The organism is Promicromonospora sp. NPDC057138 (assembly GCF_042670845.1).
Taxonomy (GTDB): domain Bacteria; phylum Actinomycetota; class Actinomycetes; order Actinomycetales; family Cellulomonadaceae; genus Promicromonospora.
On sequence record NZ_JBHUUX010000002.1, the window covers coordinates 1 to 230,686 of the forward strand.

The 230,686-nt window shown below is 71.9% G+C and carries 198 protein-coding genes, 1 tRNA gene and 1 pseudogene (1 of these 200 cut by a window edge); 148 read left to right on the top strand and 52 right to left on the bottom strand.

Annotated features, from left to right (window positions below; translation table 11 throughout):
• Positions 1–154: 154 nt before the first annotated feature.
• Together ACFT2C_RS01665 and ACFT2C_RS01670 are read left to right on the top strand one after the other, a co-directional pair.
• Entirely contained in the window at positions 155–1,486 is a 1,332-nt protein-coding gene (locus ACFT2C_RS01665) for a ricin-type beta-trefoil lectin domain protein (protein ID WP_377205268.1), read from the top strand.
• Positions 1,486–2,778, top strand: coding sequence for an alginate lyase family protein (locus ACFT2C_RS01670; RefSeq protein ID WP_377205269.1), 1,293 nt, complete (start codon positions 1,486–1,488; stop codon positions 2,776–2,778). The genes ACFT2C_RS01665 and ACFT2C_RS01670 overlap by 1 nt, the downstream gene beginning before the upstream one ends.
• A 74-nt stretch (positions 2,779–2,852) precedes the next feature.
• Here the strand turns inward: ACFT2C_RS01670 and ACFT2C_RS01675 are convergent, their stop codons facing one another.
• Complete coding sequence (locus ACFT2C_RS01675; RefSeq protein WP_377205270.1) at positions 2,853–3,371, bottom strand: DUF6314 family protein; 519 nt, start codon at positions 3,369–3,371, stop codon at positions 2,853–2,855.
• 53 nt (positions 3,372–3,424) lie between these two features.
• On the opposite strand from ACFT2C_RS01675, the gene ACFT2C_RS01680 reads away from it, so the two are divergent.
• Together ACFT2C_RS01680 and ACFT2C_RS01685 are read left to right on the top strand one after the other, a co-directional pair.
• The gene (locus ACFT2C_RS01680) at positions 3,425–5,572 is read left to right on the top strand and encodes a M3 family metallopeptidase (RefSeq protein ID WP_377205271.1); all 2,148 of its coding nucleotides are present in this window, start codon (positions 3,425–3,427) and stop codon (positions 5,570–5,572) included.
• Between the two features lie 67 nt (positions 5,573–5,639).
• Positions 5,640–6,989: a M20/M25/M40 family metallo-hydrolase gene (locus tag ACFT2C_RS01685; protein WP_377205272.1), complete on the top strand. Its 1,350-nt coding sequence runs from the start codon at positions 5,640–5,642 to the stop codon at positions 6,987–6,989.
• Here the strand turns inward: ACFT2C_RS01685 and ACFT2C_RS01690 are convergent, their stop codons facing one another.
• Together ACFT2C_RS01690 and ACFT2C_RS01695 are read right to left on the bottom strand one after the other, a co-directional pair.
• On the bottom strand, positions 6,990–7,208 hold the full coding sequence (locus ACFT2C_RS01690) for a DUF5703 family protein (protein WP_377205273.1): 219 nt from the start codon (positions 7,206–7,208) through the stop codon (positions 6,990–6,992). It abuts the gene before it with no gap.
• 106 nt (positions 7,209–7,314) lie between these two features.
• On the bottom strand, positions 7,315–8,292 hold the full coding sequence (locus ACFT2C_RS01695; protein ID WP_377205274.1) for a helix-turn-helix transcriptional regulator: 978 nt from the start codon (positions 8,290–8,292) through the stop codon (positions 7,315–7,317).
• A 111-nt stretch (positions 8,293–8,403) separates the two neighbouring features.
• Between ACFT2C_RS01695 and ACFT2C_RS01700 the strand changes: the two genes are divergently transcribed.
• Complete coding sequence (locus ACFT2C_RS01700) at positions 8,404–8,802, top strand: VOC family protein (protein ID WP_377205275.1); 399 nt, start codon at positions 8,404–8,406, stop codon at positions 8,800–8,802.
• Positions 8,803–8,929: 127 nt separating this feature from the next.
• Positions 8,930–9,256: a primosomal protein gene (locus ACFT2C_RS01705; protein WP_377205276.1), complete on the top strand. Its 327-nt coding sequence runs from the start codon at positions 8,930–8,932 to the stop codon at positions 9,254–9,256.
• Positions 9,257–9,278: 22 nt separating this feature from the next.
• Here ACFT2C_RS01705 and ACFT2C_RS01710 read toward each other — a convergent pair whose 3' ends face one another.
• Positions 9,279–10,253: an aldo/keto reductase gene (locus ACFT2C_RS01710; protein WP_377205277.1), complete on the bottom strand. Its 975-nt coding sequence runs from the start codon at positions 10,251–10,253 to the stop codon at positions 9,279–9,281.
• A 68-nt stretch (positions 10,254–10,321) separates the two neighbouring features.
• Here ACFT2C_RS01710 and ACFT2C_RS01715 point away from each other — a divergent pair, with 68 nt between their 5' ends.
• From ACFT2C_RS01715 to ACFT2C_RS01730, 4 genes are all read left to right on the top strand, one after another.
• Entirely contained in the window at positions 10,322–11,242 is a 921-nt protein-coding gene (locus ACFT2C_RS01715) for an undecaprenyl-diphosphate phosphatase (RefSeq protein WP_377205278.1), read from the top strand.
• Between the two features lie 63 nt (positions 11,243–11,305).
• Positions 11,306–12,616, top strand: a complete 1,311-nt coding sequence (gene mshC, locus ACFT2C_RS01720; protein ID WP_377205279.1) for a cysteine--1-D-myo-inosityl 2-amino-2-deoxy-alpha-D-glucopyranoside ligase — start codon at positions 11,306–11,308, stop codon at positions 12,614–12,616.
• Between the two features lie 133 nt (positions 12,617–12,749).
• Positions 12,750–12,965, top strand: coding sequence for a hypothetical protein (locus tag ACFT2C_RS01725; protein ID WP_129787570.1), 216 nt, complete (start codon positions 12,750–12,752; stop codon positions 12,963–12,965).
• A gap of 156 nt (positions 12,966–13,121) precedes the next feature.
• Positions 13,122–13,637, top strand: a complete 516-nt coding sequence (locus ACFT2C_RS01730; RefSeq protein ID WP_377205280.1) for an OsmC family protein — start codon at positions 13,122–13,124, stop codon at positions 13,635–13,637.
• 13 nt (positions 13,638–13,650) lie between these two features.
• Here ACFT2C_RS01730 and ACFT2C_RS01735 read toward each other — a convergent pair whose 3' ends face one another.
• Together ACFT2C_RS01735 and ACFT2C_RS01740 are read right to left on the bottom strand one after the other, a co-directional pair.
• Positions 13,651–14,529: a PAC2 family protein gene (locus ACFT2C_RS01735; protein WP_377205281.1), complete on the bottom strand. Its 879-nt coding sequence runs from the start codon at positions 14,527–14,529 to the stop codon at positions 13,651–13,653.
• Positions 14,530–14,634: 105 nt separating this feature from the next.
• Positions 14,635–14,922: a hypothetical protein gene (locus tag ACFT2C_RS01740; RefSeq protein WP_377205282.1), complete on the bottom strand. Its 288-nt coding sequence runs from the start codon at positions 14,920–14,922 to the stop codon at positions 14,635–14,637.
• Between the two features lie 130 nt (positions 14,923–15,052).
• Here ACFT2C_RS01740 and ACFT2C_RS01745 point away from each other — a divergent pair, with 130 nt between their 5' ends.
• Positions 15,053–15,814, top strand: a complete 762-nt coding sequence (locus tag ACFT2C_RS01745) for an XRE family transcriptional regulator (protein ID WP_377205283.1) — start codon at positions 15,053–15,055, stop codon at positions 15,812–15,814.
• A complete protein-coding gene (locus ACFT2C_RS01750; RefSeq protein ID WP_377205284.1) occupies positions 15,814–16,287 on the top strand; it encodes an NUDIX hydrolase in 474 nt (157 codons plus the stop codon). Before ACFT2C_RS01745 ends, ACFT2C_RS01750 begins: the two co-directional genes overlap by 1 nt.
• 3 nt (positions 16,288–16,290) lie before the next feature.
• Here ACFT2C_RS01750 and ACFT2C_RS01755 read toward each other — a convergent pair whose 3' ends face one another.
• Both ACFT2C_RS01755 and ACFT2C_RS01760 read right to left on the bottom strand, forming a co-directional pair.
• Complete coding sequence (locus ACFT2C_RS01755; RefSeq protein WP_377205285.1) at positions 16,291–16,857, bottom strand: HD domain-containing protein; 567 nt, start codon at positions 16,855–16,857, stop codon at positions 16,291–16,293.
• Between the two features lie 97 nt (positions 16,858–16,954).
• Positions 16,955–17,356: a hypothetical protein gene (locus ACFT2C_RS01760; RefSeq protein WP_377205286.1), complete on the bottom strand. Its 402-nt coding sequence runs from the start codon at positions 17,354–17,356 to the stop codon at positions 16,955–16,957.
• Between the two features lie 187 nt (positions 17,357–17,543).
• Between ACFT2C_RS01760 and ACFT2C_RS01765 the strand changes: the two genes are divergently transcribed.
• The 3 genes from ACFT2C_RS01765 to ACFT2C_RS01775 all read left to right on the top strand — a co-directional run bounded on the left by ACFT2C_RS01765 (position 17,544) and on the right by ACFT2C_RS01775 (position 21,221).
• A complete protein-coding gene (locus tag ACFT2C_RS01765; protein WP_377205287.1) occupies positions 17,544–19,844 on the top strand; it encodes a hypothetical protein in 2,301 nt (766 codons plus the stop codon).
• A 65-nt stretch (positions 19,845–19,909) separates the two neighbouring features.
• Positions 19,910–20,452: a hypothetical protein gene (locus ACFT2C_RS01770; RefSeq protein ID WP_377205288.1), complete on the top strand. Its 543-nt coding sequence runs from the start codon at positions 19,910–19,912 to the stop codon at positions 20,450–20,452.
• Positions 20,453–20,531: 79 nt separating this feature from the next.
• On the top strand, positions 20,532–21,221 hold the full coding sequence (locus tag ACFT2C_RS01775) for an HAD family hydrolase (RefSeq protein ID WP_377205289.1): 690 nt from the start codon (positions 20,532–20,534) through the stop codon (positions 21,219–21,221).
• Between the two features lie 7 nt (positions 21,222–21,228).
• On the opposite strand, the gene ACFT2C_RS01780 is transcribed toward ACFT2C_RS01775, so the two are convergent.
• Positions 21,229–22,149, bottom strand: coding sequence for a RecB family exonuclease (locus ACFT2C_RS01780; RefSeq protein WP_377205290.1), 921 nt, complete (start codon positions 22,147–22,149; stop codon positions 21,229–21,231).
• Positions 22,150–22,242: 93 nt separating this feature from the next.
• On the opposite strand from ACFT2C_RS01780, the gene ACFT2C_RS01785 reads away from it, so the two are divergent.
• The 27 genes from ACFT2C_RS01785 to ACFT2C_RS01915 all read left to right on the top strand — a co-directional run bounded on the left by ACFT2C_RS01785 (position 22,243) and on the right by ACFT2C_RS01915 (position 56,706).
• The gene (locus tag ACFT2C_RS01785; protein WP_377205291.1) at positions 22,243–23,418 is read left to right on the top strand and encodes a site-2 protease family protein; all 1,176 of its coding nucleotides are present in this window, start codon (positions 22,243–22,245) and stop codon (positions 23,416–23,418) included.
• A gap of 58 nt (positions 23,419–23,476) precedes the next feature.
• A complete protein-coding gene (locus tag ACFT2C_RS01790; RefSeq protein WP_377205292.1) occupies positions 23,477–24,490 on the top strand; it encodes a tRNA (adenine-N1)-methyltransferase in 1,014 nt (337 codons plus the stop codon).
• Positions 24,491–24,631: 141 nt separating this feature from the next.
• A complete protein-coding gene (gene arc, locus ACFT2C_RS01795) occupies positions 24,632–26,293 on the top strand; it encodes a proteasome ATPase (protein WP_377205293.1) in 1,662 nt (553 codons plus the stop codon).
• 106 nt (positions 26,294–26,399) lie between these two features.
• Complete coding sequence (gene dop / locus ACFT2C_RS01800) at positions 26,400–28,061, top strand: depupylase/deamidase Dop (protein ID WP_377205512.1); 1,662 nt, start codon at positions 26,400–26,402, stop codon at positions 28,059–28,061.
• Positions 28,062–28,157: 96 nt separating this feature from the next.
• Positions 28,158–28,355 (top strand): ubiquitin-like protein Pup, encoded by a 198-nt coding sequence (locus ACFT2C_RS01805; RefSeq protein ID WP_369373438.1) that lies wholly within the window; start codon positions 28,158–28,160, stop codon positions 28,353–28,355.
• Position 28,356: 1 nt separating this feature from the next.
• Positions 28,357–29,190: a proteasome subunit beta gene (prcB, locus tag ACFT2C_RS01810; RefSeq protein WP_377205513.1), complete on the top strand. Its 834-nt coding sequence runs from the start codon at positions 28,357–28,359 to the stop codon at positions 29,188–29,190.
• On the top strand, positions 29,187–30,050 hold the full coding sequence (gene prcA / locus ACFT2C_RS01815; protein ID WP_377205294.1) for a proteasome subunit alpha: 864 nt from the start codon (positions 29,187–29,189) through the stop codon (positions 30,048–30,050). The genes prcB and prcA overlap by 4 nt, the downstream gene beginning before the upstream one ends.
• Positions 30,051–30,081: 31 nt before the next feature.
• Positions 30,082–31,443, top strand: coding sequence for a Pup--protein ligase (gene pafA / locus ACFT2C_RS01820; protein ID WP_377205295.1), 1,362 nt, complete (start codon positions 30,082–30,084; stop codon positions 31,441–31,443).
• Positions 31,444–31,559: 116 nt separating this feature from the next.
• The gene (locus ACFT2C_RS01825) at positions 31,560–32,498 is read left to right on the top strand and encodes an FKBP-type peptidyl-prolyl cis-trans isomerase (protein ID WP_377205296.1); all 939 of its coding nucleotides are present in this window, start codon (positions 31,560–31,562) and stop codon (positions 32,496–32,498) included.
• The gene (gene hisF / locus ACFT2C_RS01830; RefSeq protein WP_377205297.1) at positions 32,498–33,268 is read left to right on the top strand and encodes an imidazole glycerol phosphate synthase subunit HisF; all 771 of its coding nucleotides are present in this window, start codon (positions 32,498–32,500) and stop codon (positions 33,266–33,268) included. Before ACFT2C_RS01825 ends, hisF begins: the two co-directional genes overlap by 1 nt.
• Positions 33,269–33,429: 161 nt before the next feature.
• The gene (locus ACFT2C_RS01835) at positions 33,430–35,394 is read left to right on the top strand and encodes an ABC transporter ATP-binding protein (RefSeq protein ID WP_377205514.1); all 1,965 of its coding nucleotides are present in this window, start codon (positions 33,430–33,432) and stop codon (positions 35,392–35,394) included.
• On the top strand, positions 35,391–37,277 hold the full coding sequence (locus tag ACFT2C_RS01840) for an ABC transporter ATP-binding protein (protein ID WP_377205298.1): 1,887 nt from the start codon (positions 35,391–35,393) through the stop codon (positions 37,275–37,277). The genes ACFT2C_RS01835 and ACFT2C_RS01840 overlap by 4 nt, the downstream gene beginning before the upstream one ends.
• Positions 37,278–37,665: 388 nt before the next feature.
• On the top strand, positions 37,666–38,658 hold the full coding sequence (locus ACFT2C_RS01845) for a type IV toxin-antitoxin system AbiEi family antitoxin domain-containing protein (protein ID WP_377205299.1): 993 nt from the start codon (positions 37,666–37,668) through the stop codon (positions 38,656–38,658).
• Positions 38,659–39,021: 363 nt separating this feature from the next.
• Positions 39,022–39,447: a phosphoribosyl-AMP cyclohydrolase gene (hisI, locus tag ACFT2C_RS01850; protein WP_377205300.1), complete on the top strand. Its 426-nt coding sequence runs from the start codon at positions 39,022–39,024 to the stop codon at positions 39,445–39,447.
• A complete protein-coding gene (locus ACFT2C_RS01855) occupies positions 39,444–41,093 on the top strand; it encodes an anthranilate synthase component I (RefSeq protein WP_377205301.1) in 1,650 nt (549 codons plus the stop codon). Before hisI ends, ACFT2C_RS01855 begins: the two co-directional genes overlap by 4 nt.
• Positions 41,090–41,749: a Trp biosynthesis-associated membrane protein gene (locus ACFT2C_RS01860; protein WP_377205302.1), complete on the top strand. Its 660-nt coding sequence runs from the start codon at positions 41,090–41,092 to the stop codon at positions 41,747–41,749. Before ACFT2C_RS01855 ends, ACFT2C_RS01860 begins: the two co-directional genes overlap by 4 nt.
• Before the next feature lie 60 nt (positions 41,750–41,809).
• Positions 41,810–42,070, top strand: coding sequence for an HGxxPAAW family protein (locus ACFT2C_RS01865; RefSeq protein WP_377205303.1), 261 nt, complete (start codon positions 41,810–41,812; stop codon positions 42,068–42,070).
• Between the two features lie 7 nt (positions 42,071–42,077).
• On the top strand, positions 42,078–42,368 hold the full coding sequence (locus tag ACFT2C_RS01870; protein ID WP_377205304.1) for a DUF4190 domain-containing protein: 291 nt from the start codon (positions 42,078–42,080) through the stop codon (positions 42,366–42,368).
• 31 nt (positions 42,369–42,399) lie between these two features.
• Positions 42,400–42,801, top strand: coding sequence for a DUF2752 domain-containing protein (locus ACFT2C_RS01875; protein WP_377205305.1), 402 nt, complete (start codon positions 42,400–42,402; stop codon positions 42,799–42,801).
• A 249-nt stretch (positions 42,802–43,050) separates the two neighbouring features.
• Positions 43,051–43,866, top strand: a complete 816-nt coding sequence (gene trpC, locus ACFT2C_RS01880; protein WP_377205306.1) for an indole-3-glycerol phosphate synthase TrpC — start codon at positions 43,051–43,053, stop codon at positions 43,864–43,866.
• Between the two features lie 11 nt (positions 43,867–43,877).
• Positions 43,878–45,173, top strand: coding sequence for a tryptophan synthase subunit beta (trpB, locus tag ACFT2C_RS01885; protein WP_377205307.1), 1,296 nt, complete (start codon positions 43,878–43,880; stop codon positions 45,171–45,173).
• Positions 45,170–46,090, top strand: coding sequence for a tryptophan synthase subunit alpha (gene trpA / locus ACFT2C_RS01890; protein WP_377205308.1), 921 nt, complete (start codon positions 45,170–45,172; stop codon positions 46,088–46,090). The genes trpB and trpA overlap by 4 nt, the downstream gene beginning before the upstream one ends.
• Positions 46,091–46,095: 5 nt before the next feature.
• Complete coding sequence (lgt, locus tag ACFT2C_RS01895; RefSeq protein ID WP_377205515.1) at positions 46,096–47,163, top strand: prolipoprotein diacylglyceryl transferase; 1,068 nt, start codon at positions 46,096–46,098, stop codon at positions 47,161–47,163.
• Between the two features lie 115 nt (positions 47,164–47,278).
• On the top strand, positions 47,279–51,850 hold the full coding sequence (gene gltB, locus ACFT2C_RS01900; protein WP_377205309.1) for a glutamate synthase large subunit: 4,572 nt from the start codon (positions 47,279–47,281) through the stop codon (positions 51,848–51,850).
• Positions 51,843–53,321, top strand: a complete 1,479-nt coding sequence (locus ACFT2C_RS01905; RefSeq protein ID WP_377205310.1) for a glutamate synthase subunit beta — start codon at positions 51,843–51,845, stop codon at positions 53,319–53,321. Before gltB ends, ACFT2C_RS01905 begins: the two co-directional genes overlap by 8 nt.
• A gap of 71 nt (positions 53,322–53,392) precedes the next feature.
• Positions 53,393–54,829, top strand: coding sequence for a pyruvate kinase (gene pyk / locus ACFT2C_RS01910; protein ID WP_377205311.1), 1,437 nt, complete (start codon positions 53,393–53,395; stop codon positions 54,827–54,829).
• A gap of 164 nt (positions 54,830–54,993) precedes the next feature.
• Positions 54,994–56,706, top strand: a complete 1,713-nt coding sequence (locus tag ACFT2C_RS01915; RefSeq protein WP_377205312.1) for a RyR domain-containing protein — start codon at positions 54,994–54,996, stop codon at positions 56,704–56,706.
• Positions 56,707–56,765: 59 nt separating this feature from the next.
• On the opposite strand, the gene ACFT2C_RS01920 is transcribed toward ACFT2C_RS01915, so the two are convergent.
• Positions 56,766–56,849 (bottom strand) — tRNA-Leu (locus ACFT2C_RS01920).
• 135 nt (positions 56,850–56,984) lie between these two features.
• Here ACFT2C_RS01920 and ACFT2C_RS01925 point away from each other — a divergent pair.
• A complete protein-coding gene (locus ACFT2C_RS01925) occupies positions 56,985–57,593 on the top strand; it encodes an ANTAR domain-containing response regulator (protein ID WP_233257301.1) in 609 nt (202 codons plus the stop codon).
• 126 nt (positions 57,594–57,719) lie between these two features.
• On the top strand, positions 57,720–58,376 hold the full coding sequence (locus ACFT2C_RS01930; protein ID WP_377205313.1) for a GNAT family N-acetyltransferase: 657 nt from the start codon (positions 57,720–57,722) through the stop codon (positions 58,374–58,376).
• Positions 58,377–58,448: 72 nt separating this feature from the next.
• On the opposite strand, the gene ACFT2C_RS01935 is transcribed toward ACFT2C_RS01930, so the two are convergent.
• Complete coding sequence (locus tag ACFT2C_RS01935) at positions 58,449–58,832, bottom strand: PaaI family thioesterase (protein ID WP_377205516.1); 384 nt, start codon at positions 58,830–58,832, stop codon at positions 58,449–58,451.
• 91 nt (positions 58,833–58,923) lie between these two features.
• Here ACFT2C_RS01935 and polA point away from each other — a divergent pair, with 91 nt between their 5' ends.
• A complete protein-coding gene (polA, locus tag ACFT2C_RS01940) occupies positions 58,924–61,662 on the top strand; it encodes a DNA polymerase I (protein ID WP_377205314.1) in 2,739 nt (912 codons plus the stop codon).
• 75 nt (positions 61,663–61,737) lie between these two features.
• Here the strand turns inward: polA and ACFT2C_RS01945 are convergent, their stop codons facing one another.
• Positions 61,738–62,538, bottom strand: a complete 801-nt coding sequence (locus tag ACFT2C_RS01945) for a class I SAM-dependent methyltransferase (RefSeq protein ID WP_377205315.1) — start codon at positions 62,536–62,538, stop codon at positions 61,738–61,740.
• A 216-nt stretch (positions 62,539–62,754) separates the two neighbouring features.
• On the opposite strand from ACFT2C_RS01945, the gene ACFT2C_RS01950 reads away from it, so the two are divergent.
• The 6 genes from ACFT2C_RS01950 to ACFT2C_RS01975 all read left to right on the top strand — a co-directional run bounded on the left by ACFT2C_RS01950 (position 62,755) and on the right by ACFT2C_RS01975 (position 73,069).
• The gene (locus tag ACFT2C_RS01950) at positions 62,755–64,407 is read left to right on the top strand and encodes an ABC transporter substrate-binding protein (protein ID WP_377205316.1); all 1,653 of its coding nucleotides are present in this window, start codon (positions 62,755–62,757) and stop codon (positions 64,405–64,407) included.
• Positions 64,408–64,567: 160 nt separating this feature from the next.
• A complete protein-coding gene (locus tag ACFT2C_RS01955; protein WP_377205317.1) occupies positions 64,568–65,575 on the top strand; it encodes an ABC transporter permease in 1,008 nt (335 codons plus the stop codon).
• On the top strand, positions 65,572–66,534 hold the full coding sequence (locus ACFT2C_RS01960) for an ABC transporter permease (RefSeq protein WP_377205318.1): 963 nt from the start codon (positions 65,572–65,574) through the stop codon (positions 66,532–66,534). Before ACFT2C_RS01955 ends, ACFT2C_RS01960 begins: the two co-directional genes overlap by 4 nt.
• On the top strand, positions 66,531–68,417 hold the full coding sequence (locus tag ACFT2C_RS01965; RefSeq protein WP_377205319.1) for a dipeptide ABC transporter ATP-binding protein: 1,887 nt from the start codon (positions 66,531–66,533) through the stop codon (positions 68,415–68,417). Before ACFT2C_RS01960 ends, ACFT2C_RS01965 begins: the two co-directional genes overlap by 4 nt.
• A gap of 225 nt (positions 68,418–68,642) precedes the next feature.
• Positions 68,643–70,115 (top strand): 30S ribosomal protein S1, encoded by a 1,473-nt coding sequence (rpsA, locus tag ACFT2C_RS01970; RefSeq protein ID WP_377205320.1) that lies wholly within the window; start codon positions 68,643–68,645, stop codon positions 70,113–70,115.
• A 206-nt stretch (positions 70,116–70,321) separates the two neighbouring features.
• Positions 70,322–73,069, top strand: coding sequence for a tetratricopeptide repeat protein (locus ACFT2C_RS01975; protein ID WP_377205321.1), 2,748 nt, complete (start codon positions 70,322–70,324; stop codon positions 73,067–73,069).
• 86 nt (positions 73,070–73,155) lie between these two features.
• Here the strand turns inward: ACFT2C_RS01975 and ACFT2C_RS01980 are convergent, their stop codons facing one another.
• Together ACFT2C_RS01980 and ACFT2C_RS01985 are read right to left on the bottom strand one after the other, a co-directional pair.
• Complete coding sequence (locus tag ACFT2C_RS01980) at positions 73,156–74,067, bottom strand: cation diffusion facilitator family transporter (protein ID WP_377205322.1); 912 nt, start codon at positions 74,065–74,067, stop codon at positions 73,156–73,158.
• 131 nt (positions 74,068–74,198) lie between these two features.
• Positions 74,199–76,088, bottom strand: coding sequence for an ABC transporter ATP-binding protein (locus ACFT2C_RS01985; RefSeq protein WP_377205517.1), 1,890 nt, complete (start codon positions 76,086–76,088; stop codon positions 74,199–74,201).
• Between the two features lie 230 nt (positions 76,089–76,318).
• On the opposite strand from ACFT2C_RS01985, the gene ACFT2C_RS01990 reads away from it, so the two are divergent.
• The gene (locus ACFT2C_RS01990; RefSeq protein ID WP_377205323.1) at positions 76,319–77,551 is read left to right on the top strand and encodes a cytochrome P450; all 1,233 of its coding nucleotides are present in this window, start codon (positions 76,319–76,321) and stop codon (positions 77,549–77,551) included.
• Positions 77,552–77,569: 18 nt separating this feature from the next.
• On the opposite strand, the gene ACFT2C_RS01995 is transcribed toward ACFT2C_RS01990, so the two are convergent.
• A complete protein-coding gene (locus ACFT2C_RS01995) occupies positions 77,570–79,300 on the bottom strand; it encodes an L-aspartate oxidase (RefSeq protein WP_377205324.1) in 1,731 nt (576 codons plus the stop codon).
• A 196-nt stretch (positions 79,301–79,496) separates the two neighbouring features.
• On the opposite strand from ACFT2C_RS01995, the gene ACFT2C_RS02000 reads away from it, so the two are divergent.
• From ACFT2C_RS02000 to ACFT2C_RS02010, 3 genes are all read left to right on the top strand, one after another.
• Positions 79,497–82,298 carry a helix-turn-helix transcriptional regulator gene (locus ACFT2C_RS02000; protein ID WP_377205325.1) on the top strand — a complete coding sequence of 934 codons (2,802 nt, stop codon included), beginning with the start codon at positions 79,497–79,499 and terminating at the stop codon, positions 82,296–82,298.
• Between the two features lie 201 nt (positions 82,299–82,499).
• The gene (locus tag ACFT2C_RS02005) at positions 82,500–83,201 is read left to right on the top strand and encodes a sigma factor (protein ID WP_377205326.1); all 702 of its coding nucleotides are present in this window, start codon (positions 82,500–82,502) and stop codon (positions 83,199–83,201) included.
• A gap of 77 nt (positions 83,202–83,278) precedes the next feature.
• Positions 83,279–86,074 carry an ATP-binding protein gene (locus ACFT2C_RS02010; RefSeq protein WP_377205327.1) on the top strand — a complete coding sequence of 932 codons (2,796 nt, stop codon included), beginning with the start codon at positions 83,279–83,281 and terminating at the stop codon, positions 86,072–86,074.
• Between the two features lie 3 nt (positions 86,075–86,077).
• Here ACFT2C_RS02010 and ACFT2C_RS02015 read toward each other — a convergent pair whose 3' ends face one another.
• Positions 86,078–87,004 carry an alpha/beta fold hydrolase gene (locus tag ACFT2C_RS02015; RefSeq protein WP_377205328.1) on the bottom strand — a complete coding sequence of 309 codons (927 nt, stop codon included), beginning with the start codon at positions 87,002–87,004 and terminating at the stop codon, positions 86,078–86,080.
• A gap of 183 nt (positions 87,005–87,187) precedes the next feature.
• Positions 87,188–88,678 (bottom strand): RNA-guided endonuclease TnpB family protein, encoded by a 1,491-nt coding sequence (locus ACFT2C_RS02020; protein ID WP_377205329.1) that lies wholly within the window; start codon positions 88,676–88,678, stop codon positions 87,188–87,190.
• A 237-nt stretch (positions 88,679–88,915) separates the two neighbouring features.
• Between ACFT2C_RS02020 and ACFT2C_RS02025 the strand changes: the two are divergent.
• The 5 genes and pseudogenes from ACFT2C_RS02025 to ACFT2C_RS02045 all read left to right on the top strand — a co-directional run.
• Positions 88,916–89,254: pseudogene (locus ACFT2C_RS02025) on the top strand (AAA family ATPase); the annotation flags it as partial.
• A 125-nt stretch (positions 89,255–89,379) separates the two neighbouring features.
• On the top strand, positions 89,380–90,009 hold the full coding sequence (gene coaE / locus ACFT2C_RS02030; protein WP_377205518.1) for a dephospho-CoA kinase: 630 nt from the start codon (positions 89,380–89,382) through the stop codon (positions 90,007–90,009).
• Between the two features lie 44 nt (positions 90,010–90,053).
• Positions 90,054–90,740 carry a pyroglutamyl-peptidase I gene (locus tag ACFT2C_RS02035; RefSeq protein ID WP_377205330.1) on the top strand — a complete coding sequence of 229 codons (687 nt, stop codon included), beginning with the start codon at positions 90,054–90,056 and terminating at the stop codon, positions 90,738–90,740.
• Positions 90,741–90,873: 133 nt separating this feature from the next.
• Positions 90,874–92,988 (top strand): excinuclease ABC subunit UvrB, encoded by a 2,115-nt coding sequence (gene uvrB / locus ACFT2C_RS02040; protein ID WP_377205331.1) that lies wholly within the window; start codon positions 90,874–90,876, stop codon positions 92,986–92,988.
• Between the two features lie 285 nt (positions 92,989–93,273).
• A complete protein-coding gene (locus tag ACFT2C_RS02045; RefSeq protein WP_377205332.1) occupies positions 93,274–94,308 on the top strand; it encodes a TerC family protein in 1,035 nt (344 codons plus the stop codon).
• Between the two features lie 95 nt (positions 94,309–94,403).
• Here ACFT2C_RS02045 and ACFT2C_RS02050 read toward each other — a convergent pair whose 3' ends face one another.
• Both ACFT2C_RS02050 and ACFT2C_RS02055 read right to left on the bottom strand, forming a co-directional pair.
• Positions 94,404–95,270: a hypothetical protein gene (locus tag ACFT2C_RS02050; RefSeq protein ID WP_377205333.1), complete on the bottom strand. Its 867-nt coding sequence runs from the start codon at positions 95,268–95,270 to the stop codon at positions 94,404–94,406.
• 139 nt (positions 95,271–95,409) lie between these two features.
• Positions 95,410–95,691, bottom strand: a complete 282-nt coding sequence (locus ACFT2C_RS02055) for a YciI family protein (RefSeq protein ID WP_377205334.1) — start codon at positions 95,689–95,691, stop codon at positions 95,410–95,412.
• Between the two features lie 89 nt (positions 95,692–95,780).
• Between ACFT2C_RS02055 and sthA the strand changes: the two genes are divergently transcribed.
• Positions 95,781–97,199 (top strand): Si-specific NAD(P)(+) transhydrogenase, encoded by a 1,419-nt coding sequence (gene sthA, locus ACFT2C_RS02060; protein ID WP_377205335.1) that lies wholly within the window; start codon positions 95,781–95,783, stop codon positions 97,197–97,199.
• Positions 97,200–97,270: 71 nt separating this feature from the next.
• Here sthA and ACFT2C_RS02065 read toward each other — a convergent pair whose 3' ends face one another.
• Positions 97,271–97,507, bottom strand: coding sequence for a hypothetical protein (locus ACFT2C_RS02065; protein WP_108494417.1), 237 nt, complete (start codon positions 97,505–97,507; stop codon positions 97,271–97,273).
• Positions 97,508–97,687: 180 nt separating this feature from the next.
• On the opposite strand from ACFT2C_RS02065, the gene ACFT2C_RS02070 reads away from it, so the two are divergent.
• From ACFT2C_RS02070 to ACFT2C_RS02200, 27 genes are all read left to right on the top strand, one after another.
• On the top strand, positions 97,688–100,519 hold the full coding sequence (locus ACFT2C_RS02070; protein ID WP_377205336.1) for a tetratricopeptide repeat protein: 2,832 nt from the start codon (positions 97,688–97,690) through the stop codon (positions 100,517–100,519).
• 80 nt (positions 100,520–100,599) lie between these two features.
• The gene (uvrA, locus tag ACFT2C_RS02075) at positions 100,600–103,548 is read left to right on the top strand and encodes an excinuclease ABC subunit UvrA (protein WP_377205337.1); all 2,949 of its coding nucleotides are present in this window, start codon (positions 100,600–100,602) and stop codon (positions 103,546–103,548) included.
• Positions 103,549–103,610: 62 nt separating this feature from the next.
• The gene (locus tag ACFT2C_RS02080) at positions 103,611–104,096 is read left to right on the top strand and encodes an OsmC family protein (protein WP_377205338.1); all 486 of its coding nucleotides are present in this window, start codon (positions 103,611–103,613) and stop codon (positions 104,094–104,096) included.
• A gap of 127 nt (positions 104,097–104,223) precedes the next feature.
• Entirely contained in the window at positions 104,224–106,197 is a 1,974-nt protein-coding gene (gene uvrC / locus ACFT2C_RS02085; protein ID WP_377205339.1) for an excinuclease ABC subunit UvrC, read from the top strand.
• A 27-nt stretch (positions 106,198–106,224) separates the two neighbouring features.
• On the top strand, positions 106,225–107,163 hold the full coding sequence (gene rapZ, locus ACFT2C_RS02090; RefSeq protein ID WP_377205340.1) for an RNase adapter RapZ: 939 nt from the start codon (positions 106,225–106,227) through the stop codon (positions 107,161–107,163).
• On the top strand, positions 107,160–108,170 hold the full coding sequence (gene yvcK / locus ACFT2C_RS02095) for a uridine diphosphate-N-acetylglucosamine-binding protein YvcK (protein WP_377205341.1): 1,011 nt from the start codon (positions 107,160–107,162) through the stop codon (positions 108,168–108,170). The genes rapZ and yvcK overlap by 4 nt, the downstream gene beginning before the upstream one ends.
• A gap of 778 nt (positions 108,171–108,948) precedes the next feature.
• Entirely contained in the window at positions 108,949–110,580 is a 1,632-nt protein-coding gene (locus tag ACFT2C_RS02100) for an ABC transporter substrate-binding protein (protein WP_377205342.1), read from the top strand.
• On the top strand, positions 110,580–111,542 hold the full coding sequence (locus tag ACFT2C_RS02105; RefSeq protein WP_377205343.1) for an ABC transporter permease: 963 nt from the start codon (positions 110,580–110,582) through the stop codon (positions 111,540–111,542). The genes ACFT2C_RS02100 and ACFT2C_RS02105 overlap by 1 nt, the downstream gene beginning before the upstream one ends.
• On the top strand, positions 111,539–112,351 hold the full coding sequence (locus ACFT2C_RS02110; protein WP_377205344.1) for an ABC transporter permease: 813 nt from the start codon (positions 111,539–111,541) through the stop codon (positions 112,349–112,351). Before ACFT2C_RS02105 ends, ACFT2C_RS02110 begins: the two co-directional genes overlap by 4 nt.
• Complete coding sequence (locus ACFT2C_RS02115; protein WP_377205345.1) at positions 112,348–114,141, top strand: dipeptide ABC transporter ATP-binding protein; 1,794 nt, start codon at positions 112,348–112,350, stop codon at positions 114,139–114,141. The genes ACFT2C_RS02110 and ACFT2C_RS02115 overlap by 4 nt, the downstream gene beginning before the upstream one ends.
• On the top strand, positions 114,138–115,022 hold the full coding sequence (locus ACFT2C_RS02120; RefSeq protein ID WP_377205346.1) for a DUF1684 domain-containing protein: 885 nt from the start codon (positions 114,138–114,140) through the stop codon (positions 115,020–115,022). Before ACFT2C_RS02115 ends, ACFT2C_RS02120 begins: the two co-directional genes overlap by 4 nt.
• A complete protein-coding gene (locus tag ACFT2C_RS02125) occupies positions 115,019–115,657 on the top strand; it encodes a GNAT family N-acetyltransferase (protein WP_377205347.1) in 639 nt (212 codons plus the stop codon). Before ACFT2C_RS02120 ends, ACFT2C_RS02125 begins: the two co-directional genes overlap by 4 nt.
• Positions 115,654–116,751 carry an amino acid ABC transporter permease gene (locus tag ACFT2C_RS02130; protein WP_377205519.1) on the top strand — a complete coding sequence of 366 codons (1,098 nt, stop codon included), beginning with the start codon at positions 115,654–115,656 and terminating at the stop codon, positions 116,749–116,751. The genes ACFT2C_RS02125 and ACFT2C_RS02130 overlap by 4 nt, the downstream gene beginning before the upstream one ends.
• Entirely contained in the window at positions 116,748–117,512 is a 765-nt protein-coding gene (locus ACFT2C_RS02135; RefSeq protein ID WP_377205348.1) for an amino acid ABC transporter ATP-binding protein, read from the top strand. The genes ACFT2C_RS02130 and ACFT2C_RS02135 overlap by 4 nt, the downstream gene beginning before the upstream one ends.
• 35 nt (positions 117,513–117,547) lie before the next feature.
• The gene (locus tag ACFT2C_RS02140; RefSeq protein WP_377205349.1) at positions 117,548–118,564 is read left to right on the top strand and encodes an ABC transporter substrate-binding protein; all 1,017 of its coding nucleotides are present in this window, start codon (positions 117,548–117,550) and stop codon (positions 118,562–118,564) included.
• A gap of 7 nt (positions 118,565–118,571) precedes the next feature.
• A complete protein-coding gene (locus tag ACFT2C_RS02145) occupies positions 118,572–119,825 on the top strand; it encodes an LLM class flavin-dependent oxidoreductase (protein ID WP_377205350.1) in 1,254 nt (417 codons plus the stop codon).
• 83 nt (positions 119,826–119,908) lie between these two features.
• Positions 119,909–121,045 (top strand): LLM class flavin-dependent oxidoreductase, encoded by a 1,137-nt coding sequence (locus ACFT2C_RS02150; RefSeq protein ID WP_377205351.1) that lies wholly within the window; start codon positions 119,909–119,911, stop codon positions 121,043–121,045.
• Entirely contained in the window at positions 121,045–122,175 is a 1,131-nt protein-coding gene (locus ACFT2C_RS02155) for an LLM class flavin-dependent oxidoreductase (protein ID WP_377205352.1), read from the top strand. The genes ACFT2C_RS02150 and ACFT2C_RS02155 overlap by 1 nt, the downstream gene beginning before the upstream one ends.
• Positions 122,172–123,413, top strand: a complete 1,242-nt coding sequence (locus tag ACFT2C_RS02160; protein WP_377205353.1) for an LLM class flavin-dependent oxidoreductase — start codon at positions 122,172–122,174, stop codon at positions 123,411–123,413. The genes ACFT2C_RS02155 and ACFT2C_RS02160 overlap by 4 nt, the downstream gene beginning before the upstream one ends.
• Complete coding sequence (locus tag ACFT2C_RS02165) at positions 123,410–123,994, top strand: NADPH-dependent FMN reductase (protein ID WP_377205354.1); 585 nt, start codon at positions 123,410–123,412, stop codon at positions 123,992–123,994. The genes ACFT2C_RS02160 and ACFT2C_RS02165 overlap by 4 nt, the downstream gene beginning before the upstream one ends.
• Before the next feature lie 139 nt (positions 123,995–124,133).
• On the top strand, positions 124,134–125,078 hold the full coding sequence (locus ACFT2C_RS02170; protein ID WP_377205355.1) for a DUF1684 domain-containing protein: 945 nt from the start codon (positions 124,134–124,136) through the stop codon (positions 125,076–125,078).
• A 123-nt stretch (positions 125,079–125,201) separates the two neighbouring features.
• Positions 125,202–126,182, top strand: a complete 981-nt coding sequence (gene whiA / locus ACFT2C_RS02175; protein WP_377205356.1) for a DNA-binding protein WhiA — start codon at positions 125,202–125,204, stop codon at positions 126,180–126,182.
• Between the two features lie 311 nt (positions 126,183–126,493).
• Positions 126,494–127,498, top strand: coding sequence for a type I glyceraldehyde-3-phosphate dehydrogenase (gene gap / locus ACFT2C_RS02180; protein ID WP_377205357.1), 1,005 nt, complete (start codon positions 126,494–126,496; stop codon positions 127,496–127,498).
• Positions 127,499–127,630: 132 nt separating this feature from the next.
• A complete protein-coding gene (locus ACFT2C_RS02185; RefSeq protein WP_377205358.1) occupies positions 127,631–128,830 on the top strand; it encodes a phosphoglycerate kinase in 1,200 nt (399 codons plus the stop codon).
• Positions 128,831–128,890: 60 nt separating this feature from the next.
• On the top strand, positions 128,891–129,661 hold the full coding sequence (gene tpiA, locus ACFT2C_RS02190) for a triose-phosphate isomerase (RefSeq protein WP_377205520.1): 771 nt from the start codon (positions 128,891–128,893) through the stop codon (positions 129,659–129,661).
• 274 nt (positions 129,662–129,935) lie between these two features.
• Positions 129,936–130,178, top strand: coding sequence for a preprotein translocase subunit SecG (secG, locus tag ACFT2C_RS02195; RefSeq protein WP_020014806.1), 243 nt, complete (start codon positions 129,936–129,938; stop codon positions 130,176–130,178).
• 54 nt (positions 130,179–130,232) lie between these two features.
• Entirely contained in the window at positions 130,233–130,595 is a 363-nt protein-coding gene (locus tag ACFT2C_RS02200; RefSeq protein WP_108494395.1) for an RNA polymerase-binding protein RbpA, read from the top strand.
• A gap of 129 nt (positions 130,596–130,724) precedes the next feature.
• On the opposite strand, the gene ACFT2C_RS02205 is transcribed toward ACFT2C_RS02200, so the two are convergent.
• The 5 genes from ACFT2C_RS02205 to tkt form a co-directional block, all read right to left on the bottom strand.
• On the bottom strand, positions 130,725–131,597 hold the full coding sequence (locus ACFT2C_RS02205) for a 6-phosphogluconolactonase (RefSeq protein ID WP_377205359.1): 873 nt from the start codon (positions 131,595–131,597) through the stop codon (positions 130,725–130,727).
• Positions 131,597–132,526 carry a glucose-6-phosphate dehydrogenase assembly protein OpcA gene (gene opcA, locus ACFT2C_RS02210; protein WP_377205360.1) on the bottom strand — a complete coding sequence of 310 codons (930 nt, stop codon included), beginning with the start codon at positions 132,524–132,526 and terminating at the stop codon, positions 131,597–131,599. The genes ACFT2C_RS02205 and opcA overlap by 1 nt, the downstream gene beginning before the upstream one ends.
• A 100-nt stretch (positions 132,527–132,626) precedes the next feature.
• On the bottom strand, positions 132,627–134,189 hold the full coding sequence (zwf, locus tag ACFT2C_RS02215) for a glucose-6-phosphate dehydrogenase (protein WP_377205361.1): 1,563 nt from the start codon (positions 134,187–134,189) through the stop codon (positions 132,627–132,629).
• On the bottom strand, positions 134,186–135,334 hold the full coding sequence (tal, locus tag ACFT2C_RS02220; protein WP_377205362.1) for a transaldolase: 1,149 nt from the start codon (positions 135,332–135,334) through the stop codon (positions 134,186–134,188). Before tal ends, zwf begins: the two co-directional genes overlap by 4 nt.
• A gap of 40 nt (positions 135,335–135,374) precedes the next feature.
• Positions 135,375–137,480: a transketolase gene (gene tkt / locus ACFT2C_RS02225; RefSeq protein ID WP_377205363.1), complete on the bottom strand. Its 2,106-nt coding sequence runs from the start codon at positions 137,478–137,480 to the stop codon at positions 135,375–135,377.
• Between the two features lie 331 nt (positions 137,481–137,811).
• On the opposite strand from tkt, the gene ACFT2C_RS02230 reads away from it, so the two are divergent.
• The 16 genes from ACFT2C_RS02230 to ACFT2C_RS02305 all read left to right on the top strand — a co-directional run bounded on the left by ACFT2C_RS02230 (position 137,812) and on the right by ACFT2C_RS02305 (position 153,650).
• Positions 137,812–138,792: a heme o synthase gene (locus ACFT2C_RS02230; RefSeq protein ID WP_377205364.1), complete on the top strand. Its 981-nt coding sequence runs from the start codon at positions 137,812–137,814 to the stop codon at positions 138,790–138,792.
• Positions 138,793–138,954: 162 nt separating this feature from the next.
• Positions 138,955–139,806, top strand: coding sequence for an HpcH/HpaI aldolase/citrate lyase family protein (locus tag ACFT2C_RS02235; RefSeq protein WP_377205521.1), 852 nt, complete (start codon positions 138,955–138,957; stop codon positions 139,804–139,806).
• A gap of 150 nt (positions 139,807–139,956) precedes the next feature.
• Positions 139,957–140,922, top strand: coding sequence for a site-specific tyrosine recombinase XerD (xerD, locus tag ACFT2C_RS02240; RefSeq protein WP_377205522.1), 966 nt, complete (start codon positions 139,957–139,959; stop codon positions 140,920–140,922).
• A gap of 131 nt (positions 140,923–141,053) precedes the next feature.
• Positions 141,054–141,941, top strand: a complete 888-nt coding sequence (locus tag ACFT2C_RS02245) for a ParA family protein (RefSeq protein ID WP_377205523.1) — start codon at positions 141,054–141,056, stop codon at positions 141,939–141,941.
• Entirely contained in the window at positions 141,925–142,956 is a 1,032-nt protein-coding gene (locus tag ACFT2C_RS02250) for a segregation and condensation protein A (RefSeq protein WP_377205365.1), read from the top strand. The genes ACFT2C_RS02245 and ACFT2C_RS02250 overlap by 17 nt, the downstream gene beginning before the upstream one ends.
• Positions 142,953–143,612, top strand: a complete 660-nt coding sequence (locus tag ACFT2C_RS02255; protein WP_377205366.1) for an SMC-Scp complex subunit ScpB — start codon at positions 142,953–142,955, stop codon at positions 143,610–143,612. Before ACFT2C_RS02250 ends, ACFT2C_RS02255 begins: the two co-directional genes overlap by 4 nt.
• Positions 143,613–143,689: 77 nt before the next feature.
• Positions 143,690–144,595 (top strand): pseudouridine synthase, encoded by a 906-nt coding sequence (locus ACFT2C_RS02260; protein WP_377205367.1) that lies wholly within the window; start codon positions 143,690–143,692, stop codon positions 144,593–144,595.
• Positions 144,596–144,680: 85 nt separating this feature from the next.
• Complete coding sequence (cmk, locus tag ACFT2C_RS02265) at positions 144,681–145,406, top strand: (d)CMP kinase (RefSeq protein ID WP_377205368.1); 726 nt, start codon at positions 144,681–144,683, stop codon at positions 145,404–145,406.
• An 86-nt stretch (positions 145,407–145,492) separates the two neighbouring features.
• Positions 145,493–147,046 (top strand): ribosome biogenesis GTPase Der, encoded by a 1,554-nt coding sequence (der, locus tag ACFT2C_RS02270; RefSeq protein WP_377205369.1) that lies wholly within the window; start codon positions 145,493–145,495, stop codon positions 147,044–147,046.
• Between the two features lie 168 nt (positions 147,047–147,214).
• Positions 147,215–148,210 (top strand): prolipoprotein diacylglyceryl transferase, encoded by a 996-nt coding sequence (gene lgt, locus ACFT2C_RS02275; protein ID WP_377205370.1) that lies wholly within the window; start codon positions 147,215–147,217, stop codon positions 148,208–148,210.
• A gap of 114 nt (positions 148,211–148,324) precedes the next feature.
• A complete protein-coding gene (locus ACFT2C_RS02280; RefSeq protein ID WP_377205371.1) occupies positions 148,325–149,569 on the top strand; it encodes an MFS transporter in 1,245 nt (414 codons plus the stop codon).
• Between the two features lie 54 nt (positions 149,570–149,623).
• Positions 149,624–150,430, top strand: a complete 807-nt coding sequence (locus tag ACFT2C_RS02285; RefSeq protein WP_377205372.1) for a hypothetical protein — start codon at positions 149,624–149,626, stop codon at positions 150,428–150,430.
• Between the two features lie 95 nt (positions 150,431–150,525).
• Complete coding sequence (locus ACFT2C_RS02290) at positions 150,526–151,023, top strand: ArsR/SmtB family transcription factor (protein ID WP_377205373.1); 498 nt, start codon at positions 150,526–150,528, stop codon at positions 151,021–151,023.
• A gap of 4 nt (positions 151,024–151,027) precedes the next feature.
• The gene (locus ACFT2C_RS02295) at positions 151,028–152,725 is read left to right on the top strand and encodes a SulP family inorganic anion transporter (RefSeq protein WP_377205374.1); all 1,698 of its coding nucleotides are present in this window, start codon (positions 151,028–151,030) and stop codon (positions 152,723–152,725) included.
• A 69-nt stretch (positions 152,726–152,794) separates the two neighbouring features.
• On the top strand, positions 152,795–153,196 hold the full coding sequence (locus tag ACFT2C_RS02300; protein ID WP_377205375.1) for a hypothetical protein: 402 nt from the start codon (positions 152,795–152,797) through the stop codon (positions 153,194–153,196).
• 43 nt (positions 153,197–153,239) lie between these two features.
• Complete coding sequence (locus ACFT2C_RS02305) at positions 153,240–153,650, top strand: GNAT family N-acetyltransferase (protein ID WP_377205376.1); 411 nt, start codon at positions 153,240–153,242, stop codon at positions 153,648–153,650.
• On the opposite strand, the gene ACFT2C_RS02310 is transcribed toward ACFT2C_RS02305, so the two are convergent.
• Positions 153,637–154,530 carry a PhzF family phenazine biosynthesis protein gene (locus ACFT2C_RS02310; RefSeq protein WP_377205377.1) on the bottom strand — a complete coding sequence of 298 codons (894 nt, stop codon included), beginning with the start codon at positions 154,528–154,530 and terminating at the stop codon, positions 153,637–153,639. The genes ACFT2C_RS02305 and ACFT2C_RS02310 overlap by 14 nt on opposite strands.
• A 196-nt stretch (positions 154,531–154,726) precedes the next feature.
• Between ACFT2C_RS02310 and ACFT2C_RS02315 the strand changes: the two genes are divergently transcribed.
• From ACFT2C_RS02315 to ACFT2C_RS02335, 5 genes are all read left to right on the top strand, one after another.
• Positions 154,727–155,905 carry an NUDIX domain-containing protein gene (locus tag ACFT2C_RS02315; protein WP_377205378.1) on the top strand — a complete coding sequence of 393 codons (1,179 nt, stop codon included), beginning with the start codon at positions 154,727–154,729 and terminating at the stop codon, positions 155,903–155,905.
• A 147-nt stretch (positions 155,906–156,052) separates the two neighbouring features.
• Positions 156,053–156,895 carry an IclR family transcriptional regulator gene (locus tag ACFT2C_RS02320; protein WP_377205379.1) on the top strand — a complete coding sequence of 281 codons (843 nt, stop codon included), beginning with the start codon at positions 156,053–156,055 and terminating at the stop codon, positions 156,893–156,895.
• Positions 156,896–157,158: 263 nt separating this feature from the next.
• Positions 157,159–158,919 (top strand): AMP-binding protein, encoded by a 1,761-nt coding sequence (locus ACFT2C_RS02325; RefSeq protein ID WP_377205524.1) that lies wholly within the window; start codon positions 157,159–157,161, stop codon positions 158,917–158,919.
• Positions 158,916–160,265, top strand: coding sequence for a condensation domain-containing protein (locus tag ACFT2C_RS02330; RefSeq protein WP_377205380.1), 1,350 nt, complete (start codon positions 158,916–158,918; stop codon positions 160,263–160,265). Before ACFT2C_RS02325 ends, ACFT2C_RS02330 begins: the two co-directional genes overlap by 4 nt.
• A complete protein-coding gene (locus tag ACFT2C_RS02335) occupies positions 160,262–161,641 on the top strand; it encodes a condensation domain-containing protein (protein WP_377205381.1) in 1,380 nt (459 codons plus the stop codon). Before ACFT2C_RS02330 ends, ACFT2C_RS02335 begins: the two co-directional genes overlap by 4 nt.
• A 15-nt stretch (positions 161,642–161,656) precedes the next feature.
• On the opposite strand, the gene ACFT2C_RS02340 is transcribed toward ACFT2C_RS02335, so the two are convergent.
• The 8 genes from ACFT2C_RS02340 to ACFT2C_RS02375 form a co-directional block, all read right to left on the bottom strand.
• Positions 161,657–162,289: a TetR/AcrR family transcriptional regulator gene (locus tag ACFT2C_RS02340; protein ID WP_377205382.1), complete on the bottom strand. Its 633-nt coding sequence runs from the start codon at positions 162,287–162,289 to the stop codon at positions 161,657–161,659.
• Positions 162,290–162,385: 96 nt separating this feature from the next.
• Complete coding sequence (locus ACFT2C_RS02345; protein WP_377205383.1) at positions 162,386–163,216, bottom strand: carbohydrate ABC transporter permease; 831 nt, start codon at positions 163,214–163,216, stop codon at positions 162,386–162,388.
• Entirely contained in the window at positions 163,213–164,025 is an 813-nt protein-coding gene (locus tag ACFT2C_RS02350) for a carbohydrate ABC transporter permease (RefSeq protein WP_377205384.1), read from the bottom strand. The genes ACFT2C_RS02345 and ACFT2C_RS02350 overlap by 4 nt, the downstream gene beginning before the upstream one ends.
• A gap of 265 nt (positions 164,026–164,290) precedes the next feature.
• Positions 164,291–165,520: an ABC transporter substrate-binding protein gene (locus ACFT2C_RS02355; RefSeq protein ID WP_377205385.1), complete on the bottom strand. Its 1,230-nt coding sequence runs from the start codon at positions 165,518–165,520 to the stop codon at positions 164,291–164,293.
• 147 nt (positions 165,521–165,667) lie between these two features.
• Positions 165,668–166,741, bottom strand: coding sequence for an alpha/beta hydrolase (locus ACFT2C_RS02360; RefSeq protein WP_377205386.1), 1,074 nt, complete (start codon positions 166,739–166,741; stop codon positions 165,668–165,670).
• An 819-nt stretch (positions 166,742–167,560) separates the two neighbouring features.
• Positions 167,561–168,616 carry an AraC family transcriptional regulator gene (locus ACFT2C_RS02365; protein WP_377205525.1) on the bottom strand — a complete coding sequence of 352 codons (1,056 nt, stop codon included), beginning with the start codon at positions 168,614–168,616 and terminating at the stop codon, positions 167,561–167,563.
• A 115-nt stretch (positions 168,617–168,731) separates the two neighbouring features.
• Complete coding sequence (locus ACFT2C_RS02370; protein ID WP_377205387.1) at positions 168,732–169,424, bottom strand: DUF4386 domain-containing protein; 693 nt, start codon at positions 169,422–169,424, stop codon at positions 168,732–168,734.
• The gene (locus ACFT2C_RS02375; RefSeq protein WP_377205388.1) at positions 169,421–169,993 is read right to left on the bottom strand and encodes a hypothetical protein; all 573 of its coding nucleotides are present in this window, start codon (positions 169,991–169,993) and stop codon (positions 169,421–169,423) included. Before ACFT2C_RS02375 ends, ACFT2C_RS02370 begins: the two co-directional genes overlap by 4 nt.
• 62 nt (positions 169,994–170,055) lie before the next feature.
• On the opposite strand from ACFT2C_RS02375, the gene ACFT2C_RS02380 reads away from it, so the two are divergent.
• The 4 genes from ACFT2C_RS02380 to ACFT2C_RS02395 all read left to right on the top strand — a co-directional run bounded on the left by ACFT2C_RS02380 (position 170,056) and on the right by ACFT2C_RS02395 (position 172,902).
• Positions 170,056–170,784, top strand: coding sequence for a TetR/AcrR family transcriptional regulator (locus ACFT2C_RS02380; protein WP_377205389.1), 729 nt, complete (start codon positions 170,056–170,058; stop codon positions 170,782–170,784).
• 6 nt (positions 170,785–170,790) lie between these two features.
• Positions 170,791–171,453, top strand: coding sequence for an alpha/beta fold hydrolase (locus tag ACFT2C_RS02385; RefSeq protein WP_377205390.1), 663 nt, complete (start codon positions 170,791–170,793; stop codon positions 171,451–171,453).
• A 59-nt stretch (positions 171,454–171,512) separates the two neighbouring features.
• Entirely contained in the window at positions 171,513–172,022 is a 510-nt protein-coding gene (locus tag ACFT2C_RS02390) for a DUF664 domain-containing protein (protein ID WP_377205391.1), read from the top strand.
• 220 nt (positions 172,023–172,242) lie between these two features.
• Positions 172,243–172,902, top strand: a complete 660-nt coding sequence (locus ACFT2C_RS02395; protein ID WP_377205392.1) for a DUF1524 domain-containing protein — start codon at positions 172,243–172,245, stop codon at positions 172,900–172,902.
• 100 nt (positions 172,903–173,002) lie between these two features.
• Here ACFT2C_RS02395 and ACFT2C_RS02400 read toward each other — a convergent pair whose 3' ends face one another.
• From ACFT2C_RS02400 to ACFT2C_RS02415, 4 genes are all read right to left on the bottom strand, one after another.
• Entirely contained in the window at positions 173,003–173,467 is a 465-nt protein-coding gene (locus ACFT2C_RS02400; RefSeq protein ID WP_377205526.1) for a winged helix-turn-helix transcriptional regulator, read from the bottom strand.
• A 21-nt stretch (positions 173,468–173,488) separates the two neighbouring features.
• Positions 173,489–174,586 (bottom strand): RICIN domain-containing protein, encoded by a 1,098-nt coding sequence (locus tag ACFT2C_RS02405; RefSeq protein ID WP_377205393.1) that lies wholly within the window; start codon positions 174,584–174,586, stop codon positions 173,489–173,491.
• A gap of 321 nt (positions 174,587–174,907) precedes the next feature.
• Entirely contained in the window at positions 174,908–176,056 is a 1,149-nt protein-coding gene (locus tag ACFT2C_RS02410; RefSeq protein ID WP_377205394.1) for an SGNH/GDSL hydrolase family protein, read from the bottom strand.
• A 67-nt stretch (positions 176,057–176,123) separates the two neighbouring features.
• On the bottom strand, positions 176,124–176,696 hold the full coding sequence (locus tag ACFT2C_RS02415) for a TetR/AcrR family transcriptional regulator (protein ID WP_377205395.1): 573 nt from the start codon (positions 176,694–176,696) through the stop codon (positions 176,124–176,126).
• Positions 176,697–176,943: 247 nt separating this feature from the next.
• Here ACFT2C_RS02415 and ACFT2C_RS02420 point away from each other — a divergent pair, with 247 nt between their 5' ends.
• On the top strand, positions 176,944–178,569 hold the full coding sequence (locus ACFT2C_RS02420) for an AAA family ATPase (protein ID WP_377205396.1): 1,626 nt from the start codon (positions 176,944–176,946) through the stop codon (positions 178,567–178,569).
• Here ACFT2C_RS02420 and ACFT2C_RS02425 read toward each other — a convergent pair.
• The gene (locus ACFT2C_RS02425) at positions 178,478–179,707 is read right to left on the bottom strand and encodes an acyltransferase family protein (RefSeq protein WP_377205397.1); all 1,230 of its coding nucleotides are present in this window, start codon (positions 179,705–179,707) and stop codon (positions 178,478–178,480) included. The two genes, ACFT2C_RS02420 and ACFT2C_RS02425, sit on opposite strands and share 92 nt — an antisense overlap.
• Entirely contained in the window at positions 179,704–180,813 is a 1,110-nt protein-coding gene (locus ACFT2C_RS02430; protein ID WP_377205398.1) for a D-alanine--D-alanine ligase family protein, read from the bottom strand. The genes ACFT2C_RS02425 and ACFT2C_RS02430 overlap by 4 nt, the downstream gene beginning before the upstream one ends.
• Positions 180,814–181,103: 290 nt before the next feature.
• On the opposite strand from ACFT2C_RS02430, the gene alr reads away from it, so the two are divergent.
• The 4 genes from alr (at position 181,104) to ACFT2C_RS02450 (ending at position 185,156) form a co-directional block, all read left to right on the top strand.
• Positions 181,104–182,246 (top strand): alanine racemase, encoded by a 1,143-nt coding sequence (gene alr, locus ACFT2C_RS02435; RefSeq protein ID WP_377205399.1) that lies wholly within the window; start codon positions 181,104–181,106, stop codon positions 182,244–182,246.
• A gap of 17 nt (positions 182,247–182,263) precedes the next feature.
• Complete coding sequence (locus tag ACFT2C_RS02440; RefSeq protein ID WP_377205400.1) at positions 182,264–183,298, top strand: hypothetical protein; 1,035 nt, start codon at positions 182,264–182,266, stop codon at positions 183,296–183,298.
• Complete coding sequence (locus ACFT2C_RS02445; RefSeq protein ID WP_377205401.1) at positions 183,295–184,362, top strand: CapA family protein; 1,068 nt, start codon at positions 183,295–183,297, stop codon at positions 184,360–184,362. The genes ACFT2C_RS02440 and ACFT2C_RS02445 overlap by 4 nt, the downstream gene beginning before the upstream one ends.
• Positions 184,363–184,454: 92 nt before the next feature.
• The gene (locus tag ACFT2C_RS02450) at positions 184,455–185,156 is read left to right on the top strand and encodes a M15 family metallopeptidase (RefSeq protein WP_377205402.1); all 702 of its coding nucleotides are present in this window, start codon (positions 184,455–184,457) and stop codon (positions 185,154–185,156) included.
• A gap of 87 nt (positions 185,157–185,243) precedes the next feature.
• Here the strand turns inward: ACFT2C_RS02450 and ACFT2C_RS02455 are convergent, their stop codons facing one another.
• Positions 185,244–186,026 (bottom strand): alpha/beta fold hydrolase, encoded by a 783-nt coding sequence (locus ACFT2C_RS02455; RefSeq protein ID WP_377205403.1) that lies wholly within the window; start codon positions 186,024–186,026, stop codon positions 185,244–185,246.
• A 204-nt stretch (positions 186,027–186,230) separates the two neighbouring features.
• Between ACFT2C_RS02455 and ACFT2C_RS02460 the strand changes: the two genes are divergently transcribed.
• From ACFT2C_RS02460 to ACFT2C_RS02475, 4 genes are all read left to right on the top strand, one after another.
• Positions 186,231–187,046 (top strand): oxidoreductase, encoded by an 816-nt coding sequence (locus ACFT2C_RS02460; RefSeq protein ID WP_377205404.1) that lies wholly within the window; start codon positions 186,231–186,233, stop codon positions 187,044–187,046.
• Between the two features lie 92 nt (positions 187,047–187,138).
• Complete coding sequence (locus ACFT2C_RS02465) at positions 187,139–187,966, top strand: enoyl-CoA hydratase/isomerase family protein (protein ID WP_377205405.1); 828 nt, start codon at positions 187,139–187,141, stop codon at positions 187,964–187,966.
• A gap of 79 nt (positions 187,967–188,045) precedes the next feature.
• On the top strand, positions 188,046–188,633 hold the full coding sequence (locus tag ACFT2C_RS02470) for a TetR/AcrR family transcriptional regulator (RefSeq protein WP_377205406.1): 588 nt from the start codon (positions 188,046–188,048) through the stop codon (positions 188,631–188,633).
• 61 nt (positions 188,634–188,694) lie between these two features.
• Complete coding sequence (locus ACFT2C_RS02475) at positions 188,695–189,657, top strand: alpha/beta hydrolase (RefSeq protein ID WP_377205407.1); 963 nt, start codon at positions 188,695–188,697, stop codon at positions 189,655–189,657.
• A gap of 10 nt (positions 189,658–189,667) precedes the next feature.
• On the opposite strand, the gene ACFT2C_RS02480 is transcribed toward ACFT2C_RS02475, so the two are convergent.
• Entirely contained in the window at positions 189,668–191,344 is a 1,677-nt protein-coding gene (locus ACFT2C_RS02480; protein WP_377205408.1) for a PHP domain-containing protein, read from the bottom strand.
• 351 nt (positions 191,345–191,695) lie between these two features.
• On the opposite strand from ACFT2C_RS02480, the gene ACFT2C_RS02485 reads away from it, so the two are divergent.
• Positions 191,696–192,571 (top strand): LLM class flavin-dependent oxidoreductase, encoded by an 876-nt coding sequence (locus tag ACFT2C_RS02485; RefSeq protein ID WP_377205409.1) that lies wholly within the window; start codon positions 191,696–191,698, stop codon positions 192,569–192,571.
• A gap of 55 nt (positions 192,572–192,626) precedes the next feature.
• Here the strand turns inward: ACFT2C_RS02485 and ACFT2C_RS02490 are convergent, their stop codons facing one another.
• The 5 genes from ACFT2C_RS02490 to ACFT2C_RS02510 form a co-directional block, all read right to left on the bottom strand.
• On the bottom strand, positions 192,627–192,974 hold the full coding sequence (locus ACFT2C_RS02490) for a hypothetical protein (protein WP_377205410.1): 348 nt from the start codon (positions 192,972–192,974) through the stop codon (positions 192,627–192,629).
• An 86-nt stretch (positions 192,975–193,060) separates the two neighbouring features.
• Complete coding sequence (locus ACFT2C_RS02495; protein ID WP_377205411.1) at positions 193,061–193,954, bottom strand: carbohydrate ABC transporter permease; 894 nt, start codon at positions 193,952–193,954, stop codon at positions 193,061–193,063.
• Positions 193,954–194,907 carry a carbohydrate ABC transporter permease gene (locus tag ACFT2C_RS02500; protein ID WP_377205412.1) on the bottom strand — a complete coding sequence of 318 codons (954 nt, stop codon included), beginning with the start codon at positions 194,905–194,907 and terminating at the stop codon, positions 193,954–193,956. The genes ACFT2C_RS02495 and ACFT2C_RS02500 overlap by 1 nt, the downstream gene beginning before the upstream one ends.
• Positions 194,904–196,229 (bottom strand): ABC transporter substrate-binding protein, encoded by a 1,326-nt coding sequence (locus ACFT2C_RS02505; RefSeq protein ID WP_377205413.1) that lies wholly within the window; start codon positions 196,227–196,229, stop codon positions 194,904–194,906. The genes ACFT2C_RS02500 and ACFT2C_RS02505 overlap by 4 nt, the downstream gene beginning before the upstream one ends.
• 100 nt (positions 196,230–196,329) lie before the next feature.
• Positions 196,330–197,298: a LacI family DNA-binding transcriptional regulator gene (locus ACFT2C_RS02510; protein WP_377205414.1), complete on the bottom strand. Its 969-nt coding sequence runs from the start codon at positions 197,296–197,298 to the stop codon at positions 196,330–196,332.
• A 184-nt stretch (positions 197,299–197,482) separates the two neighbouring features.
• On the opposite strand from ACFT2C_RS02510, the gene ACFT2C_RS02515 reads away from it, so the two are divergent.
• On the top strand, positions 197,483–198,541 hold the full coding sequence (locus tag ACFT2C_RS02515) for an ADP-ribosylglycohydrolase family protein (RefSeq protein ID WP_377205415.1): 1,059 nt from the start codon (positions 197,483–197,485) through the stop codon (positions 198,539–198,541).
• Positions 198,538–199,548: an ADP-ribosylglycohydrolase family protein gene (locus ACFT2C_RS02520; RefSeq protein WP_377205416.1), complete on the top strand. Its 1,011-nt coding sequence runs from the start codon at positions 198,538–198,540 to the stop codon at positions 199,546–199,548. The genes ACFT2C_RS02515 and ACFT2C_RS02520 overlap by 4 nt, the downstream gene beginning before the upstream one ends.
• A 106-nt stretch (positions 199,549–199,654) precedes the next feature.
• Here ACFT2C_RS02520 and ACFT2C_RS02525 read toward each other — a convergent pair whose 3' ends face one another.
• Together ACFT2C_RS02525 and ACFT2C_RS02530 are read right to left on the bottom strand one after the other, a co-directional pair.
• A complete protein-coding gene (locus ACFT2C_RS02525) occupies positions 199,655–200,536 on the bottom strand; it encodes an LLM class F420-dependent oxidoreductase (protein WP_377205417.1) in 882 nt (293 codons plus the stop codon).
• 53 nt (positions 200,537–200,589) lie between these two features.
• Entirely contained in the window at positions 200,590–201,006 is a 417-nt protein-coding gene (locus tag ACFT2C_RS02530) for a hypothetical protein (RefSeq protein WP_377205418.1), read from the bottom strand.
• Between the two features lie 262 nt (positions 201,007–201,268).
• Here ACFT2C_RS02530 and ACFT2C_RS02535 point away from each other — a divergent pair, with 262 nt between their 5' ends.
• The 6 genes from ACFT2C_RS02535 to ACFT2C_RS02560 all read left to right on the top strand — a co-directional run bounded on the left by ACFT2C_RS02535 (position 201,269) and on the right by ACFT2C_RS02560 (position 208,264).
• On the top strand, positions 201,269–202,270 hold the full coding sequence (locus ACFT2C_RS02535; RefSeq protein WP_377205419.1) for an ABC transporter ATP-binding protein: 1,002 nt from the start codon (positions 201,269–201,271) through the stop codon (positions 202,268–202,270).
• On the top strand, positions 202,267–203,388 hold the full coding sequence (locus ACFT2C_RS02540) for an ABC transporter ATP-binding protein (RefSeq protein ID WP_377205420.1): 1,122 nt from the start codon (positions 202,267–202,269) through the stop codon (positions 203,386–203,388). The genes ACFT2C_RS02535 and ACFT2C_RS02540 overlap by 4 nt, the downstream gene beginning before the upstream one ends.
• Positions 203,385–204,338 carry an ABC transporter permease gene (locus ACFT2C_RS02545; RefSeq protein ID WP_377205421.1) on the top strand — a complete coding sequence of 318 codons (954 nt, stop codon included), beginning with the start codon at positions 203,385–203,387 and terminating at the stop codon, positions 204,336–204,338. Before ACFT2C_RS02540 ends, ACFT2C_RS02545 begins: the two co-directional genes overlap by 4 nt.
• A complete protein-coding gene (gene opp4C / locus ACFT2C_RS02550) occupies positions 204,335–205,261 on the top strand; it encodes an oligopeptide ABC transporter permease (RefSeq protein ID WP_377205422.1) in 927 nt (308 codons plus the stop codon). The genes ACFT2C_RS02545 and opp4C overlap by 4 nt, the downstream gene beginning before the upstream one ends.
• 68 nt (positions 205,262–205,329) lie before the next feature.
• Entirely contained in the window at positions 205,330–206,553 is a 1,224-nt protein-coding gene (locus ACFT2C_RS02555) for a M20 family metallopeptidase (RefSeq protein ID WP_377205423.1), read from the top strand.
• A 49-nt stretch (positions 206,554–206,602) separates the two neighbouring features.
• Positions 206,603–208,264, top strand: coding sequence for an ABC transporter substrate-binding protein (locus tag ACFT2C_RS02560; RefSeq protein ID WP_377205424.1), 1,662 nt, complete (start codon positions 206,603–206,605; stop codon positions 208,262–208,264).
• 100 nt (positions 208,265–208,364) lie between these two features.
• Here the strand turns inward: ACFT2C_RS02560 and ACFT2C_RS02565 are convergent, their stop codons facing one another.
• Complete coding sequence (locus ACFT2C_RS02565; RefSeq protein WP_377205425.1) at positions 208,365–209,978, bottom strand: tannase/feruloyl esterase family alpha/beta hydrolase; 1,614 nt, start codon at positions 209,976–209,978, stop codon at positions 208,365–208,367.
• A 201-nt stretch (positions 209,979–210,179) separates the two neighbouring features.
• On the opposite strand from ACFT2C_RS02565, the gene ACFT2C_RS02570 reads away from it, so the two are divergent.
• The 14 genes from ACFT2C_RS02570 (at position 210,180) to ACFT2C_RS02635 (ending at position 226,895) form a co-directional block, all read left to right on the top strand.
• A complete protein-coding gene (locus ACFT2C_RS02570; RefSeq protein WP_377205426.1) occupies positions 210,180–213,020 on the top strand; it encodes an AAA family ATPase in 2,841 nt (946 codons plus the stop codon).
• Positions 213,021–213,144: 124 nt separating this feature from the next.
• Positions 213,145–214,218: an alpha/beta fold hydrolase gene (locus tag ACFT2C_RS02575; protein WP_377205427.1), complete on the top strand. Its 1,074-nt coding sequence runs from the start codon at positions 213,145–213,147 to the stop codon at positions 214,216–214,218.
• 113 nt (positions 214,219–214,331) lie between these two features.
• Positions 214,332–214,973: a molybdopterin-dependent oxidoreductase gene (locus tag ACFT2C_RS02580; RefSeq protein WP_377205428.1), complete on the top strand. Its 642-nt coding sequence runs from the start codon at positions 214,332–214,334 to the stop codon at positions 214,971–214,973.
• Positions 214,966–215,592, top strand: a complete 627-nt coding sequence (locus ACFT2C_RS02585) for a cytochrome b/b6 domain-containing protein (protein WP_377205429.1) — start codon at positions 214,966–214,968, stop codon at positions 215,590–215,592. The genes ACFT2C_RS02580 and ACFT2C_RS02585 overlap by 8 nt, the downstream gene beginning before the upstream one ends.
• A 19-nt stretch (positions 215,593–215,611) precedes the next feature.
• Positions 215,612–215,887, top strand: coding sequence for a hypothetical protein (locus tag ACFT2C_RS02590; RefSeq protein WP_377205430.1), 276 nt, complete (start codon positions 215,612–215,614; stop codon positions 215,885–215,887).
• Positions 215,884–216,312 (top strand): hypothetical protein, encoded by a 429-nt coding sequence (locus ACFT2C_RS02595; protein WP_377205431.1) that lies wholly within the window; start codon positions 215,884–215,886, stop codon positions 216,310–216,312. Before ACFT2C_RS02590 ends, ACFT2C_RS02595 begins: the two co-directional genes overlap by 4 nt.
• Positions 216,313–216,666: 354 nt before the next feature.
• Positions 216,667–218,331 (top strand): DUF222 domain-containing protein, encoded by a 1,665-nt coding sequence (locus tag ACFT2C_RS02600; RefSeq protein ID WP_377205432.1) that lies wholly within the window; start codon positions 216,667–216,669, stop codon positions 218,329–218,331.
• Positions 218,332–218,516: 185 nt separating this feature from the next.
• Positions 218,517–218,804, top strand: a complete 288-nt coding sequence (locus ACFT2C_RS02605; RefSeq protein WP_377205433.1) for a hypothetical protein — start codon at positions 218,517–218,519, stop codon at positions 218,802–218,804.
• A 170-nt stretch (positions 218,805–218,974) separates the two neighbouring features.
• Entirely contained in the window at positions 218,975–220,576 is a 1,602-nt protein-coding gene (locus ACFT2C_RS02610) for an ABC transporter substrate-binding protein (protein ID WP_377205434.1), read from the top strand.
• Entirely contained in the window at positions 220,573–221,538 is a 966-nt protein-coding gene (locus tag ACFT2C_RS02615; protein WP_377205435.1) for an ABC transporter permease, read from the top strand. The genes ACFT2C_RS02610 and ACFT2C_RS02615 overlap by 4 nt, the downstream gene beginning before the upstream one ends.
• Positions 221,535–222,386: an ABC transporter permease gene (locus ACFT2C_RS02620; RefSeq protein ID WP_377205436.1), complete on the top strand. Its 852-nt coding sequence runs from the start codon at positions 221,535–221,537 to the stop codon at positions 222,384–222,386. Before ACFT2C_RS02615 ends, ACFT2C_RS02620 begins: the two co-directional genes overlap by 4 nt.
• The gene (locus ACFT2C_RS02625; RefSeq protein WP_377205437.1) at positions 222,383–224,251 is read left to right on the top strand and encodes an ATP-binding cassette domain-containing protein; all 1,869 of its coding nucleotides are present in this window, start codon (positions 222,383–222,385) and stop codon (positions 224,249–224,251) included. Before ACFT2C_RS02620 ends, ACFT2C_RS02625 begins: the two co-directional genes overlap by 4 nt.
• Positions 224,248–226,281, top strand: a complete 2,034-nt coding sequence (locus ACFT2C_RS02630; RefSeq protein WP_377205438.1) for a CocE/NonD family hydrolase — start codon at positions 224,248–224,250, stop codon at positions 226,279–226,281. Before ACFT2C_RS02625 ends, ACFT2C_RS02630 begins: the two co-directional genes overlap by 4 nt.
• Positions 226,278–226,895 (top strand): TetR/AcrR family transcriptional regulator, encoded by a 618-nt coding sequence (locus ACFT2C_RS02635; RefSeq protein ID WP_377205439.1) that lies wholly within the window; start codon positions 226,278–226,280, stop codon positions 226,893–226,895. Before ACFT2C_RS02630 ends, ACFT2C_RS02635 begins: the two co-directional genes overlap by 4 nt.
• 16 nt (positions 226,896–226,911) lie before the next feature.
• Here ACFT2C_RS02635 and ACFT2C_RS02640 read toward each other — a convergent pair whose 3' ends face one another.
• Complete coding sequence (locus ACFT2C_RS02640; RefSeq protein WP_377205440.1) at positions 226,912–227,913, bottom strand: LacI family DNA-binding transcriptional regulator; 1,002 nt, start codon at positions 227,911–227,913, stop codon at positions 226,912–226,914.
• 118 nt (positions 227,914–228,031) lie between these two features.
• Between ACFT2C_RS02640 and ACFT2C_RS02645 the strand changes: the two genes are divergently transcribed.
• From ACFT2C_RS02645 to ACFT2C_RS02655, 3 genes are read left to right on the top strand one after another with little or no spacing between them, the layout of a single operon-like run.
• Entirely contained in the window at positions 228,032–229,228 is a 1,197-nt protein-coding gene (locus tag ACFT2C_RS02645; protein ID WP_377205441.1) for a Gfo/Idh/MocA family protein, read from the top strand.
• A 24-nt stretch (positions 229,229–229,252) separates the two neighbouring features.
• The gene (locus ACFT2C_RS02650; protein ID WP_377205442.1) at positions 229,253–230,326 is read left to right on the top strand and encodes a Gfo/Idh/MocA family protein; all 1,074 of its coding nucleotides are present in this window, start codon (positions 229,253–229,255) and stop codon (positions 230,324–230,326) included.
• Positions 230,327–230,333: 7 nt separating this feature from the next.
• Complete coding sequence (locus ACFT2C_RS02655) at positions 230,334–230,570, top strand: hypothetical protein (protein ID WP_377205443.1); 237 nt, start codon at positions 230,334–230,336, stop codon at positions 230,568–230,570.
• 63 nt (positions 230,571–230,633) lie between these two features.
• On the opposite strand, the gene ACFT2C_RS02660 is transcribed toward ACFT2C_RS02655, so the two are convergent.
• A protein-coding gene (locus tag ACFT2C_RS02660) for a LacI family DNA-binding transcriptional regulator (RefSeq protein WP_377205444.1) crosses the window boundary here: on the bottom strand, positions 230,634–230,686 show its final stretch. Its footprint extends 1,075 nt past the window's final position; the window shows 53 of its 1,128 coding nt (coding positions 1,076–1,128); its start codon lies off the right edge, out of view; it ends in the stop codon at positions 230,634–230,636.

Sequence of the window (230,686 nt, forward strand, 5' to 3'; positions counted from 1 at the left end):
CAGTCGTTGCGCCTTCGCGCCGGTTTTTGGGCGCAACGATCACGCCCACAACAAGGGGGTGTGGTTGGTGTACGGGGAAGCCCTGATGTGGGGCGCCCAGGGTCGGCCGTACCGTCTCCTCACTTACAGGCCTGAAAGTTTGAGGAGGACGACCATGCAAGCACGTCTACGGCGCCGTGTGTTCGGTGGCCTCGCAGCTCTGTCCATGGCTCTGGTCACGGCCTTCGCGCTCGGCGGCGGTGCGCTGCCCGCGCAGGCCGCCACCGGGAGCATCACGGGATACGGCGGCAAGTGCGTCGACGTCGCGAGCGCGAGCTCGGCGAACGGCACGCAGGTCCAGCTCTACGGCTGCAACGGCACGAACGCCCAGAGCTGGGACGTACGCGCCGACGGCACGGTCCGTGCGCTCGGCAAGTGCCTCGACGTCGCAGGCAGCGGCACTGCCAACGGCACCCGCGTGCAGATCTGGGACTGCAACGGCACCGCCGCGCAGCGGTGGACGGCCGCAACGGACGGCACCCTGCGCGCGCTGGGCAAGTGCCTCGACGCGACCGGGCCCAGCTCGGCCGACGGCACACCCCTGCAGCTCTGGGACTGCTTCGCCGGGGACAACCAGCGCTGGACGCTCCCGTCCGGCGGCGGCAACCCCGACCCCAACCCGGCGAAGATGCCGGCCGCGCCGTACCTCTACCTCGGCTGGGGCAACCCGCCGAGCGCCACGTCGGTGATGAGCCAGACGGGCGTGCGGGCGTTCACCATGGCGTTCATCCTGTCGTCCGGCGGCTGCAACCCCGCCTGGGACGGCAGCCGCCCGCTCACCGGCGGCGTCGACCAGCAGACCATCAACGCGATCAAGGCCGCGGGCGGCCAGGTACAGATCTCGTTCGGCGGATGGTCGGGCAACAAGCTCGGCCCGAACTGCTCGACGCCGGCCGCCTACGCGGGGGCCGTGCAGCAGGTCATCAACGCGCACCAGCCGAACGTCGTGGACTTCGACATCGAGAACTCCGACGAGTTCGAGAACGCAGCCGTCCAGGACCGCATCCTGCAGGGCCTGATCATCGTCAAGCAGAACAACCCGAACGTGAAGATCGCCGTCACGATCGGCACCGGCCGCAGCGGCCCGGAGGGTGCGGGCACCCGGCTGATCAACCGGGCCGCGCAGCTGGGCGTCCCGATCGACAACTACACGATCATGCCGTTCAACTTCGGCTCCTCGAACATCGCGCAGGACACGATCAACGCGTCCGAGGGGCTGAAGAACCAGCTCAAGGCCGCCCGCGGGTGGACCGACGCCCAGGCGTACGCGCACATGGGCATCTCCGGCATGAACGGGAGCTCCGACCAGGGCGAGATCACCACCACCGCCGCCTGGACGCAGATCCGTGACTACGCGCGGAACAACGGGCTGACGCGGCTGGCGTTCTGGTCCGTCAACCGGGACCAGCCGGGGTTCGACTTCACGCGCATCACGGCGGGGTTCTGATGCGCACCGGACGACACGGCGCGGCGGGAACTCTGCTCGCGGCCGGCGTCAGCGTCGCGGTGTCCCTCGGCCTGCTGCTGTCGACGGCGGGGACGGCCAGCGGGACGGCGACGGCCGCGCCGAGGGCGGCCTCCGTCGTCGGGCAACAGGCTCTGCCCGACGACGGGCCGGCTGCCGTGCCCGCCGACGTACCCACCACGTTCACCCACCCGGGTGTGCACGTCAGCCGGCCGCAGCTCGACTTCGTCCGGCAGCAGGTGCGGGCCGGCGCGCAGCCCTGGCGCAGCGCGTACGACTCGATGATGGGCAGCCGGTACGCGTCGCTGTCCTACACGCCGCACCCGCGCGCGGTCGTCGAGTGCGGGTCGTACTCCAACCCCAACTACGGGTGCACCGACGAACGCGAGGACGCGATAGCCGCGTACACCCACGCCCTGGCCTGGTCGGTGACCGGGGACGCGCGGTACGCGCAGAAGGCGATCTCGATCATGAACGCGTGGTCGCCCGTCATCCGCGACCACACCAACTCCAACGCGCCGCTGCAGACGGCGTGGGCGGGCTCGGTGTGGCCGCGGGCCGCGGAGATCATCCGGTACACGGGCGCCGGCTGGGCCGCGGCCGACGTCGACCGGTTCGAGACGATGCTGCGCGACGTCTACCTGCCCGAGGTGATCAACGGGTCCAACAGCAACGGCAACTGGGAGCTGTCGATGATGGAGGCGGCCGTCGGCATCGCCGTCTTCCTCGACGACCGGAACGCGTACGCCTCGGCCCGCCAGCGGTTCCTCGTCCGGGTGCCCGCGTTCATCTACCTGACGTCGGACGGGTCGGTGCCGCGCACCGTGCCCGGCTCCGGGCGGGACACGCCCGACGAGATCTTCGCGTACTGGCACAACCAGCGCACCCTGGTCAACGGCCTGGCGCAGGAGACCTGCCGGGACTTCACGCACACGGGCTACGGCATCTCGGCGATCTCGCACGTCGCGGAGACCGCGGCAATCCAGGGTGACGACCTGTACCCGCAGGTGGGGGAGCGGCTGCGCTACGCGCTGGGGTTCCACTCGACCTACCAGCGGGGCGCCGCGGTGCCGTCGTGGCTCTGCGGCGGCGCGGTGAACCTGGGTCTCGGCCCGATCACCGAGGTCGGGTTCAACGCGCTGCACAACCGGCAGGGCCACGCCATGACCAACACGCAGGCGCTGACGGAGTCCACCCGCCCGCAGGGCACGAACAACCTGTTCGTCGTCTGGGAGACCCTGACCCACGCGGACAACCCGCACGTCTTGGACTGAAGCTCGCGATGCCGGCCCGTTGAGTGCGGGCTATTTGCGGGACTGACGGCCGTAAACCCGCAAATATCCCGCACTCAGCGAGGTCGGCGGGAGTAGGTCGTGCGCATCGTGTAGTCCTTCTCCGGGCCAGTGACGCGCCAGCGCAGCTCCCACGACAGGTCCGACGGCGGGGGCGGCGACACGTTCGACGACAGGTCCGGCGGCGGCGCCGGCTCCTCCGGGATCTCGACGCCGCCCTCGTAGATGTCGCGACCGCAGAGGTGCTCGACGGCGCCGACAGTCCAGGGGTGGAAGTCCCGGCCGTCCTCGAACGTGACGCGCCAGGGGCCCGGGCTCGTCTCGGGGCCGACGGTGGTGAGGCCGACGCCGGCTGCGGGGTCGGCGTCCGGCAGCTCCCGGACCAGGAACAGCGTGCGCGACACGGGAGTGGATCCCGCGGACCAGGTCAGGGTGCCGTGCTCCGCCCACCGGATCCGGCCGTCGTCCTCCGGGGCGAGCTCGGCCCGGCCCCGCGCCGTGTACTCCGCGCCGTCACGGTGGTCGCCGACCTCCCGCCGGAAGTCCCACGTGCCCACGAGACGGAGAGGATCCACGGCTCAACGATAAACGTCCCGGGCACGCCGGACGTATGCGTAAAGATGTACGTATGACCTCCGCCAGCGACACCACCTTCCAAGGCGCGGACGCCGTCCTCGACCCGGCCAACCCCCTCGCCGCCCCGTCGGACCTCCCGTACGGCCTGCCCGACTTCTCGGCGATCCGCGAGGAGCACTACGAGCCCGCGATCGTCGCCGGCATGGCCGCCCATCGCGCCGAGGTCGAGGCCATCGCGACCAGCCCGGAGCCGGCCACCGTCGAGAACACCCTGGAGGCGCTGGAGCGCGCGGGCCAGCTCCTGGGCCGCGCGGCGACGGCGTTCTACAACCAGCTTCCCTCCGACTCCACGCCCGGCCTGGAGGACATCCAGGAGCGGATCGCGCCGCAGCTCGCGGCGCACCAGGACGCCATCCTGATGGACCCGCGCCTCTTTGCCCGCGTGAAGTCCCTGGCCGACGCCGCCGCCGCAGGCACCCTGGCGCTCGAACCCGACACCGCGTACCTGCTCGAGAAGCTCATGACGCAGTTCGAGCGGGCCGGCATCGCGCTGTCCGACGCCGACCAGGACACGCTGCGCGACCTCAACTCGCGGATCACGTCGCTGCAGGCGAGCTTCGGCCGCAAGCTCCTGGCGGGCGCCAACGAGGCGAGCGTGCTGGTCACCGACGAGGCCGAGCTCGCGGGCCTCTCCCCGGACGCCAAGGCCGGCGCCCGCGCCGCCGCCGAGGCCCGGGGCCAGGAGGGCTGGCTCCTGGAGATGCAGCTCTTCACGCACCAGAACGTGCTCGCCTCCCTGGCGGACGCCGGGCTCCGGGCGCGGGTCCAGGAGGCCTCCGCGGCACGCGGCGCGACGGGCGGCGAGAACGACACCCGCGAGATCCTCCTCGAGCTCGCCCGCCTGCGGGCGGAGCAGGCTCAGCTCCTCGGCTACGAGCACCACGCCGCGTACATCGCCGCGGACGCGACGGCGGGCACCACGGCCGCCGTCAACGAGATGCTCGCGCGGCTGGCGCCGGCCGCCGTCGCCAACGCGCGGCGGGAGGCGAGCGAGCTCGCGAAGGTGAGCGACGCGGCGCGCCGTCCTGAGCCCGTCGAAGGATCGGGCAGCGCAGGCCCTGGCACCGTGGCCGCCGCCGACTGGTCCTACCTCAACGAGGCGGTGCGCAAGGAGCGGTTCAACCTGGACGATGCCGCCCTGCGCCCCTACCTGGAGCTGGAGCGCGTGGTGCACGACGGCGTGTTCAAGGCCGCGAACCTGTTGTTCGGGCTCTCCTTCGCCGAGCGCGCCGACCTGCCGGGCTACCACCCGGACGTCCGTGTCTTCGAGGTGTTCGACGCGCCCGAGCCGGGGGAGCCGAACACCGGTCTCGGCCTGTTCCTCGCCGACTGGTACACGCGCGAGTCCAAGCGTGGCGGCGCCTGGATGGACAGCCTCGTGCACCAGAGCCACCTGCTCGGCCAGAAGCCCGTGGTGGTCAACAACCTCAACATCGTGCGGCCCCCGGCGGGCGAGCCCACCCTCCTCGTGTGGGACGAGGTCACCACGCTGTTCCACGAGTTCGGGCACGCGCTGCACGGGCTGCTCAGCGAGGTGCGCTACCCGTCGCAGTCGGGCACGTCCGTGCCGCGCGACTTCGTCGAGTACCCGTCGCAGGTCAACGAGATGTGGTCGTGGGAGCCGGAGATCCTGCGGTCCTTCGCCGTCCACCACGCCACGGGCGAGCCGATGCCGGCCGAGTGGGTCGACACCATGCTCGCCTCCCGCATCTGGGGCGAGGGCTTCTCGACGACGGAGTACCTCGCCGCCGCGCTGCTCGACCAGGCGTGGCACCAGCTCGCGCCGTCGGACGTGCCCACCGCCGTGGAGGACGTGCTGCCGTTCGAGGCGGCGGCGCTCGCCGCGGCCGGGGTCGACTTCGAGTCCGTGCCGCCGCGGTACCGCAGCACCTACTTCAACCACATCTTCGGCGGCGGGTACTCGGCCGGGTACTACTCCTACATCTGGTCGGAGGTCCTCGACGCCGACACCGTCGAGTGGTACGCCGAGAACGGCGGCCTGACCCGCGAGAACGGCGAGGCGTTCCGGCGCAAGCTGCTCGCGCGCGGCGGGTCGCAGGACCCGCTGGCGTCGTTCGAGGACCTGCGCGGTCGGACGGCGGACATCGCGCCGCTGCTCAAGCGCCGCGGCCTGGCCTGAGGTTCAGCCATCGAGACGGTGCCCGGCCGGGGCCGGCCGTTTCCCACGGGCCGGTTACGGTGGCCCCGTGACTGAGACTGTTCCGACCCCCACGCCCGTGCCCACCGCCGCCGACGAGGTCATCCGGATCTGCCAGGAGCTGATCCGGATCGACACGTCCAACTACGGAACCAACGAGGGCCCGGGGGAGCGTGCCGCGGCCGAGTACGTCATGGAGCTGCTGCACGAGGTCGGGCTGGAGCCCGAGCTGTTCGAGTCCAGCCCGGGGCGCGCCTCCGTCGTCCTGCGGCTGGAGGGGCAGGACCGGAGCCGCCCCGCACTCGTCCTGCACGGGCACCTGGACGTGGTGCCGGCGGCGAAGGACGACTGGAGCGTCGACCCGTTCGGCGCTGAAGTCACCGATGGGCCGACGGGCGGTCTGATCTGGGGCCGCGGCGCCGTCGACATGAAGGACATGGACGCCATGATCCTGGCGGTCGTGCGGCAGATGGTGCGCGAGGGGCGCAAACCGGCGCGCGACGTCGTGGTCGCGTTCTTCGCCGACGAGGAGGCCGGCGGCGTCTACGGTGCCCGCTGGGCCGTGGACCACCGCCCCGAGCTGTTCGAGGGCGCCACCGAGGCGATCTCCGAGGTCGGCGGCTACTCGGTCGAGGTGGGCGGCAAGCGCGCCTACCTGCTGCAGACGGCGGAGAAGGGGATCGCCTGGCTGCGCCTGATCGCGGACGGCCGCGCCGGGCACGGCTCGCAGGTCAACCCGGACAACGCGGTGACGGAGCTCGCCGCCGCCGTCGCGCGGATCGGGCAGCACGCCTGGCCGTACGCGATCACGCCCACCGTGGACGCGCTGCTGCGCGGCGTCGGGGACCTCACGGGCCTGCCCGTGGACTACGACGACCCGGCGACGATCGACGCGCTGGTCGACGCCCTCGGCCCGGTCGCGAAATTCGTGGGCGCTACCGTGCGCAACACGTCCAACCCGACCCAGCTCGACGCCGGCTACAAGGCGAACGTGATCCCCGGCCGTGCCGAGGCGGCGATCGACGTGCGGCTCCTGCCCGGCCAGGAGGAGTCCGGCATGGCGACGATCCGCGAGCTCGCCGGCCCCCGCGTCCGGATCGAGCCGATCCACCTGGACACGGCGCTCGAGGTGCCGTTCCGCGGCTCCCTCGTGGACGCCATGGTCGCCGCGCTCGACGCCGAGGACCCGGGCGCGACCGTGCTGCCGTACACGCTGTCGGGCGGCACGGACAACAAGTCGCTGCACCGGCTCGGGATCACCGGGTACGGCTTCGCGCCGCTGCAGCTCACGAACGACCTGGACTTCGCGGGCATGTTCCACGGCGTCGACGAGCGGGTGCCGACCGAGGCGCTCAAGTTCGGCACGCGCGTCCTGGACCGCCTGCTGGCGACCTGCTGATCAGTCGAGGGTCGAGGAGACCTTGATGATCTTGCGGCGGAGCCAGACCTTGCGTCTGCCGCCGATGTAGAGAAGGGTCCTTGCCAGTTCCCAGCGGCCGTACTCGGCCTCTTCGGTGAGCAGCCGGCGGGCGTCCGGCACGCTGGTGTCCGGGTCGAACGTCACGACGCGGTACTCGTACTGACTGTGCTTGCGGAACAAGGAGCCGTCTCTCACCATCTGATGCACCGTCCTCGGATCGCGGGTGAGGTCAGTTTATGCCGTTTTCATCGCGGAGCGGTGACAGCAACACGCTTCGTAGCGGCCATTGTGGCCCACGGAACGGTCAAGGCAAAGTGCTGGAGGTCGCGGCAAGCCTGATGGCGAGCCGGCCGACGAGCTCGCGCAGCTCGTCCGGCCGCTCGACGACCACCGTGCAGTCGAGCGCGGCGATCACCGCGGGAACCCAGTCGAGGTGCACTGCCCGGATGTCGACCCGGTGCCAGGTCCCCGCGTCGCCCGGCGGCGCGGGGACGGGCTCGAGGACCGCCGTGCTGGGCGGCAGCCGCGCGCGGATCCGTTCCGCGGTGGCCCGCACCCGCAGCGTGACGTGGTGGGCGTGGTCGGCGCGGGCGAAGCGCTCGGCCAACGGCGGCCTCGTGACGGACGACGGCGGGAACGAGCCGGGAACCAGGCGGGCGCCGGCGATGCGGTCGAGCCGGAACGTCCGCTCCGCCTGCCGCCCGGTGTCGAGCGCCGTGAGGTACCACCTGGCCTGGTAGGCGGCCAGCTCGTAGGGATGGATCCGGCGCACGGACGGAGCGGCGTCGGCCGACCGGTAGCGGATCTCGACCGGCCGGCGGTGCCGGACGGCGTCCGCGACCGTGAGCAGCACCCCCGCGTCCGGTGCCGGGGCCTGCGCTGGCGGGTCGTCGAACACCGTGGTGTCGAGCAGCGCCCGGGCGCGCCGCGCCAGGCGCTCGGGCAGGGCCCGACCGATCTTGGCGGCCGCGGTGGCGCTCGCGGTGTCCGAGATGCCGGACGCCGGCGCCGCGCGCAGGGCCGCGAGCGCGAGCAGCACGGCCACCGCCTCCTCGTCGCTGAGCATCAGCGGAGGCATCCGGAATCCGGGCGCGACGCGGTACCCGCCGTACCGTCCGCGGACTGCTTCCACGGGGATGTCCATCTCGACGAGGTGGTCCACGTAGCGCCGCACCGTGCGCTCGTCGACACCGAGCTGTTCCGCGAGCCCGCGCGCGGTGCGTGTGCCGGAGGACTGCAGCAGCTCCAGCAGCTGGAGCACGCGGGACGTCGGTCGAGTCATGTCGACCATCATGCGTCCGATAGCGGGCGGATAGTGCCCGGTATTGCTCGTAGCGTGACGGCAGGCGCGCGACCGCGGGCCACCCACCGGAACGTCAGGAGCACTCCGATCATGGAATTCGCCGCCACCCGCATCATCACCGACGACGTGCAGGGCCTCGTAGCCTTCTACACCCGGATCACCGGGATCGAGGCCCGCTGGCTCCACGAGCTGTTCGCCGAGATCGCGACCCCGTGCGGGACGCTGGCGATCGCCAGCAGCGCGACGGTGCCCCTGCTCGGGGCGGGCGCGGCCGAGCCGCGCGCCAACCGCTCGGTGACGCTCGACTTCCTCGTCGAGGACGTCGACGCCCTCTACCCCGTGCTCCGCGAGACGGTCGAGGTGTTCGTCAACGAGCCGACCACCATGCCGTGGGGCAACCGGTCGCTGCTGTTCCGCGACCCCGACGGCAACCTCGTCAACTTCTTCACGCCGGTCGGCACGGCGGCCCGCGGCCGGTTCGCGAGGTAGCCGCGGCAGGGCGTGCGCAGCGATGTGCTGCCGCGGGCGACGGCGGGCCCGGTGCGCCGCGGGGTTCCCCAGTAAAGATCCGAATTTGCGATCCCGCTGGCCAGGACCTGGCGCTACAGTTCAAGGCATGACCGTAGAACCGCGTGCCGCGCTCGATCGCCTCATTGCCGCACTCGAGGCCCACCATCACGCGGTCGCCACTCGCCGGAGTGACGACGACCCCGCCGTCGACGACGCGTACGACGTGCTCGCCGACGCCTACGAGGTGTACGAGGACTCCTTGGCCACGGTGTTCGGCGAGGTGACGCCCTTCTACCTGGCCGACGAGATCGACGAGGACGACGAGGACGACGACGAGGACGAGGACCTCGACGACATCGACTTCGACGACGACCTGGACGACCTCGAGGAGAACGCGGAGGAGGACGAGCGGCAGCCTGCGCAGCAGCGCTGACCAGGCACGGGCAGGGGCACGGTCACCAGCGTTCGGGGTAGCCGATCTCGGGGGCGGAGACGTCGTCGAGCGCGGCATGCACCTCGTACGGCAGCTCGAGGGTCACGGCTTCGAGCGACGAACGGAGCTGGGCGGGCGTCCGCGCGCCCACGATCGCCGACGCTATGCCCTCGCGCTCCAGGAGCCACGCGACGGCGACCTCCCCGGCGGTGCGGCCCAGCCCCTCGGCTGCGGTCGCCACGGCCTCGACGACGGCGGACGCCGACCCCTCCAGGTACGGCTGGACGAACCCCGCGAGCGCCCCGGCCGCCCGGGAGTCCGCGGGGATGGCGCGCCGGTACTTGCCGGTGAGCACGCCGCGCCCGAGCGGTGACCAGGCGAGCAGCCCGGCCCCCAGGGCCTCGGCGGCGGGGAGCACGTCGCGCTCCACGCCGCGCTGCAGCAGGGAGTACTCGAGCTCGACGGCGGCGAGCCCGACGTCGGGCTCGAGCAGCGTCGCGACGCGCGCGGTGGCCCAGCCCGGGTGGTTGCTCAGCCCCACGTACCGGGCGCGCCCGCTGGTGACGGCTATGCGCAGCGCGTTGCACGTCTCCTCGAGGGAGGTGTTCGGGTCGGGGCAGGCCACGAGGAACAGGTCCACGTGGTCAGTCCCCATGCGCACGAGCGACTCGTCCAGGCTGTCGAGCAGGGCGCCGCGGGAGGCGTCGACCACGCGGCCGGAGCCGCCGTCGGGCCGGGACTCGGAGCGGATGCCCGCCTTCGTCGCGAGGACGATCTCGTGCCGTGCGACCTTGCCGGTCAGCAGGGTGCCGATGACGCGCTCGGCGTCGCCGTCGGCGTAGCTCGCGGCGGTGTCGACAAGGGTGCCGCCGGCGTCGAGGAAGTCCCGTACCTGCTCGGCCGCGTCGATCTCGTCGGTGTCGCGGCCCCATGTCATGGTCCCGAGCCCGAGTTCAGAGACCCGCAGGCCCGATCTGCCCACGCGGCGTCGTTCCATGTGCGGCAGGCTACCTGCGGCCCCCACGGGTGCGTCCGGAGGCGCGCCGTGGGGTAGTGTCACGGCCCGTGACTGCGTGGGAAGCGATACTTCTGGGCCTGGTTCAGGGCCTTACCGAGTTCCTGCCGATCTCGTCGTCGGCGCATCTGCGGATCGTCGGTGAGCTGATCGGCTCGAGCGACCCCGGCGCGGCCTTCACCGCCATCACGCAGATCGGCACCGAGGCCGCGGTGATCATCTACTACCGCCAGAAGATCGGGACGATCCTCGTCGCCTGGTTCAAGGCCCTGACCGGTGCCAACGGCACCGGCTGGCGCGCCCGGGCCGGGCTGGGGCCGCGCCCCGGCTCCGTCGACGTGCGGCACGGCCGCCCCGGCGTCACCGCGAACCACGACGCCGCGATGGGCTGGTACATCATCTTCGGCTCGGTCCCGATCGTGCTGCTGGGGCTCCTGTTCCAGGACTACATCGAGACCACGCTCCGCAACCTGTGGCTCACGGTCTTCACGCTCACGTTCTTCGGGCTGCTGCTGCTCCTGGCCGACATCTTCGGGCGCCAGGAGCGCGAGCTGACGTCGCTGACGGGGCGCAGCGCCATCACCTTCGGCCTGGCGCAGGCCCTCGCGCTCGTGCCGGGCGTGTCCCGGTCCGGCGGCACCATCACCGCGGGCCTGGCGATGGGCTTCACCCGCAAGGCCGCGGCGGACTACTCGTTCCTGCTCGCGCTGCCCGCGGTGCTCGGCTCGGGCTTCTACCAGCTCTTCAAGACCCTGGGCGAGCCGATACCCGCCGGGGCGCCCGGCTGGGGGGCCACCATCATTGCGACGATCGTCGCCTTCGGCGTCGGGTACGCGGTGATCATCGGGTTCCTCAAGGTCGTCTCGAACTACTCGTACAAGCCGTTCGTGTACTACCGGTTCGCGCTCGCCGCCGTGGTCGTGTGGCTGCTGCTGTCGGGCCACATCGAAGCGCACGGCGGCATCGTGTAGAACACACTCCCAGGGCCCTGAACTGGTCCGGGAGTGTCACAGGTGGCGGTTATCGTTGGTCGCGTGCACGCCTGGCCCACACCCCAAGTCCCGGAGCTTCCCGGCTTCCCCTCTGCCGCACCGATACGGGTCCACGACTCGTCGACCGGTGAGCTCGTCGAGGCGGCGCCGGGGCCGCAGGCCCGGCTCTACGCGTGCGGCATCACGCCGTACGACGCGACCCACATCGGGCACGCGAACACCTACGTCGCGTTCGACCTGCTGGTGCGCGCGTGGCTCGACGCGGGCAAGGACGTCGTCTACACCTCGAACGTGACCGACGTCGACGACCCGCTGCTGGAGCGCGCCGAGGCCACCGGCGTGGACTGGCGCGAGCTCGCCGAGTCCCAGACCGCGCTGTTCCGCGAGGACATGACGGCGCTCGGCGTCATCCCGCCAGGGACGTGGGCGGGCGCCGTGGAGTCGGTGCCCGAGATTGCGCGGGCCGTGGTCGCCATGATCGAGTCCGGGGCGGCCTACCGCGTGCCGCTCGAGGCCGGCGCCGGCGGTTCGAGGCCGGACCTGGGCGACGTCTACGCCGACCTCACCGCCGACCCACGCTTCGGGACCGTCGCGCACCTCGACCGGGACCACGCCCTCGCCACCTTCGCCGAGCGCGGCGGCGATCCCGCCCACCCGGGCAAGAAGGACCCGCTGGACCCGCTGCTGTGGCGCCGCGAGCGTTCGGGCGAGCCCGCGTGGGACGGCGGCTCCCTGGGTAGCGGGCGCCCGGGCTGGCACATCGAGTGCGCGGTGATCGCCCGCGACGGGCTCGGCCTGGCAGCGGGGGAGCGGTTCGACGTCCAGGGCGGCGGCTCCGACCTGCTCTTCCCGCACCACGAGATGTCGACGTCGCACCTGCGCGTGCTGTGTCCGGTGCCGGACGGCGGAGAACCCGTCGGGGCGCGCACGAACGTGCACGCCGGCCTGGTCGCCTACGAGGGCGAGAAGATGAGCAAGTCACTCGGGAACCTGGTCCTGGTCTCGCGCCTGCGCGAGGCCGGGCACGACCCGATGGCGATCCGGCTGGCCCTGCTGGCACACCACTACCGCACCGAGTGGGAGTGGGACGAGACGTCCCTCCCGGCCGGCGAGGCACGGCTCGTGCGGTGGCGCGACGCGGTCTCGGGCAACGGCGGCCCGTCCGCCGACGCGACCCTGGCCGCGGTCCGTGCGGCGCTCGCGGACGACCTCGACGCGCCGGCCGCGCTGGCCGCCGTCGACGCCTGGGCCGAGGAGTCCCTGGCGCCCTCGCGGGACATGTCCGCGGACGAGGAAGGCGCTCCCGGGATCATGGCCCGCATGATGAACGCCCTGCTCGGAGTGCGTATCTGACCGTTCGAGGGCTCGATTCGCACCAGGTTGGAGCCAGGTTGGAGCCAGGTAGACCAGCACCACGCGAGGGGCCTGCGGGGTTAGTTTTGACCCCTGCTTCCGTTTGCATTTAACCCGGTGCAGGATGGGGAGCATGACGGAGTACGAGGAAGACTTCACGGGTGAGACCCGGGTCACCGTCACGACGACGCCCCGGTGCAGCACGCGCTATCGCGTCGTTCGCAACGGACCGGGCTACGCACCGGTCTACGACCGCGTCGAGGACGCCGCACGGTGCCTCGAGACATGGGTCGGCTTCCACGGTCCGGACGCCGGAGTACGGATCGAGCCGATCTCGACCAGCGCGTGAGCTCCACGCGAAGCTGACGACGACGAAGCTGACAACGACGAAGCTGACAACGACGAAGCTGACGACGACAGAGGCCTGAGCCCCGTTTGGGGCTCGGGCCTCTGTGCTGCGCACGAACTCATGGCGCCGGCCGCCGTCGGCTGCTGGAATGAACCCATGGACGCAACCGAGCTCCGGGCCCGCCAGGCACCGTTGAAGGAGCAGTACCGCGCCGACCCCCGCACGGCGGTCACGCCGGTGCGGGCCTCGGCGACGTTCGCGGACGACGGCGTCACAGCGACCGTCGAGACCTGGGCAGGCCCGGTGCGGGCGGGCCTGCACCCGGCGACGGGCGGCGACGGGTCCGACGCCTGCAGCGCCGACATGCTCGTCGAGGCAGTCCTGGCCTGTACCGGTGTCACGTTGCGCAGCGTGGCCACGGTCATGGGGCTCACGATCCGCTCGGCCACCCTCACCGCGACCAGCTCGTTCGACGCGCGGGGCACGCTCGGCCTGGACCGCGAGGTCCCGGTCGGGGTCGGTGAGGTCACCATCGAGGCAGAGCTCGACACCGACGCCGACGACGCCGCCCTGCGGCGGCTTGGGGCGCTCACCGAGCGGTACTGCGTCGTCGGCCAGAGCCTGCGGGTGCCGCCCGTGATGGTCGTGCGGCGGACGGCGGGCCAGGTCTAGCCGCCGACCTCAGTCAGAGCTTCTCCGGCCCGCTGTCCTTGCCGCCGCTGTCCCGGCGACGCAGGTAGCGCTCGAACTCCCGCGCGATGGCGTCGCCGGACGCCTCCGGGAGCTCGGCGGTGTCCTTCGCCTCCTCGAGCTGGGCCACGTACTCGGAGATCTCCGAGTCCTCGGACGCGAGCTCGTCCACGCCGTGCTGCCAGGCGGCAGCGTCGTCGGGCAGCTCGCCCATCGGGACGGACTCGCCCAGGATCTCCTCCACGCGCGTGAGGATCGCGAGCGTCGCCTTGGGCGACGGCGGGTTGGCCACGTAGTGCGGCACGGCCGCCCACAGGCTGACCGACTGCAGGCCCAGCTGCGCGGCCTCGTGCTGCAGCACCCCAACGATCCCGGTCGGGCCCTGGTAGGTGTTGGCCTCGATGTCGAGCACGGACTGCAAGCCCACGCTGTCCGACGTCGCGGTCATCGGGATGGGCCGCGTGTGTGGCACGTCGGCCAGGAGGGCACCGAGCGTGATCACGGTCTTGACGCCCATCTCGTCCGCGACCTTCAGCAGCTCCTCGCAGTACTTGCGCCAGCGCATGGACGGCTCCACGCCGTGCACCAGCACCACCTTGCGCTCGCCGACCTGGGCCACCGACACGGACGTCGTGGGCCAGGTGATGGAGCGCTTGCCGTCGTCGTCCAACGAGATGTACGGCCGGTTGACCTGGAAGTCGTGGAACTCCTCGGGATCGAGCTCGGTCACTTTCTCGGCGCCCCACACCTCGGCCAGGTGCGTGAGCGCCGTCGTTGCAGCACTCCCCGCGTCGTTCCAACCTTCGAAGGCAGCGAGGAGCACGGTCTGGCGAGGCGAGGCCTGCTCCGGCTGCTCGTGATGCGCGTCGGTCATCCCCCCAGCCTAGGGTGTGGCGCCCTCACCGTGACCAGGGGCACGGCCGCGTTCGCGGACGGGCGAATTGATCACCCGGCGCCGGCGCCGGGATCGCCGCCGACGTCAGAAGACCGGGACGTCCGCCCGCAGCGCGCCGCGGACCTGCACCTCGACACCGCGCCAGGTGCCGGTCCACAGGGTGTAGCCGGGGTTCATCATGCGCTGGTCGATGGCGTGGTCGAGGCCGAGCGCGCGGGCGATGCTCTCGCCGTCGTCCAGGTGCCAGGGCTGCAGGCACACGCGTTCGGGCGTGACGGTCAGCACCTCGATCCAGTCCGCGCGAACGTGCCGGAGCAGGTCGATGACATCGCCGAGACGTTCGGTGACCGACTGTGACGCAATGGGATTCACGAGACCCTCCGGTCCACGGGTCGGGCATGGGGCGACTGGCTCGGGACCACTGTGCGTCGGGGGTATGGGACGTGCCATCGGCAGCGCGCGGGACGTTTCGGTGATAGATACGTCCCTAGGGGGTATTCGCATGAGAAATCAACGACTGGTCGCAGCGATGAGCCAGGCGGGTCTGAGCCAGGTGCGGCTCGCCGCCGCCGTCGGCGTGGACCCGAAGACCGTGGAGCGCTGGGTGGCCCAGGGCCGCACGCCGCACCCGCGCCACCGGGTGGCGGTGTCCGACGCTCTGGGCTGCGATGTCGCGGCGCTGTGGGGCGACGTCGACCGGGCCGAGGCCGCCGCCCAGGAGATCGTCGGGGTGTACCCGGCGCGCCGGGCGGTGCCGTCGGGGACCTGGCGGGCGTTCGTCGCCGGCGTCGAGCAGCGCTTCGAGCTGCACGCGTTCGCGGCGACGTTCCTGCCCGACCAGACGCTCGACCTGACCGCCGAGATCGTGAACATGGCGGCGCGCGGCGTCCAGGTGCGGCTGCTGCTCGGCGACCCGGACGGGGCGGCCGTGGCGGTGCGTACCAAGGAGGAGGGCGGCACCGGCCTGTCGGGGCGGATCGCGCTGGTGCTGGCCTACCTGGCGCCCGCCCTCGGCACGCCCGGCGTCGAGGTGCGGCTGCACGACAGCACCCTGTACGCCACCACCTTCCGGTTCGACGACGACCTGCTGGTCAACACCCACGTGTGGGGCTCGCCCGCCGGCGCCAACCCGCTCCTGCACCTCAAGGACGGCCCGGAGGCGTCGATGGCTCCCGCCTACCAGGCCGGGTTCGAGCGGGTCTGGGGCGCCGCGAAACCTTTGGCAGCATGGCCCCGGACGGAGGACTCGGACAGGGTGGCGTGATGACCCGGTTCGACTATTTCGACGACCCGGCCGCGCCACCGGTGAACTCCGTGGTTCCTTCGGTCACGGTGGCGGTGCAGGACGGCGTCGGGCGCCTGCTGCTCATCCATCGCACCGACAACAACCTCTGGGCGCTCCCGGGCGGGGGAATCGACCCGGGGGAGACCGTACGGCAGGCGGGCGTCCGGGAGACCGAGGAGGAGACCGGGTACCGCGTGCGCATCACGGGCCTGGTCGGGATCTACACCGATCCCCGCCACGTGATCGTGTACTCGGACGGCGAGGTCCGGGCACAGTTCTCCATCTGCATGCGCGGCGCGGTCACGGGCGGGGCCGCGCGGACGTCCGGGGAGTCGAGCGAGGTCGTGTGGCAGCGGATCGACCGGCTCGGCGACCTGGACATCCACCCCTCGATGCGGCTGCGGATCGAGCACGCCGTGGACCCGACGCGCACGGAGCCCTACCTCACCTGAGCCTCACCGGAGCGACCGCTCGAGCCGTCGCTCGATGCTGGACACGGTCCGCCGCAGGTCTGGCTCCGCGTGCTGCATGCTGCGCGTCACCAGATGGCCGGGCGGGTAGCGGTAGTAGATGCGGTCGAACCGCTCGTCCACGGTGACGGACTCGCCCCGGGCCGAGGTGGTCATGTCGCAGTAGGTGAGCAGGTCCAGCAGCTCGCTCGACGGCGCGGGGAACTCGCGCCGCAGCGCCACGTCCAGGCCCCGCTCCGCGGCCTCGACCGTGGCAGCCGTGTGGTGCGCGACGAGGCCGGTCAGCTCGCTGGAGGCGCCGAGCGAGCGCAGGTAGCGGGCGCCGTCGAGCTGGTGCAGGCCGGTGTCGCAGGCGGCCGCCGCGTAGCCGATGTCGTGCAGGTAGGCCGCGGAGACGAGCAGGTCCGGCTGGCCCAGCGCCCGCGCGACGTGCTCGGCACGCCGTCCGACGCCGATCGAGTGGGCGAGACGGTCGGCGCCGGGCTCGAAGAGCTCGGTCAGCAGTGCCTGTGCGCCCGCGGGGTCGAGATTCCGCGGGGTGGTCCGGTGCATCGGTTCACCGTAGAGCGCCGGACCGCGCCCAGCGCGACGGGCGACGAGAGACGAGGTCAGGGGAGGCGTACGCGTCTGCATCAGTAGCCCTCCGTCGTCAGAGCTCCGGGCGTCCGTTGACCAACCAGTCACGGACCATCGCCGTCGCGCGGTAATGGCCGGCCAGGGCGGCGTCGCGCGTCGCGTGGAGCTCCGCGAACTGCTCGGTGCAGTCGAGCAGGTCGTCCTCGGAGAGCACACCGTCCGGGTCGAGGCGCTCGACGAAGACCATGGTCTCGTAGATCAGCGGTGTGTGACCGTGGTCGTTGTCGAGCGGGGCCGTGGTATCGATCCCCGTCCAGACCGTGGACACGTGGTAGAACCCGATGTGGTCGCGGGCGACGTGGGCACTGCCGGCCCCGCGGCGCAGCACGGACCACTGGTCCTGCGTGATCGGGTTGCCGTCGAGGTCGTAGTACATCCGCTGCGAGAGTCGCTCGAAGAAATCGGGTCCGAACACGTCAGCTTCCCTTCGGTCGGTGCCGGGAGTCGTCGGCCGGGGCCGCCGATCGAGGGTCAGCATCGCCCAGGACGCCGCGACGCGCGCGCCGGGGCTGTGGGTTGCGTGCCTCGTCGTGCGGCGCGTCTGCCCGGCGTGCGACGGCGGTCCTCCGCTATCGTCACGGACCGTGACCAGGTGGAATGCCGTGAGAGCGACTCTCGAGCACCTCACCCTCGTCGTGGGCGGGCTGACCGGTCGCCGGGCCGACGCGCCGCTCCCCGCAACGCTGGACGCCTGGCGGACGTCGGACTGGCGCGCCGTCCTGCTCGACGTCCCGCTCGACGAGCGGGCCTACGAGGACAGGTTCCAGGTGGCCCGTCGCCGGGAGATCGAGGACCTGTGGCACTGGTGGTCGGACCACGGTGACGCGCCGGGGCTGGAGCCGCGGACCATGGGCTGTCTCGGCTTCTACCTGCTCACCCTGGTGGCCATGCACTGCTCGGACCGGATGCGGTTCCACGGTGACGCGCCGTGGGACGTCACGGTGGCGGACGAGCCGGCCGATGCCCTCAGCAGCGCCTTGGTGGCGGACCCCGACGTGCAGCGAGCCCTCGCCGCGCTCCACGACCCGAACACGTCCGGGGGCGCCGTCGCAGACCCCGGGACGACGGCGGAGTGGGCGGCTCTCGACCTCACGAGCCTGGAGTTCTACCGGCACGGCACGACGTCGATCATCCTGACCGGGCGGGTCACCACGCCGTCCAGGGGGCGGACCGCGACCTTCGCGCTGAAGTGCCTCATCCACCCGTACCTGACGATCCCCACGATCGTGACCGCGACCCGTGGCTATCTCGCGGAGCACGGCCGGCTCGACGCCACCGAGAGCTCGCCCGCGGTGCCGGTCTGGGCGAGCCACGACAGCTGGATCCTCATGGACCTGATCCGGGGCCGCACGCTCGGGGAGCACCTGGCGCATCGCGCTGCCGCGCGTCCGCCGGCGCCGGCCCGGGAGATCCTCCGTCCGGTCGACACGGACGCTCTGCGGGAGCTGGGCGGTGCCCTCCTGAGCGCGCTGGCCGAGCTGGAGCGGGAGGGGCGGCGGCACGACGACCTCACGCCGTCGAACATCATCGTCGCGGCCGACGGGGAGCAGGGCAGGTTCCGCCTGCGGTTCGTCGATCTCGGCGTCAACCACCTGCACACCCGGTCCATCACCGGGCAGGCCCTGGGCGACGGGGCGTACGCGGCGCCCGAGGTGCGCCGCGCCGGCTCCGGGCACCCCGAGGCCGACCTCTACTCGCTGGGCGTGCTGCTCGTCACCATCGCCGGGATCCCGCACAACGCCGACGGCACGGTCCCCGACCAGTTCTACGTGGCCTCGGTCGGGCTCGCGCGGCTCCTGGAGGACCTGACTGACGCCGACCCGCGGCGCAGGCTCCTCGTCACCCCGATCGACCCCGCCGGCGCCAGGTTCGAGCAGGTCGGACGGGTTTTCCGGGACGAGGTGGCGATCCTCGAGCAGGATGGCAGGGAGCGCCCGCGGAGCCGTCTCGATCGGCTGCGGGACCTGTCGCCCGGCGCCGGGACGGTGGCCCGCCAGCGGCGGATGCTGCAGGTGCGCAGCGCTCAGGTGCGCGACAGCACGGGCGCGGCACACCTGAGCCGGGCGCGCCGGCTCCGGCGGTGGGCCTGGCTCTGCGCGGTGCTCCTGTGGTCCGCCACGGCCCTGGTCGTGACGTGGTGGTCGCGCGATCTGGGCTTGTCCTGGCAGGCGAAGTGGTTCGAGATGGCGGACGAGGTGCTCGGCCGGTCCGGGACCGGCCTCGCGTTCCTCGACGACGTCCGGGCGGACGACTACCCCATCCCCGACCCATGGGGGAACCTGCCGGTGCGCCTCGTGACACTGACGTTCGCCCTGGTCAGCGCCCGGCTGTACCTGAATGTCTTCGCGGAGCTGAGCACGGTCTGGGCGGTGCCGCGCGGCCGGTCCGCACGGCTGCGGGCGGTGGCCGCGGAGGCCGGTCTGCGGTCTCTCGCGGTCCTGCCGGCTGTCTACGTCACGCTGCCGACGCTCGTGCAGCGCGACTGGTGGCCGCTGGGAACCCTGGTCGGCCACGTCACCTTCGCCGTGGTGGTCCAGGCCTGCCTCTGGTTCGCGTGGGACACGAACGCGCGCGCCCGTGCGGCCGGGCTCTCGTCCGTACCGCGAGGCGAGATCGCGACGCTCGGGCGGCTGGCGGCATGGCAGCCCACCGTGGCGGTCTACCTGGTCCCGATCATCGGTATCGGCACGCTGTTGTCCCTGGGGCTGGTGCAGGACGAGCTGGTCTACGCGTGCTTCGTCAGCTTGATCAACCTGGGCATCTTCTACCCGAAGAGCGCGGGCACGGATGCGCCGTACATCCGCGCGGGGATGAACAGGGCGGCCCTCGCGGCGGAGCGCTTGGAGCGCCTGGAGCGCCTGGGGCAGAAGGGCCCGGCGCCCGAAATAAGGAGATATGTCTGATTGCTCCGTCACGGATCACACCGTGCAGCGCGCGGAACACCCCTGGTCCGGGTGAGTATGAACCAATGCTCAACCTGCGAAATCACCGGACGCTGCTGTCGACCGTCGGTGCGTTCCTCGTCGCCAGCACCGGGAGCGGCATCGCCTGGTCCCAGGCGAACGGCAACCGTGAGCCCGCTGACGTGCTGCTCGATGCTGTGGACCACAGCGAGACGACGATGCGCGACTACATCGACGAGATCAGTGGCCGGTTCGACGAGATAGAGGCCACCTCCGACGCCGGGCGCCAGGAGGAGCTCGCCACCGCGCTCATGGCGGATGTGCCCGGTCTCGCCGAGGACGCACGGACCGACGTCCTGGTCGCCAAGGAGGACGCCAAGGCCGTCACGCTGCCCGACGGCGGCCGGCTCGACCTGGCGCGTGACGCCTATGTGGCGCACATGGACGCCTGGATCGCGGAGTATGAGCAGGCGATGGTCGCCCCGGCCGGCGTCGTCGAGATCGAGCCCCGGGTGAACGAGACGTTCGACAGTGCGGTGGCCGCATTCGAGCGGACCGACCTGGACTCCGACCGGGAAGAGCGGGTGGACGAGCTGCTGGCGGACTGAGCGCGGCGTCACCTCCGGCCGTTACCTGCCGGTCCCGCCTGTTTACCAGCTGTACGAAACCGGCACCTACGATGTGCCGGTGCCCCGCGACTCATCCCCAGCTCTGCCCGCCGCCGTCCTGTTCGACATGGACGGCACCCTCGTCGACTCCGAGTCCTACTGGATGCGTGCCGAGCGCGAGATCGTCGAGGCGCACGGCGCGACCTGGACGCACGAGGACGCCCTGGGCGCCGTCGGGCAGGCGCTCGTCGCGACCGGGACCATGCTGCGCGACGCCGGCGTGCCGCTCGAACCCGCCGACATCGTGGCCTGGCTCGTGGCCAGGGTGAACGAGCAGCTGCGCGAGACGGTGCCGTGGCGCCCCGGTGTGCTGGAGCTCCTGGAGGACCTCCGCACGGCGCAGGTCCCGTGCGCGATCGTCACCATGTCCTACCGCAGCCAGGCCGAGGTCGTGGCCGACGGCGCCCCCGCGGGCACCTTCGCCCACCTCGTCACGGGCGACGAGGTCGCGCACGGCAAGCCGCACCCGGAGCCGTACCTGGCCGCCGCTGGTCTGCTCGGAGTACGGCCCGAGGACTGCGTGGCCATCGAGGACTCCGGCCCGGGCATCACGTCGGCGCTCGCCTCGGGCGCCCGCACCCTCGGCGTGCCCGCCGAGGTGCCCGTACCGCCGCGTCCCGGGCTCAGCCGGGCGGCGTCACTCAAGCAGATCGACCTCGAGGTGCTCGGACGGATCGTGTCGGGCGAGGTTGTGGACCTCCTGAGCTGAGCTGAGCTCAGCCGGTGATGCCCAGCCGCAGCGCCACCGCGCCCTCTGGGATCTCCGGGGGCGTGCCGCCGAACTCCGGGCAGATCGCCTGGTGCGCGCACCAGCCGCACAGCTTGGACTTGCGGGGCTTCCACTCGCCCGTGCGGGCAGCCTCCTCGATGCCCGCCCAGACGGCGCGGATCTTCTGCTCCGTGTGCTCCAGGTGCTCGGTCGTCGGCTCGCCCCGCAGCACCTGGCCGTCGCCCAGGTAGACGAGCTGCAGCATCTTGGGCAGCACCCCGCGCTCGCGCCACAGCACCAGCCCGTAGAACCGCATCTGGAACACCGCCGACGACTCGTACCCCGGGCGCGGCGAGCGGCCCGTCTTGTAGTCGACCACGCGGACCGCACCGGTCGGCGCGATGTCCAGCCGGTCCACGATGCCGCGCAGCAGCGGGCCGCCGTCGAGCTGCGACTCCACCAGCAGCTCGCGCTCGGCCGGCTCCAGCCGGTTCGGGTCCTCCAGCGTGAAGTACGTGCCCAGCAGCGAGCCGGCGCCCGCCAGCCAGGCCGCGCGGTCCTGCCCGTCCGGGCCGACTCCGTCGGTGAACAGCGACGTGTACCGCTCGTCCGCCTCCAGCAGCCGGTCCCACTCGCCGGGCAGCAGGTCGTGCGCGGCCGCCAGGGTCCGGTCGCCCAGCGGGGCGTCGTACAGCCGCTCCAGCACCGCGTGCACCAGGGTGCCGCGCGCCGCCGCGGCGGACGGCGGCTCCGGCAACCGGTCCACCGTGCGGAACCGGAACAGCAGCGGGCACTGCATGAAGTCGTTGGCGCGCGACGGCGACAGGGCGGGCGGCCGCGAGGGCGCACGCAGGGCCGATACTGCGTCGTCGGCAGCCTCCGCTGCCACGTCCAGCACCGGCTCCTCGGTAATCTCCGTCGTCGTCATGCCCTCAACCCTAGGGGCGGCCACTGACATCGCCCGGGAGTTGTCCACAGCGCGCCGCGACTCCCGGGCCGACGGGCCGGATAGGTTTGACCAGTGACCACCTCGGAGCACGCCTCCACGCCCGCCCCCCACGCCCCGCAGCGCTCGAAGGGGTTCGTCGTCGGCCGCGTCGCCGGTGCGCCCGTCATCGTCACGCGGTCCTGGTTCCTCGCAGCCCTCGTCCTGACCGTCGTGTACGCCCCTGTCGCGGAGGCGCAGGTGCCGGGGCTCGGTGCGGGTAACTACCTCGTCGCGTTCGTGTTCGTGCTGCTCCTGTTCGGGTCGGTGTTTCTCCACGAGACCGCGCACGCGCTGGTCGCCAGGGCGCGCGGCCAGAACGTGACCGAGCTCGCCGTCACGCTCTGGGGCGGGCACACGGCCTTTACCGGGGGTCTGGGGCGGCCGCTCGACGGCTTCCTCGTCGCCGTCGTCGGCCCTGTGACGAACCTGGCGCTCGCGGCCGGTTTCTGGGTCGCCTACCAGGCCTCGCCGGTGATGAACGTGCCCACGTTCCTGCTGTGGTCCGGCTTCGTGTCCAACGCGCTCGTCGGCGCGTTCAACCTGCTCCCGGGCCTGCCGCTGGACGGGGGGCAGATCCTCGAGTCCCTCGTCTGGGCCGTCACGGGCCGGCGCACGACGGGCACGATCGCCGCGGGCTGGGTGGGCCGCGTCGTCGCCGTCGGCGTGCTGGTCTGGGCCCTGGCGCTGCCGTTGTTGCAGGGCACCAGACCGGACATCTCCGACGTCCTGTGGTCGGCCCTGATCGGCGCGGTCCTCTGGGCGGGTGCCGGTGCGGCGATCACCAACGGCCGGCGGCGCGAGGCGGTAGCGGCGCTGTCCGCCGCCGCGCTCGCGCGGCCCGCGGTCCTGGTGCCGCTCGGCTCCACCGTCGCGGACGCGCTGAGCGTGCGGGCGGCGGCGGTCGCGGCCGGCGCGTCGTCGTCGGACTACGTCGTGGTCGTGGGCTACGACCAGGTCCCCGTCGCGGTGCTCGACGGCGATGCCGTCGCGGCGGTGCCCGCAGCGGCCCGGGACGTGACCCAGGTCGACGCCGTGGCCGTACCGTTCGTCCAGGGCTCCGCCGTCCACCCGGGCATGGCGGGCACGGACCTGCTCAACCACCTGGCGCAGACCTCCCGCGGCGCCCGGCTCGTCCCGGTGGTCGACGCCGGCCGGGTCACCGGGGTGCTCGACCTCGCCGACGTCGCGCGGGCGATGCGCGCGACCTGACCTCGGGCGTCGCGCCGGCGCACGCCCGCCGCAGGGCCAGCGCCTAGGATGGTCCGTCGTGACCACACCCACCGATACCCCTACCGCCACCGGCGCCGAGCTGCGCCGCGGCCCGTTCCGCGTGGGCGACAAGGTCCAGCTCACCGACCCCAAGGGTCGCCTGCACACCATCACGCTGCAGCCCGGCGGGACCTTCCACACGCACAAGGGCTACTTCAAGCACGAGCAGATCATCGGGCAGCCCGAGGGATCCGTGGTGGTCAACACCGCGGACATCGAGTACCTGGCCCTGCGCCCCCTGCTGGCCGACTACGTGCTGTCGATGCCCCGCGGTGCCGCCGTCGTGTACCCGAAGGACGCCGCGCAGATTGTCGCCATGGCCGACATCTACCCGGGCGCCCGCGTGGTCGAGGCCGGGGTCGGCTCCGGCGCGCTGACGATGTCCCTGCTGCGCGCCGTCGGCGACGCGGGCGAGGTGCACTCGATCGAGCGGCGCGAGGACTTCGCGGCCATCGCGCAGGGCAACGTGGAGACCTTCTTCGGCGGGCCCCACCCGGCGTGGCAGCTCTCGGTCGGCGACCTCGCCGACGTCCTGCCCGAGATCGCCGAGCCGGGCACCGTCGACCGGGTCGTCCTGGACATGCTCGCCCCCTGGGAGAACGTCGACGCCGTCGCCTCGGCGCTCGCGCCGGGAGGGGTCCTCGTCTGCTATGTGGCCACCACGACCCAACTTTCGCGCACAGCAGAAGATTTGCGTGCGGACGGCCGGTTCGCTGAGCCGTCGGCCTTCGAGACGATGATCCGCGGGTGGCACCTGGAAGGTCTGGCGGTGCGACCCGAGCACCGGATGATCGGCCACACCGGCTTCCTGATCACCGCCCGCCGGCTGGCCGACGGCGTCACCCCTCCGGAGCGGAAACGGCGTCCTGCCAAGGGTGCGTACCCCGTGACGCCCGAGTCGGAGTGGACGCCGGAGGAGCTGGGGGAGCGGGCCATATCGGACAAGAAGGTCCGCAAGGTGCGTCGTGACCTCGGCGTTGCGCCGGAGGATCCGAACACCCCGTCTGCGTGAACGGGCTGTAACGATCGGGTACCCCGGACGTCTCAAACGGGTGTTCTTACTTCTGGTGTGTCGGTGACTGTGCTTAGAGTGCTGTTCTCGGAGGCGATTGCGTCGTATGGTCGGCTCCCGGGCCCTACGAGAGGGGATGTCATGACCGAGAACACGTCAGGATACAACCATCCCGAGAACGAGTCTTTGCCGAACCGCGACTACGAGCGCCAGATTGCCCTCCTCTCAGCCAAGAACGAGCGCCTGGCGGAGGCACTCCGCGCGGCGCGCGATCAGATCGTGGAGCTGAAGAAACAGCTCGACGATCTTGCCAAGCCGCCGGGCACCTACGCCGTGTTCCTGGGCGCGCACGCCGACGGATCGGTGGACATCTCGTCCGCCGGCCGCAAGATGCACGTCTCCGCGAGCCCCAGCCTGGACGTGACCCGGCTGAGCCCGGGCCAGGAGGTAAAGCTCAACGAGGCCATGACTGTCGTCGGTGCGGGCGAGTACGAGCGCACGGGCGAGCTGGTGACCGTCAAGGAGATGCTGGGCGGTGACCGCGTGCTCGTGGTCGGGCGTGCGGACGAGGAGCGCGTGGTGCGCCTCGCCGGTTCGGTGATGGACGTGCCGCTCCGGGTGGGCGACTCGCTCACCGTCGACACGCGCAGCGGCTTCGTGTTCGAGGTCGTGCCCAAGTCCGAGGTCGAGGAGCTCGTCCTCGAAGAGGTCCCGGACATCGAGTACGAGGACATCGGTGGCCTCGGGCCGCAGATCGAGGCGATCCGGGACGCGGTCGAGCTGCCGTTCGCGCACCCCGACCTGTTCCGCGAGCACGGGCTGCGCCCGCCCAAGGGCGTGCTCCTGTACGGCCCTCCCGGCTGCGGCAAGACGCTCATCGCCAAGGCGGTGGCCCACTCCCTCGCGGGGATGGTCGCTCGCGCCAACGGGGGCAACCCCGAGGTGAAGAGCTTCTTCCTCAACGTCAAGGGCCCGGAGCTGCTCAACAAGTACGTCGGTGAGACCGAACGGCACATCCGCCTGATCTTCGCCCGTGCCCGGGAGAAGGCCAGCCAGGGCATGCCCGTCGTCGTCTTCTTCGACGAGATGGAGTCGCTGTTCCGCACCCGCGGCACCGGCCTCTCCTCGGACGTCGAGACCACGATCGTGCCGCAGCTCCTCGCCGAGATCGACGGCGTGGAGCGGCTCGACAACGTGATCGTGATCGGCGCGTCCAACCGCGAGGACATGATCGACCCGGCCATCCTGCGCCCGGGACGCCTCGACGTGAAGATCAAGATCGAGCGGCCCGACGCTGAGGGCGCCAAGGAGATCTTCGGCAAGTACCTCACCAAGGACCTGCCCATCCACGCGGACGACCTGACCGAGTACGGCAACAACATGGCCGAGGCTCTCGATGGCATGATCACCTCGGTCGTCGAGCGCATGTACTCGGAGGACGAGGAGAACCAGTTCCTGGAGGTCACGTACGCCTCCGGCGACAAGGAGACCCTGTTCTTCAAGGACTTCAACTCGGGCGCCATGATCCAGAACGTCGTGGACCGGGCCAAGAAGAACGCGATCAAGGACTTCCTGGCCACGGGGCAGAAGGGCATCCGGGTGGAGCACCTGCTGACCGCGTGCGTCGACGAGTTCAAGGAGAACGAGGACCTCCCGAACACGACGAACCCCGACGACTGGGCGCGCATCAGCGGCAAGAAGGGCGAGCGCATCGTCTTCATCCGCACCATCGTCCAGAAGAAGGGCGAGGGCGCCACGCCTCGCACCATCGACACCGTCCAGAACACCGGTCAGTACCTCTGACAGCCATCGGGGCAGGGTCTTCGTCCGTCGTCCGGCGGGCGTGGACCCTGCCTCACCGACGGGACTACTCCGGCATAGGGTGGTGGACGTGAGCGTGCGTCGTGTGATGGGCATCGAGACCGAGTACGGGGTCCTGCAGCCAGGTCGACCCCTGGCCAACCCCATGCTGCTGTCCAGCCAGGTGGTGACGACCTACCGGGCGATCTCCACGCGCGCGGAGGGCACGGGTGGCAAGGCTCGCTGGGACTACGACGACGAGGACCCGCTGCAGGACGCGCGCGGGTTCCACCTCGACCGTGCCTCGGCGCAGCCGTCCATGCTGACCGACGACCCGGCGCTGCCCGCGCCGTCGGGACCCGTCACCGGGCAGGTGCCCGTGGTGGAGCCCGGCCTGCCGGGCCGGGGCCGGCGCCGGACGGGGTCCACGCAGGAGGTCGAACGGCCTGCCGCGGACGAGTACGACGACCCGAGCGCCGCCAACGTGATCCTCACGAACGGCGCCCGCTTGTACGTGGACCATGCCCACCCCGAGTACTCCTCGCCCGAGGTCATGACGCCCGAGGACATCGTGCGCTGGGACGTCGCGGGCGAGCGGGTCATGCTGGCCGCCCTGCGGGAGCTGTCCGGCTTTCCCGGCAGCGAGGTGGTGCTCTACAAGAACAACGTGGACGGCAAGGGCGCCAGCTACGGCACCCACGAGAACTACCTCGTGGACCGGGCGCTGCCGTTCACCACGCTCGCCGAGCTGCTCACGCCGTTCCTCGTCACGCGGCAGGTGTTCACGGGCTCCGGCCGCGTGGGCCTGGGCGCGACGAGCGGCACCGCCGGCTTCCAGATCTCGCAGCGCGCCGACTACATCGAGGCCGAGATCGGCCTGGAGACGACGCTGCGCCGTCCGATCGTGAACACCCGCGACGAGCCGCACGCCGACCGGCAGCGGTGGCGCCGCCTGCACCTCATCCTCGGGGACGCGAACCTGATGGAGGTGCCCACCTACCTGAAGACGGGCACGACCTCGCTCGTGCTGTGGGTGCTGGAGCACCTCGACGAGCTGGCCGAGGCCGGGGTGGACGCCCGCACCGAGCTCGCAGCCCTGAAGCTGGCGTCGCCGGTGAGCGACGTGCAGAAGGTCTCGCGCGACCTCACGCTGACGGTGCCGCTCGACCTGGCCGACGGCCGGACGATGACGGCGCTGGAGGTCCAGGGCGAGGTCGCCGACGTCGTGCGGCGGTCCCTGAAGGTGCTCGGCACCGACCCGGAGTCGGACGCCGTGCTGGACCGCTGGGCGTCGGTCGTCGAGCGGCTCGGCGCCGACCCGGTGTCCTGCGCGCGCGAGGTGGAGTGGATCGCCAAGATGCGGCTGCTGGACCGGCTGCGCTCGCGCGACAACCTGGAGTGGGACCACCCCCGGCTGCATGCCATGGACCTGCAGTGGTCCGACGTGCGCCCAGAACGCGGTATCTACCACCGCCTGCTCGCCAAGGGTGCGGTGGACCGCATAGTCGACGAGGAGAGCGTCGCGCGAGCGGTGCAGCACCCGCCGACGGACACGCGCGCCTACTTCCGGGGCGAGGTGATGGCCCGCTACGGGAGCCAGATCTCGGCGGCGAGCTGGGACTCCGTGATCTTCGACGTCGACGGTTCCCAGGCGCTGCAGCGCGTGCCGATGCTCGACCCGACCCGCGGCACGCGGCGCCACATCGGCGCGCTGCTCGACGCCAGTCCCGACGCCGCGGCCCTGCTCGCCGGACTTTCCGGAAGAAGGTGACTGTCGATGTCAGTGTCACCGTCTAGGGTCAAGATCTGAGGTCAGGGCCTAGGCTTCGAGACCAGCACCACGTCAGAGAATCACCAGGAGGCGACCATGGCCGGTCAGGAACAAATCAACCCGTCACACGAGGACCGCACTCCCGACGACGACGCCGAGACCCCGGCGCCCGCCGCTGCGGCAGCGCAGAAGGACGACGACGAGGTCGACGCCCTGCTCGAGGAGATCGACGAGGTGCTGGAGACCAACGCCGAGTCGTTCGTTCGTGGATTCGTCCAGAAGGGTGGGCAGTGACCTGAGCGCAGACCGCACCACAGGACGACTCCCGGACGCCTTCCTGCGTCCGGGATCGTCGTCCTTCGTGGATTTCCTGGCCGAGCACGCCCCCGACCGGCTGCCCGGAAACCGGAACGTGCCCGCGGGCATGACCGACCCGGCGACCCTGTCCCCGCACGCCACCACGATCGTCGCGCTGACCTTCGACGGCGGCGTCCTGATGGCGGGCGACCGCCGTGCCACTGCCGGGAACATGATCGCCAGCCGGAGCATCGAGAAGGTGTTCCCTGCGGACGAGTACTCGGCGGTCGGCTTCGCGGGCTCCGCGGGCATCGGGCTGGAGCTGATACGCCTCTTCCAGCTCGAGCTCGAGCACTACGAGAAGATCGAGGGCTCCCTGCTCTCGCTCACGGGCAAGGCGAACCGTCTGGCCACCATGCTGCGCGGCAACCTGCCGATGGCGATGCAGGGGCTGGCGGTGGTGCCGCTGTTCGCGGGCTACGACCTGGACAAGGACACCGGCCGCATCTTCAGCTATGACCCCACCGGCGGCCGGTACGAGGAGCACGAGCACCACGGCGTGGGCTCGGGCTCGGTGTTCGCGCGGGGCGCGCTGAAGAAGCTGTGGCGGCGCGGGATGGACGCGGACGCCGCGATCCGGGTAGCGGTCGAGGCGTTGTACGACGCCGCGGACGACGACTCGGCCACGGGCGGCCCCGACACTGTGCGTGGCATCTTCCCGGTGGTCGCGACGGTGTCCGTGGACGGCTATCAGCGTATCGAGAGTGCGGAGATCGCCCGCGTGGCGGAGCAGATCGCGGCGGAGCGCCGCGAGAGGGGGTCGCTCGCATGAACATGCCGTTCTACGTCTCGCCCGAGCAGCTGATGAAGGACCGGGCGGACTTCGCCCGGAAGGGCATCGCCCGCGGCCGGTCCGTGGTGGTGCTCGCCTACGACGGCGGCATCGCGTTCGCCACGGAGAACCCCTCGCGCGCGCTGCACAAGATCTCGGAGATCTACGACCGCATAGCGTTCGCGGCGGTCGGCAAGTACAACGAGTTCGAGAACCTGCGGGTGGCCGGCGTGCGGTACGCCGACATGCGCGGCTACTCCTACGACCGGTCCGACGTGACAGCCCGGGGCCTGGCGAACGCGTACGCGCAGACGCTCGGCACCGTGTTCATCACGGAGTCCAAGCCGCTCGAGGTGGAGATCGTCGTCGCCGAGGTGGGTCCCGAGCCGGCGGAGGACCAGATCTACCGGCTCACCTACGACGGCACCGTGGCGGACGAGCACAGCTTCGTCGTCATGGGCGGGCAGGCCGAGCAGCTCGGCCGGCGCGTCAAGGACGGCTGGCGCGAGAACATGTCGCTCGGCGAGGCGCTGCGGCTCGCCGTGGCGGCGCTCGGGTCGGGCGAGGGCTCGTCGTCGCGCACCATCGAGGCGGCGCAGCTCGAGGTGGCCGTCCTGGAGCGGGACCGGCCGCGGCGGGCGTTCCGGCGTCTGAACCGGCAGGTGCTCGCCGATCTGCTCGCGGACGACGGCGAGCCGCCGTCGTCGGACAAGGCGCCGGACGCAGCAGAGGACACCAAGGACCAGACCGCAACCGACGAATCCCCAGCCGAAGAGTCCCCGACCGAGGAGTCCGCGACCGAGGAGAAGCCCGACGAGGGGCCGGACGCGTCCGGCACCACGCCTGGCACCGACCACTAGCAGCAGGTTCCGCGAACAGGGAGGGAAGTCCATGGACCGCAGGATCTTCGGTCTCGAGACCGAGTACGGCGTGACGTGCGCGGCCGATGACGGGCGGGGCTTGTCTGCCGACGAGGTCGCCCGCTACCTGTTCCGGAAGGTGGTGGCGTGGGGCCGTTCCTCGAACGTGTTCCTGAGGAACGGCTCCCGCCTCTACCTCGACGTCGGCTCGCATCCCGAGTACGCGACCGCGGAGTGCGACGACGTGCGGCAGCTCGTCTCGTACGACCGGGGCGGGGAGCGCATCCTGGAGGGCCTGGTGGCCGACGCGCAGCAGCGCCTCGAGCACGAGGACCTGCCGGGCAAGATCCACCTGTTCAAGAACAACACCGACTCGGCGGGCAACTCCTACGGCTGCCACGAGAACTACCTGGTGCGCCGGTCGGGCGACTTCTCGCGGCTGTCCGACGTGCTGGTGCCGTTCCTCATCACCCGGCAGATCCTGGTCGGCGCGGGCAAGGTGCTCTCGACCCCGCGGGGGGCGGTGTTCTGCCTGTCGCAGCGCGCCGACCACATCTGGGAGGCCGTCTCCAGCGCCACCACGCGGTCGCGGCCGATCATCAACACGCGCGACGAGCCGCACGCCGACGCCGAGCTGTACCGCCGGCTGCACGTCATCGTGGGCGACTCGTCGATGGCGGAGCCCACCACGATGCTCAAGGTCGGCACCACCGACCTGGTCCTGCGGCTGGTCGAGGCGGGCGTCCCGATGCGGGACCTCACGCTGGAGAACCCGATCCGCGCCATCCGGGAGATCAGCCACGACCGCACCGGCAAGCACGCCGTCACCCTGGCCAACGGCCGGACCATGACGGCCATCGAGATCCAGTCGGAGTACTACGAGCGCGCGCGTGAGCTCGTCGAGGCCAACCTCGAGGTCACGCCGGTGGTCAAGCAGGTGCTCGACCTGTGGGAGCGCGGGCTGCGTGCACTGCAGGCGGAGAACCTGTCGCTCATCGACCGCGAGCTGGACTGGGCCATCAAGCTCAAGCTGATCCGGCGCTACCAGGAGAAGCACGGCATGGGTCTCGACGACCCGCGCATCGCCCGGCTCGACCTCGCCTACCACGACATCTCCCGCACGGAGGGCCTGTACAACCTGCTCGCGGCGCGGGGCATGGTCGAGCGGGTCACGACGGACCTGGAGGTCTTCGAGTCCACGGCGCTCCCGCCGCAGACGACGCGGGCCAAGCTGCGCGGCGACTTCGTGCGGGCGGCCCAGGAGGCGCGGCGCGACTACACGGTGGACTGGGTGCACCTCAAGCTGAACGACCAGGCGCAGCGCACCGTGCTGTGCAAGGACCCGTTCAAGAGCGTGGACGACCGCGTGGAGCGGCTCATCGAGAGCATGTGACGCCAGGGCGGTGCCCCCGGAGCCGGCCGGTTCCGGGGGCACTGTCGTTCCAGGGGTCGTCGTTCCAGGGTCGCCGTCGTTCCGGGGGCACCTCCGCCTCATGGGAGACTCTGCGGGTGAGCTCCTGGGTACGCGTGATCGTCGGTGCGCTGGCTGCGGCGGCGGTGACGGCGACGACCGCGTGCTCCCCGGCCTCGCTGCCGGTCGACGTCGGCCCGGCTCCGACATCTTCGGCGTCGCAGGCGCCGCTGCAGGTCACGGGCTCGACCGGCGCCCCGCCGACGCTCGAGTACGAGAAGCCCTTCGCGGTGGTGCAGTCGGGGTCGCGCACGGTCTGGCCCGGCACCGGCGACGTGCTGGAGCGGGACGACCCGGTGCTCCTGAACCTCTACGCGGAGGACGGCCGCGACGGCACGGAGCTGCAGAACACGTTCCGCACGGCGCCCGTGGCGTACACGATGACCGAGAAGTCGCTCGGCAACCATCTTTTCGAGGCCCTGGAGGGCAAGCGGATCGGCACGCGCCTCTCCCTCACGGACGAGCAGGACGGCGTCCCCGTGGTACTGGTGGTGGACGTGCTGCCTGCCCGCGCGTCGGGCGAGCAGGGCGAGCCGCCCGGCGAGGGCCTGCCGCAGGTGCGCCTCGACGACCTCGGGGCGCCGGAGGTAGACATCCCGGGCGGTGTGAAGCCGCCGTCGGAGCTGGTGGTGCACCCGCTCGTCCGTGGGACGGGGCCGCAGGTGCGGGCCGGTCAGATCGTCACCGTGGAGTTCACCGCCGTGCGCTGGAGCGACGGCGGCGTGGTCGACACCACGTGGACCGAGGGCACGCCGCCGCAGTCCGCGGAGATCGGCATCGGCCGGCTCGTCGAGGGCTGGGACCAGGGCCTCCTGGAACAGACCGTCGGCTCGCAGGTGATGCTGGTGGTTCCGCCGCAGGATGGCTACGCCAACACCAAGAGCCGGCTCGCCGGCGAGACCATGGTGTACGTGGTCGACATCCTCGACGCGCACAAGGCCGTTCCCGAGGAAGAACCGAAGAAGAAGGAGGGCTGATGTCCGTCGCGATCCGCGTGATCCCGTGCCTGGACGTCGACGCGGGCCGAGTGGTCAAGGGCGTCAACTTCGCCGACCTGCGCGACGCCGGGGACCCGGTCGAGCTCGCCGGCCGGTACGACGCCGAGGGCGCCGACGAGCTCACGTTCCTGGACGTGTCGGCCTCCTCGGGCGACCGCGAGACCATGGTCGACGTGGTGCGCCGCACCGCCGAGCAGGTCTTCGTGCCGCTCACGGTGGGCGGCGGCGTCCGTTCGACGGACGACGTCGACCGGCTGCTGCGCGCGGGCGCCGACAAGGTGGGCGTGAACACCGCGGCCATCGCGCGCCCGGAGCTGATCTCCGAGATCGCGCACCGGTTCGGCTCGCAGGTGCTCACGCTGAGCGTGGACGCTCGCCGCGTCACCGGCGACGTCACCACGCCGTCGGGCTACGAGGTCACCACGCACGGCGGGCGCCGCGGCACCGGGATCGACGCCGTGGAATGGGCCGAGAAGGCCGCGGCGCTGGGCGCGGGGGAGATCCTGCTCAACTCGATGGACGCCGACGGCACCACCGCCGGGTTCGACCTCGAGATGCTCCGCGCGGTGCGCGAGCGGGTGCACGTGCCGCTCGTCGCGTCCGGCGGCGCGGGAACGCCCCAGCACTTCGTCGAGGCCGCTCGGGCGGGGGCGGACGCCGTCCTCGCGGCGTCGGTGTTCCACTTCGGCGTGCTGACGGTGGGCCAGGTCAAGGACGCGATGCGCGCGGCGGGCATCGAAGTCCGCTGACGCCCGAAACCTCGCTTGACCTCAACCAAAGTTGAGGGTTTAGCGTCGTCGACGCCCAGGGCGAAAAACCGTCGAATCGATTCCCGGGCCATGAGAAAATTACGAGGTCCCCGAGGAAGCGAGGTTTTGCCGTGCCCACAGATGCCCCGCGATCCAGACCGATGACCCTGACCGGCTCCCGTGTACGCCGGTCGCTCGCAGTGATGTGGCGCGGCATGCGCGCCCACCCCGGCATGTACGCCCTGGCTGTGGGCGCGTCGGGCCTCTTCGGCGCCCTGACCGTCGGCGTGAGCCGCGCGGTCGGCTGGGTCACCGACTCCATAGTCGTCCCGGCCATCGCCGGCGACGAGGCGGCTCGCGACCGCGTCTGGCTCGGCGGCCTCGTGCTCGCCGCGGTCGCGCTGACGCTCGCCCTGTCCGTGGCCGCCCGCCGCATCTGGGCGGGCTTCGGCGTCACCGGCATCCAGGCCGACCACCGCACCGCCCTGACCCGCCAGTACCTGCGGCTGCCGGCGTCCTGGCACCGCTCGCACCCGGCCGGCCAGCTCCTGAACCACACCACCTCGGACACCGAGGCCGCCACCGGCGTCTTCAACCCCCTGCCGTTCGCGCTCGGCGTCGTCGTCATGATCGGCGTCGCTGTCGCCATGCTCGTGACCATCGACCCCTGGCTGGCGCTCGCGGCGCTCGCGATCATCCCGGTCACGGTGGCAGTGAACGCCGTCTACCAGCGCCACATGTCGCCGGCCGTGACCAGGGCGCAGCGCCTGCGCGGCGACGTCGCCGATGTCGCGCACGAGAGCTTCGAGGCCGCGCTGCTCGTCAAGTCCCTCGGTACCGAGGACCGTGAGGAGGACCGGTTCGGCGCCCGCACGCAGGAGCTGCGTGCCGCGAACGTGCGCGTGGGCATCGTCCGCTCGCTGTTCGACCCGGTGATCCAGACCCTGCCGGCGGTCGGCACCCTGCTGGTGCTCGGCATCGGCACCTGGCGCGTCTCCGCCGGCGCCGTCGACCCGGGCGACATCGTCACCGCCGCCTACCTGCTCACGATGATGACCGTGCCCGTGCAGGCGTTCGGCTGGGTGCTCGGCGAGCTGCCGCGCGCCCTGGTCGGGTACGAGCGCATCGCGCAGGTCGTCGACTCGACCGGCGCCCTCGCCTACGGCGACGCGCGGCTGCCGCGAGTGCCCGGCCAGGCGGGCCTCGCCGTCCGGCTGGAGGACGTCGGCGTCGACGTGCCCGCGATCAGCGGGGCGCGCGGCCGCTCGATCACCCTGCTCGACGGCGTGGACGTCGACGTCGAGCCCGGCGCGACCGTCGCCGTCGTCGGCACCACCGGGTCCGGCAAGACCACCCTGGTCAGCCTCCTCGCCCGCCTGTCCGACCCCACGCGCGGGCGCGTCCTGCTCGACGGCGTCGACCTGCGGACGCTGGCCGACGGCGAGATCCCGGCCCAGGTCGCGTTCGTCACGCAGACCACGTTCATCTTCGAGGACACGGTGCGCGGCAACGTGACGCTCGCGGACGCGGGCGAGCCGGGGGCGCCGTCGGACGACGAGGTGTGGGAGGCCCTGCGCCTCGCCCGGCTGGAGGACACGGTGCGCGAGCTCGCCGGCGGGCTCGACGCGCCGCTCGGCGAGCGCGGCGCCAACCTGTCCGGCGGGCAGCGGCAGCGCCTCGCGATCGCACGCGCCCTGGTCCGCGCCCCGCGCCTGCTCGTGCTCGACGACGCCACCAGCGCCGTCGACCCGCGCGTGGAGCAGGAGATCCTGCGCGGGCTCGCGGACCGGGCCGACGAGCGCGCCGCCGACCAGGCCGCGCCAGGTTCCGGTCCAGCGTCCGGTCCGACGGCCGGTCCGGGGTCGAGCTCGGCAGCCGAGGCCCGGCCGGGCACGACCGTGCTCATGGTCGCCTACCGGATGTCGTCGGTGGCGCTCGCCGACCGCGTCATCCACGTCGAGGGCGGCCGCGTGGTCGACACCGGCACCCACGACGAGCTCATGGCGCGCGACCCCGGCTACCGCGCGCTCGCCACGGCCTACGAGGTCGAGACCGAGCGCCGCGAGAAGGAACGGGCCGACGAGGCCGCCGCCCTGGACGACACACTGGAAGAGGTGGCCCGATGACCACGGCGACGGACGAGCCCGACGTGACCGACGTGCCGGAGGACCTCCTCGACGCCGACGGCGCGCGCATCGAGTCGACGAGCAGCCTCGGCGTCCTCGCGACGCTGCGCCGGGGGATCGAGATCAGCCCCGAGATCACGCGGGGCCTGTGGATCACGCTCGGCCTGGCGCTGCTGGCGGCCGGGGGCCGCGTGGTGGTGCCGCTCGCGGTGCAGCAGACCATCGACGTCGGCATCCTGGCCGACGCCGGGCCCGACGTCGGCCGGGTCGCGCTCCTGGCGTCGCTGGCGGCCGGCGCGCTCGTGCTGGCCGGGCTGTGCGCGGCGATGGTCAACGTGCGGCTGTTCCGCTCGGCCGAGGCCGGGCTGGCGACGCTGCGCGTCAAGGCGTTCCGCCACGTGCACGACCTGTCGACCCTCACGCAGAACACGGAGCGCCGCGGCGCGCTGGTCTCCCGCGTGACCAACGACGTCGACACGGTGTCGTTGTTCGTGCAGTGGGGCGGCATCATGCTGCTGGTCAGCGCGTTGCAGATCGTGGTCGCGACCGGGCTGATGCTCGTCTACTCGCCGATCCTGACGGCGGTCGTGTGGGTCGCCTTCGTGCCGATGTTCCTCGTGATCCGGTACGGGCAGAGATACGTGAACCGGGCCTACACCCTCGTGCGCGAGCGCGTCGGGGCGATGCTGGGCGCCATCTCGGAGTCCGTCGTGGGCGCCGAGACCGTGCGCGCCTATGGCGTGTCCGAGCGCACGGGGCGGCGCATCGGCGACGCCGTCGAGGACACGCGCAGCGCGCAGGCCCGGTCGCAGGTCCTGGTCGCGGGGACGTTCTCGTCGGGTGTCCTGATCTCCAACCTGGTGCTCTCGATCGTGGTGGTCGTCGGCACGCTGCTCGGCGTGGGCGGCGGCCTGACGGCGGGCCAGCTCGTCGCCTTCCTGTTCCTGGTCCAGCTCTTCACCGGGCCGGTGCAGATGGCCACCGAGATCCTCAACGAGCTGCAGAACGCGGTGGCCGGGTGGCGGCGCGTGATTGCCGTCATCGAGACGCCGGTGCAGGTCGCCGAGAAGCCCGGCGCGGTCACGCAGGAGCGCGGGCCGGCCCACGTTACGCTGCGCGACGTCCGGTTCGCCTACCCGGGCGGGCCCGAGGTGCTGCACGGCGTGACGCTGGACCTGCCGCCGCGCACCAAGGTCGCGGTCGTGGGGCAGACGGGCTCCGGCAAGACGACCATCGCCAAGCTCGTCACGCGCCTCATGGACCCGACGGCGGGCGCCGTGGAACTGGACGGCGTCGACCTGCGCGACCTGACGTTCGCGTCCCTGCGGGAACGGGTGGTGCTCGTGCCGCAGGAGGGCTTCCTCTTCGACGGCACGGTCCTGGAGAACGCCGCCTACGGCCTCCGGGTCTCGACGAGCTCGACCGCCGAACCGCTGGTCGAGCCTGCCGAGATCTTGCCCGAGACCCGTACAGCCGTGGAGGGGGCGTTCGCCGAGCTCGGGCTGGCCGACTGGGTGGCCGACCTGCCGGACGGGCTCGATACCGCCGTGGGGCAGCGGGGCGAGGCGCTGTCGGCGGGGGAGCGGCAGCTCGTCGCCATCGCGCGCGCCTACCTCGCGCAGCCGGACCTGCTCGTGCTCGACGAGGCGACGTCGGCCGTGGACCCGGCGACCGAGGTGCGCATCGCGCGGGCCCTGGACTCCCTGACGGCCGGCCGGTCCACGATCACGATCGCGCACCGGCTCTCCACGGCGGAGGCGTCCGACCTGGTGGTCGTGGTGGACCAGGGCCACGTGGCCGAGGTCGGGACGCACGACGAGCTCGCCGCGGCCGGCGGCGTCTACTCCCGCATGTACGCGAGCTGGGTCGCGCAGACCCGGTAGGCCCGGTCCATCTGCCCACCCACCCACTGGCGCCGAACCGCAACCTACGTGTCGATCGGGCCTGAGCCGGACGTCCATCCTTCGGCTCGGCGCCGGGGCCGACCCGCAAGGTTCGGTCCAGCCTGATGAGTGGACGCGCAACTTCCGGCTCGGCGCCTGTTGAACTGGACGGGAGGACGGGCGAGTTGCGGTTCGGCGGCTTGGCGTTCGGCAGTTCGGTGTTGGGCACGGGGCATGTCGGACGGCGTGAGCACGATCGCCGGCCCAGTTGTGCGCGACGCCCGAGTACGAACCGCTGGTCTCGTAGGACAGCACCGGTTGACGGCGGGAGAGCCCTTCGAGCGCGACCACATCCGTCGTTGGACGGGACTTGTGCACAGACCGCCGTGTGCGCGACCAACGAGCCCCGCTGCCAGCGTTGTCTGGGGGCATGGGACGAAAGATCGAGCTACCGGTCGAGCTCGCGATCATCGCCAAGGCTCAGGAGGGCCTGGTCACGACGCAACAGTGCCATGACCTCGGCGTGTCGCTCACCCGCGTCGATCGGCAGCTCCGATCGGGTGCCTGGAAACGAGTGGCCCGAGGGTTGTACGACACCGACCCGACACCGATCGGGTCGCGGCATCCGGATCGCCGACGGCGGCGGGCCGCGTTCGCAGCGAAGCTGGCGCTCGGCCCGGAGTCGGTGGTAGTTGGCGCCTGCGCGCTCGCGCTCCATGGCGTGTGGGGTCTGCCTGTCGCGCTCGAGCCGCAGGCCACGCTTCCGGGCGGACGCCGGGCGTACTCGCGCGACGGGATTCACGCCCGGATGTTCGACGACCGGATGATCGTGACCGAGGTGGACGGAATCGCGGTGGCGACCGTGGCCTGGGCCCTGGTGCAGGCCGTGCCTGAGCTGGACCGGATCCATGCTGTCGGAACGATGGACAACGCCCTGAACAGAGGATTCATCACCTTCGATGAGCTGGAGGAGGTCCACGCCAGGAGTCGCGGCCGGCGGGGGATCGCCACGCGCCACGGCTATTTCTGCGAGGTCGACGCGAGATCGGAGTCGCCGCCGGAGACCCGGGCCAGGCTCGATTGCATCGACCACGGCGTGCCGCCGGATCACCTGCAGGTGCCGGTGCGTGACCTGTCCGGCGTCGAACGCAGGGGCGACCTGGGGTGGGACCTCAAGGACGGGCGAATCGTGATCGCGGAGATCGACAGCGACGAGTATCACGATGGGTCTCGTCTGGATGCGGATCTGGAGCGCCACAACGACCTCGCGGCGGTCTCGGCGATCGTGCTGCACTTTCGAAAGTCGGCCGTCTACACGCCCGGTGCGATCTCGGGGAAGGTTCGCGCGACGCTGGAGCTGCACAACGGCGGACTCTCCTGAGGATCGAGCGGCTCAGCGGCACTGCGGGTAACGTCCAGCCGCGCCGAACCACACGCTGCACGCCGATGCCGGCGTCGAAACGAAGGTTGTGCGTCTGACGTTCGGCGTCGAACCGAAGGTTGTTGTCGGCCTCGGTCGCCCAGCCGAAGGTTGTGCGTCAACGCCGGGCCTGATCGACGCGCGGGTTGCGGTTCGGCGCCAGGTGGGTGGTCAACCTTCGGTTCGGCGTCCGCCAGGCGGGTGGTCAACCTTCGGTTCGGCGTCCGCCAGCTGGGTGGTCAACCTTCGGTTCGGCGGCGAGGTGTGACGGGCCGACGGCGGAGATCACAGCGCCGTCGGCCCGCGGCATGGCAGGATTCACTGGTGCCCGAAGTTCTCGACCCCACGATCTCAGCCCGGCTCAAGCGGGACGACGCCGGCCTGGTGGCCGCCGTCGTACAGCAGCACGACACGGGCGAGGTGCTCATGGTCGGCTGGATGGACGACGAGGCCCTGCGCCGCACCCTCACGGAGGGGCGCGTGACCTTCTGGTCCCGCAGCCGCAAGGAGTACTGGCGCAAGGGCGACACGTCCGGGCACGCCCAGTACGTCAAGGCGGCGAGCATCGACTGCGACGGCGACGCACTGCTGGTCCAGGTGGACCAGGTGGGCGCCGCGTGCCACACCGGCACCCGCACGTGTTTCGACGCCGGGGGCGACCTGGGCGCGGTGGTCGGCGAACGCGACCCGCAGGACGCCGGAGAACGCAACGCCGGAGAACGCAACCAGCGATACGAGGAGGACCGGTGACCCAGCTCGACACCCAGCTCGATCCCCACGAGGGCCGCGCGGCGACAGCACCCGCCGACCTGCCCTGGGGTCGCACCTGGCCGAGCCTGGGTGAGTTCCGGGAGATGGCGGCGAACCGCCGGGTGATCCCCGTGGTCCGCCCCCTGCTCGCCGACGACGCGACGCCCGTCGGCCTCTACCGGACGCTGGCCCGGAGCCGGCCCGGCAGCTTCATCCTGGAGTCGGCGGAGTCCGACGGTGTCTGGGCGCGCTGGTCGTTCGTCGGCGTCGCGTCCCGCGCCACGCTGACCAGCGACAAGGGTCAGGCCGTCTGGACCGGCGACGTGCCGGTCGGCATCCCGACCGAGGGCGACGTCGTCGACGTGCTGGAGGCGGCCCTCACCGCGCTCCGCACCCCCGGCGTGGCGAACCTGCCGCCGCTCACCGGCGGCCTGGCGGGCGTGCTGGGCTGGGACATCGTGCGCCACTGGGAACCCACGCTCCCGGCGACGGCCCCGGACGAGGTGGGCGCGCCCGAGCTCGCCCTGTGCCTCGCCACGGACCTCGTCGCGGTGGACCATCGCGAGGGCACGGTGTGGCTGGTCGCCAACGCCATCAACGCCGACGCCACCGACGAGCGCGTCGACGACGCCTACGCGGACGCCGTCGCGCGCCTCGACGCCATGGAGGCCCAGCTCGCCGCCGGCGGGCCGCGTGTCACCTCGGTGGTCGCGGACGGCCCGGAGCCGCAGCTCGAGTTCCGGTCCACGCGGGACGAGTTCGAGAGCGCCGTGCTCGCGGGCAAGGAGGCCATCCGCGACGGCGAGGTGTTCCAGGTGGTGCTGTCGCAGCGCCTCGACCTGGACTGCCCGGCCGACCCGCTCGACGTCTACCGCGCGCTGCGCACGATCAACCCGAGCCCGTACATGTACTACTTCCACCTGGCCAAGCCCGACGGCGCCGAGTTCGCTGTCGTCGGCTCCAGCCCCGAGACCCTGGTGAAGGTGGACGACGGGCACGTCACCACCTACCCGATCGCCGGGTCCCGGCCGCGCGGCGCGCACCCGGAGGAGGACGCGGAGCTGGGCGAGGAGCTGCTGGCCGACCCCAAGGAGCGGGCCGAGCACATCATGCTCGTCGACCTGTCCCGCAACGACATGGTGAAGGTCTGCGAGCCCACCAGCGTCGAGGTCGTCGAGTTCATGAAGGTGCGCCGGTTCAGCCACATCATGCACATGTGCTCGACGGTGGTCGGCCGCCTGCGCGCGGGCCACAGCGCCCTGGACGCGCTGCGGGCGACCTTCCCGGCCGGAACCCTCTCGGGCGCCCCCAAGCCCCGGGCGATCGCCCTGATCGACGAGCTGGAGCCCGCCTCCCGCGGCATCTACGGCGGAGTGTGCGGCTACTTCGACTTCGGCGGCAACATGGACATGGCCATCGCCATCCGCACCGCGTACATCGCGGACGGCCGGGCCAGCGTGCAGGCCGGCGGCGGCATCGTCGCCGACTCGGTGCCCGCCCTGGAGTACGCGGAGTCGCGCAACAAGGCCGCCGCGGCGGTGCGGGCCATCCAGCTCGCGTCTCGCCTGGCGCCTCTGCGCACCGAGCCTTCGCGCACCGAGCCTCTGCGCACCGAGCCTCTGCGCACCGACGGGGGCGCCAAGTGACCCGCACCCGCACGGTCCTCGCGCTGCTCGTCCTGGGCGCGCTGACGTTCGGCACCGGCTCGCCCACCTGGGTGACCACCACGGTGGCCACCGCGCTCGAGCCCGAGGTGGCAGTCGCCGCCTCTGGCACCTCGGCCGCGCCGGGCGTCGGGGCTGGGGCGCTCGTGCTCCTGGCCGCCGGCATCGCCTGCGCGCTCACGGGGCGGGTGGCCCGGTACGTGGCGCTCGCGGTCGCCGCCGCGGCGGGGGTGCTGGTGGTGGCGAGCACGCTCGTCGTCGTCGGCGACCCGACGCCCGCTGCCACCGCCGCCGCCTCCGCATCGAGCGGCGTCACCGACCTGACCTCGCCGGTCGTGCTCACCGCGTGGCCGTGGGCCGCCGTCGCCACGGGCGTGCTCGCCGTGGTCGTCGCGGTCTGGGGCGCGGTGGCGGCCCGCGGCTGGGCGGCGACGTCCGGCCGCCACGAGCGCGCGGACGCCGCGGCGGGCGCGGGCGCGACGTCAGCCACCGCCGCGACGTCGGCCACCGAGAGGCCCGCCGCGCCCGACGACGGAACCGCCGCCGGGCCGGGCGACTCGGCCGGACCCGACGACGAGATCGACCCCCACGACGCCTGGGACGCCCTGTCCCGCGGCGACGACCCCACGGGCCGCTGACCTGACCCGAAGCGGTTAGGCTGAGCGCGTACCGCACGACACGAAAGGCACCGAACTGCGATGACCGAGAACAAGCCCGAGATCGCCTACCTGCCGCCGGGCGTCCCGCCGCACAACCACGGCCACACGGTCGCCGCGTGGGTCACGATGGCCGGCATCACGCTGGGCGCGCTGATCTCCTCGTGGGGCGTCATCGTGGCGCAGTCGTCGTCGGCCTGGCTGGTGATCTTCGTGCTCGGCTTCGTGGTGGTCGGCGCCTCGCTGATCGTCGGCCTGGTCCTGCGCAACCTGGGCCTGGGCCAGAAGAAGGTCGGGCGCTAGGTCCGCGATGACCGAGCTCGCGATGGCCGCGCCGCCCGCCGCACACCCCAAGAATAGCCTGGGTGTCTGGTCGCTCGTGCTCGGCATCGCGTCGGTCGTGCTGGCGCTGGGCGCCGTCACCGGCGTCCCCGCCATCATCATCGGCAACCAGGGCCGTCGCGCCGTCCGCGCCGGCGAGGCGAACAACGAGGGCATGGCGGTGACCGGCGTCGTGCTGGGCTGGCTCTCGCTGGCGATCCTGGTCGCGGTGATCGTGCTGGTGATCGTCCGGTTCGTGGCGGGTAGGCCCGATTCCTGACGGCGCGGCCCGGTCCGCCGCGGCTCGCGCCGTGACCAGGCCGGCACTCCGGGCGCCGCTGCTGGCGGGCGCGGCGGTCGGCGCCGCCACGCTGCTGGTCGCCGTCCGGGACCCGCACACCCGCGGCTCCTACGGGTTCTGCCCGCTGCTGGAGCTGACCGGCCTGGCCTGCCCGCTGTGCGGCGGCCTGCGTGCCACGCACGACCTGGCGCACCTCGACCTCGCGGGCGCCTGGTCGGCGAACGCGCTGTGGACCGTGACCGCCCCCGTGGTGGTGGTCCTGTGGCTGATGTGGCTCCTGGCCGCCGCGCGCGGCAAGCCCGTCAAGGGCCTGTCCGGCACTGCGGGCTGGGTCACGCTCGGCGTGGCCCTGGCGTTTTTCGTGGCCCGCAACCTCCCAGGGCTGCAGCCCTATCTGACGCCGTGGCTCTGACCCCGGCGCCGGCCCGGACCTGGCCGGGTGAAGGTCCCGGATCCGGCCAGGTGATCCCCAGCCAGTCCTCGGGCGGCTCCCGGCACGGGATCTGACGATGTGTCGTCTCACGGTCCGGGAGTGGTCAGGACCACACCGCCGATCCGCCTACCATGGCCATGGGACGAACGTCCCGACAAGCGTGTGAGGCAGTCCAGCGCATGAGGTCGTAGGTCGAGGGCAGAGCAAGGGCACGGGGAGGCTCATTACATGTCGGTCCTGGAGGACATCGTCGCGGGGGTTCGTGAGGACCTCGCGGAGCGTGAGGCACGTGTGCCTCTCGACGCGCTCAAGGAGCGCGCCACCGCGGTGCCCGGGGCCCTCGAGTGCCTCGGCCGCCTGAAGCAGGCGGACGCCGTGTCGGTGATCGCCGAGGTGAAGCGCTCGAGCCCGAGCAAGGGGTCGCTGGCGCAGATCGACGACCCGGCGGCGCTCGCCGTCGAGTACGAGTCCGGCGGCGCGTCCGCGATCTCCGTGCTCACCGAGCAGCGCCGGTTCAACGGCTCGCTGGCCGACCTGGACGCGGTGCGCGGCCGGGTCGACGTCCCGGTGCTGCGCAAGGACTTCGTCGTGACGCCGTACCAGGTGTGGGAGGCCCGCGCGCACGGGGCCGACCTGGTGCTGATCATCGTGGCCGCCCTGGAGCAAACGGTGCTCGAGTCGCTCGTCGAGCGGGTGCACTCCCTGGGCATGACCGCCCTGGTCGAGGCGCACAACCTCGAGGAGGTCCGCCGGGCGGTCGGCGCCGGCGCCCGGGTGGTCGGCGTCAACCACCGCAACCTCAAGACGCTCGAGCTGGACCGCGGCCTGTTCCGCAGCCTGGCCGAGTACATCCCGGACGACGTGGTCAAGATCGCGGAGTCCGGCATCCGGGGCCCGCACGACGTGATGGAGATGGCCCGTGCCGGCGCCGACGGCGTCCTGGTGGGCGAGGCGCTCGTGACCGACCGCGCCCCGCGCGCCTCGGTGGCGGACCTCGTCGCGGCGGGCTCGCACCCGTCGCTGCGCTCCGTCCGTCCAGCTTGAAGGGATCCGAGGTGACCGACGTGAAGCTGTCCGACGTCTCCGGCCCGTACTTCGGCCAGTACGGCGGGCGGTTCGTGCCCGAGGCGCTCATCGCCGCGCTGGACGAGCTCGACACCGAGTTCCGCAAGGCGGCCGACGACCCCGGGTTCGCGGCCGAGCTGCAGCGCCTGCACCGGGAGTACACGGGCCGGCCGAGCCCGCTGACCGAGGTGCCGCGGTTCGCCGCGCACGCGGGCGGCGAGTCGGGTGCGGTCCGGGTGTTCCTCAAGCGCGAGGACCTCAACCACACCGGCTCGCACAAGATCAACAACGTGCTCGGGCAGGCTCTGCTGGTCAAGCGCATGGGCAAGAAGCGCCTCATCGCGGAGACGGGGGCGGGCCAGCACGGCGTCGCCACCGCCACCGCCGCCGCCCTGATGGACCTCGAGTGCGTGGTCTACATGGGCGAGGAGGACACCCGGCGGCAGGCGCTGAACGTGGCGCGGATGCGCCTGCTCGGCGCCGAGGTGGTGCCGGTCAAGATCGGCTCGCGCACCCTCAAGGACGCGATCAACGAGGCCTTGCGCGACTGGGTGGCCAACGTCGAGACGACGCACTACCTGCTGGGCACCGTCACGGGCCCGCACCCGTTCCCCGAGATGGTGCGCCAGTTCCACCGCATCATCGGCGAGGAGGCGCGCGAGCAGATCCTGGACCGCGTCGGCCGCCTGCCCGACGTCATCGCGGCGTGCGTGGGCGGCGGGTCCAACGCGCTCGGCATCTTCAACGCGTTCCTCGACGACAAGGACGTCGAGCTGCGCGGCTTCGAGGCCGGCGGCGAGGGCATCGAGTCGGGCCGCCACGCGGCCCGGTTCAGCGGCGGCGCGCTGGGCGTGCTGCACGGCGCCCGCTCGTACCTGCTGCAGGACGACGACGGCCAGACCCTGCCCAGCCACTCCGTGTCGGCGGGCCTGGACTACCCGAGCGTCGGCCCGGCGCACGCCTGGCTGCACGACCTGGGCCGCGCCACCTACGAGCCGGTGACCGACGACGAGGCCATGGAGGCGTTCCGCCTGCTGTGCCGCACCGAGGGCATCATCCCGGCCATCGAGTCCGCGCACGCCCTCGCGGGTGCCATGCGCGTCGGCAAGGCCGCGGCGGCCGAGGGGCGCACGGGGCCCGGCGGCGAGCCGCTCCTGATCCTCGTGAACCTCTCGGGCCGCGGCGACAAGGACGTGGCGACGGCGGCCCGCTGGTTCGGGCTGCTCGACGGCGCCGACCACGGCGTCGCCGCTGAAGAGCTGGAACGGCAGGAGGGCCGGGGATGAGCACTGTGACGGAGCCGGCCACCGGGCCGCACACGGCGTCGGCCACGGCCGGCCTGATCGCCCGCCTGCGCGAGCAGGAGAACCGGCCTGCGCTGGTCGGCTACCTGCCTGTCGGCTACCCGACGGTGGACCGGTCGATCGAGGCGCTCAAGACCCTCGTCGACCACGGCGTCGACATCATCGAGCTCGGCATCCCGTACACCGACCCCGTCCTCGACGGCCCGGTGATCCAGGCGGCCGCGCAGGGCGCGCTCGACGCGGGCGTCCGTGTGCGCGACGTGTTCCGCGTGGTGCGGGAGCTGACCGACTATGCGCCGCACGTCCCCGTGCTGGTCATGACCTACTGGAACCCGGTGCTCAAGTACGGTCCGGACGCGTTCGCACGCGACCTGGCCGCCGCGGGCGGCGCCGGGCTGATCACCCCCGACCTCATCCCGGACGAGGGCGCCGACTGGATCGCGGCGAGCGAGGCCCACGGGCTGGACCGCGTGTTCCTCGTGGCCCCGAGCTCGACGGCGGAGCGGCTGCGGCTCACGGTGCACGCGTCCCGCGGGTTCGTCTACGCGACCTCGCTCATGGGCGTGACGGGGGAGCGCACGCAGGTCGGCTCGCGCGCCGAGCGGGTCGTCGCCGACACGCGCGCCGCCGGCGCGACCAACGTCTGCGTGGGTCTCGGCATCTCCAGCGGGGCCCAGGCCGCCGATATCGGGCGCTTCGCCGACGGCGTCATCGTCGGCTCCGCGCTGGTGCACCCGCTGCTCTCGGACGGCCCGCTGCCGGACGACGAGTGGGCGGTCCGTCTCACGAATCTGGCCGAGGTGACGGAGGACCTCGCCGCCGGGGTACGGTCGGCCCGCGCTTCCGCGCCCGCCGACCTTCCCGTCGGTGCGACCGACGTACCCGGAGAGGCCCCGTGACCCTGCTGACCGCACTGCCGGCATCCCTGCCTGCCGTGCTGCCCGCAGTGCTGCCCGGAACCCTCGTCGCCGAGATACCCAGCCCCGCCGAGCACACCTGGTACCTCGGGATCTTCCCGCTGCGCGCCTACGCGCTGGCGATCCTCGCCGGCATCGTCGTCGCCGTCTGGATGACCACCCGGCGGTGGCGGGAGCGCGGGGGCAACCCCGACGACGTCCTGGAGATCGTGTTCTGGGCTGTGCCGTTCGGCATAGTCGGCGGCCGGATCTACCACGTGCTCTCCTCGCCCGACCGGTACTTCGGCGAGAACTTCTCGGGCGGGGGCGACCCGATCCAGGCGCTCTACGTCTGGGAGGGCGGCCTCGGCATCTGGGGCGCGGTGGCGCTCGGCGCCGTCGGGGCGTGGATCGGCTGCCGCAGGCTGGGCGTCCGGCTCTCGTCCTTCGCCGACGCCGTGGCGCCCGGCCTGCTCGTGGCGCAAGCCATCGGCCGGCTCGGCAACTGGTTCAACCAGGAGCTGTACGGGCGCCCCACGGAGCTGCCCTGGGGCCTGCACATCGACGCCGGGTACCTGGTGACCAACCCGGCCACCGGCGTGGCGTACCCGGAGGGCACGCTGTTTCACCCGACGTTCCTGTACGAGCTTGTGTGGAATCTCGCAATGGCCGGAGTTCTGCTGTTTCTCGACCGTCGGTTCAAGTTGGGTCATGCGCGGGTATTCTGGGCGTACGTCCTGCTCTACACTCTCGGACGGGTCTGGATCGAGATGCTCCGCATCGACGATGCTGAGGTGGTGCTGGGGCTGCGCCTCAACGTCTGGACCTCGATCCTGCTGGGCCTCGCGGCCCTGGTGGTCTCGGTAGTGCTGGCTCGCAGGTTCCCCACCAGGGAAGAGTCGGTGCGGCTGCGGCCGCAGGACGACGATCCGTCGGCCGGACCCGAGGCCGAGCCAGAGCGTGAACCAGAGCCTGACCCAGGAAGTGAAATGACGGGCACGGCAGCCGCCGGGCCCGAGGAAGAGAAGCCAGCAGCAGTGGAGGAGTCCGACGCGGACGCCTCCGCGCGCACCTGAGGGGCACGGCCGCCGGGACCACCGGACGACGAGCCCCCTGACCGACCGGGCCGCCGTCGTCCCGGACCACCGCAAGGAACTGCGCCCGGCTACGGCCGGGTGCCTGTGAGGACCCATGACCAAGCCGTTGCCGACACAACAGGTGGGGATGCCCGCACAGGGCCTGTACGACCCGGCGGCCGAGCACGATGCGTGCGGCGTCGCCTTCGTGGCGACCCTGCGTGGCACGCCCGGGCGCGACATCGTCGATGCCGGACTGACCGCCCTGCTGAACCTCGACCACCGCGGCGCGGTGGGGGCGGAGGAGGACAGCGGCGACGGTGCCGGGATCCTGACCCAGATCCCCGACGCGTTCATCCGCGACGTGGTGGGCGTCGACCTGCCGCCCGCCGGGATGTACGCGATCGGTACGGCGTTCCTGCCCACCGACGACGCCCAGCGGGACGCCGTCGAGCGCCGCGTGGAGGCGCTGGCCGCCGAGGAGAAGCTCGACGTGCTGGCCTGGCGCGACGTCCCGGTGGACGCCGGGATCGTGGGCCCGACGGCGCGCGCGTCCATGCCGGTGTTCCGGCAGATCGTCGTGGCCGACCCCTCGCGGAGCCTGTCCGGGATCGACCTGGACCGCCGCTGCTACCGCCTGCGCAAGCGTGCCGAGAACGAGGTGGGCCTGTACTTCGCCTCGCTCAGCGCCCGCACCCTGACCTACAAGGGCATGCTGACCACCGCGCAGCTCGAGCCGTTCTTCCCGGACCTGTCCGACCCGCGGTACGCCACGGAGCTGGCGCTGGTCCACTCGCGGTTCTCCACCAACACGTTCCCGTCGTGGCCGCTGGCCCAGCCGTTCCGGCTGCTGGCCCACAACGGCGAGATCAACACCGTGCGCGGCAACCGCAACTGGGTGGCGGCGCGCGAGGGCACCATGGAGTCCGACCTGCTCGGCGACCTGAAGGCGCTCCAGCCCGTGTGCTCGCCCGGCGCGAGCGACTCGGCGAGCTTCGACGAGGTGCTGGAGCTGCTGCACCTCAGCGGCCGGTCCCTGCCCCACTCGGTGCTGATGATGGTTCCGGAGGCCTGGGAGAACAACCCGGGCATGGACCCCGCGCTGCGCTCGTTCTACGAGTTCAACGCGAACCTCATCGAGCCGTGGGACGGCCCCGCCTCCCTCACGTTCACCGACGGCACCCTGATCGGCGCAGTGCTGGACCGCAACGGCCTGCGCCCCGGGCGCTGGTGGGTCACCGAGGACGGCCTGGTCGTGCTGGCCTCCGAGGCCGGCGTGCTCGACCTCGACCCGGCCACCGTGGTCCGCAAGGGCCGCCTGGAGCCCGGCAAGATGTTCCTCGTCGACACGGGCTCCGGCCGGATCGTCGGGGACGAGGAGATCAAGTCCGGCCTCGCGGCCATGCACCCGTACGGGGACTGGATCCGCGAGCACTCGGTCCACCTCGACGAGCTGCCGGACCGCGAGCACGTGGCGCACAGCCCGGCGTCGGTCCGCCGTCGTCAGCGGGCCTTCGGGTACACCGAGGAAGAGCTCAAGATCATCCTGTCGCCGATGGCGACCACCGGCGGCGAGCCGCTCGGCGCCATGGGCTCCGACACGCCCGTCGCGGTGCTCTCGCAGCGCCCCCGGCTGCTGTTCGACTACTTCACGCAGATGTTCGCGCAGGTCACCAACCCGCCGCTGGACGCGATCCGCGAGGAGCTCGTCACGGCGATCGGCAGCGCCATCGGGCCGGAGCCGAACCTGCTCGCCGACCTGCCGGAGCACGCGCGCAAGCTTGTGCTCGGCTTCCCGGTCCTGGACAACGACCAGCTCGCCAAGATCGTGCACGTCGAGCGCGACCGCGAGCTCGAGGGCGTGTTCCAGGCCGAGACGATCCACGGCCTCTACGAGGTGTCCGGCGGCGGCGCCGCGCTGCTGTCCCGCCTGGAGGCGATCTTCGCCGACGTCGACCGGTACGTCGAGGAGGGCGCGAGCTTCCTCGTGCTCTCGGACCGCGACGCCAACTCCGAGCTGGCGCCGATCCCTTCGCTGCTGCTGACCAGCGCCGTGCACCACCACCTGGTGCGCAAGCACACCCGTAACCGGGTGTCGCTGGTGGTCGAGGCGGGCGACGTGCGCGAGGTGCACCACGTCGCGCTGCTCATCGGCTACGGCGCGGCCGCGATCAACCCGTACCTCGCCATGGAGACCGTCGAGGACCTCGCCCGCCGCGGGTACCTGGCGGTCACGCCCGAGAAGGCGGTCGCCAACCTGATCAAGGCGCTCGGCAAGGGCGTGCTCAAGGTGATGTCCAAGATGGGCATCTCCACGATCATGTCCTACCGCGGCGCGCAGATCTTCGAGGCCATCGGCCTGTCCCAGGACTTGGTCGAGGACTACTTCACCGGCACCACCTCGCGGCTCGGCGGCATCGGGCTGGACGTCATCGCGGCCGAGGTCGCGGCGCGGCACGCGGAGGCGTACCCGCCGTCGGGCAACAAGAAGCCGGGCGAGCGCCTCACCACCGGTGGTGAGTACCAGTGGCGGCGCGACGGCGAGGACCACCTGTTCGACCCCGAGACGGTGTTCCGGCTGCAGCACGCCACCCGGTCCGGCCGGATGGACATCTTCCGGCAGTACACGCGGCGCGTGGACGAGCAGTCGAACCGCCTCATGACGCTGCGCGGCCTGCTGCGCTTCAGCCCCGACCGCGAGCCGGTGCCGATCGACGAGGTCCAGCCCGTCAGCGAGATCGTCAAGCTGTTCAACACGGGCGCCATGTCGTACGGCTCGATCTCGGCCGAGGCGCACGAGACCCTCGCGATCGCGATGAACCGCCTCGGCGGTCGCTCCAACACGGGCGAGGGCGGCGAGGACCCGGAGCGCCTGTACGACGCCGAGCGCAACTCGCGGGTCAAGCAGATCGCGTCGGGCCGGTTCGGCGTGACGTCGGAATACCTGACGCAGGCCACCGACATCCAGCTCAAGCTCGCCCAGGGCGCCAAGCCCGGCGAGGGCGGGCAGCTGCCCGGGAACAAGGTGTACCCGTGGGTCGCGAAGACCCGGCACTCGACGCCGGGCGTGGGGCTCATCTCCCCGCCGCCGCACCACGACATCTACTCGATCGAGGACCTGGCCCAGCTCATCCACGACGCGAAGAACGCCAACCCGCAGGCGCGCGTGCACGTGAAGCTGGTCAGCGAGTTCGGCGTCGGCACGGTGGCGACGGGCGTGTCCAAGGCGCACGCCGACGTCGTCCTGATCTCCGGGCACGACGGCGGCACGGGCGCCTCGCCGCTCACCTCGCTCAAGCACGCCGGCACGCCCTGGGAGATCGGCCTGGCCGAGACCCAGCAGACGCTGGTGCTCAACGACCTGCGCGACCGCATCGTCGTGCAGGTGGACGGCCAGATGAAGACGGGCCGCGACGTGATCGTCGCGGCGCTGCTCGGGGCCGAGGAGTTCGGCTTCGCGACGGCGCCGATGGTGGTCTCGGGCTGCATCATGATGCGCGTGTGCCACCTGGACACGTGCCCGGTCGGCGTCGCCACGCAGAACCCGGAGCTGCGCAGCCGGTTCACCGGCAAGCCGGAGTTCGTCGTGAACTTCTTCGAGTTCATCGCCCAGGAGGTTCGGGAGCACCTCGCGGCGCTCGGCTTCCGGAGCCTCGAGGAGGCCGTGGGCCAGGTGCAGGTGCTCGACACCCGCAAGGCCGTCGACCACTGGAAGGCGCAGGGGCTCGACCTGACCCCGGTGCTGGCGCAGCCGCAGCTCAAGGAGGGCTCCTCGCTGCGGCACACCACCAAGCAGGACCACGGCCTGGCCAGGGCGCTGGACAACCAGCTCATCGCGGCGGCCGCGCCGGCGCTGGAGCGCGCCGAGCCGGTCCGGATCGAGCTGCCCGTGCGGAACGTGAACCGCACGGTCGGCACGATGCTCGGCCACGAGGTGACCAAGCGGTACCGCGGCGAGGGCCTGCCCGACGACACGATCGACGTGACCCTGACCGGGTCCGCCGGCCAGTCGCTCGGCGCGTTCCTGCCCCGCGGCGTCACGCTGCGCCTGTTCGGCGACGCCAACGACTACGTCGGCAAGGGCCTGTCGGGCGGCCGCATCGCGGTCCGCCCGGACAAGGCGTCGGTGCTCGACGGCGCCAACGTCATCGCGGGCAACGTCATCGGCTACGGCGCCACGTCCGGCGAGGTCTACCTGCGCGGTCGCGTGGGGGAGCGGTTCGGCGTGCGCAACTCCGGCGCCACCCTCGTCGCGGAGGGCGTGGGCGACCACGCCTGCGAGTACATGACGGGCGGTACCGTGCTGGTGCTCGGCCCCACGGGCCGCAACGTCGGCGCGGGCATGTCCGGCGGCACCGCGTACTTCCTGGACCTGCGGGTCTCGCGGGTCAACCAGGCGGCGCTGGAGGCGGGCGAGCTCGCCGTCGGCGTCCTGGACGACGCCGACTGGGAGAACGTGCGCGACCTCCTGGAGCGGCACCTGGCCGAGACCGGCTCGACCATCGCCGCCGAGCTGCTCGCCGACCCCGCCGCCGCGCGGGGCCGGTTCAGCCGGCTGCTGCCTCCCGGCTGGGCGCGCGTGCGCCTGGCCCTCGCCGAGGCCGAGGCCGACGGCACCGACATCTCGGGCAAGACCCAGTGGGACCCGTCCGTGTGGAACCAGATCATGGAGGTGGCACGTGGCTGACCCCCGAGGATTTCTGAAGGTCCGGGAGCGGGAGCTCCCGCCGAACCGGCCCGTCGAGGTCCGGCTGCGCGACTGGAAGGACACCCACGCGCACCGCGCGGAGGGCCAGCCGTTCCTCAAGGAGCAGGCCGGCCGCTGCATGGACTGCGGCGTGCCGTTCTGCCACCAGGGCTGCCCGCTGGGCAACCTGATCCCGGACTGGAACGACCTGGTGTGGCGCGGCCAGTGGGCCGACGCGATCGACCGCCTGCACGCCACGAACAACTTCCCGGAGTTCACGGGCCGGGTGTGCCCCGCGCCGTGCGAGTCGTCCTGTGTGCTGAGCATCAACCAGCCGTCGGTGACGATCAAGAACGTCGAGGTGTCGATCATCGACGAGGCGTTCGCCCGCGGCCTGGTCACCCCGCACGTGCCGGAGCGGCTCACGGGCTCCACGGTCGCCGTCGTCGGCTCGGGCCCGGCCGGGCTCGCCGCCGCGCAGCAGCTCACGCGAGCCGGCCACACCGTCGTCGTCTACGAGCGGGACGACGCCATCGGCGGCCTCCTGCGCTACGGCATCCCCGACTTCAAGCTGGAGAAGCACCACATCGACCGCCGCCTGGCGCAGATGGAGGCCGAGGGCACGCGCTTCCGCCCGGGCATCACGATCGGCGAGGACATCAGCTGGGACGCCCTGCGCCGCCGGTTCGACGCCGTCGTGGTCGCCACGGGCGCGACGATGCCGCGCGACCTGCCCCTGCCCGGGCGGGACCTGGCCGGCATCCACTTCGCCATGGACTACCTGACCCCCGAGAACCAGGCGGTGGGCGCAGGTACCCCGGACGTCCTGCCCGAGGGCGCGCCGTCGGCCGCCGGCAAGCACGTCGTGATCATCGGCGGCGGCGACACCGGCTCGGACTGCCTCGGCACCGCGCTGCGGCAGGGCGCCGCGAGCGTCACCACGCTCGCGATCGGCAAGAAGCCGCCGCTCGAGCGCGCGGCGAACCAGCCCTGGCCGACCGACCCGATCCTGTTCGAGGTCTCGACCTCGCACGAGGAGGGCGGCGAGCGCACCTACCTGGCCTCGACGGTGGAGTTCCTGCCGGACGCCGACGGCAACGTCCGCGCCCTCAAGGTCGCCGAGACCGCCTACCTCCCGGACGGCCGCCGTGCGCCTACGCCGGGCACGGAGCACGAGATCCCCGCCGACCTCGTGCTCGTGGCCATGGGCTTCACCGGCCCCGAGACCGCGGTGCTGGAGGAGCAGACGGGCATCGAGGTCACCGAGCGTGGCCTGGTCGCCCGCGGCGAGGACTACGCTGCAAGCCTGCCGGGCGTGTTCGTCGCCGGCGACGCCGGCCGCGGCCAGTCCCTCATCGTGTGGGCCATCGCGGAAGGCCGCGCCGCGGCTGCCGCGGCCGACACCTACCTCCAGGGCAGCACCGAGCTGCCCGCCCCGGTGCGTCCGCGCACGTTCGCTCTGCGGGCGTGACCGGAGAACCCGTCCGGGAGTTGTACACCCCCACAGGGCGCCACGGCGCCCTCCATGCCTAGGCTGGAGACATGCGCAGAGCCAAGATCGTGTGCACCATCGGACCCGCCACAGAGAGTCCCGAGAAACTTCGGGAGCTCGTAGACGCCGGTATGAACGTGGCGCGGATCAACCGCAGCCACGGCGAGCAGGAGGCGCATGCGGCCGTCTACCGCAACGTGCGAGCGGCCGCGAAGGCGGCCGGGAAGTCGGTCGCCATCCTGGTCGACCTGCAGGGCCCCAAGATCCGGCTCGGCCGGTTCGCGGGTGACGAGAAGCACTTCCTGAACAAGGGCGACACGTTCACCATCACGACCGAGGACATCCTCGGTTCGCGGGAGATCGTGTCGACCACCCACAAGGGCCTGAACCAGGACGCCAAGGTCGGCGACCCGCTGCTGATCGACGACGGCAAGGTGCGCGTGCGCGTCACCGCCGTCGACGGGCCGCGCGTCGTGACCGAGGTCGAGGTTCCCGGCCCGGTCTCGAACAACAAGGGCATCAACCTGCCCGGCGTCGCCGTGTCCGTGCCGGCCCTGTCCGACAAGGACGAGGCCGACCTGCGGTGGGCGCTCAACCTGGGTGCCGACTTCATCGCGCTGTCGTTCGTGCGGTCCGCCAAGGACTACGAGGACGTCCGCCGCGTGATGGAGGAGGAGGGCCGCACCGTCCCCGTCATCGCCAAGATCGAGAAGCCGCAGGCGGTGGAGAACCTCAGCGAGGTCATCGCGGCGTTCGACGGCGTCATGGTGGCGCGCGGCGACCTCGCCGTGGAGATGCCGCTGGAGCAGGTCCCGCTCGTGCAGAAGCGCATCGTCGAGATGGCGCGGCGCAACGCCAAGCCGGTGATCGTCGCCACGCAGGTGCTCGAGTCGATGACGACGTCGCCCACGCCGACCCGCGCCGAGGCGTCCGACTGCGCCAACGCCGTGCTCGACGGCGCCGACGCCGTGATGCTCTCCGGTGAGACCTCGGTGGGCGACTACCCGATCCTCACGGTCGAGACCATGGCCCGGATCATCGAGGCGACCGAGGAGGCGGGCCGGGAGCGCATCGCGCCGCTAGGCTCCACGCCGCACACCCGCGGTGGCGCCATCACGCGTGCCGCCGCCGAGATCGGCGAGACGCTCGGGGTCAAGTACCTCGTGACGTTCACGCAGTCCGGTGACTCCGCCCGGCGGATGTCTCGCCTGCGCTCGTCCATCCCGCTGCTCGCCTTCACCCCGGAGCAGGACGTCGCCAACACGCTCGCCCTGACCTGGGGCACCACCGAGTACCTGGTGCCGAAGGTCGACAACGTCGACGCGATGGTCGACCAGGTGGACCGGACCCTGCAGGACCAGGGCCTCGCCGAGAAGGGCGACCTGGTCGTGGTCGTCTCGGGCGCGCCGGTCGGCGTTCCCGGCACGACGAACTCCATCCTGGTGCACCGCATCGGGTCGCACGTCGACGGCCGCGGCGCGAACTGATCGCGGTCGGCGGCCGGTAGCCCGGCCGTACCGAACAGGCCCGGACCCCCCGTACGGGAGTCCGGGCCTTCTCGTGCCCGGGGAGTGCCGGGCCGCGCCGGGTGGTGTCGGGCGGCGCGGCCGGTGGCCGCCGCCCGGGGGAGATGTCGCTATTGTTCCTTCTCGTGTCCCGCACCTCCTTCCCCTGGACCCGGCTCGGCTTCGCCGCCCTCGTCGGGGTCTCGCTCGGGCTCGGCTGGTGGGGCCTCGCGCTCGACACCAGCGACCTGCCCGGCCGCACCTGGTACGACGTCGTCTACCACGACCTCCAGCTCTTCGTGATGGGCGCCGACCCGGCCAGCGGGGGAGGCGAGCTCTCCTGGCAGCTCCAGGTGGCCCGGTTCCTCGCGCCCGGCACCGCCGTCTACGCGCTGTTCGAGGCGGCCCGCGCGCTGTTCACCGGGGAGATCAGGCGGCTGCGGGACCGGCGCGCGCGGGGGCACGCCGTCGTCGTCGGGCAGACCGACGCCGCCGACACGGTCGCGGCCGCGCTCGTCGCCGCGGGCCACCGGGTCCTGCGCACGCCGGACGCCGCCGGCCTGCACGACGTCGGCGTGACCGGCGCGACCGTCCTGTACGCGTGCGGCGACGACAGCACCGACGCGACGGCCAACGTGCTGACCGTGGCCGAGGCGGAGCACGCCGTACGCCAGGCCGGCCAGGGGCCCGAGCGGCTGTACGCCCACGTCAGCGACCCCGATCTCGGGGTGGCGCTCCAGGCGCGGCACCTGAGCTGCGCCGAGCCGGGCGTCGACTTCTTCACGCTGGACGTGATCGCGGCGCAGGCGCTCGCGGTGCGCGAGGTGCGGCGCATGGTGGACGCCCCGGGCGGGCCCGCCCCGCTGACCCGGGTCGCGGTGGTGGGGTCGGGCGAGTTCGCCAAGGCCCTCGTGGTGGGCCTGGCCCGCGAGTGGGAGCTCGCCGGGGACAGCGTGCGGCTGGCGGTTGACCTCGTGGCCGACGACGCCGAGCGGGTCGCCGACGCGCTGCGGGCCCGGTGGTCGCCGGTCGCCGAGAAGATCGACCTGCGGGCGGTGCCCGCGCTCGGCGCGGGCGGCCTCGGGGCGCCCGACGTCGTCTACGTCTGCCACGCGGACGAGGGCACGTCGCTGCGGGTAGCCCTCACGGCCACGAGGCTGTGGCACGGCGGCCCCGGGTCGCTGGTGCTCCTGCTCGACGGCCTGGCGGGGCTCACGGGCGCCTTCGGCACGGAGGCCTCGCGCGTGCTCGACAACCTGGACGGCCGCCTGCGGACCGTGACCATGCGCGACCTGCTCGCCGACGTCGAGCGCGCGGACGCCCGCGCCCACGCCGACATGTACGAGCGGATCGCGCGGGCCGTGCACCACGTGTACCTGCGCAACCAGCGCGAGCGCGGCGTCGGCTGGGGCGAGGTCCCGGCGATGGTGCGCTGGGAGGACCTCCCCGAGGACCTGCGGGCGTCCAACCGGGGCTGGGTCGTCGGGCTGCCGGCGCGGCTGGCGCGGATGGGCGCGACGATCGCGCCGCGCGACGGAGCGCCCGAGGTCGTGTTCGAGGGCGCCGAGCTGGACAAGCTCGCCGAGGCGGAGCACGACCTGTGGGAGTCCGTGCGGGTGGCGCAGGGCTGGCGCAGCGGGCCCGTGCGGGACGACGCCGCGAAGGTGCACCCGATGATCGGCGTGCCGTGGGCGGAGCTGCCCGAGGCGAACCGGGACAAGGACCGCGACGTGGTGCGCCTGCTGCCCGAGATCCTCGCGGAGTTCGGGCTGGAGGTCGTGCGGTTCGACGAGAGCCCGGTCGGCGACGAGAGCCTGGGCGACAGCGGGCCGGTCGAGCGCAGCGGCGCGGCGACGTAGACGTGATGCGGGCCGGGAGTGTTCGCCGTCCGCGTACTGCGGCGGGCGTCCACCTCGTGTGCCGGGTGTGGGACTCGAACCCACATGTCCTTTCGGACAGCGCTTTTTGAGAGCGCCGCGTCTGCCTGTTCCGCCAACCCGGCTCGCCGCTTCGCAGCGTCGTGCAGCAGACATCGAACCACACCCCTGGTCCAGGCCCCAACCCTGAGTATGCGGGACGTAGGATGTACCCCGTGACCGACGAGAACACCGAGAAGCTTTCCCTGGATCTGCCCCCGATGATCGATGCCGAGCCGGAGGCCGCTCCCGCCAACCCCTCGCGCCGCGCCGTCGTGGCCGAGGACGAGGCCCTCATCCGCATGGACGTGGTGGAGACCCTGCGCGAGGCCGGGTTCGACGTGGTGGGCGAGGCCGGCGACGGCGAGACCGCCGTCAACCTGGCCATCGAGCTGAAGCCCGACGTCGTGGTGATGGACGTCAAGATGCCCGAGCTGGACGGCATCTCGGCCGCCGAGCGCATCGGCAAGGCCCACGCCGCCCCTGTGGTGCTGCTCACGGCGTTCTCCCAGACCGAGCTCGTGGAGCGGGCCCGCGATGCGGGTGCCATGGCGTACGTGGTGAAGCCCTTCACCCCGGCCGACCTGCTGCCCGCCGTGGAGATCGCGATCTCGCGCTACTCGCAGATCGGCGCGCTGGAGGCCGAGGTCGCTGACCTCACCGAACGCTTCGAGACCCGCAAGCGCGTGGACCGTGCCAAGGGCCTCCTGATGACCAAGATGGGCCTGTCGGAGCCCGAGTCGTTCCGCTGGATCCAGAAGACGTCGATGGACCGCCGCCTCACCATGCGCGAGGTCGCCGACGCCGTCATCGAGCAGGTCGGCGCCTGACCCGCACTCTGCCCTAGAGCGGGTGAAATCCGGGTTTGCGAGTTTTGTGCTGGACGGGCCAGGACTAGTGTCTCTGCGGTCGGCCGCACCTGACGTCCGGACCCAGATCCCCGGGAGGAGATGAGCGTGCTCGAGATACGCCCTGCGCGCGAGGCCGACCTGCCTGCCGTTGCCGCGCTCGCCGTCGAGGCCCGCGACGACTCACCCACGGGGATCCAGCTCGCAGCCCAGCACACCGACCGCCTGCTGGAGCACCTCAGCGTGCTGCTCGCGGCGGGCGGGCACGTGCTGGTCGCGGAACAGGACGGGCGGGTCGTCGGCGTCGTGCTCGGCCGGGTCGTCGCGGCCTACCTCTTCGCGCACCGCGCGAGCCTGTATCTCGACATGGTGTTCGTCGCGCCGCGGGCGCGCCGCCACGGCGTCGGGCACGCGCTGCTCCGCGCGGCCACCGACCTCGCGGCCGTGCACGAGTGCGACGACATCTACTCCGCGCCGGTGCCCGGCAACCGCGGGGTGCAGCGCTTCCTCGCCCGGCTCGGGTTCGCCCCGGCGGCCGGGCACCGCGTGGCCTCCGTCGCCGCGCTGCAGCGCCGCCTCCTCGCGGCCGAGGGCGCGCCGCGCGACGCTGCGCACCCGCACCACCGCAAGTTCGGCCGCGCCGGCATCGAGGACCTGATCGCCCGACGCCGGCGCGCCCGGTCCGTCATGGAGTCCGGGCCCATCGACATGCGCCCGGTGGGCGGCGGCGCGCCGTCACGCCGCCGTCCCGCGAAGGCCGGCTGAGGCTCAGGCGTTCGGGCCGGCCCTTCAGGCCCTCCCTTCAGGCCCTCCCTTCAGGCCGGCCTCAGGCCAGCGTCAGCCGAGAATCATGCAGGTCAGGCGTGCCGTGCAGATCCGCTTGCCGGCGTCGTCGGTGATCGCTATCTCGTAGGACGCCGTCGTTCGGCCCAGGTGGATCGCCGTCGCAGTACCCGTCACGTAACCCTCGCGGGCGCTGCGGTGGTGCGTGGCGCTGACCTCGATGCCGACGGTCTTCTTGTCGGGCCCCGCGTGCGCCTGTGCGGCGAGGGAGCCGAGCGTCTCGGCGAGCACCACCGAGGCGCCGCCGTGCAGCAGACCCGTGGGCTGCGTGTTGCCCTTCACCGGCATGCGTCCCACGGCGCGGTCCGGCGCGACCTCCAGCAGCTCCATCTCCATGCGCTCGAAGAGGGTGCCTGTGGTGTCGGCGTCGCCGTACATGGCCCGCCAGTCGATGCCGGGCTCGATACCGGCCGGGTTGTCTGCCCCGGTGCCGGCCCCGGGGGGCGTCGCGGAAGCGCTCGTGTCAGTCATGCGGGCTATGTTGTCAGGCGTGACCTCCACTGCGCCAAGCCGTACTCCGGGCAAGCCTTCCTCAGGCCGCCCCCGTCTCCTGCTGATCGATGGCCATTCCATGGCTTATCGGGCGTTCTACGCGCTGCCCGACACCCTCGCGACCAGTTCAGGCCAGATCACCAATGCCGTCTACGGCTTCACGTCGATGCTGACGAACCTGCTGCGGGACGAGCAGCCGACGCACCTGGGCGTGGCGTTCGACGCCGGCCGCGTCACCTTCCGTACCGAGCGGTTTCCCGCGTACAAGGGCACGCGGGACGCCACGCCGGACGCGTTCAAGGGGCAGGTCCCGCTCATCAAGGAGGTGCTCGACGCGCTGCACGTCTCCTCGGTCGAGCTCGCCGGCATCGAGGCCGACGACATCCTCGCGACCCTGGCCGTGCAGGCCAAGGCCGCGGGCATGGAGGTGCTGGTCTGCTCGGGCGACCGCGACACGCTGCAGCTCGTGAACGGCGACGTGACCGTGCTCTACCCGAAGAAGGGCGTGTCCGAGCTGGCCCGCATGGACCCGTCCGCCGTCGAGGAGAAGTACGGCGTGCCGCCGGAGCGCTACCCCGACCTCGCGGCGCTCGTGGGCGAGACCAGCGACAACCTGCCGGGCGTGCCCGGCGTCGGGCCCAAGACCGCCGCCAAGTGGATCACCGCGCACGGCGGCCTCGCCGCCCTGCTGGACGCCGCCGACGAGATCAAGGGCAAGGCCGGCGAGAACCTGCGCGCGCACCTTGACCAGGTGCGGGTCAACCGCGAGCTCAACGCGCTCCTGACCGACATCGAGCTGCCGATCGGCGTGGCCGACCTCGCGCTGGAGGGCTTCGACCGCGAGGCCGTGCACCTCGTCTCGGACACCCTGCAGTTCGGCCAGCTCCGCGACCGCCTGCTCGCCGTGGACCCGGCCGGCGCGGCGGACGAGGAGAGCCCGGCGGGCGCCGACGTCGAGCTCGACCTGGCCGACGTCGCCCCGGGCGCCCTCGGCGCCTGGCTCGCCGCCCGCACGGCGCACGTGGGCGTGGAGGTGGCAGGCAAGGCCGTCCCCGGCGGAGGGGACGCCTGGGCCGTGGCCGTGGCGGAGCCCGGCGGCGAGGCCGCCTACCTCGACCTCACGCAGCTCGGTCCCGACGACGAGAAGGCGCTCGCGACGTGGCTCGCCGACCCGGGCGCGGCCAAGATCCTGCACGGCGCGAAGGCCGCAGCCCACATGCTCGCCGCACGTGGCATGGACCTCGAGGGCGTCACGTTCGACACCGAGCTCGCGGCCTACCTGTGCTATCCGGACCAGCGCGGATACGACCTGGGCGACCTCGCGGTGCGGCACATCGGCCGGGAGCTCAAGGTCGCGGAGCCCGACGGCGCGCAGGGCGCCCTGGACCTCTCGCTCGAGGGCGAGACCGAGGGGCAGGCGGAGGCGGTGCGCGCCCACGGCGTCGCCGAGCTGGCGACGGCCCTGGCGGGCGAGCTCGCCGACCGCGACGCCAGGCACCTGCTGGACGACGTCGAGCTGCCCCTGTCGGGCGTGCTGGCGCGGATGGAGCGCATCGGCATCGCCGCGGACACCGAGTACCTGACGGGCCTGGAGAAGCAGTTCGCCCAGGGCGTCGCCGACGCCGCAGCGGACGCGTACGCCGTGATCGACCGCGAGGTGAACCTCGGCAGCCCCAAGCAGCTGCAGGAGGTCCTGTTCGACCAGCTGGGCATGCCCAAGACCAAGAAGATCAAGACCGGGTACACCACCGACGCGGCGAGCCTGCAGGACCTGTTCGTCAAGACGGAGCACCCGTTCCTCGCGCACCTGCTGGCACACCGCGACGTGTCCCGCCTGCGGGTCACCGTCGAAGGGCTGCTCAAGTCCGTGGCCCCCGACGGGCGCATCCACACGACGTTCCAGCAGACCATCGCCGCCACCGGCCGCCTGAGCTCGACCGACCCCAACCTGCAGAACATCCCGATCCGCACGGAGGCCGGCCGGCAGATCCGGAGGGCGTTCCAGGTCGGTGAGGGCTACGAGTCGCTGCTGACCGCCGACTACAGCCAGATCGAGATGCGGATCATGGCGCACCTGTCGGGCGACGAGGGCCTGATCGCCGCGTTCAACTCGGGCGAGGACCTGCACCGGTACGTGGGCTCGCGCGTGTTCGAGGTGGCGCCGGCCGACGTGACGCCCGAGATGCGGTCGAAGATCAAGGCCATGTCGTACGGCCTGGCCTACGGCCTGAGCGCGTTCGGCCTCTCGCAGCAGCTGAACATCGCCACCAGCGAGGCGCAGACCCTCATGGACGACTACTTCGAGCGGTTCGGCGGCGTGCGCGAGTACCTCTCCGGCGTGGTCGAGGAGGCGCGCGCCACCGGTTACACCGCCACGATCCTCGGCCGGCGCCGCTACCTGCCCGACCTCACGAGCGACAACCGGCAGCGCCGCCAGATGGCCGAGCGCATGGCGCTCAACGCGCCCATCCAGGGCAGCGCCGCCGACATCATCAAGCTCGCCATGCTCAAGGTCCAGCACGAGCTCGACGCCCGCGGGCTCGGCTCGCGCCTGCTGCTGCAGGTGCACGACGAGCTCGTGCTCGAGGTCGCGCCGGGGGAGCGGGCCGCCGCCGAGGACGTCCTGCGCGCCGAGATGGGCTCGGCGTTCGCGCTCGACGTCCCGCTCGACGTCTCGGTAGGCACGGGCGCCACCTGGCACGAGGCGGGCCACTAACCCCTCCGTTGAGTGCTGGCTATTTGTGAGATGTGGAGGCGCTGACCCACAAATAGCCCGCACTCAGCGAGCGGGTCAGGCCTTGACGGTGACGAAGATTGCCGTGCCCGGGAGGTAGCGGCCGCGTTCCGGGCCCCAGCCGCCCCAGACCTGGTCGTTCCACTCCGGCCACTCGGGCTCGACGAGGTCGACCAGGCGCAGCCCGGCGCCCGCGACGTCGCGCACGTGGTCGCCGACGGTGCGGTGGTACTCCGCGTACAGGACCCGGCCCGCGGCGTCGGCCTCCACGTACGGACGGCGGTCGAAGTACGAGCGGGTCGCGGTCAGGCCGCGCCGGCTCGGGTCGTCGGGGAACGCCCACCGCAGCGGGTGGGTCACCGAGAACACCCAGCGGCCGCCCGGGCGCAGCACGCGGGCGGCCTCGCGGTGCACCGTCCCGGCGTCGGGCACGAAGGGCACGGCGCCGAACGAGGTGAAGACCACGTCGAACGAGCGGTCCGCGAACGGCAGCGCCCGCGCGTCGGCCTGGACCCGCGGCACGACGACGCCGGTCGCGGCGTCGAGCCGCACGGCGCCCGCCAGCATGCCGGCCGAGTAGTCGGTGGCGATCGCGCGCGCCCCGCGGGAGACGAGCCAGCGGGAGCAGTGCGCCGCACCCGCGCCGACCTCCAGCACGTCCCGCCCGGCGACGTCGCCCAGCAGGCCGGCCTCCGCCTCGGTCAAGCCCTCGGGCCCCCAGCGGAACCCGGCGTCGCCGAGGAAGTCGCGGTGCTCGTCGAGATACTCGCCGGCGTTGGCGTCCCACCAGCCCCGGGCGGCGCGGCCGTCGTCGGGCGCGTCGCGGTAACCGAAGGTCACGGGCTCGTCGTTGCTCACGGGGCCATCATCCCCGTCTCACTGCCGTCGGCACGTCGGTGTGAACCGCCGGACAACTACCACATACGCAGCGGTAACAAAAGGGTCACGATTGGATTGCGAGTGCTGGGAGAAATACGGAAGCAACGAAAGGGCTCCTAAGGTCGGGCTCAAACGGTCTGCGTGTCGTCGTGCCCGAACCCGGGCTCGCCGATGCGCTCGAGGAAGGAGAGTGCCATGCGTCGACGCGCTACGCGCCTTGCGGGCGGCGTCACCCTGGTGACTGCGCTCGCAGTGGCTCTGAGCGGTTGTGTCGCGAGTGAGCGGGACGCCGACGGCGGCGAGGGCGAGGGCGGCAACGGCACGTTCGTGTTCGCCGGATCCGCCGAGCCGAGCTCGCTCGACCCCGCGTTCGCCAGCGACGGCGAGACGTTCCGGGTCGCCCGTCAGATCTTCGAGGGTCTGGTCGGCGTCGAGCCGGGCACCGCGGACCCCGCTCCGCTGCTCGCCGAGAGCTGGGACATCAGCGACGACGGTCTGGAGTACACGTTCCACCTCAAGGAGGGCGTGAAGTTCCAGGACGACACGGACTTCAACGCCGATGCTGTGTGCTTCAACCTCGACCGCTGGCACAACTGGACCGGCCTCGCCGCGCACGAGAACCTCTCGTACTACTACAAGGCGGTCTTCGGCGGCCCCGGTAAGGCCAGCCTCTACGACTCCTGCGAGGCGTCCGACGACGCCACCGCCGTCGTCACGCTGAAGGAGCCGATCCCCGATCTGATCCCGGCGCTGTCGCTGCCGTCGTTCTCCATGCAGTCGCCCAAGGCGCTGGAGGAGTTCGGGGCGGACGACGTGAAGGGCACCGCCGACGCGCCCAAGCTGACCGAGTACGGCAAGGAACACCCGGTCGGCACCGGCCCGTACTCGTTCAAGGAGTGGAAGAGCGGCGAGAGCGTCACGCTCACCGCGAACGAGAACTACTGGGGCGAGATCGGCGACGTCAAGACCATCGTCTTCACGGTGATCGCGGACGGCACGGCTCGCCGCCAGGCCCTCGAGGCCGGTGACATCGACGGGTACGACCTGGTCGCGCCCGCCGACGTCGACGCGCTCAAGGAGGCCGGCTACACGGTTCTCGACCGCGACCCGTTCAACATCCTGTACCTGGGCATGAACCAGGCGCAGAAGCCGCTGGACGACATCCGGGTCCGCGAGGCGATCGCCCACGCGATCGACAAGGAGGGCCTGGTCAAGGCCGCCCTGCCGGAGGGCACGGAGCCGGCCACGCAGTTCGTGCCGGAGATCGTCAAGGGCTACAGCGACGACGTCGAGACCTACGACTACGACCCGGAGCTGGCGAAGCAGCTCCTCAAGGAGGCCGGGCAGGAGAACCTCGAGATCGAGTTCAACTACCCGACAGAGGTCTCGCGCCCGTACATGCCGGACCCCGCCGCGATCTACGAGGCCATCTCCGCGGACCTCGAGGAGGTCGGCATCACGACGAAGGCGACGCCCGAGCCGTGGAGCCCGACCTACATCGACACCATCCAGGGTGGCGAGAAGCACGGTCTGCACCTGCTGGGCTGGACCGGTGACTACAACGACACCTACAACTTCATCGGCACCTTCTTCGGTGCGCCGTCGCTGGAGTGGGGCTTCGACGACCCGAAGGTGTTCAGCGCGATCAAGGACGCCCGCAATGCTCCGCTCGAGGGGCAGGAGGACGCCTACAAGAACGCCAACGAGGTGATCATGGAGGCCCTGCCGGGCGTCCCGCTGGCCAGCCCCGTTCCGTCGCTCGTCGTCGCACCCGGGGTCGAGGGCTACCCGATCTCCCCGGTGCAGGACGAGACGTACAACGTCATCACCCTCGGTGAAGGCGAGTAAGGTTCCCTCCCGAACCGCCTAGGGTTCTCAACGCCCTAGGGTGAAATACCTCAGGTCGGGGCGCGGCGCCTGCCGCGCCCCGACCGCTGTCCTCCAGTCGCCGGACGGGCCACGAGCCCCCACCCGCGTGACCGATGATTCGCAAGTCTGTCGAGGAACGATGCTCAGACTGATTGTGCAGCGGCTGCTGCTCCTGATACCCCTTTTGCTGGGGCTGTCGCTCTTGCTGTTCGGCTGGGTGCGCGCTCTGCCGGGCGGGCCCGTGCAGGCCATGCTCGGTGAGCGCTACACCCCTGAGGCCGCCGCGGAGATCGAGGCCCAGCTCGGGCTCGACCAGCCGCTTCCGGTCCAGTACGGCAAGTACCTGCTCCGGCTCGTGCAGGGTGACTTCGGTGTCTCCCTGCAGAGCGGCCGACCGGTGCTCGACGAGTTCCTCACCCGGTTCCCGGCGACCATCGAGCTCACCATCGTCGCCCTGGTCTTCGCGATCGGCATCGGCATCCCGCTCGGCTACGTCGCGGCCCGCAGGTCCGGCTCCATCGTCGACCACTCGGCGGTGGTGGTCTCGCTCATCGGCGTCACCGTGCCGGTGTTCTTCCTGGCGTTCATCCTCAAGTACGTGTTCGCCGTCGAGCTGGGCTGGTTCCCGACGACGGGGCGGCAGAGCGCCACGATGGTCGCCACGCACCCGACCAACTTCTACGTCCTGGACGGCCTGCTCACCGGCGAGTGGGACGCGTCGTGGGACGCGCTGATGCACCTGATCCTGCCCGGCATCGCGCTGGGTACCATCCCGCTGGCGATCGTGGCGCGGATGACCCGCGCCGCGGTCTCCGAGGTGCAGAACGCGGACTACGTCCGCACCGCACGGGCCAAGGGCATCAAGCCGGCCCGGCTGCGCGGCGACCACATCCTGAAGAACGCGATGCTCCCCGTCATCACCACGATCGGCCTGCAGGTCGGCCTGCTGCTCAGCGGCGCGGTGCTGACCGAGACGGTCTTCGCGTTCGCCGGCATCGGCAGCTTCCTTGCCGAATCGGTGTTCAACGCCGACTACCCCGTGATGCAGGGCTTCATCCTGATGATCGCCGTGGTGTATGCCCTCGTGAACCTGATCGTCGACGTGTCGTACGGGCTGATCGACCCGCGGCTGAGGAGGCAGCAGTGAGTGCCAACGAGCTTCCACTGACCGACGGCGCGGCCGCCGCGCCGCTCCACGCGAGCATCCACGGCGATGGCCCGGGCGGTGCCGACCACGGCGGCGAGGGTGTCTGGGCGCGTGCCTGGCGCACCTTGCGCAAGAACCCCGTGGCGATCAGCGGCTTCGTGATCGTCGGCGTCTTCGTGCTCGTGGCCGTGCTGGCCCCTGTGCTGGCGCCGTACGGGCCGACCGAGCTGCCGGGCCGCGACCTGATCCGGCCCACGGAGATCCCCGGCCCGTCGGCCGAGTACCCGCTCGGCCTGGACCGCTACGGCGGCGACGTGCTGAGCAAGCTGATCTGGGGTGCGCAGGCGTCGCTGCTGGTCGGCGTCCTGTCCACGCTGTTCGGCCTCGCGGGCGGCCTGCTGCTCGGCCTGCTCGCCGGCTGGTTCGGCAAGGCCACCGACTTCGCCGTCATGCGGGGCGTCGACCTCATGCTGTCCGTGCCGTCGCTGCTCCTCGCCGTGTCGATCGCCGCGATCGCGGGCCAGTCCTCGCTGGCGGTCATCGTCGCCATCGGTGTCGTGCAGATCCCGATCTTCGCCCGGCTGCTGCGCGGGTCGATGCTGGCGCAGAAGGGCCAGGACTACGTGCTCGCGGCGTCGGCTCTCGGCCTCACGCGCCGGTCGGTGACCATGAGCCACGTGCTGCCCAACAGCGTGGGCCCCGTCATCGTGCAGGCCACCCTGACCCTCGCCACGGCCGTGATCGAGGCCGCGGCGCTGTCCTTCCTGGGCCTGGGTGGCGGCGAGCCGTCCACCGCTGAGTGGGGCCGCATGCTGACGGCCGCGCAGCAGGAGCTGGCGGTCGCGCCGCGCCTGGCGATCCTGCCGGGTATCTGCATCGCCGTGACCGCGCTCGGCTTCACCCTCGTGGGCGAGAGCCTGCGCGAGGCCCTCGACCCCCGGAACAGGACCCGACGATGAGCGACACCGCTGAGAAGAACCCCGTAGAGCCGACGCCGGCCGGGCCGGCCGCCGCCGCGACGTCCGCCGCCGCGACGTCCGCCGACCTGACCGCCGCCGACCCGACGGTCGCCGACGCGCCCGCCACCACCCCGACTGCCGGCGACGTCGTGCTGCGCGTCGAGGACCTGTCCGTCGACTTCCGTACCGAGGGCGGTGCCGCGCGGGCCGTCTCGAACGCGAACCTGACGGTCCGGCGCGGCCAGACCGTCGCGATCGTGGGGGAGTCCGGCTCCGGCAAGACGACCCTGGCCATGGCGGTGCTGGGCCTGCTGGCCAGCAACGGCTCGGTGGCCGAGGGCCACATCTGGTTCAAGGACGAGGACCTCGGCAAGGTCTCCTCGCAGCGGATGGCGCAGCTGCGCGGCACCGAGCTGGGCCTTGTGCCGCAGGACCCGATGACCAACCTCGACCCGATCATGCAGATCGGCCGGCAGATCGACGGGGCCCTGATCGACAACGGCCTGCGGACCCGCCGGGACGCGCGCGCCCGCACCGTCGAGCTGCTCGACGAGGTGGGCCTGCCCGACGCCCGGCAGCGCGCCTCCCAGTACCCGCACGAGTTCTCCGGCGGCATGCGCCAGCGCGCGCTGATCGCCATGGGCCTGTCGGGCCGCCCGGCGCTGCTGGTGGCGGACGAGCCGACGTCGGCCCTCGACGTGACCGTGCAGCGCGGGATCCTCGACCAGCTCTCCGCGCTGACCGAGGACCTCGGCACCGCGGTGCTGCTCATCACGCACGACCTCGGGCTGGCGGCGGAGCGCGCCGACATCGTCGTGGTCATGTACCGCGGCGACATCGTCGAGCAGGGACCGGCCCGGCAGGTGCTCACCGCGCCGCAGCACGAGTACACCAAGCGCCTCATGGCGGCGGCGCCGTCGCTCGCCTCGCGGCGCATCGAGATCGCGCGCGAGCGCGGCCTCGAGGACGTGCTGGAGGAGGCACTGCTGGCCCCCTCTTCCGCCGAAGTAGAGCGCTTGTCCGAGCCCGCGGACGGCGCACCGTCCGCACAGGCGGACAAGCGCTCTACTTCGGCGGGCTCGGCGAACCTGGTGTCCGTCAAGGACGTGAGCAAGGTCTTCTCCATCCGCGGCAACGGACTGTTCTCCCGCGCCACGGACTTCACCGCCGTCGACGGCGTGAGCCTGGACATCCCGCGCGGCTCCACGGTCGCGGTGGTGGGCGAGTCGGGCTCGGGCAAGTCGACCCTGGCCCGGATGATCCTCGACATCGAGAAGCCCACCAGCGGCTCGATCACGTTCGACGGCGGACTGGTGGGCGCTGGCAGCCACCGGGACCAGATCGCCTACCGGCGCCGGGTGCAGCCCGTGTTCCAGGACCCGTACTCGTCGCTCGACCCGCTCTACTCGGTGTACCGCGCGATCGAAGAGCCGCTGCGCGCGCACTCCTACGGCGACGCCGCGGCCCGGCGGGCCCGCGTGGAGGAGCTCGCCGACCAGGTGGCGCTCAGCAAGGGCCTGCTGCAACGGTTCCCCTCCGAGCTGTCCGGCGGCCAGCGCCAGCGGGTGGCGATCGCGCGTGCCCTCGCGCTGTCGCCCGAGCTCGTGGTGTGCGACGAGGCGGTCTCGGCGCTCGACGTCGTCGTGCAGGCGCAGATCCTGCAGCTGCTCGCCCGTCTGCAGGAGGAGCTGGGGCTCACCTACCTCTTCATCACGCACGACCTCGCCGTCGTGCGGCAGATCGCGGACCGCGTGCTGGTGATGCAGGAGGGCCGCGTGGTCGAGGAGGGGACCGTCGACTCGGTCTTCGACTCGCCGGCCACCGACTACACGCGGGCCCTGCTCGACGCCATCCCGGGCAAGGATCTGGAGCTCGCGCTCTGAACCTCCGCACCCGGCCGGGCACCGCCCGGCGGCACCGTCCAGCACCCAGCTTCCTGGGGCCTATGCCACCCCGGCTCGCGTTGACCCGGGCGCTGCGGCGACACTAGGATGACTGGCGGTGCCGTGCGCCCTCTGGCGACACCGGCATCTCACAACCAGAGCTCGACAGAGCTCACACAGACCCTGTCCGTACTACGCCATGTCCGCATCGGAGCATCGAACTCAATGACCATCTCCACCCCTGCGAAGTCCGCACCCCAGGTTGCCGTCAACGACATCGGCACCGAGGAGGACTTCCTTGCTGCCATCGACGCCACCATCAAGTACTTCAACGATGGTGACATCGTCGAAGGCACGATCGTCAAGGTGGACCGCGACGAGGTCCTTCTCGACATCGGCTACAAGACCGAGGGTGTGATCCCGTCCCGGGAGCTCTCGATCAAGCACGACGTCGACCCTGGCGAGGTTGTCGCCGTCGGCGACGCCGTCGAGGCCCTGGTCCTCCAGAAGGAGGACAAGGAAGGCCGGCTGATCCTGTCCAAGAAGCGCGCACAGTACGAGCGCGCCTGGGGCACGATCGAGAAGATCAAGGAAGAGGACGGCGTCGTCACCGGCACCGTCATCGAGGTCGTCAAGGGCGGCCTCATCCTCGACATCGGCCTGCGCGGCTTCCTCCCCGCCTCCCTCGTGGAGATGCGTCGTGTCCGCGACCTCCAGCCGTACGTCGGCAAGGAGATCGAGGCCAAGATCATCGAGCTCGACAAGAACCGGAACAACGTCGTGCTCTCGCGCCGTGCCTGGCTCGAGCAGACGCAGTCCGAGGTTCGCTCCACCTTCCTGCAGACGCTGCAGAAGGGCCAGGTGCGCCCGGGTGTCGTCTCCTCGATCGTCAACTTCGGTGCGTTCGTGGACCTCGGCGGCGTCGACGGTCTGGTGCACGTCTCCGAGCTGTCCTGGAAGCACATCGACCACCCGTCCGAGGTCGTCGAGGTCGGCCAGGAGGTCACGGTCGAGGTGCTCGACGTCGACTTCGACCGCGAGCGCGTCTCCCTGTCGCTGAAGGCGACGCAGGAGGACCCGTGGCAGACCTTCGCCCGTACGCACGCCATCGGTCAGGTCGTGCCGGGTAAGGTCACCAAGCTCGTTCCGTTCGGTGCGTTCGTGCGCGTCGAGGACGGCATCGAGGGCCTGGTCCACATCTCGGAGCTGGCCGTGCGCCACGTCGAGCTGCCGGAGCAGGTCGTCACCGTCGGTGCCGAGGTGTTCGTCAAGGTCATCGACATCGACCTGGAGCGCCGCCGCATCTCGCTGTCGCTCAAGCAGGCCAACGAGGGTGTGGACCCGGAGTCCGAGGACTTCGACCCCGCGCTGTACGGCATGGCCGCCGAGTACGACGAGGCCGGGAACTACAAGTACCCGGACGGCTTCGACCCGGAGACCAACGAGTGGCTCGAGGGCTTCGAGACCCAGCGCGAGGCGTGGGAGGCGGAGTACGCCAAGGCGCACGAGCGCTGGACCGCGCACCGCAAGCAGGTCGCCGAGGCGCTCACCGCGGACACCGAGGCGACGACGGACGCCCCGGCCGCCGCTCCGGCCGGTGGCAGCGCCACCTACTCCTCGGCTCCGGTCGAGGAGGTCGGCACGCTGGCCTCGGACGAGGCGCTCGCCGCGCTCCGCGAGAAGCTCACGGGTAACTGACCCGAGCTGACTGACGGCCCGTCGCCCCTTCCGGGGGCGGCGGGCCTCCGTCATTTTCGGGCTGTGTTTTTTTCAGACTGTGGCGCGTGGCCCGGGTGATGTTCGCAGCCGACGTCCTGACCTGGGACGACGCCGCTCGCGGCGGCCCCGGCCGGTATCACAGGTGCACTGGTCAGGACGGCCACGGTGCTGTTTGATGACTCCCCATGACCCGACCCGGACCCGACGAGGCGTGGGGCGCGAGCCCGGCAGCTCTCCTCGTTCCCGAGCACGGGATCGTGCAGTTCATGGGTCGCGGACGGGAGCTCGCGGACCTGCGGTCGTGGGCGCGCTCGCGGGAGCCCGTGGCTCTGCGCCTGCTGTGCGGGCTCGGTGGCGTGGGCAAGACGCGCCTGGCGCTCGAGCTGGGCCGGCGGCTGCGGCGCACCGGGTGGACGGTGGTCCACGTGCCGCCCGGCCAGGAGGTGGCGGTGGTGGGCAGCGTCGCCGACGCGCGGCGGGTGCTGCTCGTCGTGGACGACGCCGGGTCCCGGCCCGGCCTGCCCGCCATGTTCGACGCCATCGGCGAGACGCCGCGGCGCGGTCGGCTGCGCGTCCTGTGCCTGGCCCGCACCGGCGGCCAGTGGTGGCGGCGGGAGCGGTGGACGAGCGAGCTGTGGGCCGGGCGGACGCCGTCGGTCACCCAGATGGCGCTGGACCCGGCGCTCGACCGGACGCTGAGCGTCGCGTTCGACCCCGCGCTCGGCCTGGAGGTCGAACGCCCGGACGACGAGCGCGGGCTCCTGGAGGCCGCGGTCGCCCGGTTCGCGCGGGCGCTGGGCCGCCCGGTGCCCCACGTGCGCTTCGAGCCGAGGCCGGACGCGCACGTGCGGGTCCTCGACCTGCACGCGACCGCGCTGGCGACGGTGCTCGACGGCGGCGACGTCGTCGACCCGGGTGCCGCGCTCGACGTCGTGCTCGACCACGAGCGGGCCGCCTGGGCTGCCACGGCAGCCGAGGCGGGACTCATGGGCGGAGCTGGCGGGACCGCCGAGGCCGCCCTCGCCGTGGCGACGCTGCTGGGGGACACCACCGACGACGGCCTGCGTGCCGCGCTGCGGCGCGCGGGCGCGGAACCGGCGGACGGCCGGACGGCGGACGCCGTCGACTGGGTCCGCGCCCACCTGCTCCCGGTCCCTCGCCTGGCCGAGCTGCTCGTGTCGCGGGTCCTGGCGTCGTCGGAGAAGCTGACCGCCGCATGCACCCATGACCTGGACCCGGAGCAGGCGTTCGCGGTGCTGGGGTTCGCCACGGCGATGGGCCTGGACCGGCCCGCCGCGCAGCGGGACGTGACCGGCGAGCTGATCGAGGCGGCGGCGTCCGCCCTGCCGTCCGGGAAGCCCGAGGACCTGCCCGGCCTGATGCGCGTGACGCGCCGGCTGCCGCGGTCGTCGGGGCCGCTGGCCGTACCCGTGCTGGACCGCCTCACGCACCGGGTGGCGGAGCTGGCGCGCACGGCCGGCGGCGACGCGGAGCGGGCCGAGGCGCTGAGCGACCTCGGCACGGTGCTGGTCGCCGAGGGCGAGCCGGACGCCGCCGTGGCGCTGCTGCAGGAGGCGGTGGGGCTGTGGCGCGGCCTGGCCTGGCACGACGAGAACCGGTACCGCCCGCCGCTGTGCACGGCGCTGAACAACCTCGGGATGGGGTACTGGGCGATCGGCCGGCACGGCGCCGCCCTCGCCGTCCAGGAGGAGGTCATCGCGATGTGCCGCCGGTTCCCGCCCGGGGACGCGCCCTGGGCTGACGCCGAGCACGCGCGCGCTCTGCAGAACGCCGGGGTGTCCTACACCGAGCTCGGCCGGGCCGGCGAGATCGAGGCGGCGCAGCGCGCGTCGCTCGACCTCTACCGGCGCCTCGCCGAGGGCGACCCCATCCAGTACGAGCCGCGGGTCGCCGCGGTGCTGGGCAACTTCGAGGCCCTCACGGAGAGCGGGCGGCCCGAGGACGCGCTGCCCGCGAACGCCGAGGCCGTGGCGATCCGGCGCCGGCTGGCCGCCGCCCGCCCGGAACACCTCGGGGAGCTGGCATGGTCGCTCGGCCAGCTCGGGACCACGCTGGAGGCCCTCGGCCGGTACGAGGAGGCGGGCGTCGTGCTCGTCGAGGCGCTGGAGATCCAGCGCGGGCTCGCCAAGGAGAACGAGCGGGGCACCTGGCCCGACCTCGCCGGCGCGCTGTCCGCGCTCGGCGCCCTGTACTCGACGATCGGCCGCGCCGACGAGTCGCTCCGGCTGGAGCGGGAGGCGCTGGAGATGCGCCGCGACCTCGCCCGCGAGCACCCCGACCGGTACCTGCACTACCTCGCGCACTCGCTGTCCAACCTCGGGGTCACGCTCGCCCGGCGCGGCAGGTACGACGAGGCGGTGCTGCTGGAGGAAGAGGCGGTGGGCATCCGCAGGGGGCTCGCGAGCGGGAACGCCCGGTCGCTGAAGTACCTCGCGCAGTCGCTGTCCAACCTGGGCGTGCGCTACGCGGACCTGGGCCGGTTCGACGAGGCGCTGCGGCCCACGCAGGAGGCCGTCGACATGCTCCGCCGGCTCGTCCGCGAGCAGCCGGAGAAGTACCGCGCCGGCCTCGCCGAGGCGCTCGCCAACCTGGGCGCCACCCTGCTCGACCTGGACCGGGCCGCCGACGCGCTGCCGCCCATGCGGGAGGCCGTGACGATGCGGCGCCAGCTCGTCCTGGAGAACCCGGACAAGCACCGGCCGGACCTCGCGCTCGCGCTGTCCAACCTGGCCAGCGCGCTGAGCGCCGTCGGCGACAACGTCGCGGCGCTCGGGCACGCGCGGGAGGCCGTGGAGATGCGCCGCCGGCTCGCCGCCGACCTGCCGGAGCGCTACCGGTCCGAGCTGGAGCGGTCCCGCGCCGTGCTCGCCCGCATCGACGCGGCCATCCGCAACCCGCCGCCGCCGCGCTAGCCCTTCTTGGTTGCGGGCGCGATCGTTGCGCCTCAAACGGGCGGATAGGCAACGATCCCGCCCACAACCAGAAGCTCTGCCCGGGGTCAGGCGTGCTGCGGGTGCTCGTGGGCGGGATGCGTGCGGGGCTCGACCTGGAACGTGGAGTGCTCCACCGCTATGTCGAAGTGCTCGGCCACGCACTCCTGGAGCTGGTCCAGGATGCGGGCCGCGTGGCCGTCCGTGAAGCAGTCGGTGCCGACCACCACGTGCGCGCTGATCACCGGCAGGCCGGTCGCGATCAGGGAAGCGTGCATGTCGTGCACCTCCTCGACGTGGTCCAGCTCGAGCAGGTGGGCGCGGACCTGGTCGAGGTCCAGGCCGGGCGGTGACGACTCCAGCAGCACGGAGACCGTCTCGCGCAGCAGCCGGATCGCCCGCGGCAGGATGAGCGCGCCGATCAGCAGCCCCGCGACGACGTCGGCCCGCTGCCAGCCCGTCAGCACGATGACCACCGCCGCGACGATCACCGCGAGCGAGCCCAGCGCGTCGTTCACGACCTCCAGGAACGCGGCGCGCAGGTTGAAGCTCGCGGTCCGCTGCCCGGCCAGGATCGCCATCGCCGCCAGGTTCCCGGCCAGGCCGATCACGCCGAAGACCACCAGCTCGGTCCCCGGCACCTCGGGCGGCGCGGCGAGCCGCATGATGCCCTCCACCAGCACGTACACGCCCACGGCCAGCAGCGCGCCGGCCTGGGCTAGGGCCGCGATCACCTCGGCCCTGCGGTAGCCCCAGGTCCGCCGGGCCGACGGCGGACGCTCCACCAGGTGCGCCGCGAACAGGGCCATCGCGAGGCCGGCGGCGTCGGTCAGCAGGTGGACGGTGTCGACCAGCAGCGCGAGGCTGCCCGTGATCCACGCGCCCACGACCTGGGCGAGCAGGACCGCCGCCGTGATCGTGAACGCGGCGGTGAGGCGGCCGCGCTGTCCGTGCGGCAGGTGATGGTCGTGGGCTCCCACGAGTACATCCTCCCAGGGCCCGACGCCAAGGCGCCCGCTCAGGTCATCAGTGCCTTCTGCCGCTTGAGCCTGCGGTTCGCTCGGGGCGGTTCGCCTGGTTCCTCGGCGCTCCGCCGGCGCTCACCTCCGGCTCAGGCGGACTCCGCGAACTGGGTGTGGTAGAGGTCCGCGTACAGGCCGCCGGCGGCGATCAGCTCGGCATGCGTGCCCGACTCGGCCACTCGCCCGTCGTCGAGCACCACTATGTGGTCCGCCGCGCGGACCGTGGACAGGCGGTGCGCGATGACCAGCGACGTCCGCCCGGCGAGCGCCTGGTCGAGCGCCACCTGGACGGCGGCCTCCGACTCCGAGTCGAGGTGCGCGGTGGCCTCGTCGAGCACCACGACGTCGGGCGCCTTCAGCAGCAGTCGCGCGATAGCGAGGCGCTGGCGCTCGCCGCCGGACAGCCGGTAGCCGCGGTCGCCCACGACGGTGTCCAGGCCCTCGGGCAGCCGGTCGACCAGGTCCCAGATGCGGGCCTGGCGCAGCACCCGCTCCAGGTCGGTGTCGGTCGCCTCCGGGCGGACGAACCGGAGGTTGGCCGCCATCGTGTCGTGGAACAGGTGCGCGTCCTGGGAGACGACGCCGACCGTCGCCCGCAGCGACGCGAACGTCACGTCGCGCAGGTCGGTGCCGGCGATGCGCACGGCGCCCGACGTCGGGTCGTACATCCGGCTGACCAGCTGCGAGACCGTGGTCTTGCCCGCCCCGGACGGGCCGACGAGCGCCACCATCGAACCCGCCGGGACCTGGAACGAGACGTCGCGCAGCGTGTCCGTCGTCGGGTCCTTGCGCTGCCCGGCCACAGACTCCAGGGACGCGAGCGACACCTCGTCGGCGCGCGGGTACCGGAACGTCACGCCCGTCAGGGAGACCGACGCGCCCCGGGCGGCGACGGCGGCCCGCAGGTCGACGGCGTCCGGCCGCTCGGCCACCGACGGCACCAGGTCCAGGACCTCCAGCACCCGCTCGAACGACACGAGCGCCGTCATCACGTCGACCTGGACGTTCGCCATCGCCGTCAGCGGTCCGTACAGGCGGGTGAGGTACGTGGCGAGCGCGACGACGGTGCCCACCGTGAGCTCGTCCGCGATCGCCTGCAGGCCGCCCAGCCCGTACACGCCGGCCACCGCCAGAGACGCGATGGTGGACAGCCCGACCCGGAACCACGTCCCGAGCAGCGCGACCCTGACCCCCAGGTCGCGGCGCTCGCGGGCGGGCTCGGCGAACCGCTCGGACTCGGTGACCGGGTCGCCGAAGACCTTCACGAGGTGGGCGCCGGCCACGTTGAACCGCTCGTTCATCACCTGGCCCAGGTCGGCGTCGACCTCCATGCCGCGCCGGGTCAGGACGGCGAGGCGGCGGCCGAACCAGCGCGCCGGGAACACGAACAGCGGGACCAGCACGAGGGCGCCGAGGGTCAGCTCCCACGACATGGTGAACATCGCCGCGAGCGTGAAGGCGATGGTCAGGGTGTTGGAGACCACGGTCTGCAGGGTCGAGGTGAAGGCACGCTGCGCCCCGAGCACGTCCCCGTTGAGGCGCTGCACCAGGGCGCCCGTGCGCGCCCGGGAGAAGAAGGCGAGCGGCATGCGCTGGACGTGGTCGAACACGGTGACCCGCAGGTCGAGGATGAGTCCCTCGCCGACCTGCGACGAGACCAGCCGGTCCGCCACGGACAGCCCGGCGGCCACGATGGCGAGCAGGCCCGCGGCGCCCGCCAGCAGGACGACCAGGCGCGCGTCGCCGTCGACGATGCCCTGGTCGATGATGCGCTGGAAGAGCAGCGGCGTCGCGGCGCCCGCCGCGGCCTCCAGGGCCAGGATCAGCACGAACAGGACGAGCCGGCCGCGGTAGGGCCGCGCGAAGCCCATGATGCGCCGCAGCGTGGGCCACCCCAGGCGCTGATGGGTGACCGAGCCGTCCTGCGTGAAGGACCGCATGGTTCGGCCGCCGCCCATGCTCCCGCCGCCACCGTGCATGCTCACCGTCGCATCGTCCCACGGGGAACGGCGCCCGCCGGACCCGGACGGCCTCCGGGCGGCCACGAGCACAGCCGCCACGAAGATAGCGGGTGAAGCGAGGGTGACCTGGACCACATGCGTGTTACGCGTTCCCCACCCGCCGTGATAGAAACCGTCGATCGGGCGTCTACGCAGGTCGCCCCACAATTTCGATGGAAGATTCGATGAATATCGATGGCTGGAGGGCCATGTCTGACCTGGAACCGCAGCGGGGCGGAGGTCGCGTGGCGCTGGTGGACCTGACCGGCGCGAAGGACATGACTGCGGCGCTGCGGACGCTGCAGGACGAGTGGGGCCCGGTGGCCCCCGTGGACCTGGAGCCCGGCGTACCGGGCTGGCTCGTGCTGGGGCACGCCGAGGTCATGGAGGTGATGCGCACCGAGCGCATCTTCGCGCGGGACCCGCGGCACTGGAAGGAGCGCCTGCCGCTCGACTCGACCCTGCACGCCATCCTCTCCCCGGCCGGACGGCGGGCGCTGTACTACGCGGACGGCGCGGACCACCGGCGGCTGCGCCTCCCGGTCGACGAGGCGTTCGCGAGCCTCGACGAGGCACAGACCGCCGCCCTCGTGCGGGGCGTCTGCAGCGGGCTGATCGACTCGTTCGCCGCCCAGGGGCACGCCGAGCTGATCGGCGGGTACGCGGCCGCGGTGTCGTTCCTGGCAGTCTCGGGCATGTTCGGCTTCGACGAGCGGCAGGGGATCGCCCTGCTGCGCTGCGCGAGCGGCGTGTTCGGGCACGGGGGCGACTCCGTCACGGCGCTGGCCACCATGGACCAGATAGTGCTGGACCAGGTCCTGGCCACCCGGGAGAACCCCGGGAACAACCTGACGGCCCGCTTCGTCGAGCACCCGAGCTTCGAGGACGACACGGAGATCGTGCACTCCATGGTGGTGGCGATCTGCGCGGCGAACGAGATGCTCGTGACCTGGATAGCGGCCACGCTGCGCCGGATGCTCACGGACCCCCGGTACACCGGCCGGGTCACGGGCGTGCGCCGCGGCCTGGACGACGCGATGGACGAGACGCTGTGGAGCGAGCCGCCGGTCGCGAACCTGCCCGCCCGGTACGCCGTGACGGACTGCACGCTCGGCAAGGTCAGCATCAGGGCCGGCGACGCGATAGTGATGGGCCTGGCCGCCGCCAACAACGACCCGCGGGTGCGCACCGCCGACGACCTGTTCGAGGCGGGCAACCGCTCGCACCTGTCGTTCGGCGTCGGGCCGCACGCGTGCCCGGCCCGGCGTCCGGGGCGGCTCGTGGTGAAGATCGCCGTCGAGAGCCTCATGGAGCGGCTCGACCTGCGGCTCACCGACCCGGAGGTCACCTGGGCGCCGTCGCCGTGGTCGCGCTACCCGGCGACGCTGCCGGTCGCGTTCACGCCCGAGCGCCAGGCTGCGCGGACCCCCGCCCGGATCTGAGGACGGGACCGGGGAGGCCTACTCCGGCCGGCCGTCCTCGACCGGCGTCTCGCGCATCAGTGCGGCGATGTCGGTCGGGACGGGGGGCACCTCCGCACGGCCCACGCCCTCGGTCGGCGACCACACCAGGTTGACCGCCAGCGCCGGGTCGAGGTCGGGGTGGTCCGAGCGCTGGTGGCTGCCGCGCGACTCGCGGCGCTCCAGCGCGCACTCCAGGGTCGCGCGAGCGGCCAGGGCCGCCGAGCGCAGGTCGAAGGCGTGGGCGAGGTCCTGGTAGCCGCTGATGTCCGTGTGCACGTAGCCGTCGGCCGCGCGCGCCTCGATCTCCGCGAGCCGGTCGAGGCCGGCACGCAGCCCGGCCTCGTGGCGGACGACGCCGGCGTGCTCGGTCACCAGCTCGCGCAGCTCCCGCTGCAGGGCCCTCGGGTCCTGGCTGCCGTCGGCGCCGAGCACTCCGTCGACGTCCGCCTCGGCGTCGCGCACCGCGCCGAGCGAGCGGCGCTGGCCGGCCAGGCGCGCGGAGTGCTCGGCCGCCGCGCGCGCCGCGGACCTGCCGTGGACGAGCAGCTCGAGGAGGGCATTGCCCTCCAGGCGGCCGGCGCCGTGGAGCCCGCTGGCCGCCTCGCCGACGACGAAGAGGCCGTCGACGTCCGTGCCGTTGTCCTCCGGCCGGACCTCGGCCCCGCCCATCGAGTAGTAGGCCGTGGGCGCGACCTCGACCGGGTCGGCGGTGACGTCGAGCTGCTGGAGGTCGAGCATGGTCCGGTAGACCTCGGGCAGGCGGGTCAGGATCATCTCGCGTGGCAGGTGCGAGAGGTCGAGCCAGACGCCGCCCGCGGGCGTGCCGCGCCCCTCGGCGATCTCCGTGTACGACGCGCGCGCCACGACCTCCTGGCCGGCGCGTTCCATCAGCGCGGGGTCGTAGCGGGCCAGGTAGCGCTCGCCGAGGCCGTTGAGCAGGACGCCGCCCGCGCTGCGCGCGGACTCGCCGACCAGCGTGCCCGCGGCGTTCTCGGGGGCGAGGAGGCCGGTCGGGTGGAACTGCACGAGCTCCGGGTCGCGCAGCCGGACCCCGGCCTCGGCGGCCAGCCGGAAGGAGTCGCCGACGCTCTCGTCGCGGCGTGCCGACGCACGCCGCCAGATCCGCGTGTGGCCGCCCGCCGCCAGGATCACCGCATCGGCATGGATGAGGTAGCGCGACCCGTCGACGAGGTCGAACCCGTAGGCGCCGAAGACCGCGCCATGGTCCACCAGCAGCCGGGTCACGTAGCACGTCGACAGCATGGGGACGCCGAGCCGTGCGGCCTGCGCACGGAGCACGCGCTGCAGCTCGCGGCCGGTGTGGTCGCCGGTGAAGGCCGTGCGCCGGCGGGTGTGTGCCGGGAACGCGCGCTGGGCGATCCGCCCGTCGGGCTGCCGGTCGAAACGCATCCCGAACCGCTCGAGGTCGTGGATCGCCCGTCCGGCGTTCCGGGCCACGTGCTGCACCGCGCGCGGGTCGGCCAGCTCACCGCCCGCGCGGAGGGTGTCGGCGGCGTGCTGCTCCCAGGTGTCGTCCGGGTCGGCGGTCGCCAGCGCCCCGCTGATCCCGCCGGTGGCGAGCGCGGTGTGCGCGTCGTCGACCGGCCGCTTGCCCACCGCGAGAACCGCGCTGCCCGCTTCGGCGAGCTCGATGGCGGCGCGCAGACCAGCTCCGCCCGTCCCGACGACGAGGACGGACGTGGCGAGCTGGTGTTCGCGTGACGGCATGGCGACTCCTTGGCGGCGGGCTGGCGGCGGGCTGGCGGCGGGCTGGCAGCGGGCTGGCAGCGGGCTGGCAGCTGATGGACAGCAGACGGGTGCTTGTCCGCTCTCGACCTGATGGCGTTCCGATGTGTGACAGAACCGAATATTCTTCTTTCCGGAGCGCTCCGTCGTGGTGTGCCCCGGACCCCCCAGGAGCACCATGAGCGCCACCGCCCTGCCGAAGCTGGTCGGCCGACGCCACGAGTGCGCGGTGCTGGACGACGTCCTGGCAGGCCTGCGCGCGGGTCAGTCCGCGGTGTGCGTCATCCGGGGCGAAGCGGGCATCGGGAAGTCGGTGCTGCTGGAGTACGTGGCCGTGCAGGCGTCCGGGATGACCGTCACGCGCGCGCAGGGCATCGAGGCCGACATGGAGCTCGCCTGGGCGAGCCTGCACCAGCTCTGCGCGCCGTTCCTGGGGGCGGTCGACGACCTGCCGGAGCCGCAGCGGGACGCGCTCCAGGTGGCGTTCGGCATGGCGGCGGGCGACCCGCCCGACCGCTTCCTGGTCGGGCTGGCCGTGCTGACCCTGCTCACCCGCGCCTCCGAGACCCGGCCGGTCCTGGCCGTCGTCGACGACGTCCACTGGTTCGACCAGGTCTCGCTCCAGACCTTGGAGTTCGTGGCCCGGCGGCTCCTCGCGGAGTCCGTCGCGATGGTGTTCACGGTCCGTGACCCCGAGGGCGAGGGAGCCCTGGCCGGGCTGCCCGAGCTACGGATCGGCGGTCTGGACGAGCAGGCCGGGGGCGAGCTGCTCGAGGCGTCGGTGGAGGGCCGCATGGAGCCGCGGGTCCGCGACCGCCTCGTGGCGGAGACGCGGGGCAACCCGCTGGCCCTGCTCGAGCTCTCCCGCGGGCGCACCGCGGCCGAGCTGGCATACGGCCTCGACGCCGCGGGCCTGGCCTCCGTGTCGAGCCGCGTCGAGCAGGACTACGCGGGGCGCCTGCCGTCGCTGCCCGATCGCACCCGGACGCTGCTGCTCATCGCGGCCGCCGAGCCGGTCGGTGACGTGCGGCTCCTGCTGCGCGCGGCCGAGCTGCTGGGCATCACCCCGGACGCCGCGCCGGCGAAGGCCGCCGGCCTCATCGAGTTCGGGGAGTCGATCCGTTTCCGCCACCCGCTGGCACGCTCCGCGGTCTACCGCAATGCCGACACCGCGCAGCGCCGCCGGGTGCACCAGGCGCTGGCCGAGGCCACCGACCCCGTGCTGGAGCCGGACCGCCGGGCCTGGCACGCCGCGCAGGCGTCCGACGGGCCCGACGAGGCCGTCGCCGCGAGCCTCGACGAGGCCGCCGAGCGGGCACGCCAGCGCGGCGGCGTGGCCGCCGAGGCCGTGCTGCTCGAACGCGCCGCGGCCCTGACCCCCGATCCCGGGCAGCGCGGCCGACGCGCCCTCGCCGCCGCCGAGGCCCACTTCTCGGCGGCCGCGCCCGAGCGCGCGACCGAGCTGGCCGCACTCGCGGACCTGTGCCCCCTCAGCCCGCTCGACCGCGCGCGCCTCGCCCGCCTGCGGGCGCGCATGCTGTTCGGCCGCAGCCGCAGCGACGAGGCCGCGCCGCTCCTGCTCGACGCCGCGGCGCAGTTCACCGCCGAGCGCTCGCCGCTGGCGCGGGAGACCTACCTCGAGGCGATCAGTGCCACGGTCTTCGCGGGCCGCGTGCACGGCCCGCACGGCGCCCGCGCGGCGGCGATCGCGGCGCGCAGCTCGAGCGCCCCGCCGTCGGCGTCCGAGGCCTCCGACCTGCTTCTCGACGGCGTCTCGACGCTGCTCGCGGACGGCTACGAGCTCGGCGTCCCGGCACTGGTCCGGGCGTTCGCGCCGTTCGCCCACGAGGAGCTCGGGAACCGTGACGCGGCGATGCGCTGGCTGCTGTCCGTGCCGGTGGCGCTGGAGTCCTTCATCCACCACCGCTGGGACCTCCCGGCCTGGGACGCCCTGTCCTCCCGCGCGGTCCGGCTGGCCCGCGAGGTCGGCGCGCTGAGCGTGCTGCCCCCGGCGCTCATCTACTACGGCGGCGTGCAGATCCACCACGGCGACTTCGTGGCCGCGCGCCGGATGATCGAGGAGGCCGACGCGATAGCGACGGCGACCGGCCAGGCGCCGCACCGCTACGCCACGCTGGTCCTCGCGGCCTGGCGTGGCGACGAGGCGGCCGCCGCCGGGCTCTTCGAGGAGGCCCGGACCAACGCCACCGAGCACGGCGAGGTCTCGCTGCTCGGCATCACCAGCTACGTGCAGGGCGTGCTCTACAACGGGCTGGCCCGCTACGACGAGGCGCTCGTCGCCGCGCGGGCCGGCATCGAGCACGACGGCTACAACTTCACCGGCCTGTCGCTGGTCGAGCACATCGAGGCGGCCTTCCACTGCGGCGAGCAGGCGCAGGCGCGGGACTCGCTCGACCGTCTCGTCGAGCTGACCCGGGCCGCCGACACCGGCTGGGCGCGGGGCGTCCAGGCCCGCAGCCGGGCCCTGCTGACCGGCTCCGCCGACGAGGCCGACCAGCTCTACCGGACGGCGATCGACGAGCTCGCCGCCGATCGCGTGGTCGTCGAGGTCGCCCGCACCCACCTCGTCTACGGCGAGTGGCTTCGCCGCGTCCGACGTCGGGCCGACGCCCGCGACCAGCTCCGCACCGCCCACCAGATGTTCGACCGCATGGGCTCGCTCGCGTTCACCGAGCGTGCCCGGCGAGAGCTGCTCGCGACCGGCGAGCACGTGCGCACCCGCGACGCCGACACCGCCGCGCAGCTGACGGCGCAGGAGGCGCAGATCGCGGCGCTCGCGGCGGGCGGCATGACCAACGCGAGGATCGGCGCCGAGCTGTTCCTCAGCCCGCACACCGTGGAGTGGCACCTGCGGAAGGTCTACACCAAGCTCGACATCAGGTCGCGCCGCGGGCTCGCCGCCGCGCTCGTGCCCGCCCGAGCCGACGGCGCGGGTACGGCGGCGCCGACCGTGGCCTGACGGACCGTAGGACTCACCGGCCCCGGGCTCCCACGCGCCCGCACCACGGTACGCGTGGGGCTCGTAGGGGTGGTCCGTGGTCGCGACCCCACGGGGTGCCTACGGACTGACCACGGACTTCCCGTGGCGCGGCCGGGCACCGCGCGGACGGACGGTTGATCCATCGCAGCCGATGGTTCACGTCCGTGAAGGAGCCCGCCGATGTCAACGTCAGTCCTGGAGTCAGCCAGCCCGACCGAGCTCGACGCGGCGCTCGACGTCTTCCTCGCACAGCGCACCCGGCTCATCCAGATCGCCCACCGCGTGACCGGCGACTTCTCGGGCGCCGAAGACGTGGTCCAGGATGCCTGGCTGCGCTGGCAGCACGCCGACCGCGGCGTCATCAGGAACCCCGCGGCGTTCCTGACCACGACCACCACCCGCCTCGCGATCAACGTCGTCCAGTCCGCCCGGCACCGGCACGAGGCCACCACCGCGGCGCCCCTCGCCAACGTGGCCGACACCGCCGAGGACCAGGTGCTCAGGGCCGAGCGGACCGCCGCGCTGGAGAAGTCGCTGCGGGTCCTGATGGCCCGGCTGAGCCCGGGCAAGCTCGCGGCGTACCTGCTGCGCAAGGGCTTCGACTACCCGTACGGCGAGCTCGCCCGCCTGATGAACACCAGCAGCGCCAACGTCCGGCAGGTGGTGCTGCGGGCGCAGCAGCGGATCGAGGGGGACCGGGAGCGGCCGGTCGACCGCGAGGACCACCGCCGTGTCGTGGCGGCCTTCCAGGCGGCAGCGCGCACGGGAGACCTCGCGGCGCTGGAGGCGCTGCTGCCGTGCGCCGCCTGGCCGTCGACACGAGGGCGCGAGCAGAGGCCCGGGGCGGGCGCCCGCCGTCCGCGGCCGGCGCGGGCGGCCTGACCCCCGCCCGCTGCCCTGCGGCGCCCCGCGCCGCCACCGGCGGGGAACCCTTGCCCAGTATGCTCAGCCCGGGAGCCATGCAGCGAGCCAGCGGAGCAGCGCCGGGAGGAGTGTTCCTCGGCCGACGGCGGGAGTGCGCAGCCCTCGACGACCTCGTCACGGCCGTCGAGGGCGGTCGGAGCGCGTCCCTGGTCCTGCGCGGCGAGGCCGGCATCGGGAAGAGCGCGCTGCTCTCGTACGTGGGGGACGAGGCGAGCGGCTGCCGGGTCGCGCGAGTGGTCGGCGTCGAGGCCGAGGCCGAGCTCGCGTTCGGCGGCCTGCACCAGCTCTGCGCGCCGTTCCGCGACCACATCGACCGCCTGCCCGAGCCGCAGCGTGTCGCGCTCGAGACCGCGTTCGGGCTCAGCGCGGGCACCCCGCCCGACCGGTTCCTGGTCGGGCTGGCGGTGCTGAACCTGCTCGCCGACGTCGCCGAGCGGCAGCCGCTCGTGTGCCTGGTCGACGACGCGCAGTGGCTCGACCAGATCTCCGCGCAGACGCTGGCGTTCGTCGCCCGGCGGCTCCTGGCCGAGCGGGTGCTGCTCCTGTTCGCGATGCGGCCCGCGAACGGGCACCCGCTCCTTGGCCTGCCGCACCTCGAGGTCGAGGGGCTGGCCGACCACGACGCGCGCGCACTGCTGGCCTCCGTGACGCCCGGCAGGTTCGACGACCGGGTCCGCGACCGGATCCTGGCCGAGGCCCGCGGCAACCCGCTCGCCCTCCTCGAGCTGCCCCGCAGCCGGACGACGGCCGAGCTGGCCCGCGACCCGGGACCCGACGGCCAGCCGCTCTCCGGCCCGGTCGAGCGCGGCTTCGTGCGACGGTTCCGGTCGCTCGCCCCGAACACCCAGCGGCTGCTGCACCTCGCCGCCGCCGAGCCCGTCGGCGACCTCGTGCTGCTCCGGCGCGCGGCGCAGGCGCTCGGCATCGACCTCCCCGCCGCGGCCGCCGAGGCGGAGGCCGCGGACCTGGTCGCGGTCCGTAGCATGGTGCGCTTCCGGCACCCGCTCGTGCGGTCGGCGGCCTACCGGTCGGCGTCGCAGGAGGAGCGCCAGGAAGCGCACCGCGCGCTCGCGGAGGCGACGGACTCCGGGCTCGACCCGGACCGGCGGGCGTGGCACCTCGCGAACGCCGTGTCCGGCGCCGACGAGCGCGTCGCGTCGGGTCTCGAGCAGGCCGCGGCGCGAGCGCGCGCACGGGGCGGGGTGGCGGGATCTGCCGCGTTCCTCGCCCGGGCGGCCCAGCTCACCCCGGACCCGGCGGTCCGGGGGGCGCGGTCGGTGGCCGCCGCCCGGGCGAAGAGCCAGGCGGGCGCGTACGCCGAGGCGCTCGAGCTGCTCGACGGCGCCCAGCTCACGCCGCTCGGCGAGCGCGACCGGGCCCAGGCGGACCTGGTCCGCGGACAGGTCCTGTTCGCCTCCCGCAGCGCGAGCGCCGGGCTTCCGCTGCTGCTCTCGTCGGCGCACCGGCTCGAGACCCTCGACCCGCGGCTGGCGACGGAGACCTACCGCGACGCGATGTACGCGGCGTTCACGGCCGGCCGGCTGCCGGGCGGCGAGGGCCTCGAGGAGGTGGCCGCCGCCGTGCTGCGGATGGCCTCGCCCGAGCGCCCCTCGCGCAGCGACCTGCTCCTCGAGGGCGTCGCGCGCGTCTACGTCGACGGCTACGCCGCCGGGATACCGCTGCTGTCCAGGGCGCTCGTGGCGTACCGCACCGAGGGCGTCACCACCGCGGACCTGGGGTGGCTCCCGCTCGCCGCCCGGATGGCCCACAACGTCTGGGACTTCGAGAGCTGGACCGTGCTGTCCGCGGCGCTGGTCCGGCTCGTCCGCGAGCTCGGCGCGCTGTCCGCGCTGCCGCCGGCGCTGCTGCTGCAGCTCTCGAACCGGATGTACGCCGGCGACCTGGCGGCCGCGCGCTCGCTCGTCGAGGAGGCCGCGACGGTCGGGGAGGTCACGGGCAGCAGCTTCTTCGCGCGGTACGGCGCGCTGGTCGTGGTGCCGTGGGGCGGCGGCGAGACCGCGACCCGGGCGGCGGTCCAGGCGATAGTCGACGACCCGGCCTTGAGCACCGAGGGCAAGGCGCTCACCGCCACCGAGTGGGCGGCCGCCGTCCTCTACAACGGCCTGGGCCGCTGGGAGGACGCGCTCGTCGCCGCGCGGCGCGGGGCCGCCTACCCGCAGGAGCTGGGGCTGTCGATCTGGTCGACCGTCGAGCTCGTCGAGGCGGCCGCCAGGCTCGGCCGCACCGAGGAGGCGGCCACGGGCGCCCGCGCGATCGTCGAGATGGCGGCGGCCGCGGGGACCGGGTGGGCGCTCGGCACGGCCGCCCTCGTGACCGCGCTGGTCAGCGCCGACGCCGACGCCGAGCCGCACTACCGCGAGGCGCTCGCGCGGCTGCGGGCGACCGGCGTCGACATGGAGCTCGCCCGCACGCACCTCCTGTACGGCGAGTGGCTGGCGCGGGTCGGCCGCGACGCCGATGCGGGGCACAGCCTGCGCCTGGCGCACGACATGCTCACCCGCATCGGCGCGACCGGGTTCGTCGAGCGCACCCGGCGCGGTCTGCGCGACGTGGGTGTCCCGATCGACGTGGCCGTGCCCGAGGCGACGCCCCGGGCGGCCGTGGCGCTGACGCCGCAGGAGTCGCAGATCGCCCGGCTCGCCGCCGACGGCCTGACCAACCCGCAGATCGGCGCCCAGCTCTACCTCAGCGCCCACACGGTCGAGTGGCACCTGCGCAAGGTGTTCGCCAAGCTCGGCGTCCGCTCGCGCAAGGACATCGGCGGCGTCCTGGCCGGTCGTGACCAGGAGCTGGACGCACCCGCGTCGTAGCGGCTAGGACGCGTCCGGTACCTGCTCACGACCGGCCGCGAGCCGGGTCACGTCGCGCACCGCCTGGACGAACGCGTCCGGCGCCTCCTGCGGGAGGTTGTGCCCGGCGTCCGGCACCCGGCGGTGCAGGCGGGGACCCGTGAAGCGGCCTAGGTCGGGGACGCCGTCGGTCACGGGGAAGTTGCCGTCGGCGAGCCCGGCCAGGGTCACCGTCGGGACGCCGATCGGCGGCAGCTGCGCGAGGGCGTACTCGAAGGCGTCGTACTCCGGCGCGCCGGGCGCCTGGCCCAGCCGGTGCCGGTAGGAGTGCAGCACGACGTCGACGTAGTCGGGGTTGTCGAACGCCGCCGCCGCCCGGTCGAGCGTCTCCTGGTCGAAGTCCCAGGCCGGCGAGTTGCGGCGCCAGATCACCTCGGCGATCTCGCGCCGGTTCGCCGTCAGGCCCGCCTGTCCGCGCTCGGTGAGGAAGTAGTAGAAGTACCAGAAGCCGGCCTCGAGGTCGGGACTGATGGGCTGGCCCGACGCGGCGACGTCCTGGATGAGGTAGCCGTTGACGCTGACCAGCCCGGTAACGCGCTCGGGCCGCAGGGCCGCGACCACGCACGCGGCGCGGCCGCCCCAGTCGTACCCGGCGAGCACGGCCTCGGGGAGGTCGAGGGCGTCGAGCAGGCCGAGGACGTCCGCGCCGAGCGCCGCCTGCTGGCCGGAGCGCGGCGTCCAGTCGTCGCGGAACCGCGTCGGGCCGTGGCCGCGGAGGTGGGGCACGACGACCCGGTAGCCGAGGTCCGCCAGCCGGGGCGCGACGTCGACGTAGCTGTGGACGTCGTAGGGGTAGCCGTGCAGGAGCACCACTGCGGGGCCGGTGGGTGGCCCGTACTCGACGTACGCGATGTCGAGGACGTCGGTGAGGGCGTGCTGGATCGGGGTCATCGAGGTTCCTCTCGTCTCGCACGCCGCGGTGCGGCGCGCTCATGACGACTGACCGAGCACAGCCCAGGTTTCGTGACACGACAAAGGCGGGGAGAGCGCGCTTTTTCCGCCACTATCAATCTATGCAGCGTGTCTATGAACTGTGGTGTTCACGGGCACCGCCCTTCTCGGGCGCCCTCCGGTTCAGACCGCGGGTGCGGTCTGAACGGGGGTTCCTGCGTCGTCCGGGCTGGTTCCACCCACACGAATGTGTGGGCCAGTGCCGTCCCGTCGGCAGGCATTGATCACGGGGGCCGGCTGCTTGACGGTCCCCGACCCAGGCTTCACCACTCCCCACACCGTTCTGAACGGCACGGGTGTTTGGTCCTCGGCCCAGGCGGCGAGGTTGACGGCGGCATTCAGGTCCCGGTCCAGGACGAGCCCACAGGTGTCGCACGCGTAAGTGCGGTCCTTGAGCGTCAGGTCCTTGCGTAGGGCGCCGCAGCCCGAGCAGGTCTTGGACGACGCGAACCACCGGTCTGCCACCACGACCTGCCCGCCACGCCAGTGTTGTTTGTAGGTGATCTGGCGGGCCAGCTCACCCCACGCGGCATCACCGACGGCGCGGGCGAGCCTGCGGTTGGACATGATGCCGGTGATGTTCAGGTCCTCCAGCACCAACCGGTCGTGTGTCTTGACCAGCTGATTGGAGACCTGGTGCAGGAAATGCTGCCGGGTGTCCCGCACCCGGAGATGATGCTTGGCCAGGCGCGCGGTGGCCTTGCGCCGGTTCGCGGACCTGCGCGTCTTGCGCGAGACGGCACGTGCCAGACGCCGCTGCTGACGCAGGCCCGTAGCCAGGATCTTGGGCGCTTGGACGCGCAGAGTCTCGGTCCCGTCCCTGGAGCCGGCCACGACCAGGGCGCGCAGCCCGCGGTCGACCCCCACCCAGCCGGTCACGTCGTCAGTCGGACGTTCTGGGTGCCGGATGGCGGAGTGCAGCTCGGCGGCCTCGACAGTGATCGAGATCCACCACCGGCGGGCGCCCCGGGTGATCGTGGCCTGCAGGATCCGGGCGCGACCGGTGGCGATCATGCGGCGCAGGCGGCGGGTGTCCTCCCGCACCCGGATGCTGCCGATCCTGGGCAGGGTCACCGATCGTGGACGGTCCTGCCCGACCCGGATCGAGGCGTGCCCACGAGTGGTCTTGTTCCGCATCCGGAACGATCCGCCCGCGTGGGTCTTCTTCTTGAATCTCGGGTGCCCGACCGGTAGGCCCTTGCGCTTTCCGGACCGGGAGTCGACCCACGCGGCCAGGCCACGCCCGAGGTCGACGGCGGCTTCCTCGGACACCTGCGCCGACACCTCACCCCGCCAGACCAGCCCGGTCACCTCCACCTCGGCGACACCATCAGCAGCGACGAGGAAGCGTCGCCCGGCGGCCTCAGATACCTTCCACCGGTTGTACGCGTTGATCAGGCTGAACCGCGACCACGGCACCGCGTCCCCGGCCTGCTCCGTGTCGTCGACACCAGCGCCACGACGATCGAGGGCTCGGTGACGTTCGCGGGCGTCCAGGTGCAGGCGCAGGGACTGGTTGTACGCGAAGCGGGCCGCCCCCGCATGGCGGGCGAGCGTGACCGTCTGCTCGACCGTGGGGTCGAGGCAGAACCGGAAGGTGGTGTGCCGAGCCATGACCCGAACGCTAGACCGAGACACTGACACCCATCCCATTGGCACACAGCCAGTGTCACAGACGCGTTCTGTGCGCCGAGCTGACCGGAGCGAGCCCTGCATGTCCGCGAGGCGAAGCCCTCCGTGTTGACGTTAGCCGCGACCCCGACCAACTGCGCGTTCGATCCGCCCGGCTGCCTCCTCGGCCAGCTCCGGTCCATTCCGGCCTGGTGAGCCGACGCCGTTGTCGCCGGCCGAATGGCCGAGGCCGAGCCGGTCATCCGGGCGGCGCTCCCGGACGCCAACGTGCCGACGTCGGTCCGCCGCGGCGGCATCCCCGTGACGCACGGCGCCGTCGCGGGGCTGGAGCCCGTCCTGGCAGGCTGGCTGGCCGAGCACGCGACGGGGACGGCGTGCGTCATCAGCGCCGACGGCGCGTTCGCGGTGCCGCCCCGGGTGCGGTCGCTGACCCCGGAGCTGGCGAAGGGGCTGGAGTTCGACCTGGTCGTCCTGGTGGAGCCCGGCTCCTTCAGCGCCGTCGACCGCTATGTCGCCATGACCCGGGCCACCCAGCAGCTCGTGATCCTCGCCGGGTAGTGCCCGGGGCGCCAGTCGTCCGCCTCCGGCGCCACCGCTCCGGCGCCGCCGCTCCGGAGGTAGCCTTGACGTGCTGCGTCGCCCCGCGCCGCAGGATTTCCATGCACCCGGGCTCTGAGGACCACATGTTCCGCATCGGACTGACCGGAGGGATCGCGGCCGGCAAGTCGGTCGCGACAGCACGCCTGGCCGAGCTCGGCGCCGTCGTCATCGACCACGACCTGCTGGCCAGGGAGGCGGTGGCGCCCGGATCGATCGGCCTGGCCGAGATCGTCGAGGCGTTCGGCGACACCGTCCTCGCGCCCGACGGCAGCCTCGACCGGCCCGGGCTCGGCGCCCTCGTCTTCGCGGACGCCGCCGCCCGCAGCCGCCTGAACGGCATAGTGCACCCCGAGGTGCGCCGGCTGTCGGCCGAACGGGAGGCCATGGCGGCGGCCGCGGACCCGGCCGCCGTCGTCGTGCACGACATACCGCTGCTCGTCGAGACCGGGCAGGCCGGCCACTTCCATCTCGTGGTCGTCGTGCACACGCCCGCGGAGCAGCGGGTGCGCCGGCTCGTGGAGGGCCGCGGGCTCAGCGAGGACGCCGCCCGCTCCCGCCTCGCCTCCCAGGCCGGCGACGACGAGCGGCTCGCCGCCGCGGATTTCACCCTGGACGGTTCCGGGAGCGAGGACGATCTCCGGACCCAGGTCGATACCCTGTGGCAGCGCGTAGCCACAGAGGTCGCGCAAGAAGCGGAGGCAGACTCCGCGTGATCCGGCCTGCGTGACCCGCACGGCCCGGGTGAGGAGCGTGCGCGATGAAGGTCTTGGTCACAGGGTTCGAGCCGTTCGGCGGTGACGCCGTCAACTCGTCGGCGGACGCCGTAGCGGCGCTCGCGGCGGGCTGGGCGGGGCCGGACGAGCTGGTCACCGCCGTCCTGCCGGTCGTGTTCGACCAGGTCCGGTTCCCCGACGGCCCGCTGCTGCGGCTGCTCGACGAGCACGCGCCCGACGTCGTCGTCGCCGTCGGCCTGGCCGACGGCGTCACCCAGGTGCAGATCGAGCGGGTGGCGATCAACCTCATGGACGCGCGGATCCCCGACAACGGCGGCGCCCGGCCCGTCGACGCCCCCGTGGCGGACGGCGGCCCCGCCGCCCGGTTCGCCACGCTCCCCGTCAAGGCCGCTGCCGCCGCCGTGCGCGAGGCGGGCATCCCGGCCGGCGTCAGCTACAGCGCCGGGACGTACGTCTGCAACGCCAGCTTCTACGCCATCCAGCACGCGTTGGCGGAGCGGCCGGGCGTGCTGTCGGGCTTCGTCCACGTGCCGCGCAGCACGGAGGAGGTCGGGGGAGAGGCCGCGGCCTCCGCCCTGTCGGACGGCGGCGAGCCGCACCTCCCGCTCGAAGCTCTGGCCCGCGCCCTGGAGATCGTGGTGCGCACGGCGCTCGCCGCGGCCCGCGGCGAGGTGATCGAGCCGGCCGAGACCGCGGGGGCGCTGCACTGATGGGGCGGGCCGGTCGGTGCTCTTCCAGAAGGGCGCGCCCGCCGGCGCCGAGCCGCCGCTCCGGCTGGCCGGAGATCGGGTGGGGTGACGGGGTGCACGCGGGAGTGTCAGTGGTCGGTCGTACCGTAGTCACATGCGACCCGTGACCGATCTGCAGCGCACGGTGGCCCCGTTCGAGGTCATCTCCGAATACCAGCCCGCAGGCGACCAGCCGACGGCGATCACCGACCTGTCCGACCGCATCCAGGCGGGCGAGAAGGACGTGGTTCTGCTCGGCGCCACCGGTACGGGCAAGTCGGCGACGACGGCCTGGCTGGTCGAGAAGCTCCAGCGGCCCACCTTGGTGATGGCGCCCAACAAGACGCTCGCCGCGCAGCTCGCCACGGAGTTCCGGGAGCTGCTGCCGAACAACGCCGTCGAGTACTTCGTGTCGTACTACGACTACTACCAGCCCGAGGCGTACATCGCGCAGACGGACACGTACATCGAGAAGGACTCGTCGATCAACGACGAGGTGGAGCGCCTGCGGCACTCGGCGACCTCGTCGCTGCTCACGCGGCGTGACGTCATCGTGGTCGCGTCGGTCTCGTGCATCTACGGCCTGGGCACGCCGCAGGAGTACGTGGACCGTATGGTCCGGCTCGACGTGGGCGACGTCGTGGACCGCGACCAGCTCCTGCGGCAGTTCGTGACCATGCAGTACACGCGCAACGACATGTCGTTCACGCGCGGCACGTTCCGGGTGCGCGGCGACACCGTGGAGATCATCCCGGTGTACGAGGAGCTCGCGATCCGGATCGAGATGTTCGGCGACGAGATCGAGTCCATCCAGACGCTGCACCCGCTCACGGGCGACGTGGTGCGCAACGAGAAGTCGATCTACGTGTTCCCGGCCACGCACTACGTGGCGGGCCCGGAGCGCATGGAGCGCGCCATCGGCGGCATCGAGAAGGAGCTCGAGGGCCGGCTGGCCGAGCTCGAGAAGCAGGGCAAGCTGCTGGAGGCGCAGCGGCTGCGCATGCGCACCACGTACGACATCGAGATGATGCGCTCGATCGGCACCTGCGCCGGCATCGAGAACTACTCGATGCACATCGACGGCCGCGACCCGGGCACCGCGCCCAACACCCTGCTCGACTACTTCCCCGAGGACTTCCTCCTCGTCATCGACGAGTCCCACCAGACCGTGCCCCAGATCGGCGCCATGTACGAGGGCGACGCCTCCCGCAAGCGCGCGCTGGTCGACCACGGCTTCCGCCTGCCGAGCGCCCTGGACAACCGCCCGCTGAAGTGGGAGGAGTTCACCGAGCGCATCGGGCAGACGGTCTACCTGTCGGCCACCCCGGGCGACTACGAGCGCTCGCTGTCGGACGGCGTGGTGGAGCAGGTCATCCGCCCCACCGGCCTGGTCGACCCCGAGATCGTCGTGAAGCCGACGACCGGGCAGATCGACGACCTGCTGGGCGAGATCCGCGACCGGGTGGACCGCAACGAGCGCGTGCTGGTGACCACGCTGACCAAGAAGATGGCCGAGGACCTCACGGACTACTTCCTGGAGCGCAACGTGCGGGTGCGCTACCTGCACTCCGACGTCGACACGCTGCGCCGTGTCGAGCTGCTGCGCGAGCTGCGGCTCGGCGAGTACGACGTGCTGGTGGGCATCAACCTGCTCCGCGAGGGCCTCGACCTGCCCGAGGTGTCGCTGGTCGCGATCCTCGACGCCGACAAGGAGGGCTTCCTGCGGTCGGGGCGGTCGCTCATCCAGACCATCGGCCGTGCAGCCCGTAACGTGTCCGGCCAGGTGCACATGTACGCGGACAAGATCACACCGGCCATGCGCGAGGCGATCGACGAGACGACCCGGCGCCGCGAGAAGCAGGTCGCCTACAACACCGAGCGCGGGCTCGACCCTCAGCCGCTGCGCAAGAAGATCGCCGACGTCACCGACATGCTCGCCCGCGAGGACCTGGACACCCAGGAGCTGCTGGCCGGCGGGTACCGGAACAACCGCAAGGCGAAGGGCGACGGGCGGGGCGCCCGGGTGCCGGGTACGCCGAAGGAGGCCGCGACGTCGGGCAACCGGCTGGCCGGTGCCGCGGCAAGCGAGCTGGCCGAGCTCATCCAGGAGCTGACCGACCAGATGCACGCGGCCGCCGCGGAGCTGCAGTTCGAGGTGGCGGCCCGGCTGCGCGACGAGATCTCGGGGCTGAAGAAGGAGCTGCGGCAGATGCAGGCCGCGACCGCGTAGCCGCGCGGGGCGCCCGGCCGGCGCCGTCGGTCCGTGCGGTAGGTCACGTTCGGAACAAACGTGGCGTCCCGTATGCTTCCTCCGTTGGAGGGGAGTACCTCGTAACGGCTTGGTCGTCATCACAGCTGCCGATGACGTCAGCTCGGCCTGGCCGGCCCGTGGTGCATCGTCGCGTGGTTTCGACCAGGCTGGTGCACAGGCGGGCGAGGAAGACCTCCGGTGTCCCGCTGTGCTCACCGGAGGCTCGAGGCTGTCGCGCGTTCCTCCCAGTTCCGGAAGGAAACAATGATCAGCGAACTTCCTGTCGCTTTCGAGGTGATCTCGCTCGGGGCGATGCTCGTCCTTCTGATCGTCGACCTCCTGATCGTCGGTCGACGACCGCACGTCCCGTCCATGAGGGAGAGCGCCGTCTGGGTGGGCTTCTACGTGGGCCTCGCCGTGATCTTCGGCGGGATCGTCTGGGGCGCCGGCGGCGCCGAACCGGCCGCGCAGTTCTATGCCGGATGGCTCATGGAGTACTCCCTGAGCGTCGACAACCTGTTCGTGTTCGTCATCATCATGGCCCGGTTCGCGGTACCGCGTGAGCAGCAGCAGCGGGTGCTGATGGTCGGCATCATCATGGCCCTGATCTTCCGGGCGGTGTTCATCCTCGCGGGCGCTGCCCTGATCGAGCAGTTCACCTGGCTGTTCTACATCTTCGGCGCGTTCCTCATCTACACGGCGATCCAGCAGGCGATCCCCGAGAAGGCGGACGAGCAGGACGACTACAAGGAGAACGTCCTCATCCGCCAGATGCGGAAGGTCCTCCCGCTGCACCACCAGTACAACGACGGGAAGCTGACCACCACGATCGACGGGCGCCGGCTCTTCACGCCGCTGATCATCGTCTTCCTGGCGATCGGCTCCACGGACGTGCTGTTCGCCGTCGACTCCATCCCCGCGATCTTCGGGATCACGAGGGACCCGTTCATCGTGTTCGCCACCAACCTGTTCGCGCTGATGGGCCTGCGTCAGCTCTACTTCCTGCTGGGCAACCTGCTCGACCGGCTGGTGTACCTGCCCTACGCGCTCTCGGCCGTCCTCGGCTTCATCGGCATCAAGCTGATCCTCGAGGCGCTGCACACCAACTCGCTGTCCTGGATCAACGGCGGCGAGGGCTTCGACTGGGCGCCCGAGGTCCCGATCTGGCTGTCGCTCACGGTGATCGTCGTGTCGCTCGCGGTCGGCACGGTCGCGAGCCTCATCAAGTCCGCGCACGACGCGCGGAAGGAGGCGCTGGAGCCGGCCGAGGAGCCCGCGCCGTCCGACGCTGCCCAGTAGGTACGCGGCCAGCTAGGCACCAGCACAGCGGGCACCAGCGGAAATCAGCGGTCCGGCGGCCGCGTCCACGACGGTGGGCGCGGCCGCCGTCGTGGTCAGACCGTCGTGTAGTCGAGCCGGATCGAGAAGACGTTCCGGCCGCCGGACCGGAGCGTCCCGATGAACGCCTTGTCGTGCGCGTCGGGCTCGGCGGGCGCCGTCGGCCCGACGTCGACGGTGCAGGTCTGGCCCGCCGCGGCCAGATGGTCGGCCTGCAGCCGGTAGACGCCGGCCTGCCAGCGGGCGTCCGGACCGGCCGCCGCCTCCAGGACGTGGTCGAAGAGCGAGAACGACGCGAAGCCCGCCACGGACACGGGCAGCGCGGGGTAGCCGGCGAAGTGCCCCCGGCACATGGCGGCCTCCACGGCCAGCTTGGCCGTGGCGCTCCGGGCGTCGGCGGCGACGTCGGCCAGCGGGGCCGGCGTGCTGTACGGGTTGGCCGGCCCGGCCGCGTCGGGAGCCCTGGCCGGGCCCATGAGGCGCCGGAACACGGCGACCGACAGGACGAGGTACTCGAGGTCGAGCCGCGCGACGAGGTTCCCGTCGTCGTCGTGCAGCTCGGTCTCGGCGGCCGCCCGGTTGCGCCCGGTCATCCGGGCGGTCGCGGTCCCGTGCAGCGTGGTCAGGGTCCCCACGGGCGGGTACATCCGGCCGACGCCGCGGTGGGCGAGGTAGTAGTGCCGAGCGGTCTTCGGGTTGGTCGACGCGGCGGCGCACAGGCCGAGGATGGCGAGGTGCCGACCCGCCTCCGCCACGCCGATCAGTGTGGCCTGACGCCCGGTGGGCGTCTGGACCGGGACCGTGGCGCGGGCCAGCCCGGGGGCGGGGCTGACCAGATCACCGAGCGCGTAGTACGGCGGCGTCACGCAGATGCGCGGGCCGATCTCCTCGTATGTCGCCGTCGTACTCTCGACAGAGGTCATGCGGTGCCTCCCCGAACGTAGCCAGCAGTGCCCGAACAGGCATCATGGGCACCAAGAAGCACGCCACGCCATGCCTCGAACGTGACTATTGCGTAAAAGTATTGGTATGACCGGGTATAGGGTGAATTTTGGCGGTTCTCTACCCCGCCAGGCCGCCGATCACCACGTCCCACTGGCGCACGCCGCGCTCGGCGATGACTCCCCGGGTGGCGAACGGGTCGGCGTCGAGGATGCGCAGCGCGTCCTCCTCGGACGGCGCCTCGACGATCACGAGCGCCCCGATCCCGCCGTCGACCGGGCCCGACGCGCGGACGACGCCCTCCGCGTTGAGAGCGCGCAGGAAGTCGCGGTGGCTCGGCCGGACCTCGTCGCGGGTCGCGACGTCGTCGGTGTACGTGTAGCTGACGGCGTAGATGCTCATGGGCGTCAGCCTGCCATCCGGCCGGCAGGGCCGGTTAATTCTTGATGAAGTTGCTCGTCACCGGCGGGTCGTGCCGCCACACTCGGATCATGGACGCACGCGAGAACCACTTCGACCTCGTCGTGATCGGCTCCGGCCCGGGGGGCCAGAAGGCCGCGATCGGCGCCGCGAAGCTCGGCAAGAGGGCGGCGGTGATCGAGCGGCGCGACATGATCGGCGGGGTCTGCCTGAACACGGGCACCATCCCGTCCAAGACGCTGCGCGAGGCGGTCCTGTACCTGACCGGGCTGCAGATGCGGGACGTCTACGGCTCCAGCTACCGCCTCAAGGAGCACATCACCGTCCAGGACCTGCTGGCCCGCCTGCAGCACGTCATCGGGCGCGAGATCGAGGTGGTGCGCAACCAGCTCGCCCGCAACCATGTCGAGACCGTGGTGGGCAGCGCCCGCTTCGCCGGGCCGCACGACGTCGAGGTGACGGACGCCGAGGGCGACGTCGTCCGGCGGCTGACCGCCGACAAGATAGTCATCGCGGTCGGCACCCGGCCCGCGCGGCCCGGGAACGTCGCGTTCGACGGCGTCCGCGTCGTCGACTCGGACGGCATCCTCGACATGAGCGAGGTGCCCCGGACCATGGTCGTGGTCGGCGCCGGCGTGATCGGCATCGAGTACGCGTCGGTCTTCGCCGCGCTCGGCACACGGGTCACGGTCGTGGAGGCGCGCGACAAGATCCTCGACTTCTGCGACTCGGAGGTGGTCGAGGCCCTCAAGTTCCAGCTGCGCGACCTGTCGGTCACGTTCCGGCTGGGGGAGACCGTCGAGTCCGTGGCCGCCAACGGGGACGGCACGGTGACCGCGCTGGCCTCCGGCAAGCGGATCCCGGCCGACTGCGTGCTCTACTCCGCGGGCCGGCAGGGCTCCACGGACGGGCTCGAGCTCGCCGCCGCCGGTCTGGCGGCGGACAAGCGCGGGCGGCTCCTGGTCGACAAGCAGTTCCGTACCGACGTCGAGCACATCTACGCCGTCGGCGACGTCATCGGGTTCCCGGCGCTCGCGGCGACCTCGCAGGAGCAGGGCCGCCTCGCGGCGTACCACGCGTTCGGCGAGCCGGTGTCGTCCGTGCTGGAGCTGCAGCCCATCGGGATCTACACGATCCCTGAGATCTCCTACTGCGGGGACACCGAGGACCAGCTCACCACGGCGGGCGTGCCGTACGAGGTCGGGATCGCGCGCTACCGCGAGCTGGCGCGCGGGCAGATCGTCGGCGACTCCTACGGGATGCTCAAGCTGCTGGTCTCCACCGAGGACCGCAAGGTGCTGGGCGTGCACGTCTTCGGGACGGGCGCCACGGAGATCATCCACATCGGGCAGGCGATCATGACCACGGGCGGCACCGTGGACCACCTGGTCGACACGGTGTTCAACTACCCGACGCTCTCGGAGGCGTACAAGGTCGCGGCCCTGGACGCGACCAACAAGATGCGGGACGTGGAGCGGTTCGGGCTCTGACGGCGACGGCGCCCGCCCACCGCGAGGTGGACGGGCGCCGTCGTGCGTCCGACGTCAGGGGTGAGCGACGCTCACTTGTCCCCGGCCACCGCGGGCACCTCGGCGTCGGCGAGCGTCACGAGCGCCTGCGCGTGAACCGCGTGCTGCCAGTTGCCCAGGTCCTCGATCGTCTTGATCTTGAGCTCGGCGAGCATCTCGTCGTGCTTCGGCGTCAGGCCGAGCAGAGCCGACGGCGGAGCCGCCAGGATCGCGGCGATGCTCTGGTCCTTGTAGGCCTTGTCGACGAGCTTGTTGAGGTTCAGGCTCACGTGCCTGCCTTTCCTTCGTGCGGTCGTGGAACGTCCGGACTTTCACCCGGCCGGAGGAAGGATGTCGTGATTCGAGGTGATCTGCAACCTTTGCCCGCAATGTCCGTCTGGCGCGATCTGGCGCGATCTGGCCCGATCTGCTTCGTCGTTGTGTGAATCGGTTTGCGTCTTCCTCTTGCCGTGTTGGACGTTCGTCCGGTTGACTTGCTCATCGTGGTGGTCTCGGAGGTGTCGACCCGGCTGACCGCCGCGGTCCGGGCCGCCCGCACGGCGGCCCGCCGCGGCCCGCTCGCGCCTGCGCCGGACGACCCGCCGCGCGACTACACGCGGTGGCCGACGGCGCTCCTCGACCCGGCCGAGGCCGTCGTCCCCTTCCTGGGCCGTGAGCGGGAGCTCGACGAGCTGCGCTCCTGGGCCGAGAGCCCCGCGCCGGTCAGCCTGCGGCTCGTCGTCGCTCCGTCCGGCTTCGGCAAGACCCGCCTCGCGAACGAGCTCGGCAGGCGGATGGGCGAGTCCGGCTGGACGGTCGTCCACGTGCCGCGCGGCAAGGAGGCCGCCACGATCCGCGCCGCCCGGCCGTCGGGCGACGTGCTGTTCGTCGTGGACGACGCCGCGACCAGGTTCGGCCTGGCCGCGATGTGCGACGCCGTGGCCCGCTCAGCGGGCGGACGCACCCGCGTCCTCCTGCTCTCCCGCGTCGCGGGAGAGTGGCTGCGCCGCCTGCGCTGGGGCTCGGTGCTGTGGACGCAGCTCGAGCGCGCCGACGCGACCCAGACCGCCCTGGACCTGCCGCTGGCACCCGGGCTGCCCGACCTCACCGTGCTGGAGGCCGCCGTCGCGGCGTTCGCCGAGCGCCTCGGCGTCGAGGACCCCGGGGTGGCCGCCGTGCGCCTGCCGGAGCCGGTTGGCGGCACCCGCGTGGCCGACCTGCACGCGGCCGCGGCGCTCGCGGCCCTCGAGGTGGCGGGCGTGCCCGTCCCGGCGACCGAGCCCGACCCCGTGCGCGGGCTCCTCGACGTGGCGGCGAGCTCCTGGGCCTGGTCGGCGAGCGAGGCCGGGCTCGAGCTGACGATCGACGAGGTCCAGGACGTCGTGGCGGCAGCGTGCCTGCTCGGCGCGGACGACGTCGCGAGCGCACGCGACGTGCTCCGCCGGGTCGTCCCGGGGCTGCCGGGGCGCGCGGGCGCGCGCTGGCTGCTCGGGCTGCAGGGCTCCATGGTGGAGCTCGGGGCGAGCGCCGCCGGGCACGACCGCGTCGGCGACCTGCTCGTCGTGGAGCGGCTCGGCGGGTCGGTCTCCCTGGTCGGCTCGTGCACCTGGGGCCTGACCCGGAGGGCGGCGCTGCGGGTGGTGCGCGTCGCCCGCCGGCTGGAGGTCGAGCTGTCGGACACGCCGGGAGCTGCCGCGCTCGCGGGGGAGCTCCTGCGGCGCGCCGGCGACTCCTACGGTGACGACGCGCGTGCGCTGCGGACGGCGTTCTTGCTCAAGCCGCGCGGCATCCAGGACGCGTCCGCGGACGAGGTGGACCGGGGTGAGCGGGCGGTCGCCGCGGCGCGGGACGCGGTGGGCAGGGCCGAGGCGCTCGGCGACCTGGGCGCGGCGCTCAGGGACGTGGCGCGCCTGCCCGAGGCGCTGGAGACGCTGGAGTCGGCGGTCGCGGCGTGGCGCCGCATCGCGGCGGGCGACCCGGACCGGTACCGCACGGCGCTGGTCGGGGCGATCAACGCCCTGGGTGTCGGGTACTGGAGAGCCGGGCGGACCAGGGATGCGTTGGCGGCGGAGCTCGAGGCGGTCGACCTGAGCCGCCAGGCCCCGGAACGCGATACCGGCTGGGTCGAGGCCGAGCTGGCCCGGGCCTTGTTGAGCCTGACCGTGACGCTGGGCGACCTGGGTTCTCCCCAGGACGAGGACGCGCGGTTCATGGAGCTGCTCCCGATCCTGCGGAACTTGGTGGAGCGGGATCCGCGGCAGTGGGGAGTCTTCCTGACAACGGCGCTGTCCAACCGGGCGGTGACGCTCACCGAGAGCCGCCCCGAGGAAGCTCCGTCGTTTGCGCTGGAGGCCGTCGATCTCGGCCGCCGGATGGTGCTGCACGCGCCCGAGCGGTATCGGCAGGAGCTCGGGTACGCCCTGACGAACCTCGCCAACGCGTACGCCGCGCTGGGCCGGGACCGGGAGGCGATCGAGCCGCTCGTCGAGGCCGTCGGCCTGCGCCGCGAGCTCGCCCGGGAGAATCCCGCCGCCCACACGTGGACGCTCGCGTACAGCCTCGCGTCGCTGGGCGCGGTGCGGTCCAAGCTCGGCGACCTGGACGAGGCGATAGCGCTGGAGCGTGAGGCGGTGCTGCTGCGGCGTCGGCTGGCGCGGGAGAATCCCGCACGGTTCCGCAGGATGCTGGCCGCCTCGCTGTCGAACCTCGCGGTCACGCACTCCCGGGCAGGGGAGCCCGAGGAGGCGCTGCCCCTGGAGCAGGAGGCGGTGGCGATCCGGCGCGGCCTGGCCGAGGAGGGGCAGCCCGGCGAGGAGTACCTGGCGCGCTCGCTGTCCAACCTGGGCGTGCTCTTCTCAGAGCTGGGCCGGGCGGCCGACGCCGTGGCGCCGACCGAGGAGGCCGTGGCCCAGCTGCGGCTGCTGGCCGTGGGCGACCCGGACCGCTTCGAGCCGGACCTCGCCGACGCGCTGCTCAACCTGGGGGCCGCCTTGATCGACGCGGGCCGCTCGGAGGAGGGCGTCGAGCCGACGGCCGAGGCCGTGCGCGTGCGCCGGGACCTCGCGCGGCGGAGCCCGGACCTCCACCTGCCGAGCCTGGCGGCCGCGCTGTCGAACATGGTGTCGGTCCACCTCGACCTGGGGATGGCGGATCCCGCGGCGGAGTACGCGCAGGAGGTCGTGGACGTGCGCCGCCGGCTCGTCGACGGGTCCTACGCCCACGAGCAGGACTTGCTGCGGGCCCTGGACCTGCAGGCGCGCGTGCGGCGATCGGGCATGGCCGACGGCCGCCCGGTGCGCTGACGGCGTCGGTGTGACAAGTCTGTCAGAGTGATTCATAGAACAGGCGTGCGAATGTCAGTGGACCGCCCTAGGATGCCTGTGTGAGCAATCGTCTCGTCATCTCGGGCGCCCGGGAACACAACCTCAAGAACGTCGATCTGGACCTCCCCAGGGACCGGCTGATCGTGTTCACAGGCCTGTCGGGGTCCGGCAAGTCGTCGCTCGCGTTCGACACGATCTTCGCCGAGGGTCAGCGTCGGTACGTCGAGTCCCTGTCCGCGTACGCGCGCCAGTTCCTGGGCCAGATGGACAAGCCCGACGTCGACTTCATCGAGGGCCTGTCGCCCGCGGTGTCGATCGACCAGAAGTCGACGAACCGCAACCCGCGCTCCACGGTCGGCACCATCACCGAGGTCTACGACTACCTGCGCCTGCTCTTCGCGCGCGCGGGCACGCAGTACTGCCCGGTGTGCGGCGAGAAGGTGCAGTCGCAGACGCCGCAGCAGATCGTCGACCAGATCCTCGAGCTGCCCGTGGACACGCGGTACCAGGTGCTGGCGCCCGTCGTGCGCGGCCGCAAGGGCGAGTACGCCGACCTGTTCAAGGAGCTGCAGGCCAAGGGCTTCTCACGCGCCCGGGTCGACGGCGAGGTCGTGCAGCTGACCGACCCGCCCACGCTGGAGAAGAAGCTGAAGCACGACATCGAGGTGGTCGTGGACCGCCTCGTCGCGCGCGAGGGTGTGCAGCGCCGGCTCACGGACTCCGTGGAGACCGCGCTCACCCTGGCGAACGGCCTCGTGATGATCGAGCTGGTCGACGCCGACATCGACGACCTGACGCGCACCCGCAAGTTCTCCGAGAAGCGGGCGTGCCCCAACGAGCACACCCTGGCGCTCGACGAGATCGAGCCGCGGACCTTCTCGTTCAACGCACCGTACGGCGCGTGCCCGGAGTGCACAGGCATCGGCTTCCGCCTGGAGGTCGACCCGGAACTCCTCGTGCCCGACGACGAGCAGACGCTGCGCGGCGGCGCCGTCGCCCCGTGGGCGCAGACGTCGTCGGAGTACTTCGAGCGCGTGCTGACCGCGCTCGCGGAGGAGATGAAGTTCTCGATGGACGTGCCGTGGCGGGCGCTGCCCGAGCGCGCCAAGGACGCGATCCTGCACGGGCGCGACCACAAGGTGCACGTCAAGTACAAGAACCGGTGGGGCCGCGAGCGGCAGTACTCGACCGGCTTCGAGGGCGCGGTGACGTTCCTGGAGCGCCGCCACCGCGAGACGGACTCCGACTGGTCCAAGGAGAAGTACGAGGCCTACATGCGTGAGGTCCCGTGCCCCACCTGTGGTGGCGCGCGCCTCAAGCCCGAGGTGCTCGCGGTCAAGGTGGACGGGCTGTCGATCGCCGACGTCTGCCGCCTCCCGGTGGGCGAGGCCGCGGAGTTCCTCAAGGGCATCGAGCTCGGTGTCCGCGAGGCGCAGATCGCGACCGAGGTGCTCAAGGAGATCCACGCGCGCCTGGGCTTCCTCCTCGACGTCGGGCTGCACTACCTGACTCTGGAGCGGCCCGCCGGCACGCTGTCGGGCGGCGAGGCCCAGCGCATCCGGCTCGCCACCCAGATCGGCTCCGGCCTGGTCGGCGTGCTGTACGTGCTGGACGAGCCGTCGATCGGCCTGCACCAGCGCGACAACCGCCGCCTCATCGACACGCTGACCCGCCTGCGGGACCTCGGCAACACGCTGATCGTCGTCGAGCACGACGAGGACACCATCCGCGCGGCTGACTGGATCGTCGACATCGGCCCGGGCGCCGGCGAGCACGGCGGCGACGTCATCCACTCGGGCGACTACGCAGGGCTGCTGGAGAAGAAGGAGTCGCTCACCGGCGCGTACCTCTCCGGGCGGCGCTCGATCCCGGTCCCGGCCGTGCGGCGGCCGACCGATAAGGACCGGCAGGTCACGGTCGTGGGCGCCCGCGAGAACAACCTGCGCGACGTCGACGTGTCGTTCCCGCTCGGCGTGCTCACCGTCGTGTCGGGGGTCTCCGGGTCCGGCAAGTCCACCCTGGTGAACTCGATCCTGTACACGGTCATGGCGAACCAGCTCAACGGCGCCCGCCGGGTGGCGGGTCGCCACCGGCGCGTGACGGGCCTGGACAACCTCGACAAGGTCGTGCACGTGGACCAGGGGCCGATCGGCCGCACGCCGCGGTCGAACCCCGCGACGTACACGGGCGTGTGGGACCGGATCCGCAAGATCTTCGCCGAGACCGAGGAGGCGAAGGTCCGTGGCTACGGGCCGGGCCGGTTCTCGTTCAACGTCAAGGGCGGCCGCTGCGAGGCGTGCGCGGGCGACGGCACGATCAAGATCGAGATGAACTTCCTGCCGGACGTCTACGTGCCGTGCGAGGTGTGCCACGGGGCGCGGTACAACCGCGAGACGCTCGAGGTGCACTTCAAGAGCAAGACGGTCGCCGACGTCCTCGACATGCCGATCGAGGAGGCCGCGGAGTTCTTCAAGGCGTTCCCGGCGATCTCCCGGCACCTGTCCACGCTGGTCGACGTCGGCCTGGGCTACGTGCGGCTCGGCCAGCCGGCGCCCACGCTGTCCGGTGGTGAGGCGCAGCGCGTCAAGCTGGCGGCGGAGCTGCAGAAGCGGTCGTCGGGCCGTTCGGCCTACGTGCTGGACGAGCCGACGACGGGCCTGCACTTCGAGGACGTCCGCCGCCTGCTCGGCGTGCTGCAGTCGCTGGCCGACAAGGGCAACACGGTCATCGTGATCGAGCACAACCTGGACGTCATCAAGAACGCCGACTGGGTGGTCGACATGGGCCCCGAGGGCGGCAGCGGTGGCGGGCTCGTCGTCGCGCAGGGCACGCCCGAGGCGGTCGCAGCTGTCCCGGAGAGCCACACCGGCACCTACCTCGCGGAGATCCTCGAGGCGCACGCCAGTGCGGGGGAGGTCCCGGTGGTGCCGCCGGCGAACGGCGCGGCGAGGCGCAAGCCCGCGGCCAAGAAGGCTTCGGCCAAGGTCAAGGCCGGCGCGGGCGCCTGACCGCGGCACCGGCCCCGGGCGTATCCGTTTCCCCGGGGCCGGTTTACCCCTAGGGTTGGGCCATGAGCGGAGCCACGCATGACTACGCCGTGACGGTGCGGTGGACGGGCGCGGGGGACACGGGTACGTCGTCGTACACCGCGTACTCGCGCGACCACGAGATCGACCTGCCACACAAGCCGCCGCTGCTCGGCTCGGCCGACCCCGCGTTCCGGGGCGACCCTGGCCGGTACAGCCCCGAGGAGCTGTTCGTCGTCAGCCTGAGCCAGTGCCACATGCTGTGGTTCCTGCACCTGGCCGCCGAGTCGGGCCTGGTGGTGCGGGAGTACACCGACGCCGCGACCGGCACCATGCGGGTCGAGTCCCGGGGCGAGGGGGTGTTCACTGACGTGACGCTGCACCCGAAGGTCGTCACCGACTCGGGCGAGCTCGCGACGGACGAGCACCTCGCGGCGCTGCACCACAAGGCCCACGCGATGTGCTTCATCTCCCGGTCGGTGAACTTCCCGGTCCTCGTCGAGCCGACCCCGGTGCGCGTCGCCGTCTGAGCCCGCACCAGCGTTGAGTGCTGGGTATTTGCGCCTCCGGAGCCGGATCAGGCGCAAATACCCAGCACTCAACGCTGGCGTCGCCGCGCGTGCGCGTCGTGTCAGTGGCAGCGCATAGGTTGGGGGCATGGCGGATCCAGCTACTTATCGACCCAAGGCGGGAGAGATCCCGACGTCGCCCGGTGTCTACCGGTTCCGCGACGAGCACGGCCGGGTCATCTACGTGGGCAAGGCGAAGAACCTGCGGCAGCGTCTGGCGAACTACTTCCAGGACGTGGCGCACCTGCACGAGCGCACCCAGCGGATGGTGACCACCGCGGCGTCGGTCGAGTGGACGGTGGTGGGCACCGAGGTCGAGGCGCTGGCCCTGGAGTTCACCTGGATCCAGCAGTACGACCCGCGGTTCAACGTGAAGTACCGGGACGACAAGTCGTACCCGTACCTGGCTGTGACCCTGGGGGAGGAGGTCCCGCGCGCCCAGGTCATGCGCGGGGCCAAGCGCAAGGGCACGCGCTATTTCGGCCCGTACGGGCACGCGTGGGCCATCCGCGAGACCCTCGACCTGCTGCTGCGGGTGTTCCCGATCCGGACGTGCTCGGCCGGGGTCTACAAGCGGGCGGGCCAGTCGGGCCGCCCCTGCCTGCTCGGGTACATCGACAAGTGCTCCGCGCCGTGCGTGGGCCGCATCAGCATCGAGGACCACCGGGCGCTGGTCCTGGACTTCTGCGACTTCATGGCCGGCGACACCGCGAAGTTCGAGCGGCGGCTCACCAAGCGCATGCAGGAGGCCGCCGCCGAGATGGAGTACGAGCAGGCGGCCCGCCTGCGCGACGACATCGAGGCGCTGCGGCGCGCCACGGAGAAGAACGCCGTGGTGCTCGGCGACGCCACGGACGCCGACGTCTTCGCCCTGGTGGGCGACGAGCTCGAGGCCGCGGTCCAGGTGTTCCACGTGCGCGGGGGCCGCGTCCGCGGCCAGCGCGGCTGGGTCGTCGAGAAGGTCGAGGACATCACCGACGGCGAGCTCGTGGAGCACCTGCTGCAGCAGGTGTACGGGTCTGCCGAGGAGGTGGACGGGGTGGAGGCCCGCGACGCCGTGCCGCGCGAGGTCCTCGTGCCGGTGCTGCCGCCGGACCTGGAGCAGGTCGGCACCTGGCTCAGCGGCCTGCGCGGCGCCCGCGTGGACGTGCGCGTACCCCAGCGCGGCGACAAGAAGGAGCTCGCGGCCACCGTCCGCAAGAACGCCGAGCACGCGCTCATGCTGCACCGCACGCGCCGCGCGGGTGACCTCACGACCCGCAGCCAGGCTCTGCGCGAGATCCAGGAGGCGCTCGACCTGGAGTCGGCGCCGCTGCGCATCGAGTGCTACGACATCTCGCACACGCAGGGCACCTACCAGTCGGCCTCCATGGTCGTCTTCGAGGACGGCCTGGCCCGCAAGAGCGAGTACCGCTCGTTCAGCATCCGCGGCTCGGACGGCGACGGCGCCCGCGACGACACGCAGGCCATGCACGAGGTCATCACGCGCCGCTTCAAGCGCTACCTCAACGACCGGCTCAAGGCCAACGACGTCGAGATGTCCGACGGCGAGATGTCGAACGGCGAGCTGCCCGCGGGCGAGGTCGCCGCCGACGCGCCGGAGGAGAAGGCGCGGTTCGCCTACCCGCCAAGTCTCGTGGTGGTCGACGGCGGGCCGCCCCAGGTCGCCGCCGCGAAGAAGGCGATGGACGAGCTCGGCATCACCGACGTCGCGCTCTGCGGGCTGGCCAAGCGGCTGGAGGAGGTGTGGGTGCCGGGCGAGGACTACCCGGTCATCCTGCAGCGCTCCAGCGAGGGCCTGTACCTGCTGCAGCGCGTCCGCGACGAGGCGCACCGGTTCGCCATCACGCAGCACCGGAGGCGGCGCAGCAAGGGCATGACCGCCTCCGTGCTCGACGACGTCCCCGGGCTCGGGCCCGCGCGCAAGAAGATGCTGCTGACTCACTTCGGCTCAGTGAAGCGGCTCAAGGCCGCGAGCGTCGAGGAGATCGCCAGCCTGCGCGGCATGGGGGACAAGACGGCGGAGGCCGTCGTCGTGGCACTGAAGACGTTGCCCCGCTGAAGGGCTGACGCTGGCATGCTAGGAGCCATGAGCAACGCCGAGCCGTCACCCATCACCGCTCCCGACGGCATCGCCGCGGTCGAGGCTGCCACGCACGCCCCGGAGGTCAGCGAGCCGCAGGTCCTGGTCATCACCGGGATGTCGGGTGCCGGCCGGTCGCGGGCCGCGGCAGTGCTGGAGGACCTGGACTGGTACGTGGTCGACAACCTGCCGCCCATGATGCTCGTGCCCCTGGTCGACCTCATGGCGAAGGGGTCGAGCATCGAGCGCGTCGCCGTCGTCGTGGACGTGCGCGGCCGGCACTTCTTCCCCGAGCTCGACAAGGTGCTGGCGCACATGACCGAGGCCGGCGTGGCCTACCGGATCCTGTTCCTGGACGCGAGCGACGAGGTGCTCGTGCGCCGCTTCGAGCAGGTGCGGCGCCCGCACCCGCTGCAGGGCGACGGCCGGATCCTCGACGGCATCGCCGAGGAACGCTCCGTCGTCGCGACCCTGGCCGAGCGCGCCGACCTGCGGATCGACACGTCCGAGCTGTCGGTCCACGACCTCGCCCGCGAGATCCGTGCGTGGCTCGCGCACGACGCCACCGAGGTGCTGCGCATCAACGTCATCTCCTTCGGGTTCAAGTACGGCATCCCCCTGGACGCCGACCACGTGGTGGACGTACGGTTCCTGGCCAACCCGTACTGGATCACCGAGCTGCGGCACCTGACGGGACGCGACAAGCCCGTCCGCGACTACGTGCTCGCCCGCCCGGGCGCCGTCGAGTTCGTGGACCGCTACGTCGACGCCCTCGCCCCCGTGCTCGCCGGCTATCTCAACGAGGAGAAGCGCTACGTGACCATCGCCGTGGGATGCACCGGAGGCAAGCACCGGTCCGTCGCGATATCGGACGCCATCGCCGAACGGCTGCGCGCTCGGGGACAGCTCGTCTCCGTCTCGGCGCGTGATCTGGGCCGCGAATGATCCCGCACGCACCGGGCCTGCCCGATGCCCCCGCACCGGAGTGGAGCAAGAACCCCTCAGTGGTCGCCCTCGGCGGCGGGCACGGCCTGTCCGCCAGCCTGTCCGCGCTGCGCCTCATGTCGGACCGCCTCACCGCCGTCGTCACGGTGGCCGACGACGGCGGCTCCTCCGGCCGGCTGCGAGACGAGCTCGACGTGCTGCCCCCGGGCGACCTGCGAATGGCGCTCGCGGCCCTCTGCGACGACTCCGAGTGGGGCCGCACGTGGAGCGCGATGCTGCAGCACCGCTTCTCGTCGGCGGGCGAGCTGGACAACCACGCCATGGGCAACCTGTTGATCGTCGCCCTGTGGGAGCTGCTCGGCGACGAGGTGGAGGGCCTGGACTGGGTCGGCCGCCTGCTCGGCGCCCGCGGCCGGGTGCTGCCGATGGCCTCGGTTCCGCTCGTGGTCGAGGCGGACGTCCGGTTCGCCGCCCCGCCGGGGGAGCCCGAGCCGGCCCTGCAGACCGTGGTCGGGCAGAGCAAGGTCGCCGTCACCGAGGGCCGGATCGAGCAGCTGCGCCTGATCCCGGCCGACCCGCCGGCGGCGCCGGAGGCGGTACAGGCCGTGCTCGACGCCGACTGGGTCGTCATGGGGCCTGGGTCCTGGTACTCGTCGGTGCTCGTCCACCTGCTGGTGCCCGCGCTCGCGGATGCCCTGCACACCACGAAGGCGCGGCGCTGCGTCACGCTGAACCTGTCCGCGGAGAACGGCGAGACGGAGGGCCTCACCGCCGTCGACCACCTGGAGGCGCTGCACAAGCACGCGCCCGGCCTGCGGATCGACGCCGTCCTGGCCGACCCGTCCGCCGTCGAGGACGTCACCGCCCTGGAAGCCGCGGCCGCCTCGATGGGTGCGCGCCTGATCATGCGGCAGGTCCGGCGCGGCGACGACACCGCCCGCCACGACGGCCTGCGCCTGGCCGCCGCCTACCGCGACGTGTTCGAGGGCGTCTACGGCGACGTCTGACGTCGCCGATCGATTCGTCCGGCCCGCGCCCGCGGTCCGCTGTTCGCTGCCACCCGTGGGCTGTGGGCTGCGGGGGTGCGGGGTGCGGGGTGCACGGGCGCGTCGCGACTCGGGCGTTCCCGATGCTCGCCCCTTCGCCTGGGGCGCGAGGTGGACCCCTGTGGCGGGTGCCGGGAGGGCTGAATTTCGTTCGGCTCCGGACGGGCGATGCGGGCTGAGGTGAACTGTTCGGCCTGGCTGAACTGAGCCGGGCTGAGGCGACCGAAGTTCAGGAGATCTGGCACCCTCTCGCCGGGGCTATCTTGCTCGCCGACCTCCCCGACGTCCGGGATGCGAGACCCTTCCCGAGCACCGTTGACATGCCCTGCGGCCCGACGTACTTTCCCGCATATCGAAATCCTATCAATCCGATAGGGAATTCGAATCGGAGGGAGACCCGACATGGCACGAGCGACGAACGGCACGGTGCAGATCGCGCACGCCCGCTCCATGTGTCGTGTCCACGAGTGTTGTCCCGCCAGTCGCTGACCGCACCCAGGTAAGACCTAGCAGCGCCCCCGCACGGCCCTCGCCGCCCGTCCTCGTCGTGCCCGTCCCCGGGCCGGCCATTGCGCTCCGTCACCTCACCTCAGCCCGCGTCACCTGACCACCCCCCATACCCCACGCCACCTTCGGTGACGGACCTGCGCGCACCCTCGCGCGGTCTGCTTCGCCGTGCCCCGAGAGGACACCCATGGTCCGGACCCGCCCACGCCGTAGGACGTCTGCCAGCACACCCGTGAGCCGCACCGCGTCGCCGAGCCGCACAGCGCCCGCCGCCGTCGCGACCGCCCTGGCCGCCGTCCTGGCGCTGACCGGCTGCGCCGGGCCCGACACCGCCTCGGGTGCCGCACCCACCGAGCCGACGCCGGGCGGCACGCTCCGGTTCGCGCTCGGGGCGGCGCCGCAGGGCGTCGACCCGCAGCAGGTCGGCACGAATGTCAGCATCTACGTCGCCCGTCAGCTCGCGGACTCGCTCACCGACCAGGACCCGGCCACCGGCGAGATCGAACCGTGGCTCGCCGAGAGCTGGGACGTCAGCGACGACCTGACGCGCTTCACGTTCCACCTGCGCGACGGCGTGACGTTCTCCGACGGCAGTGCGCTGGACGCTGCCGACGTGCGGGCCAGCTTCGACGCCGTCGCGGGCGAGCTCGGGGCGACGGCGCCGCTCGCGGCGAGCTACCTCGCGGGCTATGCGCAGACCGAGGTCCCCGACGAGCGGACCGCGACAGTCGTCTTCGACGCACCGAACGCGCAGTTCCTGCAGGCCACCTCGACGGTGTCGCTCGCGATCCTGTCCGAGGAGACCGCCGAGGTGGACCCGGCCGAGCGCCTGCAGGGCGACATCGTCGGCTCGGGGCCGTTCGTGCTCGACAGCTATACCCAGGACCAGGGCGCGGTGATCACGCGGCGCGAGGGCTACGACTGGGCGCCCGAGTCGTCGGAGCACCAGGGCGAGGCGTACCTCGACGGCATCGAGTTCTCGGTGGTCCCGGAGTCGGGGGTGCGCGCGGGCGGGATCGCGTCCGACCAGTTCGACGCCGTCGGCGACGTGCTGCCGCAGGACGTCCCGCAGGTCGAGGGCACCGGCGGCGAGGTGCTGACCCGGGCCAACCCCGGCGTGCCGTTCGTGCTCCAGCCCAACGTGACCCGCCCGCCCCTGGACGACCCGGAGGTGCGTCGCGCGCTCCTCGTGGCGATCGACCGGCAGGAGCTGGTCGACACCGTCCTCTCCGCCGCGTTCAAGCCCGCCACCAGCGTGCTCGCGTCCACCACGCCCGGCTACGCCGACCTGTCGGACCAGCTCGCCTTCGACCCCACCGAGGCCGGGAAGATCCTCGACGATGCGGGATGGGCGCCCGGCCCGGACGGCATCCGCGTCAAGGACGGCGAGCCGCTCGAGATCGAGGTGACCTACACCCCGGTGTTCACCGGCAGCGGTGCGGTGCTGGAGCTGGCCGCGCAGCAGCTGCGCGCGGCCGGGATCGACCTGAAGCTGCGCCAGCTCACCGCGGCCGAGCAGACCACCGCCCAGGACTCCGGCGACTACGACGTCTTCTACTACAACGTCACCCGGGCCGACGCCGACATCCTGCGCACCCAGTTCTCCACGGCCCAGCGCAACCTCAGCCTGCGCGAGCCGGACGACGCCGTCGACCCGCTGCTCGACGAGCAGCTCCGAGAGGCCGACCCGGCCGAGCGGGACACCCTCGTCGCCGACGCCCAGCGGGAGATCCTCGACCAGGGGCTCGCGATCCCGCTGTTCGAGCTCGCGCAGTCCATCGGGGTCCGGGGGGACGTGCACGGCCTCGCCTTCGACGCCTCCTCACGCCTCCTGTTCCACGACGCGTGGATCGAGCAGGACTGATGCTCGCCCACGTCCTGCGCCGCGTGGCCGGCGCCGCGGTGGTCCTCTGGGCGGCGTTCACCGTCTCGTTCCTCGTGCTGTACCTGCTGCCCAGCGACCCGGTGGCGATCATGCTCGACCAGGGCGCCGGCGGCGAGCGCGTCGACCCCGCGCGGGTCGCCGAGCTGCGCGAGCGCTACGGGTTCGACCAGGGCCCGGCGAGTCAGTACCTGACGGTGCTCGGCCGCACCCTCACGGGTGACCTCGGCACGTCCATCAGCAGCGGCGCACCCGTGACCGGCCTCGTCGCCGACGCGTTCCCGGAGACCGCGAAGCTCGCCGGGCTGGCGCTCGTGCTCGGGGTCGCCGGCGGCGTCGGCATCGCGACGCTCGCCTCCTGGACCCGGGCCGCCTGGCTGCGCGGCCTCCTGCTGTCGCTGCCGCCGCTCGGCGTGGCGGTGCCCGGGTTCTGGGTGGGCCTCGTGCTGCTGCACCTGTTCTCGTTCACCTGGTTCGTCTTCCCCGCGGTCGGCAACGAGGGCTTCGCCTCCCTGGTGCTGCCCGCGGTGACGCTCGCGGTGGGGCTGGCCGCCGTCGTCGCGCAGGTGCTGTCCCAGGGGCTGCGCGAGGCCTGGCGGGCGCCCTACGTCGAGACGGCGTTCGCCAAGGGCTCCGGCCGCGCCCGGGTGCTCGGCGCGCACGTGGCGCGCAACGGGTCCCTGCCGACCGTCACGGTGCTCGGGGTCCTGGTGGGCAACCTGCTCGGCGGCACCGTGGTGGTCGAGACGGTGTTCTCCCGCCAGGGCTTCGGCCGGCTCGTCGAGAACGCCGTGACCACCCAGGACATCCCCGTGGTCCAGGGGCTGGTGGTCGTGGCGGCGGCCGTGTTCGTCGTCACGAGCCTCTTGGTCGACCTCGCGTACCCCCTGCTCGACCCGCGGGTACGCAGCAGCACCCGCACCGCCGAGGGAGCAACCGCATGATCCGCGCCCTCGTCCGGCCCGTCCCGCTGGTGGCGCTCGCGATCGTGGTCCTCGTGCTCGTCTGGGCCCTCGCCCCGGGTCTGTTCACGGGCTACGACCCGATCACCGGCGTCCCCGCCGACAAGCTGCTCCCGCCCGACGCCGCCCACTGGTTCGGCACCGACCACCTCGGCCGCGACCTGTTCGCGCGCACCGTGCACGGCACCAGCCTGTCGGTGCGGGCGGCGCTGCTCGCGATCGGCGTCGCCCTCGTGGCGGGCTCCGGCGTCGGCCTGGTCGCGGGCTTCCTGGGCGGCCCCGTCGACGAGGCGCTCATGCGGGCCACCGACGTGCTGCTCGCCATCCCCGGCCTCCTGCTGTCGCTGGCCGTGGTCACCGCGCTCGGCTTCGGCACCGTCAAGGTGGCGATCGCCGTCGGCGTCGCGTCCGTCGCGACGTTCGCCCGCGTCATGCGCGGCCAGGTGCTGCGCGTCCGGCACGCCACGTACGTCGAGGCCGCACTGCTGGCCGGCTCCGGCCGCTCGTCGGTCCTGCTGCGGCACGTGCTGCCGAACGCCGCGGGCCCCGTGCTGGCGCTCGCGGCCGTCGAGCTGGGCGCGGTGATCCTCGCGGTCTCGGCCCTGAGCTTCCTCGGGTACGGCGCGACGCCGCCCACGCCCGAGTGGGGCTCGCTCGTGGCCGAGGGCCGCGACTACCTGGCCGTCGCCTGGTGGTATTCCACGCTGCCCGGCCTGGTCATCGCCCTGTTCGTGCTCGCGGTCGGCGTGCTCGGGCGGGCGCTCACCCGCGAGGGAAGGACGGACCGATGACACTCACCACGCGGACCCAGGCACCAGGCAAGGTGGCCGCATCCGCCATACCCGCGACTGCGGGCGGCGGCCCCGCGGAGGCAGGCGGCCCCGCGCCGTCCGACAGCCTGCTGCGCGTGCGCGGCCTGCGCGTCGCCTATGGCGACCGTGAGGTCGTGCACGGCGTGGACCTGGACGTCCGGCCGGGTGAGGTGGTCGCCCTGGTAGGCGAGTCCGGGAGCGGCAAGTCCACCACTGCGCACGCCTTCATCGGCCTGCTGCCCGACGGCGGCCGCGTCACCTCGGGGGAGGTGACCCTCGGCACCGGTCCTCGCTCCGCACCGCTCACGGGCCTCCTGCCGGACGCCTGGCGGCGCGTGCGCGGCGTGCGCGTCGGGCTCGTCCCGCAGGACCCGGGTACCGCGCTCGACCCGGTGGTGCGCGTGGGCGACCAGGTGGCCGAGGCGCTCGTGGTGCACGGGACGCCGCGCCGGGCCGCGCGCGAGCGGGCCGTCGAGATCCTGCGCGAGGTGGGGCTGGACCAGCCGGCGGAGCGCGCGCGGCAGTACCCGCACCAGCTCTCGGGCGGCATGCGGCAGCGGGTGCTCGTGGGCATCGCGATGGCGTGCGAGCCGGAGCTGGTGATCGCGGACGAGCCGACGTCGGCCCTCGACGTGACCGTGCAGCGCCGCGTGCTGGACCTGCTCGCGGACCTCACGTCCCGCGCGGGCACCGCGGTGCTGCTCATCACGCACGACCTTGCGGTGGCCGCCGACAGGGCCGACCGGGTGGTCGTGCTCAAGGACGGCGTGGTGGTCGAGGAAGGCCCGGCCGCACGGGTGCTCGGCGCGCCCGAGCACCCGTACACGTCCGAGCTCGTGGCGGCGGTGCCCGGCGGGCCCGCGGCACCAGGCAGAAATACTGTGCCAAGCGCCGACGCCGTGACGCCCGGGCCGGGCACGTCCACGAACCAGGCCCCGACCCCGGCCAAGGCCCCGGGCACCGCCGTCGAGAGGCCGCAGCAGCCCGCCCTCCTGGCCGTGCACGGTCTGGTCAAGGAGTTCCGGCTGGGCCGCCGGGGGCGGCTGCGCGCTGTCGACGACGTGTCGTTCACCGTGCCACGCGGCACCGCGTTCGCGCTGGTGGGGGAGTCGGGCTCGGGCAAGTCGACCACGGCCCGGCTCGTGCTCGGCCTGGAGCGGCCCTCCGCCGGCCGGGTGGAGCTCGACGGCGCTCCCGTGGGCGGCGACCGCGCCACCCGGCGGCGTACCCAGCTCGTGCATCAGGACCCGTACTCGTCCCTGGACCCGCGGTTCACGGTGGCCGACGTCGTGGACGAGCCACTGCGCGCCCACCGGGCCGGGAACCGCGCGGAGCGCCGCGACCGGGTGGCGCAGCTCCTCGAGCAGGTGCAGCTCTCGCCCGACCTGGCCCGACGCCGGCCCGCCGAGCTGTCGGGCGGGCAGCGCCAGCGCGTGGCGATCGCGCGGGCGCTCGCGCTCGACCCGGAGCTGCTGGTGCTCGACGAGCCGACGTCGGCGCTCGACGTCTCGGTGCAGGCCCGCGTGCTGGACCTGCTGGCCGGGCTGCGCGAGGAGCGCGGACTCACCTACCTGTTCATCTCGCACGACCTGGCGGTGGTGCGGCAGGTCGCCGACCACGTCGGCGTCATGAGCGCCGGCCGGCTGGTGGAGACCGGCCCCGTCGGGCGCGTCTTCGACCATCCCGCCCACCCGTACACCGCCGAGCTGATCGCGGCGATCCCCGGTGCCCGCACCGCCGCGCACCCCGACCGGAAGGACCTGACATGACCGAGGCTACGAACACGGCGACCCTGAGCCCGGCGGACGCCGCCGATACCGCCGACACCGCCGTCCGCGAGCACGCCGCGTGGCGCGCCGCCCGGGCGCGCACGCTGCGCGAGCCGCACGGCTGGCTGAGCCCCACCGCCCTCCTGTGGCCGACGGCGACGCCCCGGCGGCTGCCGGGCGTGCCCGGCGAGTGGTGGGTCGCCGACGGGACGCTGTTCACCCGCCCGGCGCCGGGGGACACGGCGGTGCTGACCGGCGAGCGCGTCGAACCCGAGGGGCCGACGGCGATCGGCGTCCACGAGGGGCGCAGCCGCGTCCTCGGCACGTTCCTCCCCGAGGGCCGGGACGGCTCGGACGACGAGCACGAGGTGGCGGTGGAGGTGGTGCTGCGCACGGGCCGGTACGCCGTCCGCCTGCGTGACCCGCAGGCCGTCACGCGCACCGCGTTCGACGGCGTCCCCACGTTCGGCTACGACCCGGCCTGGGTGCTGGACGTGCCGGTGCGCTGGTACGACGAGACGGAGTCCGTGACCGTCGGCGCGGCGCAGCCCAGGCTGGTGCACTACGTCGAGGTGTTCGGCGAGATCGACGTCGCCCGCGACGGGACGGTCACCACTCTGGCCCTGACCGGCAGCCTCACCGAGCCGACCCTCCTGTTCAGCGACGAGGCCGACGGCGTCGCGCCGTGGCGGATCCTGCGCCTCACCGCGCCGGGCTCCGTGCTGAACCCGGCGCCCGCGACGTCCGACACGCTGCGCCTGGACCTGAACCGGGCGGAGAACCTGCCTTTCGCGTTCACGGACTTCGGCACGTGCCCCGCCCCGCTGGCCGGCAACCACCTGCCGTTCGCCGTGCCGGCGGGCGAGCGGGCGCCCCGATGACGGCCCTCTCCACGGGGACGTCCGCCGAGACGCCCCCCGCGCTGGAGGTCCGGGAGGCGCACCTGTCGGACCCGCTGGTCGAGCCGCTGCTGGCGGGGCTCTCCGTCGAGTACCGCTCCCGCTACCACGACGTGCTCACCGAGGAGCAGCACCGGGCCGAGATGGCCCACTACGGCGCCGAGGAGTTCGCCTCGCCCGTGGGCTCCCTGGTCCTGCTCCTTCAGGACGGCGAGCCGGTGGCGGGCGGGGCTTTCCGCCGTCGGCTGGAGCCGGAGCTCGGCGAGCCCGCGCGCCTGGCGCGCGCCGACACCAGGGACGCGGACGGCGTCCCCGTGGTCCCGACGGCGGAGCTCAAGCGGATCTGGACCCACGCGGACCACCGGCGCCGCGGCCTGGCGCGCCGGGTGCTGGCGGAGCTGGAGGCCCGGGCGCGCGACCTGGGCTACCCCCGGCTCTACCTGACCACGGGCCCGCGCCAGCCGGAGGCAGCGGCGCTCTACCGGGCCGCCGGCTACACGCCGCTCACGGCGGCCGCCGCCGGCGAGCCGGCCAGCCTGGCCCCGGGCGGCCCGGTCCCGTTCGAGCCGGTCCCGTTCGAGCCGTTCCCCTTCGAGAAATGGCTGACCGCCCCATGAGCGCGCACCTGGCCGAGGGCGAGTCGCGCCTCCTGTACCCGCCGCCCGGCCTGCCGCCGGGCGGGGGCGGGCCGGCTGCGGCGGGACCGGCCGACGAGGACCTGCGCGTGGTCGCGGCCCGGCACCCGGGCCGCTGGCTCGCGACCGCCGTCGTCGCCGTGCTCCTGGCCATGGTCGTCTCCTCACTGGTCACCAACGACCGCTGGGAGTGGGACGTCGTGGCCCGCTACCTCACGTGGCCGTCGATCCTGGAGGGGGCGTGGGCCACGATCCGGCTCACCGTGACGGCGTCGGTGGTGGGCTTCACGCTCGGCACCGTGCTGGCCCTGATGCGGCTGTCGCGCTCGCCCCTGCTGCAGGCGGTCTCGTGGGCCTACACGTGGGTGTTCCGGTCGGTGCCGCTGCTGCTGCAGCTGTTGCTCTGGTACAACCTCGCCTACCTGTACCCGGTGCTGAGCCTCGGGATCCCGTTCGGCCCGGAGTTCCTGTACTTCGACACGATCGACCTGATCGACAAGTTCTGGGCGGCGATCCTCGGCCTGGGCCTGTCGCAGGCGGCCTACAGCGCGGAGATCGTGCGCGCCGGCATCCTCGGCGTCGATCAGGGGCAGCACGAGGCCGCGGCCTCGCTGGGCCTGCCGCGGCACCGCCAGGTGCGGCGCATCATCCTGCCGCAGGCGATGCGCTCGATCGTGCCCACCGCCGTGAACGAGGTGATAGGCCTGCTCAAGGGCACCTCGATCGTGTACGTGCTGGCGTACGGCGAGCTGTTCTACATCGTGAGCGTCATCTACGGCCGCAACGGCCGCGTGGTGCCGCTGCTCATCGTCGCCGCGATCTGGTACCTGGCACTGACCACGCTCATCACGGTGGTCCAGTACTACGTGGAGCGGCACTACGCGAAGGGCGCGCTGCGCACCCTGCCGCCGACGCCGCTGCAGCGGGCGCGCTGGGAGCTTCAGGTCGGCTGGTCGCGCCTCACCGGCGCCTCCGTGCCCGACGGCGTCCCGCCCGCCTTCGCGGCCCGCGTCCGGGTCGGGCGCCGGGTCGCCCCGCGCGACGGTGCCCCACGCACGCCGGGAGGTGCCGCATGACCGGGGGCCTGCTCGAGATCCGGGGCGTGCACAAGTCGTTCGGCATGCTCGAGGCGCTACGCGGCGTGGACCTCACCGTCCGGCCCGGCGAGGTGGCGGCGATCATCGGCCCGTCCGGGTCGGGCAAGTCGACGCTGCTGCGCGCGATCAACCACCTGGAGAAGGTGGACCGCGGGTTCGTCTCCCTGGACGGCGAGCTCATCGGGTACGCCCGGCGCGGCAACACGCTGCGGGAGCTGACCGAGCGCGAGATCCTGCGCCGTCGCACCCGGATCGGGTTCGTGTTCCAGAGCTTCAACCTGTTCCCGCACCTCACGGTGCTGGAGAACGTCGTGGAGGCGCCGATCTTCGCCCAGGGCCGGCCGCGCGCCGAGGCCGAGGCGGAGGGCCGCGAGCTGCTGGCCCGGGTCGGGCTCGCCGACCGGGCGGACGCGCGGCCCCGGCAGCTCTCCGGCGGCCAGCAGCAGCGCGTGGCCATCGCCCGGGCGCTCGCCCTGCGGCCGGCGGTGGTCCTCTTCGACGAGCCGACGTCCGCCCTCGACCCCGAGCTCGTCGGCGAGGTGCTCCAGGTGATCAAGGAGCTCGCCGGCACCGGCACCACGCTCGTCGTCGTCACGCACGAGGTCGCCTTCGCCCGCGAGGTCGCGGACACCGTCGTCTTCATGGACGACGGCGTCGTGGTCGAGCAGGGGCCGCCCGGCGACGTCCTCGACCGTCCCGCCAACCCCCGCACCCGGGCCTTCCTGGAGAAGGTCCTGTGACTCCGAACCCAGTCTCGAACCCGAAGGAAACCACCGTGACCATCTCCCGACGGGCCGCCCGCACCCGCCTGCTCGCCCTGACCGCCGTGCCGCTGCTCGCCCTGATGACGGCTTGCGCGGCCGCCAGCACCGAGCGGCCCGAGTCGGCCGACGGCGCGGCGGGCCTCGCCGAGAACGCGCCCGAGTCCGCCGGCCTGCAGGTCAGCACCAGCCCCGACCAGGACCGGATCCACACCACGGAGTCCCCGGACGCCGAGGCCCTGCTGCCCGACGAGTGGGCGGACAAGGACGAGATCACCATCGCGGTGAGCGCGAGCGGCTCCCCGCCCCTGGTGTTCCTCGCCGACGACGACAAGACCCCGATCGGCAACGAGACCGACATCGCGCAGCTCGTCGCCGACGCCCTCGGCAAGGACGTGCGGCTGGAGGTGAAGGCCTGGGCCGACTGGCCGCTCGCCCTCCAGTCGGGCGACGTCGACGCCGTCATCTCCAACATCACCGTGACCGAGGAGCGCAAGGAGACCATCGACTTCTCCAGCTACCGCGTCGACGAGCTGGGCTGGCTGACGGCGGCCGACTCGGACCTGACCGTCGACTCCCGCGAGGACATCGCGGGCAAGACCGTCGGCGTCGGCTCCGGGACCAACCAGGAGAAGATCCTGCTCGAGTGGGACCGCCTCAACCAGGCCGACGGGCTCGAGCCCATCAAGGGGCCGGAGTACTACGAGCAGTTCTCCGACGTGCTGCTCGCCCTCCAGTCGGGCCGCGTCGAGGCCTACGTGGGGCCGAACGCCGTGCTCGCGTACCAGGCGGCGGTCTCCCCGGAGGACTTCAAGGTGGTCGGCACGGTGAACGGCGGCTGGCCCGACACCGCGCAGATCGCCGTCGCGACCAAGAAGGGCTCCGGCGCGGCGGAGGCCGTCACGGCCGCGCTCAACCACGCGATCGACGACGGGTCCTACCAGCAGGTGCTGGACCGCTGGGGCCTCACGTCCGAGTCGGTGGAGCGGTCCGAGACCAACCCGCCCGGCCTGCCCAAGACGGAGGAGTGACCCTTTCATGAGCACACGCAGAGTCCCGCTGTCCGTCCTCGACCTGGCCCTGGTCGCCGACGGCGCGACCGGCGTCCAGGCGATCCAGCGCGCGGTGTCGCTCGCCGTCGACCTCGACGCGCTCGGTTACCGGCGCGTCTGGTACGCCGAGCACCACCTGGCGCCCGGCGTCGCCTCGGCGTCGCCCGCGGTCCTCGCGGCCGCCGTCGCCGCCCGCACCTCGCGCATCCGGGTCGGTTCGGGCGCGGTGCTGCTGTCGACGACGTCGCCCCTGATCGCCGCCGAGCAGTTCGGCACCATCGCCGCGCTGCACCCCGGCCGGGTCGACCTGGGGCTGGGGCGCGCGTTCACGGTGCCGCCGTCGGACAAGCCGGGCGCGAAGCCGGGGGAGAAGCCGTCCGGCGGGCCGGCCGCCAAGGCGGGCGCGAAGCCGTCCGGTGCCGCGCAGCCGGCTCGTCCGCCCGCCTCGGACTTCCCGCGGCTCGTCGACGGCCTGTACGTGCCGCCCGCGCCGCCGAACGGGCTCAACGACCCGGCGCTGCGGGAGCGACTCCTAGCCCAGCAGGAGGTGATCGGCGCCCACCGGAAGCCGGCCGGCTTCCGCGAGGAGGTCGAGCTCGTGCTCGCCCTGCAGCGCGGCACCTTCCGCGACGGGACGGGCGGCGCCTACACGAGCCCGCCCGTCGAGGGGGCGGCGTTCGACCTGTGGCTGCTGGCGTCCAGCAGCGGCGAGAGCGCCACCGTGGCGGGCGAGCTCGGCCTGCCGCTCGCGGCCAACTTCCACGTCAGCCCCGCCACCATCCTGGACACCGTGGCCGCCTACCGCGCGGCCTTCCGGCCGGGCGTGCTCGCCGAGCCGTACGTGGTCGTCTCGGCCGACGTCCTCGTCGCCCAGACCCTCGAACGGGCCCGCGTGCTCGCCGAGCCGTTCGCCGACTGGGTGCTGTCCATCCGCCGCGGCGAGCGCGGCGCGATGGCCTACCCGTCGCCGTCGGCCGCTACCGCGTGGACCGACCGGCCCGACGCCGAACGCGCCCTCGTGGCCGACCGCGTCGACACCCGGATCGTGGGCGACCCGGCCACCGTCGTCGAACGGCTCGACACGCTCGCGCGTGTGACGGGCGCCGACGAGCTGCTCGTCACCACCGCGACCCACGACCCCGCCGAGACGCGCCGCTCGTTCGAGCTGCTCGCCCGGGCCTGGGGCATCACCGACCGGGCCGCCGAGGAGCGTCCCGGGCGGGCGGTCAGCGTGGCCTGACCCAGCGTGCCCGCGCCCGCACCCCGCACCCGGCGCCCGAAACCCGAACGCAGCCCCGAACCCCGCACCGAAGGAGAACCACCATGCCCGTCGAGTTCCTCGGCATCGCCACCACCAACGACGCCTCCGAGACCACCGAGCGCACCACCGCGCCCGTCGACCCCGGCTACCTGGTCCGCATCGCGCGGGCCCACGAGGACAACGGCTGGACCCGCGTCCTGTTCGCGTACGGCTCGTCCGGGCCGGAGCCAGCGGCGCTCGCGGCGCACGTCGCCGCGCAGGTGCCGTCGATCGAGCTGCTGCTGGCGCACCGCCCCAACGTGTCGTACCCGACGTACGCGGCCAAGACGTTCGCGACCCTGGACCAGCTCTCCGGCGGCCGGGTGTCCGTGCACTTCATCTCGGGCGGCAACGACCACGAGCAGGGCCGGGAGGGCGACACCCTCACGAAGGACCAGCGGTACGCCCGCACCCGCGAGTACATCCAGATCGTGAAGCGGGCCTGGACCAGCACCGAGCCGTTCTTCCACCGCGGCGAGTTCTACGACTTCGACGACTTCGTGCTGGACGCCAAGCCGCATCCCGGGCACGTGCCCACCATCTCGTGCGGCGGCTCGTCGGACGCCGCCTACCCGGTGGGCGCCGCCGAGGCCGACATCTACGCCGTGTGGGGCGAACCCCTGGACCGCACCGCCGAGCAGATCGCCCGGGTGCACGCCGAGGCGCAGGCCGCCGGCCGGGTGACGCCGCCGCGGATCCACGCCGCGTTCCGGCCGATCATCGCGCCGACGGAGAAGCTGGCCTGGGAGAAGGCGTACCAGATCCTGGGCCGGATCGAGGCCCGGAAGGCGGCGTCGGGCGGCGTCCTGAGCCGGCGCCACCCGATCGACAAGCCCGAGAACGCGGGCTCGCAGCGCCTGCTGGAGATCGCCGCCGAGGGCGAGCGGTTCGACACCGCGCTGTGGACCGCCACCGCGAAGGCGACGGGCGGCGCCGGGAACTCGAACGCGCTGGTCGGCACGCCCGAGCAGGTCGCCGAGGCGCTGCTCGCCTACTACGACCTGGGCGTCCGCGTGATCTCGGCCCGCGGCTACGACCTGCTCGACGACGCCATCGACTTCGGCCGCTACGTCATCCCCCTGGTCAAGGAGGGCGTCGCGCAGCGCGACCGGGCTGCCGAGGGTGCGGCCGAGACCGCAGCCGAGAGCGCGGCGGCCTGATGCGGTTCCAGGTCCTGGACATCGCGTTCAACCCGCCGCACCCCGTCACGGGCGAGCAGGTGCCGCCCGCCGACCGCCTGAACCGGATAGTCGACACGGCGGTCCTGGCGGAGGAGCTCGGGTTCGACTCCTTCGCCGTGGGGGAGCGGCACGCGGGCGCCGTGCTGTCCTCGGCCCCGACGGTGCTCCTCGGGGCCATCGCAGCCCGTACGTCCCGCATCCTGCTGTCGACGGGCGTCACCGTGCTGTCCCTGCACGACCCGATCCGGCTCGCGGAGGACCTGGCGACGGTCGACCAGCTCAGTCGCGGCCGGCTGGAGATCGTCATCGGCAAGGGCAACGAGGACCTGCAGTACCCGCTGCTCGGCCTGGACATCGCCAAGCAGTACGAGTACCTGCGGGAGAACTACGAGCTCCTGCGGCTTCTCCTGTCCAGCGAGGACGTCACGTGGGAGGGCAGGCACCGGCACAGGCTGGAGCACGCCACCACGCTGCCCCGCCCGTTCGCCGGTCCGTTCCGCATCTGGCACGGCTCGGCGACGTCCCAGTTCGCCGTCGACCTCGCGGCCGAGCACGGCGACCCGATCGTCAGCGCGAACGCGCTGCAGCCGCGCGAGAACTACGGCGTGCTCATCGACCGGTACCGCGAGCGGTACGCGGCCGCGGGGCACGACCCGGCCTACGGGTTCGTGGGCGCCGGTTCGGGCGGCCTGTTCCTGGCCGACACCACCGAGGAGGCGGTCGCGCAGTACCGGCCGATCTACGAGGGCCAGGTGCGCCAGCAGGACGCGCGCAGGCACGCGCCGGGCGCCGTCGGCAAGGTGACCAGCTTCCGCACGCTGGAGGAGGCCGTCGAACGCGGCCCGGCGCTGGTCGGCTCCCCCGAGCGGGTGGCCGAGAAGATCCTCGACTACCACTCCACGTTCGGGCACGTGCTGCAGGCGGTGTCGGTGAACCACCTGCTCGCCCCGGCACAGCAGGAAGACGTGCTGCGCCGGTTCGCGCAGGAGGTGATCCCGCAGGTCAGGACCGAGGTCCACACGGACCTGTGGGGCCCGCGCGACGAGCGGCGGGCGGCCGGGTTCACCGCCGTCGACCCGCCGGCCCGCACCCGGGAGGTGGCGGCATGAGCACCCCGGACGCGGCCAGGCGCCCCGCCGGCGTGCACTGGTTCCTCCCGGCGAACGGCGACGCCCGCGGCATCGTCGGCAGCGCGCACGCCAAGGAGGCGCGAGGGTCGGCGTCCGGCCTGCGCGAGCCGAGCCTCGAGTACCTGGGCGACGTCGCGCGTGCCGCCGACCGGCTCGGGTACGACGCGGTGCTCACGCCGACGGGCACCTGGAGCGAGGATGCCTGGCTCGCCACGGCGGCCGTGCTGCAGCAGACCGGGCGGCTGAAGTTCCTGGTCGCCCTGCGGCCCGGGCTGATCTCCCCGACGCTCGCCGCGCAGATGGCGGCCACCCTGCAGCGCTTCTCGGGCGGGCGGGTGCTGCTGAACGTCGTCACCGGCGGCGACGAGGTCGAGATGCGCCGGTTCGGCGACTGGCTCGACCACGACGAGCGCTACGACCGCACCGCCGAGTTCCTGCAGGTGCTGCGCGGGGTGTGGGCGGTCGGCGCGCCCGGCGGGACCGACTCGTTCGACCACACCGGCCGGCACTACCGCATCGCGGGGGCGCGCAGCATCGCGCCGCCCGACCCGGCACCGGAGATCTGGTTCGGCGGGTCCTCCGAGGCGGCGCTCCCGGTCGCCGCCGAGCACGCCGACGTGTACCTGACCTGGGGCGAGCCGCCCCAGCAGGCGGCGCGCAAGATCGCGCGGGTCCGCGAGCTGGCCGCCGAACGGGGCCGCACCCTGCGGTTCGGCGTGCGGCTGCACGTCCTGACCCGGGACCGGTCCGCCGACGCCTGGGCCGTGGCGCAGCGCTGGCTCGACGAGCTCAGCCCGCAGCAGGTCGCGGACGCGCAGCGGGTCCTGACCACCTCGGGTTCGGTGGGCCAGCGGCGGATGGCCGCGCTGCACGACGGCGGACGCCTCGCCGCGACCGGCGACGCCCGCGAGCTGGAGATCCACCCGGGGCTGTGGGCCGGCGTCGGCCTGGTGCGGGGCGGCGCGGGAACCGCGCTCGTGGGGAGCCACGAGGAGGTCGCCGACCTGGTCGCGGAGTACCACGATGCGGGGTTCGACGAGTTCGTGCTGTCCGGGTACCCGCACCTGGAGGAGGCCTACTGGTTCGCCGAGGGGGTGCGGCCGCTCCTGGACGAGCGGGGCATCACGGCGCGGGCCGGGTCGGTCGACAGGCGCGGAGCTACGAGCAGGGACACAACCGGAGACAGCACCACGACCACGACGGAGGTGGCGGTATGACCGTCCACGCAGACCAGGCCCAGGCCCAGGACGAGAACCAGACCCGGCAGCCGGGCACCGGCGCCGGCGGCGTCGTGGTGGTCAGCGGCAACCCGCGGCCGGGCTCGCGCACCCTGGGCGTGGCCCAGGCAGTGGGCGGCCGGCTGGCGGACGAGCTCGGCCTGCGCCTGGCGGACCCGGTCGACCTGGCGCTGCTCGCCCCGGAGGTCCTGACCGGGTCGGCGGCCGTGGCCGCGGCCCGGGACCGGGTGGTGGCGGCGCGGCTCGTGGTGGTGGCGACGCCGGTCTACAAGGCGTCCTACACGGGCCTGCTCAAGGCGTTCCTGGACGGGTACGGCCCGGACGCGCTGGCCGACGTCGTGGCCGTGCCCGTCGTGGTCTCCGCGAGCCCCGCGCACGCGCTGGCGGGGGAGGTGCACCTGCGGCCCGTGCTCGTCGAGCTCGGCGCCGTGGTGCCCGCGCGGACGTTCGCGGTGACCGAGAGCCAGCTCGCCGACGTCGGACAGGTGCTCGACGACTGGACCGGGCGCTGGGCCGCCACGCTCGGCCGGTCTGCGCGCGCCCGTGTCCGACCAATTTGATGCCTATTGAACGAGCAGGGATAATTGCCGCTGAAAGTTCACCCGCACGCGGAACAACGATTCGGGCCCTCCAGCCGTCCTGTAGCGGTGGGGGCAATCGTTGCTACAGGCGGCACTCCCGACCGAGAGGACATGACACATGACCGAGGCTCCGCAGACCGGTACGCCCAGCACGACCATGGTCGACGACTCCGTCAGCGGGCACGTCGGATGGCGCGCCGCGCGCGAACGTGAGCTGCGGGAGCCCTACGGGCCGCTGAGTCCGGCGGCCCTGCACTGGCCGACGGCGAAGCCCCAGCGGCTGCCCGGTCTGCCCGGCGAGTGGTGGGTCGCGGGCGGGGCGCTGTACACCCAGCCGGCGCCGGGGGACACGGCCGTGCTGACCGGCGAGCACGTCGAGCCGGACGGCCCGACCGTGATCGGCGTCCGCGAGGGGCACGGCCGCATCCTCGGCACATTCGTGCCGGAGGGCCGGGACACCTCCGGACCGGCCGACGAGCGCGAGGTGGCGGTCGAGGTGGTGCTGCGCACGGGCCGGTACGGCGTCCGGCCGCGCGACCCGCGGTCGGCGACGCGCGCCGCGTTCGACGGCGTCCCCGCGTTCGACTACGACCCCGCCTGGGTGCTCGACGTCCCGGTGCGCTGGTACGAGGAGCCGGAGACCGTCACGGTCGGCGGGGCACGGCCGGGCCTCGTGCACCACGTCGAGGTGCTCGGGGAGGTCGACGTCGTGGTCGGCGGGCAGGCCGCCACCCTCGCGCTCACCGGCACGCTGACGGCGCCCGTCGTCGTGTTCAGCGACGAGGCCGACGGCGTCGCGCCGTGGCGGACGCTCCAGGTCACCACACCGGACGGCGCGGACGGCGCCGACGGCGCGGCCGAGGAGACCGCCGGGGAAGCGGCAGGCCTCACGGAGGACGAGTCCGCCGGCCTGGTGATCGCGACGTCCGACACGCTGCGCCTGGACCTGAACCGCGCGACGAACCTGCCGTACGCGTTCACGGACTTCGGGACCAGCGCCGCGCCGCTGGCGGGCAACCACCTGCCGGTCGCCGTGACGGCGGGTGAGAAGGCCCCGCGATGAGCGGCGTTGGGGGCGCTCCCGCCTCGGCGCCTCGCATGTGTGACGCGACACGCCGAGACAAATCGCCCGAGTTTCCGCGATTCCACCCGGTTGGTGGGCGCGTGACCATGGCAGTATGACGCCATGGCGCTCACGGGACAGGTCAAGGAGGAGCTCGCGCGGGTCAGGGTGGCGAAGACGTCCTGCCGCAAGGCGGAGGTCTCCGCGACGCTGAGGTTCTCCGGCGGTCTTCATATCATCTCCGGTCGGGTCGTGATCGAGGCGGAGCTCGACACGGAGTCGGCGGCGACCCGGCTCCGGCATGCGATCCACGACCTGTACGGGCACACGAGCGAGCTCATCGTGGTCCAGGCCGGCGGGCTGCGGAAGAGCTCGCGGTTCGTGGTGCGGGTGGTGCGCGAGGGCGAGTCGCTTGCCCGCCAGACCGGCCTGCTCGACGCGCGGGGCCGCCCCGTGCGCGGCCTCGCGCCCGAGGTCGTGTCCGCGGGTGTGCAGGAGGCCGAGGCCGTGTGGCGCGGCGCGTTCCTGGCCCACGGCTCGCTCACCGAGCCCGGCCGGTCCATGGCGCTGGAGATCACCAGCCCCGGGCCGGAGGCGGCGCTCGCGCTCGTCGGCGCGGCCCGCCGCCTGGGCGTGGCGGCCAAGTCCCGCGAGGTGCGCGGCATCGACCGCGTGGTGGTCCGCGACGGCGACTCCATCGGGCGGATGCTGGAGCGCATCGGGGCGCCCGAGACGCTCAAGGTCTGGGAGGAGCGCCGGGAGCGCCGCGAGGTGCGCGGCACGGCCAACCGCCTCGCGAACTTCGACGACGCGAACCTGCGCCGCTCCGCCCGGGCCGCCGTCGCGGCGGGCGCGCGGGTCCAGCGGGCCTTCGAGATCCTGGGCGACGAGCTGCCCGACCACCTGCGCCAGGCCGGCGAGCTGCGCCTCGCGCACAAGCAGGCGTCGCTGGAGGAGCTGGGCCGCCTGGCCGAGCCGCAGCTCTCCAAGGACGCCGTGGCGGGCCGGATCCGCCGTCTGCTGTCGACGGCGGACAAGCGCGCGCTCGAGCTGGGCATTCCCGACACCGAGGCCGGGCTGCCGGCCGACCTGCTCGACCTGTGAGCGCCCGGGTGAAACCCGCCCGTTGAGTCCCGCCCGCTGGCTCCGTGCGCCCGGATCCGAGTTGTGAGAACGCACAGAACCGCGAGTTCCACGCTGTCCGGCTCGGGTCACGGATCGGCCGGGTTCGGGTATAGGCTCGAAATCGTCAGGTGACGACGCCGTGACCAACGCGTTTCCCGTTCGGGTCGTCGCGAGGTCGCGGCGCCCGGAGTGCCTGGCAACACACTTCGCCGTCGGGCATCGACGGCAGTGGTGACAGAACCAAGGAAACGTGTGCGCCGGGACGGCCGGCGCCCCCTGAGGAGGGCATTGTGACCATCCGCGTCGGCATCAACGGTTTCGGCCGTATCGGCAGGAACTTCTACCGGGCTCTCGTCGAGTCGGGTGCAGACATCGAGGTTGTCGGGGTCAACGACCTGACCGACAACAAGACGCTCGCGCACCTGCTCAAGTACGACACGACCCTGGGCCGCTTCGGCAAGTCGGTCGACTTCGACGACGAGAACATCATCGTGGACGGCAAGAAGATCCGCGCGCTCGCCGAGCGCAACCCCGCTGACCTCCCCTGGGGCGAGCTGGGCGCGGACATCGTCATCGAGTCCACCGGCTTCTTCACGGACGCCACCAAGGCGAAGGCGCACATCGACGCCGGCGCCAAGAAGGTCATCATCTCGGCCCCGGCCAAGAACGAGGACGCGACCTTCGTGATGGGCGTCAACAACGAGCTGTACGACCCGGCGGCGCACCACATCATCTCGAACGCGTCGTGCACCACGAACTGCCTGGCCCCGCTGGCCAAGGCGCTGAACGACTCGATCGGCATCGAGCGTGGCCTCATGACCACGATCCACGCCTACACGGGTGACCAGAACCTGCAGGACGGCCCGCACAGCGACCTGCGTCGCGCCCGCGCGGCCGCGCAGAACATCGTCCCGACCACGACGGGTGCCGCCAAGGCCGTCGCCCTCGTGCTGCCGGAGCTCAAGGGCAAGCTGGACGGCTACGCGCTGCGCGTGCCGGTCATCACCGGCTCGGCGACCGACCTCACCTTCGAGGCGCCGCGCGACGTGACGATCGAGGAGGTCAACGCCGCGGTCAAGGCCGCCGCCGAGGGCCCGCTCAAGGGCATCCTGGAGTACGTCGAGGACGACATCGTCTCCTCGGACATCGTGACCAACCCGCACCAGAGCATCTACGACGCGAAGCTCACCAAGGTGATCGGCAACCAGGTCAAGGTCGTCTCCTGGTACGACAACGAGTGGGGCTACTCGAACAGCCTCGTGAACCTCACCGTGTTCGTCGGCGAGAAGCTCTGACCTTCTCCGCCCCAGCGTGAACCACGACGTCCGCGTGCGCATCGGCCAGCCGGCGCACGCGGACGTCGTCATGTCGCGTCACACCCGACTGGCGAAGATCTGTCTGCCGGTACCTCGATCTGGAGTGCTCCTATGAAGACCATCGACTCCCTCGGCGACCTGCGCGGCAAGCGCGTCCTGGTCCGCTCAGACTTCAACGTCCCGCTCGACGGGACCACCATCACCGACGACGGCCGCATCCGCGCCGCCCTGCCGACGCTGAAGCGGCTGACCGACGCCGGTGCGCGCGTCGTCGTGCTGGCCCACCTCGGCCGCCCCAAGGGCACGCCGGACCCCCTGTACTCCCTCGCGCCGGTGGCGGCCCGCCTGGGCGAGCTGCTCGAGCAGGACGTCGCGCTCGCGGAGGACCTCGTCGGCCCGTCCGCGAAGGCGACGGTCGAGGCCCTGGCCGACGGCAAGGTCGCCCTCCTGGAGAACGTGCGCTTCGACGCCCGCGAAACCTCGAAGGTGGACGCCGAGCGCGCCGAGCTCGCCGGCGAGCTGGCGCAGCTCGCCGACGCGTTCGTCTCGGACGGCTTCGGCGTCGTGCACCGCAAGCAGGCCTCGGTGTACGACATCGCGCAGGTCCTGCCCGCCGCGGCCGGCGACCTGGTCCTGAACGAGGTCGAGTCGCTGTCGAAGGCGACCGGCGACCCCGAGCGTCCCTACGCCGTCGTGCTCGGCGGCTCCAAGGTGTCCGACAAGCTGGGCGTCATCGCGAACCTGCTGACCAAGGCGGACCGCCTGCTCATCGGCGGCGGCATGGTCTTCACCTTCCTGGCGGCCAAGGGGCTGTCCGTGGGCAACAGCCTGCTGGAGAAGGACCAGATCGAGACCGTCAAGGGCTACATCGCTACGGCCCAGGAGAACGGCGTCGAGATCGTGCTGCCGGTCGACGTCGTCGCGGCGGACTCGTTCGCCGCGGACTCGCCGCACCAGGTCGTGGGCGCCGACGCGATCCCCGACGGCACCATCGGCCTGGACATCGGCCCGGAGTCGGGCAAGCTGTTCGCCGGCAAGCTGGCCGACGCGAAGACCATCGCCTGGAACGGCCCCATGGGCGTCTTCGAGTTCGAGGCGTTCGCCGCGGGCACCAAGGCCGTGGCCCAGGGCATCATCGAGGCGACGACGGCGGGCGCGTTCTCCATCGTCGGCGGGGGCGACTCGGCTGCGGCCGTGCGCGTGCTCGGCTTCGACGAGGCCGGGTTCAGCCACATCTCGACCGGCGGCGGCGCGAGCCTGGAGCTGCTGGAGGGCAAGGAGCTCCCGGGCCTCACGGTTCTCGCCGACTGACCTGCCGTACCTCTCTCTCAACGAAGGAAGAAACACGTGGCTACCACCCGCACGCCGCTGATGGCGGGCAACTGGAAGATGAACCTGGACCACCAGCAGGCGATCAGCACGGTCCAGAAGCTGTCCTGGACCCTGAAGGACGCCAAGCACGACTACGCGGCGGTGGAGGTGGCGGTCATCCCGCCGTTCACCGACCTGCGCTCCGTGCAGACGCTCGTCGATGCCGACAAGCTGGAGCTCGTCTACGGTGCCCAGGACATCTCCAAGCACGAGTCCGGCGCCTACACGGGCGAGATCTCCGGGTCGATGCTCGCGAAGCTCGGCTGCACCTACGTGCTGATCGGGCACTCGGAGCGCCGCGAGCACCACGGCGAGTCCGACGAGCTGGTCAACGCCAAGGTGCGCGCCGCCTTCGCGCACGGCCTGACCCCGATCCTGTGCGTCGGCGAGGGCCTGGAGGTCCGTAAGGCGGGCGACCAGGTCTCGTACACGCTGGCGCAGGTCGAGGCCGCGCTGGCGGACGTCCCGACCGAGCAGATCGCGAAGATCGTCATCGCCTACGAGCCCGTCTGGGCCATCGGCACCGGCGAGGTCGCGACCCCGGAGGACGCGCAGGAGGTGTGCGGCGCGATCCGCCGGGTGCTCGGCGAGCTGTGCGACCCGAGCGTCGCCGACGGCGTCCGCGTCCTGTACGGCGGCTCGGTGAAGTCGGGCAACGTCGCGCAGATCATGGCGCAGCCCGACGTCGACGGCGCCCTCGTGGGCGGCGCGAGCCTGGACCCGGAGGAGTTCGCAAGGATCGCCCGCTACCAGTCCCACGTCACCGCCTGACATGCCCCCGCTGGTCGAGCTTGTCGAGACCCTTGGCGGTCTCGACAAGCTCGACCCGCAACTGGGCCTGAGCGTCTGACACGCATGGTTCGAGACACTCTCGCAATCTGCCTGAGGTACCCTCGCTCGGGCGTGATGTTCCGGGTGTGACTCCTGCTCAGGGCGCTACAGACCCCTGAGCAGGGCGTTAGCACTGTGAGGTGCGTCTCGCTTACTCTTGACCGATCCGCCGCCGGGTGACGCCCGGCACACCTACAACCGAGGACGTGAACCCGTGGACGCGCTCCGCATCATCCTGGAAGTCCTGCTGGTCCTGACCAGCGGCTTTCTCACCATGCTCATCCTGCTCCACAAGGGCAAGGGTGGCGGACTGTCCGACATGTTCGGTGGCGGTATCTCGATGGGGGCCGGCTCGTCCGGCGTGGCCGAGCGGAACCTCAACCGCATCACAATCGCCTTCGCCCTCGTGTGGGCCGTGGTGATCGTCCTGCTCGGACTCATCCAGAAGGTCAGCTGACCCGGTCGCCAAGCGCCTAGCAGCTGACGGCCACACACAGAGGGGACGACAGACGTGGCATCAGGCGGTCATGCGATTCGGGGGAGCCGGGTAGGCGCCGGCCCCCTCGGAGAGACGGAGCGGGGCGACACAGCGCCGCGTATCCGAGTTTCTTACTGGTGTGCCAACGGGCACGAGACAGCACCGAGCTTCTCGGTGGGCGAGGACGTGGAGGCCCCCACGCAGTGGGACTGCCCGCGTTGTGGCTTCCCCGCGGGGATGGATCCGGTGAACCCGCCGGCTCCCGTGCGGAACGAGCCGTACAAGACGCACCTCGCCTACGTGAAGGAGCGCAGGTCCGACGAGGACGGCGCCGCCCTCCTTGAGGAGGCGCTGGAGGCACTGCGTATCCGCCGCGGCGGACGCATAGCACGCTAAAGTTTTTTGCAGCGGCGAAGCAGAGCGCCCGCCCGGTCACTTCGACCGGACGGGCGCTCTACTTCGTTGCTGCCGCGTGCCTGTCAGACGTACAGATCACTCGCGTGACCTGAGGTTCTGACACGTGGGTTACTTCTTCGCGCCGGCGGCTTCCGCGTCCAGCAGCCACAGGGTGCGGGCCTGGCCGACGGCGCCCGCTGCAGGCACCTCGGTGACCGGGGCGCCGGCGAGTGCGGCGGCGACCTGATCGGCCTTCTCCGCGCCCGCCGCGACGATCCATACCTCGCGGGCGGACCGGATCGCGTCGAACGTGAGGGAGACCCGCTCCGGCGGCGGCTTGGGCGAGCCGTGCACGCCCGTCGTCGTGCCCTGGGCGGACAGACCGTCGTGGCCGGGGAACAGGGACGCGACGTGCCCGTCCGGCCCCATGCCGAGCAGCAGGACGTCGAACGCCGGGACGGCCACGCCGCCCTCGCCCTGCTCGCCCGTCTGCTCACGCACGTGCTTGCCCGTGTGCCCGCCCGCGGGCCCGCCCGTCTGCGGGCCCGCGTGCTCGGCCAGGAGCGCCGCGTAGGCCGCGGCGCCCTCCTCGGGAGTCGCGACCGACGTCGGCCCCGGCATGGGGTGGACGTTGGCCTCGGGGAGCCCGTGCTCGGCGGCCAGGCCGTCGAGCAGGGCCTCCCGCGCCTGCGTCTCGTTGCGGTCGGGGTCGCCGTTCGGCAGGAACCGCTCGTCGCCCCACCACAGGTGGACACCCGACCAGTCGACGGCCGGCACGAGCGGGCTCGCGGCCACGGCCGCGAGCGTCGCGATGCCGACCGAGCCGCCCGTGAGCACGACGTGCACGGGGGAGCGGACCGACTGCACGTCCAGCACGCGCGTGAGCAGCCGTGCGGCCGCCGCCTGCGCGAGCACCTCCTTGCCGGGGTGCACGACGACGAGCCGCACCCCCGGCGCCGCGCCGGCCGCCGGGTGCGCCGCGCCGACCGCCGGGTGAGCCATCAGGCCGCCGTCCGCGTGGTGACCTGCTTCAGCCCCCGCATGAGGGCCTCCTCGAAGACCTCGTCCGGGTCGAGCCGGCGCAGCTCCTCGATCAGGGCCTCGTTGAGCGCCCGGATCGGCAGGGCGATCCGCCGCGCGGGCTTGCCCGGCTGCGTGATCGTGACGGTGCGGCCGTCGGGCCGGTCGAGCACGATCGGCCCGCTCTTGCGCTCCAGGGTCACGCGGGTGATCGCGTCGTCGCTGTCGGTGCGCACCACCTCGGCCGGGCAGTTCAGCCGGGTGCCGAGCCAGGCGGCGAGCAGGTCGAGCGACGTGTGCCGCTTCTGCCCCTCGACCGACACGGAGAGCACGGGCTCGAACGGCGGCTGCTCGACGGCCGCCGCGATGAGCGCCCGCCACAGGGTGACGCGCGCCCACGCGAGATCCGTGTCGCCCGGGGCGTACGTCCCGGTGAGGTTGCCGAGCATCTCCACCGGGTTCTTCGCGATGGTGCTGTCGATGATCCGGCGGGCCGCCATGGCGCCCACCGGGTCCTGCGACGGCACCGCGGGCGCCTCACGCGGCCACCAGGCCACGATCGGCGCGTCGGGCAGCAGGAGCGGCATCACGAGGGTGTCGGTCCGCTCCAGGAGCGGACCAAAGGCGCGCAGCACCACCACCTCGGAGGCGCCGGCGTCACCGCCCACGCGGATCTGGGCGTCGAGCCGGGCGTCGGTGCCCTTCGCCGCGGGGGCGACGACGATGACCCGGCACGGGTGCTCACGGCTCGCGTCGTTCGCGGCCTCGACCGACTCCTCGACGTCGCGCTCGTCGGCCATGACCACGAGGGTGAGCACGCGGCCCAGGGCCACCGCTCCGCCCTCCTCGCGCAGGCGCACGAGACGCTTGTTGACCTGGTTGGTCGTGGTGTCCGGCATATCTATTATCACTGGGCTGTCCTCACCTTTAGCTGGTGGAGCCGTGTCGCCAACTGCGTCATCGGGCCGTGCTCACCTTCTCGATGTGGCGTCGTGTCGGCAACCGCGTCACTTAGGGTCGCCTCCAAGTCCTGCCGTCGCGCTCCATCATGGCGTCGGCCGACGGCGGACCCCAGGTGCCCGACGCGTACGGCTCCGGCTGGCCCTTGCGCGCCCAGTACGACGTGATGGGGTCGAGGATCTTCCAGGAGAGCTCGACCTCCTCGCGCGTCGGGAACAGCGGCGGGTCGCCGAGCAGCACGTCGAGGATGAGCCGCTCGTAGGCCTCGGGGGAGGACTCGGTGAACGAGTGCCCGTACCCGAAGTCCATGGTCACGTCGCGCACCTGCATGGCCGTGCCCGGCACCTTGGCGCCGAACCGCAGGGTCACGCCCTCGTCGGGCTGCACGCGGATGACCAGGGCGTTGTTGCCGAGCTCGGACGTCAGGGACGACTCGAACGGCAGGTGCGGCGCCTTCTTGAAGACGACGGCCACCTCGGTGACGCGGCGGCCCAGGCGCTTGCCGTGCCGCAGGTAGAACGGGACGCCCGCCCAGCGGCGGTTGTCGACGTCGACCCGGATGGCGGCGAAGGTCTCGGTGGTCGAGTCCTTCGCGATGCCGTCCTCCTCGAGGAAGCCGGGCACCTCGTCGCCGCCCTGCCAGCCGGCCTCGTACTGGCCGCGTGCGGTGTGCTTGCCGAGGTCGCGCGGCAGGCGCACCGACGAGAGCACCTTGATCTTCTCGGCGCGCAGCTCGGCGGCGTCGAAGTTGACGGGCTCCTCCATGGCCACCAGCGCCAGGAGCTGGATCAGGTGGTTCTGGATGACGTCGCGCGCGGCGCCGATCCCGTCGTAGTACCCGGCGCGGCCGCCGATGCCGATGTCCTCGGCCATGGTGATCTGCACGTGGTCCACGTAGTTCGAGTTCCAGATGGGCTCGAACATGGTGTTCGCGAAGCGCAGCGCCAGCAGGTTCTGGACCGTCTCCTTGCCGAGGTAGTGGTCGATGCGGAACACGGCCTCCGGATCGAAGACCTCCGACACCACGGCGTCGAGCTCCCTGGCGCTGGCCAGGTCGTGCCCGAACGGCTTCTCGATGACCACCCGGCGCCACGCGTCCACGCCGTCGCCGTCAGCGTCGTCGTCGGGACGCGACAGCCCGTGCTTGGCGAGCTGCTGGCAGACCACGGGGAACGCCGCCGGCGGGACCGACAGGTAGAACGCGTGGTTGCCGCCGGTGCCGCGCTCCTTGTCGAGCGTCTCGACGGTCTCCCGCAGACGCTCGAACGCGTCGTCGTCGTCGAACGAGCCCTGCACGAACCGGATGCCCTCGGCGAGCTGGCGCCACGTCGCCTCCCGGAAGGGGGTGCGCGCGTGCTCCTTGACGGCGTCGTGCACCACCTGCGCGAAGTCCTGGTCCTCCCAGTCGCGCCGGGCGAAGCCCGTCAGGGCGAAGCCCGGCGGCAGCAGGCCGCGGTTGGCGAGGTCGTAGACGGCCGGCATGAGCTTCTTGCGCGCCAGGTCGCCCGTCACGCCGAAGATGACCAGCCCGCTGGGCCCCGCGATGCGGGGCAGCCGCAGGTCGAGGGGGTCGCGCAGCGGGTTGATCCCCTGCGCGATCTTCGCCGGCCTCACCGGTTGCCGGCCTCGTCGAGACCGGTCTTGGTGGTCGTCAGGAGCTCGTCCCAGCTGACCTCGAACTTCGTCACGCCCTCGTCCTCCAGCTGTGCCGTCACTTCGTCCATGGAGATGCCCTGCGCCTCGATCGCCGCGATCGTCGCGGCGGCCTCCTCGCCCGAACCGGTCACGGTGTCGGCGAGGACTATGCCGTGGTCGGCGAACGCGTCGAGCGTCTTCTCGGGCATGGTGTTGACCACGCCGGCCACCACGAGCTCGTCCACGTACATCGTGTCGCGGTAGGCCGGGTCCTTCACGCCGGTCGACGCCCACAGCGGCCGCTGCGGCTGGGCGCCCGCGGCCTTCAGCGCCGCCCAGCGCTCGGAGGAGAAGACCTCCTCGTAGGCCGCGAAGGCCAGGCGGGCGTTCGCGATGGCGGCCTGGCCGCGCAGCGCGAGCGCCTCGTCCGTGCCGATCGACTTGAGTCGCTTGTCGACCTCCGAGTCCACGCGGGAGACGAAGAACGACGCGACCGACCCGATCACCGACAGGTCGTGGCCCGCGGCCTGTGCCTGCTCCAGGCCGGCCAGGAACGCGTCCATCACCGCGCGGTACCGCTCGATCGAGAAGATCAGCGTCACGTTCACGCTGATGCCCTTCGCGAGGGTGCTCGTGATCGCGGGCAGCCCCTCGACCGTGGCGGGGATCTTGATCATCACGTTCGGCCGGTCGACGGTCTCCCACAGCCGGACGGCGGTGGCCTCCGTCGCCCCGGTGTCGCGCGCGAGCCGCGGGTCCACCTCGATGGAGACGCGGCCGTCGACGGCGGCCGTGGCGTCGTAGACGGGGCGCAGCAGATCTGCGGCGTCGCGGACGTCGTCCGTCGTGATGCGCTCGACCGCCGCCTCGACGTCGCCACCGTTCGGCGGCCCGGCCAGCTCGGCCAGGATGCCGTCGTAGGCGTCGCCCTGCGCGAGGGCCGCCGCGAAGATCGTGGGGTTCGTCGTGACACCCACGATGTTCTTGGTGGCGATCAGCTCGGCGAGGTTTCCGGTGCGCAGCCGCTCACGCGACAGGTCGTCCAGCCAGATGGCGACACCCGCCTCGGACAGCCGCTGAGTCGGACTGACGTGCTCGCCAGTGCTGGCGGTGCTGTCGGTCATCGTGCCCTTCCTCTCGTGTCCGTGTGTGATCCGGAGCGGCTCAGGACGCCGCCTCGATCGACTCCTTGGCAGCCAGGGCGACAGCCTCGGCCGTGATGCCGTACTCGGCGTAGAGCGTCTTGTAGTCGGCCGACGCGCCGTAGTGCTCGAGCGAGACGATGCGGCCAGCGTCGCCGACGATCTCGCGCCAGCCCTGCGCCACGCCCGCCTCGACCGAGACGCGTGCCTTCACACCGGACGGGATGACCGACTCGCGGTAGGAGTCGTCCTGCTTGTCGAACCACTCGCGCGAGGGCATGGAGACCACGCGGGCCTGGACGCCGTCGGCCGCGAGGATCGCGCGCGCCTCGACGGCGAGCTGGACCTCGGAACCGGTGCCCACGAGGACGACGTCGGGCGTGCCCTCGGTGTCCAGGAGCGTGTAGCCGCCCTTGAGGGTGCCCTCCGCGGTGGCGAAGCCGTCGGTGCCGCGCGGGTAGGTCGGCACGTTCTGGCGGGTCAGCACGAGGCCGGCCGGGTTGTCCCGGTTCTCCAGGATGCCGCGCCACGCCCAGGCGGTCTCGTTCGCGTCGGCCGGGCGGACGACGTCGAGGTTCGGGATGGCTCGCAGCGCCGCGAGGTGCTCGACCGGCTGGTGGGTCGGGCCGTCCTCGCCGAGGCCGATCGAGTCGTGCGTCCAGACGAACGTGGACGGGATGCTCATCAGCGAGGCCAGGCGCACCGACGCGCGCATGTAGTCGGCGAACTGCAGGAACGTGCCGCCGTAGGGGCGGGTCAGGCCGTGCAGCACGATGCCGTTGAGGATCGAGCCCATGGCGTGCTCGCGGATGCCGAAGTGCAGCGTGCGGCCGTACGGGTCACCCGGGAACTTCTTGGTCGCGTGCTCGCTCGGCACGAAGGACGGCACGCCGTCCATCGTCGTGTTGTTGGAGCCGGCGAGGTCGGCCGAGCCGCCCCACAGCTCGGGCAGCACATCGGCCAGGGCGCTGAGCACCTTGCCCGACGCCGCACGGGTCGCGACGCCCTTCTCGCTCGCCTCGAACTGAGGCAGGGAGTCGGTCCAGGCCTCGGGCAGCTCGTGGGCGCGCAGCCGGGCCAGCAGGGCCGCGGCCTGCGGGTTCGCTTCCGACCAGGCCGCGAAGGCGGCCTCCCACTCCTCGCGCTGGGCGGACTGGCGCTGCGCGACGGAACGCGTGTAGGACAGCACCTCGGCGTCGATCGCGAACGTCGCCTCGGGGTCGAGGCCGAGCGCCGACTTGAGGCCCTTGACCTCCTCGGCGCCCATGGCCGAGCCGTGGATGCCGCCCGTGTTCTGCTTGGTGGGCGCCGGCCAGCCGATGATCGTGCGCAGCGCGATGATCGACGGCTTGCCCGTCTCTTCCTTGGCGGCGTCGATGGCGGCGGCCAGCGCGTCGGTGTCCTCCGCGTAGCCGTCGCCGCCCGAGGTCCAGTCCACGCGCTGGGTGTGCCAGCCGTACGCCTCGTAGCGCTTCAGGACGTCCTCGGTGAACGCGATGTTCGTGTCGTCCTCGATCGAGATCTTGTTGTCGTCCCAGATCAGGATCAGGTTGCCGAGCTGCTGGTGGCCCGCGAGCGACGAGGCCTCGGAGGTCACTCCCTCCTGCAGGTCGCCGTCGGAGGCGATCACGTACACGTGGTGGTCGAACGGCGACTCGCCGGGCGCGGCGGCCGGGTCGAGCAGGCCGCGCTCGCGGCGCGAGGCCATGGCCATGCCGACGGCGGAGGCCAGGCCCTGGCCCAGCGGGCCGGTCGTGATCTCGACGCCCTTGGTGTGGCCGTACTCCGGGTGGCCCGGGGTCTGGGAGCCCCAGGTGCGCAGGGCTGCGATGTCCTCCATCTCGAGGCCGTAGCCCGCGAGGAAGAGCTGCAGGTAGATCGTCAGGGACGAGTGGCCGGCGCTCAGCACGAACCGGTCACGGCCCACCCACTCGGGGTCGGACGGGTCGTGGCGCATCGCCTTCTGGAAGAGGAGGTACGCGGCCGGCGCGAGGGAGATCGCGGTGCCGGGGTGTCCGTTGCCCACCTGCTCGACGGCGTCCGCGGCCAGTGCCTTGATGGCCTTGACAGCTCGCTCGTCGAGCTCCGACCACTCCAGGGGCTTGAGCACGGGGTCGAAAGCGTTCACGAGTCCTCTTTCTCTCCGCCGTCGACCCTCGCCCTGCCCTAAGAGCGGACGGGCCGGAGAGCCGCGCAGCGTGCCTGCGGCGGCGGCGGGATGCCGGCCGCCCTCGGTTCGATTGCGAAATCAACCCTATACGCGCACCCCGACACCCGTGCAGGCGTGTCCACCGTCTGTCACGTCACAGTGCAGATCAGGAATTTCACGGCGTCCAGCGGGAATGTGGTGCATGACCCCGCCACGGCTCGACGTACGATGGGCACGCACCGGGGCGGCAACAGGGCCCACCAGGTGCGTTATCGACCTCATGACCCTCCCGAACGGAACTGCGACGCGCGTGAGAACGAGCCACACGACAACCGGCCAGACCGCGCGTCCCAGGACGTCCAGCGCACCGGGGCCCGCCGCCGACGTCGGGCAGCGTCCCGGGGGATGGTTTCTCAGCCGCGCCGGCGCGTACGTCGCGCTGACCAAGCCGCGGGTCATCGAGCTGCTGCTCGTGACGACCGTGCCCACCATGATCCTGGCGGCCGACGGCCTGCCCAGCTTCTGGCTGATCATCGCCACCCTCATCGGCGGCGCGGGCGCGGCGGGCAGCGCCAACGCGTTCAACATGTGGTGGGACCGCGACATCGACGAGGTCATGAACCGGACGAAGCGACGCCCGCTCGTCACGGGGGAGATCTCGCCGCGTGCCGGCCTGGTGTTCGCCTCGATCCTGGGCCTGCTGTCGCTGACGTGGTTCGCGCTGGTCATCAACTGGGCGGCGATGTGGCTCACGCTGGGTGCCATCGCCATCTACGTCGTCGGCTACACGATGATCCTCAAGCGCCGCACCCCGCAGAACATCGTGTGGGGCGGCATCGCGGGCTGCATGCCCGTGTTCATCGGCTGGGCCTCGGTGACGGGCGAGCTGAGCTGGGCCGCGCTGGCGCTGTTCGGCATCATCTTCTTCTGGACGCCGCCGCACTACTGGCCGCTGTCGATCAAGTTCAAGAAGGACTACGCGAACGCGAACGTCCCGATGCTGCCGGTCGTCAGCGACGACAAGCGCGTGGCCGCCGAGATGGTGGGCTACACGCTCGCGATGATCGCCTGCTCCCTCCTGCTGACGCCGCTCGCGGGCATGTCCTGGGTGTACACCGCCGTGGCCGCCGTGCTCGGCGCGTGGTTCCTCTGGTCCACGATCGCCATGCTGCGCCGGGCGCAGGGCCGGGCGAGCGGCAAGCTGGGCGCCATGAAGGTGTTCCACGCGTCGATCACCTACCTGTCGCTGCTGTTCGTGGCCGTCGCGGTGGACGTCTTCCTGCCGTTCTGACGCTGGTATACCAGGGGTCATGATTCGGTTGGCCCAGACGTCCCGGCCTACTCTGAGCGCGTGACCGAGACCTCAGCCGACCGAACCACCGACTCCGCCGAACAGTCCGCGGGCTACTCCTCGGGCCTGCCCACGGCGTCCGCCATCGCGCCCGAGGTCGACCTGGCTCCCCGCCGGGCGGCCCGCGAGAAGTCGCGCGTCGCCCCCGACTACGCGCGTGCCTGGCTCCTGCTGTCCGCGATGCGCACCGAGCTCTTCGACAAGGCCCAGCTGTCGCGCGCGGACCAGGTGATCCTCGACTGCGAGGACGCCATCGACGACCGCCTCAAGGACGAGGCCCGCGAGAACGTCATCCGGTGGGTCAAGAACGGCGGCAGCGCCTGGGTCCGGATCAACGACCGGCAGGCGCCGTCCTGGGCCGACGACGTCGCGTACCTGCGCGGCCTCAAGGGCCTCAACGGCGTCATGCTCGCCAAGACGGAGAGTGCCGACGACGTCATCGACACCGCGCAGCGCCTCGGCGGCGACGTGCCGGTCATCCCGCTGGTGGAGTCGGCCCTCGGCATCGAGGAGGCCGTCCACATCGCCAAGGCCCGCGGCGCGTTCCGCCTCGCGTTCGGGTCCGGCGACTACCGCCGCGACACGGGCGCCGCGAACGAGCCGATGGCCATGGCCTACCCGCGCACGCGCCTGGTGGTCGCGAGCCGCATCGGCGGCCTGCCCGGCCCGGTGGACGGCCCCACGGTGGGCTCGTCGCACGCGCTGCTGCGCGAGCAGTCCACCGACGCCGTCAACCTCGGCATGACCGGCAAGCTCTGCCTGGACTTCGAGCAGCCGGCGGTCATCAACGAGTCCTTCGCGCCCTCGCCGTCCGACGTGGCCTGGGCGCTCGACTTCTTCGCCGAGTTCGAGGCCGGCGGCTCGGTCATCCGCGACGGCAGCGACAAGCCGCGCCTCGCCCGCGCGCAGGTGATCCACTCGCGCGCGGAGCTGTTCGGTATCAATCCCGCCTGAGTCTGCGGTTCCGCTCCGGGCGAGTGCCTCGTTCCTCGGCCCTCACCCTGCGCTGCACCTCCGGCTCAGGCGGTATCAACCCGGCCTGACCCGGCGTGGCCCGCCCGTCCGGTGGGCCCCGCTCGGCATGATGGGGCGGTGTCCACCGTACTGGCCCACCCGTCGTCGTCCCGTGAGACCCAGCCCGGACCGTCCCCGAGCGCCCCGCTCGACCGCGCCCTGCGCGACTACCTCGCGCACCTGAGCGTGGAGCGCGGCCTCTCGGCCAACACCGTCGCCGCCTACCGCCGCGACCTCGTGCGGTACGCGGGGTTCCTCGCCGCGGCGGGCCGGGCGGGTCTGGACGGCGTCCGCGAGGCTGACGTCACCGGCTTCGTCGAGTCAGTACGCCAGGGGTCTGACGGCGGGCGGCCGCTCTCGCCGTCGTCCACCGCCCGTGCCCTGGCCGCCGTGCGCGGCTGGCACAGGTTCGCGCAGGCCGAAGGCCTGGCGGTGGACGACCCCTCCACCGACGTGCGGGCCCCCACCCAGCTCCGGCGCCTGCCGCACGCGCTGTCCGTGGACGACGTCGCCGCCCTGCTCGACGCCGCGGGCACCGGCGACGGCCCGCTGCCTCTGCGGGACCGGGCGCTGCTCGAGCTGCTGTACGCCACGGGCGCGCGGATCTCGGAGATCGTGGGGCTCGACGTCGACGGGGTGGGCGATCCCGCCGCCGTCCGGCTGTTCGGCAAGGGCTCGAAGGAGCGGGTGGTGCCCGTGGGCTCGTTCGCCCGCGACGCGCTCGAGGCCTACCGGGTCAGGGCCCGTCCCGCGCTGGCCGCCGCGGGCCGCGGCACGCCCGCCCTGTTCCTCAACACGCGCGGCGCGCGGATGTCCCGGCAGACCGCCTGGGCCGCCCTGCAGTCCGCGGCGACGCGGGCGGGCCTGACGGAGCACGTCTCCCCGCACACCCTGCGCCACTCGTTCGCCACGCACCTGCTGTCGGGCGGCGCCGACGTGCGCGTGGTCCAGGAGCTGCTGGGGCACGCCTCGGTCACCACCACGCAGATCTACACGATGGTCACCCCGGACGCGCTGCGCGAGGTCTACGCGGCGGCGCACCCGCGGGCCAGGTAGGCGCCTGTCACGGGCCCCACAGCCGAAGGGCGCCACGCCGAGGCTTTCGCGGAGCGGCGCCCACACTCTGGTATAGCGTGGCGGGCGTGAGCGAGGCAGCCAGCCAGGAGGGAGCGGACACGATGACCGACATGCTTCTCGGTAAGACGGTCGTCGGCGCACCCACGGACTCGGAGGTCATGCGCGACGTGGTCGGGCGTGTGATGCCGGAGCTGCCGGAACCGGCGCCGCTGGCGAGCCACGGCCCCGCGCGCATCATCGCGATGTGCAACCAGAAGGGCGGGGTCGGCAAGACCACCACCACGATCAACCTCGGCGCGTGCCTCGCCGAGTACGGCCGCAAGGTGCTCCTGGTCGACTTCGACCCGCAGGGCGCCGCGTCGGTAGGCATCGGCGTCAACCCGCACGAGCTCGACCTGACGATCTACAACCTGATCATGGAGCGCGGGGTGGACATCCAGGACGTGCTCATCCCGTCCGGGATCGAGAACCTCGACGTGCTGCCCGCCAACATCGACCTGTCGGCCGCGGAGGTGCAGCTCGTGGGCGAGGTCGCCCGCGAGTCCGTGCTGGCCCGCGCCCTGCGTCCGGTGATGGACGACTACGACGTGATCCTCATCGACTGCCAGCCGAGCCTCGGCCTGCTCACCGTGAACGCACTGACCGCGGCGCACGGCGTGCTGATCCCGCTCGAGTGCGAGTTCTTCGCGCTGCGCGGCGTCGCGCTCCTGGTGGAGACCATCGAGAAGGTGCGGGACCGGCTCAACCCGGCCCTGGAGATCGACGGTATCCTCCCCACCATGTACGACTCGCGCACCCTCCACTCCCGGGAGGTCGTGGCCCGGGTGCACGAGGCCTTCGGCGACACGCTGCTGCACTCGATCATCGGGCGCACGGTGAAGTTCCCCGACGCCACGGTCGCCGCGGAGCCCATCACCGCCTACGCCCCGGGACACCCGGGCGCGGCCGCGTACCGTCAGCTCGCCCGGGAGCTCGTGGCCCGTGGCGACGCTGCCTGACGTCCTGGAGGCGTCGCCGGAAGCACCGGGCTCCGGCGAGCCTCCAGTCGACGAGCGGCGCGCCTCGCGCACGTTCCAGGTCCACCTGCACAACTTCGAGGGCCCGTTCGACCTGCTGCTCTCGCTGATCGCGAAGCACAAGATGGACGTCACCGAGGTGGCGCTCGCGGTCGTGACCGACGAGTTCGTGGCGCACATCCGCGAGGCCGAGCGGGCCTCCCGCGAGGCCGCCGCGCGCGGCGAGGACCACGAGTCGTGGGACCTCGGCGTCGCCAGCGAGTTCCTCGTGATCGCCGCGACCCTGCTCGACCTCAAGGCCGCGCGCCTGCTGCCCGGCGTCGTCGATGAGGACGAGGAGGACCTCGAGCTGCTCGAGGCCCGCGACCTCCTGTTCGCGCGGCTCCTGCAGTACCGGGCGTACAAGGAGGTCTCGAAGTTCGTCGCGGAGCAGATGGCCTCCGCCGGACGTCGCGTGCCTCGCCTGACGCCGCTCGAGCCGCACCTCGCCGCGATCCTGCCCGAGCTGGTCTGGGACACGACGGGGGAGCAGCTCGCCGAGCTGGCCGCCCGGGTGCTCGCCCCGAAGCCGCCGCCCGTGGTGGGCCTGGCCCACCTGCACGGCTCCGCGGTGAGCGTGCGCGAGGAGGCGGGCGTCATCGTGAAGCGCCTGCGCGCCGAGCACTCGGTGACTTTCCGGTCGCTGACGGCGGGGACGGAACGCCTCGTGACCGTCGCCCGGTTCCTGGCGCTGCTGGAGCTGTTCCGCGACTCGCTGGTCGGGTTCGAGCAGGTCAGCCCGCTGGGCGAGCTGACGGTGCGGTGGACCGCGGGGCCCGCGGACGGCGAGAAGTACCTCGACCCCGAGGCCGGCCCCAGCGAGTTCGACGAGGACGACCTGCCCGCCCCGGCCGAGCCGGCGCAGACCGACCAAGCAGACACCGACCAAGCAGACACCGACCAAGCAGACACCGACCAAGCACCGACCGAGCAGCCCGGAACGGAGGCGACAGCATGACCGTCGACGAGCAGGCCCCCGAGGCGGCGCAGGCGGACGCCCCGGCCGACGCCGCGACGCGGGACGAGCCGGCGTTCGTCGACGTACACACGCTCCCGGGTGGCGCGCACGCGGCCGTCGAGGCGGTCCTCATGGTGGCCGACGCGCCGATCGGCGCCGACCGCATCGCCGCGTCGCTGAACCTGACGCAGGACGAGACCGACGACATCCTGCACGAGCTGGCTGACGAGTACGCGGGCCACCTGGGGTCGCGCCCGCGCGGGTTCGAGCTGCGCCGCACCGTCGACGGGTGGCGTATCTACTCCTCGGCGGCGCACGCGGACCCGGTGGGGCGCTTCGTCCTGGACGGCCAGTCCGCCAAGCTGAGCCAGGCCGCCCTGGAGACGCTCGCGGTCATCGCGTACCGTCAGCCGGTGACGCGGGGCCAGGTCAGCGCGGTGCGCGGCGTGAACGTCGACGGCGTCGTGCGGACCCTGCTGACCCGCGGGCTGATCGCCGAGATCGGCCAGGACCCGAGCTCGGGTGCGGTTCTGTTCGGAACCACGGGATACTTCTTGGAGCGGATGGACTTCTCGTCGCTCGACGAGCTGCCTCCGCTGGCGCCGCACCTGCCGGACCTCGACATGCTCGAGGGCCTCGACGGGCTGGACTCCTAAGCCCCTCCGCGGGATCCGAGCACCGGACCCCGCAGCCAGGTCCGCAGCGCCCTTCCCGACTCACCGAGAGACGAATCATGAGCAACGAACGCCGCGGCGGGAGCCGCCGCGAATCCAGTGGTGGCCAGCAGCCGCGCCGTCCCGCACAGGGCGGCAAGAACTTCCGGGGCGGTAGCTCGGCCAAGAGCCGCGCCCAGGCGAACGCGCCGCGCCGTCGGCCCGCGAAGCCCGAGGAGCAGGGCCGCGACGTCCACGTCGAGGGCGGCGTGCGGCTGCAGAAGGTGCTCGCGCAGGCCGGTCTCGGCTCGCGCCGCGCGAGCGAGGAGATGATCGCTAACGGGCGCGTCGAGGTGGACGGGCAGATCGTCACCGAGCTCGGGGTGCGGATCGACCCCGCGACCGCCGTCGTGCACGTGGACGGGCTGCGGATCCAGCTCGACCAGGCGAAGGTGACCATCGCGCTGAACAAGCCGCTGGGCGTGGTCTCGACGATGGACGACCCCAAGGGGCGCCCGACCGTCGCGGACCTCATCCGCAACCGCGAGGAGCGCCTCTTCCACGTCGGCCGGCTCGACGCCGACAGCGAGGGCCTGCTGCTCCTGACGAACGACGGCGAGCTCGCCAACCGCCTGTCGCACCCCAAGTACGAGATCGCCAAGACGTACCTCGTGACGGTCGAGGGCGAGATCTACCCGCGGACGGCCCGCGAGCTCCTGAAGGGCGTGGAGCTCGACGACGGCGTCGCGAAGATGGACGCCGTGCACGTGCTCCAGCAGATCGACGGCTTCGCGATGCTGGAGGTCGTGCTGCACGAGGGCCGCAACCGGATCGTGCGCCGGATGTTCGACGCCGTCGGGCACCCGGTGACGCGCCTCGTGCGCACCCGGATCGGGCCGATCCCCCTGGGCGACCTGAAGGCCGGCCGCACCCGCGTCCTGGGCCGCACCGAGCTGGGCACCCTCATGGGTGCGGTCGACCTGTAACCTCGACCGCTGAGTGCTGGGTATGTGTGCCCGGGTACGCACTCTGACCACAAATACCCAGCACTCAACGAAAGCGAGCGGGACTGTGACCAGCCCTGTTGTTGTTGCCATCGACGGGCCGTCCGGGTCCGGGAAGTCGAGCGTGTCGAAGGCGGTCGCCGCGCGGCTGGGCCTCGCCTACCTCGACACCGGTGCCATGTACCGGGCGGCCACCGTCTGGAGCATGGAGACGGCGGACCTGGACGACGCCGTGTCCGTGGCGACGGCGGTCCGCGCGATGCCACTGGTCATGGGGCTGGACCCGGCCGCGCCCGGCGTCGAGCTGGACGGGCGGGACGTGTCCGTGACGATCCGCAGCACCGAGGTCACGAGCGCCGTCTCGAAGGTGGCGTCCAACCTGGAGGTGCGGGCCGAGCTCAAGCGGCTCCAGCGCCACCTCATCGACCAGGAGTCCAACGCCGTGCAGGCCGTGTACGCCCGCGGCCGCGGGATCGTGGCCGAGGGCCGCGACATCACCACGGTCGTGGCGCCCGACGCCGACGTCCGCGTGCTGCTCACCGCGTCCGAGGAGGCGCGCCTGCGCCGCCGGTCGCTGGAGGTGCACGGCGCCGCCGACGCCGGAGCGGTGGACGCCACGCGCGACCAGGTACTGCGTCGCGACCAGGACGACGCGAAGGTCACGCAGTTCCACGTCGCCGCGGACGGCGTCGCGACCGTCGACTCCAGCGACCTCGACTTCGAGCAGACGGTCGACGCCGTCCTCGCCGTCGTCGCGCAGGTGACGGGGCGCGAGGTGGCGCCGTCCGCCTGAGCCGGGCGGGCGACGGCGGGCGGGAGCGACGCAGGTCATACGGCCGGGAGTCGGCCTGAGCGCGTCGGGCCTGCGACAATGGGCGCATGACCCACGACTCCTCTGCATCGGAGGCTGCTGCGCTCGACGCGGTGGCCCGAGATGATGCTGCCCTGGACGCTGCCGCCCCGGTCGCTCCCGACCTCGACCTCGATCTCGCCGAGACCGAGGACGACCTCGCGCGCGAGCGTGCGCTGCGCGCCGGCCTCGAGGAGTTCGAGCTCGACGAGTCGGACCAGGAGCTCCTGGGGTCCGAGTGGACCGACGAGCAGGCGGAGGCCGAGCAGGCGCTGCCCGTGCTCGCCATCGTCGGGCGGCCGAACGTCGGCAAGTCGACGCTGGTCAACCGGATCCTCGGCCGCCGCGAGGCGGTCGTGGCCGACAAGCCGGGCGTGACGCGCGACCGCGTGTCCTACCCGGCCGAGTGGGCCGGCCGCCGGTTCATGCTCGTGGACACGGGCGGCTGGGAGACCGACGTCGCCGGCATCGAGTCCAAGGTCGCGGAGCAGGCCGAGGTCGCGATCTCCCTGGCGGACGCCGTGGTGTTCGTGGTCGACGCCGCCGTCGGCGCCACCGCCACCGACGAGCGGGTCGTGGAGCTGCTGCGCCGCTCCGGCAAGCCCGTGGTGCTGTGCGCCAACAAGGTGGACGGCGCGTCGGGCGAGGCGGACGCCACGTACCTGTGGGCCCTGGGCCTGGGGGAGCCGCACCCGGTCTCCGCCCTGCACGGCCGCGGCACGGGCGACCTGCTCGACGCCGCCGTCAAGGCGCTGCCGACCACGTCCGAGCACGGCAAGGTGCGCCCGTCCGGCCCGCGCCGCGTGGCGCTCGTCGGGCGGCCGAACGTCGGCAAGTCCTCGCTGCTGAACAAGATCGCGGGGTCGGAGCGGGTGGTCGTCGACGAGGTCGCCGGCACCACGCGCGACCCGGTCGACGAGCTCATCGAGCTGCGCGGCATCCCGTACTGGTTCGTGGACACGGCGGGCATCCGCCGGCGCGTGCACCAGACCAAGGGCGCCGACTTCTACGCGTCGCTGCGCACCGCCGCCGCGATCGACAAGGCGGAGATCGGCGTGGTCCTGGTGGACGCGTCGAACCCGCTGACCGAGCAGGACATCCGCGTGATCCAGCAGGTCGTTGACGCGGGCCGCGCGCTCGTCATCGCGTACAACAAGTGGGACCTCATGGACGAGGACCGCCGCCCCTTCCTCGAGCGTGAGATCGAGAAGGAGCTCGTGCAGATCGCCTGGGCGCCGCGGGTCAACCTGTCGGCGCGCACCGGCTGGCACAGCGAGCGGCTGGTCCCGGCGATCGAGCGCTCGCTGGCGTCCTGGGACCGCCGTGTCCCGACGGGCAAGCTCAACTCGTTCCTCGGCGAGCTCGTGGCCGCGCACCCGCACCCGCTGCGCGGTGGCAAGCAGTCGCGCATCCTGTTCGCGACGCAGGCCTCGACCCGCCCGCCGCGGTTCGTCATCTTCGCCACCGGATTCATCGAGGCCGGCTACCGCCGGTTCATCGAGCGCCGTCTGCGCGAGACGTTCGGCTTCGAGGGCACCCCGATCGAGATCTCGGTGCGGGTCCGCGAGAAGCGCCGCCGCTGAGCCGTCGGCGCGACGGCTCGGCCGCGTCTCGCCGTCGTGCGCATCTAGTCAGTGATCTGGCCCAAAAGTCACGCGACGTCTGGGCCAGATCGCTGAGTAGAGGCGCACTTTGCGCCGCGCGCCGGGCTCGATGCCCACGATGTGGGTGAGTCGCGGTACCTTCGGGTCGTGCTTCCGGCCAGTATCCCCAGCCCCGATCCGGTGTGGTCCCAGTTCCCCGTGGGCCCGCTCACCATCCATACCTACGCCCTGTGCCTGCTGGCCGGCATCGCCGCCGCCGCCTACATCACAGACCGGCGGCTCCGCGCGCGCGGAGGCGCCCCCGGGCTCGCCCTCGACATCGCGATGTGGGCGGTGCCGATCGGCATCGTCGGCGCCCGGATCTACCACGTGCTCACGCACCTCGGCGACTTCACCGGCCCCGGCGTCGACCCGTGGGCCTGGATCCGGATCTGGGAGGGCGGCAACGCCCTGTTCGGGTCGCTGCTCGGCGGCGCCGTAGGCGCCTGGATCGGGTGCCGGCAGACGGGCCTGCGGTTCGGGTCGTTCGCCGACGCGCTCGCGCCCGGGCTCCTCGCGGCCCAGGCCATCGGGCGGCTCGGCAACTACGTGAACCAGGAGCTCTTCGGCCTGCCGACGACGCTGCCCTGGGGGCTGGAGATCCGGTCCGACGCGCCGATGTTCCCGGCCGGTACGCCCGAGGGCACGCTGTTCCACCCGCTGTTCCTGTACGAGATGATCTGGAACCTCATCGGCATCGCCGTGCTGCTCACGATCGAGCGGCGGGTGGAACGCCGGAACGCCGCCCTGGAGAACCCGGGCGCGGGCCTGCGCTGGGGCCGCATGTTCGGCCTCTACCTGATCTGGTACGGGCTGGGCCGCAGCTGGCTCGAGGCGATCCGCATCGACCCCACGAGCAACGCGCCCCTGGGCATCCCCGCGAACATCTGGACGTCGGGGATCGCGATCCTGCTGGGCATCACCATCGTCGTGGTGCAGGGCCGGCGGCACACCGAACCGGAGCCGTCGGTATACCAGCCGGGTCGCGAGCCCGAGGACGAGGACGCCGAGGGTGCTGCGTCCGCGCCCGAGCCCGCGCCCGAGTCCGAGGCCGTTGCCGATGACGCCGATGCGAGCCCCGTGGACCCGGCCGCAAGCAAGTAGCCGGGCCGGCGCAGCCTGGCGCGCCGACGCCGGAGCCGCGTACGGGCCCATCTGTGCGCACCCTCACAGCCCACGCGGCTTGTTACCCGGGTGTCGATTGCTCAGGATGACGTCATGCCACGTTCGCGCCCGCGGGACACCTCTGCCACGACCCGGCACCCCGTGGGACCGCGAACCTGGTGGCCGATCGCCGCCGTCCTGCTCGCGGTGGCGTGGGGCGGCAACGAGTTCACGCCGCTGCTCGTGATGTACCGCGAGCAAGGTGAGATGGGGCCCGTCACCGTCGACGCGCTGCTCGCCGTGTACGTGTTCGGCCTCGTGCCCGCGCTGCTGCTGGGCGGGCCGCTGTCGGACCGGTTCGGCCGCCGCCCGCTGCTGCTGCCGGCGGCGCCGGTCTCGGCGCTCGGCTCGCTCGTGCTCGCGCTGGACCCGGACAGCCCGGTGGTGCTCGCGGTCGGGCGGCTGCTGTGCGGTGTCGCGCTCGGTCTGGCCATGGCCGTCGGGTCGACCTGGCTCACGGAGCTGAGCGCCGCCACCGGCGACGGAGCCGCCGGTCCCCGCCGCGGATCACTGTCCCTGACCGCCGGTTTCCTCTCCGGTGCGGGCGTTGCAGCGATGCTGGCCCAGTTCGCGCCGTGGCCGACGCTCCTCTCCTACGTGCTGCACGCGGCCGGCGCCCTGGTAGCCGGGCTGGTCTTGCTGCGAGTGCCGGAGACTCGCCCGAGCCTGCCTCGCGACGAGCGGGCGCCGCTCCTGGACGACCTGCGCATCACCGCCGTCCGGCACCCCCGGTTCCTGCGCGTCGTGGTGCCCCTCGCACCCTGGGTGTTCGGCTGCGCGGGCTGCGCCTTCGCGGTGCTGCCCAGCCTGCTCACCGAGAGCGTCGGCGGCTTCCCCATCGCCTTCGCGGGAGTCATGGCGATCGTGGCGCTCGGCTGCGGCATCGGCATCCAGGTGGTGGCCCGGCGGATCGACACGCCGTCGTCGGCCCGCGCGTCCATCGTGGCGCTGAGCATCGTGGCGGCGGGGATGACGCTCGCCGCGTGGGCGTCCGCGACGCTGTCGCTGCCGGTGGGCGTCGCGGCAGCCGTGGTGCTCGGGACGGGTTACGGCCTGGCGCTCGTGGCCGGGCTGAGCGAGGTCGCGCGCATCGCGGGGCCGGGAGAGCTCGCCGGGCTGACGGCGGTGTTCTACTCCCTGACCTACCTCGGGTTCTTCGTCCCGATGGTGCTCGCCTGGCTGCGCGACACCTGGTCGTACGGCGAGATGTTCGGCTTCGGCGCCGTCGCAGTGGCGCTGTGCCTGACGCTCGTCGCCGTGTCGTCGCGCAGCGCCCTCCCGGACCGGATCCGGCGGTAGGTCCGCCGCGAGCGAGGATTCCGACATTTCACCCAGGAGCGCTATCGTTCCGGCGTGAGGGAGAACCCGAGGCCGACACGACATCTCGAGCATGTCGAGCCCGAGCAGTTCGGCAAGCCCCTTCCGGGTTCCATCAGCGGGCCGGCGTGGGGCCTGATGTCGCTGCCGGATCGGCCGGTCCACGGCGAGCCGACGTCGTCGGGGGGTGCTGAGAGCGCCGACCCGGCCGCGCCGGGGGATGCCGACCGCCCGGACCCGGCTGCGCCGTCTGGCGAAGGTTCACGGAAGCGGGCAGCGATGGCGGTGGGAGCTGCGGTGTTCGTGGTTCTCGCGCTGACCATCGGCGGACTGGCCTTGCTCCGTGAGGACCGCCCCGAGGGAGCCGACGACACCTCGGCGGTCGAGCCGGCGGTCGCGGACCTGCCCGTGATCGCCCCGGACGAGCCGGCGTCCGACCGCAGCGGTGATCCGGGACGCAGGGTGGAGACCGAGCCCCGCGTTACCGACCCTGCCGATACTGGCGACGGCGCGGTCGTGAGCCGGCCAGGGGACGGGACGGCGATATCGGGTGCCCAGGCCGGTCAGGGCGACACGAGCCAGAGCGGTACGGGGACCGGCGCCGAGGGCGGCACCGGTTCGAGCACCGGCACTGGCTCAGGTCCGACCGGCGGGGGCACGACACCGACGGCCACCCCACCGCCTCCGACGTCGGACCCGACCAAGGAGCCCACGCTGAGGCCGACTCCCGAGCCGACGCCCTCGGCGACAGCTGAGCCGACCCCGACTCCGTCGCCGACGCCGACCGCGTCGCCCACACCGGAGCCGACCGGCGCGCCGGTGGCCCCGGACGCCGGCCAGTGAACCGACCCTGACGGGGACAGCGACGACGAACGGCCCGCGGCCTCGGACAGCCTGAGATTGCCTATGGATTGCGGAGTTGCTAAAGTCATAAAACCGTGAACACCCAGCCGCTGTACCGCATCAAGGCCGACCTCTTCAAGGCACTCGCGCATCCCCTCCGCATCCAGGTGCTCGAGGTCCTGGCAGCGGCCCCCGGGCAGGCCGTCCCCGTGACCAGGCTTGCCGCGATCACTGGCGCCGAGGCGTCGACCCTGTCCCAGCACCTGGGAGTGCTCAAGAACGCGGGGGTCGTGGTCTCGACGCGATCGGGCAACGCCGTCGACTACCGGCTGGCCGAGCCCGTGGTGTCCGAGCTGCTGGTCGTTGCCCGCGCTTTCCTCCTGTCCCGGCTCAGCAACAGCACCGCTGACACCGCCGCGCAGCTCTCCGCCGCCCGTCACCTGCCCCCGCTGCCCGGGGCGAACGCGCAGACGCTGCTGCGGGCCGTCCGGGAGGCGGAGGACCAGCCGGACCAGGCCGACCAGCCGGTTCAGCCGATTCAGCCGGACCAGCACACGCCGGCCCCCGCCTCCTCCCGCACGACGGACGCGTGACGCCGTGCGCCGCGGCCTCCTCGCCCGGTTCGACCTGCGTGACCTCCTGCCCGCGCGCGCCGACTACGACCTGCGTCCACGCACCTTCCGGTCGGACCTCCTCGCGGGCGTCACCGTCGGCGTCGTCGCCCTCCCGCTGGCGCTCGCGTTCGGCGCGAGCTCCGGGGTCGGACCGGCCGCCGGCCTCGTGACGGCGGTGGTCGCCGGCGTCGTCGCCGCCGTCTTCGGTGGCTCGAACGTCCAGGTCAGCGGCCCGACGGGCGCCATGGCCGTGGTGCTCGCCCCGATCGTGGCCCAGTACGGCCTCGGCTCGGTCGCGCTCGTGACACTGCTCGGCGGGGTGCTCGTCCTGGCGCTCGGAGCGCTGCGGCTCGGCCGCGTCGTCACCTACATCCCGTGGCCGGTGGTCGAGGGGTTCACCCTCGGCATCGCCTGCATCATCTTTCTCCAGCAGGTCCCGGCCGCCGTCGGCCTGCCTGCGGAGACCGGCCTGAACCCGCTGGTCGCGGGTTTCCGCGCCGTCGCGGAGGCCTTCTCGCCGTCCGACGGCGGACAGCTCGCCCTCCTCTGGACGCTCGGCTGCGTGGGGGTCGTCGCCGTCGTGCTGCTCGTGCTGCCCCGGGTCGCGAGCGCGCTCCCGGCCTCCCTCGTCGCCGTCGCGCTGGTGACCGTCCTGGCGGAGGTGACCGACGCGCCCGTGGCGCGGATCGGCGTCCTGCCGGACAGCCTGCCCGTCCCGTTGCTGCCCGGTGTGAGCGGCGACAGCCTGCGCGACCTCGTGGGGGCTGCCGTCGCCGTGGCGGCGCTCGCCGCAATCGAGTCGCTGCTCTCGGCGCGCGTGGCCGCGACCATGGCCGACACCGGCGTCTACCACCCCGACCGCGAGCTCGTGGGCCAGGGGCTCGCCTCGGTGGCGAGCGGGCTGTTCGGCGGGATGCCGGCCACCGGTGCCATCGCGCGGACCGCCGTCAACGTCCGCAGCGGCGCGCGAACCCGGCTCGCCGCAGTGGTGCACGCCCTGGTGGTGCTGGCGGTGATCTACCTCGCGACGGGGCCGGTGTCCCGCATCCCGCTCGCCGCGCTGGCCGGCGTCCTGATGGTCACGGCGTTCCGGATGATCCCGGCGGTCACGATCCGCGCCGTCCTGACCTCGACCCGGGCCGACGCCGTCGTGTTCTGCGTGACCGCCGTCATCACCGTGGCGTTCGACCTGATCGAGGCCGTCCAGATCGGGCTGCTCGCCGCGGCGTTCTTCGCGCTGCGGTCCGTGGCAAAGGCCAGCTCGGTGCATCGCGAGCCGTTGCCCGGCGTCGCGCAGCCGGGCGACGAGCGCATAGCGCTGTTCCGCCTCGACGGGGCGCTGTTCTTCGGCGCCTCCGACCGGGTGTTCGCGGAGCTCAGCGCGATCACCCGGGACGGCCCGGTGGAGGTAGTGCTCCTGCGGCTCTCGCACCTGCGCGTCGTGGACGCGACGGGCGCCCGGGCGCTCGCCCAGCTCGTGGAGGAGCTGGAGCGGCGCGGCGTCACGGTCCTGCTCAAGGGCATCCCCGAGCGGAACCGGAAGCTCCTGGTCGCGGTCGGGGTGCTCGCCGAGCTGCGGCACGAGAACCACTTGTTCACCACGCTGGAGCCCGCGATCGAGCACGCGCGCTCGCACGTGCACCGGGCGGCGGCGGCCCGGGCGGAGCTGACGGCCGGGTAGGCGCCCGGCGTCGCCGCGAGGTGAGCGCTCTATACAATGGCTCCCTGGCCCATCACGAGGAGCGCGCCGATGTCGACCCAGCCGTACCTGGTGCCGAAGCGTGTGTTGCAGCTCGTCGCGGCCGGACTCGCGCTGGTCGCTGCCGCCGCTGTGATCGCTCTGCCTCTCTACTCAGAGGTGTCCTCGACGTCCGCCGGCGATCAGCAGGCCACGTCGTCGACCGTGCTGTCGGTCGTCGGTCCCACAGTCCTGCTCACAATGCTCGTCCCCGTGCTCGGCGCGGCGCTGCCTCTCGCCGCCCGCAGCCGTGCCTGGCAGCCGCTGTCCGTAGTGTCTGCGGCGGTCCTGGCTGTCTTCGTCGTGCTGGGCCTGCTCAGCGTGGGCTGGTTCTTCATCCCCGCCCTGATCGTGTCTGTGATCGCGGTGTTCCAGCCGGTGACGCCGAAGTCCGGGGCCGGCACCGCTCCATAAAGCGCTTGCTGCCTTGGCTGGATCATCGCCACTCTTGAGCACGATGCTTACTGACAAAGTGGTACTGGACTGGCGCCGGCCGGTGTCCGACGACGAGATCGTCGATCTCACTGCGTCCCATGGCGGCTCTCCGGAGCCCGGATGGTGGGACCGGATCCGAGGCCATTCGCTGGGGTGGGTGACCGCCCGGAGTGGCAACGGCCTGCTGGTGGGGTTCGTGAACGTGGCGTGGGACGGCGGGGACCATGCCTTCCTGATCGACACCAAGACGCGCCCGAGCCACCAGCGACATGGACTCGGCACTGCTGTGGTGCGCCGTGCTGTCGAGGAGGCCAGGGCGGCGGGCTGCGAGTGGATGTTCGTCGACTTCGAGCCGCACCTCGAAGGGTTCTATCTCGAGTCCTGCGGTTTCCGGCCGACGGCGGCCGGGCTCGTTCACCTCACCGACGGCTGAAGAGGTGCAGCACTCCCTCAGCGGCAACGATCCCCGAACCGGTGATCGTGACGAGAGCCCCGTCGACACTGAGCCCGATCCGGCTGGCCCGGCCAAGCCGCCGTCCCTGCTCGATCACGATCCGTGCGGGATCACGAACGAGCCCGTCCCGGACCAGAACCGCAGCGAGCGGACCGGCGGCCGTCCCCGTCGCAGGATCTTCGACGATGCCCACTGTCGGGTTGAAGAACCGCGCATAGGCGCCGACATCTGCGCCAGGGTCGAGATCGACCGTGTAGAGGTAGCAGCCCTCGGCGCCGGCGTCGGCCAGCAGCTTCCGTAGTCCCGCGGTGTCCGGCTGGGCGGCGTCGACCGCCTTCATGTTCCGCGCGGGCACGAGCAGGTGCTCCGCGCCGGTGGAGGCCACCTCTGCCGGGCGGTCGCCCAGGTCCCCGGCGTCGAGACCGAGCGCCGCTGCCAGCGCCACCCGGTCGTCGACCCGACCCAGGAACCGGGGAGCGGACTGCTCCATCGACACCTCGACGCCGGTCGAGGACGGCGCGGAGACCCGGACCGTCAGCAGGTCGTCCCCGATCTGCTGCACGAACGTGTCCCGGCCCGCGTCCAGGCGGCCGGACAGGGCGAGCCAGATCCACGCTCCCATCGCGTTGTGTCCCGCGCCGAAGACCTCGACGCCGGCGGGGGTGAAGGAGCGCAGCTGGTGATCGGCGCCGGGGCGGTCAGGACGGACCAGGAACGTGGTCTCGGACTGGTTGAACTCCCGTGCGATCGCCTGCATCGTCTCGTCCGGGAGTGCGTCCGCGTCGGGGACGAGGGCGAGCGGATTTCCCGCCAGGGCTGTGGTCGCGAACACGTCGACCCAGTAGAACGGCACGTCCATGACTTGGCTCCTTGATCGCTGTCGCTCGGCTCGACACGGCGGCACCGCGGCGCGACCGACGATAACGCCGGTCCAGACCTCTGGCGGCACGTACCCGCACGTCAGTCCCTACACACCCGGCTGAGAAACCAACCGTTTGCCGGGACTTCACGAAAACGCATGGGTCGGTGGCATCGTTTGCGCAAGGATGACGGGCGTGGATCCCATCGCCGATGCCGCAGCCCTGGTCGCCGACCGTTACCCCGAGGCGAGATGGGCGCTGTTGGCGGGCAGCGTGCTCGATCCAGGCTCGCGGACGGCGGGTTCGGACCTGGACATCGTGGTCTGCGTTCCCGACGACGCCGTCGGGCATCGCGACGCCGTCCGGTGGCGGGGCTGGCCGGTCGAGCTGTTCGTGAACACCCAGGTCGGGCACCGCTGGTACATCGCGAAGGAGACGGCGCGGAGAAAGCCGACGCTGGCTCGGATGATCGCCACGGGCGTGCCGGTGGCGGGGGAGCCCGACGTCGTCGGGCTGAAGGCGGAGTGCCAGGCGCTGCTCGACGCCGGCCCCGGCCCGACGTCGGACACCGCGCTCGAGGACGCCCGGTACGGCGTGACCGACCTGCTCGACGACCTCGCGTACGCGCGCGACGGCGGCGAGGCGGACGTCGTGCGGTCGGTGCTGTGGGAGCGGGTCGGGCACCTCGCCCTGGCGGCGGCCGGGCGGTGGGACGGCGGCGGCAAGTGGCTGCTGCGCGAGCTGCGCGCCTGGGACCGTGGGTACGCCGCCCGCTGGGTGGCCGCCCGGCACGACGACCAGGCCATGGTCGACGTCGCCCGGGCCACCCTGAACGCGGCGGGCGGGCCGCTGTTCGAGGGGTACCTGCGCCAGGCGCCCATCGTCGACGAGATCCCAGCGACGTCGACCACGCCGCCGGTGGTGGTGCGGCGCGCCGCCCGGGCGGTCCTGCTGGACGACGCCGGCCGCCTCGTGCTGATCAGGCGGACCGTTCCCGGGCGTGCGCCGTACTGGGTGACGCCCGGCGGCGGCGTCGAGCCGGAGGACGCCTCGGTCGAGGACGGGCTGCACCGGGAGCTGCAGGAGGAGCTCGGCGCGACGGCGAAGATCGTCCGGCAGGTGTTCCTGGCCTCCGGCCCCAAGGACGCCGGGATCTCGGTGCACCACTACTTCCTCGCGCGGGTCGTCTCGATGGACCTGGCGTTGCAGTCCGGGCCGGAGCTCGAGGAACCGACCCGCGGGGCGTACGACGTCGAGCACGTGGACCTGCGCGACGACGGGGCGCTCGCCGGCATCAATCTGGTGCCTGCCGCCTTGAAGGCGTTCGTCCGGGCGAACCGGGACGCGCTGCTCGCGGAGGCCGGTGTCGGCTGAGCGCACACAGCCGCTGGTGGTCAAGCCGGTTCCTCGATCAATCGCAAATCATCATTACCATGTGTTTTCTCATGGCGGAAAACCCGGGGCGTACATTCCTTTGAGTTCTCGCGCTGGTCGAACGAGCATGGGTAGGTCCTCGCGCCAATGTTGGTAGTTTCCTTTTTCCTTGGAGCGATCTCATTGTCTGGATCGCATCCCACCGGCGCCTCTTCCGGGCTCCGCAGCCCGGACCGGACGCTCCGGCTGGTCGAGCACCTCAGCCGCAGTCCGCAAGGGCTCACCGCCAAGCAGCTCGCCCGTCGCACCGGCATTCCGGTGAAGACGGTCTACCACCACCTGAGGACGATCATCGACCGCCAGTGGGCCTGGCGCGGCGAGGACGGACGCCACTACTTCATCCCGGACGTCCTCGGCCCCATCGCTGACGTGACCGCGCGTCTCGACCGGGTCCAGCCGGTTCTCGATCGGCTGGCAGCCGACACCGGTTGCGGGGTCTTCATGACCGCGCTCCGCGATGGGCAGCTGACCGTGATCGCTCATAGCGAGATCACCGGGGCTCCGCGCCTGGATGACTTCGCGGAGGGCCTGCCTGAGGCGGCCCATGCCACCGCCGGGGGACGGGCGCTGCTTGCCAGCATGCCCTCCCACCACCGCCACCGTTACCTGAAGGCGTCCGGACTGCGACCCTTCACCCGGCGGACAGTTCGCAGCCAGGACGAGCTCGACGACGAGCTTCGCACCGCCGCTCAAACAGGGCTCTACACCGAGTACGGCCAGTGCCGCAGCGACGTCGCATGCTCCGGGGTGATCGTGCGAACCGGACCGCGCACGTCCGACAACCTCGCGCTGGCTACCGCGATGCGCATCGACCTGCCCAAGGACAGGCGGCGTGCCGCCGACCGGCTCCTGCGCCTGGCCCCGGCGGACCTTGTCCCGATACTGGGGCCGGCGCTCACGCCCGATGAGCTGGCCCGCCCGGGAAGCTGAGCGTCGCGAAGAGGCTTTGTTCTCCCAGCCGTAACATCGCCACCACCTGGAATTTATAGGTCTGCGTCTGCGGTCGGTCGTTGCAATTTCTGGCCGCAAAGTCGGCGCGCAGCGTACAGGCGACCGCGCCCTTCACCAATAGCATCGTAAACATGCCGGCCCACCCCAGGCCGAGCCTGACAACGAAGGATGTGCGATGTGCGCAACGCAGCAGAACCGAGAGGGTTGTCGTGAATCATCAGTCGACTGTCACTGTGACCGGCATGCTCGCGGCCAGAGCAGAGGAGCGGCCTGACGCGACCGCGATCGAGCTTGTCGGTGTGGGCAGGCTCAGTTTTTCAGTGTGGAGTCAGCGCGCCCGCGCGGTCGGCCATGGCCTCATCAGCAGGGGTGTCCAGCCTGGTGACCGCGTAGTCGTCCGGGCTTCTGGTGACTGGATCGCCTTCGCGATCGGATACGTCGGGGTGCAAGCCGCCGGGGCGATCGCGGTGCCGGTGCTGGCGTCCAGTAGCGACGAGCACATCGCTCACGTCTTTGCCGAGGCCGGGGCGGTCGGTGTCATCGGGGATGTTCGCGTGGACGGGTGCCCAGGATGGTCCCAGGCGGTCCACCAGATTGAAGCGGCCCAGCCGACTGGCCCGACTGGGGTGGAGGTGAGCGGGGCTGACGACGCTGAGATCCTCTTCACCTCCGGAACGACCGGACGGCCCAAGGGTGTCGTTTCTACGCACGACAACCTCACGCACGCGATCCGGCAGCGTCGTGAAGGTGTGTCGGCGCCGGCGGTGCCGGCGCGCACCGTCTTGCATGCGCTACCGCCCGCGACGAACGCGGGGCAGAGCCTCATGGTGCAGACGCTCAGCGCGGTGCCGCACACCATGATCGTGCTCGAGAAGTTCGACGCTGACGGCTTTTTGGGTCTCGCACAGAAGTTCAGGCCGGACGATGTGGTGTTGGTCCCCGCCTACGCGCTCGCGCTCTTGCGTGTCAAGGCGCGGTTCGACCTGAGCGGCGTGAGGCAGGTGCGGACCACAAGCGCGCCGATCTCGGCCGCGACGCTGGCCCGGCTCGCTGAGCTGTTCCCGGACGCGAGCATTGTCAACATGTACACCTCGACCGAGAGCTGGCCCGCGCGCCTGCGGATGCGCTTCGACCCGAATCGACCGTTCTCGCTCGGCCGGGCGCACGGCGGCAGTGAAGTACGCATCGTCGACGAGGCCGGTGAGCCGGTCCCCTCGGGCGCGTCGGGGTCGGTGCAGCTCCGGGCGGACGGCGCGCGTCCACGCCGCTACTGGAACGATACGGATGCGAGCGCGAGCGTCTTCCGGTCGGATCTGTGGGTAAGCACCGGCGACGTGGGCCGTCTGGACGACGAGGGGTACTTCTACCTGGAAGACCGCAGCGCCGACACGGTGAACGTTGGCGGGCGCAACGTGTCTACCCTCGCCGCGGAGGGCGTGCTCGAGGACCATCCTGACGTGGAAGAGGCAGCGGTGTTCGGTTTGCCGCACCCGACGCTCGGGCAGTACCTGGCCGCCACGGTGATCGGCTCCGACGGTCTCGACTCCGACCAGGTTCGCTCCTTCGCCGCTGCGCGGTTGGGGGAGGCCGACGCGCCCAAGCGTGTGGTCCGGGTCGAGCGGTTCCCCCGCAACGCGCTGGGCAAAGTCGTCAAGCGTGAGCTGATCGAGACGGTGTCCGCGCTGCTCGCGCACGATAGCGGGCACGGCGAGATGGCGACCGATACAGAACGCGCGGTGGCGGCTATCTGGGGGCGGGTGCTGGATGTGGCTCCCGCCACGATCGGCCCCGACGCCGAGTGGCTGTCGCTCGGCGGGTCGTCGCTCGAGGCGGCCGAGGTCGCGTTGCTCGTCGGTGATGAACTCGGGCGCGACGTGCCCGAGAGAGTGCTGCACACGAACCCGACCCTGCGCGCCTACTCCGTTGCGGTGGACTTGGCGCCGCCCGCGAACGAGGGCCGTCTGCGGCCCATCAGCCGCATCTCCCGCGGGGTGACAGGATGAGCAAGCTGCACACCGCGACGCACTACCAACGCTCCCTCTACAACGCGACTGGCGGGCGGGAGTCCGGCGTCAACGTCGGCGCGGCCGTCCGGATGCGCGGCCACGTGGACCCCGGGCGCATCTGTGTTGCGCTGGACGCGTTGACAGCCCGGCATGAAGCTTTGCGTACGACACTGACGCGGCAGGACGCCACCGGCACTGCACATCAGGTCATCGGCAATCATTTTCCGTTGGACCTGCGCGAGCTCAGCGTCCCCGAGGCCGGCGAGAATCAGCGGGAGTCAGCCTGTGCCGCGCTCCTGCAAGCGGAACTGCGGCGGCCGTTCGTGCTGAAGGACAGCCCCCTTGCTCGGGCACTGCTGGTGACCCTCGCTGACGACGATCGGGTGTTCGCCCTGATCGCGCACCACGCGATCATGGACGGCTGGTCCGCCGGCGTAATTCGCGACGAGCTCCCGCACCTGTACGAGTACGGAACGAGCGCGACGCTTCCGCCGCCCGTGCTCCATCTCGCCGACTACGCCGTGTGGGAGGCAAAGCTGGCCGACGACCCCGCAACGCAGGAGCACTGGCGCGCGGCCCTGGCCGACGCCCGCCCCCGCCTCGCACTCGCGTCCGATGTGCCGCCCGTTGGGCCAATCGCCCGCGCCACGCCGCATCCGCTCCCACTTCACCACGGTCCGACGCTCAGCGCGTTGCACCCGCTCATGGTCGAGGAACGGGCGAGCACGACCGCCGTCCTCCTGGCCGCGCTCGCAGCGTCCCTGAGCGATCACGCGACGAACGAGCGGATCACGTTCGGCGTCATGCGATCGAACCGCCAGCAGCGCGACATCCGTGGCACGGTCGGGTTCCTCGCTGGGCACGTCCCGGTCACGGTGGACCTGTCCGGTGACCCCTCGTGCACGACACTGGTTGGCCGTACGGCCGACGCCTATGACCGTGCGATATCGCGCCCCGCACCGGTCGGCGTGCTCCGCGCGGCACTGCCCGACAGCGGTCGTGGGCCCTTGTTCGACGTGACATTGAACTACAGCCACCACCAGGGCCGCGACCAGGCGGACGCGGTCGTCAAGGCTGCCGGGATCGCGTTCTCCTCGTACGACCTCGCCCATGACGAGCCCACGAACCACCCCTGGTGGGATGGGGCCTCGCTGCTTGACTTCCAGATCAGTTCCGATTCGGCCGGGAGACTCTCAGGTGCCCTCGTGGCCGATGCCCACATGTTTGGTGACTCGGAGGCGTCCGGGTTCGCCGAGCGCTTTGCCGCCGCACTGCGCAGGTTCGCCGATCGCCCCAGGGGTCGCCTCAGTGAGCTCGTTCCCGCGAAAGAGTCAGCCCGGTGAGTGCGGTTGCCGCCAATGCCGAGACAGGTGTGCTGCCAGTCACCTATCTCCAGCAGGAGTGGATTGCGGCCGTCGGCGGACACGAGTCCAACCACAACATCCCGCACGCGATCGAGATCACGGGACCCTTGGACCTCGGCGACCTGTCCGCCGTACTAGCGGCGTTGGTGGAACGTCACGAGACCATGCGCGCGGCATTCACCCACACCAAGGCCGGGATCGCACAGCAGGTCATCGCGCCATTCCACCCCGAGTGGACGTTCGAAGACCTCTCACGCCTGCCACAACCAGCGCAGCGCGCCGCGCTCGAACAGCTCGCAGTCCAACACTGCGAGCAGATGATTGACCTATTCACCCCACCGCTGTGGTCGGCGGTCGTGGTCCAGCTGGCCCCTGAGCGCCACGTCTTGCTGACCATCTGGCACCATGCCGTGTTCGACGGCTGGTCCAACGCGGTACTTTTCCGCGATTTCCACCAGCTCTATCGCGCCAGGCTCGACCCCAGATACCCGCCTCCGCCCGCAGCGAAAATCCAGTTCGGCGACTACGCCGCATACGAGCGCGCCATCGGGCTCGGGATACATGCTGGGTTCTGGCGCAGGCAGTTCCCGGCTGATCCGCCACGCCTACCTGTAGAGCGCACGGCCAAGGACCACCCGCTGTGGCTGCAAGCACACCCGCTCCCGCTCGTTGGAGCGGACACGGTCAACTCGCTGCTCCGGCTCGGCGCGCAGCACGGCGCTAAACCTGGCAGCGCCATGCGTGCTCTGGTCCTGGCGTCGCTCACGCCCTACCTCGGCGACGACGTGATGATCGGGAGCGTCACTGCCAACCGGGACGCACCCGAACTGACACATACCATCGGTCTCTTGAGCGATCACGTGCCCGTTAGGGTCTATCTGCGGGGCAACCCGTCGTTCGGGGAACTCGCCGCCCGCGTCCACGAGGCGACCAGACAGGCGCACATGCACCGCGTTCCGATCGGGGCGCTGCGCCATGAGCTGCCCTCGGCGACCCAGGGGGACAGCTCGCCGTTCGACATATCGATCAACTACATGCCGCACGCCCCGAGCAAGGCCGCAACGATCACAGCACCGGACGGCAGCCACATCAGGATGCAGCCCCAGACGCTGCCCACCAACACGCTCCGGCCGCGGATGACGTCGGCATTCAGCGGGGCTGTGAGTCTCGGCTTTCAGCTCCGCCATTCACACGAGGGCCACATCTCCGGCGACCTGTGGGCGCATTCCCCGGCGTTCACCACAAGGACCCTTGACCGGCTGTGCCGAAACCTCAGCCGTACAGCACGGGAACTGCACGCCTTTCCTCGGCGCCCCATCCAGGACCTTGCCGTCCATGGGAGGGATGAAGACTAGCCACGGCGACGCCGGCTACGTCGCCAACGCAAACCGTTGCTGGGCTGCCCATGCCTTCGCGGTCATGGCCACCGGGATCTCCGGGTCAAGTAGCCACGCGGTCTCCAGACCGTTGACGAAGGCGATGATCTCGATGGCCTTGAGGTGGGTATCAACGTCTCCACGAATCTCGCCGCGATCTTGGGCAGCCGCCAGGACCGAACCGATCCGGTCAGCAGTCAAGTGGTATCGGCTGGCCAACCGAGGGTGGAGGACGCCGTCGTCGCCAAGATTCTCGACAACCAGCACGGTATGCATGCCCACGGCGTGCGAATGGCTGGCCCAGCGGGTGACGTTGTCCGCGATGATGTCGAGGATACCTAGGCCCGAGTCGGCGTCTTGCCACAGAACCGCGTCTTCGGCCTCGTCGCGTCGATCCAGCACCGCATTGAGCAGCGCCTCCTTGCTCGGGTAGTGGTAGAGGAGGCCGCTCTGTGAGACCCCGGCCTCAGCGGCGATCTCCGCCAGATTGGTGCCGCGGGATCCGTTGCGGGCCACAAGTCGAGTAGCGGCATCGACGATCAGCTGCCTCCGGGCCTCGCCCTTTGGTGACAAAGACTTCTTGGCGCCGTTGTGCCCCCGTGCCAACTGATGGTCATCCTGTCTCATGCCAGTATCCTATACAGTCGTCTAGGTGTGCGGCAACGTTCGACATGTCGTCCACGCGAGACAAGCGCGCACGCGCGCCTGTCGCCAGCATCTGAGTCACTTGACAGCTCCTTGCAGGAGAGCTTTCACAAAGTGACGCTGAAAGATGAGGAATATCACCAGAGAGGGCGCAATGATGAGCAATGAGCCGGCGCACAACAGTGCGATGTTGGTACCGTGTTCGCCCTGGAAAGCTCCCAGGCCACCGGCGACGGTACGCATCGTTGGATCATCGATGAGCACAAGTGGCAACAAGTACTGATTCCAGGTCGCTAGAAAGAACAAGATCGTGAGTGCCGACAAGGCAGGCACTGCGAGCGGCAGTTGGATCTGGCGGAAAATCTGCCACGTGCTGGCGCCGTCAAGCTTGGCCGCCTCTGTGAGGGCTGTCTCTGCCTTGAGGAAGCTCGCTCGCATCCAGAACACTCCGAAGGGCATGAGTAGCCCGATGAGTGGCAGTATGACGGCCCAACGAGAGCCGAGCAGCCCCATGCTGCGAATGTTGTAGTAAAGCGGCGTGATGAGCGCCTCGAACGGCAGTGTCAGTCCGACAAGCAAGATGGCGTTGAAGAGTCTGCCGCCAGGCACGGCAAGCTGCGCAAGAGCGTATCCGGCTGCGGTGGCCATGGCGACGGCAGCAGGAACAACACCAAGCACGATAAGGGTGCTCGACTGGAAGAGCGCGAAGAAGTTGGCGGCGGTCCATGCGTCGACGAAATTATGCCATTGTGGATCCTGGGGCCAGGCGAGCCCGGGCGGCGTGCTGTTCTGTGGTGCGAGCGCCGCGGTGAGCATGCTGAGCAAGGGCATGATCGCGAACATCATGAGCGCCATAAGGATGGCGGCGCGGGAGATGCGATCCTGGACGGTTGACGAGGTCGCGCTCATTCGTTCCTCCCGATTCGTTGAATGGGCCAGATGACGAGCAGCACGAGTACCGCGAGGAAAACCGCGAGAGCTGAGGCCTGCCCAATCCGCTGTTCCAGGAAGGTGAGCCGGTAGATCTCCACACCTGGCACCATCGTCTGATAGCCAGGACCGCCCTGGGTCGCGATCTGGACCACGTCAAAGCTGGCCAGAGCCGCGATCGTGTTAATGGTTGCGCAGACAGCGATCTCCTGACGGAGTCCAGGAAGCGTGACTGCGAAGAACTCGCCGACTCGGCCGGCCCCATCCAGGCGAGCCGCCTCGTAGAGCGATGGGTCGATCTTGCCGATGCCCGACAGTAGAAGGACTGTGCAGAAGCCGAGCGACAGCCAGAAGCCGATGATGCCGACGGCTGGCAACGCGAACGTGAAATCTCCGAGCCACGCGCGTGTCAGCGACTCCAGGCCAACCGCTTTGAGGGCCTGGTTGACGAGCCCTTCGCTGGAGAACATCCAGGTCCAGGCGATGCCGGCCGCCACGGGCGGCAGCACTTGTGGGATGAACAGCACGACCCGCGCCGCGGTGTTGAATGTTCCGACCCGGAGTTCCCGGATGAGGCTTGCTACGACAAGCCCGAGGCTGACCGGGAGGACGGTGTAGAAGAGGATGAGGATGAACGCGTGGATGACCGATCCGAACAGCTCGGGCTCGGTGAAGATCGCCTTCCAGTTATCCAGTCCCGCCGGTGTTGCCAGCCCGATGCCATCCCACTTGTAGAAAGAGAACTGCACGGACTGGCCCAGCGGGTACAGCACGAACACGGTGTACATGACGAGCGCAGGCGCTACCCAGAGCAACCCGCTCCACCGATGAGTTGGACGTCGCCGCCGAGCGGGACGTGGAGGAGGGAGCGACTCCTCTGAATTGAGATTTAGCTTCGCCGGAATCGACTTCTTGACTAGGTGGCCCCGTGATTCCGTGCCTGCATTCAGTGTCATAATTCCACCCGTGGAGGTCGTCTACGAATCCCCGTGGTGGCGCCGAACCGCTCTGCGCCTATCCCTAGCCGGCGGATCTTGGTGGGTATTCGAGCATCTACTGCTCTGCGTCATTTTCGTAGTCGTCCTGGATTGCTGCGGAGAACTCAGTTGGTGACGTCTTTCCGGCCACGAGAAGTTGCGTTTGCGGGACCAGGGTGTTCGCGTGCATGGACGCAGTCGAATTCGACATGAAGTCGACGAGGCCGTCGCTCTCCAGCAGCGCCTGAAAAGATTCGACGGTGCTGGTGACAAGGGTTCCCGGCTCGGAGTCCGGCATAGGTGCGCCCGAGGGGCCGGCGGGTGGGATGCCGAGAATATCCAGGGTATTCTGACGGGCGTCAGTGTCTGTCTGAATAAAGTTCAGGAATGCGGCCGCCACATCATGTTGAGAGGACTTGGCAGGAATGGCCAGGACGCCGGCGGCGGTCATTGCGGTGAAGGGATCGCCGGTCTCCTCGGGCGGGAAGAGAAAGAACCCGATCTCACCGTGGCCTGTTTCCTGAAGCGTTGGTGCTTGCCAATTTCCGCTCGGAAAGAAGAGGCCCTCGCCTTCCGCGAACCTGGCGGGAGCTTGTGTCTGATCGATACTGTTGACGTCTTCCGGCAGAAATCCCTCCTCACCCCAGTGCTGGAGTGTCGTGGCGGCGTCGACCAGTGCGGATGTGTCGATGGTCGCGCCCGGCTTGTTGTAGTTCCATTCCTGGACAAGCTGGGTACTGCCTGCGTAGTTCATCTGGAGATTCTGCAGTGGATACGCAAGCCCTCCGTCCTTTCCGTTGACCATGATCGGCAGGAGGCCTGCACTCCTCGCCTTTTCTAGGCTCTTTTCAAAGGCGCTGAGCGTGGCTGGCGGCTCGGTCATTCCGATCTGAGCCGCGAGCGACTTGTTGTAGTACACGCCCGTCAACCCGAAACCAGGCCCGGCGCCGTACAAGTGCCCAGTGCCGCGCTGTCGTCCGTCATCGGCGACGCGGGTGGAGGCGAACTGGGACTGAGGCCACTTGGTCCATCCGTACGCTTCTGCGTACGGATCGAGATCGGTGAGGAGGTGGTCCTTGACCAGGTTTCCAAAGGATGCGAGCCGCACCAGGTCTGGCACCTCGGTTCCGGATATCAGGCGAGGCACATTTGTCGTCAGGTTGTTGAAGTCTTCGCTGGTCACCTTCACGGTGACATTGGAATGCTTGGCATGGAATGCAGCACCGAGCTCCTCATAGAGCGGTACATCGGGCGTTGACACAAGCACCTCGAGGGTGACTGGCGCATCACCGATACTCGTGCTCACGGCTGCTGGCGTCTCAGAAGGAGGAGCCTGTGCGCCCGGGGCACTACACGATGCCAGGAGGGCGGCAATGATGGCCGGCAGCGCGATCCGATAATTCGGTCGCCTACCTCGCCGAGACAGAGCGTTGTTGGTACGCATGGTATCTCCTCAAGATTGATTTTCGTACGACGGTGGCCCTTGCCACGCTGTTTCGCGGGACGATTGATGGTCATAGTCCGCATCGGACGACTGATGCGCGCCGATCGGTGGTGTGTTGATCGCGGAAGTTGCGCGATCCGACTCTCGGTTAGCGAATGATCGCCGTAATGCCGAGCCAGCCTTGTCGACGGCGTCTATCGCGTCTGTCATGACGCCGAGCTTCTCGATGAATCCGTGGATCTGACCGACGTAGTCGTGGATCTCGACCGGAACTTGATCCCTTCGCAACCGCCGGGCGTACTCAAGGGCTTCTCCACGAAGAATATCGTGCTCGGCGGTGATGATGATCGCCGGAGAAACGCCGCACAACGTCTCAGCACGCAATGGCGAGACGACGGGAGATTGCCGCATCAGTTCGTCAGGCACGTATGCGTCCCACAAGTACCCGATCCGCTCATACGTGGTTCTACCGTAATCGCGGCTGCCTGAGAAGTTCGAATACATTTCGACGAATCGCCGCTTGGCCGTGGTGTCCATGGTGCTATCCAGTACCGGGTACACCAATAGTTGCAGCGCCAGATCAAGCCGGGAGTCCCTCGCCCTGAGAGCGACCGCTGCCGCGAGATTGCCACCGGAGCTGTCGCCCCCTACTGCGACCTTGGAAAAGTTCCGTCGGGCCCAACCGATTGCGGTCCATGAGTCGTCGAATGCCGCCGGAAACGGGTGCTCAGGTGCGAGCCGGTAGTCGATCGCGAGTACGGCGCATCCGGCACGGTTCGCGAGTGCTCGCGCGACGCCTTCGCAACAGTCCAGGTCGCCGAACATCCAACCGCCGCCATGGATCCAGACCAGAACGTCCTCTTCGTTGCCGCGCGGTCGGTAGAGCCTCGAAGGAACCCCTCCGGCTTTGATCGTCTCCACCGAGGCCACATGTTCCAGCGGGCCGCGAACTGCCAGCGCGTGATCGTGGACCTGCTTGCGCAGCCCGGAGATGTCGCGACCCCAGTAGTTCACTTCGGGTGCGAGGGACTCGAGATACCTGCGCACCTGCGCGCTAGGCACTGGGCCAATCGGTGTCGTCATAGAGCACGTCCTTGAGCTGTATTCGCCTGCAGCATCACCGCGCATCGGGGTAAAGCGGCCACCCATTCATGGGCATTTTGGGCATCGACGCGGAGCGCGCGGTCGACCACAGGTGTCCGCGACCCTGGCAGCATGCGACCGACAGTGTCGGTGCCGATGCTGCTGGGCGAGCAGGCTGCCCCGACCATTGGGGCGATGTTGCGACCCCAGTAGTTCATTTGGGGTGCGAGGGACTCGAGCTACCTGCGCACCTGCGCGCTAGGCACTGGGCCAATCAGTGTCGTCATAGAGCTCCTCCTTGAGCTGTATTGGCCTGCAGCGTTACTAGGCGTCGGGGCAAAGCGACCACCAATTCGTGGGCACTTTGGGCATCGATGCGGTGCCTGCGGTCGCACACTTAGCCGGCTTCGATACCGACTGAGTGGTCAGTCTGTGTGTTTGAATGTACATCGCGTTCGGTCAGGTTCCAAGTCCTAGCGAGTGGTGTAACCGTTTCGTGATCCCTCTGGTTTGTTAGAAGACGATTTCGCCAGTTTCGTGCCAGTTGCCGACACTCACGATTCCGACAAAGTCGCCGGGTAGGAATGTGACTCGCGTCTTTACAGGTGGATGAATACCCAGTACGCAACAGTGGCCGAGATCCCATCGAGCGGCACGTCAGCGGCGCGACGCGCACGATCAAGGTCCTCCAAGCACCCGCGTGGATCGCATTCGACGGCGCAGTGCGGGGTCGCCTAGCTGCGCCGCCCCGGGAACGCGCGCCACGTCATGGCTGGCCGCCGCAGCGCCGTCACCGAGGTGGGACAGGATCAGCGGCCATCACGGCCCGCGGTGCAACGTAATCGATGGAAGCTCGCCGAATCGCTGCCGGTATTCCGCGGCGAACCGCCCCAGATTGGTGAACCCCAGCCGGGAGGCGATAGCCGTCACCGTGGTGGCCTCTCCGCCGGAGTCGGCGGTTCGAAGCTCGATCCAGGCACGTCGCAACCTGATCTGCCGCTGATACTCCATGGGGGTGGTCCCGAGCCACCGGCGGAATCCGTCATAGAGCGCCCGCGTACTCGTGTTGGTTGCTCGTGCCAGGTCGGGCACCGTCCAGGTGCGAACCGGAAGCTCTTTGATCAGATCGACCGCGCGGCTGAGCCATTCGGGGCCGATCGGTCGTGGTCTCTCCCAGATCTGGCTCGAATAGTTGTGCGGCATGGCGAGCAGCAGCCCGACCATCAGTCCTCGCCCGGCCACGGAAGCCGCGGCGGGATGGCGGAGAATCGGGGTTGCTGAATCGAGGTCCTCGACAAGGTGGTCGACGGCGGACCACCAGCTGGCGGCCGGCATGTCCCAGACGTTCACGACGGGCTCGAAACGCAGGGGGACGCTCGGACTGGTATCGACCCACGTCTCCAGCTCCGATTCGAGTGCGGTGCGGTCGATGGCGATCACCATCATGACGCTCCCGGACGGCCATCTGATGCGGATGGGCTTGCCGGGCGTGAACACGGCCGCGGTCCCGGGGCGAACGACGACCGACTGCGCGCCGATCCTGAATTCCGCTCCACCGACGAGCGAGCGGGCGACGATGAACGAGGCATCCGCTCGCTCGGCTACGAGCTCGACCTCGGTCCCGTAGGCGAGGACGGTGATGCTCACCGCCCGAAGCCGGGCACTACGGATCGAAGCCTCGAAATAGCGACTGTCACCCCGGAGGCGCAGCTCGTGGGGGAAGAGGACGCGAGACACCTCTTCACGGGCAGTGTTGAGGTCGGTGGTTCTGAAGTGCTGGTGTTCGGCAAGTGGAGCGGGGTACCTGATGACAACCTCTTCCAGCTTGCTCTCATATCCTGGGGACTCGATTCCCGGCACAGGATCTGTAGCCACCGATCGATTGTCGGTCGCGCCGCCGCCGCTGGCGATCAAAACCGGGGACGGAAGACCAAGATTGTGAGAACGCTCCCACAGCTGCTCAGAGCGGGGCCTGGGGGATCCTGCCCGGTCAGGCGAGCAGCGCGACTCCGGTCGCGACGAGCCATAGCGACCAGGCGATGTAGGCGATGGGTGTCAGGGTGGCCGCGACCTTCCAGCCGGTGCGCTCGGCCGGACCGACGAACTCCAATGAGCAGAGCATCAGGAGGGTGCCGATGACGATCCCGGGCGCTCCGAGCCAGGTCGGTGCGATGGTGGTCTGGGTGATGGCGGCGCCCACCAGAACGGTCCAGGTGCCTGTGAGCAGGTAGCCGAGGTGCTCGCCGACGGCGACGCCGAGGTATCGGTTGAAGGCCTGGAACACGACGTCGACCGCCTCGCGCGTGGCTGGGCTCGTTTCTGGGTCGGCGTCGAGGCGTGCGAGGTAGGGCACGAGGAACGGCCACCGGATCAGGCCGAGGAACTGCACGAGAGCGGCGAGCACGCCGGTGGTGGCAATGAGCGTCCGGATCGGGGCGCTTGCACCTTCGAGCGCGAGGGCGACGAGTACGGCCAGCGGCGCAAGGGCTACGGCGGTCAGGGCGAAGGCCCACCACCACAGCAGCAGCCGGGTGCCACCCTCGCGGAACCTCGCCAGGACGTCGGGAGTGGGTCGGCGCAGGATGTCGGGGTAGTCGAACAATGCGGCCAGTGCTCCGAAGGCCACGTTGAAGGCCACCGGGACCGTCACCAGCAGCACACCGGCCAGGGTGACGGTGTTCATCGGGTCGCGGCGACCGGCGCCGTCGTGCTCGAGGGGTCGTCGGTGCGCGGGGGAGTGGGGCGCTTCGCGAGGATCAACCGCAAGGCGAGGCCGGTCGCGACCGTCGCCAGGACGGCGCCGCTGAGACCGAAGACGTAGTAGCCCCGCTCGGCGTCGACGATGACGTTGCCGCTGATCAGCCAGCCCACCGCCCAGGTGACGCTCACCAGGGCCGTCCAGGCCGTTGCGGTGCGTGGGCCGCGTCCCAGCTGCGTCGCCTGCCCGGCGCCGACGAACGCACCGATCACGGAGCCGGTGAGGACGAGCGCACCGACCGACGTCCCAGCGCCGGTCAGGACGGCCGCGAGAGCGCTGCCCACGGCCGTGCCGGCCGCGGTGCCGATGGCCCACCGCGGCCCGAAGCCGCGGGAGCGGAGCGCGAGCCACTGGGCGACACCGATGACGGCGCCGGCCAGCAGGCCGCCGACCGCCGCGGAGAGGGGGCCTTCGTTGGAGCCGACGGTCTGGATGGCGAGCCAGCCCCCGGCCGGGAAGGCGAGGACGGTGAGAAGCCAACGGGCGAAGAACATCAGGGTCTCCTGGGGCTAGGTAGCGTACGGGGTACACTATCTTCGTAGCGTACGCTGTACACATGAAGGAGTCAACGCCCCCGATCATGTCCCCGGATCGCCCAGCCGGCCCGGCTCGCGCACGTCGGCCGCGCGGATCCATCACGGCTGCGGCCATCCTCGACGCGGCCGAACAGCTGGCCGCCGAAGGGATCGACGCAGTGACGGTCCGTGCGGTCACGTCTCGGCTGCACGCCTCGCCGATGGCGTTCTACCGCCATTTCGCCACCAAGGAGGCGCTGGTGGACGCCCTGCTGGACCGGGTGCTCGGGCGGTTCCAGCCTCCGCCGGCGACCGAGGACTGGGTCGAGGACCTGCGCTCCTTCGGCCTGAGCCATCGACGCATCCTGCAGGACCATCCCTGGGCGGTCACGCCGCTGTTCGGTCATCCCTCGCCCGGACTGAATGCGGTCCGCATCGGCGAGAGCGCGCTCGGCATCCTGCACAGGGGAGGCGTGACCGGCGACCGCGCCGTCGCCATCTTCAGCGGGATCATCGCACTGAACTACGGCTGGTCGGCGTTCACCACTGCCCAGCTGACCGCGCGCCCTGCCGCTGGCAACGACGAGCCTCCGGCTCTGCGCGACGTCCTTGCCGCACTCCCGGTCGACGAGTTCCCGCTTACGGTCGCGGTCGCCGACTCCATGGGTGGCTTCGGCACTGACCTGCACTATGGGATCGCTCTGGACCAGCTACTCGCTGGGGTCAGTCTTCCGCAGCAGTCGCGCGTCACGCGCGCTGACGGGGCTTGATCCGTCATGATCGCCGACGCGGAGACAGTGCTGTTCCTGCCCGGGCTGGGCGCGGGCACCGATACGTGGGACTTGCAGCTGCGCGCGCTGCCCGCCGGGTTTACGGGCCTGGCCACGGAGATCTCCGGTCTCGACCAAGCGGCGACCCCTGGAGCATTTACGTTCGCGGCCGCGACACTCGCGCTGCGCGACCTGCTCGACGAGCGGGGTGTCGAACGCGCTCATGTCTGTGGGCTGTCGCTTGGTGGGATGACGGCCACCCACTTCGCACTCGACTTTCCCGAGCGGGTCGCCTCGCTGGTGCTCTCGGGCAGCCAGGTCCGCCCGCACCCCGCCCTCACAGCAAGCGTGCGCACGGGCGTCCGGATGCTGCCGGAGAGCATCGCCGAGAGCAGGGGGTTGACCAAGGCGATGTGGCTCGGTGCCCTCGGGGTGATCGCTGACGTCAACTTCCGCGGACGCCTGACGAGCATCCAGGCGCCAACCCTTGTCCTGTGCGGCAGTCGCGACGTCATCAACATCCCCGCCGCGCGAGAGCTCGCCGCGACCATCCCGAACGCGGAGCTGCGGATCATCCCGCGCGCGGGGCACCCGTGGAACCAGCAGCACCCAGAGCTCTTCTCCCGGACCATCGCCGAGTTCTACGCCCGGCTAGCCAGGGGCGGCTGACGTGTCGCCCGATCAGGTCCAGGACGTGGATAGCCTTTGCAGGCGATGGGAGGCACGGCATGGCATCCGACACGCTCTCAAGGCTGGACTTCGACCGGTGGGACGAGCCACAACCCACATCTGACCTGCGCGCGAGCCTTGTGGGCTGGCTCGGGTTCCAGCGACACGAGTTCCAGCGGAAGTGGCGCGACCTCACGCCCGAGCAGCTTGCCGAGTGGTCGGTCCCGCCGGTCGAGCTGTCCGTCCTCGGGCTCATCCGCCACATGCAGCAGATGGAGCACGCCTATCTGGGCTGGGGCCTCGGCGGTGGCGAACGGGTCGACGCCTACGGGGACGACGACTACGCGGGCGGGTCGGCAGACACCGTCGAGGACGACCTCCGCCTGTACCTCGACGAGATCGTGCGGGCGGACGCCGCGATCGCCGCGCTTCCCACGCTCGACAGTCCCGGGCTGGGCCATGGCAATCCGCTCGGCCACACGCTGATCAAGATGATCGACGAGTACGCGCTGCACAGCGGTCAGGCGCACATGCTGCGTTTCGCAGCACTCGGCCGCGTGGTGCGCTGAACGGCCAGTCGACGCCCAGGATCGATCGATCCCGGGCGTCGACGGCGGCCGGGTCTGGTCTTGTACGGGTCACGAGTAGAGGGCGAAGGGCCAGCCGCGCAGGACCGCCCGTCTGAACCGTTCATGCCCGGTTGGTGACCGCGCCACTGTCGTAAAAGGGCGTTTTCATCCGATACGGGCACAATGTGAGCGTCACATTGTCTGCCCGAAGGGTTCACCCATGACGCTCTCGCAGAGAATCCCGCTGCGCGGCCTGCTCACCGCCGTCGTCGCGCTGCTGCTGTTCGCCGCCGTGGCGCTCGTCGCCGCACCGCCCGCCGGTGCTTTGCCGCCCGGGACGCCGTCCAAGGCCACCGCACAGTCCGAGCTCAACGCACTGACCGTCCGTTCGGAGGAGTCGATGACCGGCTACTCCCGCGACCTGTTCCCGCACTGGATCGACCAGGGCAGCAACTGCGACACCCGTGAGACGGTGCTCAAGCGCGACGCCGACTCCGTCACCGTAGGCTCCGACTGCTACCCCACCTCCGGCAGCTGGTACAGCTACTACGACGGCGCCACCTGGACCCAGGCCTCCGACCTGGACATCGACCACATCGTGGCCCTGGCCGAGGCCTGGCGCTCCGGCGCACAGCACTGGACCACCAGCCAGCGGCAGAGCTTCGCCAACGACCTGAGCGGCCCGCAGCTCATCGCCGTGACCGACAACGTGAACCAGTCCAAGGGCGACCAGGACCCCTCCACGTGGCAGCCGCCGCGCTCCGGCGCCCGCTGCGCGTACTCCAAGTGGTGGATCCACACCAAGTACCGCTGGGCACTGCACCTGCAGTCCTCGGAGAAGTCCGCGCTGCAGACCATGCTCAACACCTGCTCGTACTGAACCTCCTCCTACGCCGCGGCGTCATGGGCACGAGCCCATGACGCCGCGGTCTGCGCGACAAGTACCCAGCAACCCGCTGGCACGACGGCGGGGGACCGGGTCAGCGGGTTGCTTGCCGGTCGTAGTCGGCCTGTCGGGCCTGGATCTCGTCGGCGTTGTCGATCGTCCAGTCGTACAGGCGGCCGAACGGCTCCCGCAGGGACTCGCCCAGCGGCGTCAGCGAGTACTCCACCCCGACCGGTGCCGTGGGCAGCACCCGGCGCACGATCATCCCGTTGCGCTCGAGCCGGCGCAGGGTCTGCGTCAGGACCCGCTGGGTCACGCCCTCGAGGCGGCGCTTGATCTCGTTGAACCGGGTGGGCTCCTCCAGGACCGCCATCACCATCATCGACCACTTGTCCGCGATCTGGTCGAGGATCGGCCGACTGGGGCAGTCGGAACGAAAGACGCGCCTCTCCTCGACGCTCGCGCCCGACCCCTCACACCGCGGCCACCGCCCGCCGTCGGGCTGGGTTTGCTGAGTGCTGGATATTCGCCCCTCCCAGCCCGTTCGAAGGGCGAATATCCAGCACTCAACGGAGCGGCGTCAGCGTCTGGTCCAGGTCTGGTTGGACTGGGCGGCGCCGCAGGTCCAGAGCTGGACCTTCGTGCCGTTGCCGGTGCCAAAGCCCGCGGCGTCCAGGCACAGGCCGGACTGCACGCCGGTGATGGTGCCGTCGGCGTTGACGTTCCACTGCTGGTTGGCCTGTCCGTTGCAGTCCCAGATGACAACCGGGGTGCCGTTGCTGGTCCCGCGGCCGTAGGCGTCCAAACACTTGTTGCCGTACACCTTGAGCTCCTTGCCGGCGGTGTGGGTCCACCGCTGGTTGGCGCCGCCCCAGCAGTCCCAGAGCTGCGTGTCGGTGCCGTTGGCGGTGCCGACCCCGGTGACCTCGAGGCAGCGGCCGGACTGGGTGCCCACGATCTCGGTGCCGCTCGGGGTGCCGATGCTGCCGGGTACCGATCGCAGTGCGTCGTACCAGACCGCAGCCATCTTGTCGTAGCCCGCGGCGGTCGGGTGGACACCGTCCTCCAGGTCGGCGGCCGTCAGGGCGCTGTGCATGTCGACCAGGTGCACCTTCTTGCCGTTGTTCACCTTGCTCTGCACGATGCCGGGGATCGCCGCGTTGTAGCTGTTGACCGCCGCGTCCCCCTCGCTCCACCCGAGCGGAGTGATCTGCGCGACGAACACCTCGGCGTTCGGCGCCGTCGTGGTGATGTGGTCGATCAGCGCGGACAGCCGGTCCGGGGCGCCGGCGCTGTTGTCCTGCAGGACGTCGTTGGTGCCGATGTGCAGCAGCACGGTGTGCGGCTGGTAGGTGTTCAGCCAGCCGACGATGTTCGCGTCGATCTGGTCGATACGCCAGCCGGGGTGGCCTTCGTGGTCGTGGTCGCCGAGGCTTGCCGGCCCGTTGAACTGCGACCCGACGAAGTCGGTGGTGTACCCGGTGTTGGCGAGGCGCTGCCACAGGCCGATCCGGTATCCGCCGGGCGTCTGTGTGCCTTCGGTGATGGAGTCGCCCAGCGGCATGACACGCACGCCACCGTTGGACTCCGCGTTCGCGGGACCGGTCGGCATGGTCACCATGGCCGCCACGAGACCGAGTGCCGCGATCGGGCCGAGCCACTTTGCTCTTGTTCGCATCATCTACTCCTGGTGTGCTGTGGGGTTGAGCAGGTCGAGCTGGGTGAGCGGGCCCATCCGGTAGGGGAGCAGCCCGTAGTCGTCGGGGTCCGCGTCGGGGTCGACGCCCTGGTACACGTACTGCAGATGGCAGGGGTCGATGGGGAGTGCTGTGTGAGCGCTAACACGAGCAGTCCCACGAACGTCGTCGTTACTTGTGCGGGAATGCTCGTGTCCAACGAGCTACCGGAATCCTGGGTGAAAGCCGACGGCAAGTCAACCCCTTGCTCGTGCCGCCGACGCCGTGCCGCGGAACCCGCAGGCCCAGGTCGGCGACACGATCTACCGCTGCGGCAGGAGAGCGCGGGCGTAGCGGGCGAAGCGCTCCCCGATGAGGCGGTGGGTGGCCGTGTCGGGGTGGAGGGCGTCGGGCAGCGGGTGCTCGACGGCGTCGTCCGCGCCGTACAGCGTGGTGCCGTCGAGGTAGTGGAGGTTCGGGTCGTGCCGGGTCTCGACGACCGAGGCGAGCGCGTCACGGGTGACCCGCAGGGTCAGCTTCCCCTGCTGCTGCTCCTCGCTGCGGCCGGTGGCGACGAACCGTACCTGGTCGGTGCCCAGGGTGTCCGGGTCGACGGCGCCCGGGCCCGGCGTGTCCTCGTGGATGCCGCAGAAGATCGACGAGACGAGCACGAGCGGGGTCGTGGGGTGGCCGTCGCGGATCGTGTCGAGGAACCCGTGCACCGCGGGCACGAAAGCCCGCAGCCGCATCAGGTCGGCGTTGACGACGTTGATGCCGAGCTTGACGCTGATCAGGTCGGCGGGCGCGTCGCGGATCACGCGGGCGACGAAGGGGTCGACCAGGGCGTTGCCCCCGAACCCGAGGTTGCGCAGCGACACGCCGCCGAGCCGCGCGGCGACGGCGGGCCAGGTCTGGGTGGGCGTGCTCGCGTTCGAGCCGTGGCTGATCGAGCTGCCGTGGTGGACCCACAGGGGACCCGCCGGCCCGACCGGTGCGATCGGCGCGTCCGTCCGGAGCTCGATGAGCTCGACGGACTCGTTGTGCGGCAGCCAGATCTCGACCAGCTTCTCGCCCGCGGGCAGGCCGGGGAACGCCGCGGTGTGCGGGGGGCCGGGCCGGAACTCCGTCCCGCCGGTCTGCAGGTCGGACAGGATGAGGTCGCCGTCGTCGAGCGGCACGCTCGCCGCGAGGGCGCCGTCCACCATCAGGTCGACGCTGCCGCGCGCGCGGTCCGCGCCGCGGTAGGCGAGCCGCGTCGGGTGGGACACGAGCGCGACGGTCCGGGCCGCGGTCGAGAACGCCAGGCGGACGCCGGAGGGCTGCGCCTCCATCATCAGCAGCCGCGGATCGGGAAACTGCTCGCGGGCCCAGGCCGGCAGCCGGTGCGGGCGCAGGCCACGGGAGGTGCTCTCGAGCTCGGCGGCGCCGTGCACGTACGGAGCGGTGAGCGGGGTGAGCAGAGTGCTGGGCATGACGATGTTCCTTGCCTCCGAGTGGTGGTGCCAGCTAGTTGTGGTGCCTACACGTTGTGGTGCGGGTCTACGAAGCCGCCGGCCACGCGCGCAGGAGCGCGTCGAGCGCGTCGAGGGCCCGGCCCCACGACACGTCGGGCGCGGGCTCGCTGTGGTCGAAGCTGCCGATGCGCTCGAGCGTGAGGTAGCCGTTGATGGTGCTGCCGAGCAGCCGGGTCGCGTGAACGCGCTCGCCCGGCGGGATGTCGTAACCCCGCAGGACGGCGTCCGACAGCGCGACGATGGTCCGGGCGGCGTCGGAACCGACCACCGTGGGGCCCGCGCGACGCTGGAGCGACTGCCACCGGCCGGGCGCCTCGCGGGCGAACGAGCGGTGCGCGTCGGCCAGCCCGTCCAGGGCGGCCCGGCCGGCCCGGCCCGCGACCGCCTCGGCGATGCGCGCGGCGAGGTCCGCCAGGGCGACGGTGCTGACGCCGTCCAGCAGCGCGGCGTGGTCCCGGACGTGCGAGTACAGGCTGGGCGTGCGCACGCCCAGACGCCTGGCGACGGCCGACAGCGTGACCGCCTCCAGGCCGCTCTCGTCGGCCAGCGCGGCCGCCTCGGCGACGACCGTGCTCGGGGTGAGGGGTGCCCGGGACACGGCGTCAGCCTACACCCTTGAGGAGATCGCCTACTATTGTTAGCAGGGTCGCCGTCGTCACACCCAGGGTGGAGCGGCGGCGGGCGCTCTCCGACCACGGGATGATGCTCCGCGGGGCGGTCTGTGTGACAGTCGACTTACGTCGACCCGCGCGTGCGCCGCCCGCTACATTCTTGCGGGCGTGTCCGCACCCTGGCCCGTACCCAGATTCGCACCCGGGCCAAGAGCAGCCCACGAGAAGGAGCCCGTGACGATCCCGCCCGCGTCCCGCAACGAGACCAGCCCCGTCCCGCCCGTCCGGCACCGCGGACCGGAGGCGCGCCGACACCGCGCGGCCTGCCCCGCCGACGTGACGTCGGTGCCGTCGACGTCGCCCCGCAGGTCGCCGGCCACCGCGCTGGGGCATCGGCTCGATCTCGCCCGGGAACGCGCTTTCGTGGGCCGCGACGAGCAGACCGCCGCGTTCCGGAAGGCCCTGGCCGAAGAGCGCGCCTCCACGGTGCTGTTCCTGCACGGCGCGGGCGGGACCGGCAAGACGGCGCTGCTGCGCCGGTTCGCGCACGAGGCCGAGGACGCCGGGCGCCCGGTCGTGCGGGCGGGCAGCTTCGACCCGGCGCGGTCCGCCGCGCTGCTCGCTGCCGAGCTCTCCGGGACCGAGCTCTCCGGGGGGACCGAGCACCCGGGGTCAGGGCACTCGGGGAGCGGGCACTCCGGGGCCGCCGGCCCCGTGCCCGGCCACCTTTCCGACGCCGCCACGAACGGCGCCGCCCCGGTTCTCCTGATCGACGACTTCGACGACTGGCACCCCGCCGAGGCCTGGCTGCGCGAGGTGCTCCTGCCCGCGCTGCCGCTCGGGACCGTGGTGGTGCTGGCCGGCCGCACACCGCCCGCGCTGGAGTGGACCACCGACCCGGGCTGGCAGGAGCTGCTCAGCGTGCACGAGCTGTGGGACCTGCCCCCGGCCGAGGCGCGCCTGCTGCTCGACCGCCGCTCGGTGCCCGCGGACGAGCACGCCAACCTCCTGGCGATCACCGACGGCAACCCGCTCGCGCTGCTCGTCGCGGTCGACGCGCACAACGCGGGCGGGTCCGACGACGCCGTCCGGCTCGCCGTCGCCCACGTCGTCCTGCAGCGCGTCGTCGGGCCGATACCCAGCCACGCGCACCGCCGGGCGCTGGAGGCGTGCGCCACCAGCGAGCCGACGACGGAGGCCTCCCTCGGCGCGGCCGACGACGCGGCCGGGCTGTTCCAGTGGCTGCGGTCGCTGTCGTTCGTGGACTCCGGACCGGGCGGGCTGCACCTGCGGCCGTTCGTCCGCGAGGCGGTCATCGCCGAGCGGCGCTGGCGCAACCCCTCGGACGCCGACCACGAGCCTGCGCGCCGCTCCACCCGGCGGAGCGGCAAGCCGCGCGTCACGACCGGCGACCCCGCCCGCCTGGCGGGGCCGGGCCGGGACACGCCCGACGGCGCCCCACCAGGCGACCCCGCGTCCGGAGGCCCGCAGGCCCTTTCTCGTGGGGCCTTCGAGAGCGAGGTCCGCGAGGCCCTGCGGTCGTGGCGGCGGCCCGACCTGCTCGCCACGAACCCCCTGACCGGCAGCCGGCTGGTCACCCAGCACACCGAACCCGACCCGGTCGCCGCGCTGCGCGCCGTCCTGCAGGGCGCTTTGGACGAGCTGAGCCAGGACCCCCGCGAGAGCAAGAGCCACCGCGCCCTGCTGGCCACCTACCTCGGCGGCGCCCCCACGCAGGAGGCCGCCGCCGAGCGGCTGGGGCTCCCGTTCAGTACCTACCGCCGGCATCTGGCCCAGGGGCTGGCGGTGCTGGGGAGCCTGCTGTGGTGGCAGGAGACTCGCGACGGGCAGCCCGGCTGAACGTCGGCAGGTCGAACAGCCACGTCGCCCCGGCGTTCAGCAGCCAGGTGTGCAGCGTGAGGCACACCGAGACCAGCAGCGTCACCAGCACGATCGGCAGCAGGACTGCGGTCACGAGCTGCGGGCCCGTGCTCAGCCGGGAGAACGGCTCCACCAGCACCGCCGTCAGCAGGGCGAGCAGCGGCATGTGCATCACATAGATCGGGAGCGTCTGCCGGCCGAGCCGGGCGAGCAGCGCACCGACCGCGCGCCAGCGTTCGAGCTGGACCGCTCCGGCGACGCCGACCGCCACGGCGACGACGCAGACTGCCGGCCACACGCCGTACACGTCCTTTGCGTTCAGCACCTGGATGCCGACCATGATCCCGAGGTACAGCGCGCCGCCGACCAGGACGAGGGGCAGGGTCGAGGCCTTCGCCCAGCGCTCGATCAGCGGCTTGAACCGCAGGCCGGCCAGGAAGAAGAACAGGTTCTGGTAGAGCTGGCCGCGGTTGCCCGGCGCCGCCAGCAGGTCGGCCGAGGCGATGACCGAGAGCGCCAGGGCCGGCACGAGCACGGCCCACGTCGGCAGGCGGCGGGTCAGCTTGGCCACGACGAAGTACAGCGCCAGCGCCACCAGGTACCAGAGGTTGGTGGGGGTGATCGTGAGCTGCTCCAGCACCTGCAGCGCGCTGTGCGCGGCCAGGGTGTCGAAGTTCGGCACCATCGAGAGCACGAGCGTGTGCACCGTGAACCAGATCAGGTAGAGGTAGTAGAACCTCGCGATGCGGCTCTTCGCCGTCGTCGACCAGGTGCGCTGCACCGCGGCGGCCGCGAACATCCCGGAGATCGTGAAGAAGACCGGCATCCGCAGCGGCAGCAGCATGTCGCCGAAGGCGCCCCAGAGACCGGGCAGCGGCACCGGGATGTGCCAGTCGATCGTCAGGTACATCTTCATGATCACGTGCCACAGCACGACGAGCAGGATGCACACGCCCTTGGCGACGTCGGCCCACTGCGCCCGGGGCTTCGCGGGCATGCCGGTAGCCGTCGCAGAGCCGGCATCTGGGGACGCCGTCACCGCGGACGCCGGACCACCGGGTTCGCCGGTGGCCACCACGGGCATCTGCGCGGTGCCCGCCTGGTCCTGCGCGGTCACGACAGGACTGCCGGCACGGGGCCGCGGGCCCGCGCCGTCGCGATGAGGATGTTCAGCAGCTCCGGGTAGGACGTGCCCGCGGCCTGCCACATCCGCGGGAACTGCGACATCGACGTCAGGCCGGGGATCGTGTTGACCTCGTTGACCGTGGGGACCACCTTGCCGTCCACCTCGGGCAGGAAGAAGTCGACCCGGAGCAGCCCGGAGCAGCCGAGCTCCTGGAACACCTCCAGCGCGATCGTCGAGAGCTGCTCGGCGACCTGCGGGTCGAGGTCGGCGGGCACGACGAAGTCGGTGATGCCCGCCTCGTACTTGGCGTCGTAGTCGAACCAGCCGTGCTCCTCGCCGACCTTGATCTCCAGGGGAGGGCTGGCCAGCAGGCGGCCGTCCGGGAGCTCCAGCACGCCGAGGTCGATCTCCCGGCCGGGCACCCCGGCCTCGACCAGCGTCTTGGTGTCGCTCTCGCGCGCGAGCTCCAGTGCGGCGGGAAGCTGCGCCCAGTCGTCGACGCGCGTGACCCCGACGCTTGAGCCGCCCCGCGAAGGCTTGACGAAGACCGGCAGGCCGAGCTTCTCCTTGTCGTCCTCGGCGAGCTCGTCGGCCGCCGTCCGCAGGACGACGCCCGGCGCGACCGGGACGCCCCGCGCGCCCAGGACCCGCTTGGTGAAGTCCTTGTCCATGCTGGTCGCGCTGGCGAGCACGCCGCTGCCCATGTAGGGGACGCCCGCGAGCTCGAGCACGCTCTGGACGGTCCCGTCCTCGCCGAACGGCCCGTGGAGGATCGGCAGGACGACGTCGGCCCCCCGCATCGCCTCGAGCGCGCGAGCCAGGGTCTCCATCACGGTGGCCTGCGCTCCGGCCGGCTCCGGGGTCATCTCGCGCAGCGCGACGTCGGTCACGACGGGCTGGCCGTCGATGCCCACGGCGTTGGTGCCCACGGCGTCGATGCCCACCACCCAGTGCCCGGTCCTGGTGATCCGGACCGGCACCACCTCGTAGAGGCTGCGATCGAGGTGTTGCACCACGCTCGCCGCGGACCTGCAGGAGACGTCGTGCTCGGTGTTGCGCCCGCCGAAGAGCACAACTACCCGGGTTCTGGTCGGCATCGAGATTTTTCACTCCAAGATCGGTCGCACGACTCGGTCGCACGACACCGTACTGGTCACCGGGCGCGCACGACGAAGCGCCCCCGGCGCTCCGGCCCTGCATCCTGGTGCATGTCCCCGCTCGACCTGAAGGCCATTTGGTGCTCGGTTCGCCGCTCACCGGCACGGTCCGCGCGGTCCGACGGCGATGGTCGCCGCCGCCGGACGTGACGAAGATAACGTGCCAGGTCAGCGAGGTGAGCACTGAACGGACTGGAGAGTGAGCAGGTGTGTCGGAGAGGGTGCCCTCCGTGCACGTTCCAACTTCCCGCTCCCGGCCGATGGCCACGATGGTGGAGGCGGTAGTCGATCTGGACGCCATCACCCACAACGCCCGCGTCTTCGCCGACCGCACCGGCACCGACGTGATGGCGATGGTGAAGGCGAACGGGTTCGGCCACGGCGCTACCCAGGCGGCCCGCGCCGCGCTGGCGGGAGGTGCCACCTGGCTCGGCGCGTCCAACGCCGTCGAAGCACTCGCCCTGCGGGCCGACGGGATCACCGCGCCGATCATGATCTGGCTCTACCCGCCGACGGAGACCTTCGAGAAGCTGCTGCTCGCCGGGATCGATGTGTCGGTCGGCTCGATCGACGCCCTGAACGCCGTCGCCGACGCCGCCCGGGCCACCCTCCACGTCGCGAACGTGCACCTCAAGGCCGACACCGGGATGTCGCGGGGCGGCGTGCCCGCGGGGGAGTGGCCGGCGTTCTTCGAGCGCGCGAGCGCCCTGCACGAGGCGGGCGTGCTGCGGGTCCGCGGCATCTGGTCCCACCTGGCCAACGCCGAGGAGCCCGACATGCCCGGGGTCCACGACCAGCTCGCCGCGTTCGACGAGGCGCGCCGGCAGGCCGCGGCCGCCGGGCTCGACCCGGAGATCGTCCACCTCGCGAACTCGGCGGCCGCGCTGCGGGTGCCCGAGACCCGGTTCGACCTGCTGCGGATCGGCATCGGCCTGTACGGCATCGAGCCGATGCCGGACGAGGACCACGACCTGCGGCCGGCGATGACCGTGCGGGCCCAGGTGCTGCTCACCAAGCGCGTCCCAGCCGGCACGGGCGTCGGCTACGGCCACGACTACGTCACCGAGAACGAGACCACCCTCGCGCTGGTCCCGCTCGGTTTCGCCGACGGCGTCCCGCGCCAGGCGGGCGGCGTTGCCTCCTTCCAGCTCGGCGGGGTGCGCTGCCCGGTCGCGGGCCGGGTCGCCATGGACCAGGTGGTGCTCGACGTCGGCGACCTCCCGGTGCGGGCCGGGGACGTCGCCGTCATGTTCGGCCCCGGGACCGACGGCGAGCCCACGGCGCACGACTGGGCGCAGTGGGGGCAGACGAACCCGAACGACATCCTGACCGGCATCGGGGCCAGGGTGCCGCGCCGTTACGAGCGGGCGTGATGGCACACGCTCGTCCGATGACGCAGACTCGCCCGATGATGCAGTCCAGAAGTGCGGCGGCCGGAGCCGTCGCCGTCGTGACCGCCTACGCGGTCGCGCACCACTACCTCCAGGTGCAGTGGGTCATCGACGCGCCCGTGCCGGTCGTATGGTGGGTGCTCGGCGCGATCCTCGGCGTGCTCGGCATGCCCCTCCTGCTCACCGCGCTCGGCCGCGAGGTCGACGGCCAGACGGGGGACCAGCCCTGGGGGCGGCTGCTGCTGCGCTGGGTCCTGCCGCTGCTCGTGGCGCACGTGGCGTGGCTGGGCCTGACGATCGCGGTGCTCCGCCGGTTCAACCCGGGGCTGACCTGGGTCCCGGCGCGCGACGTCGCCGAGATCGTGCCCCTCGTGCTGCTGCCGCCGCCCGAGCTCTCGCTGCTCTGGTCGCTCGCGCTGCTCCCGGTGGTGGCGCGGCTGACCCGGCGGGTGCCGACGGGCGTCGTCGTCGTGGTCCTGGTGGCCCTGACCTTGCTGACCACCGCGCCGACGTTCCTGGTCTTCCTCCTCGTCGGCATGCGGTTCGGCCCGGCGATCGACCGGATGGCGGAGACCGCCTCCTGGCGGAGCCTGTGGCCGTACGGCGCCGTGGCGCTCGTGGGGGCCGCGGCCCTGGCGGTTCCGCGCTTCCCCGACGGGCTCGGCGTCGCCGTCGCGGGGCTCGCGGTGCTGCCGTTCGCCCTGCTCCTGGTGGCGAAGCTCGGCGGACGCCGGCCCGTCTCGCGCGGGCTCGCCCGGGTGGGCGCGGCCGCCGTCGCGACCTACCTGATCCAGATCCCGTTCCTCGCGCTGTTCGACAGGGTGGTGCTGGAGCGGCTCGGGCACGAGGGGCCAGGCCTGCAGTACCCGGCCGCCGTCGTCGAGCCGCTGGTGATCGCGGCCGCGGTCGTCGCGTGCGGCGTCGTGGCGACGGCGCTGGTGCGGCTGGTGGTGGGCCGACGGCGGCCCCGCAGCGCGGGCCGGACGCCGCAGGCGATGGACCGATCTCCCGTACTCGCAGAGGTGGACCGATGATCCCGTCCCTCCGTACCCGGTCCGCGGCGGTCGCGCTCGTCGCGACGGCGGCGCTCGTGACCGTGACGGGCTGCGCGTCGGGGACGGCGGGCACCGGCTCGGCGAGCGCCGAGCCGTCCGCCGAGCCCGAGATCACCCTGACGTTCGCCGGCGACGTGCACTTCGAGGACCGCGTGGCCGAGCTGCTCGACGACCCGGCCACCACGTTCGGCCCGGTCGCCGCCGAGCTGACCGACGGCGACCTGACGGTGGTCAACCTCGAGACGCCGATCACGTCGCGCGGCACGGCGCAGGACAAGAGGTACGTCTTCCGGGCGCCGGACGCGTCGGTGTCCGCGATGACGGCGGCCGGTATCGACGTCGTCAGCCTGGCGAACAACCACACGATGGACTACGGCCGCGAGGGGCTGGCGGACACCATCGCCACGGCGAAAGCCGGGGGGCTCGGCACGGTCGGTGCCGGCGCGAACATCGACGCGGCGTTCACGCCGCTGCATCGCACGGTCGGGGGCGTGGACGTCGCGATCTTCGCGTTCAGCCAGGTCGACGACCTGGCCGAGGAGTGGGCGGCCGGGCCGAACCGGTCCGGGATGGCCATGGCCTTCGACACCGAGCGCGCGTACGCGGCGGTGCGGGCCGCCCGGGCCGACAGCGACCTCGTGGTGGTCCTCCCGCACTGGGGCGCCGAGGGCGACCAGTGCCCGACCACCCGGCAGCAGGACTTCGCGGCCGGCCTGATCGACGCCGGGGCGGACGTCATCGTGGGGGCGCACTCGCACGTGCTGCAGGGCGCGGGCCGCGAGGGTGACGCCTACGTCGCCTATGGCATGGGGAACTTCCTCTGGTACAGCGAGGGCCTCCACCAGCCGTTCAGCGCCCGCGCCGGCGTGCTCCACCTCACGGTCCAGGGCCGGGAGGTGGTCCGGTCGGAGTTCGTCCCGACGGTGATGACCAGCACGGGCCAGTCGGAGGCGCTGACCGGGTGGCACGCGAACCTGGCCCGGCACAACTTCGACGCGCTCCGCGCGTGCGCCGACCTGGACCCGGTCCTGAGCGACCAGTAGCCCGGCCGGGCGCCACTCCCGGGACGACGGCGCGCCCGCCGTCCGCCCGGGTGCTCGCAGCAACCGAACTCGACCCACGTCAGGAGACCGAGATGACCAGCCAGCACGTCGTCCCGCCGGGGGAGCGCACCGCCGAGGCCGCTGTGCCGTGGCTCGCGACGACGTCCGGCGCGGACCACCGCGAGATCGTCCTCCTCTCCGACCCCCGGGTCGGCCGGATCCCGGTCGCGGAGTCCGGCGAGCCGCTGGTGGAGCTCGACGAGACGTTCGGCGCGGCGCGCGCGCCGGTCCGCGCGGGGCTCGCGCGGCGGCTGCGCAGCGCGCAGGAGGACCTCCTGGCCGAGGGGCTGCGGCTGGAGGTCGTCGAGGGCCACCGGCACCCGGCCGAGCAGCAGCGGATCATCGACAGGTACTCCGGCGAGGTGCTCGCCGAGCACCCCGGCGTCGGCCTGCGCGAGCTCGAGGTCCTCACCAGCCGGTTCGTGTCCCCGATCGCCGTCGCGCCGCACGTGGCGGGGGCCGCGGTCGACCTCACGCTGGCCGACGCCGACGGCCCGCTCGACATGGGCACCGCCATCGACGCGACGCCGGAGATGTCGGGCGGGCGCTGCTACTTCGGCGCGCCGGACATCGAGCCGGAGGCCCGCGCGCTGCGTGGCATCCTGGCGCGGGCCCTCGGCGTGGCGGGCCTGGTCAACTACCCCACGGAGTGGTGGCACTGGTCCTACGGCGACCGCTACTGGGCGCTGGTCACGGGCGCCCGGTCGGCCCTCTACGGCCCCGTCGTGAGCTGACTCGCGTTCAGCAGGCACGGCAGAGCCACAACCCGCTCGATAACGGTCGGCTCGCGCCTGCTGAACCAAAGTCAGTCCCCGGCTCGGTCAGTGCGCCTGCGACAGAGCACTGGCGATCACTGCCGCGGTCTTCTGCGGAGCCTCGTCCGGGAGGAGGAACACCGAGCCGGGAATCGTCACCAGGGTCACGTTGGGGGCCGCCTGGAGTGTGGCGCGCTCGGCGTCGGTGAGGCCCCCGTCCCCCTTCTCGGCGTGGACCACCCACACCGGATTGCCGGACGCCGCCAGCTCCGCGGCGAAGTCCCGGTCCTGGGCGATGTAGTCGAGGTACTCGCCGCTTGCCCGAACCGAGTCGCCGGCCCTGTTCTGCTTGAAGTCCTCGATCAGCTCCTTCTTGTGCAGCTCAGTTGTCTTGGTAGATCTGGCCATCAGCGGCATGAGCCGGAACATCCCGGCCATCGGCCAGCTGCCCACCTTCTGCGACGCCCGTACGACGGCGCGGAAGAACCGAGCCTCGTCCACAGTCGTCGGGGCGATGCCGAGTAGCACGACCGGGCCCCGGAACTGCCCTGACAGCACCATGTCCAGGGCCACTGTCGCGCCGTAGGAGAAGCCCACGACCACGTCGCACCCGTGTGCTGCGGCCAGCTCGCCGGCCCGCCGGGACAGTGCGGGGATGGACACGTCTTCGGACACGGGCGCGCCCGCCTGGCCCGGCAGTGTCGTGGCGACCAGGCGAACACCGGACAGCGCCGGCTCAGCCATCACGAGGTCGAACGACCGGGCCGCGTTGGCTCCGCCCGGCAGGAGCAGGACCGATCGATCCGCGTCCGGTGGTCCCGACGTCAGAAGCTCCCAGGATTTCCTCATGGCTACCTCCGGTCGATGGACCCCTACTCATGAACGGTAGGCGCAGCGATCCCTGCTTGCAGGCTGGAGCTCTGACGCAACCCGCAGCCTCAGCTGCCGCGTTGAGAGTATGATCATCATCTAATTTTCCCGAAGGCCTTGTGCGCGGAGCCGCCGCGGCCGTATGGTCGTACGAACGTAATCCAAAAATCCCAGGAGCTCGCCATGGCAGCAGCAAGGAAGGTCGCGCTCGTGACCGGCGCCACCTCAGGAATCGGAAAGGCGGCGGCGACCGCACTCGCAGGCGCGGGCTTCGAGGTGATCGGAACCGGCCGTCGCACCGCGCACCTCACCGCGCCCGCCGGGGTGACCTACCTCGACCTCGACGTGACCAGCGACGAGTCGGTCGCCTCGGCGGTCAAGCAGGCGATCGACCGGTTCGGCCAGATCGACGTCCTGGTCAACAACGCCGGCGTCGGCTCGACCGGCGCGGCCGAGGAGTTCTCGATCACCCAGACGCAGGACATCTTCGACATCAACGTCTACGGCGTCATGCGGATGATCAAGGCGGTCCTGCCCCACATGCGCGCCCGGCGCAGCGGGCGCATCGTCAACGTCTCCTCGCTCAGCGGGTTCGTCCCCAGCCCGTTCATGACGGTCTACGTCGCCACCAAGCACGCGGTCGAGGGCTACGCGCAGTCGCTGGACCACGAGGTCCGGGAGTACGGCATCCGGGTCGTGCTCGTCGAGCCCGGCCCGATCAACACTCCGTTCGCGGGCCACAGCGTCGAGGCCGACACCCCCATGCCGCTCTACGCGGCGGGGCGGCGCAACTACGACGAGCTGCTGGAGAAGAACCTCAGCAGCGGTGACGACCCCGCCGTCGTCGCCAAGGTGATCGTCGCGGCCGCCACCGACCGCAACCCCAAGCTGCGCCGCACCGCCGGCAGGACGGCGGCGACCATCAACGCGGTGTACAGCGTCGCCCCGGCCCGGGTCTTCGACCGCGTCATCCGCAGGTTCAACCGGATGCCGAGCTGACGCACGCCGTCCGGCCCTGAACAGCCGACATCGCGCTGAGCAGTACGACGAAGCAGCACCACGAAGCAGTCCCACACGATGGAGCACACCCGATGAGCCAGCCCAGCACGATCCGCCTCGAACGCACGAGCCCGCAGACCGCCAACGTCATCTTCGCGAACCCACCGGTGAACTTCGTGGTTCCCGAGACGGTGGTGACCCTGCACGAGATCGTCCGCGAGCTCGACAACGACCCCGACATCCAGGTCGTCACCTTCACGAGCGAGTACCCCGACTTCTTCTTCAACCACTTCGACGGCGCCGCATCCGACCTCCCCGAGCCCGAGCACGAGGACGACCCGCCGGTCTGGACCGACCTGGTGATCCGACTGAGCAAGGCCGCGTTCGTCAGCGTCGCGGTCATCCGTGGCCGCACCCGCGGCGCCGGCAACGAGCTGGCCCTCGCCTGCGACCTGCGGTACGCGAGCCGCGAGAAGGCGATCTTCGGCCAGCCCGAGGTCGGCATCGGCATCGTCCCCGGCGGAGGTGGCGCCGAGCGGCTGCCGCGGGCCATCGGCCGCGACCGCGCGCTCGAGGCCATCCTCACCAGCGTCGACTACGACGCCGACGTGGCCGAGCGCTGGGGATGGGTCACCCGGGCCCTGCCCGACGCGGAGCTCGACGCCTTCGTCGACGCGACGGTCGCCCGCCTCGCGTCCTTCGACCGGCAGGCGGTGGCGACCGCGAAGGCGATGGTCGGCCGCGCCACCCTGCCGCCCGACGCCGACCTGGTCAGCGCCTACGGCGAGTTCGCCGAATCGCTGACGAGTCCGGGATTCCTGGCCCGCGCGACGGCGCTCGGCGCGCTGGCCGCCGAGAAGGGCCTCGACGTCGAGTACCAGCTGGGCGAGTACATCGGCCTGGCCAACCAGGCTCTCTGAGCAGGGGTCGACCGGCCTTACGCTCACACGTGGACACGATGGTGTCCGGGCGTAAGGCCGGGCTGATTTGGAGGAAGACATGGTGCGATACACGAAGGAACACAAGCAGGAGACGCGGCAGCGGATCATCGAGACGGCCGGTCGACGGTTCAAGCGGGACGGCATCGACGGCTCCGGAGTGGCGACGCTCATGAAGGACGCCGGTCTGACCAACGGCGCCTTCTACGCCCACTTCGCGTCCAAGGACGACCTCGTCGACAACGCGATCGCCGACCAGCTGCACACGCTGCACACGAACATCGTCGAGCAGGCGGCGGCCGGTGCGGTCGGCCTCGAGCAGGTCGTGCGCTGGTACCTGTCGGCCCCCCACCGGGACGACCCCGACGGTTGCCCCAACGCCGCCCTGCTCGACGAGATCGCGCGCAGCGGTGACACGACCCGGCAGGTGTACACCGACGGCGTCCTGGAAGTCATCGACGGCCTCGCCGCCCGCATGACGCCCGAGGACCCGCTCGCGTCCCGCGTGAAGGCGCTCAGCCTCCTCGGTCTGATGGCCGGGACCCTGCAGATCGCCCGCGCCCTGACGGACCGCCAGCTCTCCGACGACCTCCTGGAGCAGGGCGTCAGCAATGCCCTGGCCCTGGTGGACGCCGAACCCGGACGATGACCACCACTTCCGCCGACGAGCCGGGCACACCGGCGACGTCGCCCTCCCGTCAGGACAGACGATGACCGAGCACTCCTTCAACACGCAGCTGCGAGCCGCGCGGTTCCTTCCCCGCACCATCATCTCCGCGCGAACGCTGCCCACGCTCCGTGCCCTCACCAAGCTCACCGCGCGCACCCGGCGCCCGGACGCGCAGGTCGTCGCGGTGAACTCCGACGTGTCGGTGCTCGTCTTCCGGCCGGCGTCGGCCTCGGCTTCTGCTTCCGCCCGGCCTCGGACGCCGGCGCTGCTGTGGATCCACGGCGGCGGGATGGTGCTCGGCGACGCGGCGCAGGACAGCGCCTTCTGCCGCCGGATGGCCGACGAGCTGGGCATCGTCGTCGTCTCGGCGGAGTACCGGCTCGCACCCGAGCACCCGTTCCCGACGCCGCTGGAGGACTGCTACACCGCGCTGCAGTGGCTCGCCGGACAGTCCGACGTCGACCCCGCACGCATCGCCATCGGCGGCGAGAGCGCGGGCGGCGGTCTGGCCGCCGCGCTGACGCTGCTGGCGAAGGAGCGCGGCGAGATCCGCCCGGTCCTGCAGCTGCTGTCCTACCCGATGCTGGACGACCGGACCGTCACCCGGACCGACGTCGACCCGCGGCGGCTGCGCATCTGGAGCGCGAAAAGCAACCGGTTCGGCTGGCGCGGCTACCTCGGCACCGCCGCCTCGGGCGGCGCCTCCGACGGCGACGTGCCCCCGCTGGCCGCGCCGGCCCGCTACGAGGACCTCACCGGCCTGCCGCCCGTGTGGATCGGCGTCGGTACGAACGACCTGTTCCACGACGAGGACGTCGCCTACGCCCGGCGACTGCAGCAGGCCGGCGTCGCCACGACCCTTCACGAAGTGCCCGGCGCGTACCACAACTTCGACTCCATCGAGGCGGGAGCCGCCATCTCCCAGGCTTTTCTCGCGGCCCGGACGGCCGCCCTGAACGAGGCGCTCAACGGGGCTGCCCGGACGCACCCGGCGGGCCTCTAGCGGACCTTCCTCAGCGGACCTTGAGGAAGATCGGGTTGCTGTAGAACCAGAGGTCCTCCCACGGGTCGACCTCGCCGGGGACGTCCTGCGCGGGCCCGGCCGGGTCGACGTCGGCACCGAGGTAGCCGGGCTGGCTCCGCTTTCCGTCGGTGCCGCGGAGCCGGACGTAGCCGTCGTGCTCGGCCACGAAAGCATGGACCAGGCTCACCGACCCGGACTTCCCTGCGGTGTCCCAGGAGTGGACCACCTTCGTCTCCGGCGCGTAGAGGGTGTTGGGGTCCTCGGCGGGGCCCGTCACCCGGCCGCGGACCACGTCGACGCGGGCCAGCTCGGGCACCAGGCCCGCGTAGTTGACGCCCTCGGCGAGGTCGATCGCGACGGTCAGGCGGACCTCCGTCCCGGCGTCGACCACGAGCTCCTCACCGAGCGTGGCGCGACGGCGACGTCCGCCCCACTCCCTGACCTCCAGGCGGACGTCCAGGCCGGCGATGAGGTCGCCGAAGGAGACCCACATCCGGCCGGCCCGCATCGCGTCCATGACCGCGCGGTGGCTGAAGTCCTCGGCCCCGACCCAGGTCTTGTTGTAGGCGCCGGGCGGGAAGGAGCTGTACTCGGCCACGGGCCGGCCGGCCCCGACCGGTGGCGGGTAGACGCCGGTGGTCGCGAAGGTGTCGCCGGCCTCGTTGTAGGGGATCGTGTCGTAACCGGTCTGGTCGAGCGGGTCGACGGGGTTCTTGACCCAGTCGCCGCAGCCCTGGTGCCCGTCCGACGTCGTGGTGATCCACCACCGCCGGCCCTCGGACAGCAGGCTGTCCCACATGCCGCCCACCGTGGCGGTCATCCAGTCGAAGCCGCCCCAGGTCCGGTAGCTCTCGTCGGGGTACCCGGGGAACGAGTAGGTGCCGCGGCCGCCGTCGTACAGGCCGCGCCCGCGCGCCATGCCCGGTGCGGGCAGGCCGGCCGCCTGGTGGCCGGGCGCGCCCTCGAAGCCGATGACGACGCCGGGCGCCGCGTCCTGCCAGGCCCGCAGCTCGGCGGGGGAGTCGATGCCCTTGCGGGCCGGGTGGTTGGGCAGCACCAGCGCGTCCGCGAGCCGGCCGGAGCGCACCGTGGCGGCGATGTGCTCGAGCGCGGTGATGGCCAGCGCCTCGTTTTGCGGGGTGCCGTCGCGGGCGCCCACGACGAGGGCGTCGTACCTGTTCACCAGCTCCTGGAGCACCTCGGGCTCGCGCGACCCGGGCGCCATCATGAACGTGGTGTGCTCGGCGCCCGGGATGTTCCACTCCAGGCCGCCGAAGACCAGCAGCTCCTCGCGATGCCGCTCCCGCGCCGCCAGGATGTCCTCGCGCTGCGGGGCGATGCTGTGGGCCGCGAACGACTCGTTGCCATGGTCGGTGATGACTATCCAGTCCAGCCCGCCGGTGACGGCGCGCGCGGCCTGGTCGTCGATGCGGTACATCGCGTCGTTGCTGTACTGGCTGTGCAGATGATGGTCGCCCGCGAGCCAGACGTAGCCGCCACGACGGGTGCGGTCGGCGCCGGCGCTCGCGGTGGCGGTGGTGGTCGTGGTCGAGGCGTCCACCCCGGTGGCGACCAGGCCGGCTCCGACGGCGCCGGCGCCGAGCAGGAAGCCGCGCCGGGAGGCTTGGAGCGGGGCCGTGGGCTCGGCGGAGGGGTGGTCGTTCATGGGGGGTCTCCTCAGGGTCTTGGCGAAAGGCCTCCGTCCGGGCGGAAGGGTCCGGGCAGAGGCGTGGCCCACCCTGGCAACCACCGATGGCCGCAACCTGAACCGCACACTTCTCCACGATGAAGTCGGTGGGTGCTCGTCGAGAAGACGGTCCCTGTGACGCTCACCGGCCGATTGCCGATTCGACCGCCTGGGTAAGCTCGTCCGGGGTCTGGACTTCGAGTTTTTCGCCGTCGAGGAAAGACCCGGGCGAAGCCGCGTGGTCGTCCGCCGGTTGACCGAGAACGGGCATCCTGGTCGAATGAACGCGGCCGTTCGCTGTGTGTGGGATCGACGCGTGGGAGATGAGCGATGAGGGCGGGGATCACGATCCTTCCGGAGTACCGCTGGGCCGAGGCGAAGCCGAGGTGGCAGGCGGCGGAGGCGTACGGGTTCGCCCACGCGTGGACGTTCGACCACCTGGGCTGGGGGTCGCTGGTCGGCGGCCCGTGGTTCGGCTCGGTGCCGACGTTGAGCGCGGCGGCGCTCGCGACGTCGCGAATCGAGCTGGGCTTCATGGTGGCGTCGCCGAACTTCCGGCACCCGGTGTCGTTCGCGCGGGAGATCACGGCGCTGGACGACCTGTCGGACGGCAGGCTGACGGTGGGCGTGGGCGCCGGCGGGGTGAGGGGCTACGACGTGGATGTCTTCGGCGGCGCCACGAAGGCCGCGAGCCCGTCGCGGCGGTACCAGGAGTTCGTGGAGCTGCTGGACGCGCTGCTGACCACGGACCGGGTCGACTACTCGGGCGAGTATTTCTCGGCGGTGGACGCCCGCAACGCCCCCGGCTGCGTCCAGCGTCCGCGTACCCCGTTCGTGCTGGCCGCGAACGGTCCGAAGGCTTTGGCGCTGACCGCCCGGCACGGCCAGGGCTGGGTCACGACCGGCACCGTCCACGACAGCCTGGACGGGTGGTGGAAGTCGCTGGCCGAGCTGTCGGCCCGGTTCGACGAGGCCCTGGCCGCCGAGTCCCGCGACCCAGCCACGGTGCGCCGCTTCCTCCAGACCGACGCCGCGCCGGTCTTCAGCCTGTCGAGCGTCGAGGTCTACCGCGACTTCCTGGGCCGTGCAGCGGAGCTCGGGTTCACCGACGTCCTGGCGCCGTGGCCGCGCCATGAGGGCCCGTTCGCGGGTGACGAGGCGATCCTCGACACCGTGGCCACGGACGTCCTACCGACGCTGTCCTGACGACCAGTCCTGACGACCAGGTCCTGACTATCAGTGCTGACTGACGCCAGGACTTCTAGCGCCAGTCCTCCTCGGTGAGGAGCATGGCGTAGATGTCCCGCCCGGGTTCCCGGCGGACCTGCGGGGCCTGCGCGAGCCAGTCCCGCACCGCGGCGCGGGCGGCCTCCTCGTCCGTCGTGAACTCGGTCTCGCCGATCTCGCTGCCGACCGACGGCGTCCATGCCCACACGTGGGTCACGGGGCCGGCGCGGAGGTCCTCCATCATGAGGCGATGGCTGTCGTCGCTGGCGACGAGCATGGCGCCGACCGTGCGGTCGTAGTTGTTTACGGTGATCAGGTCCACGACACCCGAGACGATCTCCTCAGTCGCGGTCGTGCTCAGAATTTCCTTGGCGGAAGTCATCGTCACTCCTCGGGGCTCCTGGTGGGCGGGTTCGGTGATCGGTCTGCTGGGCGGGTTCCCGGGCAGTTTCGGAGGTGGGGAATGGCTCATCCGCTGACTCCTGACGAGGCGTAGCCGTCGATGAACCGGCGTTGCATGGTGAGGAAGAGGACGACGACGGGCAGCGCCATGATCAGGCCCGCCGCGCCGACCAGTGACCAGTCGGTGGTGAACCCCTGCTGGAACGAGTAGAGGGACAGCGCCACCGGCTGGAAGTCGCGCTCCTGGATGAAGGTGACCGCGAGCATGAACTCGTTGTAGGCCTGCAGGCCGGAGACCAGGGCCGCGGTCAGGACCGTCGGCCAGATCATCGGCAGGACGATCCGGGTGAGCACCCGCAGCTCGCCGGCGCCGTCCAGACGCGCCGCCTCCTCGTAGGCCGGCGTCAGGCCGAGCAGGGACGACCGCACGAGCAGGGTCGCGAACGGGCTGTACACGGCCCAGTAGATGATGATCAGGCCGATGGGCTGGTTGTAGAGGCCCAGGAGGGACCACCAGCTCACCAGCGGCACGAGGAAGAGCTGGATCGGCAGCGACGACGACACCAGCAGCCACAGGATCCAGCCGCCCTCGCCCGGCAGGCCGAGGCGGGTCATGGCGTAGGCGGCCGCCGTCGCGATGAGCGCCACGCCCACCGCGGTGGCGCCGGCGATCACGAGGCTGTTCAGCAGGGCGCGGCCCATGCCCGCCTGCTCCCAGGCGACGGCGAAGTTCGCCCAGTTCCACGACTGCGGCAGGCCGAGCGGGTTCGCGTCGATCTCGCGCGCGGACTTCAGTGAGTTGGAGGCGAAGACCAGCAGCGGCGCGACGGCGTAGAGGCCGAGCAGGCCGAGGATGACCCAGGTGACCACCTGGGGCCGGTTGCCCTGCCGCGGCGCCGGGGTGGGCTGGGCGGGGCCGGGTTGGGCGGGGGCGGTCCGGAGCGCGAGGTGTGCGGTCATCAGACGTCCCATCGCAGACGTCGGCGCAGGGCCAGGTATCCGAGCACGGCGACCGCGCTGATGGCCGCCAGCAGCATCGCGACGGCGGAGGCGTACCCGTGGCGCTGGTTCTGGAAGGCCTCGCGGTACAGCACCGTGCTGAGCACGTCGGTGGAGCCGGCGGGGCCGCCCTGGGTCAGGACGTAGATGTAGTCGAAGACGAGGAAGGACCAGATCACGGTCATCAGCCCGAGGAAGATGAACGTCGGCCGGATCGACGGCAGCGTGATGTGCCAGAACTCGCGGACGGGTCCGGCGCCGTCGAGCCGCGCGGCCTCGTAGAGGCTGGGTTCGACGGTCTGCATGGCGGCCAGGAAGATCACCAGCAGGAAGCCCCACCACTGCCAGTTGTTGACGAACGCCACCGAGCCCAGGGCGAGCGAGGGATTACCCAGGAAGTTCACGTCCCGCAGGAACGGGACGACGACGCCGATCCCGCTCTCCGGGTCGAGGATCTGCCGCCAGACCGCCGCCGAGACGACGGTGGCCAGCACGTACGGGATGAAGTAGAGGACGCGGAAGAATGTCCGGCCCCGGCGGAGCCGGGACAGCAGGAACGCGCCGACCAGCGCCATCGACATCGGGACGACGAGGAAGAACAGGGTCCACAGGACGTTGTGTCCCAGCGCGCCCAGCACCGCGCTCGAGCCCAGCATCTCGGCGTAGTTCGCCAGGCCGACGAACGCGGGCGTGCTGAGCCCGTCCCAGTCGGTGAACGAGTAGAACACCGAGGCCAGGCCCGGTCCGGTGATGACCAGGAGGTTGACCAGCAGGAGCGGCGCCACGAGGACCCAGGCCAGCAGCCGGCGCTGGGCCCGCGCGCCCAGGCGCCGGCCCGGGCGCACGCCCGGTGCCGTCCTGGTCGTGGGGCCCACGACCAGGACGGCGCCGGGCACCGTGGAGCCGGAGGTCATTGACCGTCCTGGCCCGACGGCGTGAACGGGACGAGCGTCGTACCGGCGTCGAACTCCTTGTCGAACGTGTCCTGCATGCCCGCGAGGTACTCCTCGGCGGTGGCGTCGCCGGTCACGACCTTGTCGAACTCGCTGATGAGGTAGGCGTCGGTCTTCGGCGGGAAGAACGTCCACGTCGCGTAGCCGACGTTCGACGACTCGGGGATCTCGCTGTAGAGCTGGACCGTGCGCTCGTCGACGTCCGAGGGGAACTGGTCGGCGCTCATCCGCAGCGGCGGCGGGTTCTCGCCGGTGCGCGCCGTGTACGACAGCGCCCGGTCGACGTCCCCGGCCACGTAGTCGATGAACGACGCCGCGGCGGCCGGGTCGGCGGCGTCGGTGCTGACCGACAGCTGGGTGCCGATGGCCAGCGGGAACACGCCCGGCTCGACGGAGTCGCTCAGCGACGGCAGCGGCGCCCAGGCCCACTGCGACGGGTCGTCGAAGACCTGACCGAACGAGTTGAACGTCCACGTGCCGCTCATGTACATCGCCGTGGTGCCGTTGGCGAGGCCCGTGACGTTCGCGGTGTCGTCGGTGGTGAAGTAGGACTGAGAGCCGCCGGCCAGCCAGCCCTTGTCGATCCAGCTCTGGATGAGCTCGATCGCCGCGACGAACTCCGGGTCGGTGAACGACGCCTCGCCGGTCAGCACGTCGTAGAGCTTCTCGGGGCCGACCGCCGCGTTGAAGACCGAGGTGAGGAGCCACTCGGACATCCCCTGGTAGCCCGCGTTGCCGCCGCCGATCGGCACCATGCCGGCCTCGTCGGCCTCCTGGGCGATCTTCTCGAACTCGGCGAGGGTGGTGGGCGGGGTCCAGCCGTGCTCCTCGAACACCTTCTTGTTGTAGAACAGGGCCATCGAGCCGTAGCTGGCCGGGACCGACGAGACCTTGCCGTCGACCTTGCTGAGCTCGTAGGCCCAGGGCAGGAACTTGTCCTCCCAGCCGTACTCGTCGGCGTACTCGTCCAGCGCGACGGTCCGGTCCGCACGGGCGAAGTCCGAGGCCGACGTCGGCCCGTCCGAGTAGACGATGTCGGGCGCCTGGCCGGCCGAGACCGCCGTGTCGGTGAGCTGGCCGATGGTGGTCAGCTCCTTGACCTCCATGTCGACTTGTCCGCCGCCCTCGGCGTTGAACCCGTCGACGAAGATGTCCTGGAACGCCTTCTCGGTGGTGGGCGCGTAGAACGCTCCCCAGTAGCTGACCTCACCGGTGCCACTGCTGCTGTTGCTGCTGCTGTCGCCGCCGGTGCTCACGCAGCCGGCGAGTGCTATCGCGGACACGGCGACGACGCTGACGGGGACCAGTGCGCGCTTCGTGATTCTCAAGATGACGGCTCTCTCAGACGAGTGGGAAAGGGCAACGGGCGGTGGTGCGGGACGTTCAGCTCGACTCGCGGATCACGAGCCGGTGTGGCAGGCCGACGGCGCGGGTCACCTCGGTGACCTCGCCGTCGAGCCGGTCCAGCAGCAGGCGGGCGCAGGCCCGCCCGATCTCTCGTGCGGGGTTCTCGACCGTCGTCAGCGGCGGGTTGACCAGCGACGCCGCGTCGATGTCGTCGTAGCCGGTCACCGCGACGTCGTCCGGGACGCGCAGCGCACGGGCGCGTGCCGCGTCCAGGACGCCGATGGCTATCAGGTCGTTGGCCGCGACTATGGCGTCCGGACGGTGGTCGCGGTCGAGCAGGGTCGCGGCGCCGTCGCGGCCGCCCTGACGGGTGTACGTCTCGAACACCACGTCGTCCGCGCGGACGGGCAGGCCCGCCGCGCGCAGCGCGGTCCGGTACCCCGCCAGGCGCTCCTGGGTCGGGGGCGCCGCCTCGTCCCCGCCGAGGAAGGCGATCCGGCGGCGGCCCCGTGAGATCAGGTGCTCCGTCAGCTCGCGGACGCCGCTGACGTCGTCGGTGTGCACGTAGTCGCCGCCGCCCGGCGGGGCCTGCCCCAGGGTGACGAACGGGATCTCGGCGTCGCGCACCTCGGCCAGGGTCGACTCGGCGAGGCCGAACGGCGCGGCGAGCATCGCGTCCACGCGGCGGGACAGGAGGCGGTGGATGGTCGTCGCCGAGCGGTCCGGGCCGCTGGCGTCGGTGACGGTCAGCAGGAGGTCCCGGGGGACGAGCACGTCCTGCATCCCGGCGGCGACCAGGGGGTAGAAGGGGTTCTCCAGCGTCGGCACGACCAGGGCGATGGTCCCGGTCCGTCCGCCGCGCAGCTGCGCCGCACCGGGGTGGGCGCGGTAGCCCAGGCGCTCGATCTCGGCCTCCACGCGGGCTCGTGTCGCGGCCGAGACCGGCCGCTTGCCGGTGACGACCTGCGAGACCGTCGACGCGCTGACGCCGGCGGCCTCGGCCACCTCACGAATCCCAACCATCGAGTCCCCCCGTGGACCTCGGCTGTACTTCACCCTTGCGCAAAAGGTTTTGCTGAAGCATCCTCTCGGAAAGTGAAGCGTGACGCAAGACACTCGCGCAAACTCTCACGAAATTGGACGTGCCCCTGACCTGGGCAAACGCAAATCGATTCGAGAATCGGGGACCATGGACAACGATCGTGCGCGGGGTGCGCTGCTCGGTCTCGCGATCGGCGACGCGATGGGCGCGCCGACCGAGGGGATGAGTCTTCCCGCCATCCGGGAGCAGTGGGGCAGGGTCCGCGGCTTCCTCGACGACCAGGCCGCGGGCACCGACGACACCGAGTACGCGGTGCTGTGCGCCAGGGGTGTCCTCAAGGCCGGCGCCGACCTGACCTCGCAGGACGTCGCCGACACCTGGCTGGAGGCCCTGAGCACCCAGCGCTCCGGGTTCAATCGCGCCGGGTTCAGCGAGATGATCGCCATCGCCAACCTCCACGCCGGCATGAAGCCGCCCGCCAGCGGGCAGCGCAACGCCGAGACCTGGAGCGACGGCGCCGCGATGCGCGTCGCGCCGATCGGCGTCTACGCGGCGGGGGACGCCGCCCTCGCCCGCCGGATGGCGCTCGCCGACGCCCGTGTCAGCCACTCCCGCGACGGCATCTACTGCGCCCAGGCGATGGCCGCCGGCGTCGCCGTCGCGATGGTCGAGGACGCGCCGGACCCGGTGCTCGACGCGATGCTCGAGTCCCTGCCCGCCGACTCCTGGTCGTACCGGCTCGCCTGCCGCGCCCTCGACATCGCCTCGCAGGGCCTGCCGGTGGAGACGGTCGAGGAGCAGCTCTTCGAGGCCATCCCGCTGCGGCACTACATGTGGGCGGACGTCGCGCCCGAGGCCCTCGCGCTGTGCATGGGCCTGCTGTGCGCCAACGACGTCGCCCCGAGCGTGATCGAGTCGGGGGTCAACATCGGGCGCGACTCCGACACCATCGCGGCCATGGCGGGCGCGGTGGCCGGCGCCCTGCACGGCGCGAGCGCGTTCGACCCGGCCCACATCGAGCAGGTGCGGTCCGTGTCGGGCCAGTGCATCGAGTCGACGGCGGGCACCGACCTGATCGCCCTGGCGGACGCGCTGACCGAACGCGCGGCACGGGACAAGGCGGCACACGGCAGCGCGACACGCAGCGCGACAGGCGACAGCGCGACACACGACAGCGCGACAGAAGACAAGGCGGGACGACGATGACCGACGAACGCACCAGCCGCGCCGTCGGCGCCGTCCACGGGCTCGCCCTGGGAGATGCCCTCGGCGCACCGGCCAGCGAGCACCGCACGGTCCGCGACCCGTGGGTCCGCGGGCAGCTCCGGCGCGGCGCCACCGACCTGGACCAGGCCCGCGTGCTGCGCCAGGTCGTGCCCTTCGTGCCGGCGGCGATCGGCGTACCCGTGCTCGTGGCGACCGACGACACCGAGTCCTTCGCCGTCACCGCCCGCGTCCTGCTCGACGCGCCCACCTGGGACGACGACGACCTCTTCGACGCCTGGCGCGCCCTCATGGACGGCCCCGAGACGTGGACCGGCCCGGCCCAGCGGTCCGCGCTGCTCAACGCCGCGGCAGGGCTCCGGCCGCCGCACACCGGCACCGACAACCCGGCCTTCTACGACGACACCGCGCTGCCCGGCGCGCTCGCCATCGCCCTGGCCGTCGCCGACCCCGCGGAAGCGGCGGGGCTCGCCCGCCGGTACGCGACCATCACCCACGACGCCATCGGGGTGCACGCCGCCGCGGTCTTCGCGGGGGTCGTCGGCCGGATGCTGGCCGGCGCTGCGGTGCGCGACGCCCTCGAGTCCGTCGCCGACGACGTCGCCGCCGACGGCTGGCTCGCGGACGGCATGCGCGACGCCCTCGCCATCGTGGACGACGCGCCGTCCCCGTTCGGCGCAATCCCCGCCCTCGTGGGCCGGTTCGCGCCGCGCCTGTACAGCCACCCGGGCACGGTCGCCGAGACGCTGCCGCTCGCCCTGGCCCTCACCGCCGCGACCGACGGCGACCACGAGGCAGCCCTGCCCCTGGCATTCTCCGTGACCCGGCACCAGGACAGCCTGCCCGCGCTGGTCGGCGCGCTCTGCGGCGCGGGCGGCAGCGCGCCGGACGCCGCGGAGCTCGACGTGCTGCAGGGCGTCACGATCCCGGCGGTGGCGGGGCAGTCGCTCGGCGACCTGGCGCGGGCCCTCACGACGAAGGCGTCGTAGACCCGACGGTCGAGCTGACGGCCGGGCGGGACGGCGCCTCGTGGTTCACCGAGGCGCCGTCGGGCCGCCCTACGTACCAGACCTGCTTAGCTCAGACCTGCTTAGCTCAGACCTGCTTCAGTCGCGGCACCACGTCCTCGACCAGCGTGGTCGCCCAGGGCACCGGGTTCACGTACGGCGTCGGCATCAGGCTCACGAGGCTGACGCCCAGGTCCGCGTACTTCTTCATGTCCGTCAGGAACGCGTCGACGTCGCCGGCCGCGTCGCCCTGGTAGAGGATCGTCTTCTCGATCGCGTCGTAGTCGGTGCCGAGGCGGTCGCAGTGCTCCCGCAGCACCTCCAGCTTGTGCCGGACGGTCTCGAGAGCCTCGTCGCCCGGCCCGCCGAACAGGTTGCACGCCTGCCCGTACTCGGCCACCAGCCGCAGCGTCTTGCGCTCTCCGCCGCCGCCGATCATGACCGGGACGGTGCCGCGCGGCGGCTGGGGGAGGTTGATCGTCTCCGCGAGCTGGTAGTGCTTGCCCTCGAAGGCTCCGTCGTCGTCCGACCACATCTGCCGGCAGACCTGCAGCGTCTCCTCCAGGCGCTCGAACCGCTCCGCCGTCGGCGGGAAGGGCACGCCCAGGCCGGCGTGCTCGCGGTCGTACCAGGCAGCCCCGATGCCCAGCATCGCCCGCCCGCGCGAGAGGACGTCGAGCGTGGAGACCGTCTTGGCCAGCAGGCCCGGGTGCCGGTAGGTGACGCCGGTGACGAGCAGGCTCAGCCGGACGTTCTTCGTCACGCCGGCGAGGTAGCCCAGCGACGTGTAGCCCTCCAGCATCGGCTCGAACGGCCCGCCCGCGTGGAGCATCTGGAACCAGTGGTCCATGACCGTCAGCAGGTTCACGCCGCCCTCGTCGGCGATCTGAGCGGTCTCGGTGAACCGGTCGGCCAGGGTGGTCTCCCACTCCGGGTGGGTGAAGGTGAAGTAGTGCAGCCCAAGTTCCATGGCGTGGAGGTTACGCCCTGGTTGTCGTCCGTGACAGGCCCTGACAGGCCCCGTCAGCTCCTGATCGACGACGCGCCGTTCGGCGCCCCCGCGTCCCAGGCGCGCGCGACGCCGAGGCGCCGCAGGTGGTCGCTGGTCACGGCGGCGCCGTCGGGCCCCATCCAGTGCTCGAGACCGAAGCGGTCGTCGGTCGCGGCGTCCCAGCGGCGCATGAAGGGCGTGCCGTTGTCGGCGATGACCACCGACCCGTAGGCGGTGGGGAGCGACGCGGCGGGGAGATGGATGACCGTGTAGACCTCCGCGAGGTCCGCGGGCCCGACGGAGGACACGCTGTACCAGCTGCCGTCGGCGTCCCGCTGGACCGCGTACCCGCTGGCGTCCAGAGCCACGCTGAAGTGGGGTAGGTCGGCGTCGAGCAGCTCCTGGCTGGTCCGGTAGACGGTGCCGACCTGGGCTGCCTGCTGGGTCATCGCAAGATCTCCTTGACGTCGAATCGGTGGGTATTTACCCATCAAACCGGATTCGTCTGGCAATCGTGACGAAATCGGCAAGTCACACAGGGGGTGAATCCGGAACCGGCCCGAAACGACGCCCGAAGATGGGTGAAACTTCGCGCTGTTTGACTCCGGTACGTCGGGGCGATCCACCGCCGTCACGACGGCACAGCGACGGCGTCGAGCGGCTGATGCCGCATGCCACCGGTCAGGGAGCGAGGCATTTTTGGGAACGTTGTTGCAGGTCAAAGGCATCAAGACCAGATTCGGGTCGGACTCCGGCTCCGTCGTCGCGGTCGACGAGGTGAGCTTCGACCTCGAGCGCGGCGAGACCATCTGCCTCGTCGGCGAGTCCGGCAGCGGGAAGTCGGTCACCGCGCTGTCGATCATGGGGCTGCTCCCGCGCAACGGGCGGGTGACCGACGGCGAGATCCTCTTCGAGGACCGGAACCTGCTCGAGCTGTCCGAGCCGGAGATGCGCGAGCACCGCGGCAACTCGCTCGCGATGATCTTCCAGGAGCCGATGACGTCGCTGAACCCGGTCCTGACCATCGGCGACCAGCTCACCGAGGGGATGCTGCTGCACCTCGGGATCTCCCGGCAGGAGGCCGCCGACCGCGCGGTCGAGCTGCTCGAGCTCGTCGGGGTGCCGCGGGCCGGGCAGATCGTGGGGGACTACCCGCACCGGCTCTCCGGCGGCATGCGGCAGCGCGTCATGATCGCGATGGCGCTGAGCTGCTCGCCCGTCCTGCTGATCGCGGACGAGCCCACAACGGCGCTGGACGTGACGATCCAGGCGCAGATCCTCACCCTCATGAAGAAGCTGGCCGCGGCGTCGCGGACGGCGACGATCCTGATCACGCACGACCTCGGCGTCGTCGCGGAGATGGCGGACAAGGTGGCGGTGATGTACGCGGGCCAGGTGGTCGAGGAGGCCGACGTCTTCGAGCTCTTCGATCACCCCAAGCACCCGTACACCGTCGGCCTGATGAAGTCGATCCCACACCTCGGCGCCGACGACGACGCCCGGCTCGAATCGATCCCGGGCTCCGTGCCCGCGCTCACGAACATGCCGAGCGGCTGCCGCTTCCAGGACCGCTGCCCGTCGGTCATGGACCGGTGTCGGGCCGAACGGCCCGGCCTGCTGGGCACGAGCACCACGGCGAAGCACCTGGTGCGCTGCTTCCTCTACGACGACGAGCAGGCCGCCGTCCGCGCCAAGGCAGCGGTGGTCTCATGAGCGCGACCGACGTGACAGTGCGCACGGCGCGCGAGCGCGCCGGGGTGCCCGACGGGCAGCCGCTGCTGAGCGTCCAGGACCTCAAGCTCCACTACCCGATCCGGAGCGGCATCATCTCCCGGCAGACCGGCGCCGTGCGCGCCGTCGACGGGGTCAGCTTCGACGTGTTCCCCGGCGAGACGCTCGGCATCGTGGGGGAGTCCGGCTGCGGCAAGTCGACCACCGGCCGGGCGATCATCCGGCTCGAGAACCCGACCGCGGGCGCGGTGGTCTTCGGCGGCCGCGACCTGGCGGGGCTGAACACCAGGGAGCTGCGGCGCGCCCGCCTCGACCTGCAGATGGTGTTCCAGGACCCGTACTCGTCGCTCAACCCGCAGAAGCGCATCGGCGACCTGCTCGCGGAACCGCTCGTCGCCCACGGCCGCGCCTCGCGGAAGGACGCGCGGGAGCGGGTCACCGAGATGCTCGAACGCGTGGGCCTGTCGGCGCAGTTCAAGGGCCGGTACCCGCACGAGCTCTCCGGCGGCCAGCGCCAGCGGGTCGGCATCGCCCGCGCGCTCATGCTCGACCCGACCCTGCTGGTCCTCGACGAGCCGGTCTCCGCGCTCGACGTCTCCATCCAGGCACAGGTGCTCAACCTGCTCCGGGACCTGCAGGCCGAGCTCGGCCTCACCTACGTCTTCATCTCCCACGGCCTCGGCGCCGTCCGCTACATCAGCGACCGGATCGTCGTCATGTACCTGGGCAAGGTCATGGAGGTCGCGACGACGGCGGAGCTGTTCGCCGGCCCCCGCCACCCGTACACGGAGATCCTGCTCGACGCGTACCCGGCACCCAACCCGCACCTGCGGGCCACGCAAGGGGGCAGAGAACGAATAGTCGTCGAGGGCGACGTGCCGAACGCCGCCGCCCCGCCGTCGGGCTGCGTGTTCCACACCCGGTGCCCGTTCGCGCAGGACAAATGCCGGACCGAGGAACCGCGGCTCACGACCGACGCTCAGACGGGTGGGCAGGGCGGCGAGCACGCGTTCGCCTGCCACTTCCCGCTGGAGGTCGGCCGGCCCGCGTCGTCCGGGACGCCATCATCCGGGCCGACGGCGGCGGGGGAGAGCGCATGACCACCTACATCATCCGGCGGATCCTGATCTCGATCCCGGTCCTCCTCGGCGTCACCGTCCTCAACTTCTTCATCGTCCAGCTCGCGCCCGGCAGCCCCGCCGACCTCTACCTCGCCGCCGACGCCTCGCCCGACTACAAGGAACGGGTCGAGGCCTCGCTCGGCCTGGACCAGCCGATCATCGTCCAGTACCTCAACTGGCTCGGCCAGCTCCTGCGCGGCGACCTCGGCCTGTCCTACGTCTCGCGCACCCCGGTCGCCGAGGTCATCGGCGAGCGCATCGGCCCCACCCTGCTGCTCATGGGCGCGGCCCTCGTGGTCGCGTACGCGATTGCGATCCCGCTGGGCATCCTCGCCGCCCGCCGCAAGGGCACCTGGGCCGACTACACGGTCGTCGGGGGCGCCTTCTTCGGCGTCTCGGTCCCGCACTTCTTCCTCGGCCTCGCCCTGATCTACGTCTTCGCCCTGCAGCTCGGCTGGCTCCCGACCGGGAACATGGTCACCATCGGCAACGGCGGCGCCGGTCCGTGGGACCGGCTCCTGCACCTGATCCTGCCGGTCACCGTCCTCGCGACCGCCATCGCCGGGAACATGGTCCGGTACGTGCGGTCCTCGATGGTCGACGCCTTCTCCGAGGACTACATCCGCACCGCGCACGCCAAGGGGCTCGCGCCCGGCGTCGTCACCCACAAGCATGCCCTGCGCAACGCCCTGATCCCGCTCGTCACGGTGCTCAGCGTCGACCTCGCGGGCCTCCTCGGCGGCGCGATCGTCACCGAGCAGATCTTCCAGTGGCCCGGCCTGGGCATGCTGACCATCCAGTCGATCTCGTCCCGCGACTACTCCGTGCTGATGGGCGTGAACCTCATCGCGGCGCTCGCGGTCTTCGCGGCGAACCTCCTCGCCGACATCGTCTATGCCGTCGTCGACCCGCGGATCGAGTACACATGAGCGCAACCGTCACATCGACCTCGACCGAGAGCGCGGCCGCCCGCGCCGTCGCCGCGAGCCTCGGGAAGGAGGAGTCCTACCTGCGGGCCGTGGTCCGCAGGTTCTTCAAGCATCGCCTGGCCGGCGTCGGGCTGTTCGCCTTCCTGGCGATGATCCTCGTCGCGGTCTTCGCCCCGCTGCTCGCGCCGTACGACCCGAACCAGATCTTCGACCAGTTCCAGGCGGCCCCGTCGTCCGCACACCTGCTCGGGACCGACCCGGTGGGCAGGGACGTGCTCAGCCGGCTCATCTACGGCGCGCGCGTATCGATCACGGTGAGCGTGGGTGCCGTCGCCGTGTACGTGGTCATCGGCGTCTGCGTCGGCCTGGCGGCCGGGTACTTCGGCAAGGTGGTCGACTCGGTCCTGATGCGCGTCGTCGACGTCTTCATGTCGTTCCCTTACTTCATGGTCATCCTGATCCTGGTGGCCGTCATCGGGCCGAGCCTGACGAACATCACGCTCGCCATCGGCTTTCTCGGCTGGCCGATGATCTCGCGCCTCGTGCGCGGCTCGGTGCTGTCCATCAAGAACCAGGACTACGTGAAGGCGGGCGTCTCGCTCGGCTACAGCACGCCGAAGATCCTGTTCCAGCACATCCTGCCGAACGCGCTCTCGCCGATCATCGTCAACGCCACGTTCGGGATCGCGAACGCGATCATCCTCGAGTCCGGCCTGAGCTTCCTCGGTCTGGGGGTGCGGCCGCCCGCCGCCTCCTGGGGAAACATGCTCAGCGACGCCCAGTCGATCACCGTCATGACCAGCGAGCCGTGGCTCTGGCTGCCGCCGGGCATCGCGATCTTCGTGACTGTGCTCGCCATCAACTTCGTCGGGGACGGCCTGCGCGACGCGCTGGAGTCCCGCGAGACCAAGTCCCATCGCTGACCGCAGCCTTCGCTGACCGCAACCATCGCTGACCGCACCATCGCCGGCAACAACCGAGGAGAAGACACGTGGGCTTCGTTGACGACGCAGCACTGATGCACGACGACCTGGTGGCACTGCGGCGGCGCATCCACCAGCACCCCGAGCTGGGCCTGCACCTGCCGAAGACGCAGGCCGCGGTCCTGGCGGCGCTGGACGGCCTGCCGCTGGAGATCACCACCGGCACGGGGCTCAGCTCCGTCGTCGCGGTCCTGCGGGGCGAGCTGGACGGGCCGACGGTGCTGCTGCGCGGCGACATGGACGGCCTGCCCGTCGTCGAGGACTCGGGGGAGGACTTCGCCTCGACCACCGGCACCATGCACGCGTGCGGGCACGACCTGCACGTCGCGGGACTGGTCGGCGCGGCCCGCCTGCTGAGCGCCCGGAAGGCCGAGCTGGCGGGCAACGTCGTCTTCATGTTCCAGCCCGCGGAGGAGGGCCCCGGCGGCGCGCTGCCCATGCTCGAGGAGGGCCTGCTCGACGCCGCGGGCGTGCCCGTCGACGCCGCCTTCGGCATCCACGTCTCCAGCATGGAGGACAAGGGACTCTTCTTCACCAAGCCCGGCACCTCCATGGCCGGCGCGAACGTCATGCGCGTGACCGTGCACGGCAAGGGTGGCCACGGCTCGTCCCCGTGGACGTCGGTCGACCCGATACCGGCCGCCGCCGAGATCGTCGGTGCGCTGCAGACGTACGTGACGCGACGGCACAGCGTGTTCGACCCGGTCGTCGTCACCGTCGGCCAGCTCCACGCCGGGACGGCGTTCAACGTCATCCCGTCCACCGCCGAGATCGCGGCGTCGGTGCGCACCCTCTCGCGCGAGTCGTTCGACCAGGTATCGGTCGAGCTCCCGGCTTTGGTCCGGAACATCGCCGCCGCCCACGGCTGCACGGCGGACGCCGACTTCCAGCAGCTCTACCCCGTGACCGTCAACGACCCGGGGATGTGGGACCACGCCAAGGAGGTGCTCGCCGGCCTGTACGGCGCGGACCGCGTGGTCGAGCGGCCCGACCCGCTCATGGGCTCCGAGGACTTCTCCTACGTGCTCGAACGGGTGCCCGGCTGCTTCGTCTTCCTCGGCGCCCGGCCGGACGACGTGCCCGCAGAGGGCGCGCCGTGGAACCACTCGGCCCAGGTCCGGTTCGACGACTCCGTGCTCGGCGAGCAGGCGGCGGCGCTCGCCGAGCTCGCCGTCACGACCATGGCCAAGCTCGCCGTCCCGCCCGCGGCGGAGGCCGTCGCCGTTGTCTGACCGGATCCCTGACCGGACGACTCAGCACCACGAGGAAAGAAGGAACGACGTGTCACGTTCAACGCTTCACCTGAGGCGCACGGCCGGCGCGGCGGTGCCCGCCGCCGTCGTACTCGCACTGGCCGCCTGCGGTGGCGGCTTCTCCGAGGGGCAGGCGGACGACGCCGGGGCCTCGACGGGCGCCGCCGCGGCGGGGGAGACCCTGATCATCGGGAACATCAACCCGGTCGCCAGCTTCAACCCGATCAACCAGACCGACGTCGCCGGCCAGTGGGCCAACGAGTTCGCCCTCGACTCCCTGCTCGACCAGCCCGAACCGCTGGAGTTCACGCCGGAGCTGGCCACGTCGTTCGACACCGAGGACAACCAGACCTACACGATCAGCCTCGACCCGAAGGCCACCTGGTCGGACGGCGAGCCCGTGACGTCGGCCGACGTCGCCTTCACGCTGAACCTCATCGCCAACCCGGAGTCCGTCACCTCGCTGGGCACCAGCATCTCGTCGCTCGACGGCGTCGACCCCGTCACGGGCAAGCTGCCTCAGGGCGAGACCGAGATCCCCGGCGTGACCGTCGTCGACGAGCAGACCGTCGAGCTGAAGACCGCGCAGCCGGTGGACCCGAACTACATCCGCGAGATCATCGGCAGCCGGTTGTTCATCCTCCCGGCGCACCACCTGAAGGACGTCCCGCCCTCCGACTTCGGCGAGAGCGAGTTCGCGCAGCTCCCGGACGTCACCTCGGGCCCGTACACGTTCACGAAGTACACCAAGGACGTGTCCATCGAGTACGCGGCGCGCGAGGACTACTACGAGGGGACACCGAAGATCCCGAGCGTCGCGGTGCGCATCATGCCGGCGTCGAACCTGGCGGGCGACCTGCAGGCCGGGGCGATCCAGATGAACTCGGGCGGCGGCATCGGCAACATCCCGGTCCAGGACCTGCCCACGGTCGAGGGCCTGGACAACGTGACGACGCGCATCGACGAGACCCTCGGCGTGCAGTTCATCGAGTTCAACGTCGAGACCATCCCGGACGTCACGGTGCGCCGCGCGATGGCGCACGCCATCAACCGCGACCAGATCGTCGACCAGCTCCTGCAGGGCAACGGACAGATCGTCGACGGCCCCTACACGAGCCAGAGCCCCTACCTCGACACCGGCCTTGAACCGCTCGCCTACGACCCGGACCTGGCGCGCGACCTCCTCAAGGACACGGACTTCGACGAGGACACGAAGCTGCGGTTCGTGGTGCCGACCGGCAACGCCATCCGGGAGCAGTCCGCCGACATCATCCTGCAGAACCTCAAGGCGGTCGGCTTCCAGGTCGAGCAGACGAACGTCGACTTCCCGACGCTGCTGACCATGGCGGAGAAGGGCGACTACGACATGCTCCTGATCGGCAACACGTTCAACCTCGACCCCGACGTGACGTTCATGTACGGCACGCAGGGCTCCAGCAACTACACCGGGTACTCGAGCGAGCGGGTGGACCAGCTCCTGGCGGAGGGCAAGAGCGAGCCGGACACGGAGGCCCGGACGAAGATCTACCACGAGCTGCAGGCCGTCCTGCAGGAGGACCTCCCGCAGCTCGGCCTCTACTCCGACCACACGGCGTCCGTGGTGAGCAAGGACGTCACGAACGGCGGCCCGACCCCCTTCTGGCGAGGCTCCCTGGCCAACCTCCCGACCTGGTCGTTCGGCGCGTCCTGACCCCGCCCCGCAGGGTCCGTTGAGTGCTGGATATTTGCGCCTTCTGGCCGTTCAGGAGCGCAAATATCCAGCACTCAACGGGCTAGGGGTGGGCGGAGGGTCAGGGGGTGGTGCAGTGGTAGTTCGACGCCGACGCCGGGTCGCCGCCGGTGTAGCGGGTCGCCTTCGGGTAGCTGCAGACGTCGCGGGTCACGACGGTGCCGTCCTCGCGGGTGGCCGAGGTGGCCAGCGTCGCGGGGGCCTGCCCCTTCTCGACCCAGTTCACAAGCGCGTCGAGGGCGCCGGTCGGCTGCGCGCCGGGCCCGCCACCGCAGTGCTCCACGCCCGGGAGCAGGAACAGCCGGTAGAAGTTGTCCACCCGCGCCGGGCCGCCGAAGCGCCGCTCGACGCGCTGGCGGTAGTCGACGGTGCCCTGCGTGGGGACGAGCTGGTCGGACTGACCGTGCCAGCTCAGGAGCTTGCCGCCGGCCCGCGCGAACGGGGACAGGTCGGGGTCGTCGCTGCCGATCACGTCGTGGAACTGCGCCTGCGAGCTGCGGAAGATCCGCTCGAAGTCCGCGTACGACAGCGCGGTGGTGTCGAGGTCCAGGTCCCGCTCGACGAAGTTCTTGACCCAGAGGTTCGCCACCGGGAACGGCTGGCCCGGCGTCGCGAGCCAGCTGAAGTCCGCGCCCTTGTTCGGCCCGTACCAGAGCTTGCGGCCGTCGGCCGAGACGGGGCCGGCCCAGATCTTGCGGACGGCGTCCGCCACGCCCGCGCTGATGGTGACCGTCTGACCGTCGCAGTCCACCTGGGTGCCCACCAGCTCGCGGGGGTCCCAGCGGCAGGCCTGCGGGTTGTCGATGATGCCGTCCCGGACCCCGTCGATCGTGTCGCACGCCGCGACCGCCGCCGTGTTGAACGCGCCCAGCTCGCACTTCGTGGGGGAGACGCCCTCCTCGTGGAACACGACCTGCGGCCAGAGCGTCGCGACGGCGAACCGGTCCCAGCTCACGGCCGGGGCGTCGGCCAGGATGCCCTGGAAGTCGCGCGGGTACTCCTGCGCCTCGGCGTAGCCCTGGCGGCCGCCGGTGGAGCAGCCGTTCCAGTAGGAGTAGCTCGCCGGCGTCGCGTAGAACTTCTTGGTGACGTCCTTGCCGACGACCGCGAGGTCGTGCACCGATCGCGACGCGAAGTTCGTCAGGAGCGGCTGGTTCAGGCTGCCGTCGGGCGTGAGCGACCAGCTCGCGTCGAGCCCGGTCTTCACCCCGGCGTCCGTGGACGCCGTCGCGTAGCCGTCCTTGACGCCCTGGACCAGCGGCGCGCCGAAGTCGCCCGCCTGGTAGCCGCCGCCGCCGACGGCCTGGAACCGGCCGGTCCAGAGCGTGCGGTCCTGTGGCAGCCCGACCTTGACCGCTACGCGGTCGTCGGCGCCGGGGTGGGTCAGGGTGACGGTGATGTCGCACCAGTCGGGGACGTCGGCGATCGGGGCCGGCGCGCCGAGCGGCGTCGCCGGGAAGGTGTACGTACCGGCGGCCCGCGCGTCCGCGGTGACCGACACCACGCGGGCGCCGGACGGCGCGGCGACCGCGACGGAGGCGCAGGCCGAGGACGACGTGCGCGGGGTCGCGCCGGCGCGGTCGGCCTGGAGAGGCGCCGCGCCCGCGCTGATGGGGACCAGCACGGCGGCCGTGGCGGCCAGCGCCATGGTGAGGGTCAGTAGCTTCTTTCTCATGCGGCCCACGGTGGCCGAGGTCACCGGGCCGCCGCACCAGTGGGGACCACTGGTGCATACCCCGGGGTGCACCCCGGTCGAGCCGTAGGCTTGGCCTGCCGGACGACGGGCGCCATCCGGGCGCACCGCCCGGCGCGCGAGCGGGACCGCCGGGCGCGAGGAGGGGGCCGGCGTGGCCTCCGCGAGAGAGGACGATCCGCGATGGCCGCCTGGACCCAGGGCTCGGCGCCCGGCGGGGCTGACTCCGAGGGAGGTGCCCCCGGCGAGCCGCTGGTGGGCAGGCGACGCGAGAGCCAGGTGCTCGACGACCTGGTGGCGGGCGTGCGCGAGGGCCGCAGCCAGGCGCTCGTGCTCCGGGGCGACACGGGCGTCGGCAAGACGGCGCTGCTCGGCCGCCTCGTCGGGCAGGCGCACCGGTGCCGGGTCGCGCGCGTCGTCGGGGTCGAGTCCGAGATGGAGCTGGCCTTCGCCGGCCTGCACCAGCTCTGCGCCCCCATGCTCGACGGGCTCGACCGGGTCCCCGAGCCGCAGCGCGACGCGCTCGGCACGGCGCTCGGCCTGCGCGGGGGAGACACCCCGGACCGCTTCCTGGTCGGGCTGGCCGTGCTGAGCCTCCTGGCGGAGGCCGCCGTCGAGCGCCCGCTGATCTGCCTCGTCGACGACGTGCAGTGGCTCGACAACGCCTCGGTGCAGACCCTCAACTTCGTCGCGCGGCGGCTGCCCCAGCCGCTGCCCGTCGCGATCGTGTTCGCCGAGCGGGACCAGACGGGCCAGGGACAGACGGGCGAGGATCAGACTGTGCGCGGCCTGCCGGAGCTGGTCGTGGGCGGGCTGTCGGACCGGGACGCCCACCTGCTGCTCGACGCCGAGCTCACCGGCCCGGTGGACGCGCGGGTGCGCGATCGGATGGTGGCGGAGACCCAGGGCAACCCGCTGGCGCTGACCCAGCTCGTCCGGGGGCTCACTCCGGAGCAGATGGCGGGCGGCTACGGGCTGCCCGGGACCGGCCCGCTCGCCGGCCGGATGGAGGGGGCCTTCGAACGACGGCTGGCCCCGCTCCCGCCCGAGACCCGGACGCTGCTCCTGGTCGCCGCGGCCGAGCCAGGGCGCGACCCGGCGCTCGTCTGGCGGGCGGCCACCGCGCTCCGCGTCGGGGTGGCGGCCGCCGAGCCGGCCACCGCGGCCGGGCTGCTCGACGTCGGCGACCAGGTGCGGTTCGCGCACCCGCTCGCCCGCTCGGCCGTCTACCGGGCCGCGGACCCGGACGCGCGCCGGGCCGCGCACCGGGCCCTGGCCGAGGCGGCCGACCCCGCCGCGGACCCCGAGCGCCGCGCCTGGCACCGCGCCCACGCCGTCGCCGGACCGGACGAGGACGTCGCAGCCGAGCTGGAACGGTGCGCCGCGCGGGCGCAGGCGCGGGGCGGCGTCGCGGCGGCCGCGGCCTTCCGCGAGCGGTCGGCGGAGCTGACCCCGGACCCGGCGCTGCGGGCCGAGCGGGCGCTGCGCGCCGCCCAGGCCAAGTTCCACACGGGCGCGCCGGAGCGTGCGCTCGGCCTGCTGACGGCGGTCGACGCCGGCCCGGCGGACGACCTGCTGCGCGCCCGCGCCGACCTGGTGCGGGCTCAGATCGCGGGCGCCCGGGGTGACGGCCGGGACGGCCCGCTGCTGCCCGTCGCCCGGCGCCTGGAGCCGCTCGACCCCGAGCTGGCGCGCGACACCTACCGGGACGCCCTCCAGGCCGCCCTCGTCTGCGGCCGGCTCGCCCGCTCAGGCGGAGTGCGGGAGGTCGCGACGGCGCTCCTGGCGTTCCCGCGGTCCGACGTCGGCCGGCCGGTGTGCGACGACCTGCTGGAGGGCATGTCCACCGTGGTCACGGCCGGCTACGCGGCCGGAGCCCCCACGCTGCGGCGCGCGGTGCGGGACGTCGAGGCCGGCATGGACTGGGCGATCGAGGCCTGCCTGCCCTGGATGCCCCTGGTCTGCCGCATGGCGCAGGACGTCTGGGACGACGAGCTCTGGCACGCGCTCACCACGCGCTCGGTCGAGGCGGCGCGGACGCACGGCCAGCTCCGCGTCCTGCCGCCCCTGCTGTTCTCGAGCACCGCCCTGCAGGCGCTCGAGGGCGACCTCGACGGCGCGCAGGCGGCAGGGGAGGAGGCTGCCATGATCGCGGAGGCGACCGGCAACCTGTCGCTCCTGCCCTACGGCAACGTCTTCGTCGCGGCCCTGCGCGGGGACGAGGAGCGGACGACGGCGCTGCTCGCCGGTGCCGCCGCCGAGGCCGCCGCCCGGGCCGAGGGCCACTGGCTGCCGGCGGCTGCCTGGTCCGCGGCGGTGCTGCACAACGGGCTCGGCCAGTACGACCGGGCGCTCTCCGCCTCCGAGGAGGGCAGCGCCTACCCTGACGAGCTCGGCCTGGGGTCCTGGTCGCTGGTCGAGCTCGTCGAGGCGGCCTCCCGGGTGGGTGAGCCGGACCGCGCGAAGGACGCCCTGGCCCGCCTGGACGAGATCGCCCAGGCCTGCCGAACCGACTGGGCACTCGGGGCCGCCGCGCGCAGCCGGGCCCTCCTGGGCGAGGGCGCCGACGCCGAGGAGGCGTACCGCGAGGCGATCGAGCGGCTGGCCCGCACGCGCCTGACGGCGCTGCACGCGCGCACATGCCTCGTGTACGGCGAGTGGCTGCGGCGCGAGAGCCGCCGGACGGACGCCCGCGAGCAGCTCCGGCTCGCGCACGACCTGCTCGCGGCGTCCGGCATCGAGGGCTTCGCGCAGCGGGCCCGGCGTGAGCTCCTGGCCTGCGGCGAGACCGTGCGCGTGCGGTCGGGCGACCCGGCGGCGGTGCTCACCGAGCAGGAGGCCCAGATCGCGCGCCTCGCCGTCGACGGCGGCACGAACGCCGAGATCGCGGGCCGGCTCTTCATCAGCCCGCGCACCGTCGAGTGGCACCTGCGCAAGGTCTACACGAAGCTCGGGATCGCCCGCCGTACGGAGCTCCGCCAGGCCCTGAACACCGCCGCCGTCGGCCCTCGTACGAGCCGGTAGCCCGCCTCGGAGGTGGGGCACGCCAGGGTGCGGACCAGGGGGTCCCCCTGGTGCGGCGCGGGTCCCGGCCGGGCGACGGTGTGCACGACGAGCTGAACGTGCACCGACCCGGCAGGAGCCACCCATGATCGACAGAAGAACCTTCGGCAAGGCCTTCGGGCTGGCGGTCGCGTCCGCGACGGCGCTGGCCGCCGCCCCGGGTACCGCCGCCGCCCGGCCCGGCCCGCAGGCCCCGAGCGGCACGACGCCGGGCGGGGCCGGACCGGGCGCGATGCTCGAGCTCCCCGTGGCCCCGGCGTTCGAGCGGATGCGTCAGGTGGACGCCGGCGAGCTGAACATCGGCTACGCCGAGCTCGGGCCGGAGAACGGCCGGCCGGTGGTCCTGCTGCACGGCTGGCCCTACGACATCCACTCCTACGTCGACGTCGCGCCCATCCTGGCCGCGCGCGGCTACCGGGTGATCGTGCCGTACCTGCGCGGCCACGGGACCACCACCTTCCGCTCGGCGTCGGCGTTCCGCAACGCCCAGCAGGCGGTGGTCGCCCTCGACGTCATTGCGCTGCTGGACGCGCTGCGGATCAGGCGGGCGATCATCGCCGGCTACGACTGGGGCTCCCGCACCGGCGACATCGTCGCCGCCCTGTGGCCGCACCGGGTCACGGCGCTCGTGTCGGTGACTGGGTACCTCATCACCAACCGCGAGGCCAACGCGAACCCGACAGCGCCGATGTCGGAGTGGGCGTGGTGGTACCAGTACTACTTCGCCACCGAGCGCGGCCGGCGCGGGCTGGAGAACCCGGAGTACCGCGTGGAGCTCGCCCGGCAGGTCTGGACCTTCAACTCCCCGACCTGGGCGTACGACGACGCGACGTTCGCCCGGACGGCCGCCGCGTTCACCAACTCCGACTACGTCGACATCGTGATCCACAACTACCGCTGGCGGCTCGGCCTGGCCGACGGCGACCCGCGGTACGACGCGCTCGAGAGCCGGCTCGCCGCCGCCCCGCCCATCGGCGTCCCGACGATCACCATCGACGGCGAGAAGGACCCGTTCACGCCGCCGGGCGACGGGGCGATGTACCGGTCGCACTTCGTCGGCCCGTACGAGCACCGCACGTTCCGCGGCATCGGGCATAACGTCCCGCAGGAGGCGCCGGCCGAGTTCGCCCGCGCCGTGCAGGACGCCGACGCGCTGTGAGCGGCGTCCGGCCCCAACCTGAACCGCAGCCCGGACCCCAGCCCCAGCCCCAGCCCCGACCCCGCGACCCGGAGCCCGCCGGGCGACCAATCGGCCGCCGGATCGTGCTGGGGATGCTCGGGCTGGGCGCGGCCGGCGTCGCCGTCGGGCCCGCCGTGCAGCGCGGGCTGGCCGGCGTGCGCTCCGCGCTGCAACGGATCGCCCCGGGAACGGTGCCCGACGACCGCGGGTTCCGCTACTTCAGCATCGTCGCGTCCGTGCCACGCCAGGACGCCACGACCTACCGGCTCACGGTCGGTGGCCTCGTCGACCGGCCGGCGACGTACACGCTCGACCAGCTCGCGGCCCTGCCGCAGACCACTGTCGTGCACGACGCCGTGTGCACGGACGGCTGGCAGGTCGACGACGTCCCGTTCGCCGGCGTCCGCCTCGGCGACCTGCTCGACGCCGCGGGCGTCCAGGACGAGGGCGCCGCCGTGCGGTTCACCTGCTTCGACGGCGCCTACTCCGAGAGCCTCACGCTGGAGCAGGCCCGGCGGCAGGACGTCCTGGTCGCGCTGCGCATGTTCGACGAGCCCGTGCCGCACGACAGCGGCGGCCCGGTGCGGCTCTTCGTCGGGCCGATGTACTTCTACAAGTCGGCCAAGTGGCTCTCCGGCATCGAGGTGACGTCCCAGGTCGAGCAGGGGTACTGGGAGGACTACGGCTACCCCGTGGACGGCTGGCTGCCCGGTGAGGAGCCGGTCCGTGCCTGACACGCGGCTGCTCCGGTTCAGCCCTGCCGAGCGGGCGGTCCACCTGGCGACCGGGCTGCTGTTCCTGGCCTGCCTGCTCACCGCCGTCGCGCTCTACGTGGCGCCCGTCGCGCAGCTCGTGGGCCGCCGGCACGTGGTCGAGACCCTCCACGAGTGGTCCGGTGTCCTGCTGCCCGCACCGGTCCTGCTCGGAATCTGGTCCCAGGCGTTCTGGGCCGACCTGCGACGGCTCGACCGGTTCACCGACCAGGACCGCCAGTGGCTCGCCGGGCTCCGGTCGCCCGATCCCTTCCGCGGCCGGCTCGCCGGCAAGTTCAACGCCGGCCAGAAGGTCTGGGCCGCCTGGCTCGCCGGCGCGGTCCTCGTCATGGTCGGCACGGGCCTGTTCCTCTGGTTCAAGTTCGCGCTCGGCTTCGTCCCGCGCGCCGGCGTCGTGCTCGTCCACGACGTCGGCGCCTACGCCCTCGTGATCGTCGTCGCGGGCCACATCCTGAAGGCGCTTGCCGACCCCGAGGCCCGGCGCGGGATGCGCACCGGGTCTGTCCGGCGGTCGTGGGCGGCACGCGAGCACGCGCTCTGGCTCGACGACGAGGCGAGCGGGCGCGGTGGCGCCCGATGACGCTCTGGAGGAGGTAGCCATGTCCACGTTCGACACCCGTGCGCTCGCGGAGCGGACCGGGCCGCCGTCACGTCTCGAGCCGGCCGGTCCGGCCCTGCTCGGGGACGTGCGGAACGACGCGCTCGTCGTCGGCCGCGCTCGCGCCCGGAGCCTGGCCCGGGCGGCACACGGCCCCGTCACCCTGGTTCCGCTCGCGCGGGACCCGACACGCGACCGGTCGCCTGACCGGACGCACCCGCACTCTCATCCGCACCAGCACCCGCATAGTCACCCCGCTCCCGAGGAGTCCTCATGACCGTCATCCGCTTCCAGCTCACGTCCTCCCTCTCGGCCCCCGAGCTCATGGCGACGCTCACGGACTTCAGCCCCGCCCGGGCGGACGCCTGGCCGTCCATCGACGCCGAGCACCTCGTGGTGCACGAGCTCGGGGAGAGGTGGGCCGAGGTCACCGAGGGCACCGCGTCGGCCTGGGAACGCGCGCGCTACGAGTGGGACGCTGACAGCGGCCGCGTCGAGATCACGACCCGCGACTCCAAGGTCTTCGGCCCGGGCGGCGGCTGGGTCTTCCAGCTCACGCCGGTCGACGGCGTCACGCGCATCGACGTGGAGCTGACGCGCGAGCCGAAGGGGCTGAAGGGCATGCTGCTGGCGTCGCTGCTTCCCCTGGTGGCGCCGTCGGCGCTGCGCAAGTCGTTCGCGCGGCCGCTGCAGGCCGTCTGACAGGGGTCGTTCGCGCAGGGCACTGGCGCAGTCAGGACGGCGTCGTTCCGAGCAAGGCGCCGGGCCGCGTCGCGCGCCGTCGCGACCGGCCCAGCCCTGAAGACGCTGAACGAGTCGGCCGGACGGCATGCGCCGGGGCGGCCCGTTGACGTCGTGAACAGTTATCCACAGATTCCAGATAGCGCGTGCGAACCGCACGACTGTTCGACATAATGGTGACAGCGAACAACAACGGGCTAGCGGACCGTGAGGGTCAGCGGACAACGGGACGGGCGGGGGGGTGGACCGGTGGAGCAGTCGACGAACGGTGCGACGTCTGGTGGTCTGCCGCCTGCGCGGTCGATCGAGGAGGCCGTGGCTCGGATCAGGGCCGCGGTGAATGACCTCGCGGGTTTGACCGCTCCTGAGGTGCTGGAGGGGTGGGGTGCGCCGACCGTGTCCCGGTTGATGGACGCGCACACCGAGATTCGTGGGCTGACCGGCCGGTTGGACGGTGTGCGGTACACGTTGCTGCCGCGGATCGAGGCCGACGGTTCCTGGCGGTCGGGTGGCGCGGCGCGGACGTTCACGACCTGGCTACGCCTCCAAGAGGGCGTGTCGTCCCGGACGGCGGGCAAGGACATGGCGATGGCGCGCCGCCTGGCGACCGCGCTGCCGGTGACGCGGGAGCGCCTGGTGTCCGGTGACCTGGGTGTCGACCACGCGCGCGTGATGGCCGACGTCGCCCCGACCAGCGAGACTCGTCAGGATGCGTTGGCGTGGTTGATCGACACCCGCACGGGGGAGACGACGACCCCGGAGCGGTTCGTGCAGACCGTGCCGGTGGACTTCCCCGACCCCACTGAGGACCCCGACGGGGCCCGGACCCGTGAGCTGATCACGCAGGTGCTGCAGGACGCGGTCGCGGACGGGACGCCGGTCACGGGTGAGGGCATGGTGCTGCGGGAGGCGCCCCTGTTGAATGCGGACCAGTTTCGCAAGGTCGCGACACATTTCGCGTCGGTGACCGACCCCGACACCGACGACCTCGACGACGACAAAGCCGCCCAGGGTGAGTTCCTGGACCTGTCCCAGACCTTCGGCGGGTACCACCTGGCCGGGTTCCTCACCGACGAGCACGGCCTGCTGGTCAAGACCGCGATCACCTCGCTCCTCGGCGCACCCGCCGCCGAGGACACCCGCACGACCACGCAGCGGCGGGCGCAGGGCCTCGCGGACCTGGCGCGGGTGGTGCTGGACACCAACCAGGCGTCCCCGGGGGCGGCGATCGCACCCCACCTGAACGTGACCGTGTCCTGGGACGAGCTGGTCACCCAGATCACCCGCACCCGCGAAGGCCTCTGCCTGACGTGCGGGCAGGCCACGCCCGCACGCGGAAGCACCGCAGGCGGAAGCCTGGCGGGCACAACGACCACGGGCACGACCACGGACTGGGATGTCGCGGGCTGGGCTGCAGTGGGCACACCGACGATGTCGGTGTCCGGGCTCCTGTCCAGCGGTGGTCCGGTGTTCACCGAGACCGGTGGTCGAGTACCACGCGCGCTGCTGCACCGCCTCGCGTGCGACAGCGCGATCACGAGGATCGTGTTCGGCCCGGACGGTGCCGCCCTGGACGTCGGACGCGCCCAACGCACCGTGACGGGGCAGATGCGTCGTGCGGTGATCGCCCGGGACAAGCATTGCGTGTATCCGGGATGCGACCAGCCGCCGTCCAGGTGCGAGGTCCACCACGCCGTCACCCACTGGGCCGACGGCGGCAACACCTCCATCGCCAACAGCGCGTTGTTGTGCTGGCACCACCACGCCCTCGTCGACGCCAAGGGCATCACCATGCACTGGACCGGCAAGCCGACGACCAGCAGTACCGGTGCCGGGGTGCCGGCTGCCGGGGTGCTGGTGGAGACCGGGTGGGCCTTCACCGACGCCCGCGGCCACCGCATCCACCTACCGGACGCCATCGCCACCCCACCACCCGACAGCAACTCGACCGAGGACCCACCAGCCGCCGAAGCAGCCTGACCGGCAGGCCCGGCAGGCCCGGCAGGCCCGGCTGACCGGCCGACTCGGCTGACCGGCCGACTCGGCTGACCGGCAGACCCGGCAGACTGGCTGGCCGGCAGGCGGACCGTGCGGCGCTGGCATCGCGAGTGCGATGCGGGCTCGAATCGGCGACCTCTCTCGCGTCTTGAGCGTTGGCTTAGGACGTGTCCCTCACCAGGCTCGTCGCCGTGCCCGTCGGCGCCACGCTGGTCGAGACCGGGTGGTACCTGGTCGTGGCGACCGTTCTGTCGGCGCCTGAACCGCAGCGCGCGTACGCGCGGAGCGTCGGCGTCGTCGACCGGGTCGCGGGCACGTCCCTGGGCGGCCTTGAGGCGTACTTCGCGGTCGACGGGATCCGGGCCGCCGTCGGCTGGCGCGATAGCGGGCTGACGCGACACCCGGCTTGCGCGCGACGCCGGACTGACGAGAGGACCCCAGGACCCCGGGCGTAACGACTGTGTAAAACAATCCGCGCCCTCCGCTACCCCGGTAGACACGCCGGGATCGGCGCCAGCCCAGGGATACCGGCGGGTGCCGGTGGCCGCCGTCGGCATGTTTCCGCGGGATGACTCGCCGTCGGCCCTCGCTATCGTTCGGCGGAACGATTACGAGGAGGTCGAGCATGCCAGGCATCGTGGAGCCGCTGAGCCAGTCGCTGAGCCAGCCGCTGAGCCGACGGACCGTGCTCGCCGGCGCGCTCGGGGCCGCGGGTCTGGGGCTGCTGTCGCTCAGCGGGTGCGCGCCTGCCCGGCAGGAGCCGACGATCCCGCAGGCGGCAGCGACCGGCGCGACGCGCCCGGGAGGCAGGCTGCGCGTGGCCCGCCCGGCGGCGTCGGCGGCGGAGACGCTCGATCCCGCGAGCTCGTTGTCGGCGTACGAGTATCTCGGCGCGCTGTACAACCGGCTCGTCAAGCTCGACGAGCGGGGCGGCACGGTGCCCGACCTGGCGACCGAGTGGAGCAGCAACGCCGACGTCACCGAGTGGACGTTCCGGCTGCGCGGCGACGTGCGGTTCCACGACGGGAGCGCCTTCACCGCGCGGGACGCCATCGCCTCGATCGCGCACATCCTGGACCCCGCCACGGCGTCACCCCAGGCCGGGGTGCTCGGGGAGGTGATCGACGCCGCGGCGATGACCGCCCCGGACCCGCACACGCTGCGGTTCCGCCTCTCGAAGCCGAACGCCGAGTTCCCGTCGCTGCTGGCGGCCTACCAGTGCTACATCGTGCCGGCCGACGCCGTCGGCGATCCGCGGCGCACCGGGATCGGCACCGGCCCCTTCCGCCTCTCGTCGTTCCACCCGGCCGGCACGGGATCCGTGGAGGCCGTCGACGACCACTTCGCCGGCCGGCCGGTCCTGGACGGGATCGACTTCTTCTCCGTCCAGGACGCGTCGGCCCGGGTGAACGCGCTGCTCGCCGGGCAGATCGATCTCATCTCCCAGACCAACCTCGACTTCGCGACCGCGCGAGTGGTGGCGGCGTCGCCGCGCGCGACGGTCGCCCGCAGCGTGAACGCGCAGTGGTACACGATCCCGATGCTCGCGACGAGCCCCGAGTTCTCCGACGTCCGGGTGCGGCAAGCGATGAAGCTCGCCTATGACCCGCGCCGGGTCGTCGCGACCGCGCTCAACGGCACGGGCTCGCCGGGCTGGGACAACCCCGTGCCGCCGACCATGGCGGCGTTCCTGGACGCGCCGCGCGAGCACGACCCCGACAAGGCCCGCGCGCTCCTCAAGGCGGCGGGCGCCGAGGGGCTCAGCACGAAGATCTACACCTCGAGCTACGACGCCGTGTTCACGCCGCTGGCGGTCGCGTACCGGGACGCCGTCGCCGACGCGGGCGTCCGGCTGACCGTGCAGAACGCCTCGTCGGACTCCTACTACACGCAGATCTGGATGCAGGAGCCACTGATGGTCAGCTACTGGTTCACCGGCCGTCCGATCGACCAGCTCCTCGGGCAGATCTTCCGCTCGGGCTCGTCGTACAACGAGACCGCCTGGTCCAGCCCGGCGTTCGACGCCGTGCTCGACGACGCGCGTGCCGAGACGAACGACGAGCGGCGGCGGATGCTCTATCAGGACGCCCAGCGGCTGATCGTCGAGGACGGGGCGGACATGACGCCGATGTTCGGCGACCGGCTCGTGGGGATCTCGCGCGACGTCGTGAACTACACCGAGTACGGCTTCGAGTTCGACCACCTGTCGATCGGGTTCCGGAAGTGAGCGCGGTGGTCGCCGTCGGGCGACGCGTACTCATCGCGCTGCTGACGATCGTGCTCGCCTCGCTGTTCGTGTTCCTCGCGGTGCAGGCGCTCCCGGGAGACGTCGCCCGGCAGCTCCTGGGCCAGGACGCGACGCCGGAGGCGGTCGCCGCGTTGCGCGAGACGCTGGGGCTCGACCAGAACGTCTGGGCCCGGTACGCCGACTGGCTCCTCGGCGCGGTGCGCGGGGACTTCGGCGAGTCCCTGGTGAGCGGGGCGCCGGTCGGCCCCACGCTGCTCACGGCCTTCGGCAACAGCCTGCTGATCGCCGTGCCCGCGGTGCTCGTCGGCATCACCGTGGCGCTCTTCCTTGGCGTCGTCGCCGGGGTCCGGCGCGGGCGCGCGGCGGACACCACCATCTCCATGACCGCCCTGGTCCTCATGAGCGTGCCCGAGTTCATGACGGCGACGGTGCTCGTGCTCCTGTTCGCCATCCTCTTCCCGGTGCTTCCCGCCGTGGTGCTGCGCGGGCCGGAGGCGACGCCCGCCGAGCTCCTGCCGAGCATCGTGCTCCCCGCCGTCGTGCTGACGCTCGCGATGGCCGCCTACGTGGTGCGCAGCATGCGCTCGTCGACCATCGACGTCATGTCGCGGGAGTTCGTCGTCACGGCCGAGCTCAAGGGGCTGTCTCCGCTGCAGGTCGTCCGGCGGCACGTCCTACCGAGCGCGATCCTCCCCGTCCTCGACGTCGTGGCGCTCAACGTCGCGTGGCTGCTCGGCGGCGTCGTGGTCGTCGAGAACGTCTTCAACTACCCGGGCATGGGCAAGCTCATGATCGAGTCGGTGCACAACCGCGACCTGCCGATGATCGAGGCGATCGCCGTGGTGAGCGCGGCGGTGTACGTCCTGTGCAACCTCACGGCGGACATGACGGCGCTCGCGCTCGACCCCAGGCTCCGGACACGACGGAGGAGATCCGCATGACGACGACACCCGACCGGGGGAAGACGCCGCAGTCGCCGACGCTGGTGGTCGGCCTCGCTCTCGTGGCCCTGCACGTCCTGCTGGCGCTGGCCGCCCCGTGGATCGCCGGCCACGACCCGGTTGCGACGGACTCGGGCGACGTCCTGTCCCTGCCGACGGCCGCGCACTGGCTCGGCACCGACCAGTACGGCCGCGACATCCTCTCCCGGGTGCTCCACGGCGGCCGGTACGCGCTGGCCGTCACGGGGCTCGCCACCACCGTCGCCGTGGCCGCCGGCACGCTGATCGGGTGCTTCGCCGCCTACGCCGACAACTGGCTCGACGAGGTCGTGATGCGGGTCATGGACGCCCTCCTGAGCATCCCGACGGTCCTGGCGCTGCTCGTCGTCGTGACGCTGCTCGACCCCGACCTGTGGGTGGTCGTCCTCGCCGTCACCGTCGTCTACACGCCCGCCGTGACCCGCGTCGTCCGCGGCGCCGCACGCGCCGTGATCACGCAGGACTACGTGACCGCCGCGCGCGCCCGCGGCGAGCGCGCCCCGAGCGTCGTCGTCCGCGAGATCCTCCCGAACGTGCTCGACGTCGTCCTCGTCGAGCTCGCGATGCGCGCCTCCTGGGTGGTGCTCCTCGTCGCCACCCTGTCGTTCCTCGGCTTCGGCGCCAACCCTCCGACACCCGACTGGGGACTCATGGTGGAAGAGAACCGCACGGCCCTCACGGTCGTCCCGCTCGGCACGATCGCGCCGGTCGTCGCGCTCGCGACCCTGGTCGTCGGCCTGAACCTCAGCGCCGACGGGCTGAGCAAACGCCTCGGCGTCGACCGCGCGCAGCAGGGAGCCGCCGTATGACCGCCACGGCACAGGCGGCCCCGCCGGTCACCGCAGAGCCGATCGTCCGGATCGAGGACCTCACGATCTCGTACCGCACTGGCTCGTACCGCACCGGCCGCCGCGAGGTCCCCGTCGTCAAGGGGGTGAGCCTCGCGATCCGGCCCGGCCGGGTCCTCGGGCTCGTCGGCGAGTCGGGCAGCGGCAAGTCGACGGTCGCCCGGACGCTGCTGGCGCAGCTACGGCCGGGCTCGCAGGTCGTGGGCGGGTCGGTCGTAGTCGACGGGAACGACGTCTTCGCGCTGACGCCGGCCGCACGCAGGGAGCTGCGCGGCGGCACGGCCGCGCTCGTGGCGCAGAACGCGGGGCAGGCACTGACCCCCTCGATGCGGATCGGGCGCCAGATCGCCGAGGCGCTCGAGAGCCACGGGCTCGACGCCGGCGCCTCACGGGTCCTGGAGCTCGCCAGGCACGTCCGGCTCCCGGACGCGGAGCAGCTGGTCCGGCGCTACCCCCACCAGCTCTCCGGCGGCCAGCAGCAGCGGGTCGCGATCGCGATGGCGATCGCGGCGCGCCCCCGCGTCCTCGTCCTCGACGAGCCGACGACGGCGCTCGACGTCATCACGCAGCACGCGATCCTCCGCCTGATCAAGGGGCTCGCGGACGAGCTCGACATGGCGGTGCTCCTCGTGAGCCACGACCTCGGCGTCGTCTCCGCCATGTCGGACGAGACGGCCGTCATGACGGACGGGCGGATCGTGGAGCAGCGGCCCGCGAAGGACCTCTTCGCCGCGCCCCGGCACGCGTACACGCGGTCGCTGCTGGCGGCGTCCCCCGCACGGCTGCCACGGGATGGGGGCCGGCCGGCCTCCGCTGCCACGAACGGGTCTGCCACGAACGGGTCTGCCACGAACGGGTCTGCCACGAACGGGTCTGCCACGAGCGGGTCTGCCACGAGCGGGTCTGCCGCAGACGAGCCGCAGGAGATCGTCGCCCGCGTGGAGAACCTGGTCGTGCGCCACCACCGCACCCTTCCGCCCGCGGTCAGCGACGTGTCGTTCACGATCGGCGCCCGGGAGACCCTCGCGATCGTCGGCGAGTCCGGCAGCGGCAAGTCGACGATCGCCGCGGCGCTGGCGGGTCTCGTGCCCGTCGAGTCGGGCCGGCTCGAGCTCACCTCTCCGGACGGGGCCACGGACGGGGCCACGGACGGGGCCACGGACCGGAACGCAGACCTGACCAGGACCGCCACGTCCCGGGACACCGCGACGCTGCGCGCCGTCCAGCTCATGTTCCAGAACGCCGACACCTCGCTGAACCCGCGGCGCAGCATCAGGGCGGCGCTCGCCCGCCCGCTCAAGCGCTTCGCCGGGCGCGACCGAGGCGTCGGCGTCCCGGAGCTGCTCACCGAGGTCGGCCTCCCGCCGGCGTTCGCCTCCCGCCTGCCCGCTCAGCTCTCCGGCGGCCAGCGGCAGCGCGTCGGCATCGCCAGGGCGCTCGCGGCCGGACCCAGGCTGATCATCGCCGACGAGATCACGACGGCGCTCGACGTGCGGGTGCAGGCCGAGGTCCTGGAGCTGCTCCGGAGGCTCAAGGACGAGCAGCACCTCAGCTGTCTCCTCATCAGCCACGACCTCGCCGTCGTGCGGAGCGTCGCCGACCGCGTCGCCGTGATGAACGCCGGCCGGATCGTGGAGATCGGGACGGCCGAGCAGGTGTTCGCCGGCCCCAACCACCCCTACACCCGGCAGCTCATCGACGCGACGCTCGAGCCCGGTGCGGACGGGCTCGACGACGCGATCGAGCACGTCGCGTGGCGGGACGCGGGCGACGGTTGGACCGACGCCGGCGACGGGCACCGCATCCGCGACTGGGAGCACGCGTGAGGGAGGTCTTCGACGTCGCCGTGCGTGACGAGTGGATCGAGATGCCCGACGGCGTCCGGCTGCACGCGAGGATCTGGGCGCCCGTCACGGACACTGCAGCCCCGGACACTGCAGCCCCGGACACGGCGGTCCCTGCCCTGCTGGAGTACCTGCCGTACCGGCTCGACGACTGGACGGCACCCCGGGACAGCGAGCGGCACCCCTGGTACGCCGCCAGGGGCTATGCCTCGGTCCGCGTCGACATCCGCGGGACGGGGTCGTCGGACGGCTTCTTCGACGACGAGTACTCGCCGCAGGAGCTCGACGACGGCGAGGCCGTGATCGCGTGGCTCGCCGCCCAGCCGTGGTGCTCGGGTGCGGTCGGCATGTTCGGCATCTCGTGGGGCGGGTTCAACGCGCTGCAGCTCGCGGCCCGGCGTCCGCCGGCGCTGCGGGCGATCGTCACGGTCTGCTCGACCGACGACCGGTACGACAACGACGTGCACTACGTCGGCGGCGCCGTGCTCGGCATCGACATGGCGGCCTGGGGTGCCACGATGTTCGCGTTCAACTCCCGGCCGCCCCGGCCGGAGGTCGTCGGGGAGGCGTGGGTCGAGCGATGGCGCGAACGGCTGGAGCGCCACCGGCCCATGACGCCGACCTGGCTTTCGCACCAGGAACGTGACGACTACTGGCGCCACGGCAGCGTGAGCGAGGACTACGGCGCCGTCGAGGCGGCGGTGCTCGCCGTCGGCGGGTGGGCCGACCCGTACCGCGACACGGTCTTCCGCCTCGTGGAGCACCTCTCGGCCCCGACGAGGGGGATCGTCGGGCCGTGGTCGCACCAGTATCCCGACCGCGGCCTCGCACCGGGGCCGGCGATCGGGTTCCTCCAGGAGACGCTGCGCTGGTGGGACCGTTGGCTGCGGGGCATCGACACGGGCGTCGAGGCGGACCCGGCCGTGCGGGCATGGATCAACGACAGCGAGCCGCCCGCTCCGTACTACCGGGAGCGCACGGGCCGGTGGGTCGCCGCGGAGGCGTGGCCCTCGAACGCCACTCAGGAGCGTGTGGTCCCGCTCGCCACGCTCGCGGGCGGCGACCGGCCGCGCCCGGTCCGTTCGCCGGCACACACGGGGATCGACGCAGGCCGGTTCTTCCCGTTCGGCAACCGCGCGGACCTGCCGCCGGACCAGCGGGCGGAGGACGGCCGGTCCGAGTGCTTCGACCTTCCGCTTGACGCCCGGCTGGACGTGCTGGGCAACGTGGCGGTCGAGCTGTCGCTCGCGAGCGACCGGCCCCGGGCGATCGTCGCCGTGCGGCTGTGCGACGTCGCGCCCGACGGCTCGTCGACGCTCGTCACCCGCGGCGTCCTCAACCTCGCCAAGCGGCACGGACCCGACCGCGACGACCCGATGGTGCCCGGCGTTCCCGAGCGGGTGCGGGTGCGCCTCGTAGCGGCGGGCCACTCGTTCCCCGCGGGCCATCGTGTGCGCGTCGCCGTCTCCACGTCCTACTGGCCGTGGGTGTGGCCGTACCCGGAAGCCGCCACGGTCGTGATCGACTCGTCCGAGAGCTTCCTGACCCTGCCGGTCTGGACTCGCGAGGACGACGACGGCGTCCGCTTCGAGCCGGCGGAGCACGCATCGCCGCTTCCGGTGCGCTCCGTCGCCGCCTCGCCCCACCGCCCCGAGCGCCGCGTGATCCACGACGTCGCGGAGGGCGAGTGGACGCTCGAGGTCGACCCCGGCTACGGCGGCTCCCGCGAGTATCCCGACGGACTCGTCTTCGAGGAGGACAGCCGGGAGCGATACCGCATGGTCGACGGTGACCCGCTGTCCGCGACGGCGGAGTCGCGCTGGGCCATCACGCTGCGGAAGCCGCTCTGGCGTGCGCGACTGGAGACGGTCTCGCGAGTGACGGCGACACCGGATGCCTTCCGCGTCGAGAACACCGTGCGCGCGTGGGCGCGGACCGGAGGGCCCGGGGCGGCCGAGGTGCTCGTCGCCGAGCGGGCCTTCGACGACGCCGTTCCGCGGACCTCCGCATGAGCGGGAAGCGGCAGCGGCCCGAGGTGCGCCGCGCGATGATCGTCGACGCGGCCCGCGGGGTGCTCGTGCGCAACGGCGTGGCCGCCACAGGGCTGCGTGACATCGCGGCGGCCGCCGACGTCTCCGTGGGCACCGTGACGTACCACTTCGCGAGCGTCACCGAGATCCTCAACGAGGTGGTGGCACGCGAGACCGAACGCTTCTACACGTCGATCATCGAGCGCGCCGGCGCGGAGCCCGACGCCGTCGCAGCGGTGCGGTCGCTCATCGCTCCGCTGTTCGACCCGACTCCCGAGATGCACGACCACTGGCGGCTCTGGTCCGACTACTGGACCACGACGGCGCACCGGCCCACGCTGTCGGACGACTACCTCGCCCGGATCCGCATCTGGGAGGCCTGCATGGCGAGAACGATCCGCAAGGGCGTGGAGTCCGGGGTGTTCAGGCCCGTCGATCCCGCGGAGACGGCACTCAAGCTCGCGGCCTACAGCGACGGCATAGCGACGCAGCTCGCGCAGCAGGCGCCCGGTCTCGACGAGCGGCGGGGCCTGCGCTGGATGTGGACGTTCCTCGACCAGGAGCTCGGGGGAGGCGACCCGCTGTTCGCCGGTTGAGGCGTCCAAAAAAGAGTCAGCTCGCCGACGCCGTCCCCGTCGACTCCCGCCAGACGATGCGCTGGAGCGCGGACCCGCGCGGCGGGGGTTCCTCGCCGCGCAGCGCCGCGACGAGGAGGTGCATGGCGTGGCGCCCGGCTTCCTCGAAGTCGACGTCGACGGTCGTCAGGGACGGCGTGGTATAGCCGCTGAACTCGGGGTTGTCCCAGCCGGTCACGGCCACGTCGTCGGGCACGGACCACCCGCGCTCGGCGGCGCCGCGCAGCACGCCCACGGCGAGGTTGTCGTTGGCCGCGAGCACGGCGACCGGGGGCGCGTCGTCGGGCAGCGAGAGCACGGCCCGCCGTCCGGCCTCCGCCGACCACTGTCCGCCGAGCACGCCGAGCGACTCGGCGCCAAGGCTCTCGACGCAGGCGAGGTAGGTGTCGCGGCGTGCGCGGGCGGAGGAGTACTCCGGGGGCCCGGCGACGTGCACGAACCGACGGTAGCCCGCCGCGTGGAGCGCGCTGACGAAGACCTCCAGCAGGCCGGCGTCCGCCAGCTCGCCCACGCTGCGCATCTTCTCGTCGAAGGCCGTCGCAGCCAGCACCGGAGGCGCGGTCGCGCCGTCCGAGAGCGCCCGGGCGAGCACCGGGACGAACGTCAGGATGCCCTCGTACTGCCCGCCGGCCGCCAGCTCGAGCACCCGTTCGGTCCGGTCCTCGACGGTACCGTCGATGCTGTGGGTCTCCATGACGTAGCCGGCGTCGCCGGCCACGTGGCTCGCACCCGTGAGCATGCGTAGCTGCGGGTCGATGGTGATGCCCGTGATCACGGCCAGCCGCCCCGAGCGGCGGGTGCGCATCGACCGCGCGGCGAGGTTCGGGCGGTAGCCGATCGACTCCGCGACCTTCAGGACGTGCTCGCGCGTGGCGGGGGAGATCGCGCCCTTCCCCGTGAGGACGTAGGACACCGTCGTCTGCGAGACGCCGGCCAGGCGCGCGACGTCGCGGCTCGTCGGTGGGACTGACAGGCTCACGGTTCTCCATCCTCGTGACGGTGGCCCCTCTGACCCGGCCCCCTTGACACTGGCCGACCCCGCAACAACCATAGTGACACGTATCACTGGTGACACGTATCACCGGCAGGGCCGCCACGTGACCGGAGGAACCATGCTCAAGATCGGGATCGTCGGGACGGGCGGCATCGCCGCCACCCACATCGCCGGCTACCTGCGCTTCCCTCAGGAGTGCGAGATCGTCGCGGTGTGCGACATCGTGCCCGGCAAGGCCGCCGCGCTGCTCACCCAGCCCGGCCTCACCCAGCCCGGCCTCACCCCTCCGCGCGCGTACGAGCGGATCGAGGACCTGCTCGCGGCCGAGGACCTGGACCTCGTCAGCATCGCGACGCCGCCGTCCACCCACGCCGAGCTGACGATCACCGCGCTGCGGGCCGGCGTCGACGTCCTCGTCGAGAAGCCGATGGCGCCCTCGCTCGAGGAGTGCGACGCCATGATCGCGGCCGCCGCCGAGCACGACCGGCTCCTGTCCGTCGTCGCGCAGAACCGCTTCCGCGACGACATGGCCACCCTGAAGTCGGTGCTGGACTCCGGCCTGATCGGCCCCGTATCCCACGCGCAGGTCTCCTCGGCCTGGTGGCGCGGCCCCGCCTACTACGACCTGTGGTGGCGCGGCACCTGGGAGTCGGAGGGCGGCGGGTGCACGCTCAACCACGCCATCCACCACCTCGACCTCACCTCGTGGATGCTCGGCGACCCCAGCGCCGTCACCGCCGTGCTGACCAACGCCGCGCACGAGAACTCGGAGGTCGAGGACCTGTCGGTCGCCGTCCTGCAGTACGACCGGGCGCTGGCCGAGGTGACCAGCTCGGTGGTGCACCACGGGGAGGAGCAGGCAATAGTCGTGCAGGGACGGCACGCGCGCGTGTCCCAGCCGTGGAAGGTCGTCGCCGACGCCGCGGAGCCCAACGGCTTCCCCGCCCCCGGCGGAGACGCCGGCCGTGTCGCCGAGATCGAGGCGCTCGCGGCGGCGCACCAGCCCCTGGCGCACGTCGGCCATGCCGGGCAGATCGGCGACGTGCTGGGTGCGGTGCGCGAACGCCGTCGGCCCGCCGTGGGCGGTGCGGACGGGCGCCGCGCGATCGAGCTCGTCACCGCCATCTACCAGGCGGGCATCGAGCGGCGCACCGTCGACCTGCCGCTGTCGCCGGACGACCCGTACTACCGCGCGGGCGCGCTCGTCGAGCGCGCACCACACTTCTTCGAGAAGACGACGGCGGTGGCCGGCCTGCCCGGTGCGATCACCGTCGGCAGCAGCGCCGACGTCGACGCTTGACCCAAGAAAAGGACCAGAGACCTCATGACGACGACCAGCGGCGCCGCCTACGCGCCCGAACCGATCCCCGCACCCGTCGTGGAGCCCGGGGAGTTCGTGTTCGGCGCGGTGCGCCTCAACCACGGGCACATCTACGGGATGAGCGAGGGGCTGGCGTCCGCGGGCGCGACGCTCAAGTGGGTCTACGACCCGGACCCCGCGAAGGTGGCGGCGTTCCGCGAGCGGTTCCCCGACGTGCGGGTCGCCCGGAGCGAGGACGAGGTCCTCGACGACGACGAGGTGCGCCTGGTCGCCGGCGCCGCCGTCACGTCCGAGCGGTGCGCGCTGGGCCTGCGCGCCATCGAGGCGGGCAAGGACTACTTCACGGACAAGGCTCCGCTGACGACCCTCGACCAGCTCGCGGCCGCCCGGGAGGCGACCGCCCGGACAGGGCGCAAGTACGCCGTCTACTACTCCGAGCGGATCCACGTGGAGGCCGCCGTGCTTGCCGGACAGCTCATCGACCAGGGGGCGATCGGCCGCGTCGTGCAGGTGATGGGGCTCGGCCCGCACCGGCTCGGCACGGGCCGCCCCGACTGGTTCTTCGAGAAGGACAAGTACGGCGGCATCCTGTGCGACATCGGCAGCCACAACTTCGAGCAGATGCTCTACTACGCGGGCGCGAAGGACGCCGAGGTCGCGTACTCGGCGATCGCGAACTACCACCACCCCGAGCACCCCGAGCTGGACGACTTCGGCGAGGCGACGATCGTCATGGACAACGGCGCCACCGGCTACTGCCGGGTCGACTGGTTCACCCCGGACGGCCTGAGCACATGGGGCGACGGGCGCACGTTCATCCTGGGCACCGACGGCTACGTCGAGCTGCGCAAGTTCGTCAACGTGGGCACGGACGACGGCCCCGGCCATGTGTTCCTCGTCGACGGCCGGCGCGAGCACCACCTCGTCACGGACGGGGACGTGGGCTACCCGTTCTTCGGGCAGCTCGTCCGCGACTGCCTCGACCGCACGGAGACCGCGATGACCCAGGAGCACGCGTTCAAGGCCGCCGAGCTCAGCGTGCTGGCCCAGCAGGGGGCGCGGACGCTGACGCCGTGACCGGGGCGTGGGCGGGGATGTCCGTCGTGACGGCGAGACCGCGAGCGGCATCGAAGTCGTCCGACAGGGTCTGGAGTCGACCGGCCGCCAGCGACACGGAGTCCGAGCCGAGGAGCTGGTGCAGGGGCGCCTGCCCGGAGGCCGCGACGGCGATGATCGCCGCTGCGGCCTTCGCCGGGTCGCCGAGCTGGACCGGCTCGGCGACCTGCTGGCCAAGGCGCTCGGCGCCGACGCGGGGCGCTAGCGCGTCAGCGCGGCCGCCGCCGTCGGGCGGGCAGGCCGGCCCGCCCGCTACCGCGTTACCGGGCTACAGGGCCGCCGCGCCGGTGGACCGGCGGACGACGAGCTGCGAGATCAGCG

Excerpts from the sequence above, each read along its gene's own strand:
- ACFT2C_RS01665 (WP_377205268.1), top strand. The coding sequence starts at position 155 with ATGCAAGCACGTCTACGGCGCCGTGTGTTCGGTGGCCTCGCAGCTCTG.
- ACFT2C_RS01670 (WP_377205269.1), top strand. The coding sequence starts at position 1,486 with ATGCGCACCGGACGACACGGCGCGGCGGGAACTCTGCTCGCGGCCGGC.
- ACFT2C_RS01680 (WP_377205271.1), top strand. The coding sequence starts at position 3,425 with ATGACCTCCGCCAGCGACACCACCTTCCAAGGCGCGGACGCCGTCCTC.
- ACFT2C_RS01690 (WP_377205273.1), bottom strand. The coding sequence starts at position 7,208 with ATGGTGAGAGACGGCTCCTTGTTCCGCAAGCACAGTCAGTACGAGTAC.
- ACFT2C_RS01695 (WP_377205274.1), bottom strand. The coding sequence starts at position 8,292 with ATGACTCGACCGACGTCCCGCGTGCTCCAGCTGCTGGAGCTGCTGCAG.
- ACFT2C_RS01700 (WP_377205275.1), top strand. The coding sequence starts at position 8,404 with ATGGAATTCGCCGCCACCCGCATCATCACCGACGACGTGCAGGGCCTC.
- ACFT2C_RS01705 (WP_377205276.1), top strand. The coding sequence starts at position 8,930 with ATGACCGTAGAACCGCGTGCCGCGCTCGATCGCCTCATTGCCGCACTC.
- ACFT2C_RS01710 (WP_377205277.1), bottom strand. The coding sequence starts at position 10,253 with ATGGAACGACGCCGCGTGGGCAGATCGGGCCTGCGGGTCTCTGAACTC.
- ACFT2C_RS01725 (WP_129787570.1), top strand. The coding sequence starts at position 12,750 with ATGACGGAGTACGAGGAAGACTTCACGGGTGAGACCCGGGTCACCGTC.
- ACFT2C_RS01730 (WP_377205280.1), top strand. The coding sequence starts at position 13,122 with ATGGACGCAACCGAGCTCCGGGCCCGCCAGGCACCGTTGAAGGAGCAG.
- ACFT2C_RS01735 (WP_377205281.1), bottom strand. The coding sequence starts at position 14,529 with ATGACCGACGCGCATCACGAGCAGCCGGAGCAGGCCTCGCCTCGCCAG.
- ACFT2C_RS01745 (WP_377205283.1), top strand. The coding sequence starts at position 15,053 with ATGAGAAATCAACGACTGGTCGCAGCGATGAGCCAGGCGGGTCTGAGC.
- ACFT2C_RS01750 (WP_377205284.1), top strand. The coding sequence starts at position 15,814 with ATGACCCGGTTCGACTATTTCGACGACCCGGCCGCGCCACCGGTGAAC.
- ACFT2C_RS01755 (WP_377205285.1), bottom strand. The coding sequence starts at position 16,857 with ATGCACCGGACCACCCCGCGGAATCTCGACCCCGCGGGCGCACAGGCA.
- ACFT2C_RS01770 (WP_377205288.1), top strand. The coding sequence starts at position 19,910 with ATGCTCAACCTGCGAAATCACCGGACGCTGCTGTCGACCGTCGGTGCG.
- ACFT2C_RS01780 (WP_377205290.1), bottom strand. The coding sequence starts at position 22,149 with ATGACGACGACGGAGATTACCGAGGAGCCGGTGCTGGACGTGGCAGCG.
- arc (WP_377205293.1), top strand. The coding sequence starts at position 24,632 with ATGACCGAGAACACGTCAGGATACAACCATCCCGAGAACGAGTCTTTG.
- dop (WP_377205512.1), top strand. The coding sequence starts at position 26,400 with ATGGGCATCGAGACCGAGTACGGGGTCCTGCAGCCAGGTCGACCCCTG.
- ACFT2C_RS01805 (WP_369373438.1), top strand. The coding sequence starts at position 28,158 with ATGGCCGGTCAGGAACAAATCAACCCGTCACACGAGGACCGCACTCCC.
- prcA (WP_377205294.1), top strand. The coding sequence starts at position 29,187 with ATGAACATGCCGTTCTACGTCTCGCCCGAGCAGCTGATGAAGGACCGG.
- pafA (WP_377205295.1), top strand. The coding sequence starts at position 30,082 with ATGGACCGCAGGATCTTCGGTCTCGAGACCGAGTACGGCGTGACGTGC.
- hisF (WP_377205297.1), top strand. The coding sequence starts at position 32,498 with ATGTCCGTCGCGATCCGCGTGATCCCGTGCCTGGACGTCGACGCGGGC.
- ACFT2C_RS01835 (WP_377205514.1), top strand. The coding sequence starts at position 33,430 with ATGACCCTGACCGGCTCCCGTGTACGCCGGTCGCTCGCAGTGATGTGG.
- ACFT2C_RS01840 (WP_377205298.1), top strand. The coding sequence starts at position 35,391 with ATGACCACGGCGACGGACGAGCCCGACGTGACCGACGTGCCGGAGGAC.
- ACFT2C_RS01865 (WP_377205303.1), top strand. The coding sequence starts at position 41,810 with ATGACCGAGAACAAGCCCGAGATCGCCTACCTGCCGCCGGGCGTCCCG.
- ACFT2C_RS01870 (WP_377205304.1), top strand. The coding sequence starts at position 42,078 with ATGACCGAGCTCGCGATGGCCGCGCCGCCCGCCGCACACCCCAAGAAT.
- trpC (WP_377205306.1), top strand. The coding sequence starts at position 43,051 with ATGTCGGTCCTGGAGGACATCGTCGCGGGGGTTCGTGAGGACCTCGCG.
- trpA (WP_377205308.1), top strand. The coding sequence starts at position 45,170 with ATGAGCACTGTGACGGAGCCGGCCACCGGGCCGCACACGGCGTCGGCC.
- gltB (WP_377205309.1), top strand. The coding sequence starts at position 47,279 with ATGACCAAGCCGTTGCCGACACAACAGGTGGGGATGCCCGCACAGGGC.
- pyk (WP_377205311.1), top strand. The coding sequence starts at position 53,393 with ATGCGCAGAGCCAAGATCGTGTGCACCATCGGACCCGCCACAGAGAGT.
- ACFT2C_RS01925 (WP_233257301.1), top strand. The coding sequence starts at position 56,985 with ATGATCGATGCCGAGCCGGAGGCCGCTCCCGCCAACCCCTCGCGCCGC.
- ACFT2C_RS01935 (WP_377205516.1), bottom strand. The coding sequence starts at position 58,832 with ATGTACGGCGACGCCGACACCACAGGCACCCTCTTCGAGCGCATGGAG.
- polA (WP_377205314.1), top strand. The coding sequence starts at position 58,924 with ATGCGGGCTATGTTGTCAGGCGTGACCTCCACTGCGCCAAGCCGTACT.
- ACFT2C_RS01950 (WP_377205316.1), top strand. The coding sequence starts at position 62,755 with ATGCGTCGACGCGCTACGCGCCTTGCGGGCGGCGTCACCCTGGTGACT.
- ACFT2C_RS01955 (WP_377205317.1), top strand. The coding sequence starts at position 64,568 with ATGCTCAGACTGATTGTGCAGCGGCTGCTGCTCCTGATACCCCTTTTG.
- ACFT2C_RS01965 (WP_377205319.1), top strand. The coding sequence starts at position 66,531 with ATGAGCGACACCGCTGAGAAGAACCCCGTAGAGCCGACGCCGGCCGGG.
- rpsA (WP_377205320.1), top strand. The coding sequence starts at position 68,643 with ATGACCATCTCCACCCCTGCGAAGTCCGCACCCCAGGTTGCCGTCAAC.
- ACFT2C_RS01975 (WP_377205321.1), top strand. The coding sequence starts at position 70,322 with ATGACCCGACCCGGACCCGACGAGGCGTGGGGCGCGAGCCCGGCAGCT.
- ACFT2C_RS01985 (WP_377205517.1), bottom strand. The coding sequence starts at position 76,088 with ATGCACGGTGGCGGCGGGAGCATGGGCGGCGGCCGAACCATGCGGTCC.
- ACFT2C_RS01990 (WP_377205323.1), top strand. The coding sequence starts at position 76,319 with ATGTCTGACCTGGAACCGCAGCGGGGCGGAGGTCGCGTGGCGCTGGTG.
- ACFT2C_RS01995 (WP_377205324.1), bottom strand. The coding sequence starts at position 79,300 with ATGCCGTCACGCGAACACCAGCTCGCCACGTCCGTCCTCGTCGTCGGG.
- ACFT2C_RS02000 (WP_377205325.1), top strand. The coding sequence starts at position 79,497 with ATGAGCGCCACCGCCCTGCCGAAGCTGGTCGGCCGACGCCACGAGTGC.
- ACFT2C_RS02005 (WP_377205326.1), top strand. The coding sequence starts at position 82,500 with ATGTCAACGTCAGTCCTGGAGTCAGCCAGCCCGACCGAGCTCGACGCG.
- ACFT2C_RS02010 (WP_377205327.1), top strand. The coding sequence starts at position 83,279 with ATGCAGCGAGCCAGCGGAGCAGCGCCGGGAGGAGTGTTCCTCGGCCGA.
- ACFT2C_RS02015 (WP_377205328.1), bottom strand. The coding sequence starts at position 87,004 with ATGACCCCGATCCAGCACGCCCTCACCGACGTCCTCGACATCGCGTAC.
- ACFT2C_RS02020 (WP_377205329.1), bottom strand. The coding sequence starts at position 88,678 with ATGGCTCGGCACACCACCTTCCGGTTCTGCCTCGACCCCACGGTCGAG.
- coaE (WP_377205518.1), top strand. The coding sequence starts at position 89,380 with ATGTTCCGCATCGGACTGACCGGAGGGATCGCGGCCGGCAAGTCGGTC.
- ACFT2C_RS02035 (WP_377205330.1), top strand. The coding sequence starts at position 90,054 with ATGAAGGTCTTGGTCACAGGGTTCGAGCCGTTCGGCGGTGACGCCGTC.
- uvrB (WP_377205331.1), top strand. The coding sequence starts at position 90,874 with ATGCGACCCGTGACCGATCTGCAGCGCACGGTGGCCCCGTTCGAGGTC.
- ACFT2C_RS02045 (WP_377205332.1), top strand. The coding sequence starts at position 93,274 with ATGATCAGCGAACTTCCTGTCGCTTTCGAGGTGATCTCGCTCGGGGCG.
- ACFT2C_RS02050 (WP_377205333.1), bottom strand. The coding sequence starts at position 95,270 with ATGACCTCTGTCGAGAGTACGACGGCGACATACGAGGAGATCGGCCCG.
- ACFT2C_RS02055 (WP_377205334.1), bottom strand. The coding sequence starts at position 95,691 with ATGAGCATCTACGCCGTCAGCTACACGTACACCGACGACGTCGCGACC.
- sthA (WP_377205335.1), top strand. The coding sequence starts at position 95,781 with ATGGACGCACGCGAGAACCACTTCGACCTCGTCGTGATCGGCTCCGGC.
- ACFT2C_RS02080 (WP_377205338.1), top strand. The coding sequence starts at position 103,611 with ATGAGCGGAGCCACGCATGACTACGCCGTGACGGTGCGGTGGACGGGC.
- uvrC (WP_377205339.1), top strand. The coding sequence starts at position 104,224 with ATGGCGGATCCAGCTACTTATCGACCCAAGGCGGGAGAGATCCCGACG.
- rapZ (WP_377205340.1), top strand. The coding sequence starts at position 106,225 with ATGAGCAACGCCGAGCCGTCACCCATCACCGCTCCCGACGGCATCGCC.
- yvcK (WP_377205341.1), top strand. The coding sequence starts at position 107,160 with ATGATCCCGCACGCACCGGGCCTGCCCGATGCCCCCGCACCGGAGTGG.
- ACFT2C_RS02105 (WP_377205343.1), top strand. The coding sequence starts at position 110,580 with ATGCTCGCCCACGTCCTGCGCCGCGTGGCCGGCGCCGCGGTGGTCCTC.
- ACFT2C_RS02110 (WP_377205344.1), top strand. The coding sequence starts at position 111,539 with ATGATCCGCGCCCTCGTCCGGCCCGTCCCGCTGGTGGCGCTCGCGATC.
- ACFT2C_RS02115 (WP_377205345.1), top strand. The coding sequence starts at position 112,348 with ATGACACTCACCACGCGGACCCAGGCACCAGGCAAGGTGGCCGCATCC.
- ACFT2C_RS02120 (WP_377205346.1), top strand. The coding sequence starts at position 114,138 with ATGACCGAGGCTACGAACACGGCGACCCTGAGCCCGGCGGACGCCGCC.
- ACFT2C_RS02125 (WP_377205347.1), top strand. The coding sequence starts at position 115,019 with ATGACGGCCCTCTCCACGGGGACGTCCGCCGAGACGCCCCCCGCGCTG.
- ACFT2C_RS02130 (WP_377205519.1), top strand. The coding sequence starts at position 115,654 with ATGAGCGCGCACCTGGCCGAGGGCGAGTCGCGCCTCCTGTACCCGCCG.
- ACFT2C_RS02135 (WP_377205348.1), top strand. The coding sequence starts at position 116,748 with ATGACCGGGGGCCTGCTCGAGATCCGGGGCGTGCACAAGTCGTTCGGC.
- ACFT2C_RS02145 (WP_377205350.1), top strand. The coding sequence starts at position 118,572 with ATGAGCACACGCAGAGTCCCGCTGTCCGTCCTCGACCTGGCCCTGGTC.
- ACFT2C_RS02150 (WP_377205351.1), top strand. The coding sequence starts at position 119,909 with ATGCCCGTCGAGTTCCTCGGCATCGCCACCACCAACGACGCCTCCGAG.
- ACFT2C_RS02155 (WP_377205352.1), top strand. The coding sequence starts at position 121,045 with ATGCGGTTCCAGGTCCTGGACATCGCGTTCAACCCGCCGCACCCCGTC.
- ACFT2C_RS02160 (WP_377205353.1), top strand. The coding sequence starts at position 122,172 with ATGAGCACCCCGGACGCGGCCAGGCGCCCCGCCGGCGTGCACTGGTTC.
- ACFT2C_RS02165 (WP_377205354.1), top strand. The coding sequence starts at position 123,410 with ATGACCGTCCACGCAGACCAGGCCCAGGCCCAGGACGAGAACCAGACC.
- ACFT2C_RS02170 (WP_377205355.1), top strand. The coding sequence starts at position 124,134 with ATGACCGAGGCTCCGCAGACCGGTACGCCCAGCACGACCATGGTCGAC.
- whiA (WP_377205356.1), top strand. The coding sequence starts at position 125,202 with ATGGCGCTCACGGGACAGGTCAAGGAGGAGCTCGCGCGGGTCAGGGTG.
- ACFT2C_RS02185 (WP_377205358.1), top strand. The coding sequence starts at position 127,631 with ATGAAGACCATCGACTCCCTCGGCGACCTGCGCGGCAAGCGCGTCCTG.
- tpiA (WP_377205520.1), top strand. The coding sequence starts at position 128,891 with ATGGCGGGCAACTGGAAGATGAACCTGGACCACCAGCAGGCGATCAGC.
- ACFT2C_RS02205 (WP_377205359.1), bottom strand. The coding sequence starts at position 131,597 with ATGGCTCACCCGGCGGTCGGCGCGGCGCACCCGGCGGCCGGCGCGGCG.
- tal (WP_377205362.1), bottom strand. The coding sequence starts at position 135,334 with ATGACCGACAGCACCGCCAGCACTGGCGAGCACGTCAGTCCGACTCAG.
- ACFT2C_RS02245 (WP_377205523.1), top strand. The coding sequence starts at position 141,054 with ATGCTTCTCGGTAAGACGGTCGTCGGCGCACCCACGGACTCGGAGGTC.
- ACFT2C_RS02255 (WP_377205366.1), top strand. The coding sequence starts at position 142,953 with ATGACCGTCGACGAGCAGGCCCCCGAGGCGGCGCAGGCGGACGCCCCG.
- ACFT2C_RS02260 (WP_377205367.1), top strand. The coding sequence starts at position 143,690 with ATGAGCAACGAACGCCGCGGCGGGAGCCGCCGCGAATCCAGTGGTGGC.
- der (WP_377205369.1), top strand. The coding sequence starts at position 145,493 with ATGACCCACGACTCCTCTGCATCGGAGGCTGCTGCGCTCGACGCGGTG.
- ACFT2C_RS02280 (WP_377205371.1), top strand. The coding sequence starts at position 148,325 with ATGCCACGTTCGCGCCCGCGGGACACCTCTGCCACGACCCGGCACCCC.
- ACFT2C_RS02300 (WP_377205375.1), top strand. The coding sequence starts at position 152,795 with ATGTCGACCCAGCCGTACCTGGTGCCGAAGCGTGTGTTGCAGCTCGTC.
- ACFT2C_RS02305 (WP_377205376.1), top strand. The coding sequence starts at position 153,240 with ATGCTTACTGACAAAGTGGTACTGGACTGGCGCCGGCCGGTGTCCGAC.
- ACFT2C_RS02310 (WP_377205377.1), bottom strand. The coding sequence starts at position 154,530 with ATGGACGTGCCGTTCTACTGGGTCGACGTGTTCGCGACCACAGCCCTG.
- ACFT2C_RS02320 (WP_377205379.1), top strand. The coding sequence starts at position 156,053 with ATGTTGGTAGTTTCCTTTTTCCTTGGAGCGATCTCATTGTCTGGATCG.
- ACFT2C_RS02325 (WP_377205524.1), top strand. The coding sequence starts at position 157,159 with ATGCTCGCGGCCAGAGCAGAGGAGCGGCCTGACGCGACCGCGATCGAG.
- ACFT2C_RS02330 (WP_377205380.1), top strand. The coding sequence starts at position 158,916 with ATGAGCAAGCTGCACACCGCGACGCACTACCAACGCTCCCTCTACAAC.
- ACFT2C_RS02340 (WP_377205382.1), bottom strand. The coding sequence starts at position 162,289 with ATGAGACAGGATGACCATCAGTTGGCACGGGGGCACAACGGCGCCAAG.
- ACFT2C_RS02345 (WP_377205383.1), bottom strand. The coding sequence starts at position 163,216 with ATGAGCGCGACCTCGTCAACCGTCCAGGATCGCATCTCCCGCGCCGCC.
- ACFT2C_RS02350 (WP_377205384.1), bottom strand. The coding sequence starts at position 164,025 with ATGTACACCGTGTTCGTGCTGTACCCGCTGGGCCAGTCCGTGCAGTTC.
- ACFT2C_RS02360 (WP_377205386.1), bottom strand. The coding sequence starts at position 166,741 with ATGACGACACCGATTGGCCCAGTGCCTAGCGCGCAGGTGCGCAGGTAT.
- ACFT2C_RS02370 (WP_377205387.1), bottom strand. The coding sequence starts at position 169,424 with ATGAACACCGTCACCCTGGCCGGTGTGCTGCTGGTGACGGTCCCGGTG.
- ACFT2C_RS02375 (WP_377205388.1), bottom strand. The coding sequence starts at position 169,993 with ATGTTCTTCGCCCGTTGGCTTCTCACCGTCCTCGCCTTCCCGGCCGGG.
- ACFT2C_RS02380 (WP_377205389.1), top strand. The coding sequence starts at position 170,056 with ATGAAGGAGTCAACGCCCCCGATCATGTCCCCGGATCGCCCAGCCGGC.
- ACFT2C_RS02385 (WP_377205390.1), top strand. The coding sequence starts at position 170,791 with ATGATCGCCGACGCGGAGACAGTGCTGTTCCTGCCCGGGCTGGGCGCG.
- ACFT2C_RS02390 (WP_377205391.1), top strand. The coding sequence starts at position 171,513 with ATGGCATCCGACACGCTCTCAAGGCTGGACTTCGACCGGTGGGACGAG.
- ACFT2C_RS02395 (WP_377205392.1), top strand. The coding sequence starts at position 172,243 with ATGACGCTCTCGCAGAGAATCCCGCTGCGCGGCCTGCTCACCGCCGTC.
- ACFT2C_RS02405 (WP_377205393.1), bottom strand. The coding sequence starts at position 174,586 with ATGCGAACAAGAGCAAAGTGGCTCGGCCCGATCGCGGCACTCGGTCTC.
- ACFT2C_RS02410 (WP_377205394.1), bottom strand. The coding sequence starts at position 176,056 with ATGCCCAGCACTCTGCTCACCCCGCTCACCGCTCCGTACGTGCACGGC.
- ACFT2C_RS02430 (WP_377205398.1), bottom strand. The coding sequence starts at position 180,813 with ATGCCGACCAGAACCCGGGTAGTTGTGCTCTTCGGCGGGCGCAACACC.
- ACFT2C_RS02440 (WP_377205400.1), top strand. The coding sequence starts at position 182,264 with ATGACGCAGACTCGCCCGATGATGCAGTCCAGAAGTGCGGCGGCCGGA.
- ACFT2C_RS02445 (WP_377205401.1), top strand. The coding sequence starts at position 183,295 with ATGATCCCGTCCCTCCGTACCCGGTCCGCGGCGGTCGCGCTCGTCGCG.
- ACFT2C_RS02450 (WP_377205402.1), top strand. The coding sequence starts at position 184,455 with ATGACCAGCCAGCACGTCGTCCCGCCGGGGGAGCGCACCGCCGAGGCC.
- ACFT2C_RS02455 (WP_377205403.1), bottom strand. The coding sequence starts at position 186,026 with ATGAGGAAATCCTGGGAGCTTCTGACGTCGGGACCACCGGACGCGGAT.
- ACFT2C_RS02460 (WP_377205404.1), top strand. The coding sequence starts at position 186,231 with ATGGCAGCAGCAAGGAAGGTCGCGCTCGTGACCGGCGCCACCTCAGGA.
- ACFT2C_RS02465 (WP_377205405.1), top strand. The coding sequence starts at position 187,139 with ATGAGCCAGCCCAGCACGATCCGCCTCGAACGCACGAGCCCGCAGACC.
- ACFT2C_RS02470 (WP_377205406.1), top strand. The coding sequence starts at position 188,046 with ATGGTGCGATACACGAAGGAACACAAGCAGGAGACGCGGCAGCGGATC.
- ACFT2C_RS02475 (WP_377205407.1), top strand. The coding sequence starts at position 188,695 with ATGACCGAGCACTCCTTCAACACGCAGCTGCGAGCCGCGCGGTTCCTT.
- ACFT2C_RS02480 (WP_377205408.1), bottom strand. The coding sequence starts at position 191,344 with ATGAACGACCACCCCTCCGCCGAGCCCACGGCCCCGCTCCAAGCCTCC.
- ACFT2C_RS02485 (WP_377205409.1), top strand. The coding sequence starts at position 191,696 with ATGAGGGCGGGGATCACGATCCTTCCGGAGTACCGCTGGGCCGAGGCG.
- ACFT2C_RS02490 (WP_377205410.1), bottom strand. The coding sequence starts at position 192,974 with ATGACTTCCGCCAAGGAAATTCTGAGCACGACCGCGACTGAGGAGATC.
- ACFT2C_RS02495 (WP_377205411.1), bottom strand. The coding sequence starts at position 193,954 with ATGACCGCACACCTCGCGCTCCGGACCGCCCCCGCCCAACCCGGCCCC.
- ACFT2C_RS02500 (WP_377205412.1), bottom strand. The coding sequence starts at position 194,907 with ATGACCTCCGGCTCCACGGTGCCCGGCGCCGTCCTGGTCGTGGGCCCC.
- ACFT2C_RS02515 (WP_377205415.1), top strand. The coding sequence starts at position 197,483 with ATGGACAACGATCGTGCGCGGGGTGCGCTGCTCGGTCTCGCGATCGGC.
- ACFT2C_RS02520 (WP_377205416.1), top strand. The coding sequence starts at position 198,538 with ATGACCGACGAACGCACCAGCCGCGCCGTCGGCGCCGTCCACGGGCTC.
- ACFT2C_RS02525 (WP_377205417.1), bottom strand. The coding sequence starts at position 200,536 with ATGGAACTTGGGCTGCACTACTTCACCTTCACCCACCCGGAGTGGGAG.
- ACFT2C_RS02530 (WP_377205418.1), bottom strand. The coding sequence starts at position 201,006 with ATGACCCAGCAGGCAGCCCAGGTCGGCACCGTCTACCGGACCAGCCAG.
- ACFT2C_RS02540 (WP_377205420.1), top strand. The coding sequence starts at position 202,267 with ATGAGCGCGACCGACGTGACAGTGCGCACGGCGCGCGAGCGCGCCGGG.
- ACFT2C_RS02545 (WP_377205421.1), top strand. The coding sequence starts at position 203,385 with ATGACCACCTACATCATCCGGCGGATCCTGATCTCGATCCCGGTCCTC.
- opp4C (WP_377205422.1), top strand. The coding sequence starts at position 204,335 with ATGAGCGCAACCGTCACATCGACCTCGACCGAGAGCGCGGCCGCCCGC.
- ACFT2C_RS02565 (WP_377205425.1), bottom strand. The coding sequence starts at position 209,978 with ATGAGAAAGAAGCTACTGACCCTCACCATGGCGCTGGCCGCCACGGCC.
- ACFT2C_RS02570 (WP_377205426.1), top strand. The coding sequence starts at position 210,180 with ATGGCCGCCTGGACCCAGGGCTCGGCGCCCGGCGGGGCTGACTCCGAG.
- ACFT2C_RS02575 (WP_377205427.1), top strand. The coding sequence starts at position 213,145 with ATGATCGACAGAAGAACCTTCGGCAAGGCCTTCGGGCTGGCGGTCGCG.
- ACFT2C_RS02580 (WP_377205428.1), top strand. The coding sequence starts at position 214,332 with ATGCTCGGGCTGGGCGCGGCCGGCGTCGCCGTCGGGCCCGCCGTGCAG.
- ACFT2C_RS02590 (WP_377205430.1), top strand. The coding sequence starts at position 215,612 with ATGTCCACGTTCGACACCCGTGCGCTCGCGGAGCGGACCGGGCCGCCG.
- ACFT2C_RS02595 (WP_377205431.1), top strand. The coding sequence starts at position 215,884 with ATGACCGTCATCCGCTTCCAGCTCACGTCCTCCCTCTCGGCCCCCGAG.
- ACFT2C_RS02610 (WP_377205434.1), top strand. The coding sequence starts at position 218,975 with ATGCCAGGCATCGTGGAGCCGCTGAGCCAGTCGCTGAGCCAGCCGCTG.
- ACFT2C_RS02620 (WP_377205436.1), top strand. The coding sequence starts at position 221,535 with ATGACGACGACACCCGACCGGGGGAAGACGCCGCAGTCGCCGACGCTG.
- ACFT2C_RS02625 (WP_377205437.1), top strand. The coding sequence starts at position 222,383 with ATGACCGCCACGGCACAGGCGGCCCCGCCGGTCACCGCAGAGCCGATC.
- ACFT2C_RS02635 (WP_377205439.1), top strand. The coding sequence starts at position 226,278 with ATGAGCGGGAAGCGGCAGCGGCCCGAGGTGCGCCGCGCGATGATCGTC.
- ACFT2C_RS02650 (WP_377205442.1), top strand. The coding sequence starts at position 229,253 with ATGACGACGACCAGCGGCGCCGCCTACGCGCCCGAACCGATCCCCGCA.